Below are 189224 nucleotides of genomic sequence, written 5' to 3' on the forward strand. Positions count from 1 at the left end.
CCGCAAGGGACCACCAGATCTCGACGAGGCCTTCCGAAAGCTGCAGGAAAGCCTGAACGGGTTGTTCGGTGGTGGTAAGAAACGGGGTGATGATGGCGGTGGTTCGGGCAAGAGTGGCGGCTTCGGCGGCCTGCTCGGCATCGGCCTCGTCGTGCTGGCGGCCGTGTGGCTGTACAGCGCGGTGTACGTGGTGGACGAGCAGGAGCAAGCCGTGGTGCTGCGCTTCGGCAAGTACTACGAGACCGTCGGCCCGGGCCTGAACATCTATTTCCCGCCGATCGACAAGAAGTACATGGAAAACGTCACGCGTGAGCGTGCCTACACCAAGCAGGGCCAGATGCTGACCGAAGACGAAAACATCGTCGAAGTGCCGCTGACCGTGCAGTACAAGATCAGCAACCTGCAGGACTTCGTGCTGAACGTCGACCAGCCGGAAATCAGCCTGCAACATGCGACCGACAGTGCGCTGCGCCATGTGGTGGGTTCCACCGCGATGGACCAGGTGCTGACCGAAGGTCGTGAGCTGATGGCCAGCGAGATCAAGGAGCGTCTGCAACGTTTCCTCGATACCTATCGCACCGGTATCACCGTCACCCAGGTCAACGTACAGAGCGCAGCCGCACCGCGTGAAGTGCAGGAAGCCTTCGATGACGTGATCCGCGCCCGTGAAGACGAGCAGCGTTCGCGCAACCAAGCTGAAACCTACGCCAATGGCGTGGTGCCGGAAGCCCGTGGTCAGGCCCAGCGCATCCTCGAAGATGCCAACGGCTACCGCGACGAAACGGTCTCGCGCGCCAAGGGTGAGGCTGATCGCTTCACCAAGCTGGTTGCCGAGTATCGCAAGGCGCCCGAGGTCACGCGTCAGCGTCTGTACCTGGACACCATGCAGGAAGTCTTCAGCAGCACCAGCAAGGTACTCGTGACCGGCAACAAGAACGGCCAGAGCAACCTGCTTTACCTGCCGCTGGACAAAATGATTCAGAACAGTTCGGGCAGCAATGCACCGGTCACCGGCTCGGCTGCCGCCAGCAACAACACGGACGTCACGCCGCATGTCACTGACCTGCCGCAGTCGCGCACAAGGGAGACCCGCTGATGAGCAATAAATCGCTGATCGCCCTGATCGTTGGCGTTGTTGTGGTACTGGTTGGCTGGAACTGCTTCTACATCGTGGCTCAGACCGAGCGTGCGGTGTTGCTGCAGTTCGGTCGCGTGGTTCAGGCCGATGTTCAGCCTGGTCTGCATGTGAAGGTGCCTTACGTTAACCAGGTGCGTAAATTCGACGCACGTCTGATGACGCTGGATGCACCGACACAACGCTTCCTGACGCTGGAAAAGAAAGCCGTGATGGTCGATGCCTACGCCAAGTGGCGCGTGAAGGATGCCGAGCGCTTCTACACCGCGACTTCCGGCCTCAAGCAGATCGCCGACGAGCGTCTGTCCCGTCGTCTGGAATCGGGCCTGCGTGACCAGTTCGGTAAACGTACCCTGCACGAAGTGGTATCCGGTGAGCGCGATGCGCTGATGGCCGATATCACGGCGTCGTTGAACAAGATGGCGGAAAAAGAGCTGGGTATCGAAGTGGTCGATGTCCGGGTCAAGGCCATCGATCTGCCGAAAGAAGTGAACCGCAGTGTGTTCGAACGTATGAGCACCGAGCGTGAGCGTGAAGCTCGCGAGCACCGCGCCAAGGGTAACGAGCTTGCCGAAGGCATCCGTGCCGACGCCGATCGTCAACGCCGCGTGCTGCTGGCTGAAGCCTATCGTGAATCCGAAGAGATTCGCGGTGACGGTGACGCCCAGGCCGCTGCGATCTACTCCAAGGCCTACGGTCAGGATCAGGAGTTCTACGGTTTCTACCGTAGCCTGCGTGCCTACCGTGAAAGCTTCGCGAACAAATCCGACGTCCTGGTCCTCGACCCAAGCAGCGACTTCTTCCGTTACCTGGAAAAGTCCAAGCCTTGATACGACGTTGACCTGAATCATTCCGCCCGGCGGCTAAAACCTCGGGCGGGGTGATCCTTTGGGAAAACGTGTGTATGATGCGGCAGCCGGGAAATTCCCGGCTTTTTTGCGTCTGCACGTTTGATTGCTGTTTTTGTTGCAGAAGATCGGGTTGAATGACCCGACAGTTTTTCGAGGAAAGTGATGGGCGAAGCCGGTAACAGGCCTTTCGCCGCGTCGTTCATGCGCGTGCGTTTTGAACGGGCCGGTCATTTTCTGCTTCACTCAAGGCTCGCCCTCGGGCTGGCCGCCCGGATCTAAGGGGAATGGCGTAATGGCAACGGTAGACCGCTGGCTGCTGCCAGATGGCATCGAAGAAGTACTGCCACCGGAAGCGGCGCGCATTGAAGTCGCGCGTCGTCAGGTGTTGGATCTGTTCCAGAGCTGGGGTTACGAGTTTGTCGTGACTCCCCATATCGAGTACCTGGAATCCCTGCTGACCGGCGCGGGCCAGGACCTGGATCTGCGTACCTTCAAGGTCATCGACCCGCAATCGGGCCGGCAGATGGGGTTCCGTGCCGACATCACGCCGCAAGTGGCGCGCATCGATGCGCACACCCTGCGTCGCGAAGGCCCGAGCCGTCTGTGCTACGCCGGCAGCGTGCTGCATGCCCAGCCGCGTGCCTTGTCGTCCTCGCGCAGCCCGATCCAGTTGGGCGCCGAGTTGTACGGCGATGCCAGTCCGAGCAGCGACGTTGAAGTCATCAGCCTGATGCTGGCCATGCTGCAACTGGCCGATGTGCCGGATGTGCACATGGACCTGGGGCATGTCGGCATCTACCGCGGTCTAGCCCAGGCGGCCGGTCTGTCGGGTGAGGTCGAGCAGCAGTTGTTCGATGCGTTGCAACGCAAGGCCATCGACGAGGTCATTACCTTGACCGAAGGCCTGCCGGCCGATCTGTCCGGCATGCTGCGTGCGCTGGTCGATCTGTGCGGCGGCCGTGAAGTATTGAGCGCTGCCCGTGAGCGTCTGGCCAATGCGCCGGCGCCGGTACTGGCCGCGCTGGAAGATTTGCTGGCGATCGCCGAGCGGCTGTCGGCGCGCTTCCCGGAGCTGCCGCTGTACTTCGATCTGGGCGAGTTGCGCGGTTACCACTACCACACGGGTGTGGTGTTCGCGGTGTTCGTGCCGGGTGTTGGCCAGTCCATCGCTCAGGGCGGTCGTTACGACGACATCGGCGCCGACTTCGGTCGCGCCCGTCCGGCCACCGGCTTTTCCACCGATTTGAAAACCCTGGTGACCCTGGGGCGTGCTGAGATCGAGCTACCGTCTGGCGGTATCTGGATGCCTGACAGTACGGATGCGGCACTCTGGCAGCAGGTTTGCCAGTTGCGCAGTGAGGGTCAGCGTGTCGTTCAGGCGTTGCCTGGACAACCTTTGGCCGCCGCCCGTGATGCGGACTGCGACCGGCAATTGATCCAGCAGAACGGGCTTTGGCAAGTATCGCCACTGGCTTCTTGAGTTTTCCTGCCGGCCACCGCCGGCACCAAGTTTGCGCGAATGAGGACAAGTGTTATGGGTAAGAATGTCGTAGTCCTGGGCACCCAATGGGGTGATGAGGGCAAAGGCAAGATCGTTGATCTGCTGACCGAACATGCTGCCGCCGTAGTGCGCTACCAAGGTGGCCACAACGCTGGCCACACGCTGGTGATCGACGGTGAAAAAACCGTCCTGCACCTGATCCCGTCGGGCGTGCTGCGCGAAGGCGTGCAGTGCCTGATCGGCAACGGCGTGGTGGTTGCACCCGACGCCCTGCTGCGCGAGATCACCAAGCTGGAAGAGAAAGGCGTACCGGTGCGCGAGCGCCTGCGTATCAGCCCGTCCTGCCCGCTGATCCTGTCCTTCCACGTGGCGCTGGACCAGGCCCGTGAAAAGGCCCGTGGCGAGCTGAAGATCGGTACGACCGGTCGCGGCATCGGCCCGGCGTACGAAGACAAGGTTGCACGTCGTGGCCTGCGTGTTGGCGATCTGCTCAACATGCCGCGCTTTGAAGACAAGCTGCGTGAACTGGTGGACTACCACAACTTCATGCTGGTTGGTTACTACAAAGAGCCTGCCATCGAGTTCGAAAAGACCCTGGCCGAGTGCAAGGAATACGCCGAGCTGCTCAAGCCGCTGATGCTGGACGTCACTGCCGAGCTGCACGACCTGCGTCGCGCCGGCAAAGACATCATGTTCGAAGGCGCCCAAGGTTCGTTGCTCGACATCGACCACGGTACCTACCCGTACGTGACCAGCTCCAACACCACCGCTGGTGGCGTGGCGACCGGCTCGGGCGTTGGCCCGATGTTCCTGGACTACATCCTGGGCATCACCAAGGCTTACACCACTCGCGTAGGTTCGGGTCCATTCCCGACTGAGCTGTTCGACGAAGTGGGCGCACACCTGGCCAAACAAGGTCACGAGTTCGGTGCTACCACCGGCCGTGCCCGTCGTTGCGGCTGGTTCGACGCCGTTATCCTGCGTCGCGCTATCGATGTGAACAGCATCTCGGGCATCTGCCTGACCAAGCTGGACGTACTCGACGGTCTGGAAACCATCAACATCTGCACCGGCTACAAAGACGCGCAAGGCAACGCTGTTGCGCCGACTGACGCTGATAGCTACGTGGGCCTGCAGCCTGTGTACGAAGAAGTGCCGGGCTGGACCGAGTCGACCGTGGGTGCCAAGACCCTGGAAGAGCTGCCGGCCAACGCTCGTGCCTACATCAAACGCGTTGAAGAGTTGATCGGCGCGCCGATCGACATTATTTCGACGGGCCCGGACCGCAACGAAACCATCGTTCTGCGTCATCCGTTCGCTTGATAAGTCGTTGATGTAAAAACACAAAGGCCCCTTCATCGGGGCCTTTGTCGTTTATGCCTGTTGGACGGCATGACCTTTGCTGTGAATCTGTCTACAAGAGTGCCATCAAATTAATGGCGTCAGAAGTAGAGGGATTCACAGTGTCGGCCGTTCTCTCACTGTTACAAAGCCGTTTGTTGCGGCCCGTATTCGTTACCCTTGGTATCGCCCTTTTGGTGCAAGTGTTGGTGGCCGTCGCCCTGACGCGGAGCACCGTCACCGCGCTGGAAGCCGATCTCGGTGCTCGCCTGGGCGTCGATAGCCAGAAGCTGTCTGGTGAGTTGGAGCAGGCCGGGCGGGAAGTCACGTCGAGCCTCGATACGCTATCCACCAATACTCGTCAGCGGCTGACTGCCGGCCTGTCCTCGCGTCTGAAGGACGAGCAGGCACAACTGCGTGCGACCCTGGAGAAAGACCTGAAGGATTCGGCCAACGACATGGCCCAGTTGCTCGCCTCCGTAGCGCCTCGCGCCATGTGGGACAGCGACGTGCCGACCCTGTCCGAATTCGCCCGCCGAGCCCAGCGCAATCCCAACGTGTTGTTCGTGGTTTACGACGACGCCACCGGCCAGCATCTGACCCGCTATCTCAACCGCGAAAACCCGATCAACAAGGCCCTTTTGGAAAAAGGCCAAGGTGAGCGGGCGCTGGATAAAGTGCTGGATGCGGCGAAGAACGATCCCTCGGTCTATTACCTCGAAGCGTCGATCAATCCCAACGGAGTCGAAATCGGCAAGGTGCTGATGGGCGTCTCGACGGCCTCGGTGGATACCGATCTGGCGGCACTCGATCAACGCTTCTCGGCGCTGATCGCCAGCAGCGATCAACTGGTCGGCGACAGCCTCAAGGGTGCTGCTGCCGACAGTGCCACCGCCATGCGCGCGCGCCTGCAATCGGCGCAGTCCACGGCTGCCGAGATGAAAGCCAACACGACCAGCACCGTACAGGACGCCGCCGCGACGCTGCGCTGGCGCATCGGCATGGGCCTGGCGCTGGTCGGTGCCGGCGTGCTGTTGCTGCTGGCCGTTGTACTCGGTCACCGTGTGGTCAACCGCTTGAAGATGCTCAACGCCGCCATGGATGATCTCGCGGCGGGTGAGGGCGATCTGACCAAGCGTGTGCAGATCAACAGCAAAGACGAAATCGGCGACATGGCTTCGGCGGTCAACCGCTTTGTGGATAAGTTGCAACCGATCGTGCGCGAGGCCGGGGATGTGGCTCAGCGTACCGGTGTGGAAATCGGCGCGATGACGTTGCGCAATGCCGGTGCCGACGCGGCGGCCGGGATGCAGCGTGATGAAGTCGCCGAAAGTCTGCGGGCACTGTCGCAAATGGCCGATGAGGCGCAGTCGGAAAGCCATGCGATGCAGGCGGCGCTGAAGCAGGTGGTGGATATTCGTCAGGCTACCGACGAGAACACCCGCACGTCGGCCAAGGTCGGCAGCCTGATCGAGGCGCTGGCAGGGCAGGTTGATACCGGCGCGAAAGTCATCGAGCGCCTGGCGCAGCAAAGTGAGCAGATCGAAGTGGTGTTGACCGTGATTCACGGCATCGCCGAGCAGACCAACCTGCTGGCGCTCAACGCCGCCATCGAAGCGGCCAGGGCTGGTGAAACGGGGCGAGGGTTTGCGGTGGTGGCGGATGAAGTCCGTGCGCTGGCGAGCAAGACCCAAAGCTCCACTGGCGACATCCAGGCGCACATCGTGGCCTTGCAGCAGGGCGCCCGTGAGGCCGTTGAGGCGATCGGTCAGGCCGGACGTCAGGCCAGCGAAGGTTTGCTGGTGCTGCGTGACAGCGCGCGACTGCAGCAGTCGGTGCAGGCGTCGGTCGAGCAGGTGCATGCGGCGATTGGTCTGGCGACTCAGGCCGCGGCGCATCAGGCGCAAGGCGCGCAGGCTGTGCGTGGGCGCGTCGAGACGATTCATGCCCAGGCCGAGAAAGCCGCTCAGGCGGTGGTCGAGACAACGGCCAGCGGCAAGGTGCTGGATGGACTGGCGGCGCAGCTCAAGGCCAGTCTGGGGCAGTTCCGGGCCTGATAGTGCAGGCAAAAAAATCGCAGCTTCGGCTGCGATTTTTTTATCGGCTCAAATACATTCGGGTCGTCAGCAGATACACGGGCAAGCCCGACACCACAATCAACAACGCCGCATAAGGCGCTGCCGCGGCAAATTCGACGTTCGCGGTGTGTGCCCAGACTTCGGTCGCCAAGGTGTTGAGCCCGGTCGGACTCAGCAGTAGCGTCGCCGTCAGTTCCTTCATGGCATCCAGAAACACCAGCGCAAACGCCGCGCCCAGTGCCGGGAAGATGATCGGTAAAGTCACGCGGCAGAACGCGGTGAACGAAGACGCGCCCAGTGTGCGGGCGGCCTCTTCCAGTTGTGGTGCTGCCTTGTTCAGCGCCGTGCGGATCGGCGCTTGAGCCAGTGGCAGAAACAGCAGCGCATAAGCGATCAGCAACAGCGCGGAAGTCTGGTACAGCGCCGGCACGTAATGCAGGGCGAAATACACCAGTGTCAGGGCGATCACCAGCCCCGGCAGCGCGTGCAGCAGATAAGGCAGGCGCTCGGCCCAGATCGCCAATTGGCCTTTGTAACGTACGACCAGCAACCCGACCGGCACCGCCAGCACCAGACACAATCCTGCGCCGCCCAGAGACAGCGCCAATGAAGACAGTAAAGCTTCAGTGATCGCGGCAACCGGGAACGCCGCTGACGATCCCACGGCGAGCCAGTACGCCAGCATCCCCAGTGGAATCCCGCTGCCGACAATCGCCAGCATCAGGCAGTACAGCTGACCCGCAGCGGCCCACGGTCCCAATTGCACTTGCTCGGCGCGACGCGCAGCCCCTTGGCCGGTACGCACATGACGGCCCTTGCCGCGCACCCGCAGTTCCAGCCACAGCAGCATCAGGCACAGCGCCAGCAGCACCGCAGACAGCATCGCCGCGTTGGCATTGCTGAATTCCAGTTCGAATTGCTGATAGATCGCGGTGGTGAAGGTTTGCAGACCGATGATCGACAGTGCGCCGAATTCCACCAGCATGTGCAGCGCAATCAATAATGAGCCCGCCAGCAAAGACGGCCAGAGCAGCGGCAGGGTGACGCGGAAAAACACGCCCCAGCGATTCTGTCCCAGCGTTCGGGCGGACTCTTCAAGGGACGGATCGAGATTGCGCAGCGTGGCTGCCACCGGCAGGAAGATCAGCGGGTATTTAGACAGGCTCATCACCAGAATCGCCCCGCCGAGCCCTTCGAACTGCGCGCTGAGTGAAACCCAGGTAAAGCTGCTGACGAAGGCCGGCACCGCGAATGGCAAGCATAGAATCACGCCCCACAGGCGCCGGCCCGGCAGATTGCTGCGCTCCAGCAACCATGCCAGCGACAGGCCGATCACGCCGCAAGTCACGGTTACGCCGACCATCAGTGCCAGCGTGTTGCGCAGCAGGCCGAACACGTAGGGGCGCCACAGCAAGTGCAGCGCTTCGCTCCAGCCGGCCTGCCAGGCTTTGAGCCCGACGTAGGCCAGCGGCAATAGACTCATGACCACCAGCAACAACACCGGCAGCACCAGCCAGATCGATGGCCGCTTGCGGCGTGGCACGTAACCCCCGCGAGCGGCGGAGGCGGATAGCGATGCGGTCATCAGTTCAGGCCAACTTCGCGTTCCAGGTCCAGCGCTTCTTCGGCATTGCCCAGGTCGGCGGGCGTGACGTCCGGCGCTTCCAGTTCACTGAAAGGCTTGAGGCCGCGATCCGACTCCATGCCTTTGTGCAGCGGATACTCGGCAGTCGTCTGGGTGATCACACGCTGGCCTTCTTCGCTGGCCATGTACGCGAGGAATTGCTGGGCTTCTTTTGGATGCTTGCTGGATTTCAGCACGGCTGCGCTGGAGACGGTAATCAAACCGCCCACATCGCCGCCGGTGAAGTAATGCAGTTTGGAGTCGAGCTTGCCTTTCTCCCGTTGCAGGGCGAACCAGTAGTAGTTGTTCACCAGTACGGTGGCGACTTCGCCGTTTTCCACAGCCTTGAGGGCGACCATGTTGTTGCTGTAGGTTTTGCCGAAGGCGCGCAGGCCGGTCAGCCATTCTTCGGCGGCTTCGCGACCGTGCTTTTTGATGATGGCGACGGCCTGTTCCTGAAACGCGCCGCTGGTGGGCACGAAACCGACCTTGCCTTGCCATTGTGGGTCGGCGAAATCCAGGACCGATTTCGGCAGGTCCTTTTCATCGACCAGTTTCGGGTTGAAAGCCACCACGCGGACCCGGGCGGTGACGCCGATCCAGGTGCCGTTGCCGGCGACGTATTCTTTTGGCAGAACGGCCAGGGTTGCATCGTCGGCCTTGGCCAGCAGGCCTTGTTCGCCGAGGTTGTTCAGCGGTGGGGATTCTTCGGTGTAGATGACGTCGGCGGGGGAGCGGTCGCCTTCTTCGATGATCTGGCTGGCGAGCTGGTTGCTGCTGCCCTTGCGTACATTGACGTGAATGCCGGTCTTGGCTTCGAAGGCTTTGGCGATCGCATCGCCGACTTCCTTGTGTTGACCGTTGTAGAGCGTCAGGGAAACCGCGTCGGCAGCCTGGGTGAGGGGAGTGGCGAGTGCCAGGCCGAGCAGGGTGAAGGTCAAGCCGCGGCGCAGGGTATTTCGAAACATCATTCGCAGGGTTCCTCACTGTCGCATTGCAAAAACTTGCAACAATGATAAACGATATCGTTTCTCAAATGCTCCTTGCGGGGAGAGGGTGTGTCTGGTAGGCGCTGTGTCTCGGGCCTTTCCAAACCCCGGAAACGCAAAAACCCGCTTTCGCGGGTTTTTGTGAGATTCAAGATCGTGACCTTGAATTTGAATTGGTGCCCAGAAGAAGACTCGAACTTCCACGACCGTAAGGTCACCAGCACCTGAAGCTGGCGTGTCTACCAATTTCACCATCTGGGCTTCATCTTCAGCGTTGCCGCTGTTGATGTGGCGCACTATACGGAGCGTCTTTTGATCTGTAAACCCCTGATTTGATTTTAATAAATCAGTTTTAAGAAAATGACGGCTTAGAATGCAAAAAACCCGCTTTCGCGGGTTTTTGTGTGAGTCTTGAAACTGATCTAGTCTCAAACTCGAAATTGGTGCCCAGAAGAAGACTCGAACTTCCACGACCGTAAGGTCACCAGCACCTGAAGCTGGCGTGTCTACCAATTTCACCATCTGGGCATCTCGGCAACGTGTGTACGTCGTCGATGGCGCGCACTATACGGAGCGTCTTTTTAACTGTAAACCCCTGCCAGCAAAAAAAAATGGTTTTTTTTACCAGCGGTGTTCAAAACGCCTTTCAGACGTCGATACAAGGCTCAAGACGCGCCTTATAGAGTCGGAAATTTCCCGTTTGATGGCGCCTATGCCAAACTAACCCGCATATAGACAAGGTGAAAACTCTCTAATGGCCGATTGGCAGTCCCTCGATCCCGAGGCCGCTCGTGAAGCGGAAAAATATGAAAACCCTATTCCCAGCCGCGAACTGATCCTTCAGCACCTTGCTGATCGGGGTTCGCCTGCTGCCCGCGAGCAACTGGTCGAAGAATTTGGTCTGACCACAGAAGACCAGATCGAAGCCCTGCGCCGCCGCCTGCGCGCCATGGAGCGCGACGCTCAACTGATCTACACCCGTCGTGGCACTTATGCGCCGGTGGACAAGCTCGACCTGATCCTCGGTCGCATCAGCGGTCACCGCGACGGCTTCGGCTTCCTGGTGCCGGATGACGGTTCCGACGACTTGTTCATGAGCCCGGCGCAAATGCGCCTGGTGTTCGATGGCGACCGTGCCCTGGCCCGTGTTTCCGGCCTGGACCGTCGCGGTCGCCGCGAAGGCGTGATTGTCGAAGTGGTGTCCCGTGCCCACGAAAGCATCGTCGGCCGCTATTTCGAAGAAGGCGGTATCGGCTTTGTTGTCGCGGACAACCCGAAGATCCAGCAGGAAGTGCTGGTCACCCCGGGCCGCAACGCCAATGCCCAGATCGGTCAGTTCGTCGAGGTGAAAATCACCCACTGGCCGACTCCGCGCTTCCAGCCGCAAGGCGATGTGGTCGAAGTCGTCGGCAACTACATGGCGCCGGGCATGGAAATCGATGTCGCCCTGCGCACCTACGACATTCCGCACGTCTGGCCTGAGGCCGTTCTGAAGGAAGCCGGCAAGCTCAAGCCGGAAGTCGAAGAGAAAGATAAAGAGAAACGCGTCGACCTGCGTCATCTGCCGTTCGTCACCATCGACGGCGAAGATGCCCGCGACTTCGATGACGCGGTCTACTGCGAATCCAAGCCAGGCAAGCTGCGCCTGTTCTCCGGCGGCTGGAAGTTGTACGTGGCGATTGCCGACGTTTCCAGCTACGTGAAGATCGGTTCGGCCCTGGACAACGAAGCCCAGGTGCGCGGCAACTCGGTGTACTTCCCCGAGCGCGTGGTGCCGATGCTGCCGGAGCAGCTCTCCAACGGCCTGTGCTCGCTGAACCCGCACGTCGATCGTCTGGCCATGGTTTGCGAGATGACCATCTCCAAATCCGGCGAAATGACCGACTACTGCTTCTATGAGGCGGTGATCCACTCCCACGCCCGTCTGACCTACAACAAGGTCAGCGCGATGCTGGAAACGCCGAAGGCTACCGAAGGGCGCAAGCTTCGCGGTGAATACACCGACGTCCTGCCGCACCTGAAACAGCTCTACGCGCTGTACAAGGTATTGCTGGCTGCCCGTCACGTCCGTGGCGCGATCGATTTCGAAACGCAGGAAACCCGGATCATCTTCGGTTCCGAGCGCAAGATTGCCGAAATCCGCCCGACCACCCGTAACGATGCTCACAAGCTGATCGAGGAATGCATGTTGGCGGCCAACGTGGCCACCGCCGAATTCCTGAAAAAGCACGAAATCCCTGCGTTGTACCGTGTCCACGACGGTCCGCCACCGGAGCGTCTGGAAAAACTGCGTGCATTCCTCGGCGAGCTTGGTCTGTCCCTGCACAAAGGCAAGGACGGCCCGTCGCCGAAGGACTATCAGGCCCTGTTGGCCAGCATCAAGGACCGTCCGGATTTCCACCTGATCCAGACCGTGATGCTGCGCTCTCTGAGCCAGGCGGTGTACAGCGCCGAGAACGACGGCCACTTCGGCCTGAATTACGAAGCCTATACCCACTTCACCTCGCCGATCCGCCGTTACCCGGACTTGCTCACGCACCGGGCGATCCGCAGCGTGATCCATTCGAAACAGGACACCCCGCACGTTCGCCGTGCCGGCGCGATGACCATTCCGAAGGCGCGCATCTATCCGTACGACGAGGCGGCCCTGGAACAGCTCGGCGAGCAGTGCTCGATGAGCGAGCGCCGTGCCGACGAAGCAACCCGCGACGTGGTGAACTGGCTCAAGTGCGAGTTCATGAAAGACCGCGTGGGCGAGTCGTTCCCGGGCGTGATCACTGCCGTGACCGGTTTCGGCCTGTTCGTCGAGCTGACCGATATCTACGTCGAAGGTCTGGTGCACGTTACGGCGCTGCCGGGCGATTACTACCACTTCGATCCTGTGCATCACCGCTTGGCGGGCGAGCGCACCGGTCGCAGCTTCCGTCTTGGTGATACCGTTGAAGTGCGGGTCATGCGCGTCGATCTCGACGAGCGCAAGATCGACTTCGAGATGGCCGAAAAAACCATCAGCGCGCCAATCGGCCGCAAGAAGCGTGGCACCGAAACTGCTGCTCCAGCGGCCAAGGCTGTGGAAGAAAAGGCTCCGGCAAAAACCGCCAGTCGTCGTCCGGCCAAGGAAAAGGTGGCCGAGGCTTATCGCCCGAGCGATGCCGTGGCGAAAAACGCCGAATTGCGCAAAAGCCGTGAAATGAAGAAGGCCTTGCTGGCCGACGCCAAAAACGGTGGTAAAGCGGCGTCCGGGGGAAAGACCGGGCGGTCGGCGCCTGAAAAGGCCACCGGCGGCAAACCAGCCAAACCGAGCAAACACCGCAAGGGCCCGCCAAAAGCGGGTTCCGCTCCAGCCAGAAGCGGCGGGGCACGTAAACCGAAGGCGAAGTCATGAGTCAGTTGGAAAAAATCTACGGCGTTCACGCGGTAGAAGCGTTGCTGCGTCACCACCCTAAGCGCGTCAAGCAGATCTGGCTGGCTGAAAGCCGCAACGATCCGCGGGTGCAGACGCTGATCGAGCTGGCCAACGAAAACCGGGTCCAGATCGGTCAGGCCGAGCGCCGTGAAATGGACGCATGGGTCGAAGGCGTGCACCAGGGTGTGGTGGCGGACGTCAGTCCGAGCCAGGTCTGGGGCGAAGCGATGCTCGACGAGTTGCTCGATCGCACCGAAGGCGCGCCGCTGTTGCTGGTGCTCGACGGCGTGACCGATCCGCACAACCTCGGCGCCTGCCTGCGTTCGGCGGACGCTGCCGGTGCGCTGGCGGTTATCGTGCCGAAAGACAAATCGGCCACCCTGACGCCCGTCGTGCGTAAAGTGGCCTGCGGTGCGGCGGAAGTGATTCCGCTGGTGGCCGTCACCAACCTCGCGCGCACCCTGGAAAAGCTCCAGCAGCGCGGGCTGTGGGTTGTCGGCACGGCGGGTGAGGCCGAGGTCAGCATCTACGACCAGGATCTGACCGGCCCGACCATCCTGATCATGGGCGCCGAAGGCAAAGGCATGCGTCGCCTGACTCGTGAACATTGCGACTACCTGGTGAACCTGCCGATGGCCGGTAGCGTCAGCAGTCTCAACGTGTCGGTTGCGACGGGCGTGTGCCTGTTCGAGGCCCAGCGCCAGCGCGGGGCCAAGGCCAAGGCGGCTGCCAAGAAGCCTTAAGCCTTACGCCGTCCAAAGTGTGGGAGCGAGTCTGTTCGCGAAAGCGGAGTTACATTCGGCATCATTGTTGAGTGTTTCACCCAATCGCGAGCAGACTGCGCTCCCGCAGCGTTTTATGGCAGGGCGAAGTTTTGGTGGCTGTTCAAATAATCACCAATTGCCTTGCACCTCTTCTGTCCCTTCTCTACAATTGCGCCCCTTGCTGTGACGGCAGGCACGCATGTGCCCCGCGCCGGCAAGTCCATAAGTGTCATTCACTCCTTGTCTGACCGTTTTTGAGCGGCAGGCTACAACCCGTAAGGAGCATTCATGCGTCATTACGAAATCATCTTTCTGGTCCACCCTGACCAGAGCGAGCAAGTCGGCGGCATGGTTGAGCGTTACACCAAGCTGATCGAAGAAGACGGCGGCAAAATCCACCGTCTGGAAGACTGGGGCCGTCGTCAACTGGCCTACGCAATCAACAATGTTCACAAGGCTCACTACGTGATGCTGAACGTTGAGTGCACCGGCAAGGCTCTGGCCGAGCTGGAAGACAACTTCCGCTACAACGATGCAGTGATCCGTAACCTGGTCATCCGTCGCGACGAAGCCGTTACCGGCCAGTCCGAGATGCTCAAGGCTGAAGAAAACCGCAGTGAGCGCCGTGAGCGTCGCGAACGTCCTGAGCACGATGGCAGCGCCGATGGCGATGACAGCGATAGCGACAGCGACAACAGCGATAACGCTGACGAGTAATCCACGGACCTTTTAAGGAGCCTATCAAATGGCACGTTTCTTCCGTCGTCGTAAATTCTGCCGCTTCACCGCTGAAGACGTGAAGGAGATCGATTACAAAGATCTCAACACTCTGAAAGCCTACGTATCCGAGACCGGCAAAATCGTTCCAAGCCGCATCACCGGTACCAAAGCTCGTTATCAGCGTCAGCTGGCCACCGCTATCAAGCGCGCCCGCTTCCTGGCCCTGCTGGCCTACACCGACAGCCACGGCCGCTGAGACCGGGTAGTCGACAAGTAAGTAAGGGATCGAATGCATGCGTGCCTTAGCTGAATTCATCATGCGGGGGCGTATGCAGGCCACGCTGGTCGTGGCCGGGTCTGCGGCATTGCCGCTGTTGTTCTGGTTGAGTGCCGCTGCAGGTTGCCTTGTGCTCCTGCGGCGCGGTTCGGACGCCTTGAGCGTCCTGGGTGTGGGAGTGTTGTCAGCGTTAGTGAGCTGGCACTACCTGAAAGACCCGACGGCACTGATTGTGTTGCTCGGGACCTGCGGTCTGGCGCTGGTTTTACGCGCCGGTCACACCTGGAATCGCGCGCTGCTGGTCAGCGTGGCCGTGGGATTGTTGATTGCCGTGAGCCTGGGGACTGTATTCAGTTCCTTCACCGAGACTCTGGCGCAGACGTTTGAACAAGTCTTGCCGCTGGCGATGGGTGAGGTCTACGAGAAATTCTCGGCAGATCAGAAGGCAATTCTCACTGCATTGGCGGTCCCACTGTCGATCATTTCGACAGCGGTGTCGTTGCAGGTTTTTAGCGTGCTGTGCCTGATTCTTGGGCGCTACTGGCAGGCGTTGTTGTATAACCCCGGCGGTTTCGGTCGCGAGTTTCGCGCCATCCGACTGCCGAAAAGCGTTGCGCTGTCGCTTCTGGCCGTCATGTGTGTGGCACCGTTCTTCGGTCTGCATGCCTTGGTCCTGTTGCCGTTGTGCAGCGTGCCGCTGTTCTTCGCAGGTCTGGCCTTGGTTCACGGGCTGGTGGCGCAGAAGCGGTTGGCCGGTTTCTGGCTGGTGGGGATATACGTGACGCTCGTGCCTTTCATGCACTTGCTCGGTCCGTTACTGGTGGTCTTGGCCATCGTCGACAGCCTGATTGATTTTCGCGGTCGTCACGTGTCGAAAGACACCGATAGCGCGAACGGTGAAGGTTAAAAGTTAAGAGGATTTTCACATGCAACTGATCCTTCTGGAAAAAGTCACCAACCTGGGCAACCTGGGTGACAAAGTGAACGTTAAGGCCGGTTACGGTCGTAACTACCTGCTGCCTTACGGCAAGGCTACCGCCGCGACCCCAGCAAACATTGCTGCGTTCGAAGAGCGTCGTGCCGAGCTGGAAAAAGCTGCTGCAGACCGTAAAGCATCGGCTGAAAGCCGTGCTGCCCAACTGGCCGAGCTGGAAGTGACCATCACTGCCACCGCTGGCGACGAAGGCAAGCTGTTCGGTTCGATCGGTACTCACGACATCGCTGACGCACTGACCGCCTCCGGCGTTGAAGTTGCGAAAAGCGAAGTTCGTCTGCCGAACGGCACCATCCGCAACGTGGGTGAATTCGACGTGGCTGTGCACCTGCACGCCGAAGTTGAAGCCACCGTACGCGTTGTCGTGGTAGCAGCTTAAGCAACACCTGATCGGCTGGCGGCTTGTCCGTCAGACGGTTAACATCGGGCACGATCCTGTTTACAGGTCGTGCCCTTTGTCTTTCTGTAATCCCTGCTTTTCCTGAATAAAAAGTGGCCATGAACGAAATCTCCGCTCCCGAGCAATACGATCTGCAAACCGCATCCCTGAAGGTGCCGCCGCATTCCATCGAGGCCGAACAGGCTGTACTCGGTGGTCTGATGCTGGACAACAACGCCTGGGAACGCGTGCTTGATCAAGTCTCCGACGGCGATTTCTACCGGCATGACCACCGTCTGATCTTCCGTGCGATCGCCAAACTCGCCGATCAGAACTCGCCGATCGACGTCGTGACCCTTTCCGAGCAACTGGACAAGGAAGGTCAGACTTCGCAAGTCGGTGGTCTTGGGTATCTGGTCGAACTGGCGAAAAACACACCGTCCGTCGCCAACATCAAGGCTTATGCGCAAATCGTCCGCCAGCGTGCAACGTTGCGCCAGTTGATCGGCATCAGCAACGACATCGCCGACGCCGCCTTCAACCCTGAAGGCCGTACCGCCGAAGAGATCCTCGACGAAGCCGAGCGGCAGATCTTCGCAATTGCCGAGGCGCGGCCGAAGACCGGCGGCCCGGTGGGCGTCAACGAGTTGCTGACCAAGGCCATCGACCGCATCGACACCCTGTTCAACACCGCCGACGCGATCACCGGCCTGTCCACTGGCTACACCGACCTCGACGAGAAGACCAGCGGCCTGCAACCGTCCGACCTGATCATCGTCGCCGGCCGTCCGTCGATGGGTAAGACCACCTTCGCGATGAACCTGGTGGAAAACGCCGTGCTACGCAGTGAAAAGGCGGTTCTGGTGTACTCCCTCGAGATGCCAGGCGAATCGCTGATCATGCGTATGCTTTCGTCCCTCGGTCGTATCGACCAGACCAAGGTACGTTCCGGTCAGTTGGAAGACGACGACTGGCCACGCCTGACCTCGGCGGTCAATTTGCTCAACGATCGTAAGCTGTTCATCGATGACACCGCCGGTATCAGCCCGTCGGAGATGCGCGCTCGAACCCGGCGTCTGGTACGCGAGCACGGCGATGTCGGCCTGATCATGATCGACTACCTGCAGCTGATGCAGATTCCCGGCTCCAGCGGTGACAACCGGACCAACGAGATTTCCGAGATCTCCCGATCCCTGAAAGCCCTGGCCAAGGAATTCAACTGCCCGGTGGTTGCCCTGTCGCAGCTCAACCGTTCCCTGGAACAACGTCCCAACAAGCGTCCGGTGAACTCCGACTTGCGGGAATCCGGAGCGATCGAGCAGGACGCCGACGTCATCATGTTCGTGTATCGGGACGAGGTTTATCACCCGGAAACCGAACACAAGGGCATCGCCGAAATCATCATCGGCAAACAGCGGAACGGCCCGATCGGCTTCATCCGCCTGGCCTTCATCGGTAAATACACACGTTTCGAAAACCTTGCGCCGGGCAGCTATAACTTCGACGACGACGAGTAAGCGCTCCGTCGTCTGAGTGCTCCTGATATTTCCGACCACAGCCGTCGGAATTGGTTATTTTTTGTGCTATATTCCGCGCCCGCGATTTTTCACCTCAACACCGGTCATCGACATGCAAGCAGCCAAGCCGTTATTTGACTATCCAAAATACTGGGCCGAATGTTTCGGGCCGGCGCCATTCCTGCCGATGAGCAGGGAGGAGATGGATCAGCTCGGCTGGGATTCCTGCGACATCATCATTGTGACGGGAGATGCCTACGTCGATCACCCGTCGTTCGGCATGGCGATCATCGGCCGGCTGCTGGAGTCGCAAGGCTTCCGCGTCGGGATCATTGCTCAGCCGAACTGGCAGTCCAAAGACGACTTCATGAAGCTCGGCGAGCCGAACCTGTTCTTCGGCGTCGCGGCCGGCAACATGGACTCGATGATCAACCGCTACACCGCGGACAAGAAAATCCGTTCCGACGACGCCTACACCCCGGGTGGCATGGCGGGCAAACGTCCGGATCGCGCGAGCCTGGTCTACAGCCAGCGCTGCAAGGAAGCCTACAAGCACGTGCCGATCGTGCTCGGCGGCATCGAAGCCTCCCTGCGCCGCATCGCCCACTACGACTACTGGCAGGATCGCGTGCGCAACTCGATCCTGATCGACGCCAGCGCCGACATCCTGCTGTACGGCAACGCCGAGCGCGCGATCGTCGAAGTCGCCCAGCGTCTGTCCTACGGTCACAAGATCGAAGACATCACCGATGTGCGTGGCACCGCGTTTATCCGTCGTGACACCCCTGCGGGCTGGTACGAAGTCGACTCCACGCGCATCGACCGTCCGGGCAAGATCGACAAGATCATCAACCCGTACGTCAACACCCAGGACACTCAGGCTTGCGCCATCGAGCAAGAGAAGGGGCCGGTTGAAGATCCGGAAGAAGCCAAGGTCGTGCAGATCCTGGCCAGCCCGAAGATGACGCGCGACAAGACCGTGATCCGCCTGCCGTCGATGGAGAAAGTGCGTGGTGATGCGGTCCTGTACGCTCACGCCAACCGCGTGCTGCACCTGGAAACCAACCCGGGCAACGCCCGTGCCTTGGTGCAAAAACACGGTGAAGTCGACGTCTGGTTCAACCCGCCGCCGATTCCGATGACCACCGAAGAAATGGACTACGTGTTCGGCATGCCTTACGCACGTATCCCGCATCCTGCGTACGGCAAGGAAAAGATCCCGGCCTACGACATGATCCGCTTCTCGGTGAACATCATGCGTGGCTGCTTCGGCGGCTGCACCTTCTGCTCGATCACCGAGCACGAAGGCCGGATCATCCAGAACCGCTCCGAAGAGTCGATCATTCGCGAAATCGAAGAAATACGCGACAAGGTGCCGGGTTTCACCGGCGTCATTTCCGACCTCGGCGGCCCGACCGCGAACATGTACCGCATCGCCTGCAAGAGCCCGGAAATCGAATCCGCGTGCCGCAAGCCGTCCTGCGTGTTCCCGGGCATCTGCCCGAACCTGAACACCGACCACTCGTCGCTGATCCAGCTGTATCGCAGCGCCCGTGCGTTGCCGGGTGTGAAGAAGATCCTGATTGCCTCCGGCCTGCGTTACGACCTCGCGGTCGAGTCGCCGGAGTACGTCAAAGAGCTGGTGACCCACCACGTCGGCGGTTACCTGAAGATCGCCCCGGAACATACCGAGGAAGGTCCGCTCAACCAGATGATGAAACCGGGGATCGGCACCTACGATCGCTTCAAGCGCATGTTCGAGAAGTACACCAAGGAAGCGGGGAAAGAGCAGTACCTGATTCCGTACTTCATCGCCGCGCACCCGGGCACCACCGACGAAGACATGATGAACCTCGCCTTGTGGCTCAAGGGCAACGGCTTCCGTGCCGACCAGGTGCAGGCGTTCTATCCTTCGCCGATGGCCACCGCCACCGCGATGTACCACTCGGGCAAGAACCCGCTGCGCAAGGTCACCTACAAGAGCGACGGCGTGACCATCGTCAAGAGCGAGGAGCAGCGTCGTCTGCACAAGGCGTTCCTGCGTTATCACGACCCGAAAGGCTGGCCGATGCTGCGTGAAGCGCTGATCCGCATGGGCCGCGCCGACCTGATCGGGCCGGGCAAGAACCAGTTGATCCCGACGCATCAGCCGGCCACCGACAGCTACCAGAGTGCCCGTCGCAAGAACTCGACGCCGTCCGGCAGCCATAAAGTGGCGAAGGACGTGAAAGAGAAGACCACCAAGATCCTCACCCAGCACACCGGTCTGCCACCCCGCGCCAGCGATGGCGGCAACCCGTGGGACAAGCGTGAACAGGCCAAGGCTGCGGCATTCGCCCGCAACCAGCAGGCCGCCAAGGAGCGCAAGGACGCGGCGAAAGGCAAGGGGCCGAAGCCTACGAAGAAGCCTGTAGTGCCACGCTGAATCGTTGCTGATGTGAACAGAACGCCAACCTTCGGGTTGGCGTTTTGCGTTGTGCCTCGCAACATTTGCGTGCAACTGTGCCAAACCATTTCACCGCATCGCCCGATTTTGGTGCTGTACTGCCTTGAGCATTCCGGGAAAGCGCCCAAGCCTCTGCATGGCATAAGTCTTGCGCGCTTTCGAATACGCTTAGGCTCGCAGGAGGCACGCCGTGTCGATTCATGTCGCATTGCATCACGTCACGCATTACCGCTACGACCGCGCTGTCGAACTCGGCCCGCAGATCGTGCGTCTGCGCCCGGCTGCCCACAGCCGCACGCGGATTCTGTCGTATGCGCTGAAAGTCTCGCCCGAGCAGCACTTCATCAACTGGCAGCAGGACCCTCAGGGCAACTACCTGGCGAGGCTGGTGTTCCCCGAGAAAACCGCCGAGCTGCGGATCGAGGTCGACCTGCTGGCCGAGATGGCAGTGTTCAACCCGTTCGACTTTTTCCTCGAGCCCTACGCCGAGAAAATCCCCTTCGCCTACGCCGCCGATGAACGCAAGGAACTGGCGCCGTACCTCGAAACCCTGCCGTTGACGCCAAAACTCAAGGCCTACCTGGACGCCATCGACCGCACGCCGCTGCCGGCGGTGGATTTCCTCGTGGCGCTCAACCAGCGCCTGAGCGAGGACATCAATTACCTGATCCGCATGGAACCGGGCGTGCAAACCCCGGAGTACACCCTCGAACACGCCTCCGGCTCCTGCCGCGATTCGGCATGGTTGCTGGTGCAACTGCTGCGCAATCTCGGGCTGGCGGCGCGTTTCGTCTCCGGTTACCTGATACAACTGACCGCCGACGTGAAAAGCCTCGACGGCCCGTCCGGCACCGAAGTGGACTTCACCGATCTGCATGCCTGGTGCGAAGTGTACTTGCCCGGCGCCGGCTGGATCGGCCTCGATGCCACCTCCGGGCTGTTCGCCGGGGAAGGGCATATCCCGTTGGCCTGCAGTCCCGATCCGTCCTCGGCGGCGCCGATCAGTGGTCTGGTGGAGCCTTGCGAATGTGAGTTCAGCCACGAAATGTCCGTGGAGCGGATCTGGGAAGCGCCTCGGGTCACCAAGCCCTACACCGATGAGCAATGGCTGGCGATCCAGGCGCTGGGCCGGCAGATCGATGCCGATCTGCTGGAAGGCGATGTGCGGCTGACCATGGGCGGCGAACCGACCTTCGTGTCCATCGACGACCCGGATGGCGCCGAATGGAACACTGCCGCGCTGGGCCCGGACAAGCGCCGGCTCTCCGCCGAACTGTTCCAGCGCATGCGCAAACACTATGCGCCAAAAGGGCTGGTGCATTTCGGTCAGGGCAAGTGGTATCCGGGCGAGCAACTGCCGCGCTGGTCGCTGAATTGCTACTGGCGCCGCGACGGTGTGCCGATCTGGCACAACACCGCGTTGATCGCCGACGAGCAGCAGGACTACGGCGCCGATGGCGCATTGGCCGGGCGCTTTCTGGCGAGTGTCGCCGAACGCCTGAAACTGCCGACACGTTTTGTGTTTCCGGCCTACGAAGACAATTTCTATTACCTCTGGCGCGAGGGCGCCTTGCCGAGCAACGTCAGCGCCGAAGACTCGCGTCTGGAGGAGCCGCTGGAACGTGCGCGCCTGCGCAAGGTGTTCAGTCAGGGGCTGGACAAGGTCATCGGTCAGGTGCTGCCGCTGGCACGCACCGCCAAGGGCGATCAATGGCAGAGCGGGCGCTGGTATCTGCGGGATGAGCATTGCCGGCTGGTGCCGGGGGATTCACCGCTCGGTTATCGCCTGCCATTGGGTTCGCAGCCTTGGGTGAAGGCGGCGGAGTATCCGTTCATTCATCCGAACGACCCGAATCAGGATTTCCCCGAACTGCCCGACACTGCGCAACTCAATCGCCATGATGCGCCGGCTGCGGCGGATGAACGGGCGCCAAAGATCGACGAATCCGCCGACTGGCTGACCCGCACCGCGTTCTGCGCCGAGGCACGAGAAGGCCGGTTGTATCTGTTCATGCCGCCGCTGGAACGGGTCGAGGATTACCTGGAACTGGTGGCCGCCATCGAAGCCACTGCCGAGGAACTGCACTGTCCAGTGCTGCTGGAAGGCTACGAGCCGCCGAGCGATCCGCGCCTGAGCAACTTCCGTATTACGCCGGATCCCGGCGTGATCGAGGTCAACGTCCAGCCGTCCGCGACGTGGGATGAGTTGGTCGAGCGCACCGAGTTCCTGTACGAGGAGGCGCGCCAGACCCGACTGTCCACCGAGAAATTCATGATCGACGGGCGACACACCGGCACCGGTGGCGGTAACCATTTCGTACTCGGCGGAGCAACGCCGGCGGACTCCCCGTTCCTGCGCCGCCCGGATCTGCTGCGCAGTCTGATCAGCTATTGGCACAACCATCCCTCGTTGTCCTACCTGTTTTCCGGTCTGTTCATCGGTCCGACCTCTCAAGCACCGCGAGTCGATGAAGCGCGCAACGATGCGCTGTACGAGCTGGAAATCGCCTTCGCGCAGATGCCGGCGCCGGGAGACGCGTGCGCGCCATGGCTGGTGGATCGCTTGCTGCGCAATCTGCTGATCGACGTCACCGGCAACACCCACCGCGCCGAGTTCTGTATCGACAAACTGTATTCACCGGATGGCGCCACCGGGCGTCTCGGTCTGCTGGAGTTGCGTGCGTTCGAAATGCCGCCCCATGCGCGCATGAGTCTGGCTCAGCAGCTGTTGCTGCGGGCACTGGTGGCGCGGTTCTGGCGTGAGCCTTATGCGCCGCCGAAACTGGCGCGCTGGGGCACCGAGTTGCATGACCGCTTCCTGCTGCCGCACTTCATCGAGCAGGACTTTGCCGACGTCATCGTCGAACTCAACAATGCCGGTTATCCGCTGCGTGCCGAATGGTTTGCGGCGCATCTGGAGTTTCGCTTTCCCAAGGTCGGCGATTACGCCGTCAACGGCATCGAGCTGGAGTTGCGTCAGGCCCTTGAACCCTGGCATGTGCTGGGCGAGGAGGGCGCGGCGGGCGGCACGGTGCGTTACGTCGATTCATCGCTGGAGCGTCTGCAGGTCAAGCTCACTGGGCTGCCGCCGCAGCGTTATCTGCTGACCTGCAATGGCATCCCGGTACCGCTGCAACCGACCGGGCGGGTCGGCGAGTTTGTCGCCGGTGTGCGTTTCCGTGCGTGGCAACCGGCCAACTGCCTGCAACCGACGATCCCGGTGCACGCGCCGCTGGTGTTCGACCTGCTCGACACCTGGATGCAGCGTTCGCTGGGCGGCTGCCAGTACCACGTCGCCCATCCGGGCGGGCGCAATTACGAGACGTTGCCGGTCAACGCCAACGAAGCGGAGAGCCGGCGCATGGCGCGTTTCTTCCGCATCGGGCACACGCCGGGGAAACTTCCTATACCCATTGTCGAAACGAACGACGAGCTACCGATGACTCTCGATTTGCGACGCTTTTAGATCGTACGCGACGCCCGGATTTTTCGTATATCCGGGCGTCATGTGCCTGCGTTAGTCTGACCGTTCCTTGCTGGCTGCCGAGCTTTCCATGCCTGACCTGCTTGACCGCTACCCGCTGACGGCGGGCACTTACCACGAACTGCTCGACGCCGGCGGGGCGGTGCGTCCGCACTGGCAGCGGCTGTTCGACCAATTGCAGCGCAGCACCCCGACGCAATTGGTGCAGCGTCAGGCATTGCTGACCCGGCAGATTCAGGAAAACGGCGTCACCTACAATGTCTATGCCGACCCCAAGGGCGCGGATCGTCCGTGGGAACTGGACCTGCTGCCCCATGTGATCGCCGCTGACGAGTGGCAACAGCTGTCGGCCGGGATCGCCCAGCGCGCGCGCCTGCTCAATGCGGTGCTGGCGGATCTGTACGGTCCGCAGCGGCTGATCAGCGAAGGGTTGCTGCCGGCGGAGCTGGTGTTCGGTCACAACAACTTCCTCTGGCCCTGTCAGGGTATCTCGCCACCGGACGGGGCCTTTCTGCATCTGTATGCCGTGGATCTGGCGCGCACACCGGACGGGCGCTGGTGGGTGACGGCGGATCGTACCCAGGCGCCGTCCGGTGCCGGCTATGCGCTGGAAAACCGCACCATCGTGTCCCGGGCCTTCCCCGAGCTGTACCGGGACTTGAAAGTGCAGCATCTGGCCGGATTCTTCCGTACCTTGCAGGAAACCCTGGCCCGTCAGGCACCCTGCGACGATGACGCGCCGCTGGTGGTGTTGCTGACCCCGGGGCGTTTCAACGAAAGCTATTTCGAACATCTTTATCTCGCACGCCAGCTCGGCTATCCGCTGGTGGAGGGCGGTGACCTGACGGTGCGCGATGCCACGGTCTACCTGAAAACCCTCAGTGGTCTGCGTCGGGTTCACGCGATCATGCGTCGGCTCGACGATGACTTCTGCGATCCGCTGGAACTGCGCACGGATTCGGCGCTGGGCGTTCCCGGGCTGCTTGAGGCCGTGCGCCAGGGCCGGGTGCTGGTGGCCAACGCGCTGGGCAGCGGCGTGCTGGAGTCGCCGGGGCTGCTGGGTTTCTTGCCGAAGATCAATCAGCACCTGTTCGGCGAAGAACTGATCCTGCCCTCCATCGCCACCTGGTGGTGTGGAGAGGCGCCGGTACTGGCCCAAGCGTTGGAAAAATTGCCGGAACTGCTGATCAAACCGGCTTTCCCATCCCAGAGTTTTGCGCCCGTTTTCGGACGTGATTTGAGCGAAAAACAGCGCCAGAGTCTCGCCGAGCGCATGCAGGCCCGGCCTTATGCCTATGTCGCGCAAGAACTTGCGCAACTGTCCCACGCGCCGATCTGGCAGCCCGAGGACGGCCAGTTGCAACCGCGAGCCATCGGCATGCGCATGTACGCGGTGGCCAGTCGCGACGGCTATCGAGTGCTGCCCGGTGGCCTGACCCGGGTGGCGGCCGAAGCCGATGCCGAAGTGGTGTCGATGCAGCGCGGCGGCGCGAGCAAGGACACCTGGGTGCTGGGCGAGCGGCCGCCAAGCGGTGAACAATGGAAGGCGCAGCGCAACATCGGTGTGCCTGATCTGGTGCGGCGCGATCCGTATCTGCCGTCGCGGGTGGTGGAAAACCTGTTCTGGTTCGGTCGTTACTGCGAGCGCTGTGACGACAGCGCGCGGTTGTTGCGGATCATGCTGGCGCGGTACGTCGACGGTGACGATCCACAAGCCTTGCAGGCTGCCGTGGAGCTCGGTGAGCGCCTGATGCTGCTGCCAGACGAAGGCGAGTTGCCGGAGCGCCTGCTCGCGGCTTTGCTCGGCGAGGACTGGTCGTTCAGCTTGCGTTCCAACCTGCAACGCTTGCAGTGGGCGGCGTCGCAGGTGCGCGGCAAGCTCTCGCGGGAGAACTGGCAGGCGCTGGTGGAGTTGCAGCGCGAGGCGACGGAACTGGACACCGACGAGCCGGACTTCGGCGAGCTGCTGGATTTTCTCAACCGGCTGGTGATGTCGCTGGCGGCGCTGTCCGGGTTTGCCCTCGACGACATGACCCGTGACGAAGGCTGGCGCTTCCTGATGATCGGCCGGCGCATCGAGCGCCTGCAATTTCTCAGCAGCAGCCTCGCGGGTTTCCTGCGCGGCGCCGGGGCGTTCGATCAAGCGGGGCTTGAGTGGTTGCTGGAACTGGGCAACAGCAGCATCACCTATCGTTCGCGCTATCTGGCGGTGGCGCAGTTGATTCCGGTGCTCGACCTGTTGCTGCTGGACGAGCAGAACCCCCATGCGGTGTTGTTCCAGTTGAAACTGGTGACGCGCACCCTCAAGCGTCTGAACGATGATTTCGGTGTGCCGAGGGAGGCCGGGTTGCCAGAACTGGTCGAGCGTCTGGCGCGCTTCGACCTGGGTTGTCTGGAAAATCCCCTGTTCGGCGAATCCAGCGTACGTGCGGCCCTCGACGGGCTGGCGGATCTGCTGCAAGACATCGCCGACGCCAGCGGCCAGGTGTCCGATCGTCTGGCCCTGCGCCATTTCGCCCATGTCGATGATGTCAGCCAGCGCACGGTGTCCGTCTGATGAATGCCCACTACCAGATCCTTCACGACACTTGTTATCACTACGACAGCCCGGTCTCGCTGGCACAGCAGCTGGCGCATCTGTGGCCCCGTGAGTGCGCCTGGCAGCGCTGCACCGAGCAGCAATTGCTGATCAGTCCGGAGCCGACCGCACGTCGTGACGAACAGGATGTATTCGGTAATCCGCTGACGCGCCTGGCGTTCGAACGGCCTCATGATGAATTGCAGGTCAACGCACGGCTGACGGTCGAGGTGCTGGCGCGGCCGGCGCTGGATTTCAATCTGTCCCCGGCCTGGGAATTGACGCGCAATGCGCTGACCTACAGCAGCCAGCCGTTGTCTGCCGAATTGCTGGAGGCTTGTCGCTACCGGTTTCAGTCACCCTACGTTCACTTGAAGCGCAGTTTCGTCGAGTTCTCCGAAAGCTGTTTTCCGCCTGGGCGACCGTTGCTGCTGGGCGTGCAGGCGTTGATGGAAAAGATCTTCGACGAATTCACCTTCGATGCCGAGGCGACGCAAGTCGCGACTCCGCTGGTCGAGGTGCTGGAGCGGCGGCGCGGAGTCTGTCAGGACTTTGCCCACCTGATGCTGGCCTGCGTGCGTTCCCGAGGATTGGCGGCGCGCTACATCAGCGGCTATCTGCTGACACGGCCACCACCGGGGCAACCGCGATTGATCGGCGCCGATGCGTCCCATGCCTGGGTGTCGGTGTTTTGCCCGGTGTTGGGTTGGGTGGATTTCGATCCGACCAACAATGTGCAACCGGCACTGGAGCACATCACCCTGGCCTGGGGCCGGGATTTTTCCGATGTGTCGCCGTTGCGCGGGGTGATTCTGGGAGGGGGGAGCCATGATCCCGAGGTCCGGGTCACGGTGATGCCACTGAATGAGTGATGAAGCACACTGCAGGAGCGGGCAAGCCCGATCCTGCAGGTTTTGCGTTCAGTGGTCCTGCGGTGTTGCTCAGGCGTCGGGCGCCGGGTCTTTCGGTGCATCAACATCATCATCGGTCGCCACTTCACCGTCAGGGTTCAGTGCCGCTTCTTCAGCCATCTGTTTCTTGCGCTGAAGCTTTTCCTCTTTCTTCTGTTCCTTGGCCAGGTCACGTTGACGCTTGGCGAAGGAGTAATTGGGTTTGGCCATGGGCGATCCTCTTGGGTCGAAGGTGAGGTTGAGCGGCGCGTATTCTGCCCTGTATCGGTGCCCGGGGGTTAACCGGGTTTCTGGTCGACCCACTTTGGCGTGACGGTCGGCTTCCACTGGTCGAGAGCATCGAGCAGCGTTTGCGGCGATTCGCTCACTTGCAGCATGTCACGGTGCGGTGCGCGAACGAAGCCTTCGCCGACGATGTGATCGAGAAATGCAGTGAGTTTGCTGTAGAAACCGTTCACTTCCAGCAGGCCCAGCGGCTTGCCGTGGTAGCCGAGCTGGCCCCAGGTCCAGACTTCGAACAGCTCTTCAAGCGTGCCGAGGCCACCCGGCAGGGCGATGAACGCATCGCTGAGCTCGGCCATGCGCGCCTTGCGGGCGTGCATGCCGTCGACGACTTCCAGGCGCGACAGGCTCTTGTGACCGATTTCCTTGTCCATCAGGCTCTGCGGGATGATGCCGATTACTTCGCCGCCGGCCGCCAGCGCGGCGTCCGCGACAATCCCCATCAGGCCGACGGCGCCACCGCCGTAGACCAGCGTCAGTTTGCGCTCGGCAATGGCTTTGCCGAGGGCGATGGCGGCTTCGGTGTACGCCGGGGTGGTGCCGGCGTTGGCACCGCAAAATACACAAACGGATGTGAGAGACATGCCTTCCTCCTGGGTCAATCCGTCACAGGGTAATGGCTGGCACGCCTTGATCCAAGGGCTAGACTTCGCGTTTCGGGGTTTCATAGGTGCCGCTGGCGCCACAGGCGTAGGCGGCGAGCAGGCTGCACAACAGACTGTTGAAGGACATGACTGATGCTCCAGATGAGAGTTGAGCCCTGAAGATACGGCCCGGCCAAACGTCTGGCTGTTAGATTGTTTCGATGAGTGTCATAGCCTGAAAGTTGTATACAATTTTTGACTCAAGTCATAGGAACTTGCGAAGATTTCAGGCAGTCTTTCCCCCATTCGTGTTTTTGTTAACCCTGCCTTGGAGATTCACCATGTTTTCCAAAGTTGTTGCGGTATCCCTGCTGGCGCTGGCCAGCAGCCAATTGATGGCTGCCGAGTGCAAAACCACCGTTGACTCCACCGACCAGATGTCCTTCACCACCAAGGAGATCGTGATCGACAAGAGCTGCAAGACTTTCACCGTCGAACTGACCCATTCCGGCAGCCTGCCGAAGAACGTCATGGGCCACAACCTGGTGGTCAGCAAGACCGCTGACATGCAGCCGATCGCCACTGACGGCCTGGCCGCGGGCATCGACAAGAACTACCTGAAGGACGGTGACGAGCGCGTCATCGCCCACACCAAGATCATTGGCGCCGGCGAGAAAGATTCGCTGACCATCGACGTATCGAAACTGGCACCCGGCACCGATTACGGTTTCTTCTGCTCGTTCCCGGGCCACATCTCGATGATGAAAGGCACAGTGACCGTGAAGTAAGAAAAACACGGTCAAAAAAAAGCGTCCCGAGGGACGCTTTTTTTATGCCCTGGATTCAAGGCGCAAACGGCATGACGCGTTTGTGATGGGTCTTCTTGTACGTGTTGACGATGATGTCGAACGCTTCCTGACGCACCGGCTCGCCGTGCAGAAAGGCGTCGATCTCGGCGTAGGTCACGCCGTGGGAGGCTTCGTCCGGTTTGCCCGGCGACAGGTCTTCCAGGTCCGCCGTCGGCACTTTTTCCACCAGCGATTCCGGTGCGCCGAAGCTGCGGGCGATGGCCCGGACCTGATTTTTCACCAGACCGCTGAGCGGGGCCAGGTCGCAGGCGCCGTCACCGAACTTGGTGAAGAAACCCATCACCGCTTCCGCCGCGTGATCGGTACCGATCACCAGGCCATGGGCCGCGCCGGCGATGGTGTACTGGGCGACCATGCGCATCCGCGCCTTGGTGTTGCCGAGCACGAAATCCACCGACACCGCGTGCTTGCCTTCGAAGGCTGCGACTTCGCCGGCCAGGGATTTCACTGCCGGGCCGATGTTGACGGTGTGGCGTTCGTCCGGGGCGATGAAGTCCACCGAGGCCTGGGCGTCGTGTTCATCGAACTGCACGTCGTACGGCAGGCGCACAGCGATGAACTTGTAGCCGTTGTCGCCGGTGCGCTCGCGCAGTTCACGCATGGCGCGCTGGGCCAGGAGGCCTGCGGTCAGCGAGTCGACACCGCCGCTGATGCCCAGCACCAGGGTCTTGAGCCCGGAATTGGTCAGACAATCCTGGATGAAGGTGATGCGTCGGGCGACTTCCGCTTCGAGGGCCTGGTAATCGGCGAACGGCGGCTGAACGTTGAGCTGTTCAGCAATCTCACGCTGTACGGCTTGCATGAATTCACTCCTTGCTAGAAAGGCTGGAAACGGCAGGAACCTGGAAAACGTGTCGCAAATAGGCGACGAAATTCGGGTCTTTGCAGTGGGTCTTGCCCGGCTCGTCGGAGATCTTCGCCACCGGTTGGCCGTTGCAGGCGGTCATTTTAAGCACGATGCTCATCGGTTCGACACCCGGAATGTCACAGGTGAGGTTGGTGCCGATGCCGAAGCTGACATTGATCCGGCCCCGCAGCGCCCGGAAGATCTCCAGCGACTTGGGCAGCGTCAGGCTGTCGGAGAACACCAGGGTCTTGCTCATCGGGTCGATGCCGAGCTTGTGATAGTGGGCGATGCATTTTTCGCCCCACTGCACCGGATCTCCGGAGTCATGGCGCAAACCGTCGAACAGCTTGGCGAAGAACAGATCGAAATCGCCTAGGAACGCGTCGGTGGTGATGCAGTCGGTCAGGGCGATCCCCAGCAAACCGCGGTACTCGCGGACCCAGCAATCGAGGGCGGCGATCTGGCTGTCGATCAGTCGCGGGCCGAGTTGCTGGTGGGCCATGATCCATTCGTGGGCCATGGTGCCCAGCGGTTTCATGTCCAGTTCGCGGGACAGGTGCACGTTGCTGGTGCCGACGAAACGCCCGGGGAAATCATGCTTGAGCACGTTCACCACTTCTTCCTGCACGCGGTAGGAAAACCGCCGGCGTGTGCCGAAATCGGCGACCTGCAACTGCGACAATTCTTCGGTCGAGGCGTTGGCCGTCAGCCAGTCGAACTTGCGGTAAAGCTGTTCGCGGGCCTGTTCCAGCACCGTTTCTCGGTAGCGATAGCGGTTGCGCACTTCGCTGACGATCGCCAGCAGCGGCACTTCGAACAGAATCACATGCAGCCACGGCCCGCGCAGACGGATGAACAGTTCGCCGTTCTCGATGCCGGTGTGCAGGTAGCGCAGGTTGAAGCGGAACAGGCCGAGGAATCGCAGAAAGTCAGGTTTGAGGAAGCTGATGCGCTCCAGGAAACTCAACTGATCGGCGCTCAGGCTCAACTCGGCCAGACGCTCGACCTGGAAGCGGATCTCCGCCAGATAGGGGCGCAGATCTTCACTGTTACGGCAACGAAACTCCCATTCGACTTCGACGTTGGGGTAGTTGTGCAGCACCGCCTGCATCATCGTCAGTTTGTAGAAGTCGGTGTCGAGCAGGTTCTGCACGATGCGATCGGCAAACACACTCTCGCTCATAACGGGGTCTCCAGGCGGACCGCGCGTTGGCGCGGTATCAATCAATGGCGCTAGTGGCTCATATCCGGGGTGTGGATTGCCAGCGATTTTTATCCCGGCGCGGAGCCTCAGACCGCATCAGGACTGTCGATCTGCTCCAGCATCCACTTCACGAAATCCCGCACCTTGGGCACTTCCGCCGCGTGTTCCGGGTAGGCCAGGTAATACGCATCGGTGCTGGGCATTGCATGCTGCCAGGGAATGACCAGTTTGCCGTCGGCCAATTCCTCTTCCACCAGAAACCTTGGTAACAGGGCGACGCCGCAGCCGACCTGCGCGGCGCGGATGCACATATAAAAGGTTTCGAAGCGCGGGCCGTGGTAGCTGTGTTCGGTCTGGTAGCCCTGGCTGTCGAACCAGTCGTGCCACGCCTGTGGGCGCGAAGCATTCTGCAGCAGGACCAGATCGGTGAGTTGCGTTGGATCAGTCAACGGAGTGTCCGGCAGGCTGCTCGGTGCGCAGACCGGCACCAGTTCCTCGCCAAACAACTTCAGGCATTCGGTGCCGGGGCGTGAACCCTGGCCGAAATAGAACGCCAGGTCGCTGCGCCCTTGCAGCAAGTCATCGGCCTCCTGCTCGTTGCACAGGTCCAGATGAATCGACGGATGGCGCAGGCGCCAGCCCTTGAGGCGCGGCACCAGCCAGCGTGCGCCGAAGGTCGAGGGCGTGGAGACGCGCAGGACTTCGGTCTCGCCGCCGTAGGAACGCAGGTAATGGGTCGACATCTCGACCTGGGTCAGGATTTTTCTGACTTCCACCAGGTACAGATCGCCGGCCGGGGTCATCTGCAAACGGCGGCGTACCCGACGGAACAACAAGTGCTGTAACAATTCTTCGAGTTGCGCCACCTGCTTGCTGACGGCGCTCTGGGTCAGGTTCAGTTCCTCGGCGGCCCGGGTGAAACTCAGGTGCCGGGTCACGGCCTCGAAGCACTGCAACGCGGTGATCGACGGCAAGTGGCGTTTGTTCAGCATGGGCGATCCTTTTCTTGTCTTTCTGCGCAGCATGAATAAACGGAATGATATCTCGCGTAAAGGTCGTTTGTTGCACAGCCTTCCTGACGCTACAACTAAAGGTCTGCCCGGTCGTGAAAACGCGCCCGCACACATTCAGTTTTTTGCTTGAGGAGTGACCCATGGTTGCCGCATTGCTTGATCGTCTTGGTGTGAACCCGGCCCTGTACCAGAACGGCAAAGTGCCGGTGCATTCGCCCATCGACGGCAGCCGCATCGCCGCCGTGAACTGGGAAGGCCCGGCCGAAGTCGAGCAGCACATCAGTCGCGCAGATCATGCGTTCGAACAATGGCGCAAGGTGCCGGCCCCGCGTCGCGGCGAGCTGGTGCGCCAGTTCGGCGAAGTGCTGCGCGAGTACAAGAATGATCTTGGCGAACTGGTTTCCTGGGAGGCCGGCAAGATTACTCAGGAAGGCCTGGGTGAAGTGCAGGAGATGATCGACATCTGCGACTTCGCCGTCGGCCTGTCCCGCCAGTTGTACGGTTTGACCATCGCTTCCGAGCGCCCGGGCCACCACATGCGTGAAACCTGGCATCCGCTGGGCGTGGTCGGCGTGATCAGTGCGTTCAACTTCCCGGTCGCGGTGTGGGCGTGGAACACCACGCTGGCGCTGGTCTGCGGCAACCCGGTGGTGTGGAAACCGTCGGAGAAAACCCCGCTGACCGCGCTGGCCTGTCAGGCGCTGTTTGATCGTGTGGTGAAGAACTTCAGTGATGCGCCGGCCAATCTGTGCCAGGTCATCATCGGCGGCCGCGATGCCGGCGAAGCGCTGGTGGATGACCCGCGCGTCGCGCTGATCAGCGCCACCGGCAGCACCCGCATGGGCCGCGAAGTGGCGCCGAAAGTCGCCGCACGCTTCGCCCGCAGCATTCTTGAGCTGGGCGGCAACAACGCGATGATCCTCGGCCCGAGCGCCGATCTGGACATGGCCGTGCGCGCCATCCTGTTCAGCGCAGTCGGCACCGCCGGTCAGCGTTGCACCACCTTGCGTCGCCTGATCGCCCATGAATCGGTGAAAGAAGAAATCGTCACCCGCCTCAAAGCCGCGTACTCCAAGGTCCGCATCGGTCACCCGCTGGAAGGCAACCTGATCGGCCCGCTGATCGACAAGCACAGCTTCGAAAACATGCAGGACGCGCTGGAGCAAGCACTGAGCGAGGGCGGCCGGGTGTTCGGCGGCAAGCGCCAACTGGAAGACCAATTCCCCAACGCCTACTACGTGTCGCCGGCCATCGTTGAAATGCCGGAGCAGAGCGACGTGGTGTGCAGCGAGACCTTCGCGCCGATCCTGTACGTGGTTGGCTACAGCGACTTCGAAGAGGCGCTGCGCCTGAACAACGCGGTGCCGCAAGGCCTGTCGTCGTGCATCTTCACCACCGATGTGCGCGAGGCCGAGAAATTCATGTCGGCGGTCGGCAGTGACTGCGGCATCGCCAACGTCAACATCGGCCCGAGCGGCGCGGAAATCGGCGGCGCGTTCGGTGGCGAGAAAGAGACGGGTGGTGGTCGCGAGTCGGGCTCGGATGCATGGCGCGCTTACATGCGCCGGCAGACCAACACCGTGAACTACTCGCTGGAGTTGCCGCTGGCGCAGGGCATTACGTTCGACTGACAGTTTTCTCAAAGCTATCGACCGTTCCCACGCTCTGCGTGGGAACGGTCATTTTGGTGTGTTTGGCAGGTTTCTGTTGGAGTCTGGCAATGCCGTTACGCGAAGAATGTCTGTGGGAAAAACTCACGCCGCAACGACCGGATAACACGGCGCTCAGGGGCGAAGTCAAAGTCGATGTCTGCGTGATCGGCGCCGGGTTTACCGGGCTGTCGGCGGCGCTGCATCTGTTGGAGAAGGGCAAAAGCGTCTGCGTGCTGGAAGCCCATCGCGCCGGGCATGGTGGTTCCGGGCGCAACGTCGGACTGGTCAACGCCGGGATGTGGATTCCGCCGGACGAGATCGAAGCCGGCTTCGGCGAAGCGGTCGGCAGCCAGCTCAACCGCATGCTCGGTGCGGCGCCGGCGCTGGTGTTCAGCCTTGTGGATAAATACAACATCGATTGCCAGTTGCGCCGTGAAGGCACCCTGCACATGGCGCACAACGCCAAGGGTGAGGCGGATCTGCGCAGTCGCGAAGAACAGTGGAAACGCCGCGGTGCGCCGGTCGAACTGCTGACCGGCAAGGCCTGTGAACAGGCGACCGGGACGCAGAAGATTGCCGCCGCGTTGCTCGACCGGCGTGCCGGCACGCTCAACCCGATGGCTTATGTCACCGGGCTGGCCAACGCTGTCATCAGCCTTGGCGGGCAGATGTTCGATCATTCCCCGGTCTCGCGTCTTGAGCGCCAGGGGCCGAAATGGTCGGTGCAGACCGAGCAGGGTTCGGTGCTCGCCGAACAAGTGGTGATCGCTTCCAACGCCTACACCGAAGGCGACTGGACCGAACTCAAACGCAATTTCTTTCCCGGTTACTACTATCAGGTCGCTTCGGTGCCGCTCACCGAAGACGCTGCCCAGGAAATCCTCCCGGGCGGGCAGGGCTCGTGGGATACCCGCCAGGTGCTGAGCAGCATCCGTCGCGACAAGGACGGGCGTCTGTTGCTGGGCAGCCTTGGCAACGGCAATCAGAAACCGACCTGGTTCCTCAAGGCCTGGGCCGACCGGGTGCAGCAGTATTACTTCCCCAACCTCAAACCTGTGGAGTGGGAATGCACCTGGACCGGGCGCATCGCTTTTACTCCCGATCATTTGATGCGCCTGTTCGAGCCCGCGCCGGGACTGGTGGCCGTCACCGGTTACAACGGCCGTGGCGTGACCACCGGCACCGTGGTCGGCAAAGCCTTCGCCGACTACCTGTGTAACGGAAATCCTCAAGCGTTGCCGATTCCCTTTGCACCGATGCAGCCCCTGGCGGGCGTGGGTTTGCGCAGTTGTCTGTACGAGGCCGGGTTCTCGCTGTATCACGCGGGCCAGTGCCTGCGCATTGTCATTTGAGTGTTGAAATATGTTGCGTGAAGCGGCGCTTTTCGGCGTAGCGACTAGCCTGTAATGGTGCGGGTTGTAGCAGTCCCGCACCAGCAGTGTGCAGTTCGGTGACGCGGGCTGTTACAGGCTGGTTGCACGTCGTTTGGCGCCGCGGTTGCAATGATGGCGCGTGCGGGTTGCGCCTGAAAAAATAAATGGTTTCACCTTCCGCGGTTTAGACGGTTGCACGCCCAATGAAAATGGGAACGAAACAGTCGAAATAACAAGAAAGCAGCGACTTTTTGAAGAATAAAAAACCGATGGCACGGCCCTTGCTCTGAGCAATCCAGTGAAGTCGCAGTGCCAACTAAAAAAAACCTTGGAGCACCACCTCATGTCCCAGACGTTTTACAAGAAAGGCTTTCTGGCCCTCGCAGTGGCTACTGCGCTGGGTGTTTCTGCGTTTGCACAAGCTGATGTGAAAATCGGTGTGGCGGGCCCTATGACTGGCGCCAACGCGGCATTTGGCGAGCAGTACATGAAGGGGGCACAAGCGGCGGCCGATGCGGTCAACGCGGCGGGCGGCGTCAACGGGGAGAAAATTGTCCTGGTCAAAGGCGATGACGCCTGCGAACCGAAACAGGCGGTGACGGTCGCCAAGGACCTCACCAACCAGAAAGTCGCCGGTGTGGTTGGCCACTTCTGCTCGTCCTCCACCATTCCTGCGTCGGAGATCTACGACGAAGCCGGCATCATCGCGATCACGCCGGGTTCCACCAACCCACAAGTGACCGAGCGCGGTCTGAGCGCCATGTTCCGTATGTGCGGGCGTGACGACCAGCAAGGCATCGTCGCCGGCGACTACATCGTCGACGTGCTCAAGGGCAAGAAAGTGGCCGTGCTGCACGACAAGGACACCTACGGTCAGGGCCTGGCCGATGCGACCAAGGCACAGTTGACCAAGCGCGGCGTGACGCCGGTGCTGTACGAAGGCCTGACCCGTGGCGAGAAAGACTTCAGCGCCGTGGTCACCAAGATCCGCGCGGCCGGTGCCGACGTGGTCTACTTCGGCGGCCTGCACCCGGAAGCCGGTCCACTGGTCAAGCAACTGCGTACCGAAGGCCTGAAAGACGTGAAGTTCATGTCTGACGACGGCATCGTGACCGACGAACTGGTGACCACCGCTGGCGGCCCGCAATACGTCGACGGCGTGCTGATGACCTTCGGCGCCGACCCGCGCCTGCTGCCGGAAAGCAAGACTGTAGTGGATGCTTTCCGCAAGGCCGGCACCGAGCCTGAAGGCTACACCCTGTACGCCTACGCTTCAGTTCAAGCACTGGCTGCGGGCTTCAACGGCGCCAAGTCCAACAAGGGCGAAGACGCTGCCAAATGGCTGAAAGCCAACCCTGTGAAAACCGTGATGGGCGAGAAGACCTGGGACGCCAAGGGCGACCTGAAAGTGTCCGACTACGTGGTTTATCAGTGGGACAAGGACGGCAAATATCACCAGCTGGAAAAACAGAAGTAAGGGCTGACGCGATCGGCTGACCTCTGCAGAAATTCTGTGGGGGCCAGCCCGGTCGTGGCTGACATTGCTCCGACGTACATCTGTATTTTTCCTAGAAGAACCGCGCGCCCCAGGGTGTGCAGGTTCTCACTGCGTGAGATTGCGTTATGGATGGTATTTTCCTGCAGCAACTGGTCAACGGCCTGACCCTCGGGTCGGTCTATGGCCTGATCGCCATCGGCTACACAATGGTCTACGGCATCATCGGCATGATCAACTTCGCCCACGGCGAGGTTTACATGATTTCCGCTTACCTCGCGGCAATCAGTCTGGCTCTGCTGGCTTACTTCGGTATCGAATCCTTCCCGCTGCTGATGCTCGGCACACTGGTCTTCACCATCGTCGTCACGGGGGTGTATGGCTGGGTCATCGAACGCATCGCCTACAAACCACTGCGCAACTCCACCCGACTGGCACCGCTGATCAGCGCCATCGGTATCTCCCTGATCCTGCAAAACTATGCGCAGATCAGCCAGGGCGCCCGTCAACAGGGTGTTCCGACGCTGCTCACCGGTGCCTGGCGCATCGACGTCGGCTCGGGCTTCGTCCAGCTGACCTACACCAAGATCTTCATTCTCGTCGCGGCGTTCGTCGGGATGGGCCTGCTGACCTACGTGATCAAGTACACCAAGCTCGGCCGCATGTGCCGCGCGACCCAGCAAGACCGCAAGATGGCTTCGATTCTGGGGATCAACACCGACCGGGTGATTTCCTACGTGTTCATCATCGGTGCAGCGATGGCGGCCCTGGCCGGCGTGCTGATCACCATGAACTACGGCACGTTCGACTTCTACGCAGGCTTCGTCATCGGCATCAAGGCGTTCACTGCCGCGGTGCTCGGCGGGATCGGCTCGCTGCCTGGCGCCATGCTCGGCGGGATCATCCTCGGGATCTCCGAGTCGCTGTTCTCGGGCCTGGTCAACTCCGACTACAAAGACGTGTTCAGCTTCTCGCTGCTCGTACTTGTTCTGGTCTTCCGGCCTCAGGGCCTGCTGGGCCGTCCTCTTGTGTCGAAGGTGTAAGCGATGTCTTCAACCACTACAAAATCCATAGATGTCAAAAAAAGCCTGGTTGAGGCGATTCTCGCCGGTCTGATTGCCCTGATCGTGTTCGGGCCGATTGTCGGCGTCGTTCTCGATGGCTACAGCTTCAACCTCGAACCGACCCGCGTGGCGTGGATCATTGCCATCGTCATGGCCGGCCGGTTTGCCCTCAGCCTGTTCCTGCAAACCCCCAAGGGCCTGAAAATCCTCGAAGGATTCGAGAGCACCGGTTCCGGCGTGCATGTGCTGCCCGCCGATCACAAATCCAGGCTGCGCTGGATCATCCCGCTGCTGATCGTGCTGGCCGTGGCCGTGCCGTTCGTTTCCAACTCCTACCTGCTGGGCGTGGTCATCCTCGGTTTGATCTACGTACTGTTGGGGTTGGGACTGAACATCGTGGTCGGTCTGGCCGGCCTGCTCGACCTCGGTTACGTGGCGTTCTACGCCATCGGTGCCTACGGTCTGGCGCTCGGGTATCAGTACCTCGGCCTGGGTTTCTGGACGGTGCTGCCGCTGGCGGCAATCACTGCCGGGCTGGCCGGTTGCATCCTCGGTTTCCCGGTGTTGCGACTGCACGGCGACTACCTGGCGATCGTGACCCTCGGTTTCGGTGAAATCATCCGTCTGATCCTCAACAACTGGCTGTCGCTAACAGGCGGCCCGAATGGCATGCCGGCGCCACTGCCGACCTTCTTCGGCCTGGAGTTCGGCAAGCGGGCGAAGGATGGCGGGGTGCCGTTCCACGAGTTCTTCGGCATCGCCTACAACCCGGACGTGAAGTATTACTTCATCTATGCGGTGTTGTTCCTGGTGGTGCTGGCCGTGCTGTACATCAAGCATCGTCTGGTGAAGATGCCGGTTGGCCGCGCCTGGGAAGCCCTGCGTGAAGACGAGATCGCCTGCCGCTCGATGGGCCTCAACCACGTGCTGGTCAAACTCTCGGCGTTCACTATCGGTGCATCCACCGCCGGTCTGGCAGGTGTGTTCTTCGCCACCTATCAAGGCTTCGTCAACCCGACCTCGTTCACCTTCTTCGAATCGGCGCTGATCCTCGCCATCGTCGTGCTCGGCGGCATGGGTTCGACCATCGGTGTGGTGATCGCAGCGTTCGTGCTGACGGTTGCTCCGGAACTGCTGCGCGGCTTCGCCGAATACCGTGTGCTGCTGTTCGGGATCCTGATGGTGTTGATGATGATCTGGCGACCTCGCGGGCTGATCCGCATCAGCCGTACCGGGGTCACTCCACGCAAAGGTGCCATTCACTATGAGAGGACTGCGCCATGAGTGAAGTCGTACTCTCTGTTGAAAAACTGATGATGCACTTCGGTGGCATCAAGGCCTTGAGCGACGTCAGCCTGAAGGTCAAACGCAATTCGATCTTCGCCCTGATCGGCCCCAACGGCGCCGGCAAGACCACGGTGTTCAACTGCCTGACCGGGTTCTACAAGGCCTCTGGCGGCAAGATCGAACTCAACGTGCGTGGCCAGCAGACCAACGTCATCAAGTTGCTGGGCGAGTCGTTCAAGCCGACCGACTTCGTTTCACCGAAGAGCTTCGCCAGTCGCCTGTATTACAAGATGTTCGGCGGCACCCACCTGGTGAACCGCGCGGGCCTGGCCCGGACGTTCCAGAACATTCGCCTGTTCAAGGAAATGTCGGTGCTGGAAAACCTGCTGGTGGCCCAGCACATGTGGGTCAACCGCAACATGCTGGCCGGCATCCTCAACACCAAGGGCTATCGCAAGGCCGAAAGCGATGCGCTGGACTGCGCGTTCTACTGGCTGGAAGTGGTGGATCTGGTGGACTGCGCCAACCGTCTGGCCGGTGAACTGTCCTACGGCCAGCAACGCCGTCTGGAGATTGCCCGGGCCATGTGCACTCGGCCGCAGATCATCTGCCTCGACGAACCGGCCGCCGGCCTCAACCCTCAGGAAACCGAAGCGCTGAGCGCGATGATCCGGCTGCTGCGCGACGAGCACGATCTGACCGTGGTGCTGATCGAACACGACATGGGCATGGTAATGAGCATTTCCGATCACATCGTGGTGCTGGACCACGGCATCGTCATCGCCGAGGGCGGTCCGGAGGCTATCCGTCACGATCCGAAGGTGATTGCGGCTTACCTGGGCGCTGACGAAGAGGAAGTCGTATGACGCAACCCATCCTCGAACTCAAGGATCTGGACGTGTTCTACGGCCCGATCCAGGCCCTCAAGGGCGTCTCGCTGCAGATCAACGAAGGTGAAACCGTCAGCCTGATCGGCTCCAACGGCGCGGGCAAGTCGACGCTGCTGATGTCGATCTTCGGCCAGCCACGGGCGGCAGGCGGACAGATCGTTTATCAAGGCGTGGACATCACCCACAAGTCATCGCACTACATCGCCTCCAACGGCATCGCGCAGTCGCCGGAAGGGCGGCGGGTGTTCCCCGACATGACCGTCGAGGAAAACCTGCTGATGGGCACCATCCCGATTGGCGACAAGTACGCCAAGGAAGACATGCAGCGCATGTTCGAGCTGTTCCCGCGGCTTGAAGAGCGTCGCACTCAGCGCGCAATGACCATGTCCGGCGGCGAACAGCAGATGCTCGCCATCGCCCGGGCGCTGATGAGCCGTCCCAAGCTGTTGCTGCTGGATGAGCCGAGCCTGGGGCTGGCGCCGATCGTGGTCAAACAGATCTTCGCCACCCTGCGGGAACTGGCGAAAACCGGCATGACCATTTTCCTTGTCGAGCAGAACGCCAACCATGCGTTGAAACTGTCCGACCGGGCGTACGTGATGGTCAACGGCGAGATCCGCCTGACGGGCACCGGCAAGGAACTGCTGGTGAATGAGGAGGTGCGTAACGCCTATCTCGGCGGGCACTGAGTTTTCAGGTTTTCCACAGCGATACAGAGCCCCGAGACGCCAGTCCCGGGGCTTTTTTGTATCCAGAATCCATCACGATCCACGCCATTCCCGAAATTGTGGAAAACAAAATCCCCAACCTGCCAAAGCGCGACATATAGACGCTGCAAATCGCTGTTTTTCCACAGTTTTGACTTGTCCCCGTTTGCTGTGGAGCCGGCTGTGAATAACGTGGGAGTAGCTGGCTGAGAGCCTTTCAAACCGTGGCTTGCAGGCCAGTGATTGTTTTTTGATCAGGCCTTTTCCCAGTTGCTGGGGGTTCGTTTGTCAACCTTTTTATGGCCATGGCAAAACAGGCGAATGCATGTGCGCAAGCCTGTGGATAAGTCTGTGATTAAACTCTGGAAAGACTGCGCTAAGGGCCGTGATTACTGGCCCTGCGCAATCACGGCGGTGACCGGTCGGTCGTGCAAAATGCCTTGCCCGGCACAATCGGCGGATCAGGGTCAAGCGAAAAACTTTGCTTTTGCGGCGCAAAGCCTTGTGTGGCGTGGCTTTGCGCATTTCCACTTGCCCCCGGAAACTGTGGAAGGGCTTGTGGATAACGTGCGTGCATGTGGCTACAGGCCACGCCACTCAAGGCGTTGCGAGCATTGATCAAATAATGAGCAAAAATGCACGCCAGTCGGTGGTTGCTCGTGAATGCGGGGCCGGGCATGCTGCCTGCTGATTTTCTATTCCAATGGCTGCCCCGGGTGGCCGAAGCAAGGAGAACACGATGTCCAACACCCTGTTTATCACCGGCGCGACGTCCGGTTTTGGTGAAGCCTGTGCCCGTCGTTTTGCCGAGGCCGGCTGGAAACTGGTGCTGACCGGTCGTCGTGAAGAACGCCTCAACGCGCTGTGTGCCGAGCTGTCGAAGCAGACCGAAGTGCATGGCCTGGTGCTGGACGTGCGTGATCGCAAGGCGATGGAGGAGGCGATTGCCAACCTGCCGCCGTCCTTCGCCAAGCTGCGCGGCCTGATCAATAACGCAGGTCTCGCGCTGGGCGTGGATCCTGCACCGAAGTGCGACCTCGATGATTGGGACACCATGGTCGACACCAACGTCAAAGGCCTGATGTACAGCACTCGCCTGTTGCTGCCACGCCTGATCGCCCACGGTCGCGGCGCCGGTATCGTCAATCTCGGTTCCATCGCCGGTAACTACCCGTACCCGGGCAGCCACGTTTACGGCGCTACCAAGGCGTTCGTTAAACAGTTCTCGCTGAACCTGCGCTGCGACTTGCAGGGCACCGGCGTACGCGTCAGCAACATCGAGCCGGGGCTGTGCGAGAGCGAGTTCTCGCTGGTGCGCTTCGCGGGCGATCAGGCGCGTTACGACGCGACCTACGCCGGTGCCGAGCCGATCCAGCCGCAGGACATTGCCGAGACCATCTTCTGGGTGTTGAACGCACCGGCGCACATCAACATCAACAGCCTGGAGCTGATGCCGGTGAGCCAGACCTGGGCGGGTTTTGCCATCGAGCGTAACAAGGCTTGATACGGTTTTGTTCTCTTCGCCAGCGGGCTGGCGAAGAGGGCAAATCGGCCAGAATCTGGCAGTAAGGTAGACTCATCCCTCAACAACCCCGCCGCACCCTGCGGTTTTCAAGGTTTTTCGAGGAGTTCAAGTGAGTAACCGAGGTGAGCAGTCGCTGCTCAAACAATCGACCATCCTGATGTTCGCCGTGGCGATCGCCGGGATCGTCACCGGTTTTGTTTCGGGTTCCCAGTCCATCCTGTTCGATGGCTTTTTTTCGTTGATTGCAACGTTCATCAAAGTCCTGATGCTGATCACGGCGAAGCTCATCGCCAAGCAAAGCAACCAGCGCTTCCAGTTCGGCTTTTGGCATCTGGAGCCAATGGTGCTGCTGATCGAGGGCAGTTTCCTGCTGCTGATCGCGATCTATGCGTTTCTCAACGGCGTGTTCGGCATCATCAACGGCGGTCGTGAAATCGAGCTGGGCCTGGTGATCATCTACGCGGCGGTGTTTACCGTTGTCGAGTTCGCCTACTTCTTCTACGTGCGCCACCGTAATCGCAAGCTCAAGTCGAGCCTGATCCAGTTCGACAACATCAGTTGGCTGGTGGACGCGATGCTGTCGGTGGGCCTGTTGATCAGTTTCCTCGCGGCGCTGCTGCTCAAGTCCCAGGGCTATGGCGAATGGGCGAAATTTGTCGACCCGCTGATTCTCATCGTGCTGGCCCTGACCATGCTGCCGCCGGCCTTCAAGATCCTTGGCCCGGCGCTGCGTGACGTGCTCGGTATTGCGCCGGACACGCTGGACGATCAAGTCCGTCAGGTAATGGACGCGGCCAAGGTCGAGCATGGTTTCGACGACTACGTGTCCTATGTGCAGAAACACGGGCGAGCGCGGTTCATCGAGATTCATGTGGTGTTGCCGGCGGATTACCGACTGCAGAGCGTCGGCCAGCTGGATGTGCTGCGCGAGGCGATTTCCGCGAAGCTGGGCAAACCGGATGCGGCGCGCTGGCTGACCATCAGCTTCACTGGCGACAGGAAGTGGATTGCCTGATGTTATGTGGCGAGGGAGTTTGCTCCCTCGCCACGGCTGTCAGCTCAGATAGTCGGCGAGGCCGCGATAGCAGGTCGCCAAGTGATACGGCGTGGTCGACGGCATGTCCTTGCGGCTGACCTCGCCCTGTTCGTCGCGGCACTCGTTCCAGCCACCTGCATGCAGGAAGCGCTGCTGCAACGCCTGCAACTGGCGCAGCACGGCGGCTTCGCTGCCCGGACGCAGTGTCAGCGCGCGCAGGTATTCGGCCTGGGCCCAGATGCGCTGGGTCGAATCTTTCGGGCGTCCGTCCCTATTCAGATCGAGCATGGCCCGCACGGCACCGGACGGCTGCACCACACCGAACTGCTCGGTGAACGCAAAGGCCCGGTCCAGGGCGGCATGCAGTTTCGAACCGCGCAGCAGGGGCGAGGACTCCAGCAGGAAATACCACTCGAACTGATGGCCCGGTTCATACCAGTTATCCACAGCCCCCAGCGGTTTTTCCATCAGCACGCCATGTTGCGGATCGACGAAACGCTTGTGCATGGCTGTGCATAACTCGCTCAGCGCTTGCTTGACCTGTGCGTCTTCGCGCACGGCCAGCGTGGCCAGGAAGGCTTCGGCCAGGTGCATCAATGGGTTTTGCAGCGGGCCGGTTTCCAGGGTAATCCAGTCACGGTCGAGGCAGGCTTCATAGAGGCCGTCACCGGTGGCGAAACGCCGGCCGATGACTTCCAGCGCAGCGTTCAGGGTCGATTCGACCAAGGGCTCGCGGGACTTTTCCCAGTAATGCGCGCAAGCGAACAGGATGAAGGCGTGGGTGTAGAGGTCCTTGCGCTGATCCAGCGGTTTGCCCTGCGGATCGATGCTGTAGAACCAGCCGCCGTGCTCGGCATCGTGGAAGTGCCGTTGCAGGGAGCGGAACAGTGCGGCCGCCCGAGCTTCGGCGTTATCCACAACCCCGATCAGGCTGGAAAACAGATACAGCTGCCGTGCGCAGGCCATGGCCCGATAGCGCTGCGGTGGCAGCGGCTGATGCGCGGCGTCCAGCGCTTCGTAAGGCAACGCCATGTCGGCGTTCCAGCCCGGTCCTTGCCAGAGGGGCACGATCACGTCCAGAAAGTGCTGTTGCACTTCACCGAACAGGGTGGTCAATTCAGGCAGAGAGGTGGAGCGGGAAGCGTGGGGCATGGGCGGACGTCGTCACGGCAGGGGCGATTGCGCGACATGGTAGCAGAGAGTGGCGATCGATCGTTCCCGCGCCATGCGCGGGAGCGATCAGAGGTGCCATTCAGCCGGCCAGCAACCACGCGCCCATCACCGCCGAAGCGGCTCCGGCCAGTCGCACCAGTGGTGCAGCCGCCTGAGGCAGAAAACGCACGACCGCATAACCCGTTGCATGCAGGGCAGCTGTCGCGACCACGAAACCGGCGGCATACGCCCATGGGCTCGACATGTCCGGCAGCTCCAGACCGTGGGCCACGCCATGGAACAGCGCAAACAGCGCCGTTGCCGCCACCGCCATCACCAATGGCGGGCGCACCGCCAGCGCCACCGCCAGGCCCAGCGCCAGTACCGAGGCAGCAATCCCGCTTTCCAGCGCCGGCAACTCCAGCCCTTCAAAGCCGAGCAGGCCGCCGATCAGCATGGTGCCAACAAAGGTGCACGGCAGCGCCCAGCGCGCGGCGCCTTGTTGCTGCGCGGCCCACAAGCCGACGGCCACCATCGCCAGCAAATGGTCGAGGCCGCCGATCGGGTGGCTGATGCCGGCCACCAGGCCAGAGTCGCCGTGTCCGGGGTGGGCGAAGGCCAGTGCCGGTGTCAGCAGGAGTGCGACGGCGCCGAGAATGCGTTTGAGTGTCATGGATAAGCTTCCTTGTTGATCAGTGAATCAGGCTGCGGTCAGCAGGCCCTGGCGTTCGATGAAGGCGATGATGTCTTCCAGGCCCTGACCGGTTTTCTGGTTGCTGAACACGAACGGCTTGCCGTTGCGCATGCGTTGAGTGTCGCTGTTCATCATCTCCAGCGAGGCGCCGACCAGCGGCGCGAGGTCGATCTTGTTGATCACCAGCAGGTCGGATTTGCAAATGCCGGGCCCGCCCTTGCGCGGCAGCTTGTCGCCGGCCGACACGTCGATCACGTAGATGGTCAGGTCGGACAGCTCCGGGCTGAAGGTGGCGGAAAGGTTGTCGCCGCCGGACTCCACCAGAATCAGGTCCAGTCCCGGAAAACGCCGGTTCAGTTGATCCACCGCTTCAAGGTTGATCGAGGCGTCTTCGCGAATCGCCGTGTGCGGGCAGCCACCGGTTTCCACGCCGATGATGCGTTCCGGCGCCAGCGCTTCATTGCGAACCAGAAAGTCGGCGTCTTCGCGGGTGTAGATGTCGTTGGTGACCACCGCCAGGTTGTAGCGTTCGCGCAGCGCCAGACACAGGGCCAGGGTCAACGCGGTTTTGCCGGAACCGACCGGGCCGCCAATGCCGACGCGAAGGGGTTGTGTGTTCATGTGATTCTCCAGATAAAAGGCCCTAGGAACGGAACAGGCGGCTGTACTGGCGCTCATGGGCCATGCACGCCAGGGACAGACCGAACGCGGCGCTGCCGAGGTGTTCGGGATTGATTCGGGTGGCGTCCTGCTGCGCCTGTTGCAGCAGCGGCAGCAGTTCGCTGGTCAGGCGCTGGGCGGCTTGCTGGCCCAGCGGCAGGGTTTTCATCAGCACCGCGAGCTGGTTTTCCAGCCAGCTCCACATCCAGGCGGCGAGGGCGTCCTGTGGGTTGATCTGCCAGGCGCGGGCCGCCAGTGCCCAGCACAGGGCCAGGTGCGGTTCGGTGCATTGCTCAAGAAAATCGCGGGCCGGTGCGTCGAGTTCGGGCAAGCCGTTGAGCAATTGCTGCAACGAGTAGCCCATCTGCCGGCTCTCCAGATGCAGTTCACGGGTTTCGCGGCTGGCGCGGTGGCTTTCGCAGAGCTTGCGCAATTCATCCCAGTTTTCGTCCGCTGCGGTCTGGCAATGGGCGAGCAGCAGCGGCGCTTCGAACCGCGCGAGATTGAGCAGCAATTGATCGCTGATCCAGCGGCGAGCGCTGTCCGGACTGTCGACGCGGCCGTTATCCACCGCCATCTCCAGGCCTTGGGAATAGCTGTAACCGCCAATCGGCAACTGCGGACTGGCCAGGCGCAGCAGCGCCCAGGCCGGGTTCACAAACGGACGCCGAACTGGTGGAGTTTCGGCGCGTAGTTGAAGTCCTCGTCACCGTGTCGCGAATGGTGATGGCCGCCACCGTAGGCGCCGTGTTCCGGCTGGAACGGGGCTTCGATGGATTCGACCTGCGCGCCCAGTTGTTCAAGCATCGCCTTGAGTACGTAATCGTCGAGCAGACGCAACCAGCCGTCACCGACTTGCAGCGCAACATGGCGATTGCCCAGGTGATAGGCCGCGCGGGTCAATTCGAAAGCGTTGGCGCAGGTGACGTGCAGCAATTGTTCGGGGCGGGCGCAGACCCGGACGATCCGGCCATCTTCGGCTTGCAGGCATTCGCCGTCATGCAGCGGCGGCTGGCCGCGCTCCAGAAACAATCCGACGTCTTCGCCTTCGGCACTGAAACAGCGCAGGCGGCTTTTGCTCCGGGCTTCGAAAGTCAGGTGCAACTCGGCGGCCCAGACGGGTTGAGGGTCGATTCTGCGATGAATCACCAGCATCGGAAAGCTTCCTGCTATGGACAATGCTCAGGCTAGAGCAAGGGGCTTGCCAATCGGACGAGACGTAGGAAAACCCTGTCGGAGCCTAGCGGATGTTTCAAGATGTTGCAGGATTGTGAGGTGTTTTGGTGCATGAAGGTTTTTACATGCACCAATTTACGGCGCAAAAAAATCGCAGCTCCAGGCTGCGATTTTGGTCTGCTTACTCGGTACTCCCGAGCCCTTGCCAGTGCTTGAGCCCGATAAAGATGAAGCGCAACTGCTGGGTGATCTTCGCCTGTGGCGTCAGATGCTCGGGCAGGGCTTCGGCCGGTGGATCGATGATGTCCGGCAGGGTGGCGAACACCGATTTGACGATCAGGTCGGCCATCACGCTCAGGCCTTCACGGTTCAGGTGCTGGAGTTTGGGCATCAAGGCCAGATCCGCCGCCAGGTCGGAACTGATGTTTTCACGCAAACGGCCAATGGCCTGACGCACCGGCAGCGATCCGCCGTACTGCTCACGGGCCAGAAACAGGAACTGCGAACGATTGGCACTGACTACGTCGAGGAAGATCCGTACCGACGCATCGATGATCCCGCCCATGACGAATTCATTGTGGCGCACCAGGCGGATGGTTTCGCGGAAGGTCTGGCCGACTTCGCTGACCAGCACCAGGCCGAGTTCGTCCATGTCGGCGAAATGCCGGTAGAAACCGGTGGGCACGATGCCAGCGGTTTTCGTCACTTCACGCAGGCTCAGGCTGCCGAATCCTCGGCCGCTTTCCATCAAGTGGCGGGCAGCGTCCATCAGGGCGTTGCGGGTCTGTTGTTTCTGTTCGGCGCGGGGCAGCATCGCAAGGGTGTGTTCTTAGGCAAGACAAGCGCCGCACTCTAGCAAATCGGCTTTGTCGGCGTCGAACGGCAGCGGGGGAGATGGAAGCGGGAAATCGCGACTTCTTTATACAGGCTGCTGAAAAGTCAAAAGCCCAATCCAGGGATTGGGCTTTTTTTCCAGGCCGCCACGGGCTTAGCTCAAAGCGCTGTTGCGTTCGATCACGCGGTCACCACCACCTTCGGCCAGGGTTTGACCTTGTGGGGTTTTGTCGTAGCCATCTGCAGCCAGGGTTTGGCCTTGTGGAGTGCGGTCGGAACCATCAGCAGCCAGGGTCTGGCCTTGTGGGGTGCGATCGGAACCATCGGCAGCAAGGGTTTGACCTTGTGGAGTGCGATCCGAGCCGTCTTGAACCAGACCTTTTTCCTCCAGACGATCACGGCCACCTTCAGCTACGGTTTGACCTTGTGGGGTCTTGTCATAGCCATCTTGAACCAGACCTTTTTCTTCCAGGCGGTTACGACCGTTTTCAGCCAGGGTCTGACCTTGTGGAGTGCGGTCAGAACCGTCAGCGGCAACCGTCTGGCTGAACACCGAGTGGCTGGATTTCACTTGCGGGGTAGCCTGGTCGGCGGCTGGCAGAGCGAAAGCGGTGCTGGCCAGCATCGAGAGGGTAAGACTGAACAGAAGTTGGCGTTTCATGATGGGTTGCTCCTTGGGAGGGCGATAAAGTGGGTACGAAGCTAATGCTACTCTCGATAAGTCGATATAAAAGTTCATAAACACAATGGTAATAATCAACAGAATTGATTGTTCGCTCGGGAGGCTCTAGCTCGGGCGTTTCAGGCGAGCGGTTTTGCACCGCAGTGGGTATTTTCCACCCACTTGCGCCTCGCAAAAGTGCGGGGCCGGTAACGCCGACTCGACCGATCGGTCAGAATGGCGACCGTTTTTTGGCCCTGATGGGGCTTTCGATTAAACCTGCGGGCTGTTTGTCAGTCGTAGACTTCATGAGGGCCCTGTAAGGCCCGTCGTTTCAGCGGCGTCGATCCGCAGTCGTTTTCAGGAGCTTTGTGCAATGACGCGCACGCGTAAAATCTTCGCCTGGACCTTCGCCACCCTCGTGCTGTTGCTGGCGGTGCTGGTCCTGATCATCGTGTTCTTCGATTGGAACCGGATCAAACCGCCCCTCAACGCCAAAGTCTCGGAAGAATTGCACCGACCGTTCGCCATCAACGGCAACCTCGCCGTGGTCTGGCAGCGTGAGCCGGACGAGGGCGGCTGGCGCGCCTGGGTGCCGTGGCCGCATGTGGTGGCCGAAGACCTGACCCTGGGCAACCCGGATTGGTCGAAGCAGCCGCAGATGGTCACCCTCAAGCGGGTTGAACTGCGCATTTCGCCGCTGGCGCTGCTGGCACAACGGGTGACGATCCCGCGTATCGACCTGACTGAACCCAACGCGCAATTGCAGCGCCTGGCCGATGGTCGTGCCAACTGGACGTTCAAGTTCGATCCCAAGGACCCGAATGCCGAGCCCTCGAGCTGGGTGGTGGACATCGGCGCCATCGGTTTCGACAGGGGCCACGTCACTCTGGACGACCAGACCCTCAAGACCAACCTCGACCTGTTGATCGACCCGCTGGGCAAACCGATTCCGTTCAGCGAAATCGTCGGCGACAAAGCGGCGAAAACCGCGCTGGAAAAGGGCGGCGCACCGCAGGATTATGCCTTCGCACTGAAAGTCACCGGCCAGTACCACGGTCAGAAACTCGCCGGCCAGGGCAAGATCGGCGGTCTGCTGGCCTTGCAGGACGCGGCCAAACCGTTCCCGCTGCAGGCCCAGGCGAAGATCGGCGTCACCAGCATCGAACTCGCCGGCACGCTGACCGATCCGCTGAACCTGGGCGCCCTCGACCTGCGCCTGAAACTGGCGGGCGCCAGCCTGGGCAATCTCTATCCGCTGACCGGTGTCACCCTCCCGGACACACCGCCATACGCCACCGACGGTCATTTGATCGCCAAACTGCATGAGCCGGACGGCGCGCAGTTCCGCTATGAACAGTTCAACGGCAAGATCGGCGGCAGCGACATTCACGGCGATCTCGCCTACGTCGCCAGTCAGCCACGGCCCAAGCTGAGTGGCGCGCTGCTGTCCAATCAACTGCTGTTCGCCGACCTCGCACCGTTGATCGGTGCCGACTCCAATGACAAGCAAAAGGCCCGCGGCGGTGAAAGCAAACAGCCGGCGGACAAAGTGCTGCCGGTGGAAGAGTTCAAGACCGAGCGCTGGCGCGATATGGACGCCGACGTCGAATTCACCGGCAAACGCATCGTCCACAGCGAGAAGCTGCCGTTCACCGACCTCTATACCCACCTCAAACTCAACGACGGCGAACTGAGCCTGGAGCCGCTGCGCTTCGGCGTGGCCGGCGGCAACCTTGATGCGCAGATCCGCCTCAATGGCCGCACTGAACCATTGGAAGGTCGGGCAAAACTGACCGCGCGCAAGTTCAAGCTCAAGCAACTGTTCCCGACCTTCGAACCGATGAAGACCAGTTTCGGTGAACTCAATGGTGACGCCGACATCAGCGGTCGCGGCAACTCGGTGGCCAAGCTGCTGGGCGGTGCCAACGGCAACCTGAAGATGCTGATCAATGATGGTGCGATCAGTCGTGAGCTGATGGAACTGGCGGGCCTCAACGTCGGCAACTACGTGGTCGGTAAAGTCTTTGGCGACAAGGAAGTGAAGATCAACTGCGCGGCGGCGGACTTCGACATCAAGACCGGGCTGGCGACCACGCGGCTGTTCGTGTTCGATACCGAGAACGCGATCATCTACATCGACGGCACGGCGAACATGGCCACCGAGCAACTGGACCTGACCGTGACCCCGGAATCCAAGGGCTGGCGTCTGATCTCCCTGCGCTCGCCGTTGTACGTACGCGGCAAATTCATCAAGCCGGATGCCGGGGTGAAAGCGGTGCCGCTGATCCTGCGCGGGGCCGGCATGGTGGCGCTGGGCGTGATCGCCGCGCCGGCGGCGGGGCTGCTGGCGCTGGTGGCGCCGAGCGGCGGCGAGCCGAATCAGTGCGCGCCGTTGCTGGAGCAGATGAAGGCAGGCAAGGCGCCGGTGACCGTCAAACCCACCCGATAGACCGCCAATGATCGTAGCTTCGGGCCGAGGCTACGATCGCGGCGACAGTCCCGACAGCAGCGCCTCATCGCGCAGCCAGGCAAAAAACGCTTTCACCGGTGGATGCCGCTCGCGCCCTGGAACGCACAGGGCGCTGTAACCGGCGCCATCGACTTGCACCTCGCCCTTGTACGGCACCAGCAGACCGCTGGCGACGCTCTCCGACACCAGAATATTGCTCGCCAGCACCAGCCCTTGCCCGGCGATGGCGGCTTGCAGCGCGTAATGTTCTTCGTCGTATTCGCGGATCGCCGGGTGCTGTTTCAACCAGTTCTCGCCTGACTGCGCGCACCACGCTTCCCAGCCATGGGCGTAGAGCTTCGAGTTATGCCAACGCACGCTGATCAACGCCGGGGTGCGGCGGGCGGCCAGTGCCACCTGTTCCGGCGAGCCGTACACGCCGAACGATTCATCGAACAGGCACAACCCGTAGAGGTTCGGGTAGTCGTCGAGGCTGTAGCGCAACACCAGATCGACGCTGGCGTCCTGATGCAGGTCGATCACTTCGCAATGGGTGTCCAGCCGCACATTGATGTTCGGGTGTTTCGCGTAAAACCGCCCCAGTCGCGGCACCAGCCACAGCGCGGCGAAGGCGGCGGTGGTCGACAGCGTCAGGCTGCTGCCGCTGCGTTGCGGGCGCAGGGTGTCGACGCTTTGCGCCACCTCCAGAAACGCCCCGTGCAGGCTGCGGAACAGCCGCTCGCCACCCTCGGTCAGTCGCACCTGACGCGGCAGGCGTTCGAACAGCGCCACGCCGAGCCAGTCCTCCAGCGAGCGGATCTGATGGGAAATCGCCGTCGGCGTCACCGCCAGTTCTTCGGCGGCAGCCTTGAAGCTCAATAGCCGTGAGGCGGATTCGAACGCGCGCAGGGCGGTCAGCGGCAATGAAGCGAACATGAAAACTCCATGGATGAAATCAATTCATCCAGACTGATTTTTGCTCATTTGAGGCGGTGAGTTAATGGCAGCAATCTGGCGTCACACAGCCACTCAAGTCTAGTCCCAAGGAGATTCAGATGAGCAAGATTCTTGCGATCCATGCCAGCCCACGCGGTGAGCGCTCCCATTCGCGGCGCCTGGCGGAAAGTTTTCTCAGCGCCTGGCAAATCCGTCATCCACAGGCTCAGGTCACCCGCCGTGAAGTCGGGCGTGCATTGATTCCGGCGGTGAATGAAGCGTTTGTCGCGGCGGCGTTTTACCCGGAGCCCGAGGCTCGGCCGCTGTCGATGCAGGCCGATCTGGCCCTCAGCGATCAACTGGTGGGCGAGTTGTTCGAGCACGACCTGCTGCTGATTTCCATGCCGATGTACAACTTCAACGTGCCCAGCGGCCTCAAGGCCTGGGTCGACCAGATCGTGCGCCTGGGCCTGACGTTCGATCACACCCTGGACAATGGCATCGCCCAGTACACGCCGCTGTTGCGCGGCAAGAAAGCGCTGATCGTCACCAGTCGCGGCGGTTTCGGTTTCGGCCCGGGTGGCGAGCTGGAGGCGCTGAACCACGCCGATCCATGGTTGCGCACGGCGCTGGGTTTCATCGGCATCAACGACGTCACGGTGGTCGCAGCCGAGGGCGAGGAATCCGCCGAACGCACCTTCGCGGTGTCGGTGGCTGAGGCCGAGCAGCGCTTGCTCGACCTGGCCCGGGAGTTCTAAGTGGCCTGGCTGTTTCTGCTGATTGCCGCCGGGTTCGAAGTCACCTTCGCCATGGGCATGAAGTACGCCGAGGGTTTCACCCGGCTGTGGCCGTCGCTGGTTACCGTGGTCGCGGCGGTAGGCGGGATTTATTTCCTGACCCTGGCAATGCGCGAGCTGCCGGTGAGCATCGCCTACCCGATCTGGACCGCCATCGGCTCGCTCGGCACGGTGTTTCTCGGTTTCGCGCTGCTGGGCGAGAGCCTGACGCTGGTGAAGTTGCTGTCGGTGGGGCTGATTGTGGCGGGGGTGGTGGGGCTGAAGTAGGCTGGTCGTGGAGTTGTCATCATCGAGGAGGATGCTTGGCGGGCGTTTTGCACGTCATGCATCCACCCACCGACCACAGGGATGTCTGCCCATGTCGCAGGATTCGGCCACACGTTATCCACTGGTGCTGGTGCCGGGAATGCTCGGGTTTATCCGGTTGGTGCTGTACCCGTACTGGTACGGGATCATCGCCGCGTTGCGCCGGGGTGGTGCGACGGTGATTGCGGTGCAGGTGTCGCCGCTCAATTCCACCGAAGTGCGTGGCGAGCAGTTGCTGGCGCGCATCGATGAAATCCTGCGCGAGACCGGCGCCGCCAGGGTCAATCTGTTCGGCCATAGCCAGGGCTCGCTGACGGCGCGTTACGCGGCGGCGAAGCGCCCGGATCTGGTGGCGTCGGTGACGTCGGTGGCCGGACCCAATCACGGTTCGGAACTGGCCGACTATCTGGCGAAACACTATCCGGCAGACAGTGCCCGGGGCCGCATTCTTGAGGCGCTGCTGCGTTTTGTCGGCTGGTTGATGGCACTCATGGAAACCGGTTACCACGGGCCGAAACTGCCGGTGGATATCCACGCCTCACACCATTCCCTGACCACCGAAGGCGTGGCGCTGTTCAACCAGCGTTATCCACAGGGCTTGCCGGAAACCTGGGGCGGGCAGGGGCCGGAAGAGGTCAACGGCGTGCGTTATTACTCGTGGTCCGGCACCTTGCAGCCGGGCAAGACCGACCGCGGTGGCAACCTGTTCGACGGCACCAATCGCAGTTGCCGGTTGTTTGCCAAGACCTTCGTGCGCGAGCCGGGGCAGTGCGACGGCATGGTCGGACGCTACAGCTCGCACCTGGGCACGGTCATCGGTGATGACTACCCGATGGATCACTTCGACATCGTCAACCAGTCACTGGGACTGGTCGGCAAAGGCGCGGACCCGGTGCGGCTGTTTGTCGAGCACGCGGCGCGGTTGAAAGCCGCCGGGGTCTAGGCGGCGCTCGGGGTGCGGGAGCGGCCGAGGACGGTCGTCCAGCGCTCGGAAAGAATCACCCCGCCCAAGGTCAGCAAACCGCCTACCAGGTGATACATCGCCAGTTGTTCCTTCAACACCACCGCGGCAATCAGCGCGGTGATCAACGGCAGCAGGTTGAAGAACAGCGTGGTCCGGCTCGGGCCCAGGCACTGTACGGCCTGCATCCACGCCAGCGGCGCGAGCATCGAGGCCAGCAGGCACGCGTACAGCACCAGCGGAATGTTATGCAGGGTCAGGCCGGTTTTCGGCGACACGGCGTACAGCGGAAACAGCACCACCACCGCCACCAGCACCTGCAAGTACAGCAACACCAGCGGCGGCAGGCGCAGCTGCCATTTTTTCAGCAGAGTGCTGTAGATCGCGTAGGCGAGGGTAGCGATCAGCATCATCGCGTCACCCAGGTTCACCCCGTGTTGCAGCAGCGCGCCGAGGCTGCCGGACGACACCACCACCAGCACACCGGCGAAAGACAGCACCGCACCGACCAGCGCGCCGGCGGTGAGGCGCTGGCCGAGGCTGATGATTGCCATGGCCAGCGACATCAACGGCATCAGCGACAGGATGATGCCCATGTTGGTGGCGGTGGTCATGGTCGCGGCGAAGTAGGCCAGGCTCTGATAGACCGCCATGCCGAGCACGCCAAGGATGAAAATCTTGCCCAGGTTCGGGCGGATCTGCGGCCAGTGCGCGATTACCTTCCTGAGCATGAACGGGGTAAACAGCAAACCGGCCAGCAGCCAGCGGTAGAAGCCGATTTCGGCGGGGAAGATCGCACCGACAGCCAGCTTGTTGATCACGGTGTTGCCGGCCCAGATGAAAATCGCCAGCAGGGGAAACGCGTATTGCATGGGAGGAGAAACCAGTACGTTGATGAACGGTGATTATCCCCTGTCTGGATGCAGGCCTATACTGCGAACCGGACAACCTGCCTCTGATTCCGGACAGCATGAACAGTAAACACATCGATCTGCTGGATTTCAGCGAACTGCCGTCGGCGGTGTATTTCCGCTATGCCGACTTCAACGCCCACGAATACGCCGCGCCGCACCGCCATCCGTGGGGCACGCTGGAATACGCGGCCCACGGCGTGCTGCACATGGATGTCGACGGCAGCCGTTTCATGTCGCCGCCGCAGTACGCGGTGTGGGTGCCGCCGCAGGTCGAGCACAGTTTCTACAGTCATCAGCCAGTCAATTATCGGGCGGTGTGCCTGGCGCCCGAGGTGTGCGCGGATTTGCCGGCGCAGGCCTGTACCCTGGCGATCAGCGACATTCTCAAGGCAATCCTCAAGGACTTCGCCGCCCGGGATGTGAAGATCCCCGCGTTCGATGCCGACCAGCGCCTGGCCCAGGTGCTGGTAGATCAGTTGCGGCAGGCGCCGGTTCATCAGTGTTATCTGCCATACGCCAGCAGTCCCGGGTTGCTGACCATCCTCGAAACCCTGCAGGCCGAGCCCGGCAACAATGAACCGCTGGCGCACTGGGCGGCGCAGGTGCATGTCAGCGAGCGCACGCTGGCCCGGCAATTCGTGCGGGAGTTGGGGATGAGTTTCGGCGAATGGCGCCAGCGGCTGCGCTATCTCGCGGCCATCGAGGCGCTGGAAAGTACGCGCAGTGTGCAGGAAATCGCCTTCGATCTCGGCTACAGCAGCGGCTCGGCGTTCATCGCCATGTTTGCCCGGCAGGCCGGATGTACGCCGGAACAATACCGGCGTAGCCATCTGGAGACTAGGAAGGTGTAACAAGCTTTGACTACACTCAGCCGGAGGCCGCCTCCATCGATGCGGCAACAAGGAGAAAACTCCATGAAGATGTTGCGTGTCCCTTTGTTGATGATCGGTCTGCTGCTGTGCTCCCAGGGTTTTGCCGCCACGGCGCAACAGAACAAGATGACCACTTGCAACGCCGACGCCACGGCCAAGAGCCTGAAAGGCGATGAGCGCAAGACCTTCATGAGCACTTGCCTCAAGGCAGCGCCGGCGGCCAACGACGCCAAGACCCTGACCCCGCAGCAGGAAAAGATGAAAACCTGTAATGCCGACGCCAAGACCAAGGCCCTGACCGGCGATGCGCGCAAAACCTTCATGAGTGATTGCCTGAAGAAAAAATAAGATCGACAGATCGCAGCGAGCGGCAGGGCATCCGCTCGCTTCGGCGCTGGATCGCTGGCAGACTGCCAATCCTTTTACGCCGTTCGTTTTGAGGCTGTATGCCAACGTTTTCTGAGCGTCATGTTGTGTTCTGGGTCAGTTGCATCATCATTTTCGGCGGTTTGCTGCTGGTGCTGCCGCTGCGCTTGTTGCCCAGTCTGCTGGCCGGGCTGCTGGTGTTCGAGCTGGTCAACATGCTCACCCCACAACTGCAACGGCTGATCGAAGGCCGCCGCGCGCGCTGGCTGGCGGTGGCGTTGCTGGGCACGCTGGTGGTGAGTGTGCTGGCGCTGATCTTTGCCGGGGCCATCAGTTTCCTGCTGCACGAGGCGGAAAACCCCGGGGCTTCCCTCGACAAATTCATGGGCGTGGTCGATCGTGCGCGCGGGCAACTGCCGCCGTTTGTCGATGCGTATCTGCCGGCCAGTGCCGCTGAGTTTCGCGTGGCCATCGGTGAATGGCTGAGCAAGCACTTGTCCGACCTGCAACTGGTGGGCAAGGACGCGGCGCACATGTTCGTGACCCTGCTGATCGGCATGGTGCTCGGCGCGATCATCGCGCTGCAGCGCGTACCGGACGTCACCAAGCGCAAGCCGCTGGCGGCCGCATTGTTCGATCGTCTGCACCTGCTGGTTCAGGCGTTTCGCAATATCGTTTTTGCGCAGATCAAGATTTCCCTGCTCAACACCTTCTTCACCGGGATCTTCCTGGCGGTGATCCTGCCGCTGTTCGGGATCAAGCTGCCGCTGACCAAGACCCTGATCGTGCTGACGTTCCTGCTCGGCTTGCTGCCGGTGATCGGCAACCTGATGTCGAACACGCTGATCACTATCGTCGGCCTGTCGCTGTCGATCTGGGTGGCGATTGCCGCGCTGGGCTACCTGATCTTTATCCACAAGCTCGAATACTTCCTCAACGCGCGCATCGTCGGCGGGCAAATCAGTGCCAAGTCCTGGGAGTTGCTGTTGGCGATGCTGGTGTTCGAGGCCGCGTTCGGCCTGCCGGGGGTGGTGGCGGGGCCGATTTATTACGCGTATCTGAAGAGTGAGTTGAAGCTGGGCGGGATGGTTTAGAAGCCGCAATGATCGTTCCCACGCTCTGCGTGGGAATGCATCCCGTGACGCTCCGCGTCACAGCCTCAACAGCGGACGCAGAGCGTCCATGGCGGCATTCCCACGCGGAGCGTGGGAACGATCATCGTAGTGTCAGTTGATCGAGCCATAGCGTTTCATGGCTTCAATCGCCAGGCCGCTGCCGATGCTGCCAAAGATGTTGCCTTCCACATGCCGCGCGTTTGGCAGCATCGCCGAGACGCTGTTGCGCAGCGCCGGGATACCGCTGGAACCACCAGTGAAGAACACCGTATCGACCTGACCCACCTCCACATTGGCGTCCGCCAGCAATTGCGTGACGCTGCCGCGCACGCGCTCCAGTTGCGAATCGATCGCCGATTCGAACAAGGCCCGGGTCAGCTCGACGCTCAGCCCGGATTCGATCCGGTCCAGCGGCACGTGGCGGCTGTCGTTGTGGGTCAGCTGGATCTTGGTTTCTTCCACTTCCATCGCCAGCCAGTGCCCGGCGCGCTGTTCGATCAGCTTGAACAGACGGTCGATGCCGCCGGTGTCCTCGATGTCGTAACGCATGCTGCCCAGGGCCAGGGTCGATTTCTGCGAGTACACCGAGTTGATGGTGTGCCAGGTCGCCAGGTTCATGTGGTGACTGGTCGGCATGAACGCGCCGCTCTTCATGCGGCTGCCGTAGCCGAACAGCGGCATCAGGCCTTGCAGGCTCAGTTGCTTGTCGAAATCGGTCCCGCCGATGTGCACACCGCCGGTGGCGAGGATGTCGTCGTGACGGTTATCCATGCCCCGACGCTCGGGCGACAGGCGCACCAGCGAGAAGTCCGACGTACCACCGCCGATGTCGACGATCAGTACCAGCTCTTCCTTTTCGATGGTCGACTCGTAGTCGAAGGCCGCAGCGATCGGCTCGTACTGGAACGACACGTCCTTGAAGCCGAGCTTGCGCGCCACTTCCACCAGGGTGTCTTCGGCTTCCTGGTCGGCCAGCGGATCGTCGTCGACAAAGAACACCGGACGGCCCAGCACCACCTGCTCGAACTCACGACCGGCGGCCGCTTCGGCGCGGTTCTTGAGCTGGCCGATGAACAGGCCGAGCAAGTCCTTGAACGGCATCGCGGTGCCGAGGACGCTGGTGTCGTGCTTGATCAGCTTGGAACCGAGCAGGCTCTTGAGCGAGCGCATCAGCCGGCCTTCGTAGCCTTCCAGGTATTCGTGCAGCGCCAGGCGACCGTAGACCGGGCGGCGCTCTTCGATGTTGAAGAAGACCACCGACGGCAGGGTGATCTTGTCGTCTTCCAGCGCGATCATCGTTTCCATGCCGGGGCGCAGCCAGCCGACGGTGGAGTTGGACGTGCCGAAGTCGATGCCGCAGGCACGGGCTGGAGAGGCGTCTTTCATGGTCTTTCGGTTCCGGTCAAAAAAACGGCCGCGCAGTGTATGCCAGTGCGCGACAGATTCGAAGGCCAGTCATCTGCTATTTCACGACTAAGCTTGCTTGAAAGTCGCCGCTTTGCCCCAAACTTGCTGGCATGGGCCGGCAGACATACCGGCGGTCGCAAGAACCGCCGTCCACTGCCGATAAACTTCTGCAGCGCCACCCGGTCACAAGTTTGAGATCGGTCAACCTGGCACGCGCGAATCGGCGCATGCTGACGGCGGCGCGAAATCGATAACGGATGGTGACTCCTTCAATGGACTTCAAAGACTATTACAAGATACTCGGCGTGGAGCCGACGGCTGACGACAAGGCAATCAAGGCGGCCTATCGCAAGCTTGCGCGCAAATACCACCCCGATGTCAGCAAGGAAAAAGACGCCGAGGCCAAGTTCAAGGATGCCTCGGAAGCCTATGAAGCGCTGAAAAGCGCCGACAAGCGCGCCGAATACGATGACCTGCGCCGCTACGGCCAGCACGGTCAGCCGTTCCAGGGCCCACCGGGCTGGCAGAGCCGTGGCGGCTTTGGTGGCGGCGGTGGCGACACCGGTGACTTCTCGGACTTCTTCAGTTCGATCTTCGGCAATCGCGGCCCCGGTTTCGGTGGCGGCGAAGGCCGGCAATCCCGCAGCGCCGGACGGCGAGGGCAAGACGTGGAACTGGAACTGCCGATCTTTCTCGAAGAGACGCTTTCGAACGAATCGAAAAAAATCAGCTTCCAGGTGCCGCAATACAACGGTTCCGGCCAGCACGTCAGCAACACCAGCAAGAGCCTGAACGTGAAGATCCCGGCGGGCGTGACCGACGGCGAGCGCATCCGCCTCAAGGGCCAGGGTGCACCGGGCATCGGTGGCGGTGCCAATGGCGATCTGTACCTGACCATCCGTTTCGCGCCGCACCCGAAATTCGATGTCGAAGGCGAAAACCTGATCATCACCTTGCCGCTGGCACCGTGGGAACTGGCGCTGGGTGCCGAAGTGGCCGTGCCGACCCTGACCGGCAAGATCAACCTCAAGGTCCCGGCCGGCAGCCAGAACGGCCAGCGCATGCGCGCCAAGGGCCATGGTCTGCAGAACAAGGCCGGCGAGCGTGGTTATCTGTTCGTCCAGCTCAAGGCCGTGATGCCGAAGGCTGCGGGCGATGACGTCAAGGCGCTGTGGCAGGAACTGGCGAAGAAAGCCGCCTTCAACCCGCGAGAGAACTTCTGAACCCGGCGACGGAGTAGCCCATCATGAGCAGCCCCCTGATCGTTCAACTGGACATGGCAGAATTCTGTGAGGCGGCCGACCTGTCGGACGTCTACGTGATCGAAATCGTCGAACACGGCATCCTCGAACCTCAGGGCGCGCAGCCCCGGGAATGGCGCTTCACCGACTACGAACTGGCCTTGGCCAAACGCGCCGTCAAGCTGCGGCGCGATCTGGAGCTGGAATGGGAAGGCGTCGCCCTGGCGCTGGACCTGCTGGAAGAAGTGAAGGAATTGCGGGCCGAGAACCGGATGCTGCGCCAGCGTCTGGCGCGGCTGGTGGTCGAGTAGCGCTTCAAACCTGTCTGGGCAACGTCACGCTGAACAGCGTTCCGTTGGCTTCGCTTGAACTGACTTCGATCGTCCCGCCGTGGGCGGTCACCACTTCCTTGACGATGAACAGCCCCAGACCGAGGCTGGTCGACGGCTGCCCGAGTTCTTCGTCGGCGCTGCGTACCAACGGATCGAAAATCGTGCCGATGGCCTCTTCGGGGATCGGCGTGCCGTCGTTATGCACGCTCAGGCACACGTTGTCGGTGTCGCCGCGCAGATCAACGCTTACCTCGCGGAGATCAGAGCCATGCTGCAAAGCGTTGCCGATCAGGTTCTGCAACAACTGATCGATCCGTCCGGCATCCCAGGCACCCCGGGTATCGCCGCTGATGGTCAGTGTCGGATCGCATTCCGGATTCCCGGCGCAGGCTTCGGCGATCGCCCGGCGCGCGGCTTCTGCCAGGTCCATGGGGACAGGGTTGATCGGCAGGCTTTTGCCGAGGCGACTGCGCACCAGTTCGAGCAGATCGCTGACCATGGCCGCCATGTGCCGCGCACCGTGTTTGATGTTCAGCGCGCAGGTCAGCGCATCGCCTTCCAGGGTGGTTTTGCGCATCAGCACTTCGGTCGACATGCTGACCGCTTGCAGCGGCGCGCGCAGGTCGTGACCGAGGATGGCGAGGAAAATGTCGCGCGAGCGGTTGACCTGCTCGGCGTAGGCTGCCGTGGATTCCGCCAGCGCTTCGTCGATGGCTTCGTTGAAGCGGATCATGTCCTGAAAATACGCCATGTCCGGCGACTGCAATGAGTTGACCCACAAGCGAATCACACAGGCGCGCAGGTGACGGAATTCGGAGGTCATCTGCACCAGGTCGAACCCCACCGTATGCCGCAACTCACCGTGGCTGGCGCCGGCCTCGTCCAGGCTCGGGGTTTTCTCGGGGCCTTCGCCCTTGGCCTTGGCGATTTGCTCGTGGACGGTCTGTGCGGTGTCCATGTCCCGCGCGGCGGCCAGCAGGATGGCCTTGGCATGGTCGCGCAGCGCCGTCTGATCCATATTGTCGGCCGCCGGCGTGATCGTACGGGCGAACTGCTCCCATTCCTCGACGATGTGATCCGCGTGTTGCCTGATGAATTCGGATAAACGCATGTCCGGGTTCCTGGAAATTCAAGGCGGGGCGTTCGAATATTAGTCCCTTTGCGCGGGAAAGATAGCGCCGCTCGAGCCTGACATTTCCGCTGACAAGACGCCGTACTGCGAGACATATATACCGCAGCCACGGAGGTTCGCCATGGTCTGCTTTCGCTCCATTTCAAGGAGCGAAATCATGTCCGAAATCCCTGTCACCTCGCCTTCGCCAGATCATGCTGCACCGCCGCCGGGGCCGGTCGTGACGCAAAGTCTGCACGCCGGTTTTCTTCAGCAGGCCATCCCCGACTGGCTGATCAATGCACCGGCTCATCAGCGAGACGTGTTGAAAAATGCCGATACCGCCCGACCGGACTGGTACAGCCAAGCATCGCGCGATCAACGCAAGGCGGTGGGCGACGCCGTGACTGCCAGCCTCGCTGCCCAGGCTCGCCTGGACAAGGCCATGTCGGGTTTCCAGGACATCGACAGCTTCGCCGCGCCATTGCTGACCAAGGCCCTCAAGGACCGCTTCAACGTGACGCTGGACGTCAACAAGACCTGGCTGGTACTGAACAAACCGGTGGAGATAGGGATCTTTGCCATTGAAATCGATTTTTTCGAAGTCCTGAAGCTGCCCTTGCTACAGGCAGCTCTGCATAACTTCGAAGCCCCTGAATGTAAACGTGGCGCCTTTCATGAAACCTCGGGATTTCGCAGGGAAACCTCGACACCCGGCACGCTTGCACCGATGAGCACGACTCTGACGGTCGAGCAATTCACCGGTCTGTGCCGTTCGCTGGACATCGGGGCGAAATATCAGGCTTACCTCAGGGATTTCCTGCGCCCCAAGGACGCGGTGACCGAACACGTGCTGCGCGACAAATTCGTCGCCGCGCATAAAGCCGCGTTGCGTGCGGCGGCCGAACTGGCATTGGTCAAAGGTGATATCGGACACGAGGACTACGCCTCGATTCGCTCGATCCTCAACGGCGAACTGGCGCCGCGTCAGGGCCGTCGGCAGATCTGGTTCCGTGATCTGGGCCTGATGGGTCGGCGCATGACCGGTTGCGTGATGTTCACGATCAGCGAGAAGTATCGCTACAGCGACGACTCGATCCTGTATATCCCGGGTGATCCCTACCACCCGCTCAAACGCTACAAGCGGCGGGAAATCGCAGCGATGTTCAAGCAGCGGTTTACCGCACGCGACGCGACTCAAACTCATCCCGCCGAACCGAATGCCTACCAGCGCTTTTTCAGTCAGTTCGTCGCCTATGCCGACCGGCCGCGCTATTTCGGCCAATTCACCGACGACACGCCGAACCGCACGTTCACGCAAAGACTGGCGCCCTACGAGCCACTGCTCAACGAGTTTTTCAAGGCACTCAACCCGATCAACGCCGCGCTGACAGGGATCCGCGAATTGCCACCTGCGCCGCCGATCGAACAGGTGCCGAATGCTGAGCCGTATCTGAACCCGGTTGGCCTGTCTCGCAAGGGGGGCGGGATCTGGTCGGACAATGTCGACCTGTGGAATTACCAGTTCGAGCAGCATCGTGACCGGTTGATCGCCGATGCCCGCAGCCATGCCGTGCCCACGGCGGATGTCGACGCCAGGGTGCGTTCGGAGAAGCTCGCCGCGTTGTTGAACATCGGCATGCTGGTGCTGATGGGGGTCTCGTTGTTCGTGCCGGTGCTCGGTGAAGTGATGATGGTGGTAATGACCGGGCAACTGTTCGAAGAAACCTTTGAAGATGCCATCGAGTGGAGCGAGGGTGATCGCAAGGCTGCCAGGGCCCATCTGGTCGATGTCGCGCAGAATCTCGCGTTGATTGCCTTGATGGCGGGGGCCGGAAAGGGGCTCGCTCGGCTGACGGCTGCGAAATCGGTGCCGGTCATCGAGAACCTGCATCAGGTGGAATTACCCGACGGCACGACCCGTTTGTGGAAGCCTGACCTGAGTGGCTACGAGAGTCCGGTTACGCTGGATCCGCACGCGATGCCGAATGCGCTGGGGCAATACGAGGCCGGAGAAAAAACCTGCATCCGGCTCGACGGCAAGAACTACCAGCAGGCTTATGACGAGTCGCTCAAGGCCTGGCGCATCCAGCATCCGAGCGATCCGCAGGCCTATCAGCCGCCCCTGGCGCACAACGGTGCCGGCGCATGGCGGCATACCCTGGAACGCCCACAGGACTGGGATCGATTGACGCTGTTGCGGCGCATCGGCCACAGCACCGAGCCCTTCGCTGACGCGCAGTTGCTGACGCTGGCGGATGTCGCCGGTGTCAGCGACAACGCCTTACGCAAGATGCACCTGGACAATGCCTTGCCGCCGCCGGAACTGGCGGACGCCATGCGCCTGTTCAACGCCGAGCGGGACGCGGGACTGATCGTCGGGCAGGCCGCCGGCACACAGGCGATCGACAGTCGTTTTCTGCATCTGCTGGCGCTGCTTCCCGACATGCCACGCTGGCCGTTCGGACGAGTGCTGAAGATCTACGACAGCCCTGAACTCTCGGGGAGGGCGCGCAGTTACGGGACGAAGCGCGGCGGCAAGGCGCCGATCCGGATCAGCCGGGCCGAGGTGTTGAACGGTCAGCTGCCGACCCGAATACTCGCGGCGCTGGATGAAGCGGAGACGATTGGCTTGTTGGGTGGCGAGCCTGCACGCGTTCGGTCGGCACGGGCGCGGGAGTTCTCCAGACAGATTGCCGACTTCGCCAGCACGCATCAGCCCGCGTTGTTCGACAGCCTTCTCAAGGGAACCGAGCCAGTCGATCCCCGGGCGACAAAGCTGCAGCGAGTCGTCCCCGGACTATCCGAACGTGCGGCAACGGCTGCATTGGGACAAGCCGATGCCGAAGAACTGGCACGACTGGACAGCGCCGCGAAGGTCCCGTCGCATTTACAGGAGCTCGGTCGCTGGTATGGCCAGGCAGGCCGCATGACAAGGGCACTGGCCGGGTTGCACCGTGAAACCATGGCCTCGGCTGACAGCCGCCATCTCGCGTTGCAGACGTTGGGACGGCTACCGGGCTGGTCCAATGACGTGCGTCTGGAAATCCGCGAGGGCAGTATCAGCGGCCCGATGCTGGATGCCATCGGCAGCGAAACGGTCTCCGAACACAAGTATCTGGTCAAGTACGGGGACGCTATCAAGCCGCCAATGAACGAGGCGAGCCGCTCAACAGCATTCCGTTCAGAGGCGACAACTTTTTCGCCTCGTTGATGCACGCCTTGCCTGATCAGGCACGTCATGCGCTGGGGCTGCCGAACGTCGGGCAGAGCGTCGAGTTGCAGGGCGCAATCGTTGATCGGGCGCTCGCCGAACGCAGTCAGTCGGCCGGGATTCTGCGCGCAGGCACCGCAGGAAAACCCTGGTTCAAGCCGCCGCAACGTATTGCCCCCAAACTGCTTGGCTATCCCGCCAGCGGCGATGGACCGGGGCCGGACTCGGTGTTGATCGGGCACGTGCAGAACGTCTATCCGGGATTGACCGACGTCCAGGCCCGCGGCTTCATTCTTGAGCAATGGCGGCTGGGCAAGACCGACCAACAGATCTTTCATTTGCTCAACAATCGAATGAGCGAATGGCGAGAGCTGGAAACAACGCTTGATCAATGGCTGATGTCACAGAACCTGCGCCTGCGCAGTACCCGCGACGAATTCGTCAGCGTGGTGCAAAACATAAAGGACTGTTGGCGCAACGCACCGTTGGCCGAACACAACGCTCAAGCGGCGCGCCTCACGATCATCAGTGATGCTCCGTTGCCGTCATTGACGGCGGATTTCTCTCACGTGCGCGAACTGACACTGCGCACCCCGGTAGTGGGTGACACGCTTGCAGCGTTCCCCAATGTTGAAAAGCTGGTGATGAGCACTGGCATCGCGGAATTCGACAAGGTCTTCGCGACCTTGAAGACACTGCGACACATGACCCGGCTGAAACTGGCCACACCCATCACGAGCGCGGTGGCGTCGAGGGTCAGGGAACTGATCCGGCTCGAGGAACTGGAACTGCACTGTACCGGCAGCGGCGCCAACCCAGTGGTGCCGGTGCAGCTTGATTTCAGCGGCATGCGCCAGCTGCGCAGGCTCGAAATCGGCAGCCCGTCAACGCACCAATGGCCGCGCGGCGTTCTGGATTTGCCACGACTGGAGCGTCTGAACCTGCGATCAACCTCGATCAATGCGCTGCCGATGGAAATCTATGAAGGTCATCAGCGACTGTTATCCGGTCTGTCGCTGGACTGGTCGAAGTTCCCGCGCCGGGTGTTCAAACCGATCTACGAATTCGTCCGCAGCCAGCCTCGACACTTGGTCGATCTGGACGAAATGGTTGCCGACTACTGTCGCGGTGAGCTCAAGCGTTTTGTCGGCATGGAGTCCAGCCTGTTCGATGTCCTGAGCAATGGTTTCAAGACGCAATGGACAGATGCCGGGAGCCGGCTCGTCGCCATCGAAGCCCTGAGTGAACAGTTCAGCGAACTCAACCGGCTGACGGAGTGGGTCGGTTCCGAACCGACCATCGCCAACGGTGGCGCCGCACGCTCGGCAGTCGCCGAAACCTTGCGGAGCAATTGGCGCAGTGGCTTGTTCCAGCGCTACGGCGCGCGCACCGAAAGCGTGTTTTTCAACCTGTACGTCAGTTTGCCCACCGATCCGTCGGTGCTGGATCTTCTGGGTTCTCCCGTGGACAGTCTGCCGGTCTTGTCTGCTGAAGGTTTCAGCCACGTCAGAAGCCTGCATCTGGCCGGGTTGCAGGCCCCGGTCGAACAGTTGCGCGGTTTCATCCGCACCTTCCGCGGGGTCGATACCCTCGACCTGAGCCATTGTGGCTTGACCGAACTGCCGTTGGAGCCGAGCGATCTGCCGGCGCTCGAAACCCTGAACCTGCACGATAACCCTCTGGAGCGTGTCGACGTGCGCGGCATGAATCGCCTGATGGCGCTGGACCTGAGTTCGACGGCCCTGCGCGAATGGCCGGCCGGTGCCGAGGATCTTCCGGAACTGACCTGGCTGGACCTCAGTGACAGTCAGTTGACCTCGCTGCCGGATGCGCTGCTGACGCGTGATGCATTGTTGCTGGATACCAGCCTGACCGGCACCCCGTTGAACCCGCAAGCCAAAGCCGCTCTCGCTACTGCGCGGCAGAGGATCGAAGGCGCCCGAGGCCTGGCCCCCGGATCGTTGCAGCGTTTTGCGCTGGAGGAACCGCGTCACCGTACACCGCCCACCGAAAGCGGTTCGGTCATCGCTCGGCGCCTGTTGCCGTTGCCGCCACGGTTGCCTGCTGTTGAAGGGCCGGCCGGATGGGGTGCGCGCTTGCGCCGCCTGTGCCCGCAGTACGACAACACTCGGGCACAACAGGCCATCGAACGGATGCAGGGCGCGGGGCTGACCGAGGTGCAGATCAGTGCGCGAATCGACGCTTGGGAACAGACATTCGAGTCGCTGACGCGGCGCCTCAACGATTGGTTGTTCACCCACGAAACCCGCGGTATGGATTGGGTCGTGTCGTCGCGCACCCGCCAGATTGCTGCGCAGCGCATCATCGAATGCTGGCGGGACGGTACGGTCGACTGGAATGGCGTCACTGATCGCGAGCTGAACCTCGACGGTCTGCAAGTAGGCAATCTGCCCGAGCTGACGGACGTGTTTCCTGCGGTGAGCACCCTGAACCTGGCGGGGGTCAAGCTTTCCACCGATGGCTCCAATGCGTTCCTCAGGGCATTCACGCAGGTGCGCCGACTCAATCTCAGCGGCAACCATTTGCCGGCTCTCCCCGAACCTGTCGGGCAAATGCGTCAGCTGGCGCGACTGGAACTGTCGTTCACCGGCCTTGCGGATTCTGCGGCGCTGTCTCAAACGCTTGAGGGGTTGACCCAATTGCAATGGCTGGATCTGAGCCATAACAGCCTGCGCACGTTCAGTGTCGCTCGCCTCGGGCGGCTGGAGCGGCTGGATCTGCGCGACAACCTGCTCACGGGCTGGCCGGAGGGAGTATTGCAAGCCCCGCACTTGCAGGCGATCGACTTGAGCAACAACGAAATATCGTCAATTCCAACGCAGCTGTATGACGGCAGCCATGCTGCGCTGATTGCCGGCAGCAATCTTTCGGAAAACTACGAAATGTCGCAGCAAAGTCTCGTTCGGCTGCGCGAGTACGCTGATGCGAATGGGCGTCGTGACGCGCTGGGCATGACGTATGCCGATATCGACCGGATGATCGACGATCTGGGCAGCACCACCGAAAGCGATGCGGAGGGCGCGGGCACCGATAGCGATCCCGAGCCGGATGAGGTCCTTCCGGCACTCGCCGAAACGGTTCTCGAGCAACAAATGACGCCGTGGATTGAAAACATCCCCCAGGAGGACGCCGGGCGTTATCGGGCGATGTGGCAGCGGCTGGCTGCCGAACCCGACAACGAAGCCTTCTTCCATCTGCTTTCCCGGATGCCGGACACCGAGGAGTTCAGGGTTTTTCGCGCCGACCTGACCCGACGGATCTGGGAAATCGTCGAGGCGGCCGATGGCAGCCAGGAGCTGCGCGATACGCTGTTTTCCATGGCGACCACGCACACGACCTGCGTCGATGGGCGCACCCTGGCGCTCAGTGAAATCGAGGTGAAGGTGTTCGAGTACAACGCCTTGCGACACCTGCAACCGGATCTTGCCGCGAAGGGGCGGGCGTTGCTCGATTTGTCGCGCCAGCTGTTTCGCCTGGGCGAGGTGGAAAAACTGGCGGCGCGCAGCATGGGCCGTCATGCGGATCCGGCGGAAGTGCGTCTGCAATATCGAATCGGTCTGACTTCAGGTTGGGAGGACGGCCTGCAACTGCCGGGGCAGCCCAGCCATATGCGGTTTGCGCGGCCGATCAGGGGCGAGGAACTGGCGACGGCGCGTGACGCCGTCGTGAAGGCGGAAAAAGGGGAGCAGTTCTATGAGGAACTGATCAGCCGTGATTACTGGGTGCAGTACCTGACCGAGAAGTACCCGGATGCACTCGGCGCACTCAAGCGCAGCGCGGATGAAAAGCTGCAACGACTCGAGGATGAATATGAAGACGTGACCAGCACGGCGTACCAGGAGGCGGTGCAAATGCTTGAGATCGAGCGCGGTATCGAGCGCAACCAGCAATTGATTGCCCTGTCGCGCCTGGAAACAGGCGAGCCGCTGACGGTCGGGCTCGAAGATGAGCAGCCTGGCCCTTCACGTTATTTGATGGACACTTCAACCCGCTGAAGTGTCGGCAGTCCCGGTCGTCGGAAGCCTCGACGACCGGGGCACTGACTCAGAACAGAAAGTAACGCTGCGCCATCGGCAGGGTTTCCGCCGGCTCACACCAGAGCAACACGCCGTCGGCCTTGACCTGATAGGTCTGCGGATCGACGTCGATGTTGGGCAGGTAATCGTTGTGGATCAGGTCGGTTTTCTGCACGTCGCGGCAGCCTTTGACCACGGCGATTTTCTTTTTCAGGCCCAACGCTTCGGGCAGCCCGGATTCCTGCGCGGCCTGGCTGATGAACGTCAGACTGGTGGCATGCAACGAGCCACCGTAACTGGCGAACATCGGGCGATAGTGCACCGGTTGCGGGGTCGGGATCGAGGCGTTGGCATCGCCCATCAGGCTCGCGGCGATGGCGCCGCCCTTGAGGATCAGCGTCGGTTTCACGCCGAAAAATGCCGGGCGCCACAGCACCAGGTCCGCCCATTTGCCGACTTCCACCGAACCCACCTCGTGGCTGATGCCATGGGTGATCGCCGGGTTGATGGTGTACTTGGCGATGTAGCGTTTGGCGCGGAAGTTATCGTTGCCTTCGCCGTCCTTAGGCAACGGGCCGCGCTGCTTTTTCATCTTGTCGGCGGTCTGCCAGGTGCGCGTGATGACTTCGCCGACTCGGCCCATGGCCTGGCTGTCGGAGCTGATCATCGAGAACGCGCCGAGGTCGTGGAGGATGTCTTCGGCGGCAATGGTTTCGCGGCGGATACGGCTTTCGGCGAAAGCCACGTCTTCGGCAATGCTCGGGTCGAGGTGGTGGCAGACCATCAGCATGTCGAGGTGTTCGTCGATGGTGTTGCGGGTGAACGGCCGGGTCGGGTTGGTCGAACTCGGCAGCACGTTGGCGAAACCGCAGGCCTTGATGATGTCCGGCGCGTGACCGCCGCCGGCACCTTCGGTGTGATAGGTGTGGATGGTCCGACCCTTGAATGCGCCGAGGGTGGTTTCAACGAAACCGGACTCGTTGAGGGTGTCGGTGTGGATCGCCACTTGCACGTCGTACTGGTCGGCAACGCTCAGGCAGTTGTCGATGCTCGCCGGGGTCGTACCCCAGTCTTCGTGCAGCTTGAGGCCAATGGCGCCGGCCTTGACCTGTTCGATCAATGGCTCCGGCAGGCTGGCGTTGCCCTTGCCGGTAAGGCCGATGTTCATCGGGAACGCATCGGCCGCCTGGAGCATCCGCGCCAGGTGCCACGGCCCTGAGGTACAGGTCGTTGCATTGGTGCCGGTGGCCGGTCCCGTGCCGCCGCCGATCATGGTGGTGACGCCGCTCATCAGCGCTTCTTCGATCTGCTGCGGGCAGATGAAGTGGATGTGCGTGTCGATGCCGCCGGCGGTGAGGATCATGCCTTCGCCGGCAATCACTTCGGTACTGGCGCCGATGGCGATGTTCACGTTCGGCTGGACGTCCGGGTTGCCGGCCTTGCCGATGGCGGCGATGCGCCCGTCCTTGAGGCCGACGTCAGCCTTGACGATGCCCCAGTGGTCGATGATCAGCGCGTTGGTGATGACAGTGTCGACCACTTCGGCCGCCAGCAACTGGCTCTGGCCCTGGCCGTCGCGGATCACTTTGCCGCCACCGAACTTCACTTCTTCGCCGTAGGTGGTGAAGTCTTGCTCAACTTCGATCCACAGCTCGGTGTCGGCCAGGCGCACCTTGTCGCCGACGGTGGGGCCGAACATGTCGGCGTAGGCTTGTCTGGAAATCTTCATCTAGCGTCCTTCAGGAAAATAACGACACACGCGGACTCAGAGGTCACCCATGACCCGTCCGGCAAACCCGAACACCCGCCGGTGCCCGGCGTAATCCACCAGTTCCACTTCGCGGCTCTGGCCCGGCTCGAAACGCACGGCCGTACCCGCCGGGATGTTCAGGCGCATGCCACGGCTGGCGGCGCGGTCGAAGGTCAGGGCGTCGTTGGTCTCGAAAAAGTGGTAGTGCGAACCGACCTGGATCGGCCGGTCGCCGCTGTTCGCCACTTTCAGGCTGATCGTGCGACGACCGACGTTGAGTTCGATGTCGCCGGGCTGGATCCGGTATTCGCCGGGAATCATCAGTGGGCTCCTTGCAGGATCTTGTAATAGAGGGCTGTCGGGCGATACGTGCCGCTCGGGTCGCAGGCGTAATCGGGAATTTCCCCGGCGCGGGTGTAACCCAGGGCCTTGTAGAAGTCTTCGGCGGGGGAGCCGGCCTCGGTGTCGAGGTAGAGCATGCCGCGCTTGTACTGGCGGGCCGTCAGTTCCAGCGCTTCCATCAACTGCTGGCCGAGGCCGCGCCGCCGGGCGTGTTCGCGCACCAGCAGTTTCTGCACTTCGGCGCGGTTCAGACCGTTGGCCTTCTGGCACAGGCCCAGTTGCACGCTGGCCTGCACTTGCTCGTCCTTGACCACCACCCACAGCAAGACGTTGCCCTTGTTCAGGTTGTCCTGCACTTCATCGAAATAGGCGCGGGCCTGAGTGGCATCGAGATCAGCCATGAAGCCGACGCTGGCGCCATACCCCACGGCGTCGAGCAGCAGGTCGATCAGGCCCTGACGATAGTGCGCAAAACTTTCAGCATTGACGCGTCGCAGTTGGGCGGGGTTCATCGGTGTCACTCCTTGTTGGCGAGCGGCGGCTCCGCGCCAGGGTTGAGGGTCAGTTGCATGAACGTCAGGTCGAGCCAGCGGCCGAACTTGGTGCCGACCTGCGGCATCTGCCCGGTGCTGATGAACCCGGCGCGTTCGTGCAGGCGGATCGACGCGGCGTTGCCGCTTTCGATGGCGGCGACCATGACGTGCTTGCCGCAGGTTTTCGCACGTTCGATCAGCGCGGTCATCAACTGCGGGCCGAGGCCGTTGCCGCGCTGGTCGCTGCGCACGTAGACCGAGTGCTCGACCGTGTGACGGAAACCGTCGAACGGCCGCCAGTCACCGAACGAAGCGTAGCCGAGGGTGGTGTTGTCGGCGTCGACGATCACCAGGATCGGATAGCCTTGGGCCTGGCGCGCGCTGAACCACGCCTGACGGTTGCCGAGGTCGACCGGGGATTCGTTCCAGATCGCCGTGGTGTTGAGCACGGCGTCGTTGTAGATGTCGCGGATCGCCGGCAGGTCGGCATGCAGGGCATCGCGAATGGTGTAAGTCATGGCGCGGCCTCAGACGATCGGTTGGTGAACGGTGACCAGTTTGGTGCCGTCGGGGAACGTCGCTTCGACCTGGATCTCCGGGATCATTTCCGGGATGCCTTCCATCACCTGATCGCGGGTCAGCAGGGTGGTGCCGTAATGCATCAGCTCGGCCACGGTCTGGCCGTCACGGGCGCCCTCGAGCAGCGCCGCCGAGATGAAAGCCATGGCTTCCGGGTAGTTGAGCTTCACGCCACGGGCCAGTCGCCGCTCGGCAACGAGGCCGGCGGTGAAGATCAGCAGCTTGTCTTTTTCGCGTGGGGTCAGGTCCATCGTTTGAAATCCATTGTCGGCAGTTGAAGAAAATCAGGTGTTCCAGATTCGGGGAGGCAGGGCTTCGCGGCCAAGCAGCGCAGGCCTGAGCAATCGCCAGAGTTCGATCAGCCAGGCCCGCGCCAGCAATGCTTCACTGGCCAGGCAACGGGCGACCAAAAGTCCGGGCAATTGCGTCAGATCCCCGCGCACTTCATGGCCCAGCGAGCGGCAGCGCTCCAGCAGTTCAGCATCAATCTCACCGGTGACCAGCAACGTCGCAAAAACCGGATTGCCGTCCAGTCCGATCGGCGAATCAAGCAAACCGTCATCGCCGACGATGCGCTGGCGCTCATGCCACAGCAGCCGGCCATCGCGGCGAATATCCAGATGCGCCTGGAAATGCCCGAGGTCGAAACGCTCACCACTGGCCGGGCGCCCGAGGGCCACCACGTCCCAGTAGAACAGTCGTGCATCGCCTTCAAGATCGATCGAGGTCGTGAGTTCCGCCTGGGCGGCGCTGTAGACGATGGTTTCCTGTGGCAGCCATTCCAGTGTCGCGCCGGCGGCGACGTGCAGGTCCAGCGACTGATAAGCGGGGCCCGCCGCGCGATACCACTTGGCCGCGCCGGGGCTGGTGATCTGTGCCCAGGCGCCCTGTTCGACGCGGGCGCTGATGTCGAGCCGGTCACCGCCGGCAATCCCGCCCGGCGGGTGGACGATGATGTGCTGGCAGACCTCGGGCCCTTCGGCATACAGATGCTTTTGCACCCGCAACGGGCCGAGGTGTCGGCGTCGGGTCGGCCGCGTGCAATCGCCGAAGCGGGCGTAGGCCAGCTCAAGCTCGGCGTGCCAGCTCGGGGTAAACAGGGCAGTCGCTAAAGGTAAGTTCATGTTTTCTGATTATCGTTAGGACGCTACAGATTAGACCGTAACGTCAAATAGTCACCAGCCCGCGCACACCTTCGGCTTCCATATTTTCGCCACGGCCCTGCTGCACGATCTCGCCCCGGGACATCACCAGGTACTGATCGGCCAGTTCGGCGGCGAAATCGTAGAACTGCTCCACCAACAGGATTGCCATGTCGCCTCGGGCGGCGAGCTTTTTGATCACCGCGCCGATTTCCTTGATCACCGACGGCTGAATGCCTTCGGTGGGTTCGTCGAGAATCAGCAGCCGTGGACGGCTGGCCAGTGCGCGGCCGATGGCGAGTTGTTGTTGCTGACCGCCGGACAGGTCGCCGCCGCGTCGCTGTTTCATTTGCAGCAGCACCGGGAACAGTTCGTAGATGAACGCGGGAACCTCTTTGGCTTCGCTGCCGGGGAAGCGCGACAGGCCCATCAGCAGGTTTTCTTCCACGGTCAGCCGGCCGAAGATCTCCCGACCCTGCGGCACGTAGGCGATCCCGGCGTGCACCCGTTGATGCGGCTTGAACGCGGTGATCGGTTTGCCTTCCCAGTTCACCGCGCCTTCCTTGGCCGGCAACAGGCCCATCAGGCATTTGAGCAGCGTGGTCTTGCCCACGCCGTTACGGCCGAGCAGGCAGGTGACTTCGCCGACCTTCACGTCAAAGCTCAGGCCGCGCAGGATGTGGCTACCGCCGTAGTACTGATGCAGTTTGTCGACTTGCAGCATGTTGGAATTCCTCTTCAGCGCCCGAGATAGACTTCGATCACGCGCTCGTTGTCTTGCACCTGTTCCAGCGAACCTTCAGCCAGCACGCTGCCCTGGTGCAACACGGTGACGTGGTCGGCAATCGAGCCGACGAAGCCCATGTCGTGTTCCACCACCATCAGCGAATGTTTGCCCGCGAGCGACTTGAACAGCTCGGCGGTGAATTCGGTTTCGGCGTCGGTCATGCCCGCCACCGGTTCGTCGAGCAGTAGCAATTGCGGGTCTTGCATCAGCAACATGCCGATTTCCAGAAACTGTTTCTGCCCGTGGGACAGCAGCCCCGCCGGGCGATTGACCGAGGTGGTCAGGCGAATGGTGTCGAGCACTTCGCTGATCCGGTCTTTCTGCTCGCCGCTCAATTTTGCCCGCAGGCTGGCCCACACCGACTTGTCGGTTTTCTGCGCCAGTTCCAGGTTCTCGAACACGCTCAGGGCTTCGAACACCGTGGGTTTCTGGAACTTGCGACCGATGCCGGCCTGGGCGATCTGTACTTCGCTCATTTGCGTCAGGTCGAGGGTCTCGCCGAACCACGCCTTGCCATGACTCGGGCGGGTCTTGCCGGTGATCACGTCCATCAGCGTGGTCTTGCCCGCGCCGTTGGGGCCGATGATGCAGCGCAGTTCGCCGACGCCGATGTACAGGTTCAGAGCGTTCAGCGCCCGGAAACCGTCGAAGCTGACGCTGATGTCTTCCAGGGTCAGGATCGTGCCGTGACGGGTGTCGAGGCCCGGACCGACGCGTTGTCCGAGGCCGATCGAGTCGCGGCTGGTGCCTTCGTCCTTGTTGGGCTCCACCGGGAAAAAGGCCGGTTCCAGCATGAATTCAGCGCTCGCCGTGACTCTCATGATTCACCTCGTTTCTTCAGCAGACCGATCACGCCTTTGGGCAGGTACAACGTCACGACGATGAACAGCGCGCCGAGGAAGAACAGCCAGTATTCGGGGAAGGCCACGGTGAACCAGCTCTTCATGCCGTTGACCACACCGGCGCCGAGCAGCGGGCCGATCAGGGTGCCGCGCCCGCCAAGCGCCACCCACACCGCGGCCTCGATCGAGTTGGTCGGCGACATTTCGCTCGGGTTGATGATCCCCACTTGCGGCACGTACAGCGCGCCGGCCAATCCGCACAACACCGCGCTCAACACCCAGACGAACAGCTTGAAACCGCGCGGGTCGTAGCCGCAGAACATCAGGCGATTCTCTGCATCACGCAGGGCGGTCAGCACCCGGCCGAACTTGCTGCGCGCCAGCCGCCAGCCGATGAACAGGCTCGCCACCAGCAGCAACACCGTCGCCAGAAACAGCACCGCGCGGGTGCCGGGTTCGGTGATGCCGAAACCGAGGATCGTGCGGAAATTGGTAAAGCCGTTGTTGCCGCCGAAGCCGGTCTCGTTGCGGAAAAACAGCAGCATTCCGGCGAAAGTCAGGGCCTGGGTCATGATCGAGAAATACACGCCCTTGATCCGCGAACGGAAGGCGAAGAAGCCGAACACCAGCGCCAGCAGTCCCGGCGCCAGCACCACCAGACACATCGCCCAGAGGAAGTTGCCGGTGCCGCTCCAGTACCACGGCAATTCGCTCCACGACAGAAAGGTCATGAACGCCGGTAAGCCATCGCCGGCGGCCTGACGCATCAGGTACATGCCCATCGCATAACCGCCGAGGGCGAAGAACAGGCCGTGACCGAGGGACAAGAGACCGGCGTAGCCCCAGACCAGATCCAGCGCCAGGGCGACGATGGCGTAGCAGAGAATCTTGCCGACCAGCGTCAGGGTGTAAGCCGAGACATGCAGCGCACTGTCCGCCGACAACAGCGACAGCAGCGGCAGGGCGATCAGCAACGCGAGAACAACGGCACCGACAGCGATGGAAACTTTGGGGCCGGCCTTTTGTGTGGCCGTAACGAGCAGGGGCTGGTTCATCAGTCGATCACCCGTCCTTTCAGTGCGAAGAGGCCTTGCGGACGTTTCTGGATGAACAGAATGATCAGCGCGAGGATCAGGATCTTGCCGAGCACCGCACCGATCTGCGGCTCGAGAATCTTGTTGGCGATGCCCAGGCCGAACGCTGCGAACACGCTGCCGGCCAGTTGCCCGACGCCGCCAAGCACCACCACCAGGAATGAATCGATGATGTAGCTCTGGCCGAGGTCCGGGCCGACATTGCCGATCTGGCTCAGCGCCACACCACCGAGCCCGGCGATGCCCGAGCCGAGGCCGAAGGCGAGCATGTCGACGCGTCCGGTGGGCACGCCGCAGCAGGCGGCCATGTTGCGGTTCTGGGTGACCGCTCGCACGTTCAGGCCCAGTCGGGTCTTGTTCAGCAGCAGCCAGGTCAGCACCACTACGAACAATGCGAAGGCGATGATCACGATGCGGTTGTATGGCAGCACCAGATTCGGCAACACCTGAATCCCGCCGGACAACCATGCCGGGTTCGCCACTTCAACGTTCTGCGCACCGAACACCAGGCGCACCAGCTGAATCAGCATCAGGCTGATGCCCCAGGTGGCGAGCAGGGTTTCCAGTGGGCGGCCATAGAGATGGCGAATCACCGTGCGCTCCAGTGCCATGCCGATGGCGGCGGTGACGAAGAACGCCACCGGCAGCGCGATCAATGGATAGAACTCGATGGCCTGCGGTGCGTAGCGCTGAAACATCAACTGCACGACGTAGGTCGAGTAGGCACCGAGCATCAGCATCTCGCCGTGGGCCATGTTGATCACACCCAGCAGGCCGAAGGTGATCGCCAGCCCCAGCGCCGCGAGCAACAGAATCGAACCGAGGGACATGCCGCTGAAGGCCTGGCCGAGCAGTTCGCCGATCAGCAGTTTGCGCTTGACCTGGGCGAGGCTGGTTTCGGCGGCGGTGCGCACATTGGCGTCAGCCTCGACGCCGGGTTCGAGCAAACCTTCGAGGCGAGTGCGGGCCAACGGGTCACCGGTTTCACCGAGCAGACGCACGGCCGCGAGGCGCACTGCCGGGTCGGTGTCGACCAGTTGCAGGTTGGCCAGCGCCAGGCTCAGGGCGGCGTGGACGCTTTCGTCTTTTTCGCCAGCCAGTTGCTGGTCGAGGAATTTCAGCTGCGCCGGTTTGGCGCTTTTCTGCAATTGCTGCGCGGCAGTCAAACGGGTTTTGGCGTCGACGGCGAGCAATTGGTGGCTGGCCAGTGCGGTGTCGATCAGACCTCGCAGGCGGTTGTTCAGGCGCAGGGTTTTGGGTTGGCCGTCGACGGTCAGTTCGCCTTGTTGCAGGGCGTTGATCAGTTCGACACGGGCCGGATCGGGCTGCGCGGCCCAAGCTTCCAGCAGTTTTGCCTGTTGCGTGGGGTTGGCGGCGACGAAGTCTTCGGCGTCGCTGGCGTGGGCGGCCATCGGCAGCAAAAGTGCGACGGCCAGGAGCAAACGGTATAGGGCAGTGGGCATAACGGGCCTTCCTGTATTGATCGTTCCCACGCAGAGCGTGGGAACGATCAGGTTGAGCGGGTTAACTCAGTTGCTCTTCACCGCATACTCCGGCTTCTTGTCGTTGCCCGGAATGAACGGACTCCAGGGCTGCGCACGAATCGGTCCCTCGGTCTGCCACACCACGTTGAACTGACCGTCGGCCTGGATCTCGCCGATCATCACCGGTTTGTGCAGGTGGTGGTTGGTCTTGTCCATGGTCAGGGTGTAGCCGGACGGCGCGGCGAAGGTCTGGCCGCCGAGGGCTTCGCGGACCTTGTCGACGTCGGTGGACTTGGCTTTCTCCGCCGCCTGCGCCCACATGTGGATGCCGACGTAAGTGGCTTCCATCGGGTCGTTGGTCACGGCTTTGTCGGCGCCCGGCAGGTTGTGTTTCTTCGCGTAGGCTTTCCAGTCATCGACGAACTTCTTGTTCACCGGGTTCTCCACCGACTCGAAGTAGTTCCACGCCGCGAGGTTGCCCACCAGCGGTTTGGTGTCGATGCCGCGCAGTTCTTCTTCGCCCACCGAGAACGCCACCACCGGTACGTCGGTGGCCTTCAGACCCTGGTTGGCCAGTTCCTTGTAGAACGGCACGTTGGAGTCGCCATTCACGGTGGAGATCACCGCCGTCTTGCCGCCGGCCGAGAATTTTTTGATGTTGGCGACGATGGTTTGATAGTCGCTATGACCGAACGGGGTGTAGACCTCTTCGATGTCTTTATCCGCTACGCCTTTGGAATGCAGGAACGAACGCAGGATCTTGTTGGTGGTGCGCGGGTAGACGTAATCGGTGCCGAGCAGGAAGTAGCGCTTGGCGCCGCCACCTTCTTCGCTCATCAGGTATTCAACCGCCGGGATCGCTTGCTGGTTCGGCGCGGCGCCGGTGTAGAACACGTTCGGCGACATCTCTTCGCCTTCGTATTGCACCGGGTAGAACAGCAGGCCGTTGAGTTCTTCGAACACCGGCAGCACCGATTTGCGCGACACCGAGGTCCAGCAACCGAACACCACCGCGACCTTGTCCTGAGTCAGCAACTGCCGGCCCTTCTCCGCGAACAGCGGCCAGTTCGACGCCGGGTCGACCACCACCGGTTCCAGCATCTTGCCGTTCACCCCGCCCTTGGCGTTGATCTCGTCGATGGTCATCAACGCCATGTCTTTGAGCGATGTTTCGGAGATCGCCATGGTGCCGGACAACGAATGCAGAATCCCGACCTTGATGGTCTCGGCGGCCTGTACCGTCCAGGTCATGCCCATCGCGGCAATGGATGCCGTGAGTGTGAAAGCCTTGATCAAACTGCGACGCTTCATTGTGCGATCTCCACGAACGTTAAAGTTTTTTATGGTTGGCAGATGCGAACGACTGAAGGGTGTTTTGCAAGGGCTGTGCCCGGTCGGGATCGGGCAGCAAAAGGTCGGTTTAGAGCGGTTGTGCGCAGGGGCGGCGCACCAGGAGGGGACAGACGGCAGGGTGTGGTGCGGGGAAGTGCTTCATTGTGGTGCTGCCGCGAGGCGGCAGCAGTGTCGGGTGGAACTCAGTTCACACCGGGGAACGAATCGACGTACTTGATGGTGAAATCAGGGAAGGAATCAACGATCTGGATTTTGTAGTCGGGAAAGCTGTCGACGGTTTTCCATTTACCGGCCGAGTCCGGGAACGAGTCGACTTTCTTCACTTTGAGGTCGGGAAACGAGTCCACGACCTTCACCTTGTAATCGGGGAAGCTGTCGACGAATTTGATCTTGCCGTAGATCTTCGAGACATCGACGGTCGTATCGGCCAGCACCGCGCTGGATCCCACAAACAGCAACGCGACAACAGCTGCTTTCAACATGACACTCATCCTGAGAAAAATCGGGGGCGCAGTCTAAAGCAGGCTCAGCGGCGGCGCATCAGGCCGATGAAAAACAGCCCGCCGAGCGCTGCGGTGGCAACGCCGATCGGCAAGTCTTCCGGTGCGATCAGCGTCCGCGCCGCGACATCGACCCACACCAGAAACACACTGCCGAGCAACACGCACACCGGCAGCAGACGCCGGTGCTCGGCACCGATCAAGCGCCGCGCAATGTGCGGCACCATCAGCCCGACAAACCCGATTGAGCCGCTGATCGACACCAGTACCCCGGTCATCAGTGAAGCAATCACGAACACCCGCAGACGTACCGCCCGCGCGTTCAGGCCAAGGGTGACAGCCGTCTGTTCGCCAGCCATCAAAGCGTTCAATGGCCGGGCCATGCCCAGCAGCAGAATCAGCCCGAGCAACACGCTGAGCGCCGGCACCGCCAACAACTCCCAGCGCGCCAGACCGAGGCCGCCGAGCATCCAGAACATCACCGCCGAACTGGCGCGATGATCGCCCATGAACAGCAGCAGATTGGCGATCGCCATCATCACGAACGACACCGCTACACCGCACAACAGCAACCGGTCACTGTCCAGTCGCCCGTGACGGTTGGCGATGCCCAGTACCAGAAACATGCTCAACAACGCGCCGATAAACGCGGCAATCGGCAAGGTCAGCAGACCGACGATTTCGCCGACGTGCAGCACCACGATCACTGCGCCGAGGGTCGCGCCGGAGGTAACGCCGAGCAGGTGCGGATCGGCCAGCGGATTTCGCGTGACTGCTTGCAGCACGGCGCCGATCAACGCCAGCCCGGCGCCGACCAGTGCACCGAGCAACATGCGCGGTACACGGATCAGCCAGACGATGTGCTCCTGACCAGCGCTCCAGTCGGGCACGCCGAAACCGAACAACTTGTGCAGCAGAATCCGCCATACCACGTCCACCGGCACCCGCGCCGGGCCGAAGCCCAGCGACACCACGCACGACACCAGCAGCACCGCGCCGAGGGCGATCAGCAGCCAGGCGTAACGACGATTGATCATTCGCCGTGGAACCCTTTGGCCAGAGTTTCAACCGCCAGCACGTTGTCGATCCCCGGCGTGGCCTGCACGTAAGGGATGACGATGAAACGCTGGTTCTTGATCGCGTCCACCGATTGCAGCGCCTTGTTCTTCAGCAGAAATTCAATCTTCTGCTCGGCGGTGATTTCGCTGTAGTCGACGATCACGATCACCTGCGGATTGCGCTCGACCACGGTCTCCCAGTTGACCCGGGTCCAGCTCGCATCGACGTCATCGAGAATGTTGCGCCCACCAGAAGCGTCGATCAGCGCTTGCGGCATGCCGAGGCGACCGGAGGTCATGGCGCGGTCTTCGCCGCTGTCGTACAGGAACACCCGTGGCTTCTCGGCGGGCAGGTCTTTGCGAACTGCGGCGACCTGACTTTGCATGTCGGCGATCAGCGCGTTGGCGCGATCCTGCACGTCGAAGATTTTGCCGAGGTTGCGCAGGTCGTTGTAGGTGTCTTCCAGCGTGGCGGCCGGGCGCTTCATCACGAAGGCGCAGGATTCGGTCAGCTCATAGACGTTGATGCCCAGCGGTTGCAGGGTCTGCGGGGTGAGATCGCCACCGACGCGCATGCCGTAATCCCAGCCGGCGAAGAAGAAATCGACGTTGGCGTTGAGCAGGGTTTCCACCGACGGGTACTTGGCTGCCAGTTCCGGCAGGCCGTCGAGCAGCGACTGCATTTCCGGTGTCACCGACTTCCAGCCACTGACGCCGCTGTAGCCGGCCATTTTCGACTTGAGACCGAGGGCGAGCATCATCTGGGTCATGTTGATGTCGTGGCTGATCGCGTGTTTCGGCGCTTCCTTGAAGGTCACTTCGCGGTTGCAGCTCTGGATTGTCAGCGGGTACTTCGTGGCCTCGGCGAAGGCTTGGGTCGTGCCCAGCAACAGAGCGAGGCAAAGCAGGGAGCGCACAGTCATGGTCGGGTTATCCAGGTGATTCGCGGGTAGCCGTGGAGGGGGTGGGAATCGATCAGTGCTTCGACGCCGAACACGTCGCGCAGCAATTCAACCGTGAGGACTTCTTGCGGGGTGCCGCTGGCGACGATGCGACCGTGGTTGATCACATACAAACGGTCGCAGAACGCGGCGGCGAGGTTCAGGTCGTGGATGCTCGCCAACGTGCCGATCTGCAGGCGCTTGACCAGTTGCAGCAGCTCCAGCTGATAACGCGGGTCGAGGTGGTTGGTCGGCTCGTCGAGGATCAGCAGTTGCGGTTGCTGGGTCAGGGCGCGGGCGAGGATTACGCGTTGTTTTTCACCGCCCGAAAGGGTGGCGAACGCGTGGTCTTCGAAGCCATCGAGCCCCACGGATTCGAGGGCCTGAGTGGCGAGGTGACGGTCTTCCAGCGTGTCGCCATCGAACAGACCCTTGTGCGGTGTGCGGCCCATGGCGACCACTTCTTCGACGGTCAGGCCGAAGGCGTCGGGGAATTCCTGCAAGACCACGGCGATGCGTTGCGCGCACCAGCGTGAGGATTGTTTCCAGACATTGTGGTGATCGAGTTTGACCTCGCCGTGTTCCGGCTGACTGAAGCGATAGGCACAGCGCAACAGGCTGGTCTTGCCGCTGCCATTGGGCCCGATCAGCCCGACAAACTCACCGGCGGCCACTTGCAACGAGGCGTCACGCAGCTGGAACTGGTGATGGCAGTGGTCGTGGCCCAAGGGGGACCATCTCAGGTCGGTGAGGGTCAGTGAGGTCATTTCGTTCCTGTTCTAGAAGGTGTAGTCAGCTGTGACAAAGAACGAACGAGGCTCACCCAGAATCCACTGCTGGCCCTCATTGTATTGGCTTTGCGCATAGGTCCGGTCAAACAGATTGTTCACCTGCAGACCCAGCGTGGTGTTGCGCAGGGCTTTCCACGACAGCGTCGCATCGACCACGGTGTAGCTCGGCAGCTCGTTACGGTTGGCCATGTCGGCGTAGCGCGCATCGACATAACGCACGCCGGCGCCGGCTTTCAGGTCATCGGTCAGCGCCTTGCTCAGCCAAAGATTGGCGGTGCGCCGTGGCACGTCCACTGGGCGATTACCATTGCGCGATACCGGCACGCCGCTGACCACTTCTTCGAAATCGTCGTACTTGGCTTTGACGATGGCGGCGTTGGCTTGCAGTTGCCAGGCGTGTGGCAGTTGCAGATCGAGGCTGGCTTCCAGACCGTTCGACGATTGCTGGCCGACCTGTTGCTTGAGTGTCGGGTTGCCGGGATCGTCGGTCAGCAGCTTCTTCTTCACGATGCGATACGCCGCCAGCGTGAATTCGCCACGTTGATCCCAGAACAGCTGCTTCATGCCGATCTCGGTTTGCCGCGCGGTGGACAAGTCGTATTGCTGCTGGCTCGGGCTCAGAGAAATCAAACCGCCGATGCCATCGGTGCTGGTAGCGACCTGACCGTAGAACGAGGTGTCCTGTGTCAACGCGAACACCAGCCCGGCCTTCCAGTTGTTGCCGGTCAGGGTCTTGTCGCTCTGGCTGCCGTCGACCAGGTTGTTGCGATCCACCTGCACGTAATCGCGGCGCACACCGGTCACCAGCGACCAGCGCTCGCTCAGTTGCGTGCGGTTTTCGGCGAACACCGACATCTGTCTGGTGGTGCTGTCGAACTGATCGCGATACGGGTCGGCGCTCTCGAAGTAACCGGTTTGCGGGTGGTACAGATCCAGCGGTTGGCCGTTCGGCAACACGTCGTTGAACGGCGAGTTGCTGTTGAGCTGGAAGCGGATGCGGTTGTAATCGACGCCGGTCACGGTCTGGCTGTCGAGGCCGAACAGCGAATGCTTGAAGGTGAAAGTCTGGCGGTCGCCGACCTGTTCCTGTTTGTGGCCGATGCCGAAGTAACCGCTGCGGCTGAGTTGTTGGCTGCCAGCGTCGAAGTTGTAGTTCTCGGCGTTCTGCCAGCGGCGCTGAGCCTTGAGGTAATACAGCTCGTTGCTGGCGCTGACCGCGTCGTTGATCTGCCAATCGGTGGTCAGGCGTGTCCATTGATCGTTGTAGTGCTGCTTGTCGTTGCGCACGTTGTAGTTCTTGTTGCGCAGGCTGTCCTTCAACTGGCCGTTGATCAGCGGTGTGCCGAAGTAGTTCTGCGGGCGTTGGTCGCCGTAATCGTGGGTGAGGGTGAAGGTCAGATCATCGGTGGCCTGCCAGCGCAGGGCGGCGCTGATGAAGTCGCTGGACGAGTCGCCGCGATCGACCCAGCCGTTGCTGCGCAGGCGGTTGAGGTTGAGGCGATAGCTCAGGGTGTCGGTCAGCGAACCGCCGCTGTCGAACGCCTGTTGCTGGCTATCGAACGAGCCGTAACCGACGCGCACGTGGTTTTCGATTTCGCCTTCGAACGGTTTCTTCGGGATCACGTTGACCACCGCACCGGTCGCGCCTTCGCCGTACAGCACCGAGGCCGGACCGCGCAGGACGTCGACGCGCTCCACCGACCAGGTGTCGACCGGGAACGTCACGGTGCCCATGCCGGTGTACATCCGGTTGCCGTCATACAACTGCATCACCGAGCTCTGCCCGGTAAAACCCCGGGCCTGCAACGAAGTACCGCCATCACCCGGTGTGCCGGTTCGGCTGATGCCGGTGCTGCGCGACACCGCGTCCTGCACGCTGTGGTCGCCACGAGTGCGGACTTGCTCGCCGCTCAGGCTTTCGACGCTGGCCGGGGTCTCCATCGCGCTGAGGTTCAGGCGTGAGCCGGCGCTGGTCGGCGTGGTCAGGCTGACGGTCTGGTCGTCATTGGCCAGAGCCGTGATGGTGCCGGTGGGCAGCGTCAGCGGCGCGCTGTCGGCGTGGGCGCTGTTGTTCAGGGCGAACAGGCAGAGGCTGGACAAGAGGTACTTGTTCATCGGGGTGGTGAATCACTTCTTCAAAATAAAAGCCCGCAGGCTCATGGCAATGCATGGCTGCGGGCAGAGCAGCAAGTTAGCGTTATACAGTAACACTAAAAATTGCCGGAGTTTAAGCCCCGGCAGTTTAAAGATCTGTCTAGGTCGCGCATCTCGCCTGTTTCATGATGAAGTTGAGGCAGATTCAGTTTGCCGGCCCAGACGCGACAACAGCAGCCGATCCAGCAACCACACCACCACCAGCGAAGCGCCCACCAGCGGAAATACCACCGCCAGAACCAGCATGATCGCCACGCCGGTTTTCCATTTCGGCAGATCGTGGCGCAGCGGCGGTACGCCGAATTTTCCTTGCGGGCGACGCTTCCACCAGATCACCACGCCGCTGACGGCGCTGAGCAGAATCATCAAGCAGATCAGCAGCACGATGATCTGGTTGAAGGTGCCGAACATCTTGCCTTCGTGGAGCATCACGCCGATTTCCGTGGCCCGGGCGACGGCGCCGTATTGCTCGAAACGCACGTCGGCCAACACTTTGCCGGTGTACTGATCGATGTGCAGGGTCGCATCGTTGCGTGGGTCGTCGGCGAACACCGCAATGGTGAACACGCCGGTGGCGGTGGTCGGCAGGGTGATGCTGTAGCCCGGCTCGACCTTGCGCTCGATGGCGATGTTCTGCACGTCCTGCAGGCTGATGATCGGCGCGGCGGGGCCGTGTTGCATGCCGCCGTGGGCCATGTGTTCGGCGTGGTCGCCGGACATCGGCATCGGGGTGTTTTCCATGGCCCAGGGTACGGTCTGGCGCGCGGCGTTGTTGAGGCTGCCGGCTTCGACGTCGGAGGTCGGCACGTTGTCCCACATCGCCGCCGGGAACACGTTCCACACCTGGGCGTACTGCTTGCCCCAGAAGCCGGTCCAGGTCATGCCGCTGAGCAGCATCACCAGTAACAAAGCGGCGCCCCAGAAACCGGTAACGGCGTGCAGATCACGCCACAGAACGCGACCGCGACTGTTCAGGCGTGGCCACAGTATTCCGGCCGCCTGGCCGCGCGGCCACCACAGGAAAACCCCGGACACCACCAGCACCACGCCCCAGCCGGCGGCGAGTTCGATCAGCCGGTCACCGACGGTGCCGATCATCAGTTCGCCATGGATCGCCCGGGCGAGTGCTTGCAGGTTCTGCTTGGCGTCCTGCTCGCCGAGGATGTCGCCGTGGTACGGATCGACGAACACGTTCAGCTCATGGCCGGCATTTTTCACCACGAATTGAGCACTGCGCCCGGCATTCGCTGGCGGCAGGTACTGGGTGACCTGGCCTTGTGGATAAGCGCTTTTGACCTTTTGCAGCAAGTCATCGGCCGGCACGGTGTGATGCCCGGCCGGGACGTTCAGCAGGCTGCTGTACATCAGCGAATCGAGTTGCGGTTTGAACAGGTAAATGATGCCGGTCAGGGCCAGCATCGCCATGAATGGCGCGACGAACAATCCGGCATAGAAATGCCAACGCCAGGCCAGGTTGTAGAAATTCGGTTTGGGCTGTTTCATCACGAGTGCTCCGCTTGGCTTGGATCTTCTAGTTGTCTGTTGTCACTCGCTCCCTCAAGGAGAGCGAGTGCCCTTGAGGGTTAGAAACTCATGTCCACCTTGGTCCAGAGCGTGCGCCCCGGTTCATTGATGGCTTGCGGGTCGTTGGCCGGGTAGCCGAACCCGGCGTTGCCCGCCAGGTTGAGGTGTTCGGCGTAAGCCTTGCCGAACAGGTTGTCGACGCCGGTACTGACCTTCCAGTGTTTGTTGATCCGGTAGGCACCGTTGAGCGAGAACACGCCGAAGCCCGAACTCTTGTCGTAATCCTTGCCGACCACGTTGCCCTTGTTCTGGTCGATACGGTTTTGCGCGGCAACCACTCTCCACAGTGCGCCGGCGCTCCAGTTGTCTTCGCTGTAGGTCAGGCCGAAACGTGCATCCAGCGGTGGCATTTGCGGCAGTGCCTTGCCGTCGCTGCTGTTCTTGCCCCAGGCGTAGGCCAGGGTCGCATCGGCTTTCCAGTTGTCGGTGAGTTTGTAAGCGGCACCGAGTTCACCGCCCATGATCCGCGCGTCGATGTTCTCGGCGCGGGAGGTGCTCATGCCCATCATCGTCGGGGTGTAGTCGAACAGGATGTAGTCGCGCACCACGCCGATGTAGCCCGAGGCCCAGGCTTCGAGGTCGGCGTCCTTGTAGTTCACGCCGAAGTCGAGCTGAGTGGTTTTTTCCGGTTTGATCGAATCGAACGCATTGACCGAGCCGGCCGGGCCGGACTTGGGCGAAAACAGCTCCCAGTAATCCGGGAACCGCTGGGCGTGGCCGAGACCGGCGTAGAGCGTGGTCGGGCTGTCGGCCAGGTCATGCTCGTAACGGATGAAACCGCTCGGCAGGGTGTCGGCGCGGGTATCGCCTGCGGTCGGGTTCGGGCGGGACATCATTCCCGATCCGGTGCTCTGCCGATAATCCTTGGCCGAGGCACGGTCGACCCGGGCGCCAGTGATCAGGCGGTCACGGTCGGCGGCGTACCAGGTCATTTCGCTGAACACCCCGTAGTTATGGAAGTCGGCGTCCTTGTTGCGCGGCAGATCCTTGTAGGCGTCGATGCCCATGGCCGCGCGCTGACGGTGTTCGTTGGTCTGCGCATCGAGGCCGGTGATCAGCTGGATATCGGCCCAGCGCCAGGTCGCCTTGATCCGCGCGCCGAGGGTGCGGCGGTCGACGTTGGACGCCATGGGACCTGCCATCATCCCGGTGCCGGATGGCGTGCGCAGGGTGTAGTTGTCCATCACGTGGTCGGCGTAGTTGTAGTAGACCTGCGCTTCGAGCTTCTCCAGCACGTCGGTGATGTTGGATTTCTCGAAGCGCAGACCGAGGCTTTCACGCAGGAACTGCGAGCCGTCCATGCCGCGTCCGGCGTAGCGCGCTTCGCCGTCGCCCTTGCCGGCGGTCAGCTCGATCAGGGTGTCGGCGTCAGGCGTCCAGCCCACCGCCACATCGCCGTTCCACTTGTCATAGCGCGAGGCGACGGTGTCGTTGTTGCCATCGCGGTAGTCATCGGAATGCGCGGTGTTGCCGATCACGCGCACATAGCCCAGCGAGCCGCCGGCCGCCGCGTCGACGACTTTGTCGAAGCGTCCGTTGGAGCCGGCCAGCACGCTGGCATTCACGCGGGTGCCGAGTTCGCCGAAGCTCTCTGGCTCGCGGTCGAACAGGACTGTGCCGGCCGATGCGCCCGGTCCGTAGAGCACGGTTTGCGGGCCTTTGATCACGGTGAGTTTGTCGTAGGTCTCGGGCGAGATGTACGAGGTCGGCGCGTCCATCCGGCCGGGACAGGCGCCGAGCATCATGCTGCCGTTGGTGAGGATGTTCAGCCGCGAACCGAACATGCCACGCAGCACCGGATCACCGTTGGTGCCGCCGTTGCGCACCAGCGCGAAGCCGGGAATGGTCTTCAGATAGTCGCCGCCATCGCTGGCCGGCACCGGTTGGCGCGGGTCTTTCGGGTTGGTGACGATGGTCAGCGGCGAACTCGGGGCGATGGCGGTGATCACCGTCGGGCTAAGTTCTTCTGTGTGGCCGGCGTGTTCATCGGCGTGGACCAGCGGGGACAGCAGAACGCCGCAAAGGACGGCGGTAGCGTGCCTGAAACGAATGCGCGATTCGTTCAGGGCGAAGGACGCCGGGGCAGAACCCGAGCGTGGGACAGCAGAAAACCTGGACATGACAATTTCCATCAAACAGTCGTAAACGACACGGCCGGCAGCCTGAAGCTGTCTTCTCAACCGTGTGCAATCAGAGGTGGGTGTTTACGCTGCGACGGGCGGGGCGCGGGTGCGGGCGCCGGGGAAGAAAGTCTGCCGGGCATGGCCCAGACGTGGTGAGGGCGTGGTGAAGGTGTTGACGTGGGCGATGCTGAACGTGGCAAAACTGCCACCACCGGTCAGTGCCGGGCAGTTGAACAGCAGGCTGCAATAGCCGCATTTTTCCCACAACACGTGGTGCGACGATTGCGGCGGGCAGTGTTCGGCCGAGGGTTTCGCTTCATGCGCGGAATGATCCATGCCCGCCATGTCCATCGACATGTCCATGCTCATCGGCATCGAAGTCGAGGCGTGCTGATCCATCGGCATCGACTGAGAAATCAGCGGGCCGATGAAGATCATCAACATGGCGAACAGGGCGATCCAGCTGCCGCGTGTCAGGTGTTCAGTCTGACGGCGTTGCACGGACGACCTGGCGCTGCACGGGCGCATGGGCGGAGTCTGCCGAAGGGGTTACTGGGCGTGCGCGTGTTCCGGCATGTCTTGCGGTGGCTTCTTCTGCACGGCCACTTCGACGGTCACGTTACCGGCCTTTTCAAAGTGCAGGGTCAGCGGGAAGCGCTTGCCATCGGTCAACAGACTGCGGTCGGTCGGATTCATCAGCATCACGTGATAGGCCATCGGCGCGAAGGTCACGTTTTCGCCGGCCGGGATCGACACGTTCGGCACCTGTTGCATCTTCATCAGATCGCCCTGCATCACGTGTTCGTGCAGTTCGGCCGTCGGGGCGATGGGCGAGTCGACACTCAGCAGGCGGTCAGCGGTTTTGCCACCGTTGTGAATGATGAAATACGCGGCAACGGTCGGCGCATTCGGCGGCAGTTCCTGTGACCACGGGTGGGCGATTTCCAGCTCGCCGGCCTTGTATTCGTGGGCATGGGCGAAGCACGCAGGCAGCAACAGCGCAGCGATGACGATGAATTTGTTCAACATGGCAGTTCTCCAGAACGATTTGAAACGCAGGTCAAATGCGGGAACAAATCAAACCAGAGGAGAGGCGCGGGGATTGAGGCTCGGCCATTGCTGGCGCGGTGTCGGGGATTGCAGCAAGGCGGGCGCCACACTGCGATTGCTTTCGTATCGGGCGAAATACAGCTGCGGAGAATGCCCCGGCAACGCCACCACCGGCGCCGATCCGGAACAGCACCAGCAATGCTGCATGGTCGAATGATTGTCACCGCTTTGCGGTGCTTTCTGATCGAGGCTGCCGATGTCGATCGCCACCATCTTCGTCCCGCTGCCGGTGCAGAAACTGCTCCACAGCAACTGCTCGGCCGGCGTCTGCGCCGCCTGCGCCATCGCTCCCGTCAACGGCATGGCGAGCATGTTGAACAGCACTGCAAAGCAGGCTATCCAGGCAAATGCGAGCCGGTGTCGGTTCATGGGACAGGTCCGTAGGGTGGGCGATCAGGCGCGGCTATTTAGCCTGATCAGGGCCGATAAGTAAAAAAGCGTCGTGCGGTTTGGTGTCGCAGCGCTCTTTCAAGAGAGTGTAGCGGCTCGAATTTGCATTGCATGGGACTTGCATCAACAACTGAAGCTATCGCGAGAGGAAAAAGCTCCGTCCCGATCAAGGTTTTTCAAGAGCCGAGATGACTTCAGCAACCGTCCAAAACTCCCGATCAACCCCCGCCAACCCCGGCCGCTTCAACACCATCACCGGCACACCAAGCTCCCGCGCCACGTCAAGTTTCGGCTCGGTTGCGGTGCTACCGCTGTTCTTGCTGATCAGCACGTCGATCTGCCGGCGTTCGAACAGCGCCCGCTCATCCTCCAGAAGAAACGGCCCACGGGCGCCGATCACTTCGCAGCGTTCGTTGCCGGGGTAGACGTCGAGGGCGCGCAGGGTCCAGAACTGGTGCGCGGGGATTTCGTCGAGGTGTTGCAGCGGTTCGCGGCCAAGGGTGAACAGGGGGCGGCGGAAGGGTTCGAGGGCGGTGATCAGTTCGGCCCAGTCGGCGACTTCGCGCCAGTCATCGCCCGGCTGTGGTTGCCACGCCGGGCGGCGCAGGGCCCAGCAGGGGATGCCGGTGAGTTGCGCGGCGGTGGCGGCGTTCTGGCTGATTTGTGCGGCGTACGGATGGGTCGCGTCGAGCAGCAGATCGATGCCTTCATCGCGAATGAACTGCGCCAGACCTTCGGCACCGCCGTAGCCGCCGACGCGCACCTGACACGTCAGATCGGTCGGCACACGGCCAACCCCGGCCAGGCTGTAGATGTGTTCCGGCCCCAAGGTGCGCGCGATGGCCAGCGCTTCAGTCACGCCGCCCAGCAACAGAATCCGTTTCATACAAAAGCCCCCGCATGGCCAACGATGCCGCCCTGACGATCAATCGCAAACACCTCGACCTGCACCTGAGCCGGCACCACGCTGCGGGCAAACTCCAAGGCGTGGCGGCAAACTTCATCGCCGAGGGCAACGCCAGCCGCACTGGCCATCGCCAATGCCTGCTGGCTGGTGTTCGCCTCGCGAATGGCTTGCTGCAACGCATCGTCAGCACCAATCGCCGCCGCCCACTCGGCCAGTTGCGGCAGGTCGATGCTCGAATGGCGCGAGTGCAGGTCCATGTGCCCGGCCGCCAGTTTGCTGATCTTGCCGAAGCCGCCGCACAGGCTGAGTTTATCCACAGGCACTTTGCGCAGGTGCTTGAGTACGGCGCCGACGAAGTCGCCCATTTCGATCAGGGCGATTTCCGGCAGGTCGTAGACCCGGCGCATGGTGTCTTCGCTGGCGTTGCCGGTGCAGGCGGCGATGTGCAGGTAGCCGTTGGTTTTTGCCACGTCGATGCCTTGATGGATCGAGGCAATGTACGCCGCACAGGAAAACGGCCGGACGATGCCGCTGGTGCCGAGGATCGACAGCCCGCCGAGGATACCCAGGCGCGGGTTCATGGTTTTCAGCGCCAGGGCTTCGCCGCCTTCGACATTCACCGTCACCTCGAAGCCGCCGCGATAGCCGGTTTCTTCGGCGAGCAATGTCAGGTGATCGCTGATCATTTTTCGCGGCACCGGGTTGATCGCCGGTTCGCCGACGGCCAGCACCAGCCCCGGCCGAGTGACGGTGCCGACGCCTTTGCCGGCGATGAAGCGGATACCCGGCTCGGCCATCAGTTGCACGCGGGAGTAGAGCAGGGCGCCATGCGTCACGTCCGGGTCGTCGCCGGCGTCCTTGAGGGTTCCGGCTTCGGCGCCGTTCTCGGTCAGCCGGCAGAACTCCAGGCGCATCTGCACCTGCTTGCCCTTGGGCAATACGATCTGCACGGCGTCCGCCACCACTCCACCGAGCAACAGGCGCGCGGCGGCGAGGCTGGTGGCGGTGGCGCAGCTGCCGGTGGTCAGGCCGCTGCGCAGGGGCGCAGGTTGTTCGGCGGTTTCGTCACGCATCGAGGGGTTTGACCAGATCGAGCAGGGTGATCGGCAAGGCCTGACGCCAGGTGTCGAACTCGCCCAGCGGCTGCGCCTGGGCGATGTGGATGCGGGTCAACTCGCCGCCATGGCGTTCGCGCCAGCTCATCAAGGTCATTTCGCTTTGCAGGGTCACGGCGTTGGCCACCAGTCGACCGCCGGGTTTCAGTTGCTCCCAGCAGGTTTCCAGCACGCCTTCGCGGGTAACGCCCCCGCCGATGAAAATCGCGTCCGGACGTTCCAGCCCGACGAGGGCTTGCGGTGCACTGCCGCGAATCAGTTGCAGACCGGGAACCCCCAGCGCATCGCGGTTGTGTTCGATCAACTGTTGTCGACCGTCATCCGCCTCGATAGCCAGAGCGCGGCAACTCGGGTGAGCGCGCATCCACTCGATGCCGATCGAACCGCTGCCGGCGCCGACGTCCCACAGCAGTTCGCCCGGTGTCGGGGCGAGGCGGGCGAGGGTGATGGCACGCACGTCGCGCTTGGTCAATTGTCCGTCATGTTTGAAGGCTGAATCCGGCAGGGCGGCGAGACGCGACAGACGCGGTGTCTGCGGATCGGCGAGGCACTCGATGGCGATCACATTGAGATCGGCAATGTCTGGGTCGTTCCAGTCGTTGGCGGTGCCGTCGATCCGGCGTTCGGCGCTGCCGCCCAGATGTTCCAGAACACTCAGGCGACTGGGGCCGAATCCACGCTCGCGCAACAATGCCGCAACGGCGGCCGGGCTCTGTCCGTCATTGCTCAACAGCAACAGGCGCACGCCGCTGGACAACCGACCATTGAGGGCCGCCAGCGGGCGGGCCACCAGCGAAAGGATGCTGACCTCCTGCAATGGCCATCCCAGCCGGGCGGCCGCCAGCGAACACGAGGACGGCGCCGGCAGCACCAGCATTTCGGTGTCCGGAACCTGTCGTGCCAGGCTTGCGCCAACGCCGTAGAACATCGGATCACCGCTGGCCAGCACGCACACCGCTTCGCCACGGCGCTCGAGAACCGGGGCCAGAGAAAACGGGCTCGGCCACAACTGGCGCTCGCCACGGATGCACACCGGTAACAGATCCAGCTGACGCTGACCGCCGATGATCCGCGAGGCGCCCATCAAGGCACGCCGGGCATTTTTGCCCAGGCCCTTGAAGCCGTCTTCACCGATTCCCACTACTGTCAGCCAGACCGTCATGCCGTTCCTCAATTCGTGCGCGCGTACCAAGGCTGCATGATAACGCGGCGGCTGTTCTCTCGCGCTGGTCTGTTGCCGATCCCGGAAACTTCCTGTCGTTGAACAGGAATTGTCGGATTGGGTGTGTTTGTTATGGTTCCGATCAACTCAAACAAAAGCCAGGATTGGCAGGAAGACATAGGGATATGAATTTGAAAACAGGAACGCTCACCCATCATGCGACGCTGGTAGGGGATATTTTGCTGACGGGGGTAGAAGGGCAATCGAAAGAGGATTACGACTTCGCATTGAACTGTACTTACATCGCAAAGAAAGAAGCGGATAAACAGTACAACAGCAATACGCAACCCGGGCCCTGGATCGATTATTTCGCCGACCTGCTGTATTCGTATTTCTGGAAGAAGGACGAGATGGATATCGAATACGTCCAGCCGAATTTTTCGGGAACTGTCGGCGAGGTGTGGATGAAACTGGCAAGACCCTGGCTCAGCCCTGAACAGGTCAGTGGTGTGAATTCGGGATTGTCGAGTCTGGAAGCGGAGGTTGATCTGCTGAAAACAATCAGGGGGCTGAGCGGAAAGGCCTTCGATTTCAAACTGATCCCCGTCAGTTATAACGCGAACGGAGATATGGAACTTGTCATTACCAATGTCAGGTTCATCAAGTCCACACTGACGACCAGTTACCTGTTCTGGAAAGTTCATCAGCCAATGAGTCAACTGGATATCCGGGCTCGACGCGTGTCGATGAGCCGTCGCGCGATCGAAGTTCGTCGGCCATTGGTGGAAAAGGCAATAAAAGAGATGTCGTTCGACTTTGCTCATTACGAAATATAGCCGTCAAGGAGACAGAATATCGGGCGTTCGTGATTATTCCGACCGGCAGGCATTTTCATGCACTCGGGCAAAGCAGGCATAATGGCGACCTTTCGCCCATCCTGGCGCTGCCCGTCAGCCGGTCATCCCTTGAACGAACGCCCGATATCCACAGCTATTCGCCCCTCGGCCTGCCCGGGGTTACTGCGTATCGTCCAGGCGCTGGATGGCGGTATCTGCCGGATCAAGCTCGATGGCGGTTCGATCTCGGCCGATCAGGCCGATGCAGTGGCGAATGCCGCCGAGCGGTTTGCCGGCGGGGCGATCGAGGCAACCAACCGGGGCAATCTGCAGATTCGCGGCATCGGCGAGCAGTCCGCCGCGCTGATCGACAGCCTGCTGACTGCCGGTCTCGGGCCGCGAACCGCAGTGGGCGACGATGTGCGCAACCTGATGCTCAGCCCGGCCGCCGGCATCGACCGGCAGATGCGCTTCGATACCCGTCCATTGGCCGGGCAGATCCTCGAGACCCTGCAACGTCATCCGCGTTTCCATGAGCTGAGCGCCAAGTTCGCCGTGCAACTGGATGGCGGTGAAGCGCTGGCGATGCTCGAACATCCCCACGATCTGTGGTTGTCGGCATACGAAGATCGCGGCGATACGCTGTTGGCATTTGGTCTGGCGGGTTGCCCGACGGATCGACCGCTGGCCGCCGTGACGCTTGCGGACGGACATGCGCTGGTGGTCGCCGTACTGGAACTGTTCCTTGATCTGGCCCACCCTGAGCAGACGCGAATGCGCCATCTGCTGGATGAATACCCGGTCCCCGTACTCCTTGAAAAACTCGCTCAGCGGATCAGCCTGCTAGCCGTAGGTGATTGGCAACGTGGAGCCGTGCAGGAAGGCTTGCACATCGGCATTCATCCTCAGCAAGCGGCAGGTCAGGTCTATGTCGGTGCTGTACCGGCGCTCGGTCGTCTCGATCCGGACATGCTGCGAGGTGCCGCGCAATTGGCCAGAACCTTTGGCGACGGCAGCCTCCGTTTCACACCATGGCAAAGTCTGTTGCTGCCCAATGTGCGGGAAGCGGACTCAGTCCAAGTGCTCGATGCTCTGGGCAAGCTGAACCTGCTGACCCGGACCGAAGATCCGCTGTCACACCTGATCGCCTGCACCGGCTCCAACGGTTGCGGCAAAGGCCTGGCCGACACCAAACACGATGCCCGCCTGCTGGCTACGCTGTTGCCACACGCCGTGGATGTGCACCTGTCCGGCTGCTCGCGTTCCTGCGCCGCCGCACATCGGGCTGCCGTGACTCTGCTGGCGGTCGGCCCCGGTCACTACGATCTCTATTTTCGCGATGCAGCTCTGCCGGGTTTCGGCGCGCTGCACGCCCACAACCTTACTATCGAAGCGGCCGCGACCTTGCTCGCCGCCCGCTCACGGAGCCCCCTTGATGCTTGATTACATCCGCGACGGTCAGGAGATCTATCGCAACTCCTTCGCGATCATTCGCAGCGAGGCCAACCTCTCGCGCATCCCGGCCGACCTGGAAAAACTCGCGGTGCGGGTGATTCACGCCTGCGGCATGGTCGAGGCCATCGACGGGCTGCAATTCTCCGAAGGCGCGGGCAAGGCCGGGCGCGATGCGCTGGCCGCTGGCGCGCCGATCCTGTGCGATGCGCGGATGGTCTCCGAAGGCGTGACCCGTGCACGCCTGCCGGCCAACAACGAGGTGATCTGCACCCTGCGCGACGACAGCGTGCCGGAGCTTGCGCGTGAGCTGGGCAACACTCGCTCGGCAGCGGCGCTGGAACTGTGGCGTCCGCATCTGGAAGGCAGCGTGGTGGTGATCGGCAACGCGCCGACCGCGCTGTTCTATCTGCTGGAAATGCTCGACGCCGGCGCTCCGAAACCGGCGCTGATCCTTGGCTTCCCGGTGGGCTTCGTCGGTGCTGCCGAATCCAAGGCCGAGCTGGCCGCCAACAGCCGTGGCGTGCCGTTCGTGATCATGCAGGGCCGCCTCGGCGGCAGCGCCATGGCCGCCGCTGCCGTCAATGCCCTCGCCACGGAGATCGAATGATGCAGGCTAAAGGACGTTTGATTGGCCTGGGCGTCGGCCCCGGTGATCCGGAACTGATTACCGTCAAGGCCCTGCGCCTGCTGCGCGAATCGCCGGTGGTGGCGTATTTCGTGGCCAAGGGCAAGAAGGGCAACGCGTTCGGCATCATTGAAGCGCACCTGCAGGACGCGCAGAACCTGCTGCCGCTGGTGTACCCGGTGACCACCGAAGTGTTGCCGGCGCCGCTGTCCTACGAACAGGTGATCAGCGATTTCTACGATGACGCTGCCGAGGAAGTGGCCGCGCATCTGGATGCCGGTCGCGACGTGGCGGTGATCTGCGAAGGCGACCCGTTCTTCTACGGCTCCTACATGTACCTGCACGATCGCCTCGCCAGTCGTTACGAAGCCGAAGTGGTGCCGGGCGTCTGCTCGATGCTTGGCGGTGCTTCGGTGCTGGGCGCGCCGTTGGTGTATCGCAATCAGAGCCTGTCTGTGCTGTCCGGCGTGCTGCCTCACGAAGAACTCAAGCGTCGTCTGGCCGATGCCGACGCGGCGGTGATCATGAAGCTGGGGCGCAATTTCCCGAAAGTGCGCGACGTGTTGGCAGAGTTGGGCCTGGCCGAGCGTGCGCTGTACGTCGAGCGCGCAACCATGGCCAATCAGAAGATCGTGCCGCTGGATGAGGTCGAGCCGATGTCGTCGCCGTACTTCTCGCTGATCATTGTTCCCGGCGAAAGGTGGCAAGGCTGATGACCCATTCCACACCGGCCATCGTCATTCTCGGCCAGGGCGCGCTGGCCACGGCCCGTCGCCTTCAGCAGGTCTATCCGGCTGCGCAGATCCTCGGGCTCAAAGGACGTGTCGAAGGGGCTGATCTGACTTACAGCGAGTTCGGCGCAACGCTGCGCGAGCTGTATCAACAAGACACGCCGATTATCGCTCTGTGTGCGGCCGGCATTGTCATCCGCACACTGGCGCCACTGCTGCTGGAAAAAGGCGTCGAGCCACCGGTGCTCGCCGTAGCTGAGGATGGCAGCGCCGTGGTGCCGCTGCTCGGCGGCCTGGGCGGGGTGAATGTCATGGCCCGTGAGATGGCGGCTGCACTTGAAGTGGCAGCGGCGATCACCACCAGCGGCGAATTGCGCTTTGGCACCTGCCTGCTCAACCCGCCCGGCGGTTATGCCCTCGGCGATCTGGAGCAGGGCAAGCGCTTTGTGTCCGATCTGCTTGCCGGCCACAGCGTGCGCATCGATGGCGCCGCGCCTTGGCTTGAGCAGGCGCAACTGCCGGAAGATCCGCAGGCGCAGCGCTCGATTCACGTCGGCAGCGATGCCCGCGTGGCGAGCGCCAGTGAGTTGCTGATTTATCCGCGCAGCGTGGCGGTGGCGGTCGGTGCCGATGTGGCCGACCTGCCGGATGCGATTCGCAATGCGTTGCGGCAGGCCGGTGTGGCGATTCAATCGCTGGCCTGTCTGGTGGCGGCTGACGTTCAGATGGCCAGCCCGGCATTGCGTGAAGCTGCGCTTGAATTGGCGGTGCCGCTACGTTTTGTTGCGCCAGCGAGTGACATCGCGGAGCTGGCAAGCCATGCCGTCCCAGACGCTCGAATCATCACAACATCCCACGACATTGCCATCGCCGTGGCCGAACAGCCGCTGGATGTTTCGCAGGTCGGTCGTCCGCGCGGACGTCTGGCCGTCATCGGTCTCGGGCCGGGTGCCGCCGAGTTGATGGTGCCAGCGGTGAAAGCAGAATTGGCTCGGGCTACCGATGTGCTGGGTTACGAAACCTATGTGCGCATGGCCGGCCCGTTCCGCGACGATCAAGTGCAGCACTGCACCGATAACCGCGAAGAAATGCAGCGCGCTCGCCATGCCTTCAGACTGGCCGCTCAGGGCCGTTCGGTGATTGTGGTTTCGTCCGGTGATCCGGGCGTGTTCGCCATGGCGGCGGCGGTGCTTGAGGCGTTGCACGAGTCGACGGATCCGGCGTGGCACAGCGTCGATCTGGAAATCCTGCCGGGTGTTTCCGCGTCGTTCGCCACCGCCGCTCAGGCCGGTGCACCACTGGGCCACGACTTCTGCGTGATGTCGCTGTCGGACAACCTCAAGCCGTGGTCGATCATCGAGAGGCGTCTGGATCTCGCTGCCGAAGCGGATCTGGCGTTGGCGTTCTACAACCCGATCTCCCGCGCCCGTCCGTGGCAACTGGGGCGAGCGCTGGAAATCGTCGCGCAACACCGCACACCGCAAACGCCGGTAGTGCTGGGGCGCGATATCGGCCGGCCGGGGCAGACACTGCGAGTGACGACGTTGGGCGCGCTGACACCGGATCAGGTCGACATGCGCACGATGGTGCTGATCGGCTCGTCCACCACCTGCACTTTCCCTCGCACCGAGGGCGGGGAGTGGGTATATACACCGCGTTGGTACGGGGAAAAGCCGGCCGGATAAAAACGCTGTTGTAACCCGTTGTTATTTCTCTCCATGGATGTCAATAACAAGGCCGCGAATGAAAATTCGCGGTCTTGTCTGTTTCTGCGTGGCCTGTTTTCAGGTAGATGTTTAATGGGTGTAAAAAATATTGAGTTGATGTTGTTGGATGTTTCTTTTGACATTGCTTGAATGGTTTCAAGTTTGTCGGTGAAGTTCGTTTGTACTAGTTTTGTGCTCAATATTGCTAAGTGTTCACTGTTTTGTTTGTCATGGAGAAGTTTCTCCTTTGACTAGTTTTTCTGTGCGCGCTTGTTTTTTGTGCGTATGTAATTGGACGTTTCAAGGAGGTCGGCTCATGCAAGATGCAAAAGTTAAAGTCGTTGATGGTGAATATGTAAATTTCGTCAATTTGTTCAAGTTGACAGACCTTGAGCAGGCACTGTCGCCGTACAAGAACACCCGACAATATGATGCCGTTATCCGTTATTACTTTGCCTGCATCGGCCTGCTCGATTCACCGCGGCTGCAGCATCCTCTGGCGCTGTTCAGACAGGCGTTGGGAGAGTTGGGTCAGCGTCGTGTACGTCGCGAAGTGGAGCAGGATCCCGCGCCGAGCCCCGATAACGAGGCAGCTCCCGGTCTGACGCAAATCCTTGGACGAGTGGGCAATTTCGAAGCACGGCTGCAATACGGCATCGAACTGATGAAAATACCGGCGACGCAAGTTCCGAAGATACTGCATTTCGTCTGGCTTGGTGGCGGGATCGGCGAGATCCAGCGTGATTACATCAATGTCTGGAAACAGGTGCTGGCCGGTCAGGGTTACCAGATAAACGTCTGGTATGACAGTGATGGGTTGCTGGCCTGGCAGGCCAATCGCTTGATGGTCGAGGCGGCCAAGGCGGACGCTATGGAGCGGGGAGGCGTCGACAGCATCTCCGATAAGGTTTTGGGCGAGATGTATGTCGCCCGCGCTATCGCTTTGAAGCAACAGATGAGCGAACACATTGATGCGGCGGTTGCGAGAGGCGAATCCGCCGATGAAGCAAGGTTGCAGTTGTTGAGCCGTGCTTATGGGCAGAACGTTCAGGATTTAAGGAAGTTGAAAGCGAAGAACCGTGAAAGTATCGATGCGCTGGTCGGAGGTGACATTCGAGTGCGCGATCTGGCGGGGTCGGAAATACCTTTGAAGTTGCGGGATATTTACCAGCGGGAAATGCGTATGCGGGGCAACCTGGCGGCTGCGTCGGATATCGTAAGAGCAGAGGTCTTGCACTTCGAAGGTGGCAGTTACAGCGATGTGGATAACTTGCCGCCGATGCTGAAGGTAATCGCAGGTGTCGATATCAGCGACTTTGGTGAGGATGCGCGACTCGGCGTTTTGCAGTTGATGCTGGATCAGAACCCTGACTGGATGCCAGGTCGACAAGCGTTGCGGGGGCGATACAGAGACAAACTGTTGCAAATACCCGAAGAGCATCGCGCGGTACTGCAAGCGTTTGCCAAAAGCCGGCCGCCTTTGACCCAGGTGTTTCAGCCTCCGCAGGATCTGCTTGTCCGTCCCTACGCTTTGCGCGCGGTGGCAAAGGGAAACACGATCAGCAATGCCTACATGATGGCTCATGCCGGCTCGTCGGTACTTGAGTCCGTGCTTCAGCGCTTCAGGTTCAACTATGAGCTGATCGATGACACTGCACGGTTGGCGACTGATAGAGGTATCAGTCTTCAAGAGCATGAAGCCATGGATACACTGGCTGGTGAAGTGCTGGAAAAGTCTTACGGGCCTTTGTTTGACTTGCCCGGAATGGAAGCCATCTTTGCGTCTTATCTGGCGAATGCCGCAGCCGGATACCACAACGAAGGTATCCGACCAAAAAATGAGGGGACGATCTATTTGACCGGACCGGTCGCGATCAAGGATGGCACCGGCGATTTCGAAAAGGCATTTTTAACACCCGAGGGCGCGCGAGCGTCACGGCGGGAAATGGCCATCGAATCTCTGCAGACGGTTAATCAGCTCACTGAAGAGGAGCTGGATCACTCCTGGAAAGAAAACGAAACCGATACTCAGAAGTGGCTCGAGACTGAGCAGCAACGCTGGCGCGATGGCCAATACAAGACCCGCTACGCCGGGAACATCGAGGAGTTGCTGAAGCAGACGACCGTTGAGTTCGAACTCGGCTGGCCACGGGTCGAAGGACGCCATGTCCTGAATACCGAGTTGTTGCAGCGCATGGCCGAGCGCCTCGGTGAGACGTTTACCAAGGCGATGATGAGCGGCCACGATGGCAAGGTTGTGTTCGCTGAAAGGTTGCCGCTGAGCTTCGATGATCGTCAGGCCATCCGCAATCAGGACACTCGCCTGCGGCCACCGGCATTCCCGAAAAGTCCGATCGCCCAGAATCTCGCGCTGGATGAACTGTTGATCGGTCTGGGCGCCGGCTCCTGGCAACTTGCGCAGCTCAACCCGTTGCAGCGTTTGACGCTTGGGGCGTTGGTGGGCATCGAGTCACTGGACAGTCAGAGCTTTTCCGCCCTGAGCGGTGCGCTGGACAATCTGATCAACAGCGTCAGCGAGCGGGGGACGTCCGGGCGTTACGCAGTGATCGAGCAGCATCTCTATCAGCGTCGGGCGCCCGCGTTTCTGGCAGGGATGGCGAGTGTCGCGGATGGCTTGCCGGCGAACTCGGCCAGCGCACTGAGCCTGAAGAAAAACGCGCTGGCCAACGCCGTGACGCTGTTTGACTGGGGGCGTCAGGTGGCGCAGATCCAGCGAGTCGCGACGCGGGAACACCGTGAAAAGGTTCAGGAACGGGTGGAGCAAGTGCTGAACCAGTTCGAGGCCGGAACCGCCAAACTGGTGCCTCAAGATCTTTTGATGCATGGAACAGGTGACACGGCTGGCGGACGTTGCTTTCCGCTGGTGTTGGCGATGAGTGCCGCCCTCACGCAGGGCGAGGTAGCGACCCGACAATTGCGCGAGCGGTTTTTCCTGACGGTACTTGAACCGGGGCAATCGGACTCGACGGCGTTTCTGGGGGCACTGGAGGCAATGCGTGGCATGAATGCCGCAGAGGTCGGCACGGCGTTGGGGCGGGTCGATCTGGACACGGTGGTCGCGACCCTCGAGGCGTCCGCCGGCCCCCGAACCCTGATGCTCAACTCGGACAACCACTCGATGCTGGTGGCCCGGACAGTGAGTGGGGCGACAGACGCTTACCACTTTTATGATCCGAACTTCGGCCTGTTCGAATTCGACAGTCCCGCGACCTTCAAAATGGCCCTGAAGCAATTTTTCAAGGACACGGACATGGCTCAACACTACGCCGTGTATGGCAAGGCTGGCAGGCCGCTGTTCGATCTGATCGATGTCCAGGGGGAGCAGGTTGCCGGTCTGGAGCTGTCGAGCGGCTTCAAGGTGGCTCAGTTGCTCAAGGATGACCCACTGCCGGACAAACCGTTCAGGCCCATTCGCCAGAGGGTGAACAGTGCTCACGGCCAGTCGCTGATGGCGAATTCGCGCCTGGGCAGTGCGCTGCTGTCTTCAGACAATCACTGGTGGGCGGAGCAGATCGCTGAGGCAACTTCGCGCTTGCAGGAGGGCCATGATTCGGTCACTCCATTGGTGCCATTGTTCGATTCGCTGGAGGTGACGCCCGAGGGCGGCTATCGGGTGAACATGATCGATCCGCAGAGTGGCGAGTCGGTGGCCATGGTCACCAGCCGAGATGATCGCCTGTTGCGAATCAGGAGCTACCTGACTGACCTGTTCTCGACCCTGGGGCGCAAACGTGCGACCGGCGCGGTGGTGGATCCGACCGAGGCGGCAGCGGTGCACACGCTCAATGCCGGGTTTGCGGTGCAGGCACTGATGAATGCGTTGCGCGGGCGTGAAGGCGACGAGCGCACATTGACCACTGCGGTGCAGTGGCATGCCTACGTCAACTACGCACAACTGGTGCATGGCAATGTGGTCGATGTGGCAGGGCTGATCAGTCTGGTGCAAGCCGCGTTGCGCGATGAAAAACTGATTGCCCGCACCAGTGCGAAGGTGGTCGGCGAAGTACTTGAGCCATTGACCGGCAGAACCCTCGGCGCAGTGGCCGGACATGTCGCCAACGAGGGCGTCGGTGCCGTGCTGGGTCTGGCCAATGTTGGCTTCGATATCTATCAGTTGGCGAATGCCCGTAACGATGTCGAAATCGCGACCTACGCCACTCAACTGACATTCGACGCCAGCAGTCTGGCCCTGACGGGGGCGGGACTTGGAACAGCGCTCGCCGGCGCGGGTACGGCGGCTGCGGTGCTGGGCGGCGCCGGGGTAATTCTGGGGGGCCTGGCGGTCGGCGTGGCTGCGTTGGCGCAGAACTTCGCAACCATCGCAGAAGAAGCGAAAGCGGTCGGGCTGTTTTTCGCGGAACTGGAGCAGGCGCATCACAGTGCCGGGTATCGCTATAACGGCGAGCAAGGTACCTGGTTGCCGCGTCCGTCGCTGATTATCAACGGTCTGGATCTGAGCAGCGGCAAACTGTTGCTCGATAGCACTCGCCTGTACCCGCTGCACGATCATTTCGGCGTACCGGAATTCGAGGTCGACTACTCACGCGCCATCAACCTGAGCAAGGAGCTGGGTTACCCCGCCGAGATGAAGTTCTCGCCACCGGCCGAGCAAACCATTGTCCTGCCATGCACGCCGCTTACCTGCTACCGCTACGAGTACCAGATCCTGCCGTTTGCATCGCAACGCCACGATAAGGGCTTCGACATCGCGCGGCGTCTGGAGAAGAAAAAAGCAGACGGTCAGTGGCTGTTCCTGTTTTCGTTCTACTCGTTTCCCAGCCACTACATCGTCCATCGGCTGTACCCCGATTACCGGCCAACCGAGATCAGCGTCACACTCGATGGGCAGGCGCGCAAACTGGTTGTGCCGGTAATTCCCAAGCCTTGGCACGAGCAAATCAGCTATCGGATTCAGGGGGGCGGCGGCACCTGCACATTGGTGCTCAACCCCGGTGTAAACCTTGAGCTGGTGTCAGTGGGCATTCAACAGAATCGCTGGATCATCGTCGCCCCCTGGGCCGGCGAGAAGGACATTACGTTCGGCAAGGACGAGCAGTTCAGTGTCAGGGGCTGCCAGTTCAAGGTGACGGCGGCCATTGCGCCGGAAATCTCCCTGCTGATCGAAAATGGCCGGATCTTCAGGGTCGCCGGCGCCAAACGCAATGAGCTGGAGCTGCTGCAAGAACAGGCGTCCAAAGGGCTGGACGGGCAGATCCTGCAGGATCATCTACAAGATCTTGCGCGGGCACATCGATTGGCGCTGCGTTATACGCCGATCCACGACTATCTGATTCCGTTCGAAAACATCAAGGTTCCACGCTACACCAATGGCTGGTACGACGCTGCGGAAGACCGGATCCTCTACATTCGCAACGACGAGGTGTTCGATGATAAGGGGCTGTTGTCGCTGGTGGTCGGCGGCTCGGCGTTTTTCCATGATCCGGACGGATTCGATGTGTGTCAGGTCGATGCCGGCACGGGGCTGCTCAGTCATCGTTATCGTTTGATGTTGCGGTTCAAGGGTGTTGGCACAATTCGCAGCGTCGAAGCCGATGGGCAGGGTGTCGTGCATGTGGTGCAGGAGTATGCCCGTGAAGACGGCACGCTTGAGCGCCTCAATTACCTGATTCACGAAGGCTTGCTGTGGCTGAGTTCGGTTACCCGCGGACATGAGCCGACCTTCGAAACGTTGCTCGATGACAGCACTCCCTTGGCCGCCTGGACGCCGATACTGGGCGAGTGGGTGGTGCCCAAACCGGTCCACGTTGACAAGGGTTATGCCACGGTCGACTGGCAGTTCGCGCCTTACGTTTCGATCTGCTGGAAGGTCGAAGAGAATGCCCGGGACATGGCCTGGATTCGTACCCGTGACAATCTGATCGTGCGGCCGGTACCGCGTCGTCGTCATGCACGCGGCTGGCCCGACTCGGTCCAGAACCTGAACGAGTTGATGCTGCTGACGCTGGCTGATGACGTCGACGTGTTTGTCATCTACGACCGCCCGCTTCAGAACCTGTGCCGGGTGCAGCGCACAGCGGAGGAAGGGAAGGGCCAATGGTCGCACCGCTGGGTGCAACCTGAGGGCCTGAAGCAGGTGACTGCTGAGCACAAGGGTTATCAGGCGCGGACCGAGGACGGGTTGTCGTTCGAGATCGGTACCGACGGCGAAGTGCGTTTTGCGGGTCTGGCCGAACCGTGGCTCAAGGGACGAGGGCAATGGTGGCTGGCGCTCGAAGTGGTGGCCCGGCAATACACCGCTGAACAGTTCGCGATTGTCGGCATTGCCAACGCCGCGGGCGATGCACGCTTGCACGCCTGGTACGTGGGTGGCCGCCTGCTGCTGTGTGAGGCGCAACAGACGCAGCTCCGACTGCTCGGCATGACGCCGGACAATCAATCGGCATGGCTGTTCGAACCCGAAAGCGGCGAAGTCTGGCGCCAGACCTTTATCGATAGTGGACAACTCGACCAGGCCTTCGGAAAAGGTACGCAATTGTTACAAGCCTCCTTGCTGCCCAAACCCGAACGACAGTGGACTGCCTGGCGTTTTGCCGATGTGCGGATCGACGGTGCCGGTCTTGTGGGCACGACGCGGGAGGGGGTGGTGCTGCAACTGGAACATCAGGTCCCCCCGTTGATCATCGGCGTGCAGCATGATTGGCTGGCGGCCCATGGCGACAATCTGATCGGCAACTTGCAGGCCTTGCTGGCGAACGAGGCGCATCGTCCGTTCATTTCGATCGCTGCGCAGGACGCCAGTGTTCAGTGGTACATCGCCGACAGCGCACGGCTGATCCAGATCCCCGCTGCCGATTTACCGGAGGATTTCGAGCTGCTCGGAACCCGGCGAAATACCGATGTCCTGCTACATAAGCCGCAGGAGCGGGTCGTTCAGGGCTACCCGAGCTTGCGTCAGATCAAGCCGCTGGATTATGTCCAGCGCACGGGGGAGGTACTGGTGCTTGAAGGGCGGGTGGATGCCTACGATCTGCTGCCGCTGGTGCCGGACGATGTGCGCACACTGGTTCTGCGGGTGGGACGCGGTTCGATGAAATGGCATGTGACCGAGGCGCTCATGCGCAAGCTCGATTCGCTGGTGGTGGATTGCCGTTATCCGCTGGTGGGTTTTCCGCTGGTCATGAGTCGCTTGATCCTGACCATGACAGATCCGCACAAGCTCGAAGTGGGGATGGTCGAGGAGCATCTGGTGCTGATCGATCCCGACAGTGAGCACTGTGTGCTGGTGCGCAATGCGGATGCGCATGATCCATCGCTGCGTGGCGATGCCATGCTTGAGGTCAAGGGTCTGCGTCCGTGCCAGGTGTCGACCCTGGTGCGCTGGCTGAAGGCGCGCAAGAATGAAACCGAAAGCATGACGTTGAAAGCCTTGATCGATCAGGCTGGCGCGGAGAAAACTGTCGAGTCTGCCGGTTGAGGGCTTACGGGTACTGACGAAAAGACCGCCGACGATACTGTCGGCGGTCTTTTCGTTACAGGGTTCAAGGCACCAGGTAGCCTTTGACTCCGGTGAAGATGATCTGCGCCGCCAGCGCACATACGAACAACCCCATCAGGCGGCTGACGATCTGCAGGCCCTGGTCGCCGAGAATCCGCTCGATGCGGTTCGACAGGTAAAGCACCACTCCAACCGTGAAACTGGCGAGGGCGATACTCATGATCGCGATCAGCTTGTCATCCCAGTGCGGCTGGCTGACGCCCATCACCAGCAATGCACCGATGGTGCCGGGGCCGACGGTCAGTGGAATGGTCAGCGGAACAATCGTTACATCCTGCTGCACGTTGTCGGTCTGCACCGCCGACTTGCCCTGCGCCATGCCCAGCGCCGAGATGAACAGCACGCTGCCGGCACCGATGCGGAACGCATCCACGGTGATGCCGAACACGTCGAAGATCACCCGTCCGAACAGATACAGCAACACGCTCGACACCAGGGTGGCGATCGCTACTTTCCAGGCCAGGCGCCGTTGTTCCTTGCGCGAATACCCCCGGGTCAGGCTGATGAAGCAGGACAACACGAAGAACGGGCTGTAGAGCACCAGCATCTTCAGGTAAACGCTGAACAACACATGGAGCATGATTGAAACTCGCGCCGACGAAAGTTGAACGGAGTCTATCAGGCGCCGCACGGTCTGTCGGCAAGATCGCTGTGGGTGATCGATTGGTAGTGGTGAAGTTGCTGTTTGTTGTTTTCGTGCAAGTATTGTTGTGACTGTTTGTTGTTATCTATTGGTAATGGTTGTTGGCTTGTTAGTTGGTTTTTCGCTGTGTAGTTTTGTTTTGCGAACTCAGGAAGGGTTCGTTGAAAAAAAACAAACTAAGGAAATTACTCATGGAAAAAAATACTGTTGTTACTCTCGCCGATCGCCTGGAGCGTCTGAGTACTTATGATGTAACGCCTGAAAAGATCATTATCAATTCGCGCAGTGCTTCCGGCGTGATGGCTTTCAATATTGAAGAACCGAGCCGGGCTTCGATTGTGGGGGATGCGATTCTTTCTTTTGTTTCGGGCATGTCCGATCAGAATCGTGCCGATGTACTCAATACTTATCTGTTCGCATCGCTGGCGGCGAACAAGAAGTACCCCGCCGATAATCAGGGTAAGGAGTGGTATCAAATCTTCCTCCAGGTCATGCAGGACGCTGGCTGGATCGTGTTGAAGCGTTATTACGACTCGACCACCGCCTCCGGTAAAAGCTTCACGATGGACCAGTTGGCCCTGACGATCCTGAGCTCGGCAGTCGCTGCGGCAGCGGTTCCGGGGCCGACTTCGGCACTGTTGCTGAAAGTGGCTGCCGATGCGATGGCCTCGCTGCAGAACTCGGATAAACCGTTGAAAGTATTCGACCAGAACATTAAGGAAAAAGGCACCGGGGGTTTTGCCGTGGGTTCTTGCCTTGAAACCGCTGGCCAGGAAGTTATTTTGACCTTGGGTGCTGTTCGTTATATCAATCGAACCAATCAGACCAAAGTGCTGTTCGTTAATTGGGATAGCAGCTCCGTGGATCTGTATCGCGGCGAATCGCATATGACCATGGTGCCGTCCATTATTGAAAAGACTCGCGCCATTATTGCTGGAAAGTTGGGTGATCGTGCGGTCAGGCAAATCAGCGAGTGGGAAATCTGATTTAATGAAAATAGATGGCGGTGCGATACGCCGTCATCTATCACCTGTGCTGGAGGTATGGATGAACATGCAATACTCGGTTTATGCCAATGCAGGAGCATTGGTTTTGCTACCGTCAGGAATGTCCGCCCAGGAACAGCAAGATGTTCAGCACTCCGTCTTGTTTGCACAATTGGCAGCCACCCGGAAATGGCTTCAATCCAGCCAGGTCGAATGGTATTCGATCTGGCAGCAAGTTTTGAAAGACAGTTGGTTGCAACGGAAAGTGGCATGGGACATCTTCGCCCCGCCGGTGGACGCCACGGCGACGGCCATGGACTGGATGACCCTGCTGCTGGAGAAGTCGCTCGATGATGTCGATGCCCGTGAATGGCTGCCGGTACTGCAAGACATTGCCGGGTTGCCGGCGGCAGATCCGCTGATCGTGTTTCTTCGGGAGAGGATCCAGCTACCTGTACTGGCACCGGAGGACGAGGCCGGGCCGGTTGACCTGCTTCGTTTTCTGGTCGTCGTTGCGCAACCGGGTCCTCGTCTGAACGCGGTGTATATCACCCTGAAGTCTTCAGAGGGCGGTACAGTCAATCCGTTTTCCAGGGTCTTCACATCGGCCGATGTGCAGGGTGTCGTCGAACAAAAGTTTTTCCAGGCGGATATGTCTGCCGTACTGCAGGAGCCGATCCGAGGCGTGCTGGAAAAGCGCCTGGAACCGTTCGCTGAGCTGATCCGGCAAATGCCCGGGAAGCCAGAGGTAGAGGCTGGCGTCCAACGCTGATCAAGACGTACGTGCGGTGCTGCGGTTTTGCTGATCACGCTGGGCCACCCAGTGCTCGATCAGTTCACGCAATTGCGAAAGCTCCACCGGTTTGGCCATGTGCCCGTCCATGCCGGCCTGGCGCGCACGCTCCTTGTGTTCGGCGAGGATGTGCGCGGTCAGTGCGACGATCGGTGTACGGATGCGCTGATTGCCGACTTCCCAGGCCCGCAGTTGCTGGGTGGCGGAGAAACCATCGAGGATCGGCATTTCGCAGTCCATCAACACCAGGTCGTAGCGCTGGGCTTTCATGGCCTGCAAGGCTTCTTCGCCATTGCTGGCGGTGTCCGGTTGCAGATTGAGCTTGCCGAGCATGCCGCGGATCACTTTGGTGGAGATCGTGTTGTCTTCGGCGACGAGGATGCGGAAATCGCTCGGGACCTTGACGGCCGTGGCCGGGCCGGTCGGTTGTGGCTGGAACACGGCCTGGCCACGATTGCGTTGGTTCAGTTCGTCGGCCAGCGTGGTCTTGAGCGTGTAACCGGCCACCGGTTTGGCCAGGATGCGTTTGATCCCCGAGTTGCGCGCGATGATCTTGCTCGGCGCATTGCTGATGCCGGTGAGCATGATCAGCAGGATGTCGTGGTTCAGGCTCGGGTCTTCCTTGATCTTGGCCGCCAGTTGCATGCCGGTCATGCCGGGCATGTTCTGGTCCAGCAGGACCACGTCGAAGTAATCACGCAAATGCGCCTTGGTACGCAACAGGGCCAGCGCTTCCTTGCCCGACGGTACCGCGCTGACGTTCAGGCCCCAGGCGCTGCACTGTTGCACCAGCACTTTGCGGCAGGTGTCGTTGTCGTCGACCACCAGTACCCGCGCGCCTTGCAGCGGACTGTCGAGATCGGAGGTCGGATGCTCCAGGCGATCGGGATCCAGCGGCAGGGTCAGCCACAGCGTACTGCCCTGGCTGGCGCCGCTCTTGATGCCGAACTCGCCCTGCATCAGGCGAATCAGTTGCCGTGCGATTACCAGCCCGAGATTGCCGCCCAGCCGGTTGGCCGACAGGAAGTGCTTGCTGTGCAATTCGGCGTGCATCAGGGCGTCGCGTTCTTCCTGATCCATCGGTTGGCCGCTGTCCTGCACGGCAATGCGCAGGCGCGGTTTGGTGCTGCGCTCATCGAGGGCAACCACCACCAGCACTTCGCCTTCTTCGGTTTTCTTCAGGGCGTTTTCCAGCAGGCTCAGCAGCGTCTGGCGCAGACGCGTCGGGTCACCGCTGATGACCCGTGGCACTTGCGGCTGGATGAAGCTGATGAGTTCGACGTTCTGCTGTTCCGCCTTGGCGCGGTAGATGCTCAGGCAATCGTCGATCAGGGCGTTGAGGTCGAACTGCACGTCGTCCAGCTCGATCTGCCCGGATTCGAGGCGGGAGATGTCGAGGATCTCGTTGATCAGGGTCAGCAGTTCGTTGCCGGCGCTGTGGATGGTCTGCACGTAGTCGCGTTGCTTGACCGACAGCGGCGTGCCGAGCAGCAATTCGGTCATGCCCAGCACACCGTTCATCGGCGTGCGGATCTCGTGGCTGATCTTGGCGAGGAATTCGGCCTTGGCATTGATCTCGGCGTTGCTCGCGGCGAGGTCGCGGCTGATGCTGAAGCGGCTTTCGGTGATGCTGCGCTGGCGCTCGCCGAGGGCGATGCTCATCAACAGGCCACTGATGCAGATGAAGCCCATCAGGGTCATGATCAAACCCTGCGGCGCCACCAGGGTCAGCCCCAGCAAGGCCGGAAGGATGATCAGCGTGCCGATGTTGAACACCACCATCGCGGCGACGAACAGTCGGGCAGGGCGGTAGCCTTTCTGCCAGTGATAGAACGCCACCAGCAACATGCTCAGCCCGGCCAGGGCCACCAGTGCGTAGGTGATGATGTTCAGCGGCAGGGTGTTGACGAACAACAGCAACAGGCTGCAGATCACGATGAACAGGATGTCGCCCAGCAGCAGCTTGTTCAGCGGGTGCGGGCCGAGCGGGGCGAAGAAGCGGTAGGCGAACATCAGGCCGGCCGGCGCGGTCAGCAACAGGGCCAGATAGGCGCCGGGGGTCTGGATCGCGTGCCAGTTCGGCAGCCAAGGACCGGCGAGGTTGAGCAGCAGCAACAGGCTCAGGCTCAGCAGCGCTTCACAGACTGCCAGCCACAGGCTGCTGCGCGAGCGGGTGTAGGCGTAGCGGATCAGGTTGTGCAGGATCAGCATCGCCAGGCAGCCGAACAGCAAGCCGTAGATCAGCGTCTGGTTATGATTAGCCGCGCCCATCACGGCCGATTGCAGGGTGATGTACGGACGTAACTGGTGGTCGGAGACCATTCGCAGGTAGATGTCGAGGGACTTGTCGCTTTGCGGCAGCGGCAGCAGAAAGTCGCTGCTCGGCAGGGGGCGCTCGGCCTGGGCCTGGACGGTGCCGGTTTCCCGTTGCTCGATCAGTCTGTCGCCATCGAGCACGTACAGATTGAGGTGTGACAGGTCGGGAGCGAAGATGCGCAGCACTTGTTCGTGCTTGCCGGGCGCCAGTCTGAAGCGCAGCCATAACGCGCCATCGGGTTCGGCCGCGGTGAGGCGGTCAAGCTCGATAGGGCTGAATTGATTGGTGTAGCGGGTGGAGCGGATGTCGCTCAGCTGGAGGTTGCCCTGATCGTCGAGCAATACCGACCAGCCACTGCCTTGCGCGGCCTGGGCCGGAAGCATGCAGAGCAAGGTCAACAGTGTGACGGTGAAGCCTATGGCAATCCTGAGCCAGCGCACGGCGAAATCCCTTCGTAGGTTGATGCCAGAATATAACGATGCGCAGCGTCGGAACAGTCCGGCAAGGACCAAGGGCCCTTGCCGGAAACACAGCGTAGCTTATTACCGGGTTTCGCCGCGTTCACGAGCAATGGCGCGGTAGCCAATGTCGGTGCGGTAGAAGCAGCCTTCCCAGTCGATGGCCTTGGCCAGTTTGTAGGCCTGCTCCTGGGCAGCACCCACGCTGGCGCCCATGGCAGTAGCGCACAGCACCCGACCACCGGCCGTCACGACGTTGCCGTCCTTGAGCGCGGTGCCGGCGTGGAAGACCTTGCCTTCCAGGCTCGCTGCCGCGTCCAGACCGTTGATCGTCGCGCCCTTGGCGTAGTCGCCCGGGTAACCGCCAGCGGCCAGCACGATGCCGACGCTCGGACGTGGATCCCACTGCGCTTCGACTTTATCCAGGGCCTGGGCCAATGCCGCTTCGACCAGCAACACCAGGCTCGACTGCAGACGCAGCATTACCGGTTGGGTTTCCGGATCGCCGAAACGGCAGTTGAACTCGATGACCTTCGGATTGCCGGCCTTGTCGATCATCAGACCGGCGTACAGGAAACCGGTGTAGACGTTGCCTTCCTCGGCCATACCGCGCACGGTCGGCCAGATCACCAGATCCATCACGCGCTGGTGCACGTCGGCGGTGACCACCGGGGCAGGGGAGTAAGCCCCCATGCCGCCGGTGTTCGGGCCGCTGTCGCCGTCGCCGACGCGTTTGTGGTCCTGGCTGGTGGCCATCGGCAGGACGTTCTTGCCGTCGACCATGACGATGAAGCTGGCTTCTTCGCCGTCGAGGAACTCTTCGATCACGACGCGCGAACCAGCGTCGCCGAAGGCGTTGCCGGCGAGCATGTCGCGCACGGCGTCTTCGGCTTCGGCCAGGGTCATGGCGACGATCACGCCTTTACCGGCGGCCAGGCCGTCGGCCTTGATCACGATCGGCGCGCCTTTTTCACGCAGGTAAGCCAGGGCAGGCTCGATCTCGGTGAAGTTCTGGTAGTCGGCAGTCGGGATCTTGTGGCGAGCCAGGAAATCCTTGGTGAAGGCTTTCGAGCCTTCCAGCTGCGCGGCACCGGCGGTCGGACCGAAGCAGTCCAGGCCACGGGAGCGGAACAGGTCGACGACGCCGGCAACCAGCGGCACTTCCGGACCGACGATGGTCAGCGAAACGTTCTTCTCGGCGAAGTCGGCCAGTTGCTCGAGGGCCAGTACGTCGATGGCGACGTTTTCGCACTTGGCTTCAATCGCGGTGCCGGCGTTGCCCGGTGCGACGAATACCTTCTGCACACGCGGATCCTGAGCCACTTTCCAGGCCAGGGCGTGTTCGCGGCCACCGCTGCCAATGATCAAAACATTCATTTCAAAAACCTCGGATGACGCTAATTCTGTAGGGGCTGCATACCCACGCAGAGCGTGGGCACGATCAAGCAGGAAAATCAGTGGCGGAAATGACGCATGCCAGTGAACACCATCGCGATACCGGCTTCGTCAGCAGCAGCAATCACTTCAGCATCGCGCATCGAACCGCCTGGCTGGATCACCGCTGTGATACCGACCTTGGCCGCATTGTCCAGGCCGTCGCGGAACGGGAAGAACGCATCGGATGCCATCACGGAACCTGCGACTTGCAGACCGGCGTGTTCAGCCTTGATCGCGGCAATACGTGCCGAGTTCACGCGGCTCATCTGGCCGGCGCCGACACCGATGGTCTGACGGTTCTTGGCGTAGACGATGGCGTTGGATTTAACGTACTTGGCCACTTTCCAGGCGAAGATCAGGTCGTGGATTTCCTGTTCGGTCGGGGCGCGCTTGGTCACCACTTTCAGGTCGTCGGCGCCGATCATGCCGATGTCACGGCTCTGAACCAGCAGGCCACCGTTGACGCGCTTGTAGTCCCAGGCAGCAGCGCGGTCAGCCGACCAGTCGCCGCAGGCCAGCAGGCGCACATTGGCCTTGGCAGCAACGATGGCACGAGCTTCTTCGCTGACGCTCGGGGCGATGATCACTTCAACGAACTGACGCTCGACGATCGCCTTGGCGGTCTCGGCATCCAGTTCACGGTTGAAGGCGATGATGCCGCCGAACGCCGACTCGGTGTCGGTGGCGTAGGCCAGTTCGTAGGCCTGACGGATGCCGCCTTCGGCGTCCGGGCTCACGGCCACGCCGCACGGGTTGGCGTGCTTGACGATCACGCAGGCTGGTTTGACGAAGCTCTTCACGCATTCCAGCGCGGCGTCGGTGTCGGCCACGTTGTTGTACGACAGCTCTTTGCCTTGCAGCTGGGTGGCGGTAGCGATACCGACTTCGGCCGGTTTGGCTTCCACGTAGAACGCCGCGCTCTGGTGCGGGTTCTCGCCGTAGCGCATTTCCTGGGCCTTGATGAACTGGCTGTTGAAGGTGCGCGGGAATTCGCTGCGACCTTCGGTGCTCAGGGTCTCGGCAGCCTGGTTCACGGTGCCCATGTAGTTGGCGATCATGCCGTCGTAGGCGGCGGTGTGCTCGAACGCCTTGAGCATCAGGTCGAAACGCTGAGCATAGGTCAGGCCGCCGGCCTTGAGGTTTTCCAGGACGTTGGCGTAATCGCTGGCATTCACCACGATGGCCACGTCTTTATGGTTTTTCGCGGCCGAACGGACCATGGTCGGGCCGCCGATGTCGATGTTTTCGATGGCGGTCGGCAGGTCGCAGCCTGGCTTGCTGATGGTGGCTTCGAACGGGTACAGGTTGACGGCTACCAGATCGATCGGCTTGATGCCGTGCTCGTTCATGATCGCGTCATCGATACCGCGACGACCGAGGATCCCGCCGTGGATTTTCGGGTGCAGGGTTTTCACCCGCCCGTCCATCATCTCTGCGAAACCGGTGTAATCCGCGACTTCCACTGCGGCCACGCCGTTGTCCTGCAGCAGTTTGAAGGTCCCGCCGGTGGAAAGGATTTCCACGCCCAGGGCTTCCAGCTCCCTGGCGAATTCGAGGATCCCGGTCTTGTCGGAAACACTGATCAAGGCGCGGCGGATCGGCAGGCGGGTAGTCTGGTCGGTCATCTCAATTTCCATCAAAAGCAAGGGAAGTCAGCAAAAAAGGCGACCGGTTTTACGCGGGCGCCTTTCTGGTTTGATTGAATGCTTACAGCAGATCGTATTGCTTGAGTTTCTTGCGCAGCGTGCCGCGGTTGAGTCCGAGCAGCTCGCTGGCCTTGGTCTGGTTGCCCTTGACGTAGTTCATCACGCTTTCGAGCAGGGGAGCCTCGACTTCGGAGAGCACCAGGTTGTACACGTCCGTGACGGCTGCGCCCTCAAGGTGGGCGAAATAATTGTGCAGCGCCTTCTCGACACTCCCGCGAAGGGTCTGGCCTTCTTCGCTCGGTGTATTGAGGTGCTGTTTCAAATTCACGTTGTCGCTCACGGGTGTTGTTCCACTCACTAAAGTCTCGGTCATCATCGTCATGCGGCCACCCCTTCTCCGTCCCCTGTCAGGCTCTTGTAACGTTCGGCGAAGAACTCCCGAACGTTGGCGCATTGTGTTTCCGTACCATCCAAACGATTGAAACGGGCGCGAAACTCCTTGGCGCCCGGCAAGGTTGCGAGATACCAGCCCACATGCTTTCGGGCAATGCGTACACCCATCACGTCCCCATAAAAGGCGTGGAGGGCAGCCAGATGCTCAAGCAGAATGCGTTCCACCTCGATCAGCTCCGGCGCCGGCAGTTTTTCGCCGGTACGCAGGAAGTGTTCGATCTCACGAAAAATCCATGGCCGCCCCTGGGCGGCCCGGCCGATCAACAGGCCATCGGCACCGGTCGCGTCGAGCACGTAGCGGGCCTTTTCTGGCGATACGATGTCGCCGTTGGCAAAGACCGGAATCGACACCGCCTGCTTGATCGCGGCAATGGTGTCGTACTCGGCTTCGCCGGTGTACAGGTCGGCGCGGGTGCGGCCATGCACCGCCAGCGCCGTGATCCCGGCCTGCTCGGCGATCTTCGCCACGGTCAGGCCGTTCTTGTTGTCGCGATCCCATCCGGTGCGGATCTTCAGGGTCACCGGCACATCAACCGCAGCCACCACGGCGTGCAGGATCTCGGTAACCAGTGCTTCATCCTTCAACAACGCGGAGCCGGCAGCCTTGTTGCAGACTTTTTTTGCCGGGCAACCCATGTTGATATCGATAATCTGTGCACCCAGTTCGACGTTGGCCCGGGCCGCATCCGCCAGCATCTGCGCGTCGCCACCGGCAATCTGTACCGAGCGTGGCTCGGGATCGCCTTCGTGGATCATGCGCATGCGCGACTTGCGGGTATTCCACAGGCTCATGTCACTGGTGACCATTTCCGAGACTACAAGCCCTGCGCCCAATCGCTTGCACAACTGACGAAAGGGCTGGTCGGTGACACCCGCCATGGGGGCGAGGATCAAGCCGTTCTGCAATGTATATGGGCCGATGCGTACCGCCGACATAGGACTTCCCTGAAGTGGGGCCGGATCATGAGAGTTCGAAAAAGGGTTGGCATGATACCCGCTCTCGATGACTGGATAAAGGCTGAATTGAACAAAATCTGAACAGTTATTCTGTTATTACCGCCGGTTTGGTCGGTCGATGCCCAGTCAGAAAACTGCCGTCAAACCCGGAGCGGTGAAGCGTTTCACTCGGGCGAGTGGAAACTCAGGCTGTAGTTCACCGCTTTCGGCCCCGGGTCGAGGATGTCGAGGGCGATGTGGATCGGCGTCTGCGGCGGCATCTCCGCCATGCCTTCAAGGTCGCCGTTGAGGTATTCGCCGGGTTTGAAGCGACGGCTGGCGATCAGGTGGCCGTTGAGGTCGGCGAAGCGCAACTCCAGCAGCGGAAACGGTTGCGAGAAGGGCGCGCGGTTATAGATGATCGCGTCCACCACCAGCGCTCCGCTGAACTCCGGATGGCTGCGCACTACCAGGTTGCTGCTCTTGATCTTGGCGATATCGACCTTGGACGGCACCGTGCAGCCGATCTGCGGGCAGAGTTGCTGGAACCACGGGCGGTATTGATCCTGGCGGGCCAGCTCATCGAAATGATAGGCGATGTACTGACCGGCGAGAGCGCCAGCGGCCAAAAGGATCAACAACAGCCAGAGCAGGCGTCGGCCCCAGGGCGAACGGCGTTTCTGCCAGTCCAGTTGCAGCGGGTCGTCGGTCAGGTCCTGCAGCACTTCGGCACGTACGCCGGGCTCGCTGCGTTCGCGCTTTTTACGCGGCGGCTCGACCGGTGTCAGGTCGTCGTCCGTCTCGTCACTGGCCGACAGGCGTTCGTGGCGCGCGGAATGATCGATCGGGTCGTGCAGGCGCAGTTGCGGGATGGGCGGCTCGTCATCGAGATCCACTGGTTCCAGCGACAATGACGGTTCGGTGCGTTCCGGTTTTACCGGTTCCGGATCGACGGCTTCGGTTTCATGCTCGGGTTCACTGACCCGCTCGTCCGCCGGTTCGCTGAACAGGCTGTCCGACCACGGCTCGTCTTCCGGCTCATGGCTGTCGCGTCGAGCGCTGAGAGACTCTTCGCGCGGGCGGCCGAATTCGGTGGTCGGCTGGATTTCCCGCTGCTCGAGGCGGGCCAGTTCCTGATCCAGATCCAGGCTGTCCAGATCCAGCTCGGCGGCGCTCCACTGCTTCTGGCTGATGGTGCGCGGCTCAGGCGGTTCGATTGGCTCGGGTGGTCTGGCGACGACCGGTGCTTCGGTGACCGGTGCCGGTTCGACGATGGCTGGCGCTACCGGCGTGACTGCTTCCTTGCCTGCGCGTTGTTCGAGCAACTGCTTGGCTGCGTTGAACACTTGCAGGCAGGAGCCGCAACGAACCACCCCGCGGGCCACGCTCAATTGAGTGTGGCTGACGCGGAAACTGGTTTGGCAATGCGGGCACTGGGTGACGAAGCTGTCGGTCATGCGGCGATCCGGATTGAGCAGGCGGTCATTCTAGCGCCGACGGCCGGTGATGCGCACCCAGCCATCGCGATTGGCGATCGGGTCGAGATCGAAGTCCTGCGCGTAGGCGGCGGCGACTTCTTCACCTTGTTCGGCGAGGATCCCGGACAGTGCGAGACGCCCGCCGGACTTGACCAGGCCGGACAGTTGCGGCGCCAGGGAAACCAGCGGGCCGGCCAGAATATTGGCCACCAGCACGTCAGCTTTGACCTGCGGCAGATCCTCCGGCAGGTACAGCGGGAACAGCTCGTCGGCAATACCGTTGCGACCGGCGTTGTCGCGGGACGCTTCCAGCGCCTGCACGTCGATGTCGGTGCCGACGGCTTCCTTGGCGCCGAGCAGCAGGGCGGCGATGGCCAGAATCCCCGAGCCGCAACCGAAGTCCAGCACGTTGCAGTCTTTCAGGTCCTGACCGTCCAGCCATTCCAGGCACAGGGCCGTGGTCGGGTGGGTGCCAGTGCCGAACGCCAGGCCCGGATCCAGCAGCAGGTTGACTGCGTCAGGTTGCGGCGCGGCGTGCCAGCTCGGCACGATCCACAGGCGCTGGCCGAATTGCATCGGCTGGAAACCGTCCATCCAGCTGCGTTCCCAGTCCTGGTCTTCGATCACTTCGCTGTGATGCTCGGGCAGCGGGCTGCCGGTCAGCAGCTCGAGATGGGCCAGTACCGGCGCCGCTTCGGTGCCGCCCTCGAACAGGGCCAGCAGGTGGGTGTGCGCCCACAGCGGGGTGGTATTGAGTTCCGGTTCGAAGATCGGCTGATCTTCGGCGTCCATGAAGGTCACCGAAACGGCGCCCACTTCAAGGAAAGCGTCTTCGTAGGTTTCGGCTTGTTCTGGGCTGATGGCGAGACGGACTTGCAGCCAAGGCATGGCGGGCACCTGTGAAAAAGATTGATTGCAGCCTAGCGGCCTGCGAGAAGCGCGCAAGTTTACGCGAGCGCGACGGTTTTGTGGGAGCGGGTAATGTGTGAGCAGATGAAACCTTCGGAAACAACAAAGCCGCCCGAAGGCGGCTTTGTCATGGGCGGGCTGACGCTTAGTGCTTCTCGCCAGCCAGCTTGTGCTCGAGGTAGTGAATGTTCACGCCCCCTTTGCAGAAGCCTTCGTCGCGGGTCAGGTCACGGTGCAGCGGGATGTTGGTCTTGATCCCGTCAACCACGATTTCGTCCAGGGCATTGCGCATGCGTGCCATGGCTTCGTCGCGGGTGGCGCCGTAAGTGATCAGCTTGCCGATCAGCGAGTCGTAGTTCGGCGGAACTGCATAACCGCTGTACAGGTGCGAATCGACGCGAACGCCGTTGCCGCCTGGTGCGTGGAAATGCTTGACCGTGCCCGGGCTCGGCATGAAGGTTTTCGGGTCTTCAGCGTTGATCCGGCATTCCAGCGAGTGACCGCGGATGACCACGTCATCCTGAGTGAACGACAGCTTGTTGCCAGCGGCGATGCTGAGCATCTCCTTGACGATGTCGATACCGGTGACCATTTCCGAAACCGGGTGCTCCACCTGAACACGGGTGTTCATTTCGATGAAGTAGAAACGACCGTTCTCGTACAGGAACTCGAAGGTGCCGGCGCCACGGTAGCCGATGTCGACGCACGCCTTGACGCAGCGAGCGAGGACTTCCTTGCGGGCCTGCTCGTCGATGCCCGGTGCCGGCGCTTCTTCGAGGACCTTCTGGTGACGGCGCTGCAGCGAGCAGTCGCGGTCGCCCAGGTGGATGGCGTTACCCTGGCCGTCGGACAGAACCTGTACTTCGACGTGACGCGGGTTGGTCAGGAATTTTTCCAGATAGACCATCGGGTTGCCGAACGCCGCGCCAGCTTCGGTGCGGGTCAGCTTGGCGAAGGCGATCAGGTCTTCTTCCTTGTGCACCACGCGCATGCCGCGACCACCACCGCCGCCAGCGGCTTTGATGATCACCGGGTAGCCGACTTCACGACCGATGCGCAGTGCCGTTTCTTCGTCTTCCGGCAGTGGGCCGTCGGAGCCTGGAACGGTTGGAACGCCCGCTTCGATCATCGCGTGCTTGGCCGATACCTTGTCGCCCATCAGGCGAATGGTGTCGGCTTTCGGGCCGATGAAAGCGAAACCGGAGTTCTCGACCTGCTCGGCAAAGTCGGCGTTTTCCGCGAGGAAACCGTAGCCTGGGTGAATGGCGGTAGCGCCAGTCACTTCAGCGGCCGCGATGATTGCCGGGATGTGCAGGTAAGAGTGCGCGGCAGAAGCCGGGCCGATGCAGACGGATTCGTCTGCCAGACCCAGGTGCATCAGCTCTTTGTCGGCCTTGGAGTAAACGGCGACGGTCTTGATGCCCATCTCTTTGCAGGCACGCAGAATCCGCAGGGCGATCTCACCGCGGTTAGCGATCAGAACTTTTTCCAACTTCGCAGTCATCAAAGGCTCTCCGCAGTTCAAACGATGGTGAACAGCGGTTGGTCGTACTCAACCGGCTGGCCGTCTTCGACGAGGATGGACTCGATCACACCGCTGGTTTCAGCTTCGATGTGGTTCATCATCTTCATGGCTTCAACGATGCACAGGGTGTCGCCTTTCTTCACGGTCTGGCCGACTTCAACGAAGGACGGCGAGGTTGGCGAAGATTTGCGATAGAAGGTGCCGACCATCGGCGAACGGGCAACGGTGCCGTTCAGCGCTGGAGCAGCAGCGGCAGCCGGAGCGGCGGCAGCGACTGGAGCGGCAGCGGCAACAGGTGCAGCGGCCGGAGCCTGCATCGGAGCCGGTGCGTAGTACTGCTGCGCCGGGGTCTTGCTGTGGCGGCTGATGCGTACGGACTCTTCGCCTTCCTTGATCTCGAGCTCGTCGATACCGGACTCTTCCAGCAATTCGATCAGTTTCTTAACTTTACGGATATCCATGAATCATCAACTCCCAAGGGTCGGTCAGGGGCGTATAGCTTGTTGTTCAAGCTGCTCTAGTGCAGCCTCCAGGGCCAGTCGATAACCGCTGGCGCCAAGGCCGCAGATCACTCCCACCGCTACGTCGGAGAAGTAAGAGTGATGGCGGAAAGGTTCGCGTTTGTGCACGTTGGACAAATGCACTTCGATGAATGGGATGCTCACCGCCAGCAGCGCGTCACGTAATGCGACACTTGTGTGTGTAAAAGCTGCTGGGTTGATCAGAATGAAGTCCACACCTTCGCCGCGTGCGGCGTGGATGCGGTCGATCAATTCGTACTCGGCGTTGCTTTGCAGGTACAGCAGGTGATGGCCGGCTTCACGGGCGCGGCGCTCCAGGTCCTGATTGATCTGCGCCAGGGTCGTCGACCCGTAGGTCCCGGGTTCGCGGGTGCCGAGCAGGTTCAGGTTGGGGCCGTGCAGCACCAGTAGCGTTGCCATCTGCGTGTTCCTTGTTATGGGTGAGCCTTCGTCAGAACCCGGCGACTATGCCGCAAAGACTTTGTGACTGTCCAGTTCTCTGCAATAGCCAGCACGATCTCCGATGTTTGCGCGAAATATGTGACTGAGTGATCAGATCCGGTCATTCGCGCCGCCAAACCCCGCAGAGTTGCGATCAGACGCGGAAAGCCTGAACCGCTGTATGCAGTTGCCCACCCAATACCAGCAGATTCTCGCCCTGTTCGCGTCCTTCGCCGATGCGCAGCAAGTTATCCCCACCCAATTGGTGAATCCGTTCGCTGTGATCGCGGATTTCGCTGACCGCGCTACTTTGCTGCGCGGTGACATCGGCGATGCGCACAGCCGTGTCGGAAATGGTCTGGATCGCGCCGACGATCTTGTCCAGCGCGCCGTCCGCCGATTGCGCCTGATTGGCTGTGGCTTCGGCGTGTTCAACCTGAGCGCGCATGCCTTCGACCGATTGTCGGGCCGCAGTTTGCAGGCCGGCGATCAAGGTTTGGATTTCTGCGGTGGCGCCGGCGGTGCGCTGTGCCAGTGAGCGGACTTCCTCGGCCACCACGGCAAAACCGCGGCCCATTTCCCCGGCGCGGGCGGCTTCGATCGCTGCGTTGAGGGCCAGCAGGTTGGTCTGGTCGGCAATCGAGCGAATCACCGTCAGCACGCCGCCGATGGTGGCCGACTCTTCGGCCAGATGCTCGATCATCTGCGCATTGCCTTGCACTTCCTCTACCAGCGCATGCAATCCGGTGAGGCTCAGGCCAATGACTTTTTGCCCATGCTCGACCGCCTGTCCCGCGTGACGGCTGGCGTCTGCAGCCTGACGCGCATCGCCGGCCACTTGCTGGATGGTCGCTTCCAGTTCGCTCAGGGAGTCGCGGATCAGTGCTGTATCGCCGGCCTGATGTTCGGCACCGCTGTGCAGGTCATTGCTCAGATCGGCGAGGGTGCGACTGCTGCCCGCTACTTGCTCTGCGTTGCCGCGAATCGTCCCGACCAGATCCACCAGATAGGCTCGCAGGCGATTGAGCGAGGCTTCGATGTCGTGGAGTTCGCGGTTGGTCTTGCCCAGATGAATGTCACGACTGAAGTCACCTTCGGCCCAGGTCGACAGCGCCGGTGCGAGGTTGGTCAGGGTACGGGCCAGGCGTCGCTGCAGGGTGTCGATCAGCAGGGCGATCAACAGGATCAGGCCGATCATCACGCCTTGCATCAGGCGGACTTCGCTCTGGATCTGGCCATGCTGGGCGCGCACCACTGGCTCCAGACCGGCGATGGCTTGTTGAACGGCAGCGATTTTCTGGTGGGTCGCCGTGCTGAGTTCAGTGCGCTTCTGGATCTGGTCGCGAGTGCGGGCCAGTTCTGCCGGGTAACGGCCGAGCAAACTGTTGAGTTCGCGTTTGAGGCCGACGCCGGCATCTTCGGCGACCGCTTTTTCAGTGCTTTCAATGCCCATCATCGAGGCGAAATCGTCGCTGCCGGATTCACTGCTGGTGACCACGCCAAGCAAGGGCAGGGCATCGATCGCCTGGGCCTGGGTGCGGATGTTGGTGACTTCGCGTTCGACGTCGGCGGCCAGTTCGCTGCGCCCGCTGCTGACCAGTTTGTCCCGGGCCAGCGACAACTTGCCCAGATGTTGAGAGGCCGCGAGCAGCGGCGTCAGGTAAGTCGCGTTGCCGCCGGCGTAGGTGCTGAGCTGATCGAGGCTGGCGCTCAGTTCGCGCTCGGCCTGCAACAGCAAGGCTTGCGGATCGCCGGCCAGCTTGCCGGCGGCGAGCAGGTCGGTCTTGCTGAATTCTTCAAGGCTCGACAGGCTCGGGCGCAGGGTGTCGGCCAACGCTGGCGGCAGTTCGCCGAGCTCTTTCTGCAGGCTGTCGATGGCCTGGCTGGCGCTGCTCAGGCGCAGGGCGTCGCCGCTACCGAGGTAGTCCTCGACGTTGCGCGCGACTTCATTCTGAAATTGCTGGGACAGCCCGAGGTAGCGCTCCATCAGCAGATAAGGGCGTTCGAGGGCTTTCTGCGACCACCACAGCGTGGCGCCGAGGGCCACGCAGACGGCGACCAGCAACAGCGTGTTGAGATTGGTGAGCAACTTCAGGCGCATGACGGCTACCAACGGCAGAAATGGTAAGCGCCTGAATTTATTGCGGTTCTGTTACAGGGTTATGACCGAATCGGTGGAATCCGGTGAAAAAGTGGCACTTTGCTTTGAGTCCCGCGCGGTCTGCACCCGATTGCGGCCTTCACCCTTGGCGCGGTACAGCGCCTCGTCGGCCTGGCTCGCCATCATCAGGCTGTCGGAATCGTCGTGCATCTCCACCACCCCGGCGCTGAACGTGCACCACAGATCGTGGGGTTGGGCCGGGTAATGGATTTCGGCGAAGCGCTGGCGAATTTCGTCGAGCACTTTGTGCGCGGCTTCTATATCGGTGTCGGGCATGACAATGGCGAATTCTTCGCCGCCGTAACGGCCGATGAAATCGGTCTTGCGCAGACGCTGCTTGAGGAACAGCGCCAGACTCTTGATCACCCGGTCGCCCATGGGGTGGCCGTGGCTGTCGTTGACCCGTTTGAAGTGGTCGATGTCGAGCATCGCAAAACTCAGCGGCTTGTTTTCGCGGCGGGCGCGGAACGAGCAGTCTTCCAGTAACTGAAGAATGTGCGTGTGGTTGTACAGGCCGGTGAGGCTGTCGCGGACCATTCGCGCCTTGAGATTGCGCGCACGCGCTGCGCGGTTGCGCACCGTGGTGATCAGGTGGCGCGGCTTGATCGGCTTGGTCAGGAAGTCGTCGCCGCCCTCGCTCATGGCGTCGAGCTGCTTGTCCAGGTCGTCTTCGGCCGACAGGTAAATGATCGGCACGCTGACGTAGCGATCGTTGTGGCGGATGACCTTGGCCAGTTCGGTGCCGGTGCAGGCTGGCATGTACATGTCGAGGATGATCAGGTCCGGCTGGAAGTCCGCCAGCTCGGCCATGGCCTGAATCGGCTCGATCAGCGTGCGGGTGACGATCCCGGCGCTGTTGAGCAGACGCTCGGTGTGCATCGCCTGGGCGCGGGAGTCGTCGATGATCAGCACTTTATAAGGTTCGTACTGGGCGACGCAGGTCAGGACTTCGATTTTTTCCAGCAGGCTCGAGGCTTCGAGGGTGCCGGTGAGAAACTCCTGACCACCGGCGCGCACGGCGGCGAGGCGGGTCGGGGTGTCGGTTTCATGCAGGCTGAAGAACAGCAGCGGCAACGGTTCTTCCAGACCTTGCTGGGCTTCGGCGGCGAGTTTCAGGCCGACGCCGGCGCCGCTGAAGTCCACGTCCATGACGATGGCGGCCGGCAGGCGCTCGACCATCGAGGAGCGAAACGCCGACACGCTGTCCAGCGCCTGGGCACTGAGACCAAAAAACTCAAGTTGCTTGGCCAGCCGCTCGGCGCGGTCGTGATCCTGAAGCATCACGTAGATAGGCTTGCGCAGGGGTGGCAGAAAGGTCTGGTCGAGCTGATCACCATGACGCAGGCCGGTGCGCGACAAGCGCTGCATCAAACGGTTGAGGTCGGTGATCAGGCCGCTGCTCAGGCGCCCGCGATTGGCGTCCACCGCTTCCAGCGACTGGCTGATGTGATGGGCGAGTTGAGTGTGCTCGGGCTGTTCGAAACGCTCGGCAAAACGCAACAGGCGCAGATTGGCCTCGCTCAGTTCGGCGAGGTCGGCAGTGGACCACTCACTGCGTTGCAGGCGCTGCCATATCTCAAGAATCTGACGTGCCTGATGAATTACCCGCTGGGCAAAGTGGTGCTTGAGGCGCTCACGGCTGGGGTCTTCTGGCTCGGTCATATCCTGACTACTAGTTAGGGTGCATGCTGAGATCGACTGGTGGCTCTATGCTAGCACCTCTTTCCGGTTACATGAGTGTCGTACGTCAATAATCTGCGGTGCGTCACCATTCAGTTTCCGACCGTCGGGTTTCAATCCGAACCGGATCGTCGGGAAAGTCCCCGTGAACAGGGCACTTCGTGGCGCATCGAGAACCAGCTTCTGCCGAAAGCGCGAAACGAAAACCTGAGGGTTCACAAATTTTTCCATCGGTATCGACAAGGTTTTCTCAGGGCGACGGGTATCAGGGAATCCCTTAGCGCACGACGGCAGGCCCAAAGAGTCACCCCCTGTCATTATTGACGGGTGCGGGCCAGAGGCACGTTGTTGTATGGTTGCTGTCGAACCGTTGAACCCAAGATTGAAAGGATATCGCCATGCTGGACTGGAAGAATCGCGCGGGCAGCGCGCCCGAACGTGCCGCCGAGCCGAAGTCGGCCGCGCGCAGCTATGTTGGCGGCCTGTTGTTCAGCCGCGCGCTGGCCACGCTGGTCGGTATTTATCTGTTGGTGACCATCGGCCTGGGCTGGTACTGGAGTGAAGAGCCGGCCCTGTTCCCCGTGGCGCAGAACGCACAGCTTGCCGCCGAGAAAGAAGGCAAGCAGATGGTGGTTGGCTACACCACCGTCGAAACCCTCAAGACCGTCGCCGGCACCCTGCTGAACAAGCCGGGCGGCTATATTTCCAATGACCGTTTCCCGCCGGGCCTGTGGATGGACAACATGCCGAGCTGGGAATATGGCGTGCTGGTGCAGGTGCGTGACCTGACCCGTGCCTTGCGCAAGGACTTCGCCCGCTCGCAGTCGCAATCGGCTGAAGACGCCGATCTGGCCAAGGCCGAACCGCGCTTCAACTTCGACAACAAGAGCTGGATCCTGCCGTCCAGCGAGTCGGAATACCAGGAAGGCATCAACTCCCTGAGCCGTTATCAGGCGCGCCTGTCTGACCCGACGCAAAAGAACGCGCTGTTCTACGCTCGCGCCGACAACCTGAACAACTGGCTGGGTGATGTCGGGACTCGTCTCGGTTCCCTGTCGCAACGCCTGTCGGCCAGTGTCGGCCGGGTCAAGCTCAACACCGCGCTGAAAACCGAAGTGCCGGCGGTGGGTGAAGTGCCACAGGTCGACGAGGAAATCGTCGAGACCCCGTGGATGCAGATCGACAACGTGTTCTATGAAGCCCGCGGTCAGGCCTGGGCACTGTCGCACATGCTGCGTGCCATCGAAGTCGATTTCGCCGACGTGCTGGCGAAGAAGAACGCCACGGTCAGCGTGCGCCAGATCATTCGTGAACTGGAGGCATCGCAGGAGCCGGTGTGGAGCCCGATGATCCTCAACGGCAGCGGCTTCGGGGTGCTGGCCAACCACTCGCTGGTGATGGCCAACTACATTTCCCGGGCCAACGCCGCCGTGATCGATCTTCGTCAACTGCTCAATCAGGGCTGAGTCATGAGCGACAACGCCAGAGAGGCGGCCCACCGCGCGGCCTCGGATGCCGAACAGATCGCCTGGGTCGACGAACAGGACAACCTGCTCGGCGCCCTGGTGCGCTCCGACCTTCGCGAGCGCGGGCTGATCGGGCGTGGCACCTACATCATGCTGTTCAACTCCGCCGGTGAACTCTGTGTTCATCGGCGGACCCTGAGCAAAGCCATTTATCCCGGCTACTGGGATGTGGCGGCAGGCGGCATGGTGCAGGCGAACGAGACCTACGCCGAGTCGGCGGCCCGTGAGCTGGAAGAAGAGTTGGGGGTGAGCGGCGTCGAGCTGACGGCCCACGACCATTTCTACTTCGAGGACACCGGGAATCGTCTGTGGTGTTCGGCGTTTTCAGCGGTGTGGGACGGGCCGCTGATCCTGCAGCCGGAAGAAGTGCTCGAAGCGCGCTTCATTCCGGTCGCCCAGGTCATGCTGGAAATCGAGCAAAAGCCTTATTGCCCGGACTCTCTGGCAGCCTTGAAGCGCTATCTGAAGGCTCAACAAAGCGACGTCGCAAAGAACTCATAAAATGGCGCCGATTGGCACTTAGCAATCGGCGTTTTTGCCGTTACACTGCGCGACCTTTTCAAGCTGTGCCGGCCTGCTTTACAGGAGCAACCGGCACAGTAGCGCTGCCCCTGCCTGAGTGGGGCTTCGCGGTCGATAGCCTTGCCCAAGGCTGCGATCAGTCTTTGTCCTCCCAAGAGGATTGCCGGTGGCCAAAAAAGCCGCATCCTTCGCCGCCCTGGGCGGCCTGGTATTTTCCACCGACGCAGGTCGTCATTGCCCGGAATGCAGTAAGCCGGTGGACGCCTGTATCTGCAGACAAACCGTGATCCCGGCCGGCGACGGCATTGCCCGCGTGCGCCGCGAGAGCAAGGGCCGTGGCGGCAAGACGGTGACCACCATCACCGGCGTGCCCCTGGCCGAAGACGCACTCAAGGAGCTGGCGACAACGTTGAAGAAACGTTGCGGCACCGGCGGTGCTTTGAAAGACGGGATCATCGAAATCCAGGGCGATCATGTCGAGCTACTCTTGGCCGAGTTGATCAAGCACGGTTTCAAGGCGAAGAAGTCCGGCGGCTAGCAGCCTCTGTGAAAACCACCAGCGGCTTGATCCGGCTCTGATTGTCATCAGTCCCGGCGTCGTCTCCATGGTTTTCACAGAGCCTGTTCATGACCGGTTTCTAAACTCAACGCTGTCAGCGCGGTCTACCGCCCCGCTGACGAACCGTCATTTTCATTCTTTAGACTGCGCCGGCCTGCAATCAGGCGACGCACTATGACTTCTTTATAGGGGACTTCGATGTCCGTACGACGCACACGCAAAGACGATGGCAGCCAATGGACAGTTGCGGACAGCCGCAGTGTTTACGGGATTCGCCATTGGGGGGCCGGGTATTTCGCGATCAATGACGCCGGTCGCGTCGAAGTTCGTCCGAACGGCCCGAGCAGTTCACCGATCGACCTGTTCGAACAAGTCGACCAACTGCGCAAGAGCGGTCTGTCCTTGCCGTTGCTGGTGCGTTTCCCCGACATTCTGCAAGACCGCGTCCGTCAGCTGACCGGTGCGTTCGATGCCAACATCGAGCGTCTGGAGTACCAGAGCAAGTACACCGCGCTGTACCCGATCAAGGTCAACCAGCAGGAAGCGGTGATCGAAAACATCATCGCGACCCAGAACGTCTCCATCGGTCTGGAAGCCGGCTCCAAGCCTGAGCTGCTGGCCGTGCTGGCGCTGGCGCCGAAGGGCGGAACCATCGTCTGCAACGGTTACAAGGACCGCGAGTTCATCCGTCTGGCGCTGATGGGCCAGAAGCTCGGCCACAACGTGTTCATCGTGATCGAGAAAGAATCCGAAGTCGGTCTGGTGATCGAAGAAGCGGCTTCGCTGAAGGTCAAGCCACAGGTCGGCCTGCGTGTTCGCCTGTCGTCGCTGGCTTCGTCGAAGTGGGCGGACACCGGTGGCGAGAAATCCAAGTTCGGTCTGTCGGCCGCGCAACTGCTGTCCGTGGTCGAGCGCTTCCGCGCTGCCGGCCTGGATCAGGGCATCCGCCTGCTGCACTTCCACATGGGTTCGCAGATCGCCAACCTGGCCGACTACCAGCACGGCTTCAAGGAAGCGATCCGTTATTACGGCGAATTGCGCAACCTGGGTCTGCCGGTCGATCACATCGACGTCGGTGGCGGTCTGGGCGTCGACTACGACGGTACCCACTCGCGCAATGCCAGTTCGATCAACTACGACATGGACGACTACGCCGGTGTCGTGGTCGGCATGCTCAAGGAATTCTGCGATGCGCAGAGCCTGCCGCATCCGAACATTTTCTCTGAAAGTGGCCGCTCGCTGACCGCACACCACGCCATGCTGGTGGTGCAAGTCACCGACGTCGAGAAGCACAACGACGACGTGCCGCAGATCGAGAACAAGGAGTCGCTGCCGGAAACCGTGCAATGGCTGGTTGATCTGCTCGGCCCGACCGACATCGAAATGGTCACCGAAACCTACTGGCGCGCCACTCACTACATGAGCGACGTGGCTGCCCAGTACGCCGATGGCAAACTGACCCTGGCCGAGAAAGCCCTGGCCGAACAGTGCTACTTCGCCGTGTGCCGTCGCCTGCACAACTCGTTGAAAGCGCGTCAGCGTTCGCACCGTCAGGTGCTGGACGAACTCAACGACAAGCTGGCCGACAAGTACATCTGCAACTTCTCGGTGTTCCAGAGCCTGCCGGACACCTGGGCCATCGGCCAGGTGTTGCCGATTCTGCCGCTGCACCGTCTCGACGAAGAGCCGCTGCGTCGTGCTGTCCTGCAAGACCTGACCTGCGACTCCGACGGCAAGATCAAGCAATACGTCGACGAGCAGAGCATCGAGACCAGTCTGCCGGTGCACGGGCTGAATGACGGTGAGGATTACCTGCTGGGTATCTTCCTGGTGGGCGCCTATCAGGAAATTCTCGGCGACATGCACAACCTGTTCGGTGACACCGACTCGGTGAACATCTACCAGAACGCCGACGGCAGCGTGTACCACGCCGGGATCGAAACTCATGACACCATCGAAGACATGCTGCGCTATGTGCACCTGTCGCCGGAAGAGCTGATGACCCACTACCGCGACAAGTGCGCCAGTGCCCGTATCAGCGCTACCGAACGTACCCAGTTCCTCGATGCGCTGCGCCTGGGTCTGACCCGTTCCTCCTACCTGTCTTCCTGACGTCAGGTTCCGAATCCATCAGGTTGTCTGAAATTGTTCCGCACGCAGCGGACGTTTCGGATGACCTGATGAGACTTCTCTTTTTCTGCTAGCGAATTGGCCTTCATCCTCACAAGAAAAGTGATGTTGTCTGCTTTTCGCGTAGGCCATTTCCTAATTTGTACTTCGGCTCTCTACTCGGCCATGGCTCTCGGCGAGAATCCCCGGCCGCCCCTCCTGTAGAGAATCGCCCATGTTCGATCCAGCCGACGAGTCGTCGTTTCGTCTCGATGTCACGGGTCTGTCCGCCCCGCTCGAAGTCCTGGCCTTTACCGGTTGCGAGGCGATCAGCGAGCCTTTTTCGTTCGAAATCGATCTGTTGATCGACGATCCTCATCTCGACCTTGCCGGCCTGCTGTACCGCTCGGCGCGCCTGTGCTTCGGGCCTTCGGGCAACGGCGTGCACGGACAGTTGCAGGGTCTTGTCCAGCACGAACAGGGGCATGGCGCCAGATTGTGCCGTGTACGACTGGGCCCGAAGCTGAGTTGTCTGGGCCTGCGCCATAGCCAGCGAATCTTCAGTGGCCGGTCGGTGCCGCAGATCCTCGATCAGGTGCTCAGGGAGCACGGTATCAGCGGCCATCAGCGCCGGTTCGAATTGCAGGCGGACCACCCGTCACGCAGGTTTTGCACTCAATACGGCGAATCGGACCTGCAACTGGTGCAGCGCTTGTGCGCGCAGTCGCGGATCCACTATCACTTCGAACATGGGCGCGAGAACCATTGCCTGGTGTTCGGTGACGATCCGGCGTTGCTGCCGCAAACGGGGACGGTGAGTTTCGCGGCGCAGGGGCGTGCGCCGGCGGTGCGCCGCTGGCTGATGCGGGAGCGGGTCCGAGAGCCCGGTGATGACGCCCTGCGGGCCCGAACGGCGCAGGGACACTCCGATGTGCCAACCCTGCGTTGCGGTCGGTGGCTGAGTTTGTCCCCGCGGCCGTTTGCAGAGTGCGACACCCACTGGCTGTTGACCCGTATCGAGCACCGCGCCGATCAGATGCTCGAACCCTCCTACAGCAACCGCCTCTGTGCCGCCGAGCAATTGCAGGCGTGTGAACCGGTCGTCGAACGTTCGGCATTGCGCATGGGCAGTTTGCAGCGGGCCTGGGTGGTGGCGGTCGACGAGCCGCAACCGGATCGCTCGCGGCCGGTCGCGGTGCAGTTCGACTGGCTCTATCAGGGCGAAGGGGCAAAACCCAGCCACTGCTGGCTGCCATTGGCTCCTGCGTTGGCGGATACGACGCTGACGTCATTGCGTGAAGGCGTCGAGGTGGTGGTGAGCTTTCTCGAAGGCGATCCCGAGCAACCGGTGATCAGTGGTGTTCTGCAGCCGGCGGCAACCACTGAGTGCCATGAGGATGACAAACCGCCGCCACTGCCCGACTCCCTGGCGAGTGAAGGCCTGGCGCCATGGCTGAAGACGGGCGAGCCCTTGCTGCTGCTGTGCCTGATGCCGGGAGGCGGCAGTTATCACCACTGCCGGGAGTCGGTGTGCAGCTGCCGACTGGTCGCCGGGTTCAGCCCTGGCGATGGACGATGAGTGGCAAGGCGCCGGGGCAGCGTGCGCAATGGCTGTTGCTGGATGTCGGGCATGCACCGCAGGCGTTGAGCGTATTGCGTCAGGCGTTCTCCGGCGTACCGAGTCTGAAGCTGTTTGACGGCACGGAGTTTCAGCCCGTGTGCGAGCAGGGGCCGTTGTTGGTCGATCTGCGCGATTGCCCGGTGTTGTCGGCGTTGTGTCACACAGACCCGCAGACCTGGTGCGGGCTGCTGCTGGGCAGTGATGCCTCGAGCGAATCACTGCGTGAACATTTGCAACGGATGCTGACGGTTTCCGTCGGCCTGAATCATCGTGCGCTGCTCAGTTACTACGACCGGCAGACCGCCAGTTACTTTTTCGACGCCTGCGATGCCCGCCAGTTGAGCCGCTGGCTCGGGCCGATCAGTTGGCTGCGCTGGTTCGGCGGCACCTGGGCCGACCGGGCGAGCGGCAGCCTGGGCTGGCAACAGCTGCGAAATCCGGGACTGGCCGTCGAGCCACTGAAGATTGAACAGGGGCTTACCCATCATCAACGTGAGCGCCTGCATCGCTGCCTGCTGGAGCAACATATCTGGCGCTGGAGCCAGTCGACGAGAACCGATTACCGCACGTTGTCCTCCCACGTTGAACAGGGCCTGACTTTGGGTTTCAGCGAGCGGGCCGTGCTGGACGACTGGTTGTGGCTACGCTTGCAGCATCCCTGGGCAGAACTGGTGCAACCGCCACAAGGATTGACCCAGCAAGAGCGGCTCGACCATCTGCGTCGACGCTGGCAGAACGATCCGGAGTGAGGTGCTCCCCTTCATCGCCTCAGTGAACGGTGCCGACAAACCAGCCGTCGTTGCGCCGCAGTCGCCACGCCAATGTGCCGAGAGTCAGGCTGCGCAGCACCATGAACAGCAGGAATGAAATCCACAGCCCGTGATTGCCCAGCCCGTTCAACGCCCAAGCGAACGGCACCAGCAGAGCGACCGTCAGCAGCATGCCGTTGCGCATTTCCCGGGCGCGGGTGGCGCCGATGAACAGACCGTCGAGCAAGTAGCTCCAGACCGCAATCAACGGCAGGACGGCAAGGTAAGGCAGGTAGATGAACGCGGTGTCGCGCACGCTCTGGATATCGGTCTGCATCTCGATGAACAGGTGCCCGGCAAACAGGAACAGCGCGGCGAACCCCAGGCTTGCGAGCAGCGACCAGCCGCCGGCCACCACCAGCGAACGGCGCAGGGCGAGGCGATCGCGGGCGCCGATGGCATGTCCGCACAAGGCTTCGACCGCGTGGGCCAGACCGTCCAGCGCATGGGCGGTCAACAGCAGGCCATTGAGCAACAGCGCGTTGGCTGCGACTGTGGCATCGCCCAACCGTGCGCCTTGCACGGTGATCAGGAAAAACACCGATTGCAGCGCCAGGCTGCGGATGAAGATGTCGCGGTTGACCCCCAGCAGGGGTCGCCAGCTCTGCCACAACCTCAATGCCGCCCAGACGATGTGCCCAGGATAGGCGCGCAGGGCCTTGCGGGTCAGCGCCAGACCGAGCAGGGCACCGCTCCATTCGGCGATCACCGAAGCCCGGGCCGAACCGACCACGCCCCAGTCCAGGCCGATGACGAACCACAGGTTCAGCACGATGTTGATCAGGTTGGTCGTCAGCAGAATCGCCAGCGGCGCCCGGGCGTTCTGGGTGCCGAGGAACCAGCCGACCAGCGCATAACTGGCCAGTGCCGCCGGCAGCCCGAACAGGCGGGTGTGGAAGAAGTCGCGGGTCAACTGATTGAGTTCCGGCGAAGGCTGCATGAAGTGCAGGGCGACACCGCTCAGCGGCACGCCCACGGCACCCAGCAGCAACGCCAGCCCCATCGCCAGCAACAGACCTTGCAGCAGGATCTGCCGCAGCGCCGCACCATCGCTGCGCCCAGCGGCCTGCGCGGCGAACCCGGTGGTGCCCATGCGCAGGAAGCCCATGGCCCAGGCCAGAAAGGTGTACAGGCTGGCCCCGACCGCCACCGCGCCCAACTGATGGGCGTGAGGCAGGTGACCGATGACGGTGCTGTCGACCAGCGCCACCAGCGGCACGGAAATGTTGGAAAGGATCATGGGGGCGGCGAGGGCCCAGACCCGGCGATGGGTCGGGCGGTCGCGCCAGTCGGCGGTCAGGTTGGACATGCGGGCTCCTTGGGGAGCGGCATTGTAGCGGGTGGGGTCAGTGAATGATCCAGCTCAGCAGCCACAACCCCAGCAGCAACCAGATGATTCCCGCAATGATCGACGCATTCATGAACGCGCGGATCGCCGACCACAGCAGCATCAGGCCGACGATCAACGCGATGATGCTGATAATCGAAGTGTCCATGCCCAAGGCCTTCGCCAGCCCGTCGACGAAGTTGCCGCCGGCATTGCCCAAGATGTTGAACAGGCCGCTCAGGCCGTCGACGATGAAGCGGATGATCGAGCCGAGCGCCTGGCCCAGCCATTCGAAAAAGCTTTCTACCTGCATGTTTGCATCCTGATGAAAGAGCTGAGCCTTGGGCCGCGCCGGGGGCGGCCGAGTTCCCTGCAAGCATAGAGGGTTTGCCGGGTGGTGGCTGCCCCTTGCCTTCGCGCAGCATCCCCCCGAAGCTATACGCCTTCAGGAGAAATCGATGAACCTTGTTGAACTGACCGAACGCCTGCACGCCATTCGCGACCGCAATGACTGGCGGCAATTTCACAGCCCGAAAAACCTGGCCATGGCTGCCAGCGTGGAGATGTCTGAGCTGGTGGAAATCTTCCAGTGGCTGACCGAAGACCAGTCGCGCGAATTGCCCGCGGACAAACTGGCCCATGCCGGCCAGGAAGTCGGTGATATCGTCCTCTATCTGTTGCTGCTGTGCAGCGAACTGGGGCTGGACATGAATGAAGTGGTGCGCAGCAAGCTCGCCGACAGCGAACGGCGGTTCAACTGATGAGCGACCGTCATTTCGATCAGTTGGCGACCCGTTTCGCCGAGAAAATCTACGGCGGTGCCAAAGGCGCGATCCGCCTCGCGGTGTTGCAGGCGGATCTTGCCGAAGCCCTGCCGGATCGCCCGTTGCGGGTGCTGGACATCGGCGGTGGTCTTGGCCACATGTCGCTGTGGCTGGCCGAGCGTGGGCACGACGTGACCTTCACCGAGCCGGCCGAGCCGATGCTCGAAGGCGCGCGTCAGCGTTTCGCCGAGGCCGGGCAGACCGCAACGTTCATTCAGGCGCCGTGGCAGGAGCTGCTCGGTCAACTCACCGAACCCTATGACGTGGTGATCTGCCACGCCGTGCTCGAATGGCTGGCCGAACCCCATGCGATCCTGCCGGTGCTGCATCAACTGACCAAGCCCGGCGGCTGGCTGTCGCTAGCGTTCTACAACCGTGATGCGCTGGTTTATCGCAACCTGCTCAAAGGCCATTTCAAGAAAATGCGCAAGAACGACATGGCCGGCGAGAAGCAGAGCCTGACCCCGCAGCAGCCGCTCGATCCACGGGAGCTGGCCGCGCAACTCGAAGGGTTGTGGCAGGTCGAAACTCAGAGCGGGGTGCGGGTTTTCCACGATTACATGCCGGTGGAATTCCAGGCCCGCGCCGAGTTGATCGATTTGCTCGAGATGGAGCTCGCCCACCGTCGTCACCCAAGCTTCGCCGGGCTTGGGCGTTACTTGCACTGGATCTGCCGGCCGATCTGATCGGAGCGTGAAATGAAAGGTCATTCAGGGTTACTGCTGATCTGTCTGGGGTTGGCCGCGTGTCAGGGCAGCAACCCCTATGTGGCGCAGTCGCGGCCATTGCCGCCGGCACCACCGCAAGCCGCGACCACTTTCGACCGCAGCGCTTATCCCGCGCCGCCACGGGATTACGGGCGCTACCGCAGTTGGGCGTGGCTCAATGGGCGCTTGCCTCCAGGCACCGCGTGGGCGGATTCGGCGCAAGTGGCCGAGGCGGTGAGCAATGCGCTGGACCAACGCGGCTTGCGCCCATTGCATGACAATCGCCCGGCCGACCTGTTTGTCAGTGCCAACCTGAGTCTGGAAACCCGCTTGCGTCAGGTCCAGGACGATTACGGGTACGGCGGATACGGTGGTTATGACCGTTACGGCCGAGGCTACGGGATGTACAACACAGTGCCGATCGTACGCACCTATCAGGAACAGGTCGTGGTGGTTCGAGTCGATCTGTTCGATGCCGGCAGCGGTCAGCCGGTGTGGAGTGCCAGTGCCGAAACCGGCACCCAGGGCAACCAGAGTGACCGGGCCGATGCGATCCGGGAGGCTGTCGAAAAGGCAATGTCGGCGTATCCTCCCAGTTAGCTTCCTGCCAATGAGAAGCTCCCCAGGTTCATGTCTTCCACCGGAGAAAAACCATGTTCCGCCGTCTCGCTTTACTGGCCGTGGCCGCGCTGCTCAGTGCGTGCGCCGCGAACCAGGTCAATCATGACTTCGACGCCAGCCGCGACTTTGCCGCCTACCGCAGCTGGAGCTGGAAAGAACCCGCCCTGCAATACCGTCCCGACGACCCACGGATCAAGAGCGACCTGACCGAACAGCGCATCCGCCAGTCTGTCGCCGATCAACTTGACCAGCGCGGCCTGCGTCCGGCCGCTGCGGGCAGCAAAGGTGACTTGAATGTGCAGACTTACCTGATCGTCGAGGATCGCCAGCAGCAGGTGACCACCAACTACGGCGGCGGTTGGGGTGGTCCGTGGAACGGTTACTGGGGCGCACCGATGTACAACGAAACCCGCAACATCACCTACAAGGTGGCGACCATTCAGGTTGATCTGCTCGACGGCAAGGACGGCAAACTGGTGTGGCGCGGCAGCGATGAACAGATGCTCAGTCGCACGCCGAACCCGGCGGATCGCAGCAACGCCATTCGGGAGACCGTGACGCGAATCCTGTCGAACTACCCACCGCGCTAAGCCAGTGCAAAAAAACGGGAGCCATGGGCTCCCGTTTTTTTTGCATGGCGCGTTGCCAGCAGTCTCGTTGTGCCACGTCTACACTGACACCCACCCATGGAGGTTGCGCCCGGCTGTGCGCCGGCAAAGGAGTGCGCCATGTCGCGTCATTCACAGTGTGGCGGCCCGGCCCGGCAGCGGGGGGCCATCGGCTTGATGGCGGCTGCCACCCTCAGCCTGGCGCTGATATTGATGCTGCTGGTGGTGGACACCGGCCGGTTGTACATGGAGCAGCGCAAACTGCAGCGACTGGTGGATACCGCCGCCCTGGAAGCCGTCAGCCGTGGCGGCAATTGCCTGCCGGGCCTCACCGCCGCCAGTTACGCCGGGCAAAGTGCGACCCGCAACGGGTTTACCGCCGATGCCAACAACGTCATCGTGGTCGATTGCGGAACGCTGGTGACCGCTGCCAGCGGCCTGCGCACCTTTACGGTGGATGCCACGCAATCGGCGGCGGTCAAGGTCGCGGTCAACCACACCGTGACCACCAGTTTTGCCGGGGGCGTGCAGGCGCTGTTCAGTAGCACGCCGGTCAGTCTCAACACTGTGCTCTACGCCTCGGCGGTGGCCGCCCTGCCAAAGCCGACCGTCGCCCAACTGAATATCCGCAGTAACCTGGCCAGCATCAACACCGCCCAGTCGAACATCCTCAACCCGCTGTTTTCCGGATTGCTCGGCGGCAACGTCAACCTGACGGCCCTGGGCTGGAACGGCTTGCTCAACACCGACATCAACCTGCTCAGCTACCTGAATCAACTGGCGATCAACCTCAACGTGGCCGCTGGCAACTACACCCAGTTGCTCAATACCCAGGCCACGGTGACGCAACTGATTCAGGCCGCTGTCTCGGTGGTGCAACTCAATGGCGCGACAGCCGACGTGATCACTGCGTTGGGCCAGCTGCAAGTGGCGGCGACCAATGCTGCGCCGGTAAAGCTCGGTGACATCCTGCAACTGCAGACCGGCACCACGGCGGCCGGACTCGACGCCAATCTGCAATTGCTGCAACTGGTCCAGGGGGTGATTCAGTTGGCCAACAGCAAAAGTGCGGTGGCCGCGACCTTGCCGATCAGTGTGCTGGGGCTGGCGAATGTCACGGTGCGGGTCAAGGTCATCGAGCCGCCGCAGTTCTCTGCGATTGGTGATCCGGCGTTGGCCAAGGCCAATCCCACCGGGCCGAACCGGATTTATGTGCGCACGGCGCAGATCCGCACGATGCTTTCAGTGAATCTGCCGGTGTTATCCGGGGTGGCCGGGCTGAGCAACGCGGTATTGGGGCTGGTCGGCACGCTGTCCACGACCATCAATCAGTTGTTGACCCTGAATCTGGTCTCGTTGGTGAACTCACTCGTCTGTCTCAGTTGCGAGCGAATGGACCCGTTGTTGTTGCCATCACCGGAAATCGACATCAGCCTGGATGCCGGCGGCGCCATCAGCTACGTCACCGACTACAGCTGCCCGACCGACAATAGCGGCACCAAAAGCCTGACGGCCCACACCATCACGTCGGTTGCCGACCTCAAACTGGGCAAGATCGACCCGACCAACGCGTTTTCATCCTCTGCCGAACCCACGGTCACCCCGTTGCCCCTGGTGGACCTGGGTATTGTGACCTGCCATACGATTTTGGGCATTGGTGGCTGCGATCCGAGCACCCACGTTCAATACGCCGCCGGCGGCATTGCGATCATGGTCAACACCAGTGTGGTGCAGAATACTCAGGACCTGGTGTTTTCCAGCGGCACGCCGTTCGCCACGCCGCCAAACCTGAAACTGCCGCCGAGCGTGATTTCCGCTGCGCCCTCCAGCAACATCGTCAACAGCCTGGCGAGCACCCTCGCCGGGATCAATCTGATTGTCTACCAACCGGTCGGCAGCAATCCCCTTGGCGCCGTTGTCGCTGGCGTGGCGGGTCTCATCAGCAGCGTCACGGCGATCCTGCAGCCGCTCATTACCAACCTCGTGAGTCCGCTGCTCGACCCGCTGCTCAACAATTTGCTCAACGGGCTGGGGATCAATCTGATGGATGTCGACGTCGGCGCCAACATGACCTGCGGCCAGACCGGCAAGGCGTATCTGGTGATCTAGTCGTCGGGGGCGATCGGCAGTTCGATACAGAATCGCGCGCCGTCCACCGAGTTGCGCACACTGAGATGACCGCCCATGTTGTCGATGATCCCGTAACTCACCGACAACCCCAGACCGGTGCCGACACCCACCGGTTTGGTGGTGAAGAACGGTTCGAAAATCCGCTCCAGCAGTCGCGGGTCGATACCGCCGCCGTTGTCCTCGACCCACAGTCTTACTTTCTGCTCGTCGCGCTCGGCATAGATCGAGATCCACGGTTTGAACGCTGAATCGGACTCACGCTTGCCCAGCAACGCATCCCGAGCGTTGACCATCAGGTTGATCAATACCTGCTCAAGCTGATCGACATAACCGCGTACCTGAACCTCGAACGCGGTTTCACTGATGCGCAAATCCACGCCTTTGCCACGCATGCCTTCGGCCAGCAGCGACAGCGTGCCTTCGATGGCGCTGGCCGGGTTGAACAATTGTTGCTCGATCTCGGAACGGCGGCCGAACACCCGCATGTGGTCCACAACCTTCGCGGCGCGCTGGACCTGCGCGTCGATGCGATTGAGTTTGTCGGTCAGGTAATCGATCTGCACATCGCCGTTGCTCAGGCGCTTCTGCACGTTGACGATGGCCATGCGCATGACGTTCAGCGGCTGATTGATTTCGTGGGCGAGACCTGTGGCCATTTCGCCGAGGGTGGCCATTTTCGCGCTTTGCGTGAGTTGTTGTTGGGAGCGGCGCACTTCGGTGTTGTCGCGGCCCACCGCCTGCACTTCGATCAGTTTTCCGTGCTCATCGAACACCCCGCGATCCGACCACACCCACCACGCATGTTCGCGCCCCGGCAGTTGCAGGTTGATTTCCGCGGTGCTGACGGGTGATTGCGGGGTCAGCAACGCCAGGCGCTCAACGAAGGCGGCGCGCTGAACGTCGGACATCCAGCTGCCCAGATCGACGCCCGCCAGGGCTTCCGGGGCGCATTCCAGATACGTCGCCAGCGGCCGGTTGCCGAACGTCAGAATGAGGTCCGGGCGATAGCGGCAGATCATCGCCGGAGAGTCTTCCACCAGAATCCGGTAGCGTTCTTCACTCTGTCTGACCTGTTCGGCGGCCAGCGTCGCTTCGGTGACGTCCAGCCACAAACCGACGGCCTCCACCGGCAGGCCGAGGTCATTGCGCAATAGCCGGGCTTCGTCGAGCAACCAGTGATAATCGCCGCGACTGTCGCGCAACCGATAACGGGCGCGTACCGAGCCTTCGCGCAGCAGTTGTCGGGTTCGTTCGAAATACAGGGTCCGGTCATCCGGATGAATCCGCTCTGCCAGCGCACCGGCGTCGCAGTCTTCCAGGCTCCAGCCCATTAACGGTTGCAGACTGGCGCTGAAGAACGCTGGCAGCAAGGCCCCTTCGACGTAGTGCTGGACGTAAATGACCGCCGGCGAACTGGCGATCAGGTTGTCCAGCCGCGCATGGGCTGCAGCGGCCAGTTGCTGCTGGTTCTTGATGTCGCTGATGTCGAGCATGAAACCCACCAGCCGGCGGTGATCGCCGGTGCCGGTGACTTGTCCCTGAAGGCGATACCATGCCGGCATCTGACCGGCGTCGGGATGATGCAAACGCACGCACAGGTCGAGGATTTCCCCGTGCAGTTGCAGGGCTTGCAGGCGGCTGCGGACTTCTTCGCGGTCAGCGGGATGGATCAGCATCAGCCAGTTTTCCAGCGTCAGTGTCAGCCTGTCCTGTTGCAGGAGGGTGGCCAGCGTCGGAGCCAGGTGAATTTGTTCGCCATTGTCGATTTCCCACCAGCCGGTGCCGAGCAATGTCTGCAAGGATTCCAATCGCTCCAGTTGCAGCTGATGCTGCTGTTCACGCAGGCGCCCGAGCAGCGGCCCCGCCAGTGCGCCGGCCAGCATCAGCCAGTCGCGATCGGTCAGATACGGCGCGGTCTTGTCCACCGCATAAAAGCCGCAGAGCAACCACGCCATCACGCCTCGGTCATCGCTGTAAGGCACGGCGAAACCTTCGGCATTGCCGAACAGGCCCTGGACCCGTGAGTGTTCATACTGGCCGTAATGTGCACCCAGGCGCTGCGGGCCGGTGCCATTGAGGCTATCGAGCGGCGTGCCCAGACGCTGGCCGTCATGCCACAGCGCCGGTGCGTCATGGGCGTGGAATTGCTGGTGGATCAGCCAGCCCTGTTCCTGTTCATCGAGCAGCGCGAGTGCCAGGCACGGGATCTGCCAGCGCTGGGCGATCACTTGCAATTGTTCGCTGACAAGCATCGGCAATCGTCCCAGGCTGCAGCTGCGCAACTGTTTGCTGATCTGCTCGGCGATCAGATGGCACGCTTCGCGCTGACGTGATTGCTGGCGTTCGAGCAACAGGTCGGCAATGTCCATCAGTTGCAGCAGCCAGCCACTGCCCAGCGGCTGGACCCAACCCCGAAGGTGCAAGGTCTGGTCGCTCAGGCCTGGGAAATCCAGATCCAGCAGTTGCCCTTGCCAGTCCAGCGGCCGGCCCTCGATGGCCAGCGTGCTGTGAGGCAGCAGGTAGTCGTGCAACGGCAACGGTTTGTCACGGGGCGTCTGTTGCGCCAGCAGCAGGCGCAGCGGGCCGGCCATTTGCAACACGCCGCCTTCGCTGTCGAGGTGGATATGCAGGCCCGTCAAAGGCGAACCGAGCACGTCCGGCAAATCGTTGGCGAGCATGCCCCGCTTCATCAGGCGGCCGAGCAGGTTGTCACCCGGGGTCAAAATTTCAGGCTCGAGATGGCGGTCAGGTTGGTGGGCAGGCTGGGCACAGTGCCGACGCCCGGCAACACCAGAAACGGGATGACCTGATTCAGTTTGCTGACCGGGTAATTGACGCTGACGGTGAGGGTGCCAAGTGTCGGGTCATAGACCGCTGACGTATCAGTGCCGACCACCACATTCAGTGACGACGGCAGCACCGACAATTGCTGGGTCAACGCAGCATTGGCGGTACTGACCAGCACGGTCGAATAGTTGGGGATCGTGGGATCGACCGCCACGGCGCGGCGTATCGCTTCGGCCGTGACCTGGTTGAACGTCTGCATCAACACAAACGGCAGGCTGTAGCTGACGAGGCCGTAAAACACCGCAAAAAAGATCACGAATACCAGGGCGAACTCGATCGCCACCGCACCTTTTTGCGCCTTCCGAGAGCCGGTTTTCATCCGTGCGTCTACCCTGACAGTCACTGCGTAGTATCAGCATAGAATCATTCAGCAAAAACGGACGGTTTTTACCGGATGCAAAGTCTTGTCCTATTGATCTGGCTGGCGGTCTGCGCGGCACAGGATGCCCGGCAACGACGGATTGCCAATGCCCTGACCCTGGGTGTCGGCACCCTGGCGCTGGTTTATCTGGTGTATTTCGGCACCACCTGGATGGGCGCCGAAGCGGGGCAGGGCGGTTGGGCTTGCCTGGTGGCGCTGGCGTTCACGTTGCCCGGGTATTTCATGGGGCGAATGGGCGCCGGCGATGTGAAATTAATGACAGCTCTTGGCCTTGCGACGGACGGCACGTCGCTGCTCGGGATTTTTATCGGTGCCGGCGCGGCGAGCCTGATCTGGATTCTGCTGGCGCCAAGAGTCTGGCTGCATATGAGTCAAGGGCTTAGGCATCGTCTTCGATATATGGCGCCATCGATGTCAAAAAAGCTGCCATTTGCGCCGTTCGTGCTGATCGGGTTTTTACTTGCACTACCCTGGATCCATTAGTCGCTAAACGCCACTAGTCTTATGTACATAGTCGGAAAGTGCGTCTACTTTCAAAGGTACTGGTTATACGGCCAACGGCTGACAGTACAGGAATGGTCAGTTTTGGCCCGGGCATGGAGTGGCACGTGAACAAGCTTACATCTGCGGTAAAAGTCCTCGTTGTCGATGATCAGCCTCTGATCGTCGAAGAACTCTGTGAATTTCTCGAGAGCAGCGGCTACCGCTGTGTTCCGTGCGAGTCCAGCAAAGAGGCCATCGAGCGTTTTACTGACGACACCGCGATCGGCCTGGTGCTGTGCGACCTGCACATGCCGGACATGGACGGCATTCAGCTGGTGCAGGAACTGCAACGGCTGGCCGGCAAACACCGGGCGTTCGAAGCGATCATGCTCACCGGCCGCGCCGACAAGCAGGACGTGATCAAGGCGTTGCGCGCCGGGATTGCCGACTACTACCAGAAACCGGTCAATCTGGACGAGTTGCTGGAGGGCTTGCAGCGTCAGGAGGTGGTGCTGCAGGAACGGCAGAAAACCCTGCAACTGGGGCATCTGAATCAGAAGCTTCAGGACCTGTCGTCGTCCATCGATGATCTTTATCAGGATCTGGACAAGGTTCGTCGCGGCCCTGCGCCCGTCAGTAACGAGGTGCCGAGCGAGGCCGATGCACTGGAGATCCCGGCGATCTTCAATCAGCTGTCGCCACGGCAACTGGACGTGGCACGCCTGGTGGGCAAGGGACAGACCAATTATCAGATCGCGTGCGAGTTGGGCATTACCGAGAACACCGTGAAGCTTTACGTTTCGCAGGTGTTGCGCCTGACCCACATGCACAACCGCACGCAGTTGGCGTTGGCGTTGTCGCCGGGTAACTCCGGTTTGCGTCAGCGAGTGACCGCACACTGAGACAGACTGCCGGGTAATCGCTCTACCCGGCATTCACCTTCGGTTTTGGAAACAGGTTGTCGAGGGTTTCCAGCAAACGCACGTGATAGATCGGCTTGCGGAACAGATCCAGCACCTGCAACCGCAGCATGTCGCTCACGTCCTCCATGTCTGCATGTCCCGATGTCACGATCACCGGCAGATGCTGGCGCGAGGTGTGTTCGCGCAAGCGCTTGATCAACGACATGCCGCTTTCCTCCGGCATGCGCAGATCGGTGATTACCAGGGCGATATCGGGATGGCGGGTCAGGTGATGCAGGGCGAGTTTCACCGAGGTCGCGGTATGACAGACGAAGCCCTCACCCTCCAGCAACTCCGCCAGCTCCAGCAACGCGTCCTCTTCGTCGTCAACCAGAAGCAACTGTTGGCGGGGCAGTGAGGAAGCAGTCATGGGGCAATCCCTGAGAAACTGAAGGTGGGTCCGAGTGTAGTGTGAGATTTACCAACCATCGAGTCAGGGCAACTGCGTCGGCGCAGTCTGTGACGAACCGCCCAGGGCCACGAGGATGTTGTTGAAGATCGCGAACACCTTGCCACCAACCGGCGTCACGAACACCACGACCACCACCGCGACCATTGCCACCACAATCGCGTATTCGATAGCCGACGCGGCTTCGGTACTCGTCAGAAGCAACCGGGCACGCATCATCAAGTATTCAAAGAGCATGGGAGTTCTCCTTACATGCCAGGGGCTGCCGGGCACCGGAAAGACAATGGGCGGGCAATGCCTGCGCGCTTTTTTCTCGGCAGCCGGCAGGCATGGATGGAGAGAAGGACTCGGTCAGGGGATGGTAGGTTTGGCCGGGACCGTACCATTCAGCGAGGTCATTATCGTAGTGAAGATGTTGTAGACCTTGGTGCCCATCGGGGACACGAACACCACGACCACCACCGCCACCATGGCTACCACAATCGCGTACTCGATAGCCGATGCTCCTTCATCGCTCTTGAGGAACAGCCGCACCCTGGCCGCCAGATAGTCGAGACTCATACGAAACATACGTCTACTCCTTCGCGCCTTTGGCGCTGATGTCACGCGACAGCGGCAAGGTTCCACCGTGCCATTTGAGCATTGTCAACAAACTCCCTCCCAACAACTGTAAGAACGAACTAATCACAAAGGATTAGTCGCTTCGTCATTTCCGGTATTTCGACTGCTAATTGGCCAACACCCATACTTTCGTAGGTTATTTGCCCGCCAGTAATGGCGTTTTGGCTTGTTTCAGCTAGCGTGGAAATAGCGAAATAGTTGGATGTTCATAGCTGCCTGATTGCGATGTTCCCTTGGTTGGAAGTGCGGGCTGGTAGTGCAGCAGGATAGGGAGAGCCGTCATGAACAGTCGTGTCACCATGGGCCTTGCCGCCGTGCTTTTACTGGGGGCCATTGTTGTCGGATATTGGGGCCTGGTGCTCAGCCGGCAACCTGCTCCGGTTGCCGAGGCCCCCGTGCCGACGGTGGTCACCGTCGAAAAAACCGTCGCTGCCGCCGAAGACCAGACCCGCCAGCCAGTGGTGGTCCTGGTGCATGACGTCCCGCCGTTCACCCCCCTCACCGCCGCCGACCTGGCTGTTGAAAAACTGCGCAGTGCGCCTGCCGGCAGTCTCGGCACCATCGAGCAGGCTGTGGGCCGCACGCCGTGGCGCCACCTGAGTGCCGGGACCTGGCTCAACGATGAAAGCTTCGAGGCCGGCGGAACGCTGGCGCGCATGATCCACCGCGAAGAGCGCGCGCTGGCGGTGTCGGTCGATGAAGTCATCGGCGCGGCCGGGCAACTGGTTCCCGGGGATTACGTCGATGTGCTGCTGTTCCTGCGCCAGGACGCCAGCAACCCGCAGCAGTCGGCGCAGATTGTGGTGCCGGCCATGCGCGTGCTCGGTGTCGGCGAGCAGTATGGCCTGACCAATGACGGTCAACCGTCCGCCCCCGCGTTGAGTGCCGACGACAAGATCAAACAGGATCAGCGCCGGATCGCCGCGCGCACCGTGGTGCTGGCGGTGCCCGAACAATTGCTGAGTCGAATGATGCTCGCCACTCAGGTCGGGACATTGCGCCTGGCCGTGCGCAGCAGCGAAGAACAGCGCCTGGCCAAGTATTGGGCCGGCGAAAGCCAGGCACCGGACAAACTGGTTGCCGCCAACAGCCAACTCTTCCAGTTCACTCAGCTGGCGCTGGGGACTGCGCCGAAAGCGCCGCCGAGCGGCGACCACGCGGGTGCGATACGGCCTGCGGTGGAAGTGATTCGCGGCAATCAGATCAACCAACAAAATCCATGACTGAGCAAGGATCCAAGTGCATGCAGAGTCGTTCCTGGCCGACCTTCAATCCCGTGCTCCGGGCCTTGCTGCTGATGGGACTGTCGATTAACGCGGCTCATGCGGCCAGCAGTAACTGCTCGGCCCTCGGGCGCCTGCCGCCCGTGATCGAAATCAACGAAGGCTGGCAACAGGACATGCAATCACCGGTGGCGATCACGCGCCTGGCCATTGGCGACCCGAAAATCGCCGACGTGCATGCCAACGGCAGTTCCTCGTTCCTGCTTACCGGCATGGCGCCGGGCGCCACCAGCCTGATGGTCTGGACGGGCTGCTCCGGCGAGCCGCGTCAGAGCATGGTATTCGTCAAGGGCGCCGCCACCTCGGCCCTGACCAGCGCCGGTGCCTTGCCTTCGGATGATGCGCTGCTGCCCTCGCAAGTGCAGACCGACATTCGTTTTGTCGAAGTCAGCCGCACCAAACTCAAACAGGCCTCGGCCAAGTTGATCGGCACCCGCGGCAATTTCCTGTTCGGTTCCCCCGGGACATTGCCGCCCATCGACGGCGTGCCGCAGCCGCGATTGCCGGTGGACAACTCGCTGTTCAACTTCTCGTGGATCGGCGGCAATACCATGGCGATCATCAATGCCCTTGAGGGCAGCGGTTTCGCCTACACCCTGGCGCGACCAAGCCTGGTAGCGCTGAACGGGCAGAGCGCGAGCTTTCTCGCGGGTGGGCAGATTCCGATTCCGGTGCCCAGTTCCGGCAGCGACAGCGTGTCGATCGAATACAAGGAATTCGGCATCCGCCTGACGCTGACGCCCACGATCATCAGCCACGACCGCATCGCCCTGAAAGTCGCACCGGAAGTCAGCGAACTGGATTTCAGTAACTCCGTGCAGATCGCCGGCACCACGGTGCCGGCCCTGACCATCCGCCGCACCGACACCAGCATTTCCCTGGCGGACGGCGAGAGTTTTGTCATCAGCGGCCTGATCAGCACCACCAACACTTCCCAGGTCGACAAGTTTCCGGGGCTGGGCGATATCCCGGTGCTCGGAGCATTTTTCAAAAGCTCGCAGATCAAGCGCGAAGAGCGCGAACTGCTGATGATCGTCACCCCGCATCTGGTGAGGCCGTTGTCGGCAGACGCGCAACTGCCGTCGTTGCCGGGCGAAAAACTGCGCAACTACGACCCGAATTTCTACCGCATGTTCTTCCTGGAAAACGGCAACTTCGACAAGCGCAGCGGGTTGTCCCAATGAGCCAGAACCTGAGTCAGACCTTTCTCGCCATCACCCGCAACAGCACCGATCTGGAGTGGCTGCAAAGCGCCCTCGCGCCCTTGGGCCAAGTGGTCAGCGCCGGTGCCGGCAGCCTCGATGAATTGCTCGCATTGGTGGATGTCACCTTCGCCAGCCTGGTGTTTGTCGGTCTCGATCGCGAACACGTGGTGGCCCAAAGCGCGCTGATCGAAGGCGCGCTGGAGGCCAAGCCGATGCTGGCAATCGTTGCCCTCGGCGACGGCATGGACAACCAGCTGGTGCTCAACGCCATGCGCGCCGGAGCGCGAGACTTTGTCGCCTATGGTTCGCGCTCCAGCGAAGTGGCCGGGTTGGTACGACGCTTGAGCAAGCGCCTGCCGCCGGTGGCCAACAATGCCCAGTTGGGTGGCCTGACCGTTTTGTACGGCGTGCAGAGCAGTTCCGACGGCGCGTTACTGGCCAACCATATGGCGCTGGTGGTGCAAAAAAGCGGACAGCAGACGCTGTTGCTGGATCTCGGCTTGCCCCGTGGCGACAGCCTTGCACTGCTGGGACTGGAGAGTTCGTTTCACTTCGGTGATGCCTTGCGTCACCTGCGAAGGCTCGACGCCACGCTGATCGACAGCGCCTTCACCAGCGCTGAAGCGGGGCTGCGGATCCTGGCGTACGCCGACAATGACGAGCCACTGGAAAGCACCAGCGCCGCCGAGCTGTACATGTTGCTCAGCGCCTTGCGCCAGCACTTCCAGCACATCGTCGTGAACCTCACCGGCCAGCCCGACAGCGAAGCCTTGCGTACCTTTGTCAGCCACTGCGACAAGTTGCTGTGGTACACCGACCAGAATGTGCTCGATTGCCGGCGCAACCTGGCGGTGTTCAATCTGTGGCGGGAAAAAGGCATGAAGCTCGATCACGGACGGCTGTTGGTCGATCGTTATTTGAGTAACGTCGCGCCGGATGCGGACACCCTGGGCAAGACCTTCAATCTGGAAGTGATCGCGGTGCTGGCCTTGAGTCCGGAGCTGCGCATGAACGCCAAGAACCAGGGCGTCAGCCTGTTTGAACTGGCCCCCCGGGAAAAACTCACCCAGAGCCTGCGGGTGCTTGGCGAACGCCTGGCCAAACGCTCCGAAAGCATGGTCAATCGTTCAGAAGGCCTGGCCAAATCCAAGACCACCTGGTTCGACCGGTTGCGAGGCACCTCATGAATCCGGAAAAACTCTTCGGCGCCCCCGCGCGAGGCCAGTCGGGCAACGGAGATCACGAAGGCCTGAAACTGGTCCTGCATCGCTACATCATCGATGCCATCGAGGAGTCCGGGAAAAACCTGCTGGAAGGTTCGCGGCAGTTGCTGGCGCAATTCGTCACCGACAAGGTCGCCGAATACATTGCCCGTTTGCACCTGGCGATTTCACGTTACGAGATGGAGCGGCTGGCGGAAGAAATCGTCGATGAGCTGACCGGATTCGGTCCGCTGGAAGTGTTGCTGCGTGATCCCGCCGTGACCGAAATCCTGGTCAACGGCCCGCACCGGGTATTCGTCGAGCGCGACGGTGTACTGCATCAGAGTGATCTGCGCTTCATCGATGCGCACCATGTCGAACGGGTCATGCAGCGCATTCTGGCGCCGCTCGGACGACGGCTGGACGAGTCTTCGCCGATGGTCGATGCACGCCTGCCCGACGGCAGCCGGGTCAACGCGATCATTCCTCCCATTGCCCTTGATGGCCCGTGTCTGTCGATTCGTAAATTCCGCAAGGACATGCTCAAGAGCAGCGACCTGATCGCCATGCAGACCATCGATCTGGCGATTTTCGATTGTTTCCAGGACGCCGTGGGCAAGCGCTGCAACATCCTGATCAGCGGCGGCACCGGCACCGGCAAGACCACATTGCTGAACATCCTCAGCCAATTGATCAACCCCCACGAACGGCTGGTGACCATCGAAGACGTCGCCGAATTGCAGCTCGGCCACCCGCACGTGGTGCGTCTGGAAACCCGGCCGCCGAACGCCGAGGGTCATGGCGAGGTCAAGGCCAGCGATCTGATCCGCAACGCCCTGCGGATGCGCCCGGACCGGATCATTCTCGGCGAGATCCGTGGTGTCGAAGTGCTCGACGTGCTCACCGCAATGAACACCGGCCACGACGGCTCGATGAGCACGGTGCACGCCAACAATGCCCAGGATGCGTTGCTGCGTCTGGAAACCCTGGTCGGCCTGACCGGGCGTACCGTGGCCGAACGCACCCTGCGCCAGATGATCTGCGCGGCGCTCGACGTGATCATCCAGTTGACCCGCATGCCCGATGGCCGCCGCTGCGTCAGCGAAGTGGTGGAGGTGGTCGGTGTGCGTGAAGACGTCTACGTCACCAACACGCTGTTCCGTCTTGATCGACGCACCGGTTTCGGCTTCCTGCGTGAAGCGGTCAACCCGGCCGGCGACAAGTTGCGGCACGAGTCGAGTCTGGGCTGAGCGCATGGAGCCTTCGTCATGATCGGACCGGTGATCCTGATCGTCATTTGCCTGCTGATGCTGGGGCTGTCGATTCGCCTGTTCCTGCATGGTGTACGCAAGACCGCCAATGAACGGGTGCTGACGCGACTGGCCGCCGGGCAACCGCAGGCGGCGGTCGAAAAATCCTCGTGGGCGGGGCTGGAGCGGATGTTTCTGCGGGCGGGTCTCGGCCGGCCGAGCGAGCACTTCGGGTTATGGCTGGCGTTGTGGGTCCTGGCCATGATGCTGGGTTACCTGATGGCCGAATGGATCGGCCTGTTGATCCTGATGCTGGCGCCGCCCCTGATTCTGCGGTTGTACATCGCCTGGCTGTACCGGCGCCGGCTCAACCGCATGATCGAACAACTGCCGCAGTTGCTGGACCACACCGTGCGCAGCCTCAAGTCCGGCCGGACCCTGAGCGACGCGGTGATGGGCGGCATCGAAACCAGTGACGATCCGTTGAAGTCGGCGATGGGCCGGGTGCAGCGCAACGTGCAGCTGGGGGTCAACCTGCCGGACGCGGTGAGCGATTTCGCCGAACTCTACGAGCAGGATGAACTGCGCATGTTCGCCCTGGGCCTGAAGGTCAATCATCGCTACGGCGGCAACGCCAGCGAATTGCTGGAGAACCTGATCAAACTGATTCGCGAGCGCGACCAGGGTGCCCGCCAACTGCGCGCCCTGACCGGCGAAACCCGCATGACCGCTTGGGTGCTCGGATCGCTGCCCTTGATCCTGGTGAGCTATTTCATGCTGACCAATCCCGGCTACATGCTCGGCATGTGGAACGACTCCGGGGGCCAGACGATGCTGATTATCGCGGTAGTGCTGCAGGTGCTCGGTTGCCTGGCGCTGTGGCGCATGCTGAGGAGTGTCTGACATGGTGATGCTGGCCAGTCTCATGCTGTTGCTCGGCGCCCTGCTGCTGGTCGGCAGCCACCTGTTGACCGAGCGCCGTCGGGTGCGTCAGGTCAACCAGCGCCTACAGGGCCATCTGGTGCGTGAAAGCCGCTTGCGCACCTGGTTGCGAGCGCTGGGCAACAGCCGCTTCGGCCAGCGCTCGGTGAGCATGGACAGCGAAACCCAGACCCTGCTCAGCCGCCTTGGCTGGCGCCGGGCCAGTGAACGCTCGCTGTTTGCCGCCTGCCAGATCGGCACGCCGTTACTGACGCTGGGCCTTGGGCTGTTCTTGCAGGAAGTGTTTTTCCCCCAGGCCCCCAACGGCTGGCTGGTACCGATGATCGCTACCGGCGCCGGCTATCTGCTGCCCAAACGCCTGCTGGCGTATGCCGCTGGCCGTCGGCAGAAAATCATTTCGGTGGAAGTGTCGACGTTCATTCCTCTGCTGCGAATCCTGTTCGAGTCCGGCATGGCCGTCGAGCAGGCCTTGCGCGTGCTCAGCATCGAGGGGCAAAAGCTGCTGCCGGAACTGACCAGCGAACTGCGCCTGATCCTGGCGCGTGTCGACTCGGGTCTGGAACTCGGCCAGGAACTGAGCAAGGCTGCGGCGATGCTGGCAGTGGATGAGTTCACCGACACCAGCGTGATCCTGCAACAGCTGATTCAGCAGGGCGGCGGGGCAATGAAATCGCTGCTGGCGCTCAAGCAACTGCTCGATGACCGCCGCTTGACGCGCTTGCAGGAATACATCTCGAAGATGTCGGCGAAGATGTCGGTGGTCATGATGCTGTTCCTGTTTCCGGCCTTGCTGATCGTACTGGCGGGCCCCGGTTTTACCGCAATCACTCGGGCGTTTGCGTCCTGACACTGGCGATGGAGAGCATTTGATGAAAGCACTGATGGTCGTGGCAAGTTTGCTGTTGCTCGGCGGTTGCGCAACGGACGGTCAGGCGCCGTGGACGACGATGCTGGCGCCGGCCAGTTGCAGCAAGCTGAGTTCCGAGCAGGAGCTGTCGCTGAACCTGGTCGATGACCTGGCCAACGACGGCAAGTTGCACGCCAGCCTGGCCAACCTGCAAAGCCTGCCCGACAACCTCGTCGAGGTGCGGCTGCGCAAGGCCAGGGTCTACCGCCTGCTGGGACGCAGTGAAGCCGAGCCGTTGTATCGCGGCCTGCTCGGTACTTGCCTGAGCGCCGACGCCGAACATGGCCTGGGCCAGCTGTATGCCGCCCGTGGCGACAACGGTCAGGCGCAGGCCCACTTGCAACGGGCGGTGCGACTGGCGCCCACCAACGAAAATATCCGCAACGATCTGGGCGTGGTGTACCTCAATCAGCTGCGACTCCAGGACGCCCGGTTCGAGTTTCTGACGGCCATCGAGTTGAAGCAGAACAATCAACTGGCGACGCTGAATCTGGTCACCCTGTTGATCTACCAGAACAACTGGCAACAAGCCGCCGAAGTCGTCAGTCGCGCGCACCTGACCCCGGAACAGTTCACCGATGCCCAGGAGCGCGCGGAAAAACTCAAGGCTCCGGTGCCGGCCAAACCCGCCGCGAGCAATCAGGTTGCGGTGGTGGCTGACCCGCAACCGGCGACGATCAAGTGAACCTCCAGGAGGCGCCATGAACACGTTCAAGACCCTGTGCTGCCTGAGCCTGCTGAGCCTGCCGCTCGCTGCCTTCGCCATCGACGCCGGCCCGGCATCGGCCCAGCAGCAGGAAACCGAAGGCTGGCTGTTGCTGCAAAGCCGCAACAAGGCCGCGTCCCCTGACCCGCAAGCGGCCACGGCCACCGAGCGAGAACTGGCGATGCAGCGCTGGCTGAAGAAATACAAATATGAAATTCCCGATTTCTATGACCCGGATGCGGGCGGGAAGATCGAGAAGCAGTAGTCGTGCTTCGCAGGCCACCGGAGTGGCCTGCGACAGCGACTTACAACTGATAGCTGAAACTGATGCTGTAACGTGGCCGGCGATTGAACGTATCCAGCGCTTCATCCGACATCGGTTTGGCCGCTTCCAGGGCGATGTTGTAGTACTTGGCGTCGCCGAACCTCAGGCCCACCGCGGCCGAGGACAGGCTGTTGGCCTGTATCGGCAACTGGTTGAACCAGCTGCGCGAGCGATCGAGCACCACGTAGGGTTGCAGGATGCGCACCCAGTTGCCGTCGCGGTTGAAGCTGTAGTTGATCTCGTAAGCCACCCCCCAGCCCTTGTCGCCGGACGCCTGGTCGTCGGGGTAGCCACGACCGAAATTCTGTCCGCCGAACACCGCACGCTCGCTGTCGGGCAGGGTGTCGTCGCTCCAGTACAACGCCCCCGATAGCACGCCTTGCCAGTTGTCGAAGAACTTGTCGCTCTGTACCCCCGACAGTCGCAGACGGAAGAAATGCAGGTCGATGGCGCTGTTGTTGGTGTGCGCGCCCATGCTGTCGAAGCCTTGATAAACCCCGCCACTGAGAATCCGCAGTTGCCGGGCATCGGCCTTGCGCCAGTCGCTTTCGAAGGCGAGGGCGCGGATGTCGGTGCGTTCTTCGGCGCTGAGTGGATAGCCGATGACGTTGTAGCGGGTCTTGTCGTTGACCGCGTACAGGCGCGAGCCGGCCGTCAGCAATTCATTGGAGGCGGCAATCAGCGGCATGCTGAAACCGATGGAGTAACGGTCGTTTTCGCGGTGCGGCTTGAGTTCCAGACCGTTGTTCAGCAGCACGTTGGTGCCGGGGTCGGCGCGGTAACGTGAGGCGGACAGGCTCAGTTGCGTGCCTTCGTCATCGAGGAACTGGTTGTAGTCCAGGCGATAGTAATGCTCGTGGTCATCGCCCGGCGGAAACAGGCCGCTGAGGCTCAGCTGTTCGCCCATCGAGGTCTGTGAGTTGCTGCTGACGCCGAGCAAGGCCTGGGTACCGTTGCGGTTGTCTTCGGTGGTACTCAGGGTGCTGGTGAACGGTTTTCGGCTGGCCTGGGCGATCAGGGTCGTTGCGCCGTCGGTGGTGCCGGGCGGCGGCACCTGGGCCTGGATCGTGACGCCGGGGATGCGGGTCATCAGCGTGGTGTAGCGCTCGAAGGTCTTGCGGGTCAGCGGGCGTTCAGCCTGGATCTTCGCCGTCAGTTTGTCGATCAGTCCCTTGACCCGGCCGATATCGCCCTGGACCTGAACATCCCGAACATAACCTTCCACCAGCACCACTCGCGCGGCACCGTCGTCGAAAGTCTGCTGCGGCAGGAAGGCGTAGGACAGCAGGTAGCCGTCGTTCTGGTAGCGACGGGTGATGTTGCGTGTCGCTTCAATCAGATCGGCGAGGCTGGTTTCGTGGCCGATCAGGGGTTTGTAGATCTCTGCCAGTTCGTTGAGCGGGTAGATCGTGCCGCCTTCGATCTGCACGGTTTTCAGGTTGATCTTCGTGCCCATCATCAACGGCTCGGCAGCCGCGGCACCGGGTTCCGGAACTTGCAGCGGCGCGGCGCTCGGACGGTAGGCGTCGGCGGGCAGATTCGGCACCGGCAGGTTGCGGATGGTTTCGTTGCTGTTGAGAAAGCTGGGAAGGGTGTCGGCGAGGGCAGCGGAACTGAGACTGAGGAACAGCAGGGATGCCATAACGCGCATAGGACACTCCATGTTCAAACCGCAGCACTTGGCGGGTTTTTTCCTAAGAAAAAAGCGGAAGACTCGTGGGAATCTTCCGCCCTCAACCAAGCGTAGGCGCTGTAGGTTAGGCCGTCGAATCGGCCAGGTGCAATTCAGCGTTTGTTGCCGCCCAAGGTGCCAGTCAGGCCACCGAGAACTCCGCCCAGACCGCCACCGGTGCCAGCGGCGGTGCCGCCGTTGACCAGCCCACCGACGGCGGTGACGGTGTTGCCCACGGTGGCGACGGTGTTGCCGACAGCGGTCACGACCGGGTTGCTGTTGGTACCGGCGATGGCACCGCCAAGGTTACTGACCGCACCACCTGCCTGACCGGTGAGGCCGGCAATCGGGGCGCCGAGACCGGTAGCACCGCCGACATTCTGAGTCAGGTTGGTGACGGCGGCGGTGACCGGTGCAAGGCCGGTGCCTATGTTGTTGCCCAGTGTTGCCAGAGGTGTGGTGGGCGTGGTGATCGGTGAACCCGAACCACCGATTGCTGTATTGAGCGAGGCCACAGTATTGCCCGCCGATGCCAGGACATTGCCCGGTGAACCGAGTGAGCCGTTGCCGGCACCGAGCCCGGCGCCGACATTCACGACCGCGCCACCAACGGTTTGCAGCAGACCATTGTTGCCAAGGCCACCGCCGACGCCTGTTCCGGAACCGGTGCCGTTATCCGCCAGCCCGCCGGTCTTGCCGACCGCCGAACCGACATTGCTCAGGGCGCCGCCGACGGTGTTGGTCAGGGCATTGCCGTTGCCTGCACCGGTGACTTTGTCGCCCACACCGTCGACCGTGCTGCCGACTTTCTGCAGCAAGCCGTTCAGTGGATCACCCAGGCCGGTGGTGCCGCCGAGTTTGTCCGTGGTGCTTTCGACCATGGCAATCACCGGCACCAGTTTACTGCCGACCTCTTGGGTCGCCGAGCCGAGTGGGCCAGTGGTAGTGGCGGTGCTGAGGGTGTCGCCGAGCATGGTGACTTTTTCGCCAACCCCGTTGAGCAGCGGCGCCACTTTGGTGACCACGCCTCCGACCACAGGCACGCTGCCGGTGGCGGTCGCCAGTTTGCCGCTCAGGTCAGACACGCCGTTGCCGACATCCTGCACCACGCCACCGACGGCCGACGCGGTGACGCCCAGGCCGTTATCGGTGGTTGCCAGTTTGCCAATCCCGTTGCCGATGCCATCGCCCAGTGTGGATACCACATTGCCGGCGGTTCTGGCCGCGCTTTGCACCACGCCACCCACCACGGGTACGCCACTGAGTGAGTCGCCGACCTGACCGACGCCATTGCCGACGCCGGCAACGGTGCTGCCGACATCCTGCACCAGGGTTGAGGTGACCAGCGGCTGAGGCGTAGTCGGGTTAGTAGGGTTGGTCGGGTCGGTTGGATTGGTTGGATTGGTCGGATTCGTCGGATTGCTCGGATCCGAGCCACCTGTCCCACCGGTTACTGTGGTGCCGTCGGTTCCGGTTGTGCCGCCAGTCCCGGTTGTACCGCCGCTGCCGGATGCCCCGCCAGTGCCTGCGGTGGAACTGTCCGGCGAAGAGCTGCCGGAACTGCTGTGATGACCGCCACCGCCGCTGCTGCAACCGGCCAGGCCGAGGGAGAGGATCAATGCCAGCGCTGTTGCTGATTTGCACCAAACTTGAGTTTTCATGATGGGTATTCCTTGCACCTGTCTCAACGTTCGTTGTCTTCGACGGCTAGCCGATTCTGTTGCCGGCAATGCCTTCGTCCGTTGTGCTCATATCAGTCGCAAGGTTGGATCCACACCATTCTCAAGTTGGTATTAACGCCTTTATATAAGCGTGTGATTTGCTGCTTAACGACTAATGCCGAGGATATAAACGCGCAAAAAAAAAGCCTTGAGAATCAAGGCTTGATGTTTGGACGGGGGCTGGATAACGGCGGCAGAAACTTAAGTTATATACACACAATTGATCATGTTTCGCTGTTGTGGATCTCGCACCGCGAGGAGCGCGGTAACGATCGGCGCGGCCTATTGATTCAGGCAATCGGTTGCCAGTGGCCGACCATGTGCTCCAGGTCCCCGGCACCGATCAGACGCAACTCACCGCTGGAACCCGCCGCGCTGGCGAACAGCGATACCTCGCTCGGCAGGCGCACCGGTTTACGAAAATGCACGGCGATTTCCAGGTTGGCCCTGGGCAGATGATCCGCCAGCGCGGCCAGCGTGCGGGCCTTGTTCCACAGACCATGGGCAATGGCGGTGGGGAAACCGAACAGCCTGGCACTGGCGGCGCTAAGGTGGATCGGGTTGTAGTCGCCGGAGACCTTGGCGTACTGCCGGCCTATGTCCGCCGGGGCTTTCCATTGCGCCACCTGCATCAGTGGCAGCGTGGGCTCCCACGCCTGTTCGAGCGCCTCGCCTTCAAGCTTCACGCCTCGACAGAGCATCTGGCTTTCGGCTTCCCATAATGGGCCGAGCTGATCGTCGAGGGTGGTCAGCAGATCGAACGTTGCGCCTTTCGGATGCGGTTGCAGGTTATGCACCCGAACGCTGACCTGCACGTGGCTGATTCCACCCATCGGCCGCAGAATGCGGATGCGATTGCTCAGGTGAATCAGCCCCAACAGCGGGAAGGGAAAGTCTTTGGCCGTGAGCAACTGCATCTGCAACGCAAACGCCAGGACATGTGGATAAGTTGGTGGCAGCAGACCGTCATCGGCAAAACCGCAGACCTTGCGATAAGCCGCCAGACGTTTGCCGTCGATGTCGACCCCGCAGCGCAGACCGCTGTCGGGCAAACGGGTGCCGGTGATTTTGCGCCGGGTCGCGGCCCGGACATACAAACCCGGCAGACTCGGTTCGCGGTGCAACGTGTGCCATTCGATGCTCATGCCTAAGCCCCCAGAACACTTTGTCCACAGACCCGCAATGCCTGTCCGGTGAAGGCACCGGTGCCCGGTTGCGCCAGCCAGGCCACGGCTTCGGCGACGTCTTGTGGCAGGCCACCCTGGCCCAGCGAACTCATGCGCCGCCCGGCTTCGCGCAGGCCAAAGGGAATGTGCGCGGTCATCTGGGTTTCGATGAAACCCGGCGCCACGGCGTTGATGCTGATGCCACGCTCCAGCAGCGTCGGTGCCCAGGCCTGGGCCAGTCCGATCAGCCCGGCCTTGCTCGCTGCGTAATTGGTTTGCCCGCGGTTGCCGGCGATGCCGCTGATCGAGGCGAGCAGAATCACCCGCGCGTTATCGCGCAGGGTGCCGCTGTCGAGCAGCGCCTTGGTCAACACTTGCGGGGCGTTGAGATTGACCGCCAGCACCGCGTCCCAGAACTCGGGCGTCATGTTGGCCAGGGTCTTGTCGCGGGTGATGCCGGCGTTGTGCACCAGAATGTCGAGGCCGTCCGGCAACTGTTCGATCAACTGCGCGGCGGCGTCTTCGGCGCAGATGTCGAGGGTGATGGCGCGCCCGCCGAGGCGAGCGGCCAGAGCTTCCAGATCGGTTTTTGCTGGCGGCACGTCGAGCAGGATCACCTCGGCGCCATCACGGGCCAACGTCTCGGCGATGGAGGCGCCGATACCCCGCGCCGCGCCGGTGACCAGCGCCTTGCGCCCGGCCAGAGGGCGCGTCCAGTCGGTCACCGGTGTGGCACAAGGATTCAGACGAATCACCTGCCCGGAGACAAATGCACTTTTCGGCGAGAGGAAAAACCGCAGCGGCCCTTCGAGCTGATCCTCGACGCCTTCGCCCACGTAGATCAATTGCAGGGTGCCGCCGCTGCGCAGCTCCTTGGCCAGCGAGCGGGAGAAACCTTCAAGTGCCCGCTGAGCACTGGCGGCGAACGGTTCGCGCAGGGTTTCCGGGGCGCGGCCGAGGATCACCAGATGCGCGCTGCTGTCGAGGTTCTTCATCAATGGCTGGAAGAACTCGCGCAGTTGCTTGAGCTGGTCGGTGTGCTGCAATTCACTGGCGTCGAACACCACCGCCTTGAGTTTCGGGCCATGGCCGGGAATCCATTGGGTGGCGGCCGCTGGCTGATCGCCGTAGCGATAAATGGCATCCGTCAGCCGGTTGGCGAAGGCGCTGACCCGTTCGGCCAGCGGCCCGCCGCCGATCAGCAGTGCACCCTCCACCGGCCGCAGGCGCCCGGCCTGCCAGCGTTCCAGCCGCACCGGCGACGGCAGGCCCAGGGCCCCGACCAGACGGTGGCCGATGGACGAGTTGGCGAAGTCGATATAGCGGTCAGACATGGAACGCTCTCCAGAAGATGGGGTTCAAAGTGTGGACTGCGAAGGGCAATCAATCGTTCGATCCACGCAATAAGGCCTACGCTAGAACAGCAGAGTAGTTTGCCCCCGGTGTTTTTGGGGCCCGGCGGGATTTTCAGTGCCCGATTTTCAGACTGGATATTTCACAAGGAGTTTTTCATGAGTCAGCTGCGCCGCGTCGCGATCATTGGTGGCAACCGCATCCCATTCGCCCGTTCCAACGGGCCGTATGCCACCGCGAGCAATCAGGTGATGCTCACCGCCGCCCTTGAAGGCCTGATCGAACGCTACAACCTGCACGGCCAGCGCATGGGCGAAGTGGTTGCGGGGGCGGTGCTGAAACTGTCACGGGATATGAACCTGACCCGCGAATGCGTGCTCGGCTCGCGCCTGTCGCCGGCAACGCCTGCCTATGACATCCAGCAGGCCTGCGGCACTGGCCTGGAAGCGGCGCTGCTGGTGGCCAACAAGATTGCCCTCGGCCAGATCGATTGCGGCATTGCCGGCGGCGTCGACACCACGTCGGACGCGCCGATCAGCGTCAGTGAAGGCCTGCGCAAGATCCTCCTGCAAGCCAACCGCGCCAAGACCACTGGCGACAAGCTCAAGACCTTCCTGCAATTGCGTCCGAAACACCTGATCCCCGAGTTCCCGCGCAACGGCGAACCGCGCACCGGCCTGTCGATGGGCCAACACTGCGAATTGATGGCGCAGACCTGGAACATTCCTCGCGAAGAGCAGGATCAACTGGCACTCGAAAGCCACCACAAACTTGCTGCGTCCTACAGCGAAGGCTGGCACAACGACCTGATGACGCCGTTCCTCGGCCTGACCCGCGACAACAACCTGCGCCCGGACCTGACCCTGGAAAAGCTCGCGACCCTGAAACCGGCCTTCGAGAAAAGCGCCAAAGGCACGCTGACCGCCGGCAACTCCACGCCACTGACCGATGGCGCCTCGGTGGTGTTGCTTGGCAGTGAGGAGTGGGCGAAAGAACGTGGTCTGCCGATCCTTGCGTACCTGCGGGACGGCGAAGCGGCGGCGGTGGACTTCGTCAATGGTGCCGAAGGATTGCTGATGGCCCCGGTGTATGCGGTGCCGCGTTTGCTGGCGCGCAATGGTCTGACCTTGCAGGACTTCGATTACTACGAAATCCACGAGGCATTTGCCGCGCAAGTGTTGTGCACGCTCAAGGCCTGGGAAGATCCGGAGTACTGCAAGACCCGGCTGGGGCTGGATGCGCCGTTGGGGTCGATTGATCGCAGCCGCTTGAACGTCAAGGGCAGCTCATTGGCGGCGGGGCATCCGTTTGCGGCGACGGGCGGGCGGATCGTGGCCAATCTGGCGAAGTTGCTGGATGCGGCGGGGCGGGGGCGTGGGTTGATTTCGATTTGTGCGGCGGGGGGGCAGGGTGTCACCGCCATTATCGAGCGCTAAAAGCAGCCCTCACCCCAGCCCTCTCCCGGAGGGAGAGGGAGCCGACCGTGTTGTCTGGCGTTATACATCGACCTGAAAAACCGTGTCGATTATGGATTCGGTAAAGCAGGATCAAGTCGATGCATCTTTAAAGCATCCCCCAATCAGTCCCCTCTCCCTCCGGGAGAGGGTTAGGGTGAGGGGGCTTTTTAGGTTGCCCCCAATCTCAAGTCCGGAACCTTCGCACCAACCCATCCAGCTCATTCGACAACCCCGCCAGACTCTGCGAATCCAGCCGCGCCGAATTCGCCAGCTCCGCCACCAGTTGCGCATCACCATGAATCTGGCTGATATGCCGATTGATGTCCTCGGCCACCTGATGCTGCTCTTCGGCGGCCGTGGCGATCTGGGTATTCATGTCACGAATCACATCCACCGATTCACGGATCTGACCAAAACTCGCCCGCGCCTCGCCGATTCGCGTCACCGATTGCTGCGACACATCGAGGCTGGCGCGCATTTGTTGGGTCACGGCGCTGGTGCGCTTGGCAAGGTTGCCCAGCAGACCGTCGATTTCCGCCGTCGAATCCGCCGTACGTTTGGCCAGTGCGCGAACCTCATCGGCCACCACCGCAAAACCACGGCCTTGCTCACCGGCCCGCGCAGCCTCGATGGCGGCGTTGAGCGCCAGCAGGTTGGTCTGTTCGGCGATGGAACGGATGGTGCCGAGAATCGACTGGATGTCGTTGCTGTCGCGCTCCAGTTGTTGCATCGACTGCGCCGACTGCTCCAGTTCCTGGCTCAGTTGATCGACGCTGTGCACTGCTGCGTCGATCTGCTGCTGACCTTCGCGAGCCTGGCGCTGGCCGCTGTCGGCCGACTCTGCTGCCTGGCTGCACGAGCGGGCGACTTCGTTGGCGGTGGCGACCATTTCGTGGAATGCGGTCGAGACCATGTCCACGGCTTCACGCTGGCGTCCGGCGGCTTCGGCCATGTCGCCGGAAACCCGGGTCGAACTCTGCGAGGTCGCGAGGATTTTTCCGGCCGCGCCGCCGATGTGCTGGATCAGGCTGCGGATCGCGGTCAGGAACTGGTTGAACCAGTTGGCCAGTTGCGCGGTTTCGTCGTTGCCACGGATATCGAGGTTCTTGGTCAGATCGCCTTCGCCCTGGGCGATGCCTTCCAGACCGCTGGCCACGCTGCGGATCGGGCGTACGATCAGGCTGGCGAAACTGGCGCCGACCACTGCGAACAGCACCGCCAACACAGCCGCGATAATCGCGATCAGCCAGGTCAACTGAGTGGCCGAGCTCATCACGTCGTTCTGTTTGATCAGGCCGATGAAGGTCCAGCCCAGTTGCTCCGACGGCCAGACGTTGGCCATGTAGCGCTCGCCGTTGAGTTCGACTTCCACCAGCCCTTTGCCGGCCTTGGCCAGTTGCGCGTAACCGTCGCCGAGGCTGTCGAGGGGCTTGAAGTTGTGCTCGGGCTGTTTCGGATCGACCAGCACCATGCCGCTGTTTTCCAGCAGCATCAGGTAACCGGTTTCGCCGAGCTTGATCTGTTTGACGATCTCGGTGAGCTGCTTGAGCGTGACGTCGATACTGACCACGCCGCCGTTGCTGCCGAGCTTGTTGTCGATGGTGCGCACGGTGCTGACGTAGGTCGCATCGTCCTGCGCCCAGTAATAGGCGGCGGTGCGCAACGGTTTGCCGGGTTTGGCCTGAGCGGCCTTGTACCAGGGACGCTGACGCGGATCGTAGTTGCTCAGCTTGGGATCGTCGGGCCAGGAAACGTAACCACCGGCAGCGGTGCCGACGATCGCGTAGGCGTAGGCCGGGTGGCTGTTGCCCAGATCCTGCAGGAAGGAGAAGACCTTTTTGTCCATCTCGCCCTGCGGGACGCTTTCGGCGTTGGCGCTCATGTAGGTCTTGAGGCTGTCGTCGGTGTTCTTGATCAGCGGTTGCGTCGCCAGGTAATCGACGTTCTGGCTGATGCCGTCAAAAAAAAGCTGCATGGCGTTGCTGACCTGACGGATCTCGCGTCCGCTGCCGTCGACAAAACCTTCCCGGGCATCGCTGCGCAGGTTGAGTACCACCAGCGTGGCGACCAGCACCACGGGCAAGCAGGCGATGATTGCAAACGCCCACGTCAACTTCTGTTTGATGTTCATCCGCGCTCCAGATTTTCTTGTAGGCCCACGCAGTGCAGATGACTCGCGGTTTATTGGCAGCCGAAAACGGTGTTTTCCACTCCATTCCCTGAGTGCGACATCGAAGCTTTTTTGGAACGATTGTCGGACAAATTCCTCTGTCTCTGAGGGCTTCGGCTGCCGGAGAGGGAAATTGAGGCCTTCAGAGAAAAATCTTGCGAAGCACCTGCAGCCCGATGTCAGATTCTGTCGCAAATGCCCTCAAGTCCCTGCGCCAACAAGTTCGGCAGGCTCGGCTATGATTCGCAGCGGTCGATACAAGAGCGGCGGATTGGCCCGTTTGATCCGGCACAGTGTGTGCATCCACAGGTTCACAGGTCGGCAACCCCTCCCCGTGATGCGAGGATTGCCGTATAACGAATGACATTCGCGTGTTTGGTAATAAAGGACCCACAATAAAAGCTGATGAAGACTCCAAAACGCATTGAACCCCTGATCGAGGACGGTCTGGTCGACGAAGTGCTGCGTCCACTCATGAGTGGCAAAGAAGCAGCTGTTTATGTGGTGCGCTGCGGCAATCAGTTACGTTGCGCAAAGGTCTACAAGGAGGCGAACAAACGCAGTTTCCGCCAGGCGGCCGAGTATCAGGAAGGCCGCAAGGTTCGTAACAGCCGACAGGCCCGGGCGATGGCCAAGGGTTCCAAGTTCGGGCGCAAGGAGGCCGAAGACGCTTGGCAGAACGCCGAAGTCGCGGCGTTGTTCCGCCTGGCCAACGCCGGTGTGCGTGTGCCCAAGCCGTACGATTTCCTCGAAGGCGTGCTGCTGATGGAACTGGTGGCCGACGAATACGGCGACGCCGCGCCGCGTCTGAACGATGTGGTACTGGAACCGGATCAGGCCCGCGAATACCACGCGTTCCTGATTTCGCAGATCGTGCTGATGTTGTGTACCGGCCTGGTGCACGGTGACCTCTCGGAGTTCAACGTGCTGCTGACGCCGACCGGCCCGGTCATCATCGACTTGCCGCAAGCGGTGGATGCGGCGGGCAACAACCACGCGTTCAGCATGCTGGAGCGTGACGTCGGCAACATGGCGTCGTACTTCGGCCGGTTCGCCCCGGAGTTGAAAAAGACCAAGTACGCCAAGGAAATGTGGGCGTTGTACGAAGCGGGTACGTTGCACCCGGCCAGCGTGCTGACCGGCGAGTTCGACGATCCCGAGGACCTGGCCGATGTCGGCGGGGTCCTGCGCGAGATCGAAGCGGCGCGCCTGGATGAGGAGCGCAAGCAAGCCATCCGCGCGGCGGACGACGAGCCCAAGGGCAAGTCCGACGAACCGCCTCCGCCACCGTGGATGCAGTAAGCATCTGAATAAGAAAACCCGGCTTCGGCCGGGTTTTACACATTCAAGGATTGATTGTGACCACCACCTCCCGCAATGCCCGGCTGATCATCACGGCGCGGCTGATTTCCGATTTCGGCGCTTTCCTCAACATGGTTGCGCTGGCCACTTATGTCTACCTGCTGAGCAACAGCGCCATGAGCGTCGGGATTTTCCTGGCCAGTCGCGTGGGCGGCGGGATTTTCGCCAGCCTGATCGGCACCGCGTTTTATCGCCGATGCAGCGGTCGCTTGCCGTTGATTGCCTTCGATCTGCTGCGCGCCGCTGTGCTCGGGTTGTTGCTGATTGTGCCGGTCAGCCAGCAGGCGTTGTTGCTGCCGCTGATTGCGTTCGGCCTGGGCTTTGGCAATTCGATGTTCGCCATCGGCCTCAACAGCCAGTTGCCGCGCCTGATCGAGCCTGCGCAGTTGCTCAAGACCAATGCCTGGATCACGTCCGCCTCTTCCATGGCGATGGTCGGTGGCAGTCTGGTGTCCGGGCTGCTGGTCGCAGGGTTTGGCTTTGAAACGGTGTTCGCGTTGAATGCGCTGACCTATCTGCTGGCGGCACTGTTGATCGCGCCGCTGCGGTTCAGCGCACCGGAGGCCGTCGGCCAATCCAGCGCTAAACAGGGTGAATGGTCGGCGTTGTTGCAAGGCCTGCGCAGCGCCCCAGTGGTGGCGGCGATGCTGGCTGTCACGATGGCCGACACTTTGGGTAGCGCTGCACACAACGTCGGATTTCCGATCATTTCCAAACTGCTGACACCGGACTCGGCGAGCACCACGCTGGGCCTGATGCTCGCGGTATGGGCCAGTGGGAAATTGCTGGGCGCGCGAATCGCCAGTCGCCTGAAGGGCTCGGAAAACATCCATCTGGAGCGCAGGTACTTTGGCGGGGTGTTGCTGATGTCCTGCGGTTTCATCCTGATGTTCCAGCAGCACAGCGTCGTCGGGCTGTTGCTGTTTTCGCTGCCGGCCGGATTGGGTGACGGGTTTTCGGAAGTCGGCCTGATGTCACGTCTGCAACGGGAGCCGGAACGCCTGCGCCTGCCAATCTTCAGTTTCCTGACGCTGTTGCAGATGACCGGGTTCGGCGTCGGCATGCTGATCGCCGCACCGTTCTACAACTGGTGGGCGCCGGGTGCCGTGGTGCTGCTGTTCCACGGCATTCCCCTCGCCACTGTGCTGTCGATGAAAGTCCTGCTGCTCAGGCGCGAGCGGGTTGCGCGCAGCAGCCCGACGCCAGTTCCTTGAGGATCGGGCAGTCCGGGCGATGGTCGCCCTGGCAGTGTTCGACCAGATCCTGCAGGGTGTCGCGCAGTTCGCCGAGTTCGCGAATCTTCTGATTCAGCTCGTCGATGTGCTGGCGGGCCAGGGCCTTCACATCGGCGCTGGCGCGCTGGCGGTCCTGCCAGAGGGTCAGCAGTTTGCCGACTTCCTCCAGCGAAAAGCCCAGGTCCCGCGAGCGCTTGATGAACGCCAGCGTGTGCAGGTCATCGTCGCCATAGACGCGATAGCCGCTGTCAGTGCGATGGGCGGCCTTGAGCAGGCCGATCGACTCGTAATAACGGATCATCTTCGCGCTCAGGCCACTGTGGCGGGCCGCTTGGCCGATGTTCATCGGTTGTCCTCCAGATTCTCGGGTTTCCAGGTTTTCAACAGTAGCGCATTGCTCACCACGCTGACGCTCGACAATGCCATCGCCGCGCCGGCCAGCACCGGATTGAGGAAGCCGAACGCCGCCAGCGGAATGCCGATCAGGTTGTAGACGAAGGCCCAGAACAGGTTCTGCCGGATCTTCGCGTAGGTCTTGCGGCTGATCTCCAGCGCCGCCGGCACCAGCCGAGGGTCGCCGCGCATCAGGGTGATGCCGGCGGCGTGCATGGCCACGTCGGTGCCGCCGCCCATGGCGATGCCGATATCGGCAGCGGCCAGTGCCGGGGCGTCGTTGATGCCGTCGCCGACCATGGCCACGACGCCGGTCTTTTTCAGCTCGGCGACGGTGGCGGCTTTGTCCGCCGGCAGCACTTCGGCGTGGACGTTTTCGATGCCCAGCGCTTCGGCCACCACACGGGCGCTGCCTCGGTTGTCGCCGGTCAGCAGGTGGCTGTGGATATGTCGCGCAGCCAGTTGTTGCACCGCGTGCAGCGCGCCGGGCTTGAGGGTGTCGCCGAAGGCGAACAGGCCGAGGACACGGGGAACGGGGCTTTGTTCGATCAGCCAGGACAGCGTCCGGCCTTCGGTTTCCCACGCCTTGGCGGATTCCGCCAACGTGCCGGCGTCCAGGCCGGTTTCTTCCAGCAGTCGGCGATTGCCCAGGGCGAGGCGCCGACCGTCGAGATGGCCGGCAATGCCGCGACCGGTCAGGGACTGACTGTCGCTGACGTCGGGCACCGTCAGATTGCGTTCGGCACAGGCATCCAGCACTGCTTTGGCCAAGGGGTGTTCACTGCCGCGTTGCAGCGCGCCGGCCGCTGTCAGCAGGGCGTTCTCATCACCGTCGATCGCACTGAAATGCGCAATGCGAGGCGTGCCAGAGGTCAGGGTGCCGGTCTTGTCGAACACCACGCTGCTGACTTCATGGGCGCGCTCCAGCGCTTCGGCGTCCTTGATCAGAATCCCGTGGCGCGCCGCCACGCCGGTGCCGGCCATGATCGCGGTCGGTGTCGCCAGGCCGAGGGCGCAGGGGCAGGCGATCACCAGCACTGCGACGGCGTTGATCAATGCGGTTTCCAGCGGCGCGCCGTACAGCCACCAGCCGATCAGCGTGGCGAGAGCCAGCAGCAGAACCGTCGGCACGAACACCTGACTGACTTTATCCACCAGTTTCTGGATCGGTGCCTTAGCCGCCTGAGCGTCCTCCACCAGGCGGATGATCCGCGCCAGTACGCTTTCCGCGCCGAGCGCCGTGGTGCTCACCAGCAAGCGGCCTTCACCGTTGATTGCACCGCCGGTGACCTTGTCGCCCGGTTGCTTGGGCACTGGCAGGCTTTCGCCGCTGATCAGCGCTTCGTCAGCGTGGCTCTGGCCTTCCAGCACCTCGCCGTCCACCGGGAAACGTTCGCCGGGTTTGACCAGTACGAGGTCACCGAGGCGCAGGGCGCTGATGGCGACGTCTTGTTCGCGACCCTCGATGACTTGAATCGCTCGCTCCGGGCGCAAGGCTTCCAGTGCGCGGATGGCGCTGGCGGTCTGGCGTTTGGCGCGGCTTTCCAGATATTTGCCGAGCAGCACCAGAGCGATGACCACCGCCGAGGCCTCGAAATACAGGTGCGGCATGCGCCCGTCAGCGGTCGCCCATTCATAGAGACTCAGACCGTAACCGGCGCTGGTGCCCAGGGCCACCAGCAAGTCCATGTTGCCGGCACCGGCGCGCACGGCTTTCCATGCGGCCACATAAAAACGTGCACCGAAGATGAATTGCACTGGGGTAGCGAGAGCGAATTGCGCCCAGGCCGGCAGCATCCAGTGAATGCCGAACGGTTGCAGCAGCATCGGCAGCACCAGCGGCAAGGCGAGGGCGATGGCGCAGATCAGCGCCCAGCGCTCGTGGTTCAGGCGTTGCTGGCGATTGTCGGTCTGGTGTTCAAGTTCGAAGAGGCTGGCCGAATAACCGGCCTTGCTCACGGCGGCGATCAGGAGCTGCGGATCGACAGCGCCAAGCAGTTCGAGGTGGGCGCGTTCATTGGCTAGGTTGACGCTGACGCTTTTCACCCCCGGAACCTTGTTCAGGGCGCGTTCGACACGGCCGACGCAGGAGGCGCAGGTCATGCCGTCGATGTTCAATTCCACGGTTTGCTGCGGCACGCTGTAACCGGCACGTTCAACCGCCTCCATCAGCGCTGGCAGGCTGTCGCCGGGTGCCTGCACGCGGGCCTGTTCGGTGGCGAGGTTGACGCTGACGGCACTGGCGCCGCTGACTTTACTCAAGGCGCGTTCGACGCGGCCGGCGCAACTGGCGCAGGTCATGCCGCTGATGGGCAGATCGAACGTGATGGAATCGGACATCGGTCGTACTCCCTGTAGTGGATGCCTACAGGATCAACCTTGCCATGCTGGCAAGGTCAAGCGCCAGATTCCGCCGCCCGATCCGGATGAGTCAATAACCGAGGCCGGTTGGCTTGAGGTACATGCCTTCCGCATTCATCGCAATCCGGAACTTCAGGATGTCGCCGGCATGCAGTTTGATCTCCTGCGAGCCCGGCGCGAGCATGCCCGGGTTGCAGCCCGGCATTTGCCCCGGCAGCAGTTTCAGGCGCAGCGAGACATTGCCCGGCGGCAGGTTGAACGAGGTGCTCTGTTCCTGGAACAGTCGCGCCGACAGTTGATCCTGGATGTACACGCCGATCTCGCAGGAGGTCGCGACTTCCAGGCGCTCGCGGGAAATGATCAGCACCCCGAAATCTTCCCCGGCGGCATGCACCGAAGGGATCGCGGCAAAGAGGCTGAGTAAGCCAAACAGGCTGAAAGCTGACCAGCGCATGGCTGAATCTCCTGAATTTATGTCATTGATGCACGCAGCTTGGCCGAGCGCGGCGCCGATTGCCAGCCCGGCAGTTTTTTGCAGAACTTGACCTTGCCATCGTGGCAAGCTCGAAACTGCCGGCAACCTCACTCAAAGGAGTCATTCCATGCAAGTGTTCACTGTTGAAGGCATGTCCTGCGGTCACTGCGTCAAGGCCGTCACCCAGGCGGTGCAGAGCAAGGATCCGGCCGCCAGCGTGCGGGTCGATCTGGTGGCGAAGGAAGTCGGCGTCGAAAGTGCGTTGAGCGCCGAGCAGGTGATCGAGGCGATCAGCGAAGAAGGCTATGTCATCAAACTCGCCTGATCTTTTTAATAGTTAGCGAGCTACCGGAATGTTCAAGGCGTCCTCGCGCGGCTAGACTGTCGGGCTGCACTCTCTACTAAAGTGCCCGCCCAACTGCCTGTCGAACCTGGACGCCTGATGAACTTCCGTACCATTCTGATTCTCGGTGCCTTGACCGCTTTCGGTCCGTTGGCGATCGACTTCTATCTCCCCGCGTTTCCCACCATGGCGCTGGCGTTCGGCACCGATGAGAAACACGTCCAACTGACGCTGTCGGCTTACTTCTTTGGCCTGTCCATCGGTCAACTGGCCTACGGTCCGGTGGCGGATCGTTTCGGGCGGCGGATTCCATTGCTCACCGGCCTTGTGCTGTTCACCCTGGCGTCATTGGCCTGCGCTTATGCACCGAATCTGGAATGGCTGATTGGTGCGCGGTTCGTTCAGGCACTGGGCGGATGCGCCGGGATGGTGATTTCCCGGGCGGTGGTCGCTGACAAATGCGACGCTGTGGGTTCGGCGAAAGTCTTTTCGCAATTGATGCTGGTGATGGGGCTGGCGCCAATCCTGGCGCCGATGCTCGGCGGTCTGCTGGTCAATACGACGGGTTGGCAGTCGATCTTCCTGGTGCTGACCGGGTTCAGTGCCCTGGCCGGCCTGGCGGTGGCCCTCGGCCTGCCGGAAAGTCTGCCGGCCCATGTTCCGCGCCAGCCACTGTCCGGTGCTCTGCGTCAGTACGGTCGACTGCTGACCGACCCGGTCTACATGGGCCATGCCCTGACCGGCGGCATCGCGATTGCCGGGATGTTTGCCTACATTGCCGGCTCGCCTTTCATTTTCATCAAACTGTATGGCGTCCCGGCCGAGCATTTCGGCTGGCTGTTCGGCACCAACGCGGCGGGCTTCATTCTGGTGGCGCAGGTCAATGCGCGATTGTTGGCCAAGCGCGGCCCGGCGTTTCTGCTGTCACGGGCGGTCTGGGTTTACTTCGCTGCCGGGCTGACGCTGCTCGCGGTCAGCGCCCTGCACACCGAGGCACTGTGGCCGCTGCTGATTCCATTGTTCATTTGCGTGGCGAGTCTTGGTTGCATCAGCCCCAATGCGGCGGCGAGTGCGATGAACGGGCAGGGCGCTCGCGCCGGCAGTGCGTCAGCATTGCTCGGCAGCATGCAGTTCAGCGTCGCCGCCGGGGCTTCGGCGCTGGTGGGGGTTTTGCACGATGGCACAGCCGTGCCGATGGCCATGGTCATCAGCCTGTGCGGTCTGTTGGTGGTCAGCGCGGCAATGCTTACCCGGCGCATACAGAATGCCCGGGCGCTGGCAAAGGCGCAGGCCGAAGTCTGAACGGAGGAACTCAGCCGACAGCGCGTTGCTGGCCGAGGTCGGGAATCTGATGGGGCGCGTACAGACGCGCTTCGAGGGTGCGGGTGAAGGCCCGAGCTTCGGCCTCACTGCGGAATGTCACGGCGTGCTGGTCGAGACGAACTTGCCACTGGGACTTTGCCACTTCTTTTATCAGGATCTTCATTGCTGACCTCCCGGACGTAAAAGATTGCATCGCAGAGGTTTCGATTGTAGACCCGAATACGATCGCAATTGTGACAAGGGTCAAGCATCTGACTGACGGCAAAAAGCAACCGCAGCCCCCGCGCCAGATACTTTTGGCACTGGCGAAGGCTGCGGTCTCTCAGATTTTAGAAACTTTCTAAAACAATTTTCCCCTTGGCCTTGCCGCTTTCCAGCAATTCGTGGGCACGGCGCAGATTGCTCGCGTTGATCTTGCCGAAGTGCTCGCCCACCGTGGTCTTCAACGTCCCGGCATCGATCAGCTCGGCCACTCGGTTGAGCAGTTTGTGCTGCTCGATCATGTCCGGCGTTTCGAACAGCGAGCGGGTGTACATGAACTCCCAGTGCAGCGACAGGCTCTTGCGCTTGAGCTTGGTCACGTCCAGCGACTTCGGATCATCGATCAGCGCCAGTTTGCCTTGCGGCGCCAGGGCCTCGACCAGTTGGTCCAGATGCTGGTCGGTCTGAGTCAGGCTGGCGACGTGGGTCACATGGGGGAGGCCGGCGCGTTTCAGTTCTTCGCTCAACGGCTGGCTGTGATCGATCACCAGGTCAGCGCCCAGCTCGTTTACCCAGTCGCGGGTTTGCGGACGGGAGGCGGTGCCGATCACTTTGAGCCCGGTCAGCTGGCTGGCCAGTTGGGTCAGGATCGAACCCACGCCACCGGCCGCGCCGACGATCAGCAGGCTCTGGCCTTCATCGGTGTTGCCTTCGCGGATTTGCAGGCGTTCGAACAACAGCTCCCACGCCGTAATGGCGGTCAGCGGCAGGGCGGCGGCCTCTGCGAAACCGAGGGTTTTCGGCATATGGCCGACGATCCGTTCATCCACCACATGCAGTTCACTGTTGCCACCAGCCCGGGCGATGGAGCCGGCGTAGAAGACCTTGTCGCCGGCCTTGAACAACGTCACTTCACTGCCGACTGACTTGACCACGCCGGCCACATCCCAGCCCAGCACTTTGGCGGCGCCGCCTTCTGGCGCGACGTTCTGGCGAACCTTGGTGTCGACCGGGTTGACCGAGATCGCTTTGACTTCGACCAACAGGTCGCGCGGGCCGGCCACTGGCTCCGGCAGTTCGATGTCTTGCAGGGATTTTTCGTCGCTGATCGGCAGCGATGCGTAATAGGCGATGGCTTTCATGGATGACTCCGAAAGATGCTTGAAGGAAGGATTCAGGCGATGGCGCGCAGGCGCTTGAGCTCGAAGTGTTCGAGGAAGCCTGCGGCCTGCGCCCGGAAATGCTGGATATGCGCACTGTCGTCGTGGGCCTGCAGGGCTTCGTCACTGGCCCACTGCTCGATCATGTAGAAGGCCAGCGGGTTGGCCAGGTCCTGGTGCAGGTCGTATTGGCCGCAACCGGCTTCCGCGCGGGTCGGTTCGATCAATGCGCGCAGATGTTGTTCGAGGGCGTCCTGCTGGCCAGGTTTGGCGATCAGGGTGGCGATGGCGGTGAAGGGCTGGGACATGTTCGACTCCGGAACGGGATGAATTCGATGGGAGGCATGATTGGCTATTTCTACGCGAGATAAAACCGGCTAAAAGAGCAGTCTCTTTCAATATTTTTTTGATAATCGAGGCTGAAATGCTGCGTTTCGATGACTTGCAGTTGTTTGTCCGGGCGGCGGATCTGGGCAGTCTGTCGGCGGCGGCCCGGGTGATGGACATGTCCGCCGCCGTGGCCAGCGCGGCGCTCAAGCGTATCGAACAACAACTCGGGGCACGGTTGCTGGCGCGTTCCACCCGCAGTTTGCGCCTGACCTCCGAGGGCGAAGGCTTCCTCGAATACGCCCGGGCGGCGCTGAGCAACCTGGATGAAGGCCGTCGTCTGCTGGCCAGCGGTCAGGACCAGGTCAGCGGGATTCTGCAACTGTCGGCACCGTCGGATTTCGGCCGCAACCTGCTGTTGCCGTGGCTTGATGAGTTTCAGCGTGAACACCCGAAATTGACGGTGCGTCTGCTGTTGGGCGACCGCATCGCCGATCTGTTTCGCCAACCGGTGGACATCGCCCTGCGTTATGGCGAACCGGAGGATTCCAGTCTGGTCGCATTGCCCATCGCTGCGCAGAACCGGCGGGTGCTGTGTGCCTCTCCCGGCTATCTGGCGAAACACGGCGAGCCGACTCAACTGGAACAGCTCGCGCAGCACAATTGCCTGTTGTACATGCTGGGCAGTCGGGTGCATGACCACTGGAGTTTTCATGACGGCAAACGCGAAGTCAGCCTGACCGTCAGTGGCGACCGCTTCAGCGATGACGCCGACGTGGTGCGGTTATGGGCCGTCGCGGGGGCGGGCATCGCCTACAAATCCTGGCTGGATGTGGCCGACGATGTGCTCGCGGGGCGGCTGAAAGTGCTGCTGCCCGGCCTGCTCTGCGAGCGGGCTCCGCTGAATCTGCTGTGCGCCCATCGCGCACAATTGAGTAAGCCGGTGAACCTGTTGAGGGAGATGCTCGCCAGCCGTTGCGCCGAACTGAGTAGCCGATTTCCCGTTTTTCCGCAGGTTGATCATTAGTCGCAGGTAAATAGCGAAATTTCTGTCAGGAACAATCACCAGCCGTACCCGCTCCGGCGCAGGACGCCGCGAGCAACCCGCTTATACTAGCGACCGCCTGAAGCCTGCACCGGCACGCGGGAACAGGCTCGCTCGGACCGACACTGACCGGGCAGCGGTGAGGGTTGCATCAATTACTGCGAATGCCGGGTGGCAGTGTGTTGCCTTGCCTCGGATCAAGGCGTTTTGCGCGGCTTGGCCGACGACTGATTACTGGTCAAGATGTCTCTGAGCAGTAGACGATACGATTCAACAGGGAGTGAATACATGGAACATGCACCTTGCATCAGCCAGATCGCCACGTTGCTGGCCGATCCCAAACGCAGCGCCATGATGTGGGCGTTGATGGATGGCTCGGCCCGGCAGACCGAGGAACTGGCTCTGTTGGCGGGGCTGTCGCCCTCGTCGGCCAGCGCGCATCTGGGGCGCTTGTCCACGGGCGGTCTGTTGAAGGTCGAGGCTCGCGGGCGCAAGCGCTTCTTTCGCCTGGCGGCTCCGGAAGTCGGCGCGGCCATCGAGGCCCTGGCCAGCGCCACGCTTGCCAGCGCGCCGCGGGAGGTTCCCGACGTGTTCAAGCGCGCCACACCCATTGCCAGACCACAGGCCGCGCCGTCCTCCCTGCTGCGTGCGCGTTTTTGCGACGATCATCTGGGCGGTACGCTGGCGGCCGACCTGTACCAGCGCCTGCTCGATGCCGGCTGGATCGAACAGCTTGAACATCGGGTGGTAGTCACCCACAAGGGCTCGACACAGTTGGCCAGTCGCGGGGTCTTCATCCAGGCGCTGGCTCATCGCAATGTTCAGGTGGCTTGCGCGTGCCCGGACTGGAGCGAGCGACGCCCGCACATGGGCGGTTCGCTGGGGGCGGCGTTGTTGCAGCTGTTCATGCAGTCCGGCTGGTTGATGCTGCCCAACGATTCCCGCGCCCTGCAACTGACGGCGGCGGGGCAGCGGGAAATTCATCGATTCGCCCGGGAAACCGAGCTGGAAATGGCATTGTAGAGCGCTTCGCACCATTGTCCGAATGACTGGCGTCGCCTACGACTGCGAACAGGTCGCATCTGGCACAAAGGCTGAACGGCTATCGCGCACACTCGATCCGCAGACATTTCGGATGGAGGAGGTGGCATGGACACGGGAAACTTCAGCGCGGCGGATCGACTGGAACGCCTGCCGGTCAGCGGTTATCACCGGATCATATTCATCATCATCGCCCTGGCGTTTTTCTTCGACTCCATGGATCTGGCGATGATGACCTTCCTGCTCGGCTCGATCAAAACCGAATTCGGCCTGAGCAGCGCCGAAGCCGGGCTGCTCGCCAGTTCGAGCTTTTTCGGCATGGTGCTGGGCGCATCGCTGTCCGGACTGCTGGCTGATCGTTTCGGCCGTAAACCGGTGTTTCAGTGGAGCATCGTGTTGTGGGGTGTGGCCAGTTACCTGTGCTCCACGGCGCAGACGGTCGAGAGCCTGACCCTGTTCCGCATCCTGCTGGGGATCGGCATGGGCATGGAGTTTCCGATTGCCCAGTCGATGCTGTCGGAGCTGATACCGGCCAGGCGTCGCGGGCGCTACATCGCCTTGATGGACGGCTTCTGGCCGCTGGGTTTTGTTGCTGCCGGGGTGCTGTCGTATTTCCTGCTGCCGCTGATCGGCTGGCGAGACATCTTTCTGGTGTTGGCGGTGCCGGCGGTATTTGTATTGGCGATCCGCTTTTTTATTCCCGAGTCACCACGCTGGCTGGAACAGGCGGGCAAGCATGACGCGGCGGACAAGGTGCTGTGCGCCATTGAGGACCGGGTGCGGGCGTCGCTCGGCGGAGCTGCGTTGCCGGAACCGGTTCGCCTGCCTCGGGTGATCACGCCACCGGGTAACTTCCTGTCGGCCCTCGGCCAGATCTGGTCGCCGCTGTACCGCCAGCGCACGATGATGCTCTGGAGCCTGTGGTTCTTTGCATTGCTCGGCTTCTACGGACTGACGTCCTGGCTCAGCGCGTTGCTGCAACAGTCGGGGTTTGCGGTCACTCAGTCGGTGTATTACACGGTGCTGATTTCCCTGGGCGGGATACCCGGGTTTCTGATGGCGGCGTGGCTGGTGGAGCGCTGGGGACGCAAGCCGGTGTGCATCGTCACGTTGCTGGGCGGCGGGGTGATGGCGTTTCTGTACGGCCAGAGTGCGGTGTTCGGCGGCAATGTCGGGCTGCTGATCGGCTCGGGCCTGTTGATGCAGTTTTTCCTGTTCGGCATGTGGGCGGTGCTCTACACCTACACGCCGGAGTTGTACCCGACATCGGCACGTGCGACGGGCTCGGGTTTCGCCTCGGCCATCGGGCGCGTGGGTTCGCTGCTCGGGCCGCTGATCACCGGTCTGGTGTTCCCGATCACCGGGCAGGGCGGGGTATTTGCGTTGGGGGCGTTGTGCTTTGCGGTGGCGGCGGGGGTGGTGTGGCTGTTCGGGATGGAGACCCGGGGCAAAACGCTGGAAGAGTTGACTGAAGCGGTTGTGCGCTGAGACCTGAAAAGCCGTTCGAACACGGGCGTGTTCGAACGGCTTTGTGCTGTTACGGTTTTACCAACCGCGCATCCAGGCTGTTCTGCGCCAAGCGTTTGGCCTGATCCTGGGTCATGCCCAGATGTTCGTGCAAGGCATGGAAGTTTTCGGTGACATAACCACCGAAGTACGCCGGGTCATCGGAGTTCACCGTGACCTTCACACCGCGCTCGAGCATGTCGAGGATGTTGTGCTGGGACATGTGATCGAACACGCAGAGTTTGGTGTTCGACAGCGGGCACACGGTCAGCGGGATCTGCTCGTCGATGATCCGCTGCATCAGGCGCTCGTCTTCGATGGCGCGAACGCCATGGTCGATACGCTGGATTTTCAGCAGGTCGATGGCTTCCCAGATGTACTCCGGCGGGCCTTCTTCGCCAGCATGGGCGACGGTCAGGAAGCCTTCGTGACGGGCACGGTCGAACACGCGCTGGAACTTGCTCGGCGGGTGACCCATCTCGGAACTGTCCAGGCCCACGGCGACGAATGCATCGCGGAACGGCAGTGCCTGGTCGAGGGTTTTCTGCGCTTCGTCTTCGCTCAAGTGGCGCAGGAAGCTCAGGATCAAACCGCTGGTGATGCCCAGTTGCTGCTCGCCATCCTTCAGCGCGGCGGCGATGCCGTTGAGCACCACTTCGAACGGGATGCCACGGTCGGTGTGGGTCTGCGGATCGAAGAACGGTTCGGTGTGGATCACGTTCTGTTCTTTGCAGCGCAGCAGGTAGGCCCAGGTCAGGTCGTAGAAATCCTGGGAAGTGCGCAGCACGTCGGCGCCCTGGTAATACAGGTCGAGGAATTCCTGCAGGTTGTTGAAGGCGTAAGCCTTGCGCAGGGTCTCGACGTCGCTCCACGGCAGGGCGATCTTGTTGCGTTCGGCCAGGGCGAACAGCAGCTCGGGCTCCAGCGAGCCTTCGAGGTGCAGGTGCAGTTCGGCCTTGGGCAGGGCGTTGAGCCAGTCGTACATATTCTTTTCTCATCAGGTGCAATGACGGCATTCTACAGATGCGCGCCGAAACAATTGGCAAAACCTGACCAACCGATCCATCACACCGCTTCCTGCTCTCGTCGGTAGGCGTAGGTATCGGCGAAGCGTGACAGCAGGAATTCGGCGCAGGTGGTGGTCGGATATTTCGCTGGATGTCGGTCGTCCTGGCAACCGGGCAGGCATTCGATGCGGGTGTCCGGATGCGGTTCGGCGAAGAACGGCATCGAATAGCGATCAACGCCTAACGGGCTGATCACCCGGTGCGGGGTCGAGCGATAACGGTCGTTGCTCCAGCGCGCCATCATGTCGCCGAGGTTGACCACGAACGTGCCGTCGATGGGCGGTGCGTCGATCCACTGGCCTTTTACGTTTCTCACCTGCAAGCCGCCGGCCGCGTCCTGATACAGCAGAGTGATACAGCCGTAATCGGTATGCGCACCGGCCCCCTGCTGTTCGGCGGAACTGGCGGTGTGGCGCGGCGGGTAATGGATCATTCGCAATACGCTGACTGGTTCGTTGAAGCGCGTGTCGAAGAAGTCGCGCTCGATGCCCAGTGCCAGGGTCATGGCTCGCAGCAGGGTTTGTGCGAGGGCCTGCATGTCGAGGTAGTGCTGCTCCATCAGCGTTTCCCAACCGGGAATGGCCGGATGACGGTTGGGGCCGCGCAAGGGTTTTTCCGCCAGCACCTCGGGATGATCGGCCGGCAGGTGCAGGCCCATGTCGAAGGTTTCCTTCAGATCGCTGGGTTTGTCCGGGTCGAGCTGTTCAGTGGCGATGGCACCATAGCCGCGATGATGGGCGGTCTGGGTGATGTCGATCTTGAGTTTTTCCGCTGCCGGCAATGCGAAGAAGTGCCGGGCGTGGTCGAGCAGGGCGTCGATGCACTGCGCTGAAATCGGATGCCCCTTGATGTAGAAGAAACCCCATTCGCGGCAGGCGTGGTCGATCTGTTCGGCGACGGTGGACCAAGCGTTCTGGTCGTCGGAGTAGAGCGGGCTGATGCCGATGATTGGAAGCTGATCCATACAAAATCCTTGAAAGGTAAAAGGGGGATCGTTCCCACGCAGAGCGTGGGAACGATCAGGGTCAGGTCGGCGTCAGGTGGATTACTTCGGCATCTCGGCCTTCATGCCTTCGACGTAGTAGTTCATCGACGCCAGTTCCACATTGGTCGCGCTCACACCCGCCGGGATTTTCTCGACCCCGGCCTGATCCTTGATCGGCCCGGTGAACGGTTGCAAGGTGCCGCTCTTGATGTCAGCGATGATCTGCTCGGCTTCGGCCTTCACCGGCGCCGGCACCAGATCGCTGATCGGCAGTTCGACCGTGCCTTCCTTCAACCCGCCCCAGTAGTCCTGGGATTTCCAGTTGTGATCGATCACGCTCTGGGTCGCCTGAATGTAGTGCGGTGCCCAGTCGTTGACGATCGAGGTCAGCACCGCTTTCGGGCCGAAATGCGCCATGTCCGAAGCGTAGCCCACGGCATAGACGCCACGCCGTTCGGCGGCCTGGATCGGCGCCGGGCTGTCGGTGTGCTGGAACACCACGTCCACGCCCTGGTCGATCAGCGCGTTGGCGGCGTCGGCCTCTTTACCCGGATCGAACCACGAATTGACCCACACCACTTTGATTTCGGTGCCGGGGTTGTACTTGTTCAGGGCCAGCTGGATGGCGTTGATGTCGCGGATCACTTCCGGGATCGGGAACGAGGCGACATAGCCAATCTTCTTGGTCTTGGTCATCTTCGCCGCGAGGAAACCGCCGACGTAACGGCCCTCATAAGTACGCGCCAGATAGGTGCCGAGGTTCTTGTCCTGCTTGTAGCCGGTGGCGTGTTCGAAGGTCACCTTGGGAAACTGTTTGGCGACCTTCACTGTCGGGTTCATGTAGCCGAAAGAGGTGGTGAAGATCAGGTCGTAGTTGTCCTTGGCCATGTTGCGGATCACCCGTTCGGCATCGGCGCCTTCGGCGACGTTCTCCACGTAGTTGGTGGTGATCTGCGTGCCGAGTTTTTCCGCCAGCGCCTTGCGCCCCTGTTCATGCTGATACGTCCAGCCGTGGTCGCCGATGGGGCCGATGTAGACGAAGCCGACTTTCAGTGGATCGGCGGCACTGGCGCTCAGGCTGAGGCCAAGGCCCATGGCGATGCACAGCAGTGTTTGCAGTGGACGTTTTTGCATGAACGCGAACTCCCTTTTGTTGTGTGTGGGGAGGGCAATGCAAAAGGCTGACCAAGCGGACAACAAATCGAGTCGAAATCGAGGCGAGGCCTTCGCGAGCAAGCTCGCTCCCACATGGGAGCACGATCACCCGTGGTGAGCGTGCTTGCTCGCGATGAGGCCGCCAAGGCCAATAAAGTGCACCTGCCGAACCGGCTGCCATTCCGTGGTGCGCTAAGGTGTAACGAACTATTAGCGCCGCCCCGCAGTCAGTCACTCATTCGTCCCCAGCGCCCGCAGGTCCGCCATGCTCACGATCCTCAAGCAAGAAAGCTTTCTGCTGCTGGCCCTGATCGCTGCTCTCGTGGCGTATCCGCTGGAACACTGGTTGCTGCACAGTGGCCAGGTCGTCGCCTTGACCGGCGGGCTGGTGTTGATCGCGTTCATCGTCGCCGCCTCGATGCGTGTCGCTCATCAGGCCGAACTGCTCGCGGAAAAAGTCGGCGACCCGTACGGCACGATGATCCTGACCCTCGCCGCCGTGCTGGTGGAAGTGGTGATCCTGGCGATCATGATGAGCAACGAAGCCTCGCCGACCCTGGTGCGCGACACGATCTATTCGGCGGTCATGCTCGACATCAACGGCATCCTCGGTCTCGCCGCATTGATGGGCGGGATCAAGCATGGCGAGCAGTCCTACAACGATGATTCGGCCCGCAGTTACAGCGTGATGATTCTCACCGCCATGGGTGTGTCGATGGTGGTGCCGGAGTTCATTCCCGAGGCCGACTGGAAAATCTATTCGGCGTTCACCATCGGCGCGATGGTGGTGCTTTATACGTTGTTCCTGCGCATGCAGGTCGGCCCGCACAGCTACTTTTTCAGCTACAGCTATCCGGATAAACGCCGCAAGAAAGAGCCGGTGGAGCAGGAGCCGAAACCGGTCAGCCTGGCGCTGTCGATCGGCATTCTGGTGTTTGGTGTGGTGGTGATCGGCGCACTGGCCGAGGTGATGTCCAAGACCCTCGATCTGGGCCTGGAAGGGACGGGCGCACCGCCGGTGATCACGGCGATTCTGGTGGCGGCGATTTCGGCGGCGCCGGAGATCCTGACCGCGTTGCGCGCGGCGCTGGCCAATCGCATGCAGTCGGTGGTCAACATTGCGATGGGCGCGTCGTTGTCGACAGTGATCCTGACGGTACCGGTGATGGAAGCGATGGCGCTCTACACCGGTCAGCCGTTTCAGATGGCGATGACCCCGGTGCAGACCGTGATGATCTTCATCACGCTGATCGTCAGCGCGATCAACCTCAATGACGGGGAGACCAATGCCATTGAGGGCATGACCCATTTTGTGTTGTTTGCGACGTTCATCATGTTGTCGCTGCTGGGGTTGTGATTGATCGTTCCCACGCGGACGCCTCGACGTGGGAACGATCAGAAGGAGAATCAGGTGCCGGCGATCAACTGCCGAGCCGCCTGACTGTGATCGGCAATCAAGCCTTTGAGGTCCAGCCCTTCAACCTGCCCGTCAACCACGCGCCACTTGCCGCCGACCATCACGCGATCCGCGCGGTCCGCGCCGCACAACAGCAACGCCGAAATCGGATCATGACTGCCGGAGAAGCGCAGTTCATCCAGCTTGAACAACGCCAGGTCCGCCTGCTTGCCGACCGCCAGTTCGCCGATGTCGGTACGGCCCAACAGGCTCGCCGAGCCCTTGGTTGCCCAACCCAGCACGCGTTCCGGGGTGATCTTCTCGGCGCCATAACGCAGGCGCTGGATGTACAGGGCCTGGCGGGCTTCGAGGATCATGTTCGACGCATCGTTGGACGCCGAGCCGTCCACACCGAGACCGAACAGCGCGCCGGCATCGGTCAGGTCGATGCTCGGGCAGATGCCGGACGCCAGACGCATGTTCGAGCTCGGGCAATGGCAGATACCGGTGCCGGCCGCGCCGAGGCGGGCGATTTCGTCGGGGTTGAAATGGATGCCGTGGGCCAGCCACGTGCGCGGGCCGAGCCAGCCGACGCTGTCCAGATAATCCACGGTGCGCAGGCCGAAGCGTTGCAGGCAGAAATCCTCTTCGTCGAGGGTTTCGGCGAGGTGAGTGTGCAGGCGCACATCGAGTTTGTTTGCCAGCTCGGCGCTGGCGGACATGATTTCCGGGGTCACCGAGAACGGCGAGCACGGCGCCAGAGCGATCTGGATTTGCGCGCCGTCGCCACGCTCGTGGTACTCGTGAATCAGGCGCTGGCTGTCGTCGAGAATTACCTGGCCTTCCTGCACAGTCTGCTGTGGAGGCAGGCCGCCGTCCTTCTCGCCGAGGCTCATCGAACCACGGGTGAGCATGGCGCGCATACCCAGTTCACGCACGGTTTCGACTTGCACGTCGATGGCGTTTTCCAGGCCGTCCGGGAACAGGTAGTGGTGATCGGCGGCGGTGGTGCAACCCGACAACAACAGTTCGGCCAGCGCGACTTTGGTGGCGAGGGCGAGTTTTCCAGGCGTCAGGCGTGCCCAGACCGGGTACAGAGTTTTCAGCCACGGGAACAACGGCTGATTGACCACCGGCGCCCAGGCGCGGGTCAGGGTTTGATAGAAGTGGTGATGGGTGTTGATCAGGCCCGGCAGGATCACGTGCTCACGGGCGTCGAACACTTCATTGCACGGTGTCGACGGTTGCTGGCCGGCGCCGAGCACTTCGGTGATCACACCGTCTTGCAGCACCAGACCGCCACGGGCGTCGAGACCATTGGCCGTGAAAATGGCGAGGGGATTTTTTAACCAGATACGGGTCGCAGGCATTGTGGCCGGCTCCTCTGAAAGTTGGGTTCAGGGTTGCCAGCTCAGTGTTGCCCTGTCTGCTGATCCAGGGTCGCCGCGAAGGACGAGGTGCGGAGTTTCGAACAAAATGTTGCGACGGGCAAGCCCAACCCGACCAGACACCGGGATAACCCTGTGGGAGCGAGCCCCCACAGGGTTCAGTGTTTACCAGGGAATGGTTTCACCCTTGTAGTTCACGAAGTGATGGCCGCCCTTGCCGGCAAACGCGTCCACCTGATCCACCAGGCCGCGGGTGCTGGTGTCGACGTCAATGTCGGCGCCTTCGCCGCCCATGTCGGTTTTCACCCAGCCTGGATGCAGCGACAGCACAGTCAGTTTCTGATCGCCCAACTGCGTGACGAAGCTGTTGGTCATCGAGTTCAGCGCCGCTTTGCTGGCCTTGTACAGCGCCAGTTCCGGCGCATCGGGCATGGTCACGCTGCCGAGCACCGAACTCATGAAGGCCAGCACGCCGCTGCCGTCGCGAATCTGCCCGACGAAGCGTTGGGCCAGGTTGATCGGCGCCACGGCGTTGGTGAAGAACAACTGACCGACTTCCGCCAGCGTCGCGCCGCCCGGGGTCTGCACTTCAGGGCCTTTGACCCCGGCATTGACGAACAGCAGGTCGAAGGTCTCGCCCTTGAGTTGCTGGCTCAGGGCAATCACGGCTTGCTGATCGTCCATGTCGAGTTTTTCGATCTGCACGTTGCCCAGTGCTTTCAGCGCCTCGGCGTTCGCAGGATTGCGAACCGTGGCGGTGACTCGCCAGCCGTCGGCCAGCAGGGTTTTCACCAGACCCAGACCCAGGCCCCGGGAGGCGCCGATGATCAGTGCGTGCTTGGCAGGATTCAGTGCGGACATGATTGGCTTTCCTTGAAAGTTGAAAGATCACGGGTTCAATGGACAACGTTGACCGAGCCGATGCTGCAATTCCTGGCGCAGCTCACCGAGTTCAGCCATGCGGGTTTCGACCAGCTTGAGTTTGTCTTGCAGCAGTTGCGTGACGGTGGTGTCGGGGTTTGGCGATTGCCACAACGCGCCAACGCTGCTGCCGATCTCGCCAAGGGTAAAGCCCAGACGCTGCGCCGTTTTGATGTAGAGCACCAGTTGCACCATTTCCGGCGGATAGTCGCGATAACCGTTGGCGCTGCGTTGCGCCGCAATCAATCCGCGCTCCTCGTAGAAACGCAGCGTGTCTCGGCTGACATCGCAGGTCTGGGCTAACTCACCGATGCGCATCTTGCAGGTCTCGAAAGTGTTTGACCCTGGAGCATACTCCAGGCTTTACCGTGATTGCTCCCTGAGTTTTCGGAGCAAGGATGATGTGGACTTCAACGCAGTATCGACAGTTGGTGCGCGGCAGTGCCTGGTATGACTTGATCGTGACAGTGGCGTTTGTCACGCCGTGGAGTTTTGCTGTGTTGCATGGGTTGTTGACGGCGTTGAGTCAGGCGCTGGAATTGCCCGGTGAGTTGCCGGCGTTCGAACCTGCGCATCTGTTGATGGCGAATCTGTTCGGTTCGGTGGTGTGCATGTGGTCGGTGCTGCGGATTCGTGATCCGCAGCCGGTTTATGGGCGCTATGACGCGGTGACGCGATTTCTGTTCGCGGCGTGGATGACGTATGCCCTGGCCCACGGCGCCAGTTCGTTGGTGGTGGGTTTCCTGGTTCTCGAAGTGGCGTGGGGCATTGCTCAGGCGTTGCCTGTTCGGTCGCTGTCGCGGGCCGTCACGGCTTAATGTCCGGCCTGCCACGGCTGTCCCAGTGATACCGGCGCGTACAACCGTGTACGCACCGCATCCCGCGACAACAACACCAGCACCAGAATGGTTGCGACGTACGGCAGCATCGCCAGCAAGCTTGAAGGAATCGCCAGCCCCAACCCCTGCGCCACCAGGTGCAGGATGCTGGCGAGTCCGAACAGATACGCGCCGAGCAAAAGCCGCCACACCCGCCAACTGGCGAACACCACCAGCGCGAGCGCGATCCAGCCACGCCCGGCGGTCATGTTCTCGGCCCACATCGGCGTGTACGCCAGCGACAGATAAGCCCCGGCCAGTCCGGCCATCGCTCCGCCGAACAACACCGCCAGCGTACGCACGGTCAGCACCGGCAAGCCCATGGCACTCGCGGCGTCCGGGTTTTCGCCGACCGCCTGGATGATCAGCCCGACACGGCTTTTCACGATCACCCAGGCCACCAGTGCAAACAGCGCGAACGACAGGTACACCAGCAGATCCTGGGCAAACAGCATGCGGCCGATCAGCGGGATGTCACTCAAGAATGGAATCGCCAGCGGCTCGAAACCGGCCAGCGGTTTGCCGACCCACGCCGCACCGACAAAGGTCGACAGGCCCACACCAAAAATCGTCAGCGCCAGCCCGGTCGCCACCTGATTGGCGTTGAACACCAGCGCCACCAGCGCAAACAGCGATGACAACAACATTCCGGCGAGCATCGCCAGTACAACGCCGAGCCACAGATTGCCGGTGCTGAAGGCGACGATGAAACCGATCACCGCACCAAACAGCATCATCCCTTCCTGCCCGAGGTTGAGCACGCCGCTCTTTTCGCAGATCAGTTCACCCAGCGCCACCAGCAGCAGCGGTGTGCCGCAACGCACCATGGCGTAGAAAACATTGCTCAGCAGATCGATATCCATCACAGCGCTCCGGCGGTTACGGCGGTGGTTGAGGTGCGCCGCACCCAGCGCAGGTTCAGACGGGGTCGGTAGAGGATCAGCACGTCACAGGCCAGCAGGAAAAACAGCATCATTCCCTGAAACAACTGGGTGATCGCCTGCGGCAGGTTCAGTGTCATCTGCGCGCTCTCGCCACCGATGTACAGCAGCGCCATCAACAGGCTGGAAAACAGAATGCCGATGGGATTGAGCCTGCCGAGAAACGCCACGGTGATCGCCGCATAGCCGTAGCCCGGCGAGACCTGCGGCACCAGTTGCCCAATCGGCCCGGTGACTTCGCAAACACCGGCAAGTCCCGCCAATCCTCCGCTGATCAGCAGTGCGAGCCAGATCAGACGCTTCTCGCGAAACCCGGCGAACCCCGCCGCGCGTTTATCCAGCCCGAGCACTTTGATCTGGAAGCCGACGAAGCTTTTCTGCAACAACACCCACACCGCCACCAGCGCGAGCAGGGCGAAATACACCCCGGCGTGAACCCGACCATCCTCCATCAACAACGGCAGGCGGCTGGCGTCGCCGAACATCGCCGACTCGGGAAAGTTGTACCCGGCCGGGTCCTTCAACGGCCCGTGAACGCAGAACAGCAGCAGGTTCAGCGCGATGTAATTGAGCATGATGCTGGTGAGGATTTCGTTGGCATTGAAGCGCGTGCGCAACCAGGCGGTTAGCCCGGCCCACGCGGCGCCGGCGAACGTGCCGGTGAGCAGGATCAGCACCAAGGCCCAACGGCTCTGCATATCGATGATGTTCACCGCCAGCGCACTGCCGGCCAACGCACCGAGCAACAATTGACCTTCGGCGCCGATGTTCCATATTCGCGCCTGATAGGCCACCGCCAGACCGAGGGCACAGAGCAGGATCGGCAACGCCTTGACCAATAATTCGGAGACGCCATACAAGTCGCTGACCGGCGCGATCAGCAAGGTGTGCAAGGTTTGCAGCGGATCATGACCGAGGGCGATGAACAGCAGCGAGCCACAACCGAGGGTCAGCACCGCCGCCAACAGCGGCGAGCACCACAGCATCAGGCGCGATTGCCGGCCACGGGGTTCGAGGGAAAGCAGCATGGGAAACTCCGTTAAACCGTGGCGGGTTGTGGTTGAGGGCTGTGGAACTGGCCGGCCATCCAGCCACCGACATCGCTGATTCGGGTTTGCACCGTGTCTTGCAGCGCCGACATCCGCCCGCCGCAGAGCGCGCCGAGGCGGTCGCTGATCTGGAACAGTTCGTCGAGGTCTTCGGAAATCACCAGGATCGCCGCGCCCGCATCGCGCAGGGCGATCAGGGCACGATGGATCACGGCCGCCGCGCCGACGTCCACGCCCCAGGTCGGGTGCGCCGCGATCAGCAGTTTCGGTTGCTGAAGAATTTCCCGACCGAGGATGAATTTCTGCAGGTTGCCGCCGGACAGGCTGCGGGCGCTGGTTTGGGTGTCCGGGGTTTTCACGCCGAAGCGCTGGATGATCAACTCGGCGAGGGATTCGACTTTGTTGCGCTCGATCAACCCGTGGCTGACCAGGCCTTGTTGAAAGGCTGTGAGCAGGGCGTTGTCCGCCAGGCTCAACTCCGGGACCGCGCCGTGCCCGAGGCGTTCGGCGGGGACGAAAGCCAGGCCGAGTTTGCGTCGCGCCTCCGGACGTAGATCGGCGACGGCGCGTTCTCGGAAACAGATGGTTTGCGCTGCATCGCGGGGCAGGATTTGCTCGCCGCTCAGCAGTGCCAGCAATTCATCCTGACCGTTGCCCGCCACACCGGCGATGCCGACGATTTCACCGCTGCGCACTTGCAAGTCGATGTCGATCAACGAACAGCCGAACGGATCGGGGTTGTGCCAGTTCAATCCGCTGACCTGCAAAAATGTCGCGCCGCCACTGGCTTTCGGATACTCGCTGATCAATGTCGCCGACTCGCCGACCATCAGTTGCGCCAACTCTCGGTCGGAACATTCGGCCGGTACGCAATGCCCCGCCACCCGGCCGCCGCGCAGAACCGTGGCGCTGTGGCACAAGGCACGCACCTCGCCGAGTTTGTGGCTGATGAACAGAATGCTGCAGCCCTCGGCCGCGAGCCGGCGCAGGGTGATGAACAGTTCCTCGGCCTCCTGCGGCGTGAGCACTGAAGTCGGTTCGTCGAGAATCAGCAGGCGAATGTCCTGCATCAGGCAACGGACGATCTCCACCCGCTGGCGTTCGCCGATCGACAGGCTGTGGACAAGTCGCTCCGGTTCCAGCGCCATGCCGTAACGGCGGGACACCTCACGGATTTTCGGTTCAAGCTGTTTCGGCGTCCCGGCCGCCGGGCCCATTGCCAGCGCAATGTTCTGCGCCACGGTCAGGGTTTCGAACAGGGAGAAATGCTGGAACACCATGCCGATGCCCAACTGCCGGGCCTGGGCCGGGTTGCGCATGTTCACCGGTTGCCCTTGCCAGAGCATTTCACCCGAGTCGGCCTGGGTGACGCCGTAGATGATCTTCATCAGCGTGCTTTTACCCGCGCCGTTTTCACCCAGCAGGGCGTGGATTTCACCGGGGGCGATGCTCAGATCGATGGCATCGTTGGCCAGACAACCGGGATAACGTTTGCTGATGCGGCGCAGATGCAGGCGCGGGGTGGGCGTGGCGTTGGGCATGACAGGCTCGGCTTGCTTGGAGTTGTGCCTGTGGATAAAGCAATTTCCTGGCCATTGAGTCAGGAACCCGTCAAGCGCTTGCCCGGCGACCCTTCGCGTAGAGCATCGAAGGCCAAATTGCCCGGATGGGCAGCACCAATTGAGCGCAAAGCCGTTGATCAGGCTCCAGTTTTGCTCGCAAGTTACTGGTTAAAAAACGAGCAATCCCGTCGGAGCTAAGCTGCACCTGCGACTGCGCGAGTCATGAACGGGTTATCCACAGGTTGCTCCACAGTATTTGTGCGCAATCGGAAAACCTTGGCATAAGCGCATCGGTACTATCTCCCAATGGCGATAAACAGATCTAACTGATTGTTTTTGCTTGGAATTAAACTTTTTTTACGTGGTTTGGGCGAAAAGTGAACAAAACGCGCAAAGCCACGTGACAGAAGGGTTACAGCGGTGTGTGCTCAGGTTATCCACAGTCGGGTGCACAGCTGATGTGGGCAACTCGGTGGAATAAGCGAATCGTATCGTGCCCCGAAATATTGCAGGTGTTCAGCGCTGGAGCAGGATGCGTCCACGGCTGAGATCGGCCAGTTGGTTTTGCAGCAACGGGATCTGCGCTTCCCCCACTGCCAACTGTAATTCGACGCCGTTGGCGGTGAAGTTTTCCTCCACCACCAGACCGCCGAGATCCGCCACCCGCAACTTCACCAGCGCCAGTTCGGCAAACCCGCAGGCGCAACTCAGTGGCACACGGCTGATCAATTCGATTTTCGCCGCCGCTTGCAGGCACTTGTTCGCGCCGCCGCCATAGGCCCGGGCCAATCCGCCGGTGCCCAGTTGAATGCCGCCGTACCAGCGGATCACCAGCACCGCGACCTGATCGCAATCCTGCGCTTCGATGGCCGCGAGAATCGGCCGTCCGGCCGTACCGCCAGGTTCGCCGTCGTCGTTGCTGCGGTACTGATCACCGAGTTTCCACGCCCAGCAATTGTGCGACGCGTTCAAGTCGCTGTGCTGCTCGATGAAGGCTTGGGCGTCGGCAGGGCTGCCGATCGGTGCGGCGAAGGTGATGAAACGGCTTTTGCGAATCTCTTCGCGAAATTCGCAGAAGCCGCTGAGGGTGAATGGCATAGAACGACTTATATAGAAGGAGTGAGGCCGCAGCCTTTGAGGATGATGCGGATCAGGTTGGTGCCGGCGTCGTCCATGTCCTGTTTGGTCAATTTGCTGCGACCGCTGACCCGGCAGATCTGCGTGGCGAAGTCGGCGTAATGCTGCGTACTGCCCCACAACAGGAAAATCAGGTGCACCGGATCCACCGGGTCCATCTTGCCGGCATCGATCCACGCCTGGAACACCGCGGCCCGGCCCTGGAACCAGGCGCGGTAGTCCTGGTTGAAATACTCGGTCAGGCATTCACCGCCGCTGATCACTTCCATCGCAAAGATCCGCGACGCTTGCGGCTGACGGCGGGAAAACTCCATTTTCGCGCGGATGTAGCGGGTCAGGGCTTCGGCCGGATCGTCCTCGGCGGTCAGGGTGTTGAAGGTGCTGTCCCACAGCTCGAGGATGTTGCTCAGCACCGCCACGTACAACCCGAGCTTGTTGGTGAAGTAGTAATGCAGATTCGCCTTGGGTAACCCGGCCTTGGTGGCGATGGTGTTCATGCTCGTGCCTTTGAATCCGTGACGGGCGAACTCGTCTTCGGCGGCTTTGATGATGGTCTCTTCGTTCTTCTGACGAATGCGGCTGGCAGGTTTGCCGCCGTGAGCGGGGACTTCAAAGGTCATAGGCACTTCCGGGTTTGTCTGTGGGGTGCAACCAGTTGCGTTGATAGCGCAACCATCGGCCTGCGACAAGCCCCGGGCGAATAAAACCCCGGTCGTCAGCGCGTGGCGGCCAGGCTTTCGAGAAAGCTTTCCAGCACCAGATGCGGACGCCGGCCTTTGCGGGTGACCGAGGCGAGGCTCAAATCATAGAAACGCGTGTTGGCCTTGAGCGCGCGCAGCCGCCCCTGTTGTACCCAGAGGCTGGCGTAATGATCCGGCAGATAGCCGATGTAACGCCCGGTCAGAATCAGGAACGCCATGCCTTCACGGTCGGAAGCGCTGGCCGTGCAATTGAGGGCCTGATAGTGCGCCTGGATCTCCGCCGGCAAACGGAAGGTCGGGGCGATGGCGTCCTGGCTGTTCAGGCGTTCGTCGTCCAGTTGCTTGTCATCGACATAAAACAACGGATGGCCGACCGCGCAATAAAGCAGCGAGCGTTCGCTGTACAGCGGCTGATATTCCAGTCCCGACAGCGCACTGGCCTGCGGCACCACGCCGACATGCAGGCGGCCGTCGAGCACGCCTTGTTCGACTTCGTTGGGGGCGATCATGCGGATCTGGATCTGCACGTCCGGCCCGCGCTCTTTCAGCTGCGCGAGCGCGTGGGTGATGCGCATGTGGGGCAGGGTGACGAGGTTGTCGGTCAGACCGATGATCAGTTCTCCGCGCAAGTGCTGGTGCAGGCCGTTGACCTCGGTGCGGAAACTTTCCAGTGCACTCAACAGCTGCAACGCCGATTGATAGACCTCGCGACCTTCTTCGGTCAGGGAGAAACCGGCGCGACCACGTTGGCACAGACGCAGGCCCAAGCGTTGTTCGAGATCGCTCATTTGCTGGCTGATCGCCGAACGACCGATGCCGAGCACGGTTTCCGCTGCCGAGAAGCCGCCGCACTCGACCACGCTGCGAAAAATCCGCAGCAGGCGGATATCAAAGTCACTGACCTGGGCCAGTGGATCGGGGCGGCGGCTGCTCATGTTGTTGTTCTCATTGTTTAGCAGTGTTCTAACTGAAGGTTAGAAAAGTTGGATTTCACCGACTTTATCCCCGTGGCAATTTAGCTGCAACAACGCTTTCTATCTCCCTGAAGCTTATTGCCCTGCGAGGTTTTGCCCGATGAACATGCCTGAAAACGCGTCGTCGCCACTGGCCAGCCAACTCAAGCTGGACGCGCACTGGATGCCGTACACCGCCAACCGCAACTTCCAGCGCGACCCGCGTCTGATCGTCGGTGCCGAAGGCAGCTGGCTGATCGACGACAAGGGCCGCAAGGTGTACGACTCGCTGTCCGGTCTGTGGACCTGCGGCGCCGGGCATACCCGCAAGGAAATCCAGGAAGCGGTGGCCAAGCAGTTGGGCACTCTCGATTACTCGCCGGGCTTCCAGTACGGTCACCCGCTGTCGTTCCAGCTGGCCGAGAAAATCACCGAGCTGACTCCGGGCAACCTGAATCACGTGTTCTTCACTGACTCCGGTTCCGAGTGCGCCGATACCGCGGTGAAAATGGTCCGCGCCTACTGGCGCCTGAAAGGCCAGTCGACCAAGACCAAAATGATCGGCCGCGCCCGTGGCTACCACGGTGTGAACATCGCCGGCACCAGCCTCGGCGGCGTCAACGGTAACCGCAAGCTGTTCGGCCAGGCGATGATGGATGTCGATCACTTGCCGCACACTTTGCTGGCGAGCAATGCCTTCTCCCGTGGCATGCCGGAGCAGGGTGGTATCGCCCTGGCCGATGAGCTGCTGAAGCTGATCGAACTGCACGATGCTTCGAACATTGCTGCGGTGTTCGTTGAACCACTGGCCGGTTCCGCTGGCGTGCTGGTTCCACCACAGGGCTACCTCAAGCGCCTGCGTGAAATCTGCGATCAGCACAGCATCCTGCTGGTGTTCGACGAAGTGATCACCGGTTTCGGCCGTACCGGCAACATGTTCGGTGCCGACACCTTTGGCGTGACCCCGGACCTGATGTGCATCGCCAAGCAAGTCACCAACGGCGCGATCCCGATGGGTGCGGTGATTGCCAGCTCCGAGATCTACCAGACCTTCATGAACCAGCCGACCCCGGAATACGCGGTGGAATTCCCGCACGGCTACACCTACTCGGCGCACCCGGTGGCTTGCGCCGCTGGCCTGGCGGCACTCGACCTGCTGCAAAAGGAAAACCTGGTGCAGAGCGTGGCTGAAGTTGCACCGCATTTCGAAAATGCCCTGCATGGTCTGAAGGGGGCGAAGAACGTCATCGACATCCGCAACTACGGCCTGGCCGGCGCGATTCAGATCGCGGGCCGTGACGGCGACGCTATCGTGCGTCCGTTCGAAGCCGGTATGGCGTTGTGGAAAGCCGGGTTCTACGTGCGCTTCGGCGGCGACACCCTGCAGTTCGGCCCTACCTTCAACAGCAAGCCGCAAGACCTCGATCGTCTGTTCGACGCGGTCGGCGAAGTGCTGAACAAGCTCGACTGATTTTTCCTTCTATATATACCTACAAAAACGGGCACTCCATGGCGGGTGCCCGTGGACAAGAATTCAGGAGTTTTCGATGAGCGTTATCCCGCATTTGATCAATGGCGAACTGGTGACCGAAAACGGTCGCGCAGTTGATGTATTCAACCCGTCCACCGGTCAGGCTATCCACAAGCTGCCGCTGGCCAGCCGCGAAACCATCCAGCACGCCATCGATGCCGCCAAGGCTGCGTTCCCGGCCTGGCGCAACACGCCACCGGCCAAACGTGCCCAGGTGATGTTCCGCTTCAAGCAGCTGCTGGAGCAGAACGAAGCGCGCATCTCGCAATTGATCAGTGAAGAACATGGCAAGACGCTGGAAGATGCTGCCGGTGAACTGAAGCGTGGTATCGAGAACGTCGAGTTCGCCTGCGCAGCGCCGGAAATTCTCAAGGGCGAGTACAGCCGCAACGTCGGCCCGAACATCGATGCCTGGTCTGACTTCCAGCCGCTGGGCGTGGTGGCCGGCATCACGCCGTTCAACTTCCCGGCGATGGTGCCGCTGTGGATGTATCCGCTGGCGATCGTTTGCGGTAACTGCTTCATCCTCAAACCGTCCGAGCGTGATCCAAGCTCGACCCTGCTGATCGCTCAACTGCTGCTGGAAGCCGGTCTGCCGAAAGGCGTGCTGAGTGTCGTGCACGGTGACAAGACTGCGGTGGACGCGCTGATCGACGCACCGGAAGTCAAAGCGCTGAGTTTCGTGGGTTCGACGCCGATTGCCGAATACATCTATTCCGAAGGCACCAAGCGTGGCAAACGCGTGCAGGCTCTGGGCGGCGCGAAGAACCACGCAGTGCTGATGCCGGATGCGGATCTGGACAACGCCGTCAGCGCACTGATGGGCGCGGCTTACGGTTCCTGCGGCGAGCGCTGCATGGCGATTTCGGTGGCCGTGTGTGTGGGCGACCAGGTAGCCGACGCACTGGTGGCCAAACTGGTTCCACAGATCAAGGCGCTGAAAATCGGTGCCGGTACTTCGTGTGGTCTGGACATGGGGCCGCTGGTCACCGGTCAGGCGCGCGACAAGGTCAGCGGTTATGTCGAAGACGGCGTGGCGGCAGGCGCGACCCTGGTGGTCGATGGTCGTGGTCTGAGCGTGCCAGGTCATGAGGAAGGCTTCTTCCTCGGTGGCTGTCTGTTCGACAACGTCACCCCTGAGATGCGCATCTATAAAGAAGAGATCTTCGGGCCGGTGCTGTGCGTCGTTCGGGTGAACAGCCTGGAAGAGGCAATGCAACTGATCAACGATCACGAATACGGCAACGGCACCTGCATCTTCACCCGTGACGGTGAGGCGGCACGTC

The 189224-nt window shown here is 61.6% G+C and carries 163 protein-coding genes, 2 tRNA genes and 1 pseudogene (2 of these 166 cut by a window edge); 78 read left to right on the forward strand and 88 right to left on the reverse strand.

Features of this window, described 5'->3' with window-relative positions; all coding sequences use genetic code 11:
• The 5 genes from hflK to IF199_RS02785 form a co-directional block, all read left to right on the forward strand.
• Positions 1 to 1096: the 3' portion of an FtsH protease activity modulator HflK gene (hflK, locus tag IF199_RS02765; RefSeq protein WP_085685164.1), read on the forward strand. 74 nt of this gene lie to the left of the window's left edge; the window shows 1096 of its 1170 coding nt (coding positions 75-1170); its start codon lies beyond the left edge, outside the window; its stop codon occupies positions 1094 to 1096.
• Complete coding sequence (hflC, locus tag IF199_RS02770; protein ID WP_007950723.1) at positions 1096 to 1965, forward strand: protease modulator HflC; 870 nt, start codon at positions 1096 to 1098, stop codon at positions 1963 to 1965. The genes hflK and hflC overlap by 1 nt, the downstream gene beginning before the upstream one ends.
• 313 nt (positions 1966 to 2278) lie before the next feature.
• Positions 2279 to 3466, forward strand: coding sequence for an ATP phosphoribosyltransferase regulatory subunit (locus IF199_RS02775; RefSeq protein WP_085746509.1), 1188 nt, complete (start codon positions 2279 to 2281; stop codon positions 3464 to 3466).
• Between the two features lie 54 nt (positions 3467 to 3520).
• Entirely contained in the window at positions 3521 to 4810 is a 1290-nt protein-coding gene (locus IF199_RS02780; protein ID WP_085711159.1) for an adenylosuccinate synthase, read from the forward strand.
• 140 nt (positions 4811 to 4950) lie between these two features.
• Entirely contained in the window at positions 4951 to 6885 is a 1935-nt protein-coding gene (locus IF199_RS02785; protein ID WP_192559630.1) for a methyl-accepting chemotaxis protein, read from the forward strand.
• A gap of 40 nt (positions 6886 to 6925) precedes the next feature.
• On the opposite strand, the gene IF199_RS02790 is transcribed toward IF199_RS02785, so the two are convergent.
• The 4 genes from IF199_RS02790 to IF199_RS02805 form a co-directional block, all read right to left on the reverse strand.
• Positions 6926 to 8491 (reverse strand): ABC transporter permease, encoded by a 1566-nt coding sequence (locus IF199_RS02790; protein ID WP_096819815.1) that lies wholly within the window; start codon positions 8489 to 8491, stop codon positions 6926 to 6928.
• A complete protein-coding gene (locus IF199_RS02795) occupies positions 8491 to 9501 on the reverse strand; it encodes an iron ABC transporter substrate-binding protein (protein WP_096819814.1) in 1011 nt (336 codons plus the stop codon). The genes IF199_RS02790 and IF199_RS02795 overlap by 1 nt, the downstream gene beginning before the upstream one ends.
• A 192-nt stretch (positions 9502 to 9693) precedes the next feature.
• Positions 9694 to 9780 (reverse strand) — tRNA-Leu (locus IF199_RS02800).
• A 180-nt stretch (positions 9781 to 9960) separates the two neighbouring features.
• Positions 9961 to 10047 (reverse strand) — tRNA-Leu (locus tag IF199_RS02805).
• Positions 10048 to 10273: 226 nt separating this feature from the next.
• Between IF199_RS02805 and rnr the strand changes: the two genes are divergently transcribed.
• From rnr to IF199_RS02860, 11 genes are all read left to right on the forward strand, one after another.
• Positions 10274 to 12904: a ribonuclease R gene (gene rnr, locus IF199_RS02810; RefSeq protein WP_192559631.1), complete on the forward strand. Its 2631-nt coding sequence runs from the start codon at positions 10274 to 10276 to the stop codon at positions 12902 to 12904.
• Entirely contained in the window at positions 12901 to 13668 is a 768-nt protein-coding gene (gene rlmB, locus IF199_RS02815; RefSeq protein ID WP_096819812.1) for a 23S rRNA (guanosine(2251)-2'-O)-methyltransferase RlmB, read from the forward strand. The genes rnr and rlmB overlap by 4 nt, the downstream gene beginning before the upstream one ends.
• A gap of 309 nt (positions 13669 to 13977) precedes the next feature.
• On the forward strand, positions 13978 to 14406 hold the full coding sequence (rpsF, locus tag IF199_RS02820; RefSeq protein ID WP_007950702.1) for a 30S ribosomal protein S6: 429 nt from the start codon (positions 13978 to 13980) through the stop codon (positions 14404 to 14406).
• 28 nt (positions 14407 to 14434) lie between these two features.
• Positions 14435 to 14665 carry a 30S ribosomal protein S18 gene (gene rpsR, locus IF199_RS02825; protein WP_002551829.1) on the forward strand — a complete coding sequence of 77 codons (231 nt, stop codon included), beginning with the start codon at positions 14435 to 14437 and terminating at the stop codon, positions 14663 to 14665.
• A gap of 37 nt (positions 14666 to 14702) precedes the next feature.
• Positions 14703 to 15593, forward strand: a complete 891-nt coding sequence (locus IF199_RS02830) for a YybS family protein (RefSeq protein ID WP_096819811.1) — start codon at positions 14703 to 14705, stop codon at positions 15591 to 15593.
• Positions 15594 to 15612: 19 nt separating this feature from the next.
• The gene (rplI, locus tag IF199_RS02835; protein ID WP_008078307.1) at positions 15613 to 16059 is read left to right on the forward strand and encodes a 50S ribosomal protein L9; all 447 of its coding nucleotides are present in this window, start codon (positions 15613 to 15615) and stop codon (positions 16057 to 16059) included.
• A 119-nt stretch (positions 16060 to 16178) separates the two neighbouring features.
• Positions 16179 to 17576 (forward strand): replicative DNA helicase, encoded by a 1398-nt coding sequence (gene dnaB, locus IF199_RS02840; RefSeq protein ID WP_096819810.1) that lies wholly within the window; start codon positions 16179 to 16181, stop codon positions 17574 to 17576.
• Between the two features lie 112 nt (positions 17577 to 17688).
• Positions 17689 to 20001 carry a YgiQ family radical SAM protein gene (locus tag IF199_RS02845; RefSeq protein ID WP_096819809.1) on the forward strand — a complete coding sequence of 771 codons (2313 nt, stop codon included), beginning with the start codon at positions 17689 to 17691 and terminating at the stop codon, positions 19999 to 20001.
• 211 nt (positions 20002 to 20212) lie between these two features.
• A complete protein-coding gene (locus tag IF199_RS02850; RefSeq protein WP_192559632.1) occupies positions 20213 to 23488 on the forward strand; it encodes a transglutaminase family protein in 3276 nt (1091 codons plus the stop codon).
• 88 nt (positions 23489 to 23576) lie between these two features.
• Positions 23577 to 26063 (forward strand): circularly permuted type 2 ATP-grasp protein, encoded by a 2487-nt coding sequence (locus tag IF199_RS02855; RefSeq protein WP_192559633.1) that lies wholly within the window; start codon positions 23577 to 23579, stop codon positions 26061 to 26063.
• Positions 26063 to 26956, forward strand: coding sequence for a transglutaminase family protein (locus IF199_RS02860; protein ID WP_096819806.1), 894 nt, complete (start codon positions 26063 to 26065; stop codon positions 26954 to 26956). Before IF199_RS02855 ends, IF199_RS02860 begins: the two co-directional genes overlap by 1 nt.
• A 69-nt stretch (positions 26957 to 27025) precedes the next feature.
• Here the strand turns inward: IF199_RS02860 and IF199_RS02865 are convergent, their stop codons facing one another.
• Entirely contained in the window at positions 27026 to 27205 is a 180-nt protein-coding gene (locus IF199_RS02865) for a hypothetical protein (protein WP_085732676.1), read from the reverse strand.
• A 68-nt stretch (positions 27206 to 27273) separates the two neighbouring features.
• Positions 27274 to 27861 carry an LOG family protein gene (locus tag IF199_RS02870; RefSeq protein ID WP_192559634.1) on the reverse strand — a complete coding sequence of 196 codons (588 nt, stop codon included), beginning with the start codon at positions 27859 to 27861 and terminating at the stop codon, positions 27274 to 27276.
• Positions 27862 to 28202: 341 nt separating this feature from the next.
• Here IF199_RS02870 and azu point away from each other — a divergent pair, with 341 nt between their 5' ends.
• Positions 28203 to 28649, forward strand: a complete 447-nt coding sequence (gene azu / locus IF199_RS02875) for an azurin (RefSeq protein WP_192559635.1) — start codon at positions 28203 to 28205, stop codon at positions 28647 to 28649.
• Between the two features lie 55 nt (positions 28650 to 28704).
• Here azu and nadE read toward each other — a convergent pair whose 3' ends face one another.
• From nadE to IF199_RS02890, 3 genes are all read right to left on the reverse strand, one after another.
• Positions 28705 to 29532, reverse strand: a complete 828-nt coding sequence (gene nadE / locus IF199_RS02880; RefSeq protein WP_096819803.1) for an ammonia-dependent NAD(+) synthetase — start codon at positions 29530 to 29532, stop codon at positions 28705 to 28707.
• A 4-nt stretch (positions 29533 to 29536) separates the two neighbouring features.
• Positions 29537 to 30760, reverse strand: a complete 1224-nt coding sequence (gene pncB, locus IF199_RS02885; RefSeq protein ID WP_102620123.1) for a nicotinate phosphoribosyltransferase — start codon at positions 30758 to 30760, stop codon at positions 29537 to 29539.
• Between the two features lie 107 nt (positions 30761 to 30867).
• Positions 30868 to 31773: a LysR family transcriptional regulator gene (locus IF199_RS02890; protein ID WP_007950669.1), complete on the reverse strand. Its 906-nt coding sequence runs from the start codon at positions 31771 to 31773 to the stop codon at positions 30868 to 30870.
• Positions 31774 to 31934: 161 nt separating this feature from the next.
• Here IF199_RS02890 and amaB point away from each other — a divergent pair, with 161 nt between their 5' ends.
• The 9 genes from amaB (at position 31935) to IF199_RS02935 (ending at position 42802) form a co-directional block, all read left to right on the forward strand.
• A complete protein-coding gene (gene amaB / locus IF199_RS02895; protein ID WP_096819801.1) occupies positions 31935 to 33425 on the forward strand; it encodes an L-piperidine-6-carboxylate dehydrogenase in 1491 nt (496 codons plus the stop codon).
• Between the two features lie 89 nt (positions 33426 to 33514).
• Positions 33515 to 34798, forward strand: a complete 1284-nt coding sequence (gene amaA, locus IF199_RS02900; protein ID WP_192559636.1) for an L-pipecolate oxidase — start codon at positions 33515 to 33517, stop codon at positions 34796 to 34798.
• 364 nt (positions 34799 to 35162) lie between these two features.
• Positions 35163 to 36296, forward strand: coding sequence for an ABC transporter substrate-binding protein (locus tag IF199_RS02905; RefSeq protein WP_096819799.1), 1134 nt, complete (start codon positions 35163 to 35165; stop codon positions 36294 to 36296).
• 146 nt (positions 36297 to 36442) lie between these two features.
• Complete coding sequence (locus tag IF199_RS02910; protein WP_007950661.1) at positions 36443 to 37357, forward strand: ABC transporter permease subunit; 915 nt, start codon at positions 36443 to 36445, stop codon at positions 37355 to 37357.
• A 3-nt stretch (positions 37358 to 37360) separates the two neighbouring features.
• Positions 37361 to 38662, forward strand: coding sequence for a high-affinity branched-chain amino acid ABC transporter permease LivM (gene livM, locus IF199_RS02915; RefSeq protein WP_096819798.1), 1302 nt, complete (start codon positions 37361 to 37363; stop codon positions 38660 to 38662).
• Positions 38659 to 39531 carry an ATP-binding cassette domain-containing protein gene (locus IF199_RS02920; RefSeq protein WP_192559637.1) on the forward strand — a complete coding sequence of 291 codons (873 nt, stop codon included), beginning with the start codon at positions 38659 to 38661 and terminating at the stop codon, positions 39529 to 39531. Before livM ends, IF199_RS02920 begins: the two co-directional genes overlap by 4 nt.
• On the forward strand, positions 39528 to 40244 hold the full coding sequence (locus IF199_RS02925; RefSeq protein ID WP_096819796.1) for an ABC transporter ATP-binding protein: 717 nt from the start codon (positions 39528 to 39530) through the stop codon (positions 40242 to 40244). Before IF199_RS02920 ends, IF199_RS02925 begins: the two co-directional genes overlap by 4 nt.
• 757 nt (positions 40245 to 41001) lie before the next feature.
• Positions 41002 to 41766, forward strand: coding sequence for an SDR family oxidoreductase (locus IF199_RS02930; RefSeq protein WP_007950653.1), 765 nt, complete (start codon positions 41002 to 41004; stop codon positions 41764 to 41766).
• 130 nt (positions 41767 to 41896) lie between these two features.
• Entirely contained in the window at positions 41897 to 42802 is a 906-nt protein-coding gene (locus IF199_RS02935; protein ID WP_102620120.1) for a cation diffusion facilitator family transporter, read from the forward strand.
• Positions 42803 to 42841: 39 nt separating this feature from the next.
• Here IF199_RS02935 and IF199_RS02940 read toward each other — a convergent pair whose 3' ends face one another.
• From IF199_RS02940 to IF199_RS02970, 7 genes are all read right to left on the reverse strand, one after another.
• Positions 42842 to 43975, reverse strand: a complete 1134-nt coding sequence (locus IF199_RS02940; RefSeq protein ID WP_192559638.1) for an AGE family epimerase/isomerase — start codon at positions 43973 to 43975, stop codon at positions 42842 to 42844.
• 100 nt (positions 43976 to 44075) lie between these two features.
• On the reverse strand, positions 44076 to 44648 hold the full coding sequence (locus IF199_RS02945; protein ID WP_192559639.1) for a HupE/UreJ family protein: 573 nt from the start codon (positions 44646 to 44648) through the stop codon (positions 44076 to 44078).
• A gap of 27 nt (positions 44649 to 44675) precedes the next feature.
• A complete protein-coding gene (gene ureG / locus IF199_RS02950; protein WP_007950645.1) occupies positions 44676 to 45290 on the reverse strand; it encodes an urease accessory protein UreG in 615 nt (204 codons plus the stop codon).
• Between the two features lie 22 nt (positions 45291 to 45312).
• On the reverse strand, positions 45313 to 45987 hold the full coding sequence (locus IF199_RS02955) for an urease accessory protein UreF (protein ID WP_192559640.1): 675 nt from the start codon (positions 45985 to 45987) through the stop codon (positions 45313 to 45315).
• Positions 45984 to 46484, reverse strand: a complete 501-nt coding sequence (ureE, locus tag IF199_RS02960) for an urease accessory protein UreE (RefSeq protein WP_096819791.1) — start codon at positions 46482 to 46484, stop codon at positions 45984 to 45986. Before ureE ends, IF199_RS02955 begins: the two co-directional genes overlap by 4 nt.
• Before the next feature lie 202 nt (positions 46485 to 46686).
• Positions 46687 to 47319 carry a TetR family transcriptional regulator gene (locus tag IF199_RS02965; protein WP_096819790.1) on the reverse strand — a complete coding sequence of 211 codons (633 nt, stop codon included), beginning with the start codon at positions 47317 to 47319 and terminating at the stop codon, positions 46687 to 46689.
• A 174-nt stretch (positions 47320 to 47493) separates the two neighbouring features.
• Entirely contained in the window at positions 47494 to 48000 is a 507-nt protein-coding gene (locus IF199_RS02970; RefSeq protein ID WP_096819789.1) for a hypothetical protein, read from the reverse strand.
• Positions 48001 to 48376: 376 nt separating this feature from the next.
• On the opposite strand from IF199_RS02970, the gene IF199_RS02975 reads away from it, so the two are divergent.
• Positions 48377 to 50452, forward strand: coding sequence for an AsmA family protein (locus IF199_RS02975; protein WP_192559641.1), 2076 nt, complete (start codon positions 48377 to 48379; stop codon positions 50450 to 50452).
• A gap of 30 nt (positions 50453 to 50482) precedes the next feature.
• Here the strand turns inward: IF199_RS02975 and IF199_RS02980 are convergent, their stop codons facing one another.
• The gene (locus IF199_RS02980; RefSeq protein ID WP_192559642.1) at positions 50483 to 51388 is read right to left on the reverse strand and encodes a LysR substrate-binding domain-containing protein; all 906 of its coding nucleotides are present in this window, start codon (positions 51386 to 51388) and stop codon (positions 50483 to 50485) included.
• 119 nt (positions 51389 to 51507) lie between these two features.
• Here IF199_RS02980 and IF199_RS02985 point away from each other — a divergent pair, with 119 nt between their 5' ends.
• From IF199_RS02985 to IF199_RS02995, 3 genes are all read left to right on the forward strand, one after another.
• Positions 51508 to 52146 carry an FMN-dependent NADH-azoreductase gene (locus IF199_RS02985; protein WP_096819786.1) on the forward strand — a complete coding sequence of 213 codons (639 nt, stop codon included), beginning with the start codon at positions 51508 to 51510 and terminating at the stop codon, positions 52144 to 52146.
• On the forward strand, positions 52147 to 52452 hold the full coding sequence (locus tag IF199_RS02990) for a DMT family transporter (protein WP_096819785.1): 306 nt from the start codon (positions 52147 to 52149) through the stop codon (positions 52450 to 52452).
• Positions 52453 to 52543: 91 nt separating this feature from the next.
• Positions 52544 to 53434 (forward strand): esterase/lipase family protein, encoded by an 891-nt coding sequence (locus IF199_RS02995; RefSeq protein ID WP_102620113.1) that lies wholly within the window; start codon positions 52544 to 52546, stop codon positions 53432 to 53434.
• Here the strand turns inward: IF199_RS02995 and IF199_RS03000 are convergent.
• Positions 53431 to 54324 (reverse strand): DMT family transporter, encoded by an 894-nt coding sequence (locus tag IF199_RS03000; RefSeq protein ID WP_192559643.1) that lies wholly within the window; start codon positions 54322 to 54324, stop codon positions 53431 to 53433. The two genes, IF199_RS02995 and IF199_RS03000, sit on opposite strands and share 4 nt — an antisense overlap.
• A 98-nt stretch (positions 54325 to 54422) precedes the next feature.
• Here IF199_RS03000 and IF199_RS03005 point away from each other — a divergent pair, with 98 nt between their 5' ends.
• From IF199_RS03005 to IF199_RS03015, 3 genes are all read left to right on the forward strand, one after another.
• A complete protein-coding gene (locus tag IF199_RS03005; protein WP_096819782.1) occupies positions 54423 to 55217 on the forward strand; it encodes an AraC family transcriptional regulator in 795 nt (264 codons plus the stop codon).
• A gap of 63 nt (positions 55218 to 55280) precedes the next feature.
• On the forward strand, positions 55281 to 55586 hold the full coding sequence (locus tag IF199_RS03010; protein ID WP_025111807.1) for a PsiF family protein: 306 nt from the start codon (positions 55281 to 55283) through the stop codon (positions 55584 to 55586).
• Between the two features lie 98 nt (positions 55587 to 55684).
• Positions 55685 to 56698, forward strand: coding sequence for an AI-2E family transporter (locus IF199_RS03015; RefSeq protein WP_096819781.1), 1014 nt, complete (start codon positions 55685 to 55687; stop codon positions 56696 to 56698).
• A 132-nt stretch (positions 56699 to 56830) separates the two neighbouring features.
• Here IF199_RS03015 and IF199_RS03020 read toward each other — a convergent pair whose 3' ends face one another.
• A complete protein-coding gene (locus IF199_RS03020; RefSeq protein WP_192559644.1) occupies positions 56831 to 58105 on the reverse strand; it encodes an Hsp70 family protein in 1275 nt (424 codons plus the stop codon).
• A 293-nt stretch (positions 58106 to 58398) separates the two neighbouring features.
• Here IF199_RS03020 and IF199_RS03025 point away from each other — a divergent pair, with 293 nt between their 5' ends.
• Together IF199_RS03025 and IF199_RS03030 are read left to right on the forward strand one after the other, a co-directional pair.
• Positions 58399 to 59349: a DnaJ C-terminal domain-containing protein gene (locus IF199_RS03025; protein WP_096819779.1), complete on the forward strand. Its 951-nt coding sequence runs from the start codon at positions 58399 to 58401 to the stop codon at positions 59347 to 59349.
• Positions 59350 to 59372: 23 nt separating this feature from the next.
• Entirely contained in the window at positions 59373 to 59678 is a 306-nt protein-coding gene (locus IF199_RS03030) for a chaperone modulator CbpM (protein ID WP_096819778.1), read from the forward strand.
• Between the two features lie 4 nt (positions 59679 to 59682).
• On the opposite strand, the gene IF199_RS03035 is transcribed toward IF199_RS03030, so the two are convergent.
• Positions 59683 to 60810, reverse strand: a complete 1128-nt coding sequence (locus IF199_RS03035) for a sensor histidine kinase (protein WP_192559645.1) — start codon at positions 60808 to 60810, stop codon at positions 59683 to 59685.
• Positions 60811 to 60988: 178 nt separating this feature from the next.
• On the opposite strand from IF199_RS03035, the gene IF199_RS03040 reads away from it, so the two are divergent.
• Both IF199_RS03040 and IF199_RS03045 read left to right on the forward strand, forming a co-directional pair.
• Complete coding sequence (locus tag IF199_RS03040; protein WP_192559646.1) at positions 60989 to 64024, forward strand: dermonecrotic toxin domain-containing protein; 3036 nt, start codon at positions 60989 to 60991, stop codon at positions 64022 to 64024.
• Between the two features lie 8 nt (positions 64025 to 64032).
• Entirely contained in the window at positions 64033 to 68040 is a 4008-nt protein-coding gene (locus IF199_RS03045; RefSeq protein ID WP_192559647.1) for an NEL-type E3 ubiquitin ligase domain-containing protein, read from the forward strand.
• A gap of 49 nt (positions 68041 to 68089) precedes the next feature.
• Here IF199_RS03045 and ureC read toward each other — a convergent pair whose 3' ends face one another.
• The 24 genes from ureC to cbiE all read right to left on the reverse strand — a co-directional run bounded on the left by ureC (position 68090) and on the right by cbiE (position 91802).
• Positions 68090 to 69790 (reverse strand): urease subunit alpha, encoded by a 1701-nt coding sequence (gene ureC, locus IF199_RS03050; RefSeq protein WP_192559648.1) that lies wholly within the window; start codon positions 69788 to 69790, stop codon positions 68090 to 68092.
• Between the two features lie 36 nt (positions 69791 to 69826).
• Positions 69827 to 70132: an urease subunit beta gene (locus IF199_RS03055; RefSeq protein ID WP_096819774.1), complete on the reverse strand. Its 306-nt coding sequence runs from the start codon at positions 70130 to 70132 to the stop codon at positions 69827 to 69829.
• Positions 70132 to 70665: a GNAT family N-acetyltransferase gene (locus IF199_RS03060; protein ID WP_102620108.1), complete on the reverse strand. Its 534-nt coding sequence runs from the start codon at positions 70663 to 70665 to the stop codon at positions 70132 to 70134. The genes IF199_RS03055 and IF199_RS03060 overlap by 1 nt, the downstream gene beginning before the upstream one ends.
• Positions 70666 to 70670: 5 nt before the next feature.
• Entirely contained in the window at positions 70671 to 71204 is a 534-nt protein-coding gene (locus IF199_RS03065; RefSeq protein ID WP_096819772.1) for a GNAT family N-acetyltransferase, read from the reverse strand.
• Positions 71205 to 71213: 9 nt separating this feature from the next.
• The gene (gene ureA, locus IF199_RS03070; protein WP_007950602.1) at positions 71214 to 71516 is read right to left on the reverse strand and encodes an urease subunit gamma; all 303 of its coding nucleotides are present in this window, start codon (positions 71514 to 71516) and stop codon (positions 71214 to 71216) included.
• A 33-nt stretch (positions 71517 to 71549) separates the two neighbouring features.
• Positions 71550 to 72389: an urease accessory protein UreD gene (locus IF199_RS03075; RefSeq protein WP_192559649.1), complete on the reverse strand. Its 840-nt coding sequence runs from the start codon at positions 72387 to 72389 to the stop codon at positions 71550 to 71552.
• Between the two features lie 43 nt (positions 72390 to 72432).
• Positions 72433 to 73131 (reverse strand): urea ABC transporter ATP-binding subunit UrtE, encoded by a 699-nt coding sequence (gene urtE, locus IF199_RS03080; RefSeq protein WP_096819770.1) that lies wholly within the window; start codon positions 73129 to 73131, stop codon positions 72433 to 72435.
• A gap of 14 nt (positions 73132 to 73145) precedes the next feature.
• Positions 73146 to 74015 carry an urea ABC transporter ATP-binding protein UrtD gene (gene urtD / locus IF199_RS03085; RefSeq protein WP_085711202.1) on the reverse strand — a complete coding sequence of 290 codons (870 nt, stop codon included), beginning with the start codon at positions 74013 to 74015 and terminating at the stop codon, positions 73146 to 73148.
• Positions 74012 to 75091 carry an urea ABC transporter permease subunit UrtC gene (gene urtC / locus IF199_RS03090; RefSeq protein WP_192559650.1) on the reverse strand — a complete coding sequence of 360 codons (1080 nt, stop codon included), beginning with the start codon at positions 75089 to 75091 and terminating at the stop codon, positions 74012 to 74014. The genes urtD and urtC overlap by 4 nt, the downstream gene beginning before the upstream one ends.
• Positions 75091 to 76593: an urea ABC transporter permease subunit UrtB gene (urtB, locus tag IF199_RS03095; protein WP_192559651.1), complete on the reverse strand. Its 1503-nt coding sequence runs from the start codon at positions 76591 to 76593 to the stop codon at positions 75091 to 75093. Before urtB ends, urtC begins: the two co-directional genes overlap by 1 nt.
• A gap of 66 nt (positions 76594 to 76659) precedes the next feature.
• Positions 76660 to 77925 (reverse strand): urea ABC transporter substrate-binding protein, encoded by a 1266-nt coding sequence (gene urtA / locus IF199_RS03100; protein ID WP_085711205.1) that lies wholly within the window; start codon positions 77923 to 77925, stop codon positions 76660 to 76662.
• A gap of 224 nt (positions 77926 to 78149) precedes the next feature.
• Positions 78150 to 78449: a 7(1) septoil knot domain-containing protein gene (locus tag IF199_RS03105; RefSeq protein ID WP_096819766.1), complete on the reverse strand. Its 300-nt coding sequence runs from the start codon at positions 78447 to 78449 to the stop codon at positions 78150 to 78152.
• Between the two features lie 44 nt (positions 78450 to 78493).
• The gene (locus IF199_RS03110; RefSeq protein ID WP_096819765.1) at positions 78494 to 79504 is read right to left on the reverse strand and encodes a FecCD family ABC transporter permease; all 1011 of its coding nucleotides are present in this window, start codon (positions 79502 to 79504) and stop codon (positions 78494 to 78496) included.
• The gene (locus IF199_RS03115) at positions 79501 to 80448 is read right to left on the reverse strand and encodes an ABC transporter substrate-binding protein (RefSeq protein ID WP_192559652.1); all 948 of its coding nucleotides are present in this window, start codon (positions 80446 to 80448) and stop codon (positions 79501 to 79503) included. The genes IF199_RS03110 and IF199_RS03115 overlap by 4 nt, the downstream gene beginning before the upstream one ends.
• Positions 80445 to 81233, reverse strand: coding sequence for an ABC transporter ATP-binding protein (locus tag IF199_RS03120; protein WP_192559653.1), 789 nt, complete (start codon positions 81231 to 81233; stop codon positions 80445 to 80447). Before IF199_RS03120 ends, IF199_RS03115 begins: the two co-directional genes overlap by 4 nt.
• A gap of 12 nt (positions 81234 to 81245) precedes the next feature.
• On the reverse strand, positions 81246 to 83372 hold the full coding sequence (locus IF199_RS03125) for a TonB-dependent receptor (protein ID WP_192559654.1): 2127 nt from the start codon (positions 83370 to 83372) through the stop codon (positions 81246 to 81248).
• Positions 83373 to 83534: 162 nt separating this feature from the next.
• Positions 83535 to 84914, reverse strand: a complete 1380-nt coding sequence (locus tag IF199_RS03130) for a PepSY-associated TM helix domain-containing protein (RefSeq protein WP_192559655.1) — start codon at positions 84912 to 84914, stop codon at positions 83535 to 83537.
• Positions 84915 to 84994: 80 nt separating this feature from the next.
• Complete coding sequence (locus IF199_RS03135; protein WP_192559656.1) at positions 84995 to 87115, reverse strand: TonB-dependent copper receptor; 2121 nt, start codon at positions 87113 to 87115, stop codon at positions 84995 to 84997.
• Positions 87116 to 87199: 84 nt separating this feature from the next.
• Positions 87200 to 87646, reverse strand: coding sequence for a DUF2946 domain-containing protein (locus IF199_RS03140; protein ID WP_192559657.1), 447 nt, complete (start codon positions 87644 to 87646; stop codon positions 87200 to 87202).
• A gap of 21 nt (positions 87647 to 87667) precedes the next feature.
• Positions 87668 to 88147, reverse strand: coding sequence for a copper chaperone PCu(A)C (locus IF199_RS03145; RefSeq protein WP_192559658.1), 480 nt, complete (start codon positions 88145 to 88147; stop codon positions 87668 to 87670).
• A 48-nt stretch (positions 88148 to 88195) separates the two neighbouring features.
• A complete protein-coding gene (locus IF199_RS03150) occupies positions 88196 to 88597 on the reverse strand; it encodes a DUF2946 domain-containing protein (RefSeq protein ID WP_102620093.1) in 402 nt (133 codons plus the stop codon).
• 187 nt (positions 88598 to 88784) lie between these two features.
• Positions 88785 to 89504 carry a cobalt-precorrin-6A reductase gene (locus IF199_RS03155; protein ID WP_192559659.1) on the reverse strand — a complete coding sequence of 240 codons (720 nt, stop codon included), beginning with the start codon at positions 89502 to 89504 and terminating at the stop codon, positions 88785 to 88787.
• Positions 89501 to 90598: a cobalt-precorrin-5B (C(1))-methyltransferase gene (locus IF199_RS03160; RefSeq protein WP_102620091.1), complete on the reverse strand. Its 1098-nt coding sequence runs from the start codon at positions 90596 to 90598 to the stop codon at positions 89501 to 89503. Before IF199_RS03160 ends, IF199_RS03155 begins: the two co-directional genes overlap by 4 nt.
• On the reverse strand, positions 90591 to 91802 hold the full coding sequence (gene cbiE, locus IF199_RS03165; RefSeq protein ID WP_192559660.1) for a precorrin-6y C5,15-methyltransferase (decarboxylating) subunit CbiE: 1212 nt from the start codon (positions 91800 to 91802) through the stop codon (positions 90591 to 90593). Before cbiE ends, IF199_RS03160 begins: the two co-directional genes overlap by 8 nt.
• 185 nt (positions 91803 to 91987) lie before the next feature.
• On the opposite strand from cbiE, the gene IF199_RS03170 reads away from it, so the two are divergent.
• The 6 genes from IF199_RS03170 to IF199_RS03195 all read left to right on the forward strand — a co-directional run bounded on the left by IF199_RS03170 (position 91988) and on the right by IF199_RS03195 (position 104611).
• A complete protein-coding gene (locus IF199_RS03170; protein ID WP_192559661.1) occupies positions 91988 to 92638 on the forward strand; it encodes a hypothetical protein in 651 nt (216 codons plus the stop codon).
• Between the two features lie 144 nt (positions 92639 to 92782).
• On the forward strand, positions 92783 to 94081 hold the full coding sequence (cobG, locus tag IF199_RS03175; protein ID WP_279612935.1) for a precorrin-3B synthase: 1299 nt from the start codon (positions 92783 to 92785) through the stop codon (positions 94079 to 94081).
• The gene (locus IF199_RS03180; RefSeq protein ID WP_114881270.1) at positions 94074 to 94700 is read left to right on the forward strand and encodes a precorrin-8X methylmutase; all 627 of its coding nucleotides are present in this window, start codon (positions 94074 to 94076) and stop codon (positions 94698 to 94700) included. The genes cobG and IF199_RS03180 overlap by 8 nt, the downstream gene beginning before the upstream one ends.
• On the forward strand, positions 94697 to 95431 hold the full coding sequence (locus IF199_RS03185) for a precorrin-2 C(20)-methyltransferase (protein ID WP_425220352.1): 735 nt from the start codon (positions 94697 to 94699) through the stop codon (positions 95429 to 95431). Before IF199_RS03180 ends, IF199_RS03185 begins: the two co-directional genes overlap by 4 nt.
• A complete protein-coding gene (cobJ, locus tag IF199_RS03190) occupies positions 95431 to 97134 on the forward strand; it encodes a precorrin-3B C(17)-methyltransferase (RefSeq protein WP_192559663.1) in 1704 nt (567 codons plus the stop codon). The genes IF199_RS03185 and cobJ overlap by 1 nt, the downstream gene beginning before the upstream one ends.
• 337 nt (positions 97135 to 97471) lie before the next feature.
• Positions 97472 to 104611 carry a TcdA/TcdB pore-forming domain-containing protein gene (locus tag IF199_RS03195; protein ID WP_192559664.1) on the forward strand — a complete coding sequence of 2380 codons (7140 nt, stop codon included), beginning with the start codon at positions 97472 to 97474 and terminating at the stop codon, positions 104609 to 104611.
• 64 nt (positions 104612 to 104675) lie between these two features.
• On the opposite strand, the gene IF199_RS03200 is transcribed toward IF199_RS03195, so the two are convergent.
• Positions 104676 to 105272 (reverse strand): MarC family protein, encoded by a 597-nt coding sequence (locus tag IF199_RS03200; RefSeq protein ID WP_096819748.1) that lies wholly within the window; start codon positions 105270 to 105272, stop codon positions 104676 to 104678.
• A 254-nt stretch (positions 105273 to 105526) separates the two neighbouring features.
• Between IF199_RS03200 and IF199_RS03205 the strand changes: the two genes are divergently transcribed.
• The gene (locus IF199_RS03205; RefSeq protein ID WP_192559665.1) at positions 105527 to 106321 is read left to right on the forward strand and encodes a hypothetical protein; all 795 of its coding nucleotides are present in this window, start codon (positions 105527 to 105529) and stop codon (positions 106319 to 106321) included.
• A gap of 61 nt (positions 106322 to 106382) precedes the next feature.
• Positions 106383 to 107093 (forward strand): hypothetical protein, encoded by a 711-nt coding sequence (locus tag IF199_RS03210; RefSeq protein ID WP_192559666.1) that lies wholly within the window; start codon positions 106383 to 106385, stop codon positions 107091 to 107093.
• On the opposite strand, the gene IF199_RS03215 is transcribed toward IF199_RS03210, so the two are convergent.
• The 12 genes from IF199_RS03215 to gcbA all read right to left on the reverse strand — a co-directional run bounded on the left by IF199_RS03215 (position 107094) and on the right by gcbA (position 123058).
• Positions 107094 to 109871, reverse strand: a complete 2778-nt coding sequence (locus tag IF199_RS03215; protein ID WP_192559667.1) for a hybrid sensor histidine kinase/response regulator — start codon at positions 109869 to 109871, stop codon at positions 107094 to 107096.
• A 102-nt stretch (positions 109872 to 109973) separates the two neighbouring features.
• Positions 109974 to 111266: a phosphoribosylamine--glycine ligase gene (gene purD, locus IF199_RS03220; RefSeq protein WP_096819744.1), complete on the reverse strand. Its 1293-nt coding sequence runs from the start codon at positions 111264 to 111266 to the stop codon at positions 109974 to 109976.
• Positions 111267 to 111343: 77 nt separating this feature from the next.
• Positions 111344 to 112951, reverse strand: coding sequence for a bifunctional phosphoribosylaminoimidazolecarboxamide formyltransferase/IMP cyclohydrolase (gene purH, locus IF199_RS03225; protein ID WP_102620083.1), 1608 nt, complete (start codon positions 112949 to 112951; stop codon positions 111344 to 111346).
• A gap of 82 nt (positions 112952 to 113033) precedes the next feature.
• Positions 113034 to 113354 (reverse strand): DNA-binding transcriptional regulator Fis, encoded by a 321-nt coding sequence (gene fis / locus IF199_RS03230; RefSeq protein ID WP_003186237.1) that lies wholly within the window; start codon positions 113352 to 113354, stop codon positions 113034 to 113036.
• Complete coding sequence (dusB, locus tag IF199_RS03235; RefSeq protein ID WP_085732733.1) at positions 113351 to 114361, reverse strand: tRNA dihydrouridine synthase DusB; 1011 nt, start codon at positions 114359 to 114361, stop codon at positions 113351 to 113353. Before dusB ends, fis begins: the two co-directional genes overlap by 4 nt.
• Positions 114362 to 114546: 185 nt before the next feature.
• Positions 114547 to 115818: a DUF3426 domain-containing protein gene (locus IF199_RS03240; protein WP_192559668.1), complete on the reverse strand. Its 1272-nt coding sequence runs from the start codon at positions 115816 to 115818 to the stop codon at positions 114547 to 114549.
• 30 nt (positions 115819 to 115848) lie between these two features.
• Complete coding sequence (gene prmA, locus IF199_RS03245) at positions 115849 to 116727, reverse strand: 50S ribosomal protein L11 methyltransferase (RefSeq protein ID WP_085732735.1); 879 nt, start codon at positions 116725 to 116727, stop codon at positions 115849 to 115851.
• A gap of 166 nt (positions 116728 to 116893) precedes the next feature.
• Entirely contained in the window at positions 116894 to 118252 is a 1359-nt protein-coding gene (accC, locus tag IF199_RS03250; RefSeq protein ID WP_096819741.1) for an acetyl-CoA carboxylase biotin carboxylase subunit, read from the reverse strand.
• Positions 118253 to 118269: 17 nt separating this feature from the next.
• Positions 118270 to 118734, reverse strand: coding sequence for an acetyl-CoA carboxylase biotin carboxyl carrier protein (accB, locus tag IF199_RS03255; RefSeq protein WP_096819740.1), 465 nt, complete (start codon positions 118732 to 118734; stop codon positions 118270 to 118272).
• 24 nt (positions 118735 to 118758) lie between these two features.
• On the reverse strand, positions 118759 to 119214 hold the full coding sequence (gene aroQ / locus IF199_RS03260; protein WP_096819739.1) for a type II 3-dehydroquinate dehydratase: 456 nt from the start codon (positions 119212 to 119214) through the stop codon (positions 118759 to 118761).
• Positions 119215 to 119389: 175 nt separating this feature from the next.
• Positions 119390 to 121336: a methyl-accepting chemotaxis protein gene (locus tag IF199_RS03265; RefSeq protein WP_192559669.1), complete on the reverse strand. Its 1947-nt coding sequence runs from the start codon at positions 121334 to 121336 to the stop codon at positions 119390 to 119392.
• A gap of 51 nt (positions 121337 to 121387) precedes the next feature.
• Positions 121388 to 123058 (reverse strand): diguanylate cyclase GcbA, encoded by a 1671-nt coding sequence (gene gcbA, locus IF199_RS03270; RefSeq protein WP_096819737.1) that lies wholly within the window; start codon positions 123056 to 123058, stop codon positions 121388 to 121390.
• Between the two features lie 416 nt (positions 123059 to 123474).
• On the opposite strand from gcbA, the gene IF199_RS03275 reads away from it, so the two are divergent.
• The 6 genes from IF199_RS03275 (at position 123475) to IF199_RS03300 (ending at position 130162) form a co-directional block, all read left to right on the forward strand.
• Positions 123475 to 124542, forward strand: a complete 1068-nt coding sequence (locus IF199_RS03275) for a DUF2333 family protein (protein ID WP_096819736.1) — start codon at positions 123475 to 123477, stop codon at positions 124540 to 124542.
• Between the two features lie 3 nt (positions 124543 to 124545).
• Positions 124546 to 125103, forward strand: a complete 558-nt coding sequence (locus IF199_RS03280) for an NUDIX hydrolase (protein ID WP_192559670.1) — start codon at positions 124546 to 124548, stop codon at positions 125101 to 125103.
• A gap of 187 nt (positions 125104 to 125290) precedes the next feature.
• The gene (locus IF199_RS03285) at positions 125291 to 125662 is read left to right on the forward strand and encodes a translation initiation factor Sui1 (protein WP_096819734.1); all 372 of its coding nucleotides are present in this window, start codon (positions 125291 to 125293) and stop codon (positions 125660 to 125662) included.
• Between the two features lie 219 nt (positions 125663 to 125881).
• Positions 125882 to 127795: an arginine decarboxylase gene (gene speA / locus IF199_RS03290; RefSeq protein ID WP_096819733.1), complete on the forward strand. Its 1914-nt coding sequence runs from the start codon at positions 125882 to 125884 to the stop codon at positions 127793 to 127795.
• A gap of 232 nt (positions 127796 to 128027) precedes the next feature.
• Positions 128028 to 129371, forward strand: a complete 1344-nt coding sequence (locus IF199_RS03295; protein ID WP_192559671.1) for a type VI secretion system Vgr family protein — start codon at positions 128028 to 128030, stop codon at positions 129369 to 129371.
• Positions 129368 to 130162, forward strand: coding sequence for a DUF4123 domain-containing protein (locus IF199_RS03300; protein WP_192559672.1), 795 nt, complete (start codon positions 129368 to 129370; stop codon positions 130160 to 130162). The genes IF199_RS03295 and IF199_RS03300 overlap by 4 nt, the downstream gene beginning before the upstream one ends.
• Positions 130163 to 130181: 19 nt before the next feature.
• On the opposite strand, the gene IF199_RS03305 is transcribed toward IF199_RS03300, so the two are convergent.
• Positions 130182 to 131531 carry an MATE family efflux transporter gene (locus tag IF199_RS03305; protein ID WP_096819730.1) on the reverse strand — a complete coding sequence of 450 codons (1350 nt, stop codon included), beginning with the start codon at positions 131529 to 131531 and terminating at the stop codon, positions 130182 to 130184.
• Positions 131532 to 131568: 37 nt separating this feature from the next.
• On the reverse strand, positions 131569 to 131862 hold the full coding sequence (locus tag IF199_RS03310) for a hypothetical protein (RefSeq protein ID WP_085732747.1): 294 nt from the start codon (positions 131860 to 131862) through the stop codon (positions 131569 to 131571).
• A 145-nt stretch (positions 131863 to 132007) separates the two neighbouring features.
• Between IF199_RS03310 and IF199_RS03315 the strand changes: the two genes are divergently transcribed.
• The 5 genes from IF199_RS03315 to IF199_RS03335 all read left to right on the forward strand — a co-directional run bounded on the left by IF199_RS03315 (position 132008) and on the right by IF199_RS03335 (position 136418).
• Positions 132008 to 132310: a MazG-like family protein gene (locus IF199_RS03315; protein WP_192559673.1), complete on the forward strand. Its 303-nt coding sequence runs from the start codon at positions 132008 to 132010 to the stop codon at positions 132308 to 132310.
• Complete coding sequence (locus IF199_RS03320) at positions 132310 to 133059, forward strand: methyltransferase (protein WP_096819729.1); 750 nt, start codon at positions 132310 to 132312, stop codon at positions 133057 to 133059. The genes IF199_RS03315 and IF199_RS03320 overlap by 1 nt, the downstream gene beginning before the upstream one ends.
• A gap of 12 nt (positions 133060 to 133071) precedes the next feature.
• Complete coding sequence (locus IF199_RS03325) at positions 133072 to 133680, forward strand: DUF4136 domain-containing protein (protein WP_192559674.1); 609 nt, start codon at positions 133072 to 133074, stop codon at positions 133678 to 133680.
• Positions 133681 to 133733: 53 nt separating this feature from the next.
• The gene (locus IF199_RS03330; protein ID WP_096819727.1) at positions 133734 to 134291 is read left to right on the forward strand and encodes a DUF4136 domain-containing protein; all 558 of its coding nucleotides are present in this window, start codon (positions 133734 to 133736) and stop codon (positions 134289 to 134291) included.
• A gap of 138 nt (positions 134292 to 134429) precedes the next feature.
• Positions 134430 to 136418 (forward strand): pilus assembly protein TadG-related protein, encoded by a 1989-nt coding sequence (locus tag IF199_RS03335; RefSeq protein WP_192559675.1) that lies wholly within the window; start codon positions 134430 to 134432, stop codon positions 136416 to 136418.
• On the opposite strand, the gene IF199_RS03340 is transcribed toward IF199_RS03335, so the two are convergent.
• Positions 136415 to 139162 carry a PAS domain-containing sensor histidine kinase gene (locus IF199_RS03340; protein ID WP_192559676.1) on the reverse strand — a complete coding sequence of 916 codons (2748 nt, stop codon included), beginning with the start codon at positions 139160 to 139162 and terminating at the stop codon, positions 136415 to 136417. The genes IF199_RS03335 and IF199_RS03340 overlap by 4 nt on opposite strands.
• The gene (locus IF199_RS03345; protein ID WP_096819724.1) at positions 139159 to 139605 is read right to left on the reverse strand and encodes a TadE/TadG family type IV pilus assembly protein; all 447 of its coding nucleotides are present in this window, start codon (positions 139603 to 139605) and stop codon (positions 139159 to 139161) included. Before IF199_RS03345 ends, IF199_RS03340 begins: the two co-directional genes overlap by 4 nt.
• A 75-nt stretch (positions 139606 to 139680) precedes the next feature.
• Between IF199_RS03345 and IF199_RS03350 the strand changes: the two genes are divergently transcribed.
• Both IF199_RS03350 and IF199_RS03355 read left to right on the forward strand, forming a co-directional pair.
• A complete protein-coding gene (locus tag IF199_RS03350) occupies positions 139681 to 140151 on the forward strand; it encodes an A24 family peptidase (protein WP_096819723.1) in 471 nt (156 codons plus the stop codon).
• Positions 140152 to 140276: 125 nt separating this feature from the next.
• Positions 140277 to 141053 (forward strand): response regulator transcription factor, encoded by a 777-nt coding sequence (locus tag IF199_RS03355; RefSeq protein ID WP_102620221.1) that lies wholly within the window; start codon positions 140277 to 140279, stop codon positions 141051 to 141053.
• 22 nt (positions 141054 to 141075) lie between these two features.
• On the opposite strand, the gene IF199_RS03360 is transcribed toward IF199_RS03355, so the two are convergent.
• From IF199_RS03360 to IF199_RS03370, 3 genes are all read right to left on the reverse strand, one after another.
• Positions 141076 to 141483 (reverse strand): response regulator, encoded by a 408-nt coding sequence (locus IF199_RS03360; RefSeq protein ID WP_102620071.1) that lies wholly within the window; start codon positions 141481 to 141483, stop codon positions 141076 to 141078.
• A 63-nt stretch (positions 141484 to 141546) separates the two neighbouring features.
• Positions 141547 to 141759 carry a Flp family type IVb pilin gene (locus IF199_RS03365; protein WP_096819713.1) on the reverse strand — a complete coding sequence of 71 codons (213 nt, stop codon included), beginning with the start codon at positions 141757 to 141759 and terminating at the stop codon, positions 141547 to 141549.
• A 114-nt stretch (positions 141760 to 141873) separates the two neighbouring features.
• Entirely contained in the window at positions 141874 to 142083 is a 210-nt protein-coding gene (locus IF199_RS03370) for a Flp family type IVb pilin (protein ID WP_244142475.1), read from the reverse strand.
• 341 nt (positions 142084 to 142424) lie between these two features.
• Here IF199_RS03370 and cpaB point away from each other — a divergent pair, with 341 nt between their 5' ends.
• Genes cpaB through IF199_RS03410 form a run of 8 tightly spaced genes read left to right on the forward strand, consistent with a single transcriptional unit; the run spans position 142425 to position 149903 of the window.
• Complete coding sequence (gene cpaB, locus IF199_RS03375; protein ID WP_192559678.1) at positions 142425 to 143366, forward strand: Flp pilus assembly protein CpaB; 942 nt, start codon at positions 142425 to 142427, stop codon at positions 143364 to 143366.
• Between the two features lie 20 nt (positions 143367 to 143386).
• The gene (locus IF199_RS03380; protein WP_192559679.1) at positions 143387 to 144610 is read left to right on the forward strand and encodes a type II and III secretion system protein family protein; all 1224 of its coding nucleotides are present in this window, start codon (positions 143387 to 143389) and stop codon (positions 144608 to 144610) included.
• The gene (locus IF199_RS03385; RefSeq protein ID WP_192559680.1) at positions 144607 to 145818 is read left to right on the forward strand and encodes a CpaE/TadZ family protein; all 1212 of its coding nucleotides are present in this window, start codon (positions 144607 to 144609) and stop codon (positions 145816 to 145818) included. The genes IF199_RS03380 and IF199_RS03385 overlap by 4 nt, the downstream gene beginning before the upstream one ends.
• The gene (locus IF199_RS03390) at positions 145815 to 147083 is read left to right on the forward strand and encodes a TadA family conjugal transfer-associated ATPase (protein WP_192559681.1); all 1269 of its coding nucleotides are present in this window, start codon (positions 145815 to 145817) and stop codon (positions 147081 to 147083) included. Before IF199_RS03385 ends, IF199_RS03390 begins: the two co-directional genes overlap by 4 nt.
• Positions 147084 to 147101: 18 nt before the next feature.
• On the forward strand, positions 147102 to 147986 hold the full coding sequence (locus IF199_RS03395) for a type II secretion system F family protein (protein WP_096819719.1): 885 nt from the start codon (positions 147102 to 147104) through the stop codon (positions 147984 to 147986).
• Between the two features lies 1 nt (position 147987).
• Positions 147988 to 148872, forward strand: coding sequence for a type II secretion system F family protein (locus IF199_RS03400; RefSeq protein WP_192559682.1), 885 nt, complete (start codon positions 147988 to 147990; stop codon positions 148870 to 148872).
• A gap of 22 nt (positions 148873 to 148894) precedes the next feature.
• Positions 148895 to 149617: a tetratricopeptide repeat protein gene (locus IF199_RS03405; protein ID WP_096819721.1), complete on the forward strand. Its 723-nt coding sequence runs from the start codon at positions 148895 to 148897 to the stop codon at positions 149615 to 149617.
• Between the two features lie 16 nt (positions 149618 to 149633).
• The gene (locus IF199_RS03410; RefSeq protein ID WP_192559683.1) at positions 149634 to 149903 is read left to right on the forward strand and encodes a DUF3613 domain-containing protein; all 270 of its coding nucleotides are present in this window, start codon (positions 149634 to 149636) and stop codon (positions 149901 to 149903) included.
• A 40-nt stretch (positions 149904 to 149943) separates the two neighbouring features.
• Here the strand turns inward: IF199_RS03410 and IF199_RS03415 are convergent, their stop codons facing one another.
• From IF199_RS03415 to IF199_RS03430, 4 genes are all read right to left on the reverse strand, one after another.
• Positions 149944 to 151614: a ShlB/FhaC/HecB family hemolysin secretion/activation protein gene (locus IF199_RS03415; RefSeq protein WP_192559684.1), complete on the reverse strand. Its 1671-nt coding sequence runs from the start codon at positions 151612 to 151614 to the stop codon at positions 149944 to 149946.
• A gap of 134 nt (positions 151615 to 151748) precedes the next feature.
• Positions 151749 to 153296, reverse strand: a complete 1548-nt coding sequence (locus tag IF199_RS03420) for a collagen-like triple helix repeat-containing protein (RefSeq protein WP_192559685.1) — start codon at positions 153294 to 153296, stop codon at positions 151749 to 151751.
• 350 nt (positions 153297 to 153646) lie between these two features.
• The gene (locus tag IF199_RS03425; protein WP_192559686.1) at positions 153647 to 154501 is read right to left on the reverse strand and encodes a MaoC family dehydratase; all 855 of its coding nucleotides are present in this window, start codon (positions 154499 to 154501) and stop codon (positions 153647 to 153649) included.
• Between the two features lie 2 nt (positions 154502 to 154503).
• Positions 154504 to 155856, reverse strand: a complete 1353-nt coding sequence (locus IF199_RS03430) for a 3-oxoacyl-ACP reductase (RefSeq protein ID WP_192559687.1) — start codon at positions 155854 to 155856, stop codon at positions 154504 to 154506.
• 177 nt (positions 155857 to 156033) lie between these two features.
• On the opposite strand from IF199_RS03430, the gene IF199_RS03435 reads away from it, so the two are divergent.
• Positions 156034 to 157311: an acetyl-CoA C-acetyltransferase gene (locus IF199_RS03435; RefSeq protein ID WP_085711264.1), complete on the forward strand. Its 1278-nt coding sequence runs from the start codon at positions 156034 to 156036 to the stop codon at positions 157309 to 157311.
• 205 nt (positions 157312 to 157516) lie between these two features.
• Here the strand turns inward: IF199_RS03435 and IF199_RS30550 are convergent, their stop codons facing one another.
• Together IF199_RS30550 and IF199_RS30555 are read right to left on the reverse strand one after the other, a co-directional pair.
• Positions 157517 to 158284, reverse strand: a complete 768-nt coding sequence (locus tag IF199_RS30550) for a methyl-accepting chemotaxis protein (protein ID WP_371860056.1) — start codon at positions 158282 to 158284, stop codon at positions 157517 to 157519.
• 90 nt (positions 158285 to 158374) lie between these two features.
• A pseudogene (locus IF199_RS30555) lies at positions 158375 to 159463 on the reverse strand (cache domain-containing protein); the annotation flags it as partial.
• 444 nt (positions 159464 to 159907) lie between these two features.
• Here IF199_RS30555 and IF199_RS03445 point away from each other — a divergent pair.
• Both IF199_RS03445 and IF199_RS03450 read left to right on the forward strand, forming a co-directional pair.
• The gene (locus IF199_RS03445) at positions 159908 to 160804 is read left to right on the forward strand and encodes a PA4780 family RIO1-like protein kinase (RefSeq protein ID WP_011332300.1); all 897 of its coding nucleotides are present in this window, start codon (positions 159908 to 159910) and stop codon (positions 160802 to 160804) included.
• Between the two features lie 56 nt (positions 160805 to 160860).
• A complete protein-coding gene (locus tag IF199_RS03450) occupies positions 160861 to 162078 on the forward strand; it encodes an MFS transporter (protein WP_192559688.1) in 1218 nt (405 codons plus the stop codon).
• Here IF199_RS03450 and cueR read toward each other — a convergent pair.
• The 3 genes from cueR to IF199_RS03465 all read right to left on the reverse strand — a co-directional run bounded on the left by cueR (position 162032) and on the right by IF199_RS03465 (position 165307).
• Positions 162032 to 162445, reverse strand: coding sequence for a Cu(I)-responsive transcriptional regulator (gene cueR / locus IF199_RS03455; protein WP_096819703.1), 414 nt, complete (start codon positions 162443 to 162445; stop codon positions 162032 to 162034). The two genes, IF199_RS03450 and cueR, sit on opposite strands and share 47 nt — an antisense overlap.
• Positions 162442 to 164832, reverse strand: coding sequence for a heavy metal translocating P-type ATPase (locus IF199_RS03460; RefSeq protein ID WP_192559689.1), 2391 nt, complete (start codon positions 164830 to 164832; stop codon positions 162442 to 162444). Before IF199_RS03460 ends, cueR begins: the two co-directional genes overlap by 4 nt.
• Before the next feature lie 91 nt (positions 164833 to 164923).
• Positions 164924 to 165307, reverse strand: a complete 384-nt coding sequence (locus tag IF199_RS03465; RefSeq protein WP_096819701.1) for a hypothetical protein — start codon at positions 165305 to 165307, stop codon at positions 164924 to 164926.
• Positions 165308 to 165455: 148 nt separating this feature from the next.
• Between IF199_RS03465 and IF199_RS03470 the strand changes: the two genes are divergently transcribed.
• The gene (locus tag IF199_RS03470; protein WP_192559690.1) at positions 165456 to 165653 is read left to right on the forward strand and encodes a heavy-metal-associated domain-containing protein; all 198 of its coding nucleotides are present in this window, start codon (positions 165456 to 165458) and stop codon (positions 165651 to 165653) included.
• 117 nt (positions 165654 to 165770) lie between these two features.
• Positions 165771 to 166973 (forward strand): multidrug effflux MFS transporter, encoded by a 1203-nt coding sequence (locus tag IF199_RS03475; protein WP_102622772.1) that lies wholly within the window; start codon positions 165771 to 165773, stop codon positions 166971 to 166973.
• 10 nt (positions 166974 to 166983) lie between these two features.
• Here the strand turns inward: IF199_RS03475 and IF199_RS03480 are convergent, their stop codons facing one another.
• From IF199_RS03480 to IF199_RS03490, 3 genes are all read right to left on the reverse strand, one after another.
• Positions 166984 to 167157, reverse strand: a complete 174-nt coding sequence (locus IF199_RS03480) for a hypothetical protein (protein ID WP_173861408.1) — start codon at positions 167155 to 167157, stop codon at positions 166984 to 166986.
• Between the two features lie 166 nt (positions 167158 to 167323).
• Positions 167324 to 168337: a zinc-binding alcohol dehydrogenase family protein gene (locus tag IF199_RS03485; RefSeq protein WP_192559691.1), complete on the reverse strand. Its 1014-nt coding sequence runs from the start codon at positions 168335 to 168337 to the stop codon at positions 167324 to 167326.
• A gap of 32 nt (positions 168338 to 168369) precedes the next feature.
• The gene (locus tag IF199_RS03490; protein ID WP_096819697.1) at positions 168370 to 168663 is read right to left on the reverse strand and encodes a putative quinol monooxygenase; all 294 of its coding nucleotides are present in this window, start codon (positions 168661 to 168663) and stop codon (positions 168370 to 168372) included.
• Positions 168664 to 168779: 116 nt separating this feature from the next.
• Here IF199_RS03490 and IF199_RS03495 point away from each other — a divergent pair, with 116 nt between their 5' ends.
• From IF199_RS03495 to IF199_RS03505, 3 genes are all read left to right on the forward strand, one after another.
• Positions 168780 to 169709, forward strand: a complete 930-nt coding sequence (locus IF199_RS03495; RefSeq protein ID WP_096819696.1) for a LysR family transcriptional regulator — start codon at positions 168780 to 168782, stop codon at positions 169707 to 169709.
• Between the two features lie 306 nt (positions 169710 to 170015).
• Complete coding sequence (locus tag IF199_RS03500) at positions 170016 to 170750, forward strand: ArsR/SmtB family transcription factor (RefSeq protein ID WP_096819695.1); 735 nt, start codon at positions 170016 to 170018, stop codon at positions 170748 to 170750.
• Between the two features lie 126 nt (positions 170751 to 170876).
• On the forward strand, positions 170877 to 172256 hold the full coding sequence (locus IF199_RS03505; protein WP_192559692.1) for an MFS transporter: 1380 nt from the start codon (positions 170877 to 170879) through the stop codon (positions 172254 to 172256).
• Between the two features lie 49 nt (positions 172257 to 172305).
• On the opposite strand, the gene IF199_RS03510 is transcribed toward IF199_RS03505, so the two are convergent.
• From IF199_RS03510 to IF199_RS03520, 3 genes are all read right to left on the reverse strand, one after another.
• Positions 172306 to 173259, reverse strand: a complete 954-nt coding sequence (locus tag IF199_RS03510) for an adenosine deaminase (protein WP_011332312.1) — start codon at positions 173257 to 173259, stop codon at positions 172306 to 172308.
• A gap of 80 nt (positions 173260 to 173339) precedes the next feature.
• A complete protein-coding gene (locus tag IF199_RS03515; protein WP_192559693.1) occupies positions 173340 to 174305 on the reverse strand; it encodes a 2-oxoglutarate and iron-dependent oxygenase domain-containing protein in 966 nt (321 codons plus the stop codon).
• Between the two features lie 81 nt (positions 174306 to 174386).
• A complete protein-coding gene (locus IF199_RS03520) occupies positions 174387 to 175460 on the reverse strand; it encodes a BMP family ABC transporter substrate-binding protein (protein WP_192559694.1) in 1074 nt (357 codons plus the stop codon).
• Between the two features lie 286 nt (positions 175461 to 175746).
• On the opposite strand from IF199_RS03520, the gene IF199_RS03525 reads away from it, so the two are divergent.
• A complete protein-coding gene (locus IF199_RS03525; RefSeq protein WP_102622760.1) occupies positions 175747 to 176838 on the forward strand; it encodes a calcium:cation antiporter in 1092 nt (363 codons plus the stop codon).
• A 50-nt stretch (positions 176839 to 176888) separates the two neighbouring features.
• On the opposite strand, the gene IF199_RS03530 is transcribed toward IF199_RS03525, so the two are convergent.
• From IF199_RS03530 to IF199_RS03540, 3 genes are all read right to left on the reverse strand, one after another.
• Entirely contained in the window at positions 176889 to 178247 is a 1359-nt protein-coding gene (locus IF199_RS03530) for an 8-oxoguanine deaminase (RefSeq protein ID WP_192559695.1), read from the reverse strand.
• Positions 178248 to 178430: 183 nt separating this feature from the next.
• Positions 178431 to 179117 (reverse strand): SDR family oxidoreductase, encoded by a 687-nt coding sequence (locus IF199_RS03535; RefSeq protein ID WP_192560902.1) that lies wholly within the window; start codon positions 179115 to 179117, stop codon positions 178431 to 178433.
• 36 nt (positions 179118 to 179153) lie between these two features.
• Positions 179154 to 179504: a MerR family transcriptional regulator gene (locus tag IF199_RS03540; RefSeq protein WP_096819687.1), complete on the reverse strand. Its 351-nt coding sequence runs from the start codon at positions 179502 to 179504 to the stop codon at positions 179154 to 179156.
• An 83-nt stretch (positions 179505 to 179587) separates the two neighbouring features.
• Here IF199_RS03540 and IF199_RS03545 point away from each other — a divergent pair, with 83 nt between their 5' ends.
• The gene (locus tag IF199_RS03545) at positions 179588 to 180004 is read left to right on the forward strand and encodes a hypothetical protein (RefSeq protein ID WP_096819686.1); all 417 of its coding nucleotides are present in this window, start codon (positions 179588 to 179590) and stop codon (positions 180002 to 180004) included.
• On the opposite strand, the gene IF199_RS03550 is transcribed toward IF199_RS03545, so the two are convergent.
• From IF199_RS03550 to IF199_RS03575, 6 genes are all read right to left on the reverse strand, one after another.
• Positions 180001 to 180927, reverse strand: coding sequence for an ABC transporter permease (locus tag IF199_RS03550; protein WP_192559696.1), 927 nt, complete (start codon positions 180925 to 180927; stop codon positions 180001 to 180003). The genes IF199_RS03545 and IF199_RS03550 overlap by 4 nt on opposite strands.
• Positions 180927 to 182033, reverse strand: coding sequence for an ABC transporter permease (locus IF199_RS03555; RefSeq protein WP_102622763.1), 1107 nt, complete (start codon positions 182031 to 182033; stop codon positions 180927 to 180929). The genes IF199_RS03550 and IF199_RS03555 overlap by 1 nt, the downstream gene beginning before the upstream one ends.
• A gap of 11 nt (positions 182034 to 182044) precedes the next feature.
• Positions 182045 to 183595 (reverse strand): ABC transporter ATP-binding protein, encoded by a 1551-nt coding sequence (locus IF199_RS03560; RefSeq protein WP_192559697.1) that lies wholly within the window; start codon positions 183593 to 183595, stop codon positions 182045 to 182047.
• 537 nt (positions 183596 to 184132) lie between these two features.
• Positions 184133 to 184714 (reverse strand): IMPACT family protein, encoded by a 582-nt coding sequence (locus tag IF199_RS03565; RefSeq protein WP_192559698.1) that lies wholly within the window; start codon positions 184712 to 184714, stop codon positions 184133 to 184135.
• An 8-nt stretch (positions 184715 to 184722) separates the two neighbouring features.
• A complete protein-coding gene (locus IF199_RS03570; RefSeq protein WP_192559699.1) occupies positions 184723 to 185373 on the reverse strand; it encodes a TetR/AcrR family transcriptional regulator in 651 nt (216 codons plus the stop codon).
• A gap of 95 nt (positions 185374 to 185468) precedes the next feature.
• A complete protein-coding gene (locus IF199_RS03575; RefSeq protein ID WP_192559700.1) occupies positions 185469 to 186389 on the reverse strand; it encodes a LysR family transcriptional regulator in 921 nt (306 codons plus the stop codon).
• Between the two features lie 139 nt (positions 186390 to 186528).
• On the opposite strand from IF199_RS03575, the gene aptA reads away from it, so the two are divergent.
• Both aptA and IF199_RS03585 read left to right on the forward strand, forming a co-directional pair.
• Complete coding sequence (aptA, locus tag IF199_RS03580) at positions 186529 to 187878, forward strand: omega-aminotransferase AptA (protein WP_096819679.1); 1350 nt, start codon at positions 186529 to 186531, stop codon at positions 187876 to 187878.
• A gap of 76 nt (positions 187879 to 187954) precedes the next feature.
• A protein-coding gene (locus IF199_RS03585; protein ID WP_192559701.1) for a CoA-acylating methylmalonate-semialdehyde dehydrogenase crosses the window boundary here: on the forward strand, positions 187955 to 189224 show its 5' portion. 224 nt of this gene lie beyond the right edge of the window; only the first 1270 of its 1494 coding nucleotides appear in the window; its start codon is at positions 187955 to 187957; its stop codon lies off the right edge, out of view.

It is taken from the genome of Pseudomonas allokribbensis, assembly GCF_014863605.1.
In the GTDB taxonomy this organism is placed as follows: domain Bacteria; phylum Pseudomonadota; class Gammaproteobacteria; order Pseudomonadales; family Pseudomonadaceae; genus Aquipseudomonas; species Aquipseudomonas allokribbensis.

Coding starts and splice junctions, on each gene's coding strand:
- hflC (WP_007950723.1), top strand. CDS start 1,096: ATGAGCAATAAATCGCTGATCGCCCTGATCGTTGGCGTTGTTGTGGTA.
- IF199_RS02775 (WP_085746509.1), top strand. CDS start 2,279: ATGGCAACGGTAGACCGCTGGCTGCTGCCAGATGGCATCGAAGAAGTA.
- IF199_RS02780 (WP_085711159.1), top strand. CDS start 3,521: ATGGGTAAGAATGTCGTAGTCCTGGGCACCCAATGGGGTGATGAGGGC.
- IF199_RS02790 (WP_096819815.1), bottom strand. CDS start 8,491: ATGACCGCATCGCTATCCGCCTCCGCCGCTCGCGGGGGTTACGTGCCA.
- IF199_RS02795 (WP_096819814.1), bottom strand. CDS start 9,501: ATGATGTTTCGAAATACCCTGCGCCGCGGCTTGACCTTCACCCTGCTC.
- rnr (WP_192559631.1), top strand. CDS start 10,274: ATGGCCGATTGGCAGTCCCTCGATCCCGAGGCCGCTCGTGAAGCGGAA.
- rlmB (WP_096819812.1), top strand. CDS start 12,901: ATGAGTCAGTTGGAAAAAATCTACGGCGTTCACGCGGTAGAAGCGTTG.
- rpsF (WP_007950702.1), top strand. CDS start 13,978: ATGCGTCATTACGAAATCATCTTTCTGGTCCACCCTGACCAGAGCGAG.
- rpsR (WP_002551829.1), top strand. CDS start 14,435: ATGGCACGTTTCTTCCGTCGTCGTAAATTCTGCCGCTTCACCGCTGAA.
- IF199_RS02830 (WP_096819811.1), top strand. CDS start 14,703: ATGCGTGCCTTAGCTGAATTCATCATGCGGGGGCGTATGCAGGCCACG.
- rplI (WP_008078307.1), top strand. CDS start 15,613: ATGCAACTGATCCTTCTGGAAAAAGTCACCAACCTGGGCAACCTGGGT.
- dnaB (WP_096819810.1), top strand. CDS start 16,179: ATGAACGAAATCTCCGCTCCCGAGCAATACGATCTGCAAACCGCATCC.
- IF199_RS02845 (WP_096819809.1), top strand. CDS start 17,689: ATGCAAGCAGCCAAGCCGTTATTTGACTATCCAAAATACTGGGCCGAA.
- IF199_RS02855 (WP_192559633.1), top strand. CDS start 23,577: ATGCCTGACCTGCTTGACCGCTACCCGCTGACGGCGGGCACTTACCAC.
- IF199_RS02860 (WP_096819806.1), top strand. CDS start 26,063: ATGAATGCCCACTACCAGATCCTTCACGACACTTGTTATCACTACGAC.
- IF199_RS02865 (WP_085732676.1), bottom strand. CDS start 27,205: ATGGCCAAACCCAATTACTCCTTCGCCAAGCGTCAACGTGACCTGGCC.
- IF199_RS02870 (WP_192559634.1), bottom strand. CDS start 27,861: ATGTCTCTCACATCCGTTTGTGTATTTTGCGGTGCCAACGCCGGCACC.
- azu (WP_192559635.1), top strand. CDS start 28,203: ATGTTTTCCAAAGTTGTTGCGGTATCCCTGCTGGCGCTGGCCAGCAGC.
- nadE (WP_096819803.1), bottom strand. CDS start 29,532: ATGCAAGCCGTACAGCGTGAGATTGCTGAACAGCTCAACGTTCAGCCG.
- pncB (WP_102620123.1), bottom strand. CDS start 30,760: ATGAGCGAGAGTGTGTTTGCCGATCGCATCGTGCAGAACCTGCTCGAC.
- IF199_RS02890 (WP_007950669.1), bottom strand. CDS start 31,773: ATGCTGAACAAACGCCACTTGCCGTCGATCACCGCGTTGCAGTGCTTC.
- amaB (WP_096819801.1), top strand. CDS start 31,935: ATGGTTGCCGCATTGCTTGATCGTCTTGGTGTGAACCCGGCCCTGTAC.
- amaA (WP_192559636.1), top strand. CDS start 33,515: ATGCCGTTACGCGAAGAATGTCTGTGGGAAAAACTCACGCCGCAACGA.
- IF199_RS02905 (WP_096819799.1), top strand. CDS start 35,163: ATGTCCCAGACGTTTTACAAGAAAGGCTTTCTGGCCCTCGCAGTGGCT.
- IF199_RS02910 (WP_007950661.1), top strand. CDS start 36,443: ATGGATGGTATTTTCCTGCAGCAACTGGTCAACGGCCTGACCCTCGGG.
- livM (WP_096819798.1), top strand. CDS start 37,361: ATGTCTTCAACCACTACAAAATCCATAGATGTCAAAAAAAGCCTGGTT.
- IF199_RS02920 (WP_192559637.1), top strand. CDS start 38,659: ATGAGTGAAGTCGTACTCTCTGTTGAAAAACTGATGATGCACTTCGGT.
- IF199_RS02925 (WP_096819796.1), top strand. CDS start 39,528: ATGACGCAACCCATCCTCGAACTCAAGGATCTGGACGTGTTCTACGGC.
- IF199_RS02930 (WP_007950653.1), top strand. CDS start 41,002: ATGTCCAACACCCTGTTTATCACCGGCGCGACGTCCGGTTTTGGTGAA.
- IF199_RS02940 (WP_192559638.1), bottom strand. CDS start 43,975: ATGCCCCACGCTTCCCGCTCCACCTCTCTGCCTGAATTGACCACCCTG.
- IF199_RS02945 (WP_192559639.1), bottom strand. CDS start 44,648: ATGACACTCAAACGCATTCTCGGCGCCGTCGCACTCCTGCTGACACCG.
- ureG (WP_007950645.1), bottom strand. CDS start 45,290: ATGAACACACAACCCCTTCGCGTCGGCATTGGCGGCCCGGTCGGTTCC.
- ureE (WP_096819791.1), bottom strand. CDS start 46,484: ATGCTGGTGATTCATCGCAGAATCGACCCTCAACCCGTCTGGGCCGCC.
- IF199_RS02965 (WP_096819790.1), bottom strand. CDS start 47,319: ATGCTGCCCCGCGCCGAACAGAAACAACAGACCCGCAACGCCCTGATG.
- IF199_RS02970 (WP_096819789.1), bottom strand. CDS start 48,000: ATGAAACGCCAACTTCTGTTCAGTCTTACCCTCTCGATGCTGGCCAGC.
- IF199_RS02975 (WP_192559641.1), top strand. CDS start 48,377: ATGACGCGCACGCGTAAAATCTTCGCCTGGACCTTCGCCACCCTCGTG.
- IF199_RS02980 (WP_192559642.1), bottom strand. CDS start 51,388: ATGTTCGCTTCATTGCCGCTGACCGCCCTGCGCGCGTTCGAATCCGCC.
- IF199_RS02985 (WP_096819786.1), top strand. CDS start 51,508: ATGAGCAAGATTCTTGCGATCCATGCCAGCCCACGCGGTGAGCGCTCC.
- IF199_RS02995 (WP_102620113.1), top strand. CDS start 52,544: ATGTCGCAGGATTCGGCCACACGTTATCCACTGGTGCTGGTGCCGGGA.
- IF199_RS03000 (WP_192559643.1), bottom strand. CDS start 54,324: ATGCAATACGCGTTTCCCCTGCTGGCGATTTTCATCTGGGCCGGCAAC.
- IF199_RS03005 (WP_096819782.1), top strand. CDS start 54,423: ATGAACAGTAAACACATCGATCTGCTGGATTTCAGCGAACTGCCGTCG.
- IF199_RS03010 (WP_025111807.1), top strand. CDS start 55,281: ATGAAGATGTTGCGTGTCCCTTTGTTGATGATCGGTCTGCTGCTGTGC.
- IF199_RS03015 (WP_096819781.1), top strand. CDS start 55,685: ATGCCAACGTTTTCTGAGCGTCATGTTGTGTTCTGGGTCAGTTGCATC.
- IF199_RS03020 (WP_192559644.1), bottom strand. CDS start 58,105: ATGAAAGACGCCTCTCCAGCCCGTGCCTGCGGCATCGACTTCGGCACG.
- IF199_RS03025 (WP_096819779.1), top strand. CDS start 58,399: ATGGACTTCAAAGACTATTACAAGATACTCGGCGTGGAGCCGACGGCT.
- IF199_RS03030 (WP_096819778.1), top strand. CDS start 59,373: ATGAGCAGCCCCCTGATCGTTCAACTGGACATGGCAGAATTCTGTGAG.
- IF199_RS03035 (WP_192559645.1), bottom strand. CDS start 60,810: ATGCGTTTATCCGAATTCATCAGGCAACACGCGGATCACATCGTCGAG.
- IF199_RS03040 (WP_192559646.1), top strand. CDS start 60,989: ATGTCCGAAATCCCTGTCACCTCGCCTTCGCCAGATCATGCTGCACCG.
- ureC (WP_192559648.1), bottom strand. CDS start 69,790: ATGAAGATTTCCAGACAAGCCTACGCCGACATGTTCGGCCCCACCGTC.
- IF199_RS03055 (WP_096819774.1), bottom strand. CDS start 70,132: ATGATTCCCGGCGAATACCGGATCCAGCCCGGCGACATCGAACTCAAC.
- IF199_RS03060 (WP_102620108.1), bottom strand. CDS start 70,665: ATGAACCCCGCCCAACTGCGACGCGTCAATGCTGAAAGTTTTGCGCAC.
- IF199_RS03065 (WP_096819772.1), bottom strand. CDS start 71,204: ATGACTTACACCATTCGCGATGCCCTGCATGCCGACCTGCCGGCGATC.
- ureA (WP_007950602.1), bottom strand. CDS start 71,516: ATGGACCTGACCCCACGCGAAAAAGACAAGCTGCTGATCTTCACCGCC.
- IF199_RS03075 (WP_192559649.1), bottom strand. CDS start 72,389: ATGAACTTACCTTTAGCGACTGCCCTGTTTACCCCGAGCTGGCACGCC.
- urtE (WP_096819770.1), bottom strand. CDS start 73,131: ATGCTGCAAGTCGACAAACTGCATCAGTACTACGGCGGTAGCCACATC.
- urtD (WP_085711202.1), bottom strand. CDS start 74,015: ATGAGAGTCACGGCGAGCGCTGAATTCATGCTGGAACCGGCCTTTTTC.
- urtC (WP_192559650.1), bottom strand. CDS start 75,091: ATGAACCAGCCCCTGCTCGTTACGGCCACACAAAAGGCCGGCCCCAAA.
- urtB (WP_192559651.1), bottom strand. CDS start 76,593: ATGCCCACTGCCCTATACCGTTTGCTCCTGGCCGTCGCACTTTTGCTG.
- urtA (WP_085711205.1), bottom strand. CDS start 77,925: ATGAAGCGTCGCAGTTTGATCAAGGCTTTCACACTCACGGCATCCATT.
- IF199_RS03105 (WP_096819766.1), bottom strand. CDS start 78,449: ATGTTGAAAGCAGCTGTTGTCGCGTTGCTGTTTGTGGGATCCAGCGCG.
- IF199_RS03110 (WP_096819765.1), bottom strand. CDS start 79,504: ATGATCAATCGTCGTTACGCCTGGCTGCTGATCGCCCTCGGCGCGGTG.
- IF199_RS03115 (WP_192559652.1), bottom strand. CDS start 80,448: ATGACTGTGCGCTCCCTGCTTTGCCTCGCTCTGTTGCTGGGCACGACC.
- IF199_RS03120 (WP_192559653.1), bottom strand. CDS start 81,233: ATGACCTCACTGACCCTCACCGACCTGAGATGGTCCCCCTTGGGCCAC.
- IF199_RS03125 (WP_192559654.1), bottom strand. CDS start 83,372: ATGAACAAGTACCTCTTGTCCAGCCTCTGCCTGTTCGCCCTGAACAAC.
- IF199_RS03130 (WP_192559655.1), bottom strand. CDS start 84,914: ATGAAACAGCCCAAACCGAATTTCTACAACCTGGCCTGGCGTTGGCAT.
- IF199_RS03135 (WP_192559656.1), bottom strand. CDS start 87,115: ATGTCCAGGTTTTCTGCTGTCCCACGCTCGGGTTCTGCCCCGGCGTCC.
- IF199_RS03140 (WP_192559657.1), bottom strand. CDS start 87,646: ATGCGCCCGTGCAGCGCCAGGTCGTCCGTGCAACGCCGTCAGACTGAA.
- IF199_RS03145 (WP_192559658.1), bottom strand. CDS start 88,147: ATGTTGAACAAATTCATCGTCATCGCTGCGCTGTTGCTGCCTGCGTGC.
- IF199_RS03150 (WP_102620093.1), bottom strand. CDS start 88,597: ATGAACCGACACCGGCTCGCATTTGCCTGGATAGCCTGCTTTGCAGTG.
- IF199_RS03155 (WP_192559659.1), bottom strand. CDS start 89,504: ATGAAACGGATTCTGTTGCTGGGCGGCGTGACTGAAGCGCTGGCCATC.
- IF199_RS03160 (WP_102620091.1), bottom strand. CDS start 90,598: ATGCGTGACGAAACCGCCGAACAACCTGCGCCCCTGCGCAGCGGCCTG.
- cbiE (WP_192559660.1), bottom strand. CDS start 91,802: ATGACGGTCTGGCTGACAGTAGTGGGAATCGGTGAAGACGGCTTCAAG.
- IF199_RS03170 (WP_192559661.1), top strand. CDS start 91,988: ATGAATTTGAAAACAGGAACGCTCACCCATCATGCGACGCTGGTAGGG.
- IF199_RS03180 (WP_114881270.1), top strand. CDS start 94,074: ATGCTTGATTACATCCGCGACGGTCAGGAGATCTATCGCAACTCCTTC.
- IF199_RS03185 (WP_425220352.1), top strand. CDS start 94,697: ATGATGCAGGCTAAAGGACGTTTGATTGGCCTGGGCGTCGGCCCCGGT.
- cobJ (WP_192559663.1), top strand. CDS start 95,431: ATGACCCATTCCACACCGGCCATCGTCATTCTCGGCCAGGGCGCGCTG.
- IF199_RS03195 (WP_192559664.1), top strand. CDS start 97,472: ATGCAAGATGCAAAAGTTAAAGTCGTTGATGGTGAATATGTAAATTTC.
- IF199_RS03200 (WP_096819748.1), bottom strand. CDS start 105,272: ATGCTCCATGTGTTGTTCAGCGTTTACCTGAAGATGCTGGTGCTCTAC.
- IF199_RS03205 (WP_192559665.1), top strand. CDS start 105,527: ATGGAAAAAAATACTGTTGTTACTCTCGCCGATCGCCTGGAGCGTCTG.
- IF199_RS03210 (WP_192559666.1), top strand. CDS start 106,383: ATGAACATGCAATACTCGGTTTATGCCAATGCAGGAGCATTGGTTTTG.
- purD (WP_096819744.1), bottom strand. CDS start 111,266: ATGAATGTTTTGATCATTGGCAGCGGTGGCCGCGAACACGCCCTGGCC.
- purH (WP_102620083.1), bottom strand. CDS start 112,951: ATGACCGACCAGACTACCCGCCTGCCGATCCGCCGCGCCTTGATCAGT.
- fis (WP_003186237.1), bottom strand. CDS start 113,354: ATGACGATGATGACCGAGACTTTAGTGAGTGGAACAACACCCGTGAGC.
- dusB (WP_085732733.1), bottom strand. CDS start 114,361: ATGTCGGCGGTACGCATCGGCCCATATACATTGCAGAACGGCTTGATC.
- IF199_RS03240 (WP_192559668.1), bottom strand. CDS start 115,818: ATGACCGACAGCTTCGTCACCCAGTGCCCGCATTGCCAAACCAGTTTC.
- prmA (WP_085732735.1), bottom strand. CDS start 116,727: ATGCCTTGGCTGCAAGTCCGTCTCGCCATCAGCCCAGAACAAGCCGAA.
- accC (WP_096819741.1), bottom strand. CDS start 118,252: ATGACTGCGAAGTTGGAAAAAGTTCTGATCGCTAACCGCGGTGAGATC.
- accB (WP_096819740.1), bottom strand. CDS start 118,734: ATGGATATCCGTAAAGTTAAGAAACTGATCGAATTGCTGGAAGAGTCC.
- aroQ (WP_096819739.1), bottom strand. CDS start 119,214: ATGGCAACGCTACTGGTGCTGCACGGCCCCAACCTGAACCTGCTCGGC.
- IF199_RS03265 (WP_192559669.1), bottom strand. CDS start 121,336: ATGCGCCTGAAGTTGCTCACCAATCTCAACACGCTGTTGCTGGTCGCC.
- gcbA (WP_096819737.1), bottom strand. CDS start 123,058: ATGACCGAGCCAGAAGACCCCAGCCGTGAGCGCCTCAAGCACCACTTT.
- IF199_RS03275 (WP_096819736.1), top strand. CDS start 123,475: ATGCTGGACTGGAAGAATCGCGCGGGCAGCGCGCCCGAACGTGCCGCC.
- IF199_RS03280 (WP_192559670.1), top strand. CDS start 124,546: ATGAGCGACAACGCCAGAGAGGCGGCCCACCGCGCGGCCTCGGATGCC.
- speA (WP_096819733.1), top strand. CDS start 125,882: ATGTCCGTACGACGCACACGCAAAGACGATGGCAGCCAATGGACAGTT.
- IF199_RS03295 (WP_192559671.1), top strand. CDS start 128,028: ATGTTCGATCCAGCCGACGAGTCGTCGTTTCGTCTCGATGTCACGGGT.
- IF199_RS03300 (WP_192559672.1), top strand. CDS start 129,368: ATGAGTGGCAAGGCGCCGGGGCAGCGTGCGCAATGGCTGTTGCTGGAT.
- IF199_RS03305 (WP_096819730.1), bottom strand. CDS start 131,531: ATGTCCAACCTGACCGCCGACTGGCGCGACCGCCCGACCCATCGCCGG.
- IF199_RS03310 (WP_085732747.1), bottom strand. CDS start 131,862: ATGCAGGTAGAAAGCTTTTTCGAATGGCTGGGCCAGGCGCTCGGCTCG.
- IF199_RS03315 (WP_192559673.1), top strand. CDS start 132,008: ATGAACCTTGTTGAACTGACCGAACGCCTGCACGCCATTCGCGACCGC.
- IF199_RS03320 (WP_096819729.1), top strand. CDS start 132,310: ATGAGCGACCGTCATTTCGATCAGTTGGCGACCCGTTTCGCCGAGAAA.
- IF199_RS03325 (WP_192559674.1), top strand. CDS start 133,072: ATGAAAGGTCATTCAGGGTTACTGCTGATCTGTCTGGGGTTGGCCGCG.
- IF199_RS03330 (WP_096819727.1), top strand. CDS start 133,734: ATGTTCCGCCGTCTCGCTTTACTGGCCGTGGCCGCGCTGCTCAGTGCG.
- IF199_RS03335 (WP_192559675.1), top strand. CDS start 134,430: ATGTCGCGTCATTCACAGTGTGGCGGCCCGGCCCGGCAGCGGGGGGCC.
- IF199_RS03345 (WP_096819724.1), bottom strand. CDS start 139,605: ATGAAAACCGGCTCTCGGAAGGCGCAAAAAGGTGCGGTGGCGATCGAG.
- IF199_RS03350 (WP_096819723.1), top strand. CDS start 139,681: ATGCAAAGTCTTGTCCTATTGATCTGGCTGGCGGTCTGCGCGGCACAG.
- IF199_RS03360 (WP_102620071.1), bottom strand. CDS start 141,483: ATGACTGCTTCCTCACTGCCCCGCCAACAGTTGCTTCTGGTTGACGAC.
- IF199_RS03365 (WP_096819713.1), bottom strand. CDS start 141,759: ATGCTCTTTGAATACTTGATGATGCGTGCCCGGTTGCTTCTGACGAGT.
- IF199_RS03370 (WP_244142475.1), bottom strand. CDS start 142,083: ATGAGTCTCGACTATCTGGCGGCCAGGGTGCGGCTGTTCCTCAAGAGC.
- cpaB (WP_192559678.1), top strand. CDS start 142,425: ATGAACAGTCGTGTCACCATGGGCCTTGCCGCCGTGCTTTTACTGGGG.
- IF199_RS03380 (WP_192559679.1), top strand. CDS start 143,387: ATGCAGAGTCGTTCCTGGCCGACCTTCAATCCCGTGCTCCGGGCCTTG.
- IF199_RS03385 (WP_192559680.1), top strand. CDS start 144,607: ATGAGCCAGAACCTGAGTCAGACCTTTCTCGCCATCACCCGCAACAGC.
- IF199_RS03390 (WP_192559681.1), top strand. CDS start 145,815: ATGAATCCGGAAAAACTCTTCGGCGCCCCCGCGCGAGGCCAGTCGGGC.
- IF199_RS03395 (WP_096819719.1), top strand. CDS start 147,102: ATGATCGGACCGGTGATCCTGATCGTCATTTGCCTGCTGATGCTGGGG.
- IF199_RS03400 (WP_192559682.1), top strand. CDS start 147,988: ATGGTGATGCTGGCCAGTCTCATGCTGTTGCTCGGCGCCCTGCTGCTG.
- IF199_RS03405 (WP_096819721.1), top strand. CDS start 148,895: ATGAAAGCACTGATGGTCGTGGCAAGTTTGCTGTTGCTCGGCGGTTGC.
- IF199_RS03410 (WP_192559683.1), top strand. CDS start 149,634: ATGAACACGTTCAAGACCCTGTGCTGCCTGAGCCTGCTGAGCCTGCCG.
- IF199_RS03415 (WP_192559684.1), bottom strand. CDS start 151,614: ATGCGCGTTATGGCATCCCTGCTGTTCCTCAGTCTCAGTTCCGCTGCC.
- IF199_RS03420 (WP_192559685.1), bottom strand. CDS start 153,296: ATGAAAACTCAAGTTTGGTGCAAATCAGCAACAGCGCTGGCATTGATC.
- IF199_RS03425 (WP_192559686.1), bottom strand. CDS start 154,501: ATGAGCATCGAATGGCACACGTTGCACCGCGAACCGAGTCTGCCGGGT.
- IF199_RS03430 (WP_192559687.1), bottom strand. CDS start 155,856: ATGTCTGACCGCTATATCGACTTCGCCAACTCGTCCATCGGCCACCGT.
- IF199_RS03435 (WP_085711264.1), top strand. CDS start 156,034: ATGAGTCAGCTGCGCCGCGTCGCGATCATTGGTGGCAACCGCATCCCA.
- IF199_RS30550 (WP_371860056.1), bottom strand. CDS start 158,284: ATGGCCGAAGCCGCCGGACGCCAGCGTGAAGCCGTGGACATGGTCTCG.
- IF199_RS03445 (WP_011332300.1), top strand. CDS start 159,908: ATGAAGACTCCAAAACGCATTGAACCCCTGATCGAGGACGGTCTGGTC.
- cueR (WP_096819703.1), bottom strand. CDS start 162,445: ATGAACATCGGCCAAGCGGCCCGCCACAGTGGCCTGAGCGCGAAGATG.
- IF199_RS03460 (WP_192559689.1), bottom strand. CDS start 164,832: ATGTCCGATTCCATCACGTTCGATCTGCCCATCAGCGGCATGACCTGC.
- IF199_RS03465 (WP_096819701.1), bottom strand. CDS start 165,307: ATGCGCTGGTCAGCTTTCAGCCTGTTTGGCTTACTCAGCCTCTTTGCC.
- IF199_RS03470 (WP_192559690.1), top strand. CDS start 165,456: ATGCAAGTGTTCACTGTTGAAGGCATGTCCTGCGGTCACTGCGTCAAG.
- IF199_RS03475 (WP_102622772.1), top strand. CDS start 165,771: ATGAACTTCCGTACCATTCTGATTCTCGGTGCCTTGACCGCTTTCGGT.
- IF199_RS03480 (WP_173861408.1), bottom strand. CDS start 167,157: ATGAAGATCCTGATAAAAGAAGTGGCAAAGTCCCAGTGGCAAGTTCGT.
- IF199_RS03485 (WP_192559691.1), bottom strand. CDS start 168,337: ATGAAAGCCATCGCCTATTACGCATCGCTGCCGATCAGCGACGAAAAA.
- IF199_RS03490 (WP_096819697.1), bottom strand. CDS start 168,663: ATGTCCCAGCCCTTCACCGCCATCGCCACCCTGATCGCCAAACCTGGC.
- IF199_RS03495 (WP_096819696.1), top strand. CDS start 168,780: ATGCTGCGTTTCGATGACTTGCAGTTGTTTGTCCGGGCGGCGGATCTG.
- IF199_RS03500 (WP_096819695.1), top strand. CDS start 170,016: ATGGAACATGCACCTTGCATCAGCCAGATCGCCACGTTGCTGGCCGAT.
- IF199_RS03505 (WP_192559692.1), top strand. CDS start 170,877: ATGGACACGGGAAACTTCAGCGCGGCGGATCGACTGGAACGCCTGCCG.
- IF199_RS03510 (WP_011332312.1), bottom strand. CDS start 173,259: ATGTACGACTGGCTCAACGCCCTGCCCAAGGCCGAACTGCACCTGCAC.
- IF199_RS03515 (WP_192559693.1), bottom strand. CDS start 174,305: ATGGATCAGCTTCCAATCATCGGCATCAGCCCGCTCTACTCCGACGAC.
- IF199_RS03520 (WP_192559694.1), bottom strand. CDS start 175,460: ATGCAAAAACGTCCACTGCAAACACTGCTGTGCATCGCCATGGGCCTT.
- IF199_RS03525 (WP_102622760.1), top strand. CDS start 175,747: ATGCTCACGATCCTCAAGCAAGAAAGCTTTCTGCTGCTGGCCCTGATC.
- IF199_RS03530 (WP_192559695.1), bottom strand. CDS start 178,247: ATGCCTGCGACCCGTATCTGGTTAAAAAATCCCCTCGCCATTTTCACG.
- IF199_RS03540 (WP_096819687.1), bottom strand. CDS start 179,504: ATGCGCATCGGTGAGTTAGCCCAGACCTGCGATGTCAGCCGAGACACG.
- IF199_RS03545 (WP_096819686.1), top strand. CDS start 179,588: ATGTGGACTTCAACGCAGTATCGACAGTTGGTGCGCGGCAGTGCCTGG.
- IF199_RS03550 (WP_192559696.1), bottom strand. CDS start 180,927: ATGGATATCGATCTGCTGAGCAATGTTTTCTACGCCATGGTGCGTTGC.
- IF199_RS03555 (WP_102622763.1), bottom strand. CDS start 182,033: ATGCTGCTTTCCCTCGAACCCCGTGGCCGGCAATCGCGCCTGATGCTG.
- IF199_RS03560 (WP_192559697.1), bottom strand. CDS start 183,595: ATGCCCAACGCCACGCCCACCCCGCGCCTGCATCTGCGCCGCATCAGC.
- IF199_RS03565 (WP_192559698.1), bottom strand. CDS start 184,714: ATGCCATTCACCCTCAGCGGCTTCTGCGAATTTCGCGAAGAGATTCGC.
- IF199_RS03570 (WP_192559699.1), bottom strand. CDS start 185,373: ATGACCTTTGAAGTCCCCGCTCACGGCGGCAAACCTGCCAGCCGCATT.
- IF199_RS03575 (WP_192559700.1), bottom strand. CDS start 186,389: ATGAGCAGCCGCCGCCCCGATCCACTGGCCCAGGTCAGTGACTTTGAT.
- aptA (WP_096819679.1), top strand. CDS start 186,529: ATGAACATGCCTGAAAACGCGTCGTCGCCACTGGCCAGCCAACTCAAG.